Annotated in this window: 205 protein-coding genes, 2 tRNA genes and 8 rRNA genes (2 of these 215 cut by a window edge); 104 read left to right on the top strand and 111 right to left on the bottom strand. The window is 40.5% G+C overall.

Going from position 1 to position 230,686, the window contains the following annotated elements; genetic code table 11:
• The 4 genes from PTUN_RS01220 to PTUN_RS01205 form a co-directional block, all read right to left on the bottom strand.
• On the bottom strand, positions 1-16 hold the 5' end (the start) of the coding sequence (locus PTUN_RS01220) for a Bor family protein (RefSeq protein ID WP_009839107.1). Its footprint begins 317 nt before the window's first position; only the first 16 of its 333 coding nucleotides appear in the window; its start codon is at positions 14-16; its stop codon lies beyond the left edge, outside the window.
• 152 nt (positions 17-168) lie between these two features.
• Positions 169-834 carry a fumarylacetoacetate hydrolase family protein gene (locus tag PTUN_RS01215; protein ID WP_009839108.1) on the bottom strand — a complete coding sequence of 222 codons (666 nt, stop codon included), beginning with the start codon at positions 832-834 and terminating at the stop codon, positions 169-171.
• A gap of 113 nt (positions 835-947) precedes the next feature.
• Positions 948-2,150, bottom strand: coding sequence for a M56 family metallopeptidase (locus PTUN_RS01210; RefSeq protein WP_009839109.1), 1,203 nt, complete (start codon positions 2,148-2,150; stop codon positions 948-950).
• A complete protein-coding gene (locus tag PTUN_RS01205) occupies positions 2,143-2,517 on the bottom strand; it encodes a BlaI/MecI/CopY family transcriptional regulator (protein ID WP_040644051.1) in 375 nt (124 codons plus the stop codon). Before PTUN_RS01205 ends, PTUN_RS01210 begins: the two co-directional genes overlap by 8 nt.
• Positions 2,518-2,771: 254 nt before the next feature.
• On the opposite strand from PTUN_RS01205, the gene PTUN_RS01200 reads away from it, so the two are divergent.
• From PTUN_RS01200 to PTUN_RS01180, 5 genes are all read left to right on the top strand, one after another.
• On the top strand, positions 2,772-3,710 hold the full coding sequence (locus PTUN_RS01200) for a prohibitin family protein (protein ID WP_009839111.1): 939 nt from the start codon (positions 2,772-2,774) through the stop codon (positions 3,708-3,710).
• Between the two features lie 83 nt (positions 3,711-3,793).
• Positions 3,794-4,711 (top strand): SPFH domain-containing protein, encoded by a 918-nt coding sequence (locus PTUN_RS01195; RefSeq protein WP_040644052.1) that lies wholly within the window; start codon positions 3,794-3,796, stop codon positions 4,709-4,711.
• A gap of 28 nt (positions 4,712-4,739) precedes the next feature.
• Positions 4,740-5,189: an NfeD family protein gene (locus tag PTUN_RS01190; RefSeq protein ID WP_009839113.1), complete on the top strand. Its 450-nt coding sequence runs from the start codon at positions 4,740-4,742 to the stop codon at positions 5,187-5,189.
• Between the two features lie 57 nt (positions 5,190-5,246).
• Positions 5,247-6,296, top strand: a complete 1,050-nt coding sequence (locus PTUN_RS01185) for an RDD family protein (protein WP_040644053.1) — start codon at positions 5,247-5,249, stop codon at positions 6,294-6,296.
• Positions 6,289-6,978, top strand: a complete 690-nt coding sequence (locus tag PTUN_RS01180) for a pseudouridine synthase (protein ID WP_009839115.1) — start codon at positions 6,289-6,291, stop codon at positions 6,976-6,978. Before PTUN_RS01185 ends, PTUN_RS01180 begins: the two co-directional genes overlap by 8 nt.
• A 157-nt stretch (positions 6,979-7,135) precedes the next feature.
• Here PTUN_RS01180 and PTUN_RS01175 read toward each other — a convergent pair whose 3' ends face one another.
• Positions 7,136-7,972: a glucosaminidase domain-containing protein gene (locus tag PTUN_RS01175; RefSeq protein WP_009839117.1), complete on the bottom strand. Its 837-nt coding sequence runs from the start codon at positions 7,970-7,972 to the stop codon at positions 7,136-7,138.
• 135 nt (positions 7,973-8,107) lie between these two features.
• On the opposite strand from PTUN_RS01175, the gene PTUN_RS01170 reads away from it, so the two are divergent.
• Positions 8,108-9,460, top strand: coding sequence for a magnesium transporter (locus PTUN_RS01170; protein ID WP_009839118.1), 1,353 nt, complete (start codon positions 8,108-8,110; stop codon positions 9,458-9,460).
• A gap of 12 nt (positions 9,461-9,472) precedes the next feature.
• The gene (locus tag PTUN_RS01165; protein ID WP_040644034.1) at positions 9,473-10,351 is read left to right on the top strand and encodes a DMT family transporter; all 879 of its coding nucleotides are present in this window, start codon (positions 9,473-9,475) and stop codon (positions 10,349-10,351) included.
• Positions 10,352-10,414: 63 nt separating this feature from the next.
• On the opposite strand, the gene PTUN_RS01160 is transcribed toward PTUN_RS01165, so the two are convergent.
• Both PTUN_RS01160 and PTUN_RS01155 read right to left on the bottom strand, forming a co-directional pair.
• On the bottom strand, positions 10,415-11,485 hold the full coding sequence (locus PTUN_RS01160) for a metallophosphoesterase (protein WP_009839120.1): 1,071 nt from the start codon (positions 11,483-11,485) through the stop codon (positions 10,415-10,417).
• A 256-nt stretch (positions 11,486-11,741) separates the two neighbouring features.
• Positions 11,742-13,898: an ATP-binding protein gene (locus PTUN_RS01155; protein WP_040644056.1), complete on the bottom strand. Its 2,157-nt coding sequence runs from the start codon at positions 13,896-13,898 to the stop codon at positions 11,742-11,744.
• Positions 13,899-14,029: 131 nt separating this feature from the next.
• On the opposite strand from PTUN_RS01155, the gene PTUN_RS01150 reads away from it, so the two are divergent.
• The gene (locus PTUN_RS01150) at positions 14,030-14,770 is read left to right on the top strand and encodes a substrate-binding periplasmic protein (RefSeq protein WP_009839122.1); all 741 of its coding nucleotides are present in this window, start codon (positions 14,030-14,032) and stop codon (positions 14,768-14,770) included.
• 98 nt (positions 14,771-14,868) lie between these two features.
• Here the strand turns inward: PTUN_RS01150 and PTUN_RS01145 are convergent, their stop codons facing one another.
• On the bottom strand, positions 14,869-15,183 hold the full coding sequence (locus tag PTUN_RS01145) for a DUF3718 domain-containing protein (protein ID WP_009839123.1): 315 nt from the start codon (positions 15,181-15,183) through the stop codon (positions 14,869-14,871).
• A 464-nt stretch (positions 15,184-15,647) separates the two neighbouring features.
• On the opposite strand from PTUN_RS01145, the gene PTUN_RS01140 reads away from it, so the two are divergent.
• On the top strand, positions 15,648-16,100 hold the full coding sequence (locus tag PTUN_RS01140) for a GNAT family N-acetyltransferase (RefSeq protein WP_009839124.1): 453 nt from the start codon (positions 15,648-15,650) through the stop codon (positions 16,098-16,100).
• A gap of 81 nt (positions 16,101-16,181) precedes the next feature.
• Here the strand turns inward: PTUN_RS01140 and PTUN_RS01135 are convergent, their stop codons facing one another.
• Positions 16,182-19,763, bottom strand: a complete 3,582-nt coding sequence (locus PTUN_RS01135; RefSeq protein WP_009839125.1) for an ABC transporter permease/M1 family aminopeptidase — start codon at positions 19,761-19,763, stop codon at positions 16,182-16,184.
• A 9-nt stretch (positions 19,764-19,772) separates the two neighbouring features.
• Positions 19,773-20,648 (bottom strand): ABC transporter ATP-binding protein, encoded by an 876-nt coding sequence (locus tag PTUN_RS01130; RefSeq protein ID WP_009839126.1) that lies wholly within the window; start codon positions 20,646-20,648, stop codon positions 19,773-19,775.
• A 239-nt stretch (positions 20,649-20,887) separates the two neighbouring features.
• On the opposite strand from PTUN_RS01130, the gene PTUN_RS01125 reads away from it, so the two are divergent.
• On the top strand, positions 20,888-21,565 hold the full coding sequence (locus tag PTUN_RS01125) for a nitroreductase family protein (protein ID WP_009839127.1): 678 nt from the start codon (positions 20,888-20,890) through the stop codon (positions 21,563-21,565).
• Between the two features lie 69 nt (positions 21,566-21,634).
• Here PTUN_RS01125 and PTUN_RS01120 read toward each other — a convergent pair whose 3' ends face one another.
• From PTUN_RS01120 to PTUN_RS01110, 3 genes are read right to left on the bottom strand one after another with little or no spacing between them, the layout of a single operon-like run.
• Positions 21,635-22,693 (bottom strand): efflux RND transporter periplasmic adaptor subunit, encoded by a 1,059-nt coding sequence (locus PTUN_RS01120; protein ID WP_009839128.1) that lies wholly within the window; start codon positions 22,691-22,693, stop codon positions 21,635-21,637.
• 2 nt (positions 22,694-22,695) lie between these two features.
• Entirely contained in the window at positions 22,696-26,025 is a 3,330-nt protein-coding gene (locus PTUN_RS01115) for an efflux RND transporter permease subunit (protein WP_009839129.1), read from the bottom strand.
• Positions 26,022-26,333 (bottom strand): ArsR/SmtB family transcription factor, encoded by a 312-nt coding sequence (locus PTUN_RS01110; RefSeq protein WP_009839130.1) that lies wholly within the window; start codon positions 26,331-26,333, stop codon positions 26,022-26,024. The genes PTUN_RS01115 and PTUN_RS01110 overlap by 4 nt, the downstream gene beginning before the upstream one ends.
• Before the next feature lie 136 nt (positions 26,334-26,469).
• On the opposite strand from PTUN_RS01110, the gene PTUN_RS01105 reads away from it, so the two are divergent.
• Both PTUN_RS01105 and PTUN_RS01100 read left to right on the top strand, forming a co-directional pair.
• Positions 26,470-26,658 (top strand): YgaP family membrane protein, encoded by a 189-nt coding sequence (locus tag PTUN_RS01105; RefSeq protein WP_009839131.1) that lies wholly within the window; start codon positions 26,470-26,472, stop codon positions 26,656-26,658.
• Between the two features lie 2 nt (positions 26,659-26,660).
• A complete protein-coding gene (locus PTUN_RS01100; RefSeq protein WP_009839132.1) occupies positions 26,661-27,011 on the top strand; it encodes a rhodanese-like domain-containing protein in 351 nt (116 codons plus the stop codon).
• 68 nt (positions 27,012-27,079) lie between these two features.
• Here PTUN_RS01100 and PTUN_RS01095 read toward each other — a convergent pair whose 3' ends face one another.
• Both PTUN_RS01095 and PTUN_RS01090 read right to left on the bottom strand, forming a co-directional pair.
• Positions 27,080-27,724, bottom strand: a complete 645-nt coding sequence (locus PTUN_RS01095; RefSeq protein ID WP_009839133.1) for a YiaD family glycine zipper/OmpA-like lipoprotein — start codon at positions 27,722-27,724, stop codon at positions 27,080-27,082.
• 121 nt (positions 27,725-27,845) lie between these two features.
• A complete protein-coding gene (locus PTUN_RS01090; protein WP_009839134.1) occupies positions 27,846-28,649 on the bottom strand; it encodes a substrate-binding periplasmic protein in 804 nt (267 codons plus the stop codon).
• A 184-nt stretch (positions 28,650-28,833) separates the two neighbouring features.
• Here PTUN_RS01090 and chrA point away from each other — a divergent pair, with 184 nt between their 5' ends.
• The 3 genes from chrA to PTUN_RS01075 are packed head-to-tail and all read left to right on the top strand — an operon-like array spanning position 28,834 to position 32,123.
• Complete coding sequence (chrA, locus tag PTUN_RS01085; protein ID WP_040644035.1) at positions 28,834-29,961, top strand: chromate efflux transporter; 1,128 nt, start codon at positions 28,834-28,836, stop codon at positions 29,959-29,961.
• 37 nt (positions 29,962-29,998) lie between these two features.
• Complete coding sequence (locus tag PTUN_RS01080) at positions 29,999-31,186, top strand: sensor histidine kinase (protein WP_009839136.1); 1,188 nt, start codon at positions 29,999-30,001, stop codon at positions 31,184-31,186.
• Positions 31,179-32,123, top strand: a complete 945-nt coding sequence (locus PTUN_RS01075) for a histidine kinase (protein WP_009839137.1) — start codon at positions 31,179-31,181, stop codon at positions 32,121-32,123. Before PTUN_RS01080 ends, PTUN_RS01075 begins: the two co-directional genes overlap by 8 nt.
• On the opposite strand, the gene PTUN_RS01070 is transcribed toward PTUN_RS01075, so the two are convergent.
• Genes PTUN_RS01070 through PTUN_RS01060 form a run of 3 tightly spaced genes read right to left on the bottom strand, consistent with a single transcriptional unit; the run spans position 32,089 to position 35,108 of the window.
• Complete coding sequence (locus PTUN_RS01070) at positions 32,089-33,291, bottom strand: mechanosensitive ion channel family protein (RefSeq protein ID WP_040644061.1); 1,203 nt, start codon at positions 33,289-33,291, stop codon at positions 32,089-32,091. The two genes, PTUN_RS01075 and PTUN_RS01070, sit on opposite strands and share 35 nt — an antisense overlap.
• Before the next feature lie 6 nt (positions 33,292-33,297).
• Complete coding sequence (locus tag PTUN_RS01065) at positions 33,298-34,215, bottom strand: acyltransferase (protein ID WP_009839139.1); 918 nt, start codon at positions 34,213-34,215, stop codon at positions 33,298-33,300.
• Positions 34,215-35,108: an acyltransferase gene (locus PTUN_RS01060; RefSeq protein WP_009839140.1), complete on the bottom strand. Its 894-nt coding sequence runs from the start codon at positions 35,106-35,108 to the stop codon at positions 34,215-34,217. The genes PTUN_RS01065 and PTUN_RS01060 overlap by 1 nt, the downstream gene beginning before the upstream one ends.
• 354 nt (positions 35,109-35,462) lie before the next feature.
• Here PTUN_RS01060 and speE point away from each other — a divergent pair, with 354 nt between their 5' ends.
• Positions 35,463-36,323: a polyamine aminopropyltransferase gene (speE, locus tag PTUN_RS01055; RefSeq protein WP_009839142.1), complete on the top strand. Its 861-nt coding sequence runs from the start codon at positions 35,463-35,465 to the stop codon at positions 36,321-36,323.
• A 98-nt stretch (positions 36,324-36,421) separates the two neighbouring features.
• Here speE and PTUN_RS01050 read toward each other — a convergent pair whose 3' ends face one another.
• The 7 genes from PTUN_RS01050 to ylqF form a co-directional block, all read right to left on the bottom strand.
• Positions 36,422-37,642 (bottom strand): TonB-dependent receptor, encoded by a 1,221-nt coding sequence (locus PTUN_RS01050; protein ID WP_009839143.1) that lies wholly within the window; start codon positions 37,640-37,642, stop codon positions 36,422-36,424.
• Positions 37,635-40,004, bottom strand: coding sequence for an EAL domain-containing protein (locus PTUN_RS01045; protein WP_162892537.1), 2,370 nt, complete (start codon positions 40,002-40,004; stop codon positions 37,635-37,637). Before PTUN_RS01045 ends, PTUN_RS01050 begins: the two co-directional genes overlap by 8 nt.
• On the bottom strand, positions 39,997-40,644 hold the full coding sequence (locus PTUN_RS01040) for a methylamine utilization protein (RefSeq protein ID WP_009839145.1): 648 nt from the start codon (positions 40,642-40,644) through the stop codon (positions 39,997-39,999). The genes PTUN_RS01045 and PTUN_RS01040 overlap by 8 nt, the downstream gene beginning before the upstream one ends.
• A 383-nt stretch (positions 40,645-41,027) precedes the next feature.
• On the bottom strand, positions 41,028-42,752 hold the full coding sequence (locus tag PTUN_RS01035) for a hypothetical protein (RefSeq protein WP_096035231.1): 1,725 nt from the start codon (positions 42,750-42,752) through the stop codon (positions 41,028-41,030).
• 791 nt (positions 42,753-43,543) lie between these two features.
• Positions 43,544-44,278: an oxygen-binding di-iron domain-containing protein gene (locus PTUN_RS01030; RefSeq protein WP_009839149.1), complete on the bottom strand. Its 735-nt coding sequence runs from the start codon at positions 44,276-44,278 to the stop codon at positions 43,544-43,546.
• A gap of 27 nt (positions 44,279-44,305) precedes the next feature.
• On the bottom strand, positions 44,306-44,698 hold the full coding sequence (locus PTUN_RS01025) for a DUF4124 domain-containing protein (RefSeq protein WP_009839150.1): 393 nt from the start codon (positions 44,696-44,698) through the stop codon (positions 44,306-44,308).
• 82 nt (positions 44,699-44,780) lie between these two features.
• On the bottom strand, positions 44,781-45,725 hold the full coding sequence (gene ylqF, locus PTUN_RS01020) for a ribosome biogenesis GTPase YlqF (RefSeq protein ID WP_040644037.1): 945 nt from the start codon (positions 45,723-45,725) through the stop codon (positions 44,781-44,783).
• Between the two features lie 105 nt (positions 45,726-45,830).
• Here ylqF and PTUN_RS01015 point away from each other — a divergent pair, with 105 nt between their 5' ends.
• Entirely contained in the window at positions 45,831-46,367 is a 537-nt protein-coding gene (locus PTUN_RS01015) for a YaeQ family protein (protein WP_009839152.1), read from the top strand.
• Positions 46,368-46,437: 70 nt separating this feature from the next.
• Here PTUN_RS01015 and PTUN_RS01010 read toward each other — a convergent pair whose 3' ends face one another.
• A complete protein-coding gene (locus PTUN_RS01010) occupies positions 46,438-47,664 on the bottom strand; it encodes a PepSY-associated TM helix domain-containing protein (protein ID WP_009839153.1) in 1,227 nt (408 codons plus the stop codon).
• 172 nt (positions 47,665-47,836) lie between these two features.
• Between PTUN_RS01010 and PTUN_RS01005 the strand changes: the two genes are divergently transcribed.
• Positions 47,837-48,868, top strand: coding sequence for a choice-of-anchor H family protein (locus tag PTUN_RS01005; RefSeq protein ID WP_009839154.1), 1,032 nt, complete (start codon positions 47,837-47,839; stop codon positions 48,866-48,868).
• 68 nt (positions 48,869-48,936) lie between these two features.
• The gene (locus tag PTUN_RS01000; RefSeq protein WP_040644039.1) at positions 48,937-49,551 is read left to right on the top strand and encodes a PGAP1-like alpha/beta domain-containing protein; all 615 of its coding nucleotides are present in this window, start codon (positions 48,937-48,939) and stop codon (positions 49,549-49,551) included.
• Between the two features lie 121 nt (positions 49,552-49,672).
• Here the strand turns inward: PTUN_RS01000 and PTUN_RS00995 are convergent, their stop codons facing one another.
• The 3 genes from PTUN_RS00995 to PTUN_RS00985 form a co-directional block, all read right to left on the bottom strand.
• Positions 49,673-49,888, bottom strand: coding sequence for a hypothetical protein (locus PTUN_RS00995; RefSeq protein WP_009839156.1), 216 nt, complete (start codon positions 49,886-49,888; stop codon positions 49,673-49,675).
• Positions 49,889-50,099: 211 nt separating this feature from the next.
• Positions 50,100-51,287 (bottom strand): ABC transporter permease, encoded by a 1,188-nt coding sequence (locus PTUN_RS00990; RefSeq protein ID WP_009839157.1) that lies wholly within the window; start codon positions 51,285-51,287, stop codon positions 50,100-50,102.
• Positions 51,274-52,215 carry an ABC transporter ATP-binding protein gene (locus tag PTUN_RS00985; RefSeq protein ID WP_009839158.1) on the bottom strand — a complete coding sequence of 314 codons (942 nt, stop codon included), beginning with the start codon at positions 52,213-52,215 and terminating at the stop codon, positions 51,274-51,276. The genes PTUN_RS00990 and PTUN_RS00985 overlap by 14 nt, the downstream gene beginning before the upstream one ends.
• 146 nt (positions 52,216-52,361) lie before the next feature.
• Between PTUN_RS00985 and PTUN_RS00980 the strand changes: the two genes are divergently transcribed.
• The 4 genes from PTUN_RS00980 (at position 52,362) to PTUN_RS00965 (ending at position 57,046) form a co-directional block, all read left to right on the top strand.
• A complete protein-coding gene (locus PTUN_RS00980) occupies positions 52,362-53,786 on the top strand; it encodes a sigma-54 interaction domain-containing protein (RefSeq protein WP_009839159.1) in 1,425 nt (474 codons plus the stop codon).
• 126 nt (positions 53,787-53,912) lie between these two features.
• On the top strand, positions 53,913-54,650 hold the full coding sequence (locus tag PTUN_RS00975) for a glycosyltransferase family 2 protein (RefSeq protein WP_009839160.1): 738 nt from the start codon (positions 53,913-53,915) through the stop codon (positions 54,648-54,650).
• Positions 54,647-55,309 carry a TVP38/TMEM64 family protein gene (locus PTUN_RS00970; protein ID WP_009839161.1) on the top strand — a complete coding sequence of 221 codons (663 nt, stop codon included), beginning with the start codon at positions 54,647-54,649 and terminating at the stop codon, positions 55,307-55,309. Before PTUN_RS00975 ends, PTUN_RS00970 begins: the two co-directional genes overlap by 4 nt.
• Before the next feature lie 12 nt (positions 55,310-55,321).
• Positions 55,322-57,046, top strand: coding sequence for an ArnT family glycosyltransferase (locus tag PTUN_RS00965; RefSeq protein WP_009839162.1), 1,725 nt, complete (start codon positions 55,322-55,324; stop codon positions 57,044-57,046).
• A gap of 9 nt (positions 57,047-57,055) precedes the next feature.
• Here the strand turns inward: PTUN_RS00965 and PTUN_RS00960 are convergent, their stop codons facing one another.
• Positions 57,056-57,589, bottom strand: coding sequence for a DNA-3-methyladenine glycosylase I (locus PTUN_RS00960; protein ID WP_009839163.1), 534 nt, complete (start codon positions 57,587-57,589; stop codon positions 57,056-57,058).
• Between the two features lie 308 nt (positions 57,590-57,897).
• Here PTUN_RS00960 and deoC point away from each other — a divergent pair, with 308 nt between their 5' ends.
• The 3 genes from deoC to ccoG all read left to right on the top strand — a co-directional run bounded on the left by deoC (position 57,898) and on the right by ccoG (position 62,177).
• A complete protein-coding gene (gene deoC / locus PTUN_RS00955; protein WP_009839164.1) occupies positions 57,898-58,671 on the top strand; it encodes a deoxyribose-phosphate aldolase in 774 nt (257 codons plus the stop codon).
• 351 nt (positions 58,672-59,022) lie between these two features.
• Entirely contained in the window at positions 59,023-60,534 is a 1,512-nt protein-coding gene (locus PTUN_RS00950) for a sensor domain-containing diguanylate cyclase (protein ID WP_009839165.1), read from the top strand.
• A gap of 260 nt (positions 60,535-60,794) precedes the next feature.
• A complete protein-coding gene (ccoG, locus tag PTUN_RS00945; protein WP_009839166.1) occupies positions 60,795-62,177 on the top strand; it encodes a cytochrome c oxidase accessory protein CcoG in 1,383 nt (460 codons plus the stop codon).
• A 67-nt stretch (positions 62,178-62,244) separates the two neighbouring features.
• On the opposite strand, the gene PTUN_RS00940 is transcribed toward ccoG, so the two are convergent.
• Positions 62,245-62,670 (bottom strand): Lrp/AsnC family transcriptional regulator, encoded by a 426-nt coding sequence (locus PTUN_RS00940; protein WP_009839167.1) that lies wholly within the window; start codon positions 62,668-62,670, stop codon positions 62,245-62,247.
• Between the two features lie 150 nt (positions 62,671-62,820).
• On the opposite strand from PTUN_RS00940, the gene yjeH reads away from it, so the two are divergent.
• The 5 genes from yjeH (at position 62,821) to PTUN_RS00915 (ending at position 69,831) form a co-directional block, all read left to right on the top strand.
• Positions 62,821-64,107, top strand: coding sequence for an L-methionine/branched-chain amino acid transporter (yjeH, locus tag PTUN_RS00935; RefSeq protein WP_009839168.1), 1,287 nt, complete (start codon positions 62,821-62,823; stop codon positions 64,105-64,107).
• A 263-nt stretch (positions 64,108-64,370) separates the two neighbouring features.
• Positions 64,371-65,873: a glycerol kinase GlpK gene (gene glpK / locus PTUN_RS00930; protein ID WP_009839169.1), complete on the top strand. Its 1,503-nt coding sequence runs from the start codon at positions 64,371-64,373 to the stop codon at positions 65,871-65,873.
• Between the two features lie 118 nt (positions 65,874-65,991).
• Positions 65,992-67,278 carry a hypothetical protein gene (locus PTUN_RS00925; protein ID WP_009839170.1) on the top strand — a complete coding sequence of 429 codons (1,287 nt, stop codon included), beginning with the start codon at positions 65,992-65,994 and terminating at the stop codon, positions 67,276-67,278.
• Between the two features lie 174 nt (positions 67,279-67,452).
• Entirely contained in the window at positions 67,453-67,821 is a 369-nt protein-coding gene (locus PTUN_RS00920; protein WP_009839171.1) for a hypothetical protein, read from the top strand.
• 63 nt (positions 67,822-67,884) lie between these two features.
• On the top strand, positions 67,885-69,831 hold the full coding sequence (locus tag PTUN_RS00915) for an alpha/beta hydrolase family protein (protein WP_040644041.1): 1,947 nt from the start codon (positions 67,885-67,887) through the stop codon (positions 69,829-69,831).
• A 2-nt stretch (positions 69,832-69,833) separates the two neighbouring features.
• Here the strand turns inward: PTUN_RS00915 and PTUN_RS00910 are convergent, their stop codons facing one another.
• The 4 genes from PTUN_RS00910 to PTUN_RS00895 all read right to left on the bottom strand — a co-directional run bounded on the left by PTUN_RS00910 (position 69,834) and on the right by PTUN_RS00895 (position 75,077).
• Positions 69,834-70,745: a DMT family transporter gene (locus PTUN_RS00910; RefSeq protein WP_009839173.1), complete on the bottom strand. Its 912-nt coding sequence runs from the start codon at positions 70,743-70,745 to the stop codon at positions 69,834-69,836.
• 68 nt (positions 70,746-70,813) lie between these two features.
• On the bottom strand, positions 70,814-71,542 hold the full coding sequence (locus tag PTUN_RS00905) for a hypothetical protein (protein ID WP_009839174.1): 729 nt from the start codon (positions 71,540-71,542) through the stop codon (positions 70,814-70,816).
• A gap of 92 nt (positions 71,543-71,634) precedes the next feature.
• On the bottom strand, positions 71,635-73,494 hold the full coding sequence (locus PTUN_RS00900) for an alkaline phosphatase (RefSeq protein ID WP_009839175.1): 1,860 nt from the start codon (positions 73,492-73,494) through the stop codon (positions 71,635-71,637).
• On the bottom strand, positions 73,494-75,077 hold the full coding sequence (locus PTUN_RS00895; protein WP_009839176.1) for an alkaline phosphatase: 1,584 nt from the start codon (positions 75,075-75,077) through the stop codon (positions 73,494-73,496). Before PTUN_RS00895 ends, PTUN_RS00900 begins: the two co-directional genes overlap by 1 nt.
• A gap of 200 nt (positions 75,078-75,277) precedes the next feature.
• On the opposite strand from PTUN_RS00895, the gene PTUN_RS00890 reads away from it, so the two are divergent.
• Positions 75,278-76,132: a PA4780 family RIO1-like protein kinase gene (locus PTUN_RS00890; protein WP_009839177.1), complete on the top strand. Its 855-nt coding sequence runs from the start codon at positions 75,278-75,280 to the stop codon at positions 76,130-76,132.
• Between the two features lie 53 nt (positions 76,133-76,185).
• Here PTUN_RS00890 and PTUN_RS00885 read toward each other — a convergent pair whose 3' ends face one another.
• Together PTUN_RS00885 and PTUN_RS00880 are read right to left on the bottom strand one after the other, a co-directional pair.
• Entirely contained in the window at positions 76,186-76,764 is a 579-nt protein-coding gene (locus PTUN_RS00885) for a CBS domain-containing protein (RefSeq protein WP_009839178.1), read from the bottom strand.
• A 44-nt stretch (positions 76,765-76,808) separates the two neighbouring features.
• Positions 76,809-77,129 (bottom strand): hypothetical protein, encoded by a 321-nt coding sequence (locus PTUN_RS00880; protein WP_009839179.1) that lies wholly within the window; start codon positions 77,127-77,129, stop codon positions 76,809-76,811.
• Between the two features lie 231 nt (positions 77,130-77,360).
• On the opposite strand from PTUN_RS00880, the gene PTUN_RS00875 reads away from it, so the two are divergent.
• Positions 77,361-78,098 (top strand): substrate-binding periplasmic protein, encoded by a 738-nt coding sequence (locus tag PTUN_RS00875; RefSeq protein WP_009839180.1) that lies wholly within the window; start codon positions 77,361-77,363, stop codon positions 78,096-78,098.
• A 4-nt stretch (positions 78,099-78,102) separates the two neighbouring features.
• On the opposite strand, the gene PTUN_RS00870 is transcribed toward PTUN_RS00875, so the two are convergent.
• The 8 genes from PTUN_RS00870 to PTUN_RS00835 form a co-directional block, all read right to left on the bottom strand.
• Positions 78,103-79,338, bottom strand: a complete 1,236-nt coding sequence (locus PTUN_RS00870; RefSeq protein ID WP_009839181.1) for an ABC transporter permease — start codon at positions 79,336-79,338, stop codon at positions 78,103-78,105.
• 1 nt (position 79,339) lies between these two features.
• A complete protein-coding gene (locus tag PTUN_RS00865; protein ID WP_009839182.1) occupies positions 79,340-80,524 on the bottom strand; it encodes an efflux RND transporter periplasmic adaptor subunit in 1,185 nt (394 codons plus the stop codon).
• Positions 80,521-81,543 (bottom strand): HlyD family secretion protein, encoded by a 1,023-nt coding sequence (locus tag PTUN_RS00860; protein WP_009839183.1) that lies wholly within the window; start codon positions 81,541-81,543, stop codon positions 80,521-80,523. The genes PTUN_RS00865 and PTUN_RS00860 overlap by 4 nt, the downstream gene beginning before the upstream one ends.
• Positions 81,536-82,495, bottom strand: a complete 960-nt coding sequence (locus PTUN_RS00855) for an HlyD family secretion protein (protein WP_009839184.1) — start codon at positions 82,493-82,495, stop codon at positions 81,536-81,538. The genes PTUN_RS00860 and PTUN_RS00855 overlap by 8 nt, the downstream gene beginning before the upstream one ends.
• The gene (locus PTUN_RS00850; RefSeq protein ID WP_009839185.1) at positions 82,480-83,163 is read right to left on the bottom strand and encodes an ABC transporter ATP-binding protein; all 684 of its coding nucleotides are present in this window, start codon (positions 83,161-83,163) and stop codon (positions 82,480-82,482) included. The genes PTUN_RS00855 and PTUN_RS00850 overlap by 16 nt, the downstream gene beginning before the upstream one ends.
• Positions 83,164-83,353: 190 nt before the next feature.
• On the bottom strand, positions 83,354-84,157 hold the full coding sequence (locus PTUN_RS00845) for a heme ABC transporter ATP-binding protein (protein ID WP_009839186.1): 804 nt from the start codon (positions 84,155-84,157) through the stop codon (positions 83,354-83,356).
• Position 84,158: 1 nt separating this feature from the next.
• Positions 84,159-85,214 carry a FecCD family ABC transporter permease gene (locus PTUN_RS00840; protein WP_009839187.1) on the bottom strand — a complete coding sequence of 352 codons (1,056 nt, stop codon included), beginning with the start codon at positions 85,212-85,214 and terminating at the stop codon, positions 84,159-84,161.
• A gap of 2 nt (positions 85,215-85,216) precedes the next feature.
• Positions 85,217-86,149 carry a heme/hemin ABC transporter substrate-binding protein gene (locus tag PTUN_RS00835; protein WP_009839188.1) on the bottom strand — a complete coding sequence of 311 codons (933 nt, stop codon included), beginning with the start codon at positions 86,147-86,149 and terminating at the stop codon, positions 85,217-85,219.
• Between the two features lie 149 nt (positions 86,150-86,298).
• On the opposite strand from PTUN_RS00835, the gene PTUN_RS00830 reads away from it, so the two are divergent.
• Positions 86,299-88,386, top strand: coding sequence for a TonB-dependent receptor domain-containing protein (locus PTUN_RS00830; protein ID WP_009839189.1), 2,088 nt, complete (start codon positions 86,299-86,301; stop codon positions 88,384-88,386).
• Positions 88,387-88,395: 9 nt separating this feature from the next.
• Entirely contained in the window at positions 88,396-89,466 is a 1,071-nt protein-coding gene (locus tag PTUN_RS00825; protein ID WP_009839190.1) for a hemin-degrading factor, read from the top strand.
• Between the two features lie 55 nt (positions 89,467-89,521).
• Here PTUN_RS00825 and PTUN_RS00820 read toward each other — a convergent pair whose 3' ends face one another.
• Entirely contained in the window at positions 89,522-90,436 is a 915-nt protein-coding gene (locus PTUN_RS00820; protein ID WP_119081620.1) for a collagenase, read from the bottom strand.
• Positions 90,437-90,572: 136 nt separating this feature from the next.
• On the opposite strand from PTUN_RS00820, the gene PTUN_RS00815 reads away from it, so the two are divergent.
• Positions 90,573-91,400 carry an SDR family NAD(P)-dependent oxidoreductase gene (locus PTUN_RS00815; protein ID WP_009839192.1) on the top strand — a complete coding sequence of 276 codons (828 nt, stop codon included), beginning with the start codon at positions 90,573-90,575 and terminating at the stop codon, positions 91,398-91,400.
• 64 nt (positions 91,401-91,464) lie between these two features.
• A complete protein-coding gene (locus PTUN_RS00810) occupies positions 91,465-92,940 on the top strand; it encodes a cobyric acid synthase (protein WP_009839193.1) in 1,476 nt (491 codons plus the stop codon).
• Between the two features lie 116 nt (positions 92,941-93,056).
• On the opposite strand, the gene PTUN_RS21910 is transcribed toward PTUN_RS00810, so the two are convergent.
• Positions 93,057-93,200 (bottom strand): hypothetical protein, encoded by a 144-nt coding sequence (locus PTUN_RS21910; RefSeq protein WP_162892535.1) that lies wholly within the window; start codon positions 93,198-93,200, stop codon positions 93,057-93,059.
• A 36-nt stretch (positions 93,201-93,236) separates the two neighbouring features.
• Positions 93,237-93,380: a hypothetical protein gene (locus PTUN_RS21905; RefSeq protein WP_009839195.1), complete on the bottom strand. Its 144-nt coding sequence runs from the start codon at positions 93,378-93,380 to the stop codon at positions 93,237-93,239.
• Between the two features lie 268 nt (positions 93,381-93,648).
• On the opposite strand from PTUN_RS21905, the gene PTUN_RS00805 reads away from it, so the two are divergent.
• On the top strand, positions 93,649-94,641 hold the full coding sequence (locus PTUN_RS00805) for a DUF4382 domain-containing protein (RefSeq protein WP_009839196.1): 993 nt from the start codon (positions 93,649-93,651) through the stop codon (positions 94,639-94,641).
• 105 nt (positions 94,642-94,746) lie between these two features.
• Here the strand turns inward: PTUN_RS00805 and PTUN_RS21695 are convergent, their stop codons facing one another.
• Both PTUN_RS21695 and PTUN_RS21900 read right to left on the bottom strand, forming a co-directional pair.
• Positions 94,747-94,890 (bottom strand): hypothetical protein, encoded by a 144-nt coding sequence (locus tag PTUN_RS21695; protein ID WP_009839197.1) that lies wholly within the window; start codon positions 94,888-94,890, stop codon positions 94,747-94,749.
• Between the two features lie 36 nt (positions 94,891-94,926).
• Positions 94,927-95,070, bottom strand: a complete 144-nt coding sequence (locus tag PTUN_RS21900) for a hypothetical protein (RefSeq protein ID WP_009839198.1) — start codon at positions 95,068-95,070, stop codon at positions 94,927-94,929.
• A 337-nt stretch (positions 95,071-95,407) separates the two neighbouring features.
• Between PTUN_RS21900 and PTUN_RS00800 the strand changes: the two genes are divergently transcribed.
• Positions 95,408-96,007 (top strand): acetate uptake transporter, encoded by a 600-nt coding sequence (locus PTUN_RS00800; RefSeq protein WP_009839200.1) that lies wholly within the window; start codon positions 95,408-95,410, stop codon positions 96,005-96,007.
• A gap of 216 nt (positions 96,008-96,223) precedes the next feature.
• A complete protein-coding gene (locus PTUN_RS00795) occupies positions 96,224-96,934 on the top strand; it encodes a hypothetical protein (RefSeq protein ID WP_157579384.1) in 711 nt (236 codons plus the stop codon).
• A gap of 11 nt (positions 96,935-96,945) precedes the next feature.
• On the opposite strand, the gene PTUN_RS00790 is transcribed toward PTUN_RS00795, so the two are convergent.
• Positions 96,946-97,467, bottom strand: coding sequence for a GNAT family N-acetyltransferase (locus tag PTUN_RS00790; protein WP_083781286.1), 522 nt, complete (start codon positions 97,465-97,467; stop codon positions 96,946-96,948).
• 112 nt (positions 97,468-97,579) lie between these two features.
• On the opposite strand from PTUN_RS00790, the gene PTUN_RS00785 reads away from it, so the two are divergent.
• The 8 genes from PTUN_RS00785 (at position 97,580) to hpf (ending at position 105,808) form a co-directional block, all read left to right on the top strand.
• On the top strand, positions 97,580-97,969 hold the full coding sequence (locus tag PTUN_RS00785; protein ID WP_009839203.1) for a VOC family protein: 390 nt from the start codon (positions 97,580-97,582) through the stop codon (positions 97,967-97,969).
• A 295-nt stretch (positions 97,970-98,264) separates the two neighbouring features.
• Complete coding sequence (cysG, locus tag PTUN_RS00780) at positions 98,265-99,686, top strand: siroheme synthase CysG (RefSeq protein ID WP_009839204.1); 1,422 nt, start codon at positions 98,265-98,267, stop codon at positions 99,684-99,686.
• A gap of 35 nt (positions 99,687-99,721) precedes the next feature.
• A complete protein-coding gene (gene cysD / locus PTUN_RS00775) occupies positions 99,722-100,621 on the top strand; it encodes a sulfate adenylyltransferase subunit CysD (protein ID WP_009839205.1) in 900 nt (299 codons plus the stop codon).
• Complete coding sequence (cysN, locus tag PTUN_RS00770; protein ID WP_009839206.1) at positions 100,621-102,042, top strand: sulfate adenylyltransferase subunit CysN; 1,422 nt, start codon at positions 100,621-100,623, stop codon at positions 102,040-102,042. The genes cysD and cysN overlap by 1 nt, the downstream gene beginning before the upstream one ends.
• A gap of 39 nt (positions 102,043-102,081) precedes the next feature.
• Positions 102,082-103,809: an SLC13 family permease gene (locus PTUN_RS00765; protein ID WP_009839207.1), complete on the top strand. Its 1,728-nt coding sequence runs from the start codon at positions 102,082-102,084 to the stop codon at positions 103,807-103,809.
• A 9-nt stretch (positions 103,810-103,818) separates the two neighbouring features.
• Positions 103,819-104,415, top strand: coding sequence for an adenylyl-sulfate kinase (gene cysC / locus PTUN_RS00760; protein ID WP_009839208.1), 597 nt, complete (start codon positions 103,819-103,821; stop codon positions 104,413-104,415).
• 4 nt (positions 104,416-104,419) lie between these two features.
• On the top strand, positions 104,420-105,190 hold the full coding sequence (cysQ, locus tag PTUN_RS00755) for a 3'(2'),5'-bisphosphate nucleotidase CysQ (protein ID WP_040644044.1): 771 nt from the start codon (positions 104,420-104,422) through the stop codon (positions 105,188-105,190).
• Between the two features lie 261 nt (positions 105,191-105,451).
• A complete protein-coding gene (hpf, locus tag PTUN_RS00750; RefSeq protein WP_009839210.1) occupies positions 105,452-105,808 on the top strand; it encodes a ribosome hibernation-promoting factor, HPF/YfiA family in 357 nt (118 codons plus the stop codon).
• Between the two features lie 67 nt (positions 105,809-105,875).
• On the opposite strand, the gene PTUN_RS00745 is transcribed toward hpf, so the two are convergent.
• Entirely contained in the window at positions 105,876-106,400 is a 525-nt protein-coding gene (locus PTUN_RS00745) for a helix-turn-helix domain-containing protein (protein WP_009839211.1), read from the bottom strand.
• A gap of 185 nt (positions 106,401-106,585) precedes the next feature.
• Here PTUN_RS00745 and PTUN_RS00740 point away from each other — a divergent pair, with 185 nt between their 5' ends.
• Positions 106,586-107,056, top strand: coding sequence for a hypothetical protein (locus tag PTUN_RS00740; RefSeq protein WP_040644045.1), 471 nt, complete (start codon positions 106,586-106,588; stop codon positions 107,054-107,056).
• 18 nt (positions 107,057-107,074) lie between these two features.
• Here the strand turns inward: PTUN_RS00740 and PTUN_RS00735 are convergent, their stop codons facing one another.
• The 4 genes from PTUN_RS00735 to PTUN_RS00720 form a co-directional block, all read right to left on the bottom strand.
• Positions 107,075-107,305 (bottom strand): hypothetical protein, encoded by a 231-nt coding sequence (locus PTUN_RS00735; protein WP_009839213.1) that lies wholly within the window; start codon positions 107,303-107,305, stop codon positions 107,075-107,077.
• Positions 107,306-107,530: 225 nt separating this feature from the next.
• Positions 107,531-108,715, bottom strand: coding sequence for an NO-inducible flavohemoprotein (gene hmpA, locus PTUN_RS00730; RefSeq protein WP_009839215.1), 1,185 nt, complete (start codon positions 108,713-108,715; stop codon positions 107,531-107,533).
• 35 nt (positions 108,716-108,750) lie between these two features.
• A complete protein-coding gene (locus PTUN_RS00725) occupies positions 108,751-110,001 on the bottom strand; it encodes an NnrS family protein (protein WP_009839216.1) in 1,251 nt (416 codons plus the stop codon).
• 1 nt (position 110,002) lies between these two features.
• Positions 110,003-110,260 carry a hypothetical protein gene (locus PTUN_RS00720; protein ID WP_009839217.1) on the bottom strand — a complete coding sequence of 86 codons (258 nt, stop codon included), beginning with the start codon at positions 110,258-110,260 and terminating at the stop codon, positions 110,003-110,005.
• Between the two features lie 206 nt (positions 110,261-110,466).
• Between PTUN_RS00720 and norR the strand changes: the two genes are divergently transcribed.
• Positions 110,467-112,047 carry a nitric oxide reductase transcriptional regulator NorR gene (gene norR, locus PTUN_RS00715; protein ID WP_009839218.1) on the top strand — a complete coding sequence of 527 codons (1,581 nt, stop codon included), beginning with the start codon at positions 110,467-110,469 and terminating at the stop codon, positions 112,045-112,047.
• Positions 112,048-112,324: 277 nt separating this feature from the next.
• Positions 112,325-114,958, top strand: coding sequence for an ExeM/NucH family extracellular endonuclease (locus tag PTUN_RS00710; RefSeq protein WP_009839219.1), 2,634 nt, complete (start codon positions 112,325-112,327; stop codon positions 114,956-114,958).
• 118 nt (positions 114,959-115,076) lie between these two features.
• On the opposite strand, the gene PTUN_RS00705 is transcribed toward PTUN_RS00710, so the two are convergent.
• From PTUN_RS00705 to PTUN_RS00695, 3 genes are all read right to left on the bottom strand, one after another.
• On the bottom strand, positions 115,077-115,556 hold the full coding sequence (locus PTUN_RS00705) for a nuclear transport factor 2 family protein (RefSeq protein ID WP_232285019.1): 480 nt from the start codon (positions 115,554-115,556) through the stop codon (positions 115,077-115,079).
• Between the two features lie 13 nt (positions 115,557-115,569).
• Entirely contained in the window at positions 115,570-116,283 is a 714-nt protein-coding gene (locus PTUN_RS00700; protein ID WP_009839221.1) for a hypothetical protein, read from the bottom strand.
• A gap of 111 nt (positions 116,284-116,394) precedes the next feature.
• Entirely contained in the window at positions 116,395-116,691 is a 297-nt protein-coding gene (locus PTUN_RS00695; RefSeq protein WP_009839222.1) for a hypothetical protein, read from the bottom strand.
• A gap of 360 nt (positions 116,692-117,051) precedes the next feature.
• Here PTUN_RS00695 and PTUN_RS00690 point away from each other — a divergent pair, with 360 nt between their 5' ends.
• Entirely contained in the window at positions 117,052-117,477 is a 426-nt protein-coding gene (locus PTUN_RS00690) for an RNA-binding S4 domain-containing protein (protein ID WP_009839223.1), read from the top strand.
• On the opposite strand, the gene PTUN_RS00685 is transcribed toward PTUN_RS00690, so the two are convergent.
• The 14 genes from PTUN_RS00685 to PTUN_RS22075 all read right to left on the bottom strand — a co-directional run bounded on the left by PTUN_RS00685 (position 117,461) and on the right by PTUN_RS22075 (position 126,000).
• On the bottom strand, positions 117,461-118,234 hold the full coding sequence (locus PTUN_RS00685) for a hypothetical protein (protein ID WP_040644047.1): 774 nt from the start codon (positions 118,232-118,234) through the stop codon (positions 117,461-117,463). The genes PTUN_RS00690 and PTUN_RS00685 overlap by 17 nt on opposite strands.
• 121 nt (positions 118,235-118,355) lie before the next feature.
• Entirely contained in the window at positions 118,356-118,610 is a 255-nt protein-coding gene (gene rpsQ, locus PTUN_RS00680) for a 30S ribosomal protein S17 (protein WP_009839225.1), read from the bottom strand.
• Complete coding sequence (gene rpmC / locus PTUN_RS00675) at positions 118,610-118,801, bottom strand: 50S ribosomal protein L29 (protein ID WP_009839226.1); 192 nt, start codon at positions 118,799-118,801, stop codon at positions 118,610-118,612. Before rpmC ends, rpsQ begins: the two co-directional genes overlap by 1 nt.
• On the bottom strand, positions 118,801-119,214 hold the full coding sequence (gene rplP, locus PTUN_RS00670) for a 50S ribosomal protein L16 (RefSeq protein WP_009839227.1): 414 nt from the start codon (positions 119,212-119,214) through the stop codon (positions 118,801-118,803). Before rplP ends, rpmC begins: the two co-directional genes overlap by 1 nt.
• A 12-nt stretch (positions 119,215-119,226) precedes the next feature.
• Complete coding sequence (rpsC, locus tag PTUN_RS00665; RefSeq protein WP_009839228.1) at positions 119,227-119,934, bottom strand: 30S ribosomal protein S3; 708 nt, start codon at positions 119,932-119,934, stop codon at positions 119,227-119,229.
• A 9-nt stretch (positions 119,935-119,943) separates the two neighbouring features.
• On the bottom strand, positions 119,944-120,276 hold the full coding sequence (rplV, locus tag PTUN_RS00660) for a 50S ribosomal protein L22 (protein WP_009839229.1): 333 nt from the start codon (positions 120,274-120,276) through the stop codon (positions 119,944-119,946).
• A gap of 11 nt (positions 120,277-120,287) precedes the next feature.
• Positions 120,288-120,566 carry a 30S ribosomal protein S19 gene (gene rpsS / locus PTUN_RS00655; protein ID WP_009839230.1) on the bottom strand — a complete coding sequence of 93 codons (279 nt, stop codon included), beginning with the start codon at positions 120,564-120,566 and terminating at the stop codon, positions 120,288-120,290.
• A 15-nt stretch (positions 120,567-120,581) separates the two neighbouring features.
• The gene (gene rplB / locus PTUN_RS00650; RefSeq protein ID WP_009839231.1) at positions 120,582-121,406 is read right to left on the bottom strand and encodes a 50S ribosomal protein L2; all 825 of its coding nucleotides are present in this window, start codon (positions 121,404-121,406) and stop codon (positions 120,582-120,584) included.
• 18 nt (positions 121,407-121,424) lie between these two features.
• The gene (gene rplW, locus PTUN_RS00645; protein ID WP_009839232.1) at positions 121,425-121,727 is read right to left on the bottom strand and encodes a 50S ribosomal protein L23; all 303 of its coding nucleotides are present in this window, start codon (positions 121,725-121,727) and stop codon (positions 121,425-121,427) included.
• Positions 121,724-122,329, bottom strand: a complete 606-nt coding sequence (gene rplD, locus PTUN_RS00640; protein ID WP_009839233.1) for a 50S ribosomal protein L4 — start codon at positions 122,327-122,329, stop codon at positions 121,724-121,726. Before rplD ends, rplW begins: the two co-directional genes overlap by 4 nt.
• 14 nt (positions 122,330-122,343) lie before the next feature.
• Positions 122,344-122,979, bottom strand: coding sequence for a 50S ribosomal protein L3 (gene rplC / locus PTUN_RS00635; protein WP_009839234.1), 636 nt, complete (start codon positions 122,977-122,979; stop codon positions 122,344-122,346).
• Positions 122,980-123,006: 27 nt separating this feature from the next.
• Positions 123,007-123,318, bottom strand: a complete 312-nt coding sequence (gene rpsJ / locus PTUN_RS00630) for a 30S ribosomal protein S10 (RefSeq protein WP_009839235.1) — start codon at positions 123,316-123,318, stop codon at positions 123,007-123,009.
• Positions 123,319-123,864: 546 nt separating this feature from the next.
• The gene (locus PTUN_RS00625; protein WP_009839236.1) at positions 123,865-125,778 is read right to left on the bottom strand and encodes a TonB-dependent receptor domain-containing protein; all 1,914 of its coding nucleotides are present in this window, start codon (positions 125,776-125,778) and stop codon (positions 123,865-123,867) included.
• Positions 125,779-125,802: 24 nt separating this feature from the next.
• A complete protein-coding gene (locus PTUN_RS22075) occupies positions 125,803-126,000 on the bottom strand; it encodes a hypothetical protein (RefSeq protein ID WP_009839237.1) in 198 nt (65 codons plus the stop codon).
• A 317-nt stretch (positions 126,001-126,317) separates the two neighbouring features.
• Here PTUN_RS22075 and PTUN_RS00615 point away from each other — a divergent pair, with 317 nt between their 5' ends.
• Positions 126,318-127,082 carry a LytR/AlgR family response regulator transcription factor gene (locus PTUN_RS00615; protein ID WP_009839238.1) on the top strand — a complete coding sequence of 255 codons (765 nt, stop codon included), beginning with the start codon at positions 126,318-126,320 and terminating at the stop codon, positions 127,080-127,082.
• Between the two features lie 254 nt (positions 127,083-127,336).
• Entirely contained in the window at positions 127,337-127,732 is a 396-nt protein-coding gene (locus tag PTUN_RS00610; RefSeq protein ID WP_040644048.1) for a hypothetical protein, read from the top strand.
• Between the two features lie 65 nt (positions 127,733-127,797).
• On the opposite strand, the gene PTUN_RS00605 is transcribed toward PTUN_RS00610, so the two are convergent.
• The 7 genes from PTUN_RS00605 to rhlB all read right to left on the bottom strand — a co-directional run bounded on the left by PTUN_RS00605 (position 127,798) and on the right by rhlB (position 142,065).
• Positions 127,798-129,270, bottom strand: coding sequence for a CsgG/HfaB family protein (locus PTUN_RS00605; RefSeq protein ID WP_009839240.1), 1,473 nt, complete (start codon positions 129,268-129,270; stop codon positions 127,798-127,800).
• Positions 129,271-129,408: 138 nt separating this feature from the next.
• Complete coding sequence (locus PTUN_RS00600; protein WP_009839241.1) at positions 129,409-133,431, bottom strand: hybrid sensor histidine kinase/response regulator transcription factor; 4,023 nt, start codon at positions 133,429-133,431, stop codon at positions 129,409-129,411.
• Positions 133,432-133,666: 235 nt separating this feature from the next.
• Positions 133,667-133,781, bottom strand: a 5S ribosomal RNA gene (gene rrf / locus PTUN_RS00595).
• Positions 133,782-133,912: 131 nt separating this feature from the next.
• Positions 133,913-136,801 (bottom strand): 23S ribosomal RNA (locus PTUN_RS00590).
• Positions 136,802-137,072: 271 nt separating this feature from the next.
• Positions 137,073-138,614 (bottom strand): 16S ribosomal RNA (locus tag PTUN_RS00585).
• Together the 16S, 23S and 5S rRNA genes form the textbook arrangement of a ribosomal RNA operon.
• A 654-nt stretch (positions 138,615-139,268) precedes the next feature.
• Positions 139,269-140,783, bottom strand: a complete 1,515-nt coding sequence (gppA, locus tag PTUN_RS00580) for a guanosine-5'-triphosphate,3'-diphosphate diphosphatase (protein WP_009839242.1) — start codon at positions 140,781-140,783, stop codon at positions 139,269-139,271.
• A 13-nt stretch (positions 140,784-140,796) separates the two neighbouring features.
• Complete coding sequence (rhlB, locus tag PTUN_RS00575) at positions 140,797-142,065, bottom strand: ATP-dependent RNA helicase RhlB (RefSeq protein ID WP_009839243.1); 1,269 nt, start codon at positions 142,063-142,065, stop codon at positions 140,797-140,799.
• Between the two features lie 92 nt (positions 142,066-142,157).
• On the opposite strand from rhlB, the gene trxA reads away from it, so the two are divergent.
• From trxA to PTUN_RS00560, 3 genes are all read left to right on the top strand, one after another.
• Positions 142,158-142,484, top strand: a complete 327-nt coding sequence (trxA, locus tag PTUN_RS00570) for a thioredoxin TrxA (protein ID WP_009839244.1) — start codon at positions 142,158-142,160, stop codon at positions 142,482-142,484.
• A gap of 168 nt (positions 142,485-142,652) precedes the next feature.
• Positions 142,653-143,912 carry a transcription termination factor Rho gene (rho, locus tag PTUN_RS00565; RefSeq protein WP_009839245.1) on the top strand — a complete coding sequence of 420 codons (1,260 nt, stop codon included), beginning with the start codon at positions 142,653-142,655 and terminating at the stop codon, positions 143,910-143,912.
• A gap of 113 nt (positions 143,913-144,025) precedes the next feature.
• A complete protein-coding gene (locus PTUN_RS00560; RefSeq protein ID WP_009839246.1) occupies positions 144,026-145,282 on the top strand; it encodes a methyl-accepting chemotaxis protein in 1,257 nt (418 codons plus the stop codon).
• 104 nt (positions 145,283-145,386) lie between these two features.
• Here PTUN_RS00560 and PTUN_RS00555 read toward each other — a convergent pair whose 3' ends face one another.
• Both PTUN_RS00555 and PTUN_RS00550 read right to left on the bottom strand, forming a co-directional pair.
• The gene (locus tag PTUN_RS00555) at positions 145,387-146,166 is read right to left on the bottom strand and encodes an amidohydrolase (RefSeq protein WP_009839247.1); all 780 of its coding nucleotides are present in this window, start codon (positions 146,164-146,166) and stop codon (positions 145,387-145,389) included.
• Positions 146,154-147,299 (bottom strand): methionine aminotransferase, encoded by a 1,146-nt coding sequence (locus tag PTUN_RS00550; RefSeq protein ID WP_040644075.1) that lies wholly within the window; start codon positions 147,297-147,299, stop codon positions 146,154-146,156. The genes PTUN_RS00555 and PTUN_RS00550 overlap by 13 nt, the downstream gene beginning before the upstream one ends.
• 138 nt (positions 147,300-147,437) lie before the next feature.
• Between PTUN_RS00550 and PTUN_RS00545 the strand changes: the two genes are divergently transcribed.
• From PTUN_RS00545 to PTUN_RS00530, 4 genes are read left to right on the top strand one after another with little or no spacing between them, the layout of a single operon-like run.
• The gene (locus tag PTUN_RS00545) at positions 147,438-148,052 is read left to right on the top strand and encodes a methylthioribulose 1-phosphate dehydratase (RefSeq protein ID WP_009839249.1); all 615 of its coding nucleotides are present in this window, start codon (positions 147,438-147,440) and stop codon (positions 148,050-148,052) included.
• Complete coding sequence (mtnC, locus tag PTUN_RS00540; RefSeq protein WP_009839250.1) at positions 148,049-148,735, top strand: acireductone synthase; 687 nt, start codon at positions 148,049-148,051, stop codon at positions 148,733-148,735. Before PTUN_RS00545 ends, mtnC begins: the two co-directional genes overlap by 4 nt.
• Positions 148,732-149,274, top strand: a complete 543-nt coding sequence (locus tag PTUN_RS00535) for a 1,2-dihydroxy-3-keto-5-methylthiopentene dioxygenase (RefSeq protein WP_009839251.1) — start codon at positions 148,732-148,734, stop codon at positions 149,272-149,274. Before mtnC ends, PTUN_RS00535 begins: the two co-directional genes overlap by 4 nt.
• Before the next feature lie 11 nt (positions 149,275-149,285).
• Positions 149,286-149,633: a gamma-glutamylcyclotransferase family protein gene (locus PTUN_RS00530; protein ID WP_009839252.1), complete on the top strand. Its 348-nt coding sequence runs from the start codon at positions 149,286-149,288 to the stop codon at positions 149,631-149,633.
• Between the two features lie 12 nt (positions 149,634-149,645).
• Here PTUN_RS00530 and PTUN_RS00525 read toward each other — a convergent pair whose 3' ends face one another.
• The 3 genes from PTUN_RS00525 to mtnA form a co-directional block, all read right to left on the bottom strand.
• Positions 149,646-149,897, bottom strand: a complete 252-nt coding sequence (locus tag PTUN_RS00525; RefSeq protein ID WP_040644076.1) for a Rho-binding antiterminator — start codon at positions 149,895-149,897, stop codon at positions 149,646-149,648.
• Entirely contained in the window at positions 149,894-152,734 is a 2,841-nt protein-coding gene (locus PTUN_RS00520) for a response regulator (RefSeq protein ID WP_009839254.1), read from the bottom strand. The genes PTUN_RS00525 and PTUN_RS00520 overlap by 4 nt, the downstream gene beginning before the upstream one ends.
• Positions 152,735-152,925: 191 nt before the next feature.
• On the bottom strand, positions 152,926-153,948 hold the full coding sequence (mtnA, locus tag PTUN_RS00515) for an S-methyl-5-thioribose-1-phosphate isomerase (protein ID WP_009839255.1): 1,023 nt from the start codon (positions 153,946-153,948) through the stop codon (positions 152,926-152,928).
• A 179-nt stretch (positions 153,949-154,127) separates the two neighbouring features.
• On the opposite strand from mtnA, the gene mtnK reads away from it, so the two are divergent.
• Positions 154,128-155,330: an S-methyl-5-thioribose kinase gene (gene mtnK, locus PTUN_RS00510; RefSeq protein ID WP_009839256.1), complete on the top strand. Its 1,203-nt coding sequence runs from the start codon at positions 154,128-154,130 to the stop codon at positions 155,328-155,330.
• Between the two features lie 91 nt (positions 155,331-155,421).
• Positions 155,422-156,009: a DNA-J related domain-containing protein gene (locus PTUN_RS00505; RefSeq protein ID WP_009839257.1), complete on the top strand. Its 588-nt coding sequence runs from the start codon at positions 155,422-155,424 to the stop codon at positions 156,007-156,009.
• Between the two features lie 341 nt (positions 156,010-156,350).
• Here PTUN_RS00505 and PTUN_RS00500 read toward each other — a convergent pair whose 3' ends face one another.
• Positions 156,351-156,926: a hypothetical protein gene (locus PTUN_RS00500; protein WP_009839258.1), complete on the bottom strand. Its 576-nt coding sequence runs from the start codon at positions 156,924-156,926 to the stop codon at positions 156,351-156,353.
• 343 nt (positions 156,927-157,269) lie between these two features.
• Here PTUN_RS00500 and PTUN_RS00495 point away from each other — a divergent pair, with 343 nt between their 5' ends.
• From PTUN_RS00495 to PTUN_RS00450, 9 genes are all read left to right on the top strand, one after another.
• A complete protein-coding gene (locus PTUN_RS00495) occupies positions 157,270-158,733 on the top strand; it encodes a sensor histidine kinase (protein WP_009839259.1) in 1,464 nt (487 codons plus the stop codon).
• Positions 158,702-160,054: a sigma-54-dependent transcriptional regulator gene (locus tag PTUN_RS00490; protein WP_009839260.1), complete on the top strand. Its 1,353-nt coding sequence runs from the start codon at positions 158,702-158,704 to the stop codon at positions 160,052-160,054. Before PTUN_RS00495 ends, PTUN_RS00490 begins: the two co-directional genes overlap by 32 nt.
• A 362-nt stretch (positions 160,055-160,416) precedes the next feature.
• Positions 160,417-160,905 carry a hypothetical protein gene (locus PTUN_RS00480; RefSeq protein ID WP_009839262.1) on the top strand — a complete coding sequence of 163 codons (489 nt, stop codon included), beginning with the start codon at positions 160,417-160,419 and terminating at the stop codon, positions 160,903-160,905.
• A 293-nt stretch (positions 160,906-161,198) separates the two neighbouring features.
• Positions 161,199-162,677: a 4-hydroxy-3-polyprenylbenzoate decarboxylase gene (gene ubiD, locus PTUN_RS00475; RefSeq protein ID WP_009839263.1), complete on the top strand. Its 1,479-nt coding sequence runs from the start codon at positions 161,199-161,201 to the stop codon at positions 162,675-162,677.
• A gap of 54 nt (positions 162,678-162,731) precedes the next feature.
• The gene (gene fre, locus PTUN_RS00470) at positions 162,732-163,445 is read left to right on the top strand and encodes an NAD(P)H-flavin reductase (RefSeq protein ID WP_009839264.1); all 714 of its coding nucleotides are present in this window, start codon (positions 162,732-162,734) and stop codon (positions 163,443-163,445) included.
• Between the two features lie 103 nt (positions 163,446-163,548).
• Entirely contained in the window at positions 163,549-164,355 is an 807-nt protein-coding gene (locus PTUN_RS00465) for an alpha/beta hydrolase (RefSeq protein ID WP_009839265.1), read from the top strand.
• A 201-nt stretch (positions 164,356-164,556) separates the two neighbouring features.
• A complete protein-coding gene (locus PTUN_RS00460) occupies positions 164,557-164,964 on the top strand; it encodes a CBS domain-containing protein (protein ID WP_009839266.1) in 408 nt (135 codons plus the stop codon).
• Between the two features lie 92 nt (positions 164,965-165,056).
• Positions 165,057-165,929: an AraC family transcriptional regulator gene (locus PTUN_RS00455; protein ID WP_009839267.1), complete on the top strand. Its 873-nt coding sequence runs from the start codon at positions 165,057-165,059 to the stop codon at positions 165,927-165,929.
• 141 nt (positions 165,930-166,070) lie between these two features.
• A complete protein-coding gene (locus tag PTUN_RS00450; RefSeq protein WP_009839268.1) occupies positions 166,071-167,894 on the top strand; it encodes a winged helix-turn-helix domain-containing protein in 1,824 nt (607 codons plus the stop codon).
• Positions 167,895-167,969: 75 nt separating this feature from the next.
• On the opposite strand, the gene PTUN_RS00445 is transcribed toward PTUN_RS00450, so the two are convergent.
• From PTUN_RS00445 to cyaY, 11 genes are all read right to left on the bottom strand, one after another.
• On the bottom strand, positions 167,970-169,616 hold the full coding sequence (locus tag PTUN_RS00445; protein WP_009839269.1) for an SUMF1/EgtB/PvdO family nonheme iron enzyme: 1,647 nt from the start codon (positions 169,614-169,616) through the stop codon (positions 167,970-167,972).
• Positions 169,617-169,822: 206 nt separating this feature from the next.
• Positions 169,823-171,628 (bottom strand): lipoprotein N-acyltransferase Lnb domain-containing protein, encoded by a 1,806-nt coding sequence (locus PTUN_RS00440; protein WP_009839270.1) that lies wholly within the window; start codon positions 171,626-171,628, stop codon positions 169,823-169,825.
• A gap of 12 nt (positions 171,629-171,640) precedes the next feature.
• The gene (locus PTUN_RS00435) at positions 171,641-172,006 is read right to left on the bottom strand and encodes a hypothetical protein (protein WP_009839271.1); all 366 of its coding nucleotides are present in this window, start codon (positions 172,004-172,006) and stop codon (positions 171,641-171,643) included.
• A 161-nt stretch (positions 172,007-172,167) separates the two neighbouring features.
• Positions 172,168-173,166 carry an adenosine deaminase gene (gene add / locus PTUN_RS00430; RefSeq protein ID WP_009839272.1) on the bottom strand — a complete coding sequence of 333 codons (999 nt, stop codon included), beginning with the start codon at positions 173,164-173,166 and terminating at the stop codon, positions 172,168-172,170.
• 75 nt (positions 173,167-173,241) lie between these two features.
• Complete coding sequence (locus tag PTUN_RS00425; RefSeq protein ID WP_009839273.1) at positions 173,242-175,932, bottom strand: CHASE domain-containing protein; 2,691 nt, start codon at positions 175,930-175,932, stop codon at positions 173,242-173,244.
• A 118-nt stretch (positions 175,933-176,050) separates the two neighbouring features.
• Complete coding sequence (locus tag PTUN_RS00420) at positions 176,051-177,172, bottom strand: heme biosynthesis HemY N-terminal domain-containing protein (protein WP_009839274.1); 1,122 nt, start codon at positions 177,170-177,172, stop codon at positions 176,051-176,053.
• A complete protein-coding gene (locus PTUN_RS00415; protein WP_009839275.1) occupies positions 177,169-179,013 on the bottom strand; it encodes a uroporphyrinogen-III C-methyltransferase in 1,845 nt (614 codons plus the stop codon). The genes PTUN_RS00420 and PTUN_RS00415 overlap by 4 nt, the downstream gene beginning before the upstream one ends.
• Positions 179,013-179,951 carry a hydroxymethylbilane synthase gene (gene hemC / locus PTUN_RS00410; RefSeq protein WP_009839276.1) on the bottom strand — a complete coding sequence of 313 codons (939 nt, stop codon included), beginning with the start codon at positions 179,949-179,951 and terminating at the stop codon, positions 179,013-179,015. The genes PTUN_RS00415 and hemC overlap by 1 nt, the downstream gene beginning before the upstream one ends.
• A 24-nt stretch (positions 179,952-179,975) precedes the next feature.
• Positions 179,976-180,875 carry a DUF2914 domain-containing protein gene (locus PTUN_RS00405; RefSeq protein WP_009839277.1) on the bottom strand — a complete coding sequence of 300 codons (900 nt, stop codon included), beginning with the start codon at positions 180,873-180,875 and terminating at the stop codon, positions 179,976-179,978.
• Between the two features lie 20 nt (positions 180,876-180,895).
• Positions 180,896-181,552 carry an alpha/beta hydrolase gene (locus tag PTUN_RS00400; protein WP_009839278.1) on the bottom strand — a complete coding sequence of 219 codons (657 nt, stop codon included), beginning with the start codon at positions 181,550-181,552 and terminating at the stop codon, positions 180,896-180,898.
• Positions 181,549-181,872, bottom strand: a complete 324-nt coding sequence (gene cyaY / locus PTUN_RS00395) for an iron donor protein CyaY (RefSeq protein WP_009839279.1) — start codon at positions 181,870-181,872, stop codon at positions 181,549-181,551. The genes PTUN_RS00400 and cyaY overlap by 4 nt, the downstream gene beginning before the upstream one ends.
• Before the next feature lie 142 nt (positions 181,873-182,014).
• Here cyaY and lptM point away from each other — a divergent pair, with 142 nt between their 5' ends.
• From lptM to PTUN_RS00345, 10 genes are all read left to right on the top strand, one after another.
• Complete coding sequence (lptM, locus tag PTUN_RS00390) at positions 182,015-182,203, top strand: LPS translocon maturation chaperone LptM (protein ID WP_009839280.1); 189 nt, start codon at positions 182,015-182,017, stop codon at positions 182,201-182,203.
• Between the two features lie 2 nt (positions 182,204-182,205).
• Positions 182,206-183,456 carry a diaminopimelate decarboxylase gene (gene lysA, locus PTUN_RS00385; protein WP_009839281.1) on the top strand — a complete coding sequence of 417 codons (1,251 nt, stop codon included), beginning with the start codon at positions 182,206-182,208 and terminating at the stop codon, positions 183,454-183,456.
• Between the two features lie 26 nt (positions 183,457-183,482).
• On the top strand, positions 183,483-184,313 hold the full coding sequence (gene dapF / locus PTUN_RS00380; RefSeq protein ID WP_009839282.1) for a diaminopimelate epimerase: 831 nt from the start codon (positions 183,483-183,485) through the stop codon (positions 184,311-184,313).
• On the top strand, positions 184,310-184,921 hold the full coding sequence (locus PTUN_RS00375) for a DUF484 family protein (protein WP_009839283.1): 612 nt from the start codon (positions 184,310-184,312) through the stop codon (positions 184,919-184,921). Before dapF ends, PTUN_RS00375 begins: the two co-directional genes overlap by 4 nt.
• Positions 184,918-185,835 (top strand): tyrosine recombinase XerC, encoded by a 918-nt coding sequence (xerC, locus tag PTUN_RS00370; protein WP_009839284.1) that lies wholly within the window; start codon positions 184,918-184,920, stop codon positions 185,833-185,835. The genes PTUN_RS00375 and xerC overlap by 4 nt, the downstream gene beginning before the upstream one ends.
• Positions 185,836-185,860: 25 nt before the next feature.
• Positions 185,861-186,565 (top strand): HAD-IA family hydrolase, encoded by a 705-nt coding sequence (locus PTUN_RS00365; protein ID WP_040644083.1) that lies wholly within the window; start codon positions 185,861-185,863, stop codon positions 186,563-186,565.
• Positions 186,566-186,734: 169 nt separating this feature from the next.
• A complete protein-coding gene (locus PTUN_RS00360; protein WP_009839286.1) occupies positions 186,735-187,688 on the top strand; it encodes a chemotaxis protein CheV in 954 nt (317 codons plus the stop codon).
• A gap of 104 nt (positions 187,689-187,792) precedes the next feature.
• On the top strand, positions 187,793-189,958 hold the full coding sequence (uvrD, locus tag PTUN_RS00355; RefSeq protein ID WP_009839287.1) for a DNA helicase II: 2,166 nt from the start codon (positions 187,793-187,795) through the stop codon (positions 189,956-189,958).
• Positions 189,919-192,021, top strand: a complete 2,103-nt coding sequence (locus tag PTUN_RS00350) for a tRNA(Met) cytidine acetyltransferase TmcA (RefSeq protein ID WP_009839288.1) — start codon at positions 189,919-189,921, stop codon at positions 192,019-192,021. The genes uvrD and PTUN_RS00350 overlap by 40 nt, the downstream gene beginning before the upstream one ends.
• Positions 192,011-193,123: an ABC transporter substrate-binding protein gene (locus tag PTUN_RS00345; protein WP_009839289.1), complete on the top strand. Its 1,113-nt coding sequence runs from the start codon at positions 192,011-192,013 to the stop codon at positions 193,121-193,123. Before PTUN_RS00350 ends, PTUN_RS00345 begins: the two co-directional genes overlap by 11 nt.
• Here PTUN_RS00345 and PTUN_RS00340 read toward each other — a convergent pair.
• The gene (locus tag PTUN_RS00340) at positions 193,120-194,256 is read right to left on the bottom strand and encodes a hypothetical protein (RefSeq protein WP_009839290.1); all 1,137 of its coding nucleotides are present in this window, start codon (positions 194,254-194,256) and stop codon (positions 193,120-193,122) included. The two genes, PTUN_RS00345 and PTUN_RS00340, sit on opposite strands and share 4 nt — an antisense overlap.
• Positions 194,257-194,408: 152 nt before the next feature.
• Here PTUN_RS00340 and PTUN_RS00335 point away from each other — a divergent pair, with 152 nt between their 5' ends.
• Positions 194,409-195,242, top strand: coding sequence for a CZB domain-containing protein (locus tag PTUN_RS00335; RefSeq protein WP_009839291.1), 834 nt, complete (start codon positions 194,409-194,411; stop codon positions 195,240-195,242).
• Positions 195,243-195,310: 68 nt separating this feature from the next.
• Here PTUN_RS00335 and rrf (PTUN_RS00330) read toward each other — a convergent pair.
• The 5 genes from rrf (PTUN_RS00330) to PTUN_RS00310 all read right to left on the bottom strand — a co-directional run bounded on the left by rrf (PTUN_RS00330) (position 195,311) and on the right by PTUN_RS00310 (position 200,515).
• Positions 195,311-195,425 (bottom strand): 5S ribosomal RNA (gene rrf / locus PTUN_RS00330).
• Between the two features lie 131 nt (positions 195,426-195,556).
• A 23S ribosomal RNA gene (locus tag PTUN_RS00325) occupies positions 195,557-198,445 on the bottom strand.
• A 255-nt stretch (positions 198,446-198,700) separates the two neighbouring features.
• Positions 198,701-198,776: transfer RNA gene (locus PTUN_RS00320), tRNA-Ala, on the bottom strand.
• Positions 198,777-198,822: 46 nt separating this feature from the next.
• Positions 198,823-198,899 (bottom strand) — tRNA-Ile (locus tag PTUN_RS00315).
• 74 nt (positions 198,900-198,973) lie between these two features.
• A 16S ribosomal RNA gene (locus tag PTUN_RS00310) occupies positions 198,974-200,515 on the bottom strand.
• A 638-nt stretch (positions 200,516-201,153) separates the two neighbouring features.
• On the opposite strand from PTUN_RS00310, the gene PTUN_RS00305 reads away from it, so the two are divergent.
• Complete coding sequence (locus tag PTUN_RS00305) at positions 201,154-201,636, top strand: RNA recognition motif domain-containing protein (RefSeq protein WP_009839351.1); 483 nt, start codon at positions 201,154-201,156, stop codon at positions 201,634-201,636.
• Here PTUN_RS00305 and murI read toward each other — a convergent pair.
• Together murI and PTUN_RS00295 are read right to left on the bottom strand one after the other, a co-directional pair.
• Entirely contained in the window at positions 201,605-202,414 is an 810-nt protein-coding gene (gene murI, locus PTUN_RS00300; RefSeq protein ID WP_009839352.1) for a glutamate racemase, read from the bottom strand. The genes PTUN_RS00305 and murI overlap by 32 nt on opposite strands.
• 56 nt (positions 202,415-202,470) lie before the next feature.
• A complete protein-coding gene (locus PTUN_RS00295; protein WP_009839353.1) occupies positions 202,471-203,607 on the bottom strand; it encodes a DUF5610 domain-containing protein in 1,137 nt (378 codons plus the stop codon).
• 192 nt (positions 203,608-203,799) lie between these two features.
• On the opposite strand from PTUN_RS00295, the gene trmA reads away from it, so the two are divergent.
• The gene (gene trmA / locus PTUN_RS00290; protein WP_009839354.1) at positions 203,800-204,897 is read left to right on the top strand and encodes a tRNA (uridine(54)-C5)-methyltransferase TrmA; all 1,098 of its coding nucleotides are present in this window, start codon (positions 203,800-203,802) and stop codon (positions 204,895-204,897) included.
• Positions 204,898-204,909: 12 nt separating this feature from the next.
• Here the strand turns inward: trmA and fabR are convergent, their stop codons facing one another.
• Entirely contained in the window at positions 204,910-205,527 is a 618-nt protein-coding gene (fabR, locus tag PTUN_RS00285) for an HTH-type transcriptional repressor FabR (RefSeq protein WP_009839355.1), read from the bottom strand.
• A 141-nt stretch (positions 205,528-205,668) separates the two neighbouring features.
• On the opposite strand from fabR, the gene PTUN_RS00280 reads away from it, so the two are divergent.
• The 3 genes from PTUN_RS00280 (at position 205,669) to PTUN_RS00270 (ending at position 209,759) form a co-directional block, all read left to right on the top strand.
• On the top strand, positions 205,669-206,802 hold the full coding sequence (locus tag PTUN_RS00280; protein ID WP_009839356.1) for an acyl-CoA desaturase: 1,134 nt from the start codon (positions 205,669-205,671) through the stop codon (positions 206,800-206,802).
• Between the two features lie 12 nt (positions 206,803-206,814).
• Entirely contained in the window at positions 206,815-208,248 is a 1,434-nt protein-coding gene (gene sthA, locus PTUN_RS00275) for a Si-specific NAD(P)(+) transhydrogenase (protein ID WP_269725579.1), read from the top strand.
• A 128-nt stretch (positions 208,249-208,376) separates the two neighbouring features.
• On the top strand, positions 208,377-209,759 hold the full coding sequence (locus PTUN_RS00270; protein ID WP_009839358.1) for a TonB family protein: 1,383 nt from the start codon (positions 208,377-208,379) through the stop codon (positions 209,757-209,759).
• A 64-nt stretch (positions 209,760-209,823) separates the two neighbouring features.
• Here PTUN_RS00270 and hemE read toward each other — a convergent pair whose 3' ends face one another.
• Positions 209,824-210,888, bottom strand: coding sequence for a uroporphyrinogen decarboxylase (hemE, locus tag PTUN_RS00265; RefSeq protein WP_009839359.1), 1,065 nt, complete (start codon positions 210,886-210,888; stop codon positions 209,824-209,826).
• 395 nt (positions 210,889-211,283) lie between these two features.
• Here hemE and PTUN_RS00260 point away from each other — a divergent pair, with 395 nt between their 5' ends.
• Positions 211,284-211,757: an Rsd/AlgQ family anti-sigma factor gene (locus PTUN_RS00260; protein ID WP_009839360.1), complete on the top strand. Its 474-nt coding sequence runs from the start codon at positions 211,284-211,286 to the stop codon at positions 211,755-211,757.
• 45 nt (positions 211,758-211,802) lie between these two features.
• On the opposite strand, the gene fkpA is transcribed toward PTUN_RS00260, so the two are convergent.
• The gene (fkpA, locus tag PTUN_RS00255) at positions 211,803-212,561 is read right to left on the bottom strand and encodes an FKBP-type peptidyl-prolyl cis-trans isomerase (RefSeq protein WP_009839361.1); all 759 of its coding nucleotides are present in this window, start codon (positions 212,559-212,561) and stop codon (positions 211,803-211,805) included.
• Positions 212,562-212,748: 187 nt separating this feature from the next.
• On the opposite strand from fkpA, the gene PTUN_RS00250 reads away from it, so the two are divergent.
• Together PTUN_RS00250 and PTUN_RS00245 are read left to right on the top strand one after the other, a co-directional pair.
• Positions 212,749-213,735 carry a WD40 repeat domain-containing protein gene (locus tag PTUN_RS00250; RefSeq protein ID WP_009839362.1) on the top strand — a complete coding sequence of 329 codons (987 nt, stop codon included), beginning with the start codon at positions 212,749-212,751 and terminating at the stop codon, positions 213,733-213,735.
• Positions 213,735-213,950, top strand: coding sequence for a SlyX family protein (locus PTUN_RS00245; RefSeq protein ID WP_009839363.1), 216 nt, complete (start codon positions 213,735-213,737; stop codon positions 213,948-213,950). Before PTUN_RS00250 ends, PTUN_RS00245 begins: the two co-directional genes overlap by 1 nt.
• Positions 213,951-213,961: 11 nt before the next feature.
• Here PTUN_RS00245 and PTUN_RS00240 read toward each other — a convergent pair whose 3' ends face one another.
• The gene (locus PTUN_RS00240) at positions 213,962-214,162 is read right to left on the bottom strand and encodes a YheV family putative zinc ribbon protein (protein WP_009839364.1); all 201 of its coding nucleotides are present in this window, start codon (positions 214,160-214,162) and stop codon (positions 213,962-213,964) included.
• A 158-nt stretch (positions 214,163-214,320) separates the two neighbouring features.
• Between PTUN_RS00240 and PTUN_RS00235 the strand changes: the two genes are divergently transcribed.
• The 13 genes from PTUN_RS00235 (at position 214,321) to PTUN_RS00175 (ending at position 229,160) form a co-directional block, all read left to right on the top strand.
• Positions 214,321-216,237 carry an ATP-binding cassette domain-containing protein gene (locus PTUN_RS00235; protein ID WP_009839365.1) on the top strand — a complete coding sequence of 639 codons (1,917 nt, stop codon included), beginning with the start codon at positions 214,321-214,323 and terminating at the stop codon, positions 216,235-216,237.
• Entirely contained in the window at positions 216,221-216,703 is a 483-nt protein-coding gene (locus tag PTUN_RS00230; RefSeq protein WP_009839366.1) for a TIGR02444 family protein, read from the top strand. Before PTUN_RS00235 ends, PTUN_RS00230 begins: the two co-directional genes overlap by 17 nt.
• A 322-nt stretch (positions 216,704-217,025) precedes the next feature.
• On the top strand, positions 217,026-218,000 hold the full coding sequence (locus tag PTUN_RS00225) for a hydrolase (protein ID WP_009839367.1): 975 nt from the start codon (positions 217,026-217,028) through the stop codon (positions 217,998-218,000).
• The gene (locus tag PTUN_RS00220; RefSeq protein WP_009839368.1) at positions 217,997-218,245 is read left to right on the top strand and encodes a YheU family protein; all 249 of its coding nucleotides are present in this window, start codon (positions 217,997-217,999) and stop codon (positions 218,243-218,245) included. Before PTUN_RS00225 ends, PTUN_RS00220 begins: the two co-directional genes overlap by 4 nt.
• An 88-nt stretch (positions 218,246-218,333) precedes the next feature.
• Positions 218,334-219,536 (top strand): dipeptidase, encoded by a 1,203-nt coding sequence (locus PTUN_RS00215; protein WP_009839369.1) that lies wholly within the window; start codon positions 218,334-218,336, stop codon positions 219,534-219,536.
• Positions 219,537-219,742: 206 nt separating this feature from the next.
• Positions 219,743-220,708: a hypothetical protein gene (locus PTUN_RS00210; RefSeq protein ID WP_009839370.1), complete on the top strand. Its 966-nt coding sequence runs from the start codon at positions 219,743-219,745 to the stop codon at positions 220,706-220,708.
• Between the two features lie 23 nt (positions 220,709-220,731).
• Positions 220,732-221,631, top strand: a complete 900-nt coding sequence (locus PTUN_RS00205) for a DUF350 domain-containing protein (RefSeq protein ID WP_009839371.1) — start codon at positions 220,732-220,734, stop codon at positions 221,629-221,631.
• A gap of 3 nt (positions 221,632-221,634) precedes the next feature.
• A complete protein-coding gene (locus PTUN_RS00200) occupies positions 221,635-223,365 on the top strand; it encodes a polyamine aminopropyltransferase (protein WP_040644096.1) in 1,731 nt (576 codons plus the stop codon).
• A gap of 79 nt (positions 223,366-223,444) precedes the next feature.
• Entirely contained in the window at positions 223,445-223,858 is a 414-nt protein-coding gene (locus tag PTUN_RS00195; RefSeq protein WP_009839374.1) for a YjfI family protein, read from the top strand.
• Positions 223,859-223,873: 15 nt separating this feature from the next.
• Positions 223,874-224,566 (top strand): PspA/IM30 family protein, encoded by a 693-nt coding sequence (locus PTUN_RS00190; protein ID WP_009839375.1) that lies wholly within the window; start codon positions 223,874-223,876, stop codon positions 224,564-224,566.
• A 70-nt stretch (positions 224,567-224,636) separates the two neighbouring features.
• Complete coding sequence (locus PTUN_RS00185) at positions 224,637-225,275, top strand: hypothetical protein (protein WP_009839376.1); 639 nt, start codon at positions 224,637-224,639, stop codon at positions 225,273-225,275.
• Positions 225,272-225,592: a hypothetical protein gene (locus PTUN_RS00180; RefSeq protein ID WP_009839377.1), complete on the top strand. Its 321-nt coding sequence runs from the start codon at positions 225,272-225,274 to the stop codon at positions 225,590-225,592. Before PTUN_RS00185 ends, PTUN_RS00180 begins: the two co-directional genes overlap by 4 nt.
• Before the next feature lie 355 nt (positions 225,593-225,947).
• Complete coding sequence (locus PTUN_RS00175) at positions 225,948-229,160, top strand: TonB-dependent receptor (RefSeq protein ID WP_009839378.1); 3,213 nt, start codon at positions 225,948-225,950, stop codon at positions 229,158-229,160.
• A 282-nt stretch (positions 229,161-229,442) separates the two neighbouring features.
• Here PTUN_RS00175 and rrf (PTUN_RS00170) read toward each other — a convergent pair.
• A 5S ribosomal RNA gene (gene rrf, locus PTUN_RS00170) occupies positions 229,443-229,557 on the bottom strand.
• Positions 229,558-229,687: 130 nt separating this feature from the next.
• Positions 229,688-230,686 (bottom strand): 23S ribosomal RNA (locus PTUN_RS00165) (it continues 1,890 nt past the right edge of the window).

The raw sequence follows: 230,686 nt of genomic DNA, 5'->3' as shown, positions 1-230,686 counted from the left end.
ACACTAATTTTTTCATCTGAGAACCCTTAATTGCGTTTGTCCCAATTATAAAGGGAATGCCTTGGGTAAGTCGTAAAAAACTGTTAGTGAATTGTAAGGAATGCAACAATAAATCACAGATACAATCAGCATAAATGAATAATCTCAGGCTAATTTTTGAGCGCTTGTTTATACCAACAAAATTTGGCCTGAGGCCAATGTGTTTTTTTGCAACGTAACGACAAGTTGATCACCAGAGTTAAGCTTACCAACTCCTTTTGGTGTCCCGGTAAGTACGATATCACCAGGTTGAAGAGTAAAATATTGGCGAATCTCATCAAGTAATTGAACTATCGAAAAAACCATCTCAGAAGTGTGTCCAATCTGGCGTATTTCATTATTAATAGAGAGGTTAAATTCGAGATTGTTGAAATCTGTCTGCTCAGTGATTTGAATAAAAGGACTTACAATACAACTATTATCATAAGCTTTAGCTTTTTCCCACGGATGTCCTTTGCTTTTAAGTTCAGCCTGCACATTCCTTAAGGTTAAATCCATCGCAACTCCAATTCCTATAACTTGCTGCTGCAAATCTAATTCAGTTGAAGCACTAATAGTTTGACCAATTAACAATGCAAGCTCAGCTTCATAATGATGCTCACCCAAACGCTGCGCTAATGGTATTTGCCCTTTGAATGCAACAAAACTACTGCTTGGTTTGATGAATAACATCGGGCTATCGGGGACTGCATTATTTAATTCCGCAGCATGTTCACGGTAATTTCGCCCAATACAAACCGCTTTAGCAGGTACCAAGGCTATTTCGCCCGCATTTAACCATTCAAACTTTTCCATACGTCCCCCTGTTAACATCTCAAACCAATCTCATGATTTAGAAAAATAGAATCTTACTCAGATACAAAAAAGGCGCAATAGCGCCTTTTAAATAATAAAATTAGATTGTTAACTTAATGAACGACTTTGATTCGCTCAAGCAAATCTGATTGCTTACTTTCTTCAGACAATAAAAAATCCAACTGCACCAATAAGTTTTGAGCACCTTGTGTGGTAGCTTTGTATTGCCATTGTTCTAATGCCACAGTAGCATTCTTTTCAAAGACCTTTTCAGGCTGCGCACTGACAACTGACACATTTTTAACTTGCCCTGCAGGATTAATGTCATATTTTAAAACTACTGAACCTTCTATTTTTTGTGCCACAGCGTCAGCTGGATATTTTGGCTCAATACGCATTATAGGTGACACTTTACTATCAGCTTGAGCGCCTTCTTTAGTGGCATGATCACCCGCCACCGCAACACCACCTAACAATCCAGTGATTAAAGTCAGCATTGCAAACTGTACAAACGGCTTTTTACTGCTGCGATTTTTAATGAAATTTAAACGATTTAGCATGGTGCGTTTCTCCGTATAATGGGTATAGGCATAAAGCTGATGTTGGTTATTTTCAATGCTTAGTAGCATCGCCTTTCCATAAGCAAGACACTCTTCGACTGATTTGTTTTCTAACACAGTTTCATCACAAGCAAGCTCTTGTAAACGTCGATAACTTTGATAACCCAGCCAACTGAGCGGATTAAACCAAAAAAGACATAATAAACTCACAGCAAGTAAATTAAAAAAGGCATCTTTACGACGATAATGGCAAAGTTCATGCTCTATTATCATGCTCAATTGCTCAGTACTGTAGAGCTGCTGATAGTTCACAGGAAGCACTAATTTAGGACGTAAAAAACCAATCAAAATTGGGCTGGCAACGTGTGCACTACTCACTATTTTGACTGGCTTCAATTCATTATTTTTAATTGAAAAAGCGGGTTCATCATTAAAAGCAACATGCTGTTTGTGGGCAAAGACACACAACAATCCCGAACCAATACAACCAAACAACCATAACAAAACACTGAAATGGTAATTAAAACTCTCATCTGAATTAGCAGACAGCTGCACCACATAGCTTGGTATTTCAAAAGTGGTTTGAGGTTTTAGAGCAGAGGGTAAATTATTGGCCAGCAATACCAACGGTAGGAGCAACCAAAGTAAATAAGTCAGTCGCGCACTGAGCTGCCTAATCATGGTGCGCTCCAATAACAACATCAGTAAGATTGCGCTACTAAGCACAACTTGCTGACTAAAGATCCAATCAATCATTTTCTTTTTCCCACTGCGCGATAACCTGTTTAAGTTCATCGATATCAGTTTGACTAAGCTGTTCTGTTTTAGCAAAACCCGCGACTAAAGGAGCAATGCGGCCACTAAATAAGCGCTCGATCAAGCTTTGACTTTCTTTTAGGGTATAACTTTCGCGCTCTAGTAGTGGAGAATATAAATAACTGCGCTGCTGCTTTGAGAAATCAATAGCACCTTTTTTAACCATACGATTTAAAAGCGTTTTAACTGTTTTTTCATGCCAAGGTTTTTGCTGATTCAGCCTATCAATAATGTCATTGGCACTCGCTGGGTGAGCAAGCCAAATCGCTTCTAACACTTCAAATTCTGCTTTGCTAATTTCAATCACCGTCTTTTCACTTTTTTGATTACAGTTGTAATACTTATAAATTACACCCGTAATCAAAATTGCGCAAGTATATTTTTAATTCAATTATCCCGCTTAAACCGACTTAAACTTGTGCCCACTCAAAACTCTAAAATTTTCCTTAGCTAGTCCCATTTAACCTTTGAGAACAACAAAAAGACCGACAATCATTATTTATACCTTTGTGCCTGATAATTTGTTACTTTTTGTGTAACAAAACAAAGAGGAAGTTCACCATGATTAAAAACAATAACGAATTACCAGACTTAGCTAAGGTAGCCACAAAAACTAAGGGAGTGGTTATTTCTGGGATTCTCGGTATTACGGCATTAGTAGTTTTCTTTCAATCACTTTATACCGTTGATGAAGGCCATGTAGGTATTATCAAACGATTTGGTGAAGCGACTGAACAGGTAAATCCTGGCCTCCATACTAAAATCCCATTTGTCGATACCGTTGAAGTACTTGAAATTCGTACACGTAAAAATGTTGAAACATTAAATGCATCAACTCATGAGCAAATGCCAGTGACAGCAGAAGTGTCAATAAACTGGACAGTAATGCGCGAGCAGGCATTTGATTTATTTAAAAGTTATGGTGGTTTAACTCAGTTTGAAACGCGAATTTTAGACCCAAAACTTCGCTCAGCTACAAAAGATGCGCTCGCTCGTTATAAAGCAGAAGAGTTAATTCAAAATCGCTCGCAAGTAATTGCACAAATTGAAGAACTATTAGTAGAAGAAATGAAAGAGTATCCGGTAAAACTCGATTCAGCACAGTTAGAGAATCTAGGGTTGCCGCAAAAATACATTCAATCGATTGAAACAAAACAAACAGAGAAGAACTTAGCTGCAGCCGAAATGCACCGCTTAGAACGTCAAAAACTAGAAGCTCAGCAACAAGTTAATACTGCTTTCGCACAACGCGATGCGGCAAAAGCACAAGCTGATGGTAAAGCCTATTCTATTAAAGCCGAAGCTCAAGCAGAAGCTGAAGCAATTAAACTAAAAGGCTTAGCTGAAGCTGAGTCAATTCAGAAAAAAGTGGAAGCGCTAAAAGGCTCTAAAGAAATGGTCGAATATGTCAAAGCACAACAATGGAATGGTCAAATGCCAACCACGGTAATGGGCTCTGAACAAAGTGTTCTTTGGAATCTTGAGCAAAAACAAAAGTAATTACGGTAATGAACTACAACACTGTGAGGGGCATAGTCGCCCTTTCACAGCAACTTTAATAAATAAAAATGGAAGGGTTATTTATGGCTGAAAATATGTCGGTTTTAGTGCTACTTGGTTTAGCATTTATTGTAATTTTAACGGCGATTAAAATTGTGCCTCAAGGATATCATTACACAGTTGAACGTTTTGGTCGCTACACTCGCACTCTAACACCTGGCTTACACTTTATCGTGCCATTTGTTGATTCAGTTGGTCGTAAACAAAATATGATGGAGCAAGTATTAGATGTTGACCCGCAAGTAGTTATTTCATCGGACAATGCTCAAGTAACGACTGACGCAGTGTGTTTTTTCCAAGTACTTGATCCGGTTAAATCATCATATGAAGTTAATGATTTAGAACGTGCAATGCAAAACCTAGTGATGACCAATATCCGCTCGGTATTAGGTTCGATGGAATTAGATGAAATGCTTTCAAACCGTGATCGTATTAATGGTGCACTACTGCTTAAGATTGATGAAGCGACCGATCCTTGGGGCGTTAAAGTCACCCGTATCGAGATTAAAGATATTGCCCCACCACAAGATTTAGTGGATTCAATGGCGCGCCAAATGAAAGCCGAACGTGAAAAACGTGCCATTATTTTAGAGGCCGAAGGTGAGCGAGAAGCCGCAATTAAAGTGGCTGAAGGTGAAAAGCAAGCTGCTATTTTAAAAGCAGAAGGTCAATTAGAAGCGGCAAAACGTGAAGCTGAAGCACGAGAGCGTTTAGCGGGCGCTGAAGCTGAAGCCACTCGTTTAGTCTCTGAATCAATTAAAAATGGCGATCAGCGCGCAATAAATTACTTCGTTGCGCAAAAGTATATGGATGCACTGGGTCAACTTGCAGCATCGGATAACAATAAGATCATGATGATCCCATTAGACGCAAGTAGCATGTTAGGTTCAATTGCCGGCATTGCTGAAATAGCAAAAGATGCGTTTGGTAACAAACAATAAGCCAAGGTTAGTTATGTAGGAGGTTAAAATGCTTGAACTTTTTACTCAAATTGAAGCGTGGCACTGGTTAATATTAGGGCTATTGTTACTCGGTGCTGAAGCATTAGGCACCGCAGGCTTTTTACTCGGTGCCGCCATCGCTGCATTTTGTATTATGCTTGTTAAGTTTGCCTTACCTGAGCTGAGCTGGCAGTGGCAAATGAGTTTATTTGCTGTTCTTTCAGTCATATTATCGATTTTGTACTGGAAGTTCTTTAAGCGCTTTAATCAACAAAGTGACCATAAAGAGCTTAATCAACGCAGCCATCATTTAATCGGCAAAGAGTGGGTATTGAGCGAAACAATTACAATAGGTGAAAACCACGTGCAGATCGGTGATACTTATTGGAAAGTATTTAGTGATCAAGATATTAAAGCTGGCAGCAGAGTAAAAGTAATCAGTGCTGACCCAATGTCTTTAACCATCGGCACTGTTTAACCGTGCAACCATTAACCCAGTTAGAGGGAGCCAGCTTAAATGCTGGCTTTTTATGTCATGAAAGCCAGTGAATTTAAACAACTCGATTTAAGTAGCGACGAAACCCGCGAAATTATCACCCCATACGCTTTTAAAATTAATGAAGCATTATTAGGCCTGCCTCTTGCTCACCCTCATCGTCGAGGGTTTGCGATGCTAATCGATGTTGCGCTTATTTTTTTAGCTGCAAAACTAAGCGCAGCTATAATTGCGTTTGTTGCTGCTATGGCTTTTTATAAAGGCACCGCAGAGCAATATTTACCAACTATGAGTGGCTGGGTAAGGCGAAGTTTAAAAATTATTGCCGCCTCTTTTTTGTTTGTCGCATCCCTTTCCTTACTCAGTGAAGGGATTGACTATTTTGAAGACTCACCAAAGCCCATAGTGAGCGGGCTCAATGGCGATATCAATTTTACTGCCGCACAAAAAAAAGCGCTGGAACACTACTTAGCCACAACCGAAGACGAAAACTGCAACCCAGAGTGCCAACAACAAGCCCAGGAAACTCTAATTAAAGCAGCGCCGAATTTTGAGGATTTAGTGGATGATGAAACAAAACAATTAAATCACTTCATTTTAAACATGCTAACCCATATTGATACTCCAGCAGTACAACAAGCCACTAGCATCGCAGAGCAAAGTAAACTCGCTCCTTTGACCGAAAAAATAAACACCGATAAACCAGAAGCTAATCCCACAAAAAGCAACCAACCGCCTTACAGCCTAATTGAATGGGCAAAAGGTATTTTATCAGATTTAGGGTTAGGTTTTGGCTGGGCTGCGGTGTACTTCACCTTATTTCCGTTATTATGGCGCGGGCAAACGCCGGGGAAAAAACTACTTAATATCCGAGTCGTTTCGTTATCAGGCGAATATTTATCGCTTTGGGAGGCGTTTGGTCGTTATGGTGGTTATGGCGCTGGGTTTGCCACCGGTTTATTGGGCTTTTTACAAATCTATTGGGATCCAAACCGCCAAGCAATTCAAGATAAAATCAGCGCGACTGTGGTTATTAAAGGCTCGCTCAAACAAGCAATTAAATTAGATGAACTAAAACATCATGAATGACGGCATTCGTTTAGCAAAATACATTGCCAATGCTGGACTGTGCTCACGTCGCCAAGCATCACGTTTAATTGATCAAGGTTTGGTGACTGTAAATGGCGGTATCGCCGATCACATCTGTTTTGTGGGTACCGATGATGTGATTACCGTTAATGATGAGTTGCTAGTCTATCAAACAGAGCAAGTCTATTACCTGTTTAACAAACCGGTGGGGATTGATAGCCGTTTATTACCAAACGACTCGGCAAGCTTAATTCATTTACTCCCCTCTGAAATACGTATTTACCCAATTGGCCGCTTGGATAAAGATTCTTATGGACTGATGATATTGACCAATGATGGTGAGCTATACCATCAAATGAACCACCCCGATCACCATCAAGAAAAAGAGTACAGAGTATCGGTTGAGCGCCCTATTGATGCTAATTTTTGCAATAAAATGGCGCAAGGTATCCCAGTTGATGGTCAACTCACACAACCTTGCAGTGTTTGGCAAACCGCAGAAAACGAATTTCATATTGTGCTAACCCAAGGCCTTAACCGGCAAATTCGAAAAATGGCCAAGCATTGTGGTTATAAGGTGGTTGATTTAGAGCGCATTCGCATTGCGAACTTAGCTATTGGCGACTTATCTGCTGGTGAATTCAAAACTCTGACAAAAGCCGACATTCTATTACAGCGTTAACATGGTGTATCTTTGCCTTTAAACACAGAAATAAAAAAGCCCTAACACGTTAGGGCAATTGCAAAAATAAGTTGTAACATCACAATAAGCATAACAAGCAGCTGTTTAATTGGCATGTGGCATTTTGTCGCAGTTTGCTAATTAATCCCTATCATTGCTACTCAACACTAGCTTTAGCCATAGACTGATCGGTAACAGCGATAGCATCATCATATCGAGTTAATTTATTTTGTTTTATCATTCTCACTACTTTTGCGATGTATTGATCTTTCATCTGCGAGTAGTCAAGTAAACCATGTATTAATACCAATCCAGTTACAGCTTGTTGTTGGGTTCGCTGAGCCAAGCGAATTTGACGCATTGGCGTATAAGGATGGTAAGCATTTAAATTCCGCATGTACTTGCGTACGGCTTCATTTACTGTTTTGAATTTAGCCACTTCATGATATTTGTTGTCATCGCGACCAAGTGGTACAAAACCGCAGCCTTTACTAAAACACCAATGGCCAAACAAATTATTCCCCTCTTTTGCAAAGCGAGAACTGCCCCACCCCGATTCAATCGCAGCTTGCGCGAGTGCAAGAGAAGGAGGGATCACATCAACGCGGCGTAGCAACACAGCAAAAAAGTCTGCCTCAAAAGGTTGTTCGTCAAGATCATAAGCCTCAGCATATGCCTGTAATACCTCAAGATCTTGTTCACTAAAAGTGTTGCCTTGTTTAAATTGCTCTGCGTACTGGCTGACCTGAACTCGTTGCGCACGAATAAAGTCATTTTGTTCTTTAATAATGGGGCGTAAAAAATCAAAAAAAGCCTGTTTTTTCGCTTTTACATCTTGATACTGCTCAAAATCTGGCAAGCTGGTAACGGGCGCTTTACTGGTCGCATTTAATACCGCGAGCGGCTCTGTCATTGTCATCCGATAAAACAAAGCTCCGACAACTAACATCAACAGAGCCAAGCCAATTAATAATCGCTTTTGTGATACCGCCATAAGTGCTCCTTAGGGTAAAAAATATCACTTAAGTTAAGTTTTTATCTCATAACTATCAGCTTAGCCAACTATTTTTTCATTAGTCAGGTAAACTGAAGATAAAAATAGCGCTCAAAAAGAACTAAAGGTGAAGTGATGATAGAGTACCCAATTGATAAATTACCTGAGCTTATTAATGAGTTAATTCTGTGCGATACCACCACACGAAAAAATAAATTACTCCTAGATGCCCAACAAAATCTTTCAACCGAACATCTTTCTCTTTTATTTGAAGCTATTCCAAAAGATTTACGGATGGATATTTGGGAGCTGCTCGATGATGATACCCAGCACGAAATATTCGTTAATTTAGGCGATGATAGCTGTCGATGGCTATTACATACCCTTGAAGATGAAGCCTGCTTTAAGCTACTCGAAGAAGTTAATGTTGCTGAACTATTAGAACTTGAAGAAGTCATCCCACAGCGTTTTATTGATTATGCTAAAAAGCAACTTGATGAAGCACAAACTAAACAATATGAATTAGCTCAACAATATAGCCAAGATAAACTCGGCCACTGGCTAGGATTTGATTTTTTAAAAGTCTCAGAAAAGCTCACCATTGCCGGAGCAAAAAAATTACTGTTAAAAGGGCTGCCACAATTTACAGAAGTCATTTATCTCGTCACCCGTCAAGGCCGTTTAATGGGAGAAGTGGCTGTTAATGACTTACTAAAAGCTCAAGATCAAGACTCTCTATTAGCGCTTGCTAACCACGATATCGTCAGCCTTGCGGCAGAAGATGACCTGTATGAGGCTGCCGAAGTAGTCATCCATAGTGGCAATATGGCGACACCTATTGTTAATGCCGACAATCGCTTAATTGGCCGCTTAACGATTGCAGCCGCGTATGAATTACGCCAAGAGAATATTGATTCTGCCGCAGTGAATGCCGGTGGTTTAAGTAAAGACGAAGATTTATTTGCTAGTGTTCGTAAAAGTGCTAAAAACCGAGGCATTTGGCTTGGTATTAATTTAGTCACTGCATTTTTAGCATCATGGTTTATTGGTTTGTTTGGCGCAACGATTGAGCAAGTTGTTGCACTTGCAGTATTAATGCCGGTTGTCGCGTCAATGGGCGGCATTGCCGGTAGCCAAACTTTAACTGTTATTGTTAGAGGTTTGGCACTTGGTCAAGTCACCGATGCTAACCGCAATGCATTACTCAAAAAAGAGCTGCGAGTCGGTGCGCTCAATGGCTTGGTATGGTCATTAGTCATTGGTGCTATAACTTACTTATGGTTTAACGATGGTATGTTAAGCCTTACCATCACAGTAGCGATTTTATTAAACTTAGTGGCAGCGTCTCTTTCAGGTGTTTGGATCCCTTGGGTACTAGATAGATTAAAAATCGACCCTGCACTTTCAGGCTCTGTGATTTTAACCACAGTAACAGACATTGTTGGATTCGTTACCTTTTTAGGTTTAGGTAGCTTACTGCTGCTTTAACAGGACGCTGTTATGATGTGGATTGCATTTACTCTTTTTGCTGCTTTTATGCAGGCGTTTCGTAACGCCTTGCAAAGTAAGCTCAGTGCTAATGTCAGCGTTTTAGGTGTAACTTTAGCTCGCTTTATTTTAGCAGGCCCCATCGCTTTACTTTATTTACTGCTACTTTATTGGTTTATACCCACTACCATCCCGGATTTTAGCTGGATATTTCTTAGTTACATCTGCGCCGCAGCACTGATGCAAATTATTGCAACCGCATTAATGGTTAAGCTATTTAAATTACAAAACTATGCTGTGGGCGCAGGCCTTGCAAAAAGTGAAGCTGTTATGGCCGCATTAATTGGTAGCTGGTTTTTTGGCAGCACCTTAGCACCGTTGGGTTGGTTAGGTGTGTTACTCGGCACCATTGCAGTATTCATTTTAAGCGGCGTAAAAAGTATTAGACAACTTAATTTACCTACAGTGCTCTTAGGTTTAGCGTGTGGTACGGCCTTTGCGCTAACCTCTTTATGGGTTCGTGAAGCCAGCATTACTCTTTTGTTACCATTTCCTCATAGTGCCGCTTGGGTCTTACTATTGGTGATAAGCTTACAAACAATTTTGCTAAGTCTGTATGTATTTTGTTATCAAAAGTCGACATTTAGCCACTTATGGCATCATCGTAAAACCACTTCTGCAGTGAGTTTAACCAGTTGTTTTGGTTCTATTGGCTGGTTTAGCGCTATGAGTTTGCAACATGTCGCATTTGTTAAAACGGTCGGCCAAATAGAAGTATTTTTTACCTTACTTATTGCAGTATTGTTTTTAAAACAACCGCCTAAAAAACAAGATACTATCGGATTAATCTTAATAGCGGGTGCCGCAATATTGGTGATGCTACCTCAGTAACACAACTTAAAATTGAGCGAAACCAACCCGAGGTTCGCTCAATGACTATTGCCAGCGTTAGTATTATTGCGCTTTTAGCGGAATAAACTCTGTTTGCTTTCCCTGCATGTCAGCGCGCATAAACCGCTGCTTTTGCCACAATAACAGCTCTCCTTTTTTACCATTTTTAATTGAGCTATCAATGGCGATAATACGATTATCAAAGCGTGTTTCTAGCTGCTCAAATGAAGTATGACCAACGATAATATATTGAGCTTCGAGCTCTTTGAGTATGCTATCAACTTGAGCTTGTGTTAGGTACTCATCACGAAAATAACCGCGATACCAAACTGGGCCTGTTGAACCATGTAAAGTGAAGTAAATCGGATTATCAACCATTTGCGCTTTAACTAGGCCAATGCTATCGCGGAAATGTTGATTTGCTTGTGTTAAATTAAGCTTAAGATCGAGGTAATCTTGATGAATCCCACCATGTAAAAACACCATATCGTTAATTTTAATAATAGTTGATTTGCTGCGTAACCAACGACCCAAAATGGTGTCAGCCCCTAAGAGGCTTTTTAAATCTCGCTGCATTAGTACCAAAGTTTGTCGATACTTATCATGTAAATAACGCTCATCGCCGCGCAGCACCATGTATTCATGATTGCCCAATAAATAATGTACTTTGCCACCCGCTTTTTCAGCTTGTTGTTCAAGCTTATAAACTAGCCACAGCGCCTCAGTTACCGTATCACCTCGGTCAAAAATATCACCAGTAATAACTAAGTGCCCATTACCAAATTGCCAATTATGAGCTGAATCAATCACTCCATTTTTTTTAAGTAGTTGAATAAAAATATCAACTTGCCCATGGATATCACTAATGGCTGCAATTTTATCGACATTTTGGTAAATGTCAGAGCTACTGATAGGAAATTGAGCCGGAAAATGTTCCGCGCCCTGATAATTGGTAATCTTTAATTTATTTTTTTCTATAGAGTATTGCTGGAGTGCATTTTTTCCATCAATTAAATAAGGGCCGTCGTTATAAAGCACTTTCGTAGGTTCAGCTTCACTTTGAGCATTTACCATTGTACTAAGGCAAACACTGGCAATAAGGCTGATTAATTTAATTTTTTTGCTGAGCAACATCTATCAATTTCCATTTACGATTATGTCGCTCATCAGAACAAATCAGTATGTAAAATACAACTTACGCTATCTCTATTTTCTCTCTATTTAACCTCAGCTATGGATAAGATATTTACCAATACATTGAATTAAAAGCAAATATATAAATTACTTATCTCTAACCAGAGGTTTTCGATGCGGATAGTATTGAAAATAGCAGCCAGATATAGATTGATTATCCTAACTTGAGGTTTTTTACACTCGAATAGGTCGTTTATTACAACATGCTGCGCACATGCTTAAGATATTGCGCTAAGCTTTGCTGCCATATTTCAATGGCCTCAGTAAATTCTAACGGTGTTTTTTTGTCGAGTAAGCGACGCTCTAATTTTTTGAGCTCTAAACCATAGAGATTAAAACCTAACTGTAATGCGGTGCTCGCTTGGCGATGTAAAATTTTAATGCACTGATCTTGATCTGTTGCCTCAATCTCTTGGCACCGATTCAGCTTACTTCGCGCCGATAAAACAAACTCGTTATAAACAGATGACAATTCATCTTCATTAAATGAAGTCGCAAGTGAGTGCGCTGCGACCACATCGTACAGCAGAGGTTTAAGCTCTACAGTACTAATTGGTAAATACCCTTTTTGCGAGTTGGTGATGGCTTGGCGTAATTTTTCTTGTTTGATTGGTTTTGCAACCACATCTTTTATACCAAGTGATTCGTACTCATCGGTTTCTGATTTACTTAAACTGGCCGTAAAAGCCAAAATTGGCGTGCTACTATTTAAATGCGATATAGTTTGCAGCTCACGTAAAACCGTTTGACCGCTAATGTCAGGCAAATTCATATCGAGTAAAATAACGTCGAATTTATGCTGTTGCAGCAACTCAATCGCGTTTTTTCCTGTGTCGGCTAATTTCACTTTGTGCTCATCCATAGCCATTAGTTCAATGGCAATCTTTTGATTCAGCGGCAAGTCTTCCACCAATAAGATATTTAACCCTGTTAAATATTGCTTCGATTTATGGCGTTGCTCAACTAAGCTGAGTTCACCAAGACCAATCGTTAAATTAAAACTAAAAGTACTACCCTTACCGATTTCACTTTCAATTTCAAGCACGCTGCCAAGCTTAGCTAAAATACGGCTACTAATTGCCAAACCAAGTCCTGTACCGCCTTTTTTCTTACCACTGCTTGTTTGCACATAAGGTTCGGTTAAATATTCAATGTCATCATCTTCGATTCCTGGCCCACTGTCTTGCACCGAAAAGCGCAACGTATGCTCTAACGTTTTTGAATGTAATAAATCTACTTGAATTTTGACCGAACCTTGGTCGGTGAACTTAATCGCATTGTTAATTAAGTTACTCAATACTTGGCGCAAACGCTCTTGGTCAAAGTAATAGCAAGACTTGTCTGGTAAATTAACATTAAGCTCAAACTTTAATCGCTTTTGCTCGGCTATAGGGCTTGATAATAAACAAATATTTTTTAGCCAAGGTTCTAATTCAACATCTTCTTCGTACAAGGCACTGGTGCTCTGATCGACCGTGGCATAGTTGAGCACTTGGGTCACTAAGAAATTAAGCGATTCAGCTGAGTGAATAATCGCCTCGCAGTAAGGCTTACCTTTTGGATCAGAAAGCTGATTCATAATCAATTGCGCACTGCCTAAAATACCATTAAGAGGCGTGCGAATTTCATGACTCATGGTTGATAAAAACAATCCTCGAAGCTCGGCATCTTTTTGCGCCTTTTCAGTTAAACTTTTTAAATTTTCAGAGCGGCGTTCATTACATAATACCGCCAAACCTGTGGCATAAAACATGGGAGTTAAAATGCCAATAAATAAAACTGCTGCACTAAACCAACCATCCTTTATGATTTCCTCCCCGCTTAAATCTTTAAGTAAAAAAGTACGAAGACTAAAGACCCCCATCAATAAACAGCAGTGGATTAAATAAATAATACTGGCATTAGGGTAACGCTTGAGCGCCACTCGAATGAATAAATAGCTTAAAAATACCCCTTCAATAATGCGCTGTAAGTCGTAAATTAAAATGCGAGCATGCAGGTTATTATCACCAAATAAAAACCAGTTAAAAGTTACACTAAGCCAAGTCGTAGCAATTAAGAATAGGGTCAAACTAATATGTTGAAACTTAAAAAAACGACACAATGCTACAGCTTGAATAACCGAGGCTGAAAAGAGCAGTAAATAACCTAAGCTTAATGCGTAATTTTCATAACCATGCTCATGGTTGTGAAATTTAAACAAAGCTAAAGCAAGTAATATAAATATCGGATAAAAGACTAAGGGTAATGTACCGGGTGTATTTTTGTTGGCGCGCCAAGTGAGGAAGTTAAGTAAACACATCACCATGACGATGCAAAAACTGGTGACAAAAAGCGTTTTTAATTCAAGCATTATGATTACCCTACCAATGTTAGGTTTATCATAACAAAATTGCTGTGCTATAAAAGCATAACTTAAGTTTATAAAGCATTGATGTATCTGCCCAATTTCTAACGGACATTTCATCATCCAAGAGGATGTTCATGCTCATTTTTTCACACCTTAATTGGCGCTCTCTTTTTGTCTATTTTTTGCTCTGCAAGCTGCTTTTTTCTGGCTCATTCGCTGTACAAGCAGAAACACAACTGCACGTTGTAACCGAAGAATGGCCACCTTTTAATTACACTGATAAAAATGGTCAGATTGTTGGCCGCTCCACTATGGTGGTGGAGCAACTGCTACGTTCAGCCAATATCAGTTATCAAATTCATAGTTATCCTTGGGTAAGAGCTCTACAGCGGGCAAAAAAAGTGCCCAACACCATGATTTATTCTATTTTTCAAACTCCAGAACGAGTCGACCAATTTAAATGGTTATGCCCACTAATAGAGAGTCCAAAAATATTTTTGTTCCGCTTAGCTAGCCGCAATGATTTAGCCGACTTAACGCTTACACAGCTTAGTGAACATACGGTTGCGGTTATTAAAAATGATGTTGCAGATGATTTTTTACGTCACAATACTCAAGTGCACGTTGATAGCAGCAGCCTTGGAGTGACAAACTTTCGTAAATTGATTGCTGGCCGTGTTGATTATATGGCTTCCACAGAATTTACCATGATTGAAAATATCAAGGCTCAAGGTTTAAACGACAAAATAGTCGTACCTGAGATAGCAATTGCAGCGGCAACACCAAAACCGCTTTGCATGGCATTCAATCTAGAAACTGATGACACTTTAATTGCAAAAATCGCAACACAAATGACAAAACTAAAACACCAATAAGAAAAAAGGCACCACAATGAGCGCCTTTTTAACTGTTGGGAATGTCATTTAAACCATAGCATGCCCAAAACAAAATACAATAACAATTATTTAACATATCACAAAGCACTATATAATTCTGTTTTTTGCTCATAACGTTTAAGATTATTCGCAATTTTGATTGCGGAATGCTTTTGTGCAAAATCGCCTAGAGTTAACTCATTACAACGTACTTTTTTTACCGCTGTTTTCATGGTCATTTGATTATCTTTTAACACTTTAAGCAAATTAATTGGTTTATTAGAAGCCACCGCCATACAAATTTGAGTTGCTGGCGACTGATCAGTAGCTTCAAGTTTAACCTGTGGATGCGCCATAGTATTGGCACTGATTAGTAATGTAGTTGTAGCTAAAATGGTAGTAAATAGTTTCATGATAAAATCCCTCTTGCTGCGCTAGTTAAGTAATAAATACGTGACCATTTGAAGGTAATACAATGCGCGTAAGAATGTGTATCAAAAGAATTTTGTGAGGTAACAAGGTGTGTCTGGGATCACAAAAAAGTGTTGTATAGTTGTTAACCAATTAACAACCAAATATCACTAGCTGTAACCACTGACACATTTGCTTGCATTCGCATTATAAAAAATAACCAACGAACCTGTTTATTGGTTTTACCCCTTACTTTTTAGTCAAAAATACCACCCTTTGTTAACTATTTGTCGCAAACAGCTTTTGATGTGATAAAAGTATTTTGTAACATTCCACTTTAAAAAATAGCCATTTATTTATCTTGTCTTCAATCCATAGACAGCGCTAGAGTAGAACAAAGTTAAAAGGAAAGGGTTAAACTGCATTTGCAGTTTAGAGTTTTGATATTTTAATCAAGGTGTGATTTATGATTATCCAACGTGCCTATTTACCCGACATTAGTGAATTGGCAATTTTATTTGATCAATATAGACAATTTTACCTCCAGCCAAGTGATCATAATTTAGCTAAAGCATTTTTGACTGAGCGTATTGCAGCAAATGAGTCTGTCATATTTGTCGCAAAAGAGGATGACAACAAAATCTGTGGCTTTGTCCAGTTATACCCTTCTTTTTCATCAATTTCGGCAAAACGCAGTTGGATTTTAAACGACTTATTTGTGTTAGAGTCATGTCGCGGTAAAGGCGTAGGTAAGGCTCTATTAGATAAAGCCAAAGCCATGGCTATCGAAACCGCGGCTACCAGCTTAACCTTAGAAACTCATCACACCAATACTGAAGCGCAAAAACTTTACCTCTCTTTGGGGTATAAGCTAGAAGACCAATTTAAAAGTTATTACCTAAAGTTAACCGATCACTAATCAAAAACACCCAATAAAAAAGCAACAATCAATAGTAAAAAACTGCTGATTGTTGCTTTAACTAAACAAGTTTATCTATGGTTATAACTTTTTGATGTTATCTCCACTGTCGCGATCAACGAGCTTAATAAAGGGATCGACTCCTGCATAAAGCGGTTTTTCTTTGACTTTTATACTAATAACATTGGTACCGCTTTTAATGGTATGTTTTTCTAAATACAAGACATTGCTACCGACGGTTAAATCATCCGGATCGGCATTAAATAAACCAATATCCACTTTATCCGAAAAGGCAACTTCGGTTTCTTTACCTTGGCCATTAGCACGTTGTAATTTGGCCTCAACGGTTAAAGTGACATCATAAAAACCGTTAGCATCAACTTGCTCTGCTATTGCCACATCCGTAGTTTTTAAATCATATAACGTTATGTATTCAAATAAGTTACTAACAAACTGTTTTTCACTTTCTGTTGTATCTTGATTGATATACGCCATTAAGTCTAACGTCGTTGGATAAGGTGAACTTTGATATTGATAATGTGCTAAAAACGCTTTTAATGCATGATTTAATCGCGTTTCACCTAAGCGGTCTTTAAGCGACATCATCACCACTGAGCCTTTGCGGTAATGAATATATTGCTGATCTTCGCTACGCATAAGTGGCATTTCTTCAAGTAATTCTACCGTACGGCCGCGTAAATAACGGTCTAGCTCATATTTTAAAAACTTACGGATTTTATCTTCACCGTATTTTTTCTCCATAATCATTAACGCACTATATTGCGACAAACTTTCAGAAATAATGGCACTGCCTTGCACATTCGCAGCCCCGACTTGATGCCCCCACCATTGGTGAGCTACTTCATGAGCGGTCACATAATACACAGGATCAATATTTTCAGGGTCTCGTAAATCGGTGATAAAACCAATTTTTTCAGAGTAAGGCACAGTATTAGCAAAACTTTGTGCAAATGATTGATAACCTGGAAACTCGATGATACGCATTTGTTTATGCTGATACGGCCCAAAATTAGCCGTGAAGTAGTCGATTGAATCACGTACCGACTCAATCATTCTATCGACATTCATGCCATGATCTTTGTGGTAATACACTTCAATATCAATGTCTTTGTATTGCTCGTGTTTACGTTCAAGCTTTGCCGACATCACCGAATAAAAGTTCACCATAGGGGCATCCATTTTATAATGGAATGTACGACGACCATTGGCTACCGATTCAGACTGCAAATAACCAGGCGCAATCGCAAATTGATCTTCGGCTGTAGTGATGGTTGCTTCAAAGTCGATAAAACCAACCCCTTTACCAAAAAAGCTCTCATTGTAATAGGCTGAATCTTCTAACTTATTTGCACGCTGTAGCGGCTCTAAATCGTGTTGACGACGTTTGTGACGATCTCGTAGCTGAAAGTTTTCGCTGTAACCAAAGTTAGGAAATAACTCGTAGTTATTTAAAAACGTTCCGTTTTGAACCAATTTAACGTCTTCATTTCCATCGGTAAAACCATGGCTTTCACGCGATACGCTTAACTGGCCAGAACGGGTTTCACCGGGCTGTAATGGCTGCTCAAACTCAAACCACCCAGTATTAAACTGTGTATCATGTTTAACAATGTTGCCGCCATCAATTTTTACATCCCATTGGCGAACATAGTCACTCGGGCGTGATACCAAAAAGCGCTCAATAACTTGATCTGAAGTATTTTTGACCACAATATCCGCTTGCGCAGTAAGCCTGCGTTGATATGGATAAATATCGACATTTACTTTGGTAGAAGTAATTGTTGGGATTTGTGCGTCTTTATATTGCACATATTTTTTCTCATAATCAGCTTGTAGCTGTTCGCGGTCATCTTGCACCATAAACTCATTGAGCACTCGCGTGTTGTAATAAATGTAACTGCCTGATGTAACAAAAACGACTAAGCCGGCCGCGACCGCCACTTTACCCGCAGGCGCTAATTGATAACCCAAATGACTTAAGCGCACTTTTAAAGACTGCGCCGGACCACGATGCCAAAGGCCATAGCCTAAAGCGGCCAATACCACAGTAAAAGCCCCCCAATAGACTAAATACCACGAATGCGCGGTTAAATAAGTGCCATAACCATTAATATCTGAATATAAAACAGCAGGTGCTTGACTAAAGTGGAACATATTATGGCTAAAACCAAAATTGCTGAGCACTATGGTGCTGATGATATATAAAACAAACAGCATCATACCGACATATTTATTCGGGCTAACAACTTGTAGGAAAAACGCAAGTACAGCCGTCATAAACAAAGGCACTAAGTTTACGTATCCCAAACTTATAACATACTGGCTAAGTTCAAAATTGCTATAACCTTGAACAAACTGATTACTGATGGTGACTAACAAGCCAAACACATACAGTAGCGTCATCACCAAACAAATCGCAATTAGTTTTGATAACCAAAAAGTGATGTTTTTAACAGGCATAGAATCAATAATGTCACCCATGCCCGAACCACGCTCACGCCACACAATTTCTGCGCTGTAATAAGCCAGTACAATCAGCATCAACATCCCGGTTGAGTCTGCTATTAGTTCAACCATGATTTGAGTTAATGGCCAATTAGGTGTACCAAACATGCCTTGTGGGTCAATTAAAGGGGCAACCAATAAAAAGATAGTTAACGCACCTAAAATCAAAAATGGCGCACTGAATACCACTTGTTTAATTTCAAACTTAGTGCGATGAATGAGTTGACTCACGTTATCAATTGGCCCACTACGATGACTAACATTACTACCTAGTAGCTGCGAAAAATCGCTTTGAGTTTGCTTAGCTTGTTTAACTTTTTTGCCTTTAGGTAAACGTTCAAGATTTCTAAATCCACCAAACAGCGCCATGATGACAATGCCAATTACCGCCCATAATGCGCGGTTTTCTAGCAAGACTCCTGACATCTCAATAGCAGTATTATTTTTATCGAACATGGTCCAGTAACGAGTCACTTCAGCCAAGGTATTAAAAGCAAAAGGGTCTACCAATGCAGCTAAGGTACGGTATTCTGGTTCAGATAAAAACTGCCCCGAAATGGTATAAAGAATAAACAGCGCAACGGCCGATAAATACACCGCCATCATTGAGCGAAAGCGTATTGCTACCGCATAAAAGAAACACGATAAAACAAACAATGTTGGCACAGATAAATAAAAGAATGCAGTGAAATAATAACTTAAGTGTGTTTCACCTAAGCGCTCAACATCTACCCAGCCAGTTGCTCCGCCAATGAGCGTACCGAGTAAAATACCAAGTGGCACAAAACTAAATACGGTTAATACCACAGCAAAAGAACCAAAAAAACGGCCTAATTGATAGGTGAAAGGATTAATTGGTTTGCTGTAAAGTAACTCGGACATCTTACTGGTATCGTTGCGCGTAGCGGTGCTCGCAACAAAATTGACCACCAAAAACATGGCAAACAAACTCATGATCACTAAGGTTTGCGCAATCGAAAATGGCCCGTTGTATAAAACATTGCCGCCACCACCAATACGCACATTGTCACTGACTGTAGCAAAAAAGGTCAGTAAGAAAAAAATCAAACTGGTGACATAAAATGAAGGCTGGCGCACAAAATAGCGCCATTCAAACATAAACATTTTAGCTAACATAACGCCCCCTTATGCCACACGTCTGTGTTTATGTAACGTAGAGAAATAGACATCTTCAAGATTTGCAGGCGCAGTTTCAAACCCTTGTGGTGGCACATCTGCCATCACATGGACAATCGTTTGACCGGCAAATAAACGCTTTGAAATAATCGGCATCGCCGCTTCAATTTCTTGCGCTTCTTGTTGTGACACGGCTTTTCGCCATATTTTGCCTTGCAGCTCATTGGTGAGGCTAACAGGGTTACCTTCAAGAATAATTTGCCCTGATGCTAATACTGCCATTTTTGGGCACAGCTCAGTCACATCTTCCACAATGTGAGTAGAAAGAATAATCACTTTTTCTTCACCTAAACTAACTAACAGGTTGTGAAAACGATTACGCTCTTCAGGGTCAAGCCCTGCGGTTGGTTCATCAACAATCAATAAATCGGGATTACCTAATAAAGCTTGGGCAATGCCAAAACGCTGGCGCATGCCACCTGAAAATCCACTCACGGCATTTTTACGATGTTGATATAAGTTGGTATGCGCTAACAACCCCTCAACGGCTTCTTTACGCTCAGCTTTGTTGTTCAATCCTTTTAAAATAGCCATATGTTCAAGTAATTCATAAGCACTAATACGAGGATAAACACCAAAGTCTTGTGGTAAATAACCTAGTCGCTGGCGCAATGCTTGCGGATCGTTTAAGACATCAACCTCAGCAAATTTAATACTGCCCGCATCCGCTTGCTGTAACGTTGCAATGGTGCGCATTAAAGATGATTTTCCTGCACCATTTGGCCCGAGCAAACCAAACATTCCTTTAGGTATTGTTAAGTTAACATTATTAAGCGCCTTAACTCCGTTATCATAGGTTTTTGATAAGCCTTCAATTTTCAACATTCGTAGCTACCTCTCATTGTAATTTTTATAGAGTGAATTTCGCTCAAGAGCTTAAACCCGGTAAAAAGATAAAACCTTAGCTAGATGATTAACGGTTAATAAAAGTGATAAATGGTATTGCTAAAGTGTATTGAACGTTGCGGTTTTTAGAGTGTTTAACCTAGATTTTGTACTTGTCAGTTGTCACTAAGCTAGGTATAAAATCAACATCATCTTGACTAATGAGAAGCGAAAAGCCCATGCAAACACATCAAAACCAGCCACTTAATGATTATATTGAATACCCGACAACCGAAATGCTCGAACGAGCCGAGTCATTTTTAGCTAACAGCCAACGCCGTCATTCAATCCGCTCGTTTTCAGACAAGCCTGTGCCAAAAGAAATTATCGCAGCCTGTATAAAAGCAGCTGGCACAGCGCCAAGTGGTGCAAATCATCAACCGTGGCACTTTGTGGCTATTAATAGCCAAGAAACTAAACAAAAAATTCGCCACGCAGCCGAAGACCTCGAACGCTCATTTTATCAAGGTCGTGCTGGTGATGAATGGCTAGATGCACTTAAACCTTTAGGTACAGATGCAAATAAACCCTACCTTGAACACGCCCCTTGGCTGATTGCGATTTTTAGTCAGAAAAAAGGCGGTATCCATGCTGAAGATAAAAACACCAACTACTATGTCCATGAAAGTGTTGGCATTGCGACTGGTTTTTTAATTCAAGCTCTGCACCACGCAGGCCTTGTAACCTTAACGCATACACCTAAACCAATGAGTTTTTTAAGTGATATTTGTGGCCGTGATAAAGATAACGAACGCCCGTATATGTTATTGATTGCAGGTTATCCAGCTGAAAACGCGACTATTCCTGAGCATGCTTTAGTGAAAAAAGATCTCGATGAAATAGCAACTTTTTTATAATAGTAAAAGAGCCTGCAAAGCAGGCTCTTTTGTTGTATATACATTTTAATATATTGATTTTTAAATTTTTTACTCTTCAAGTACGAGAAGTTCACCAGCGTTTAAACCCGATAAAACAACCACTTTATTTTCTCCAAGCACGATCCCTGTACGAATAAATCGACGCTCAACCTGATTATTATTTAATACTTTAACCATATTAAGTTGCCCAAATTGCGTAATGAGCTGAGGGTTTATCACAACTAGAGTTTCGCTACTGCTCGGTAAACTAACTCTGGCATACATACCAGGCATTAACCTTACATCATTAGCAAATTCAAGTTTCACTAAAAAGCTACGTGCACTACTATCAGCGACAGGTACAATTTCAGCAACCCTTGCTTGCCCCTTAATGTTAAGCGAGGCGACTTCTACAGCTAACGACTGGCCGAGTTTTAAACTCACCGCTTTTTGCTCACGCACCGCAGCTTCAATTTGTAATGACTGTGGGTTATAAATCGATAACAACACCTGCCCAGGACTTACGGTATCACCAGGTTCAGCCATACGATCAACCACCTTACCCGCAATTGGGGCACGTATTTGGCTGTAAGATAGCCCCACCTGTGCTTGCTCTAGTTGCTCTGCTGCACTATTTCGACTCGCTTGAAGCTCGGCAAAATTAGTTTTAGCAACATCTAAATCGTTAATTGCGGTTAAACCCTGCTCACGCAGCGTGATCGCGCGATTAAGCTGTAATTGCGCTTGAGCGAGTTGACTATTGACTGCGTCTAAGCGTGCTTTAGCCTGCGCAACTTGCGCTTTTAATTGACCATCCTCAAGCTCAATCAGTAAATCACCCTGCTCTACAACTTGCCCGGCACGTACCGCAAACGTTTTGATTGGCGCCAAAATTCGACTCGAAATCACAGTATTTTGCTTGGCGATCACCGTGGCCGGAACATATTCTGTTTGCTCAACCGCTTGCACTGTTACAACTTGTGTTTTACCCGTAAAGGATACCTGAGCAACGGTATTGTCTGGCGATACTTTGTCGCTAAATAAATCCGCCATCATAGCAATCAACACCAATAATAACCCGATCGCAACAACAGGCATTAACCACTTATTTTTAACTTGTATAGACATGATTAAGACTCCTCTGATTGAGCAAGTTCACGAGCAGGCTCAACAAATACTAAAAAATAAACTAACGGCACAACAAATAACGAAAATAAGGTCGAGGCGATAATGCCAAACATAATCGCGAGCGCAAGCCCACTAAATACAGGGTCGAGTGTGATTATTAAATTCCCCAATAATGTTGTGCCTGCGGTTAATAATACTGGGCGCATACGTACAGCCCCAGCCTGAATTAAAGCCTCTTTAATCGCCATGCCCTGATTCCGTGAAAGAGTAATGAATTCAACCAAAATCAAGGAGTTTCGTACCACAATCCCCGCAAGTGCAATCATGCCTATCATGGCTGTCGCAGTGAATAAAACTGGCTCCGGGCTGCCCGCAATTAAGCGTTCGCCAAACTGATTCATAAGCCAAAAGCCCGGCATAATTCCTATTATGGTTAATGGGATTGCAGACATAATAATGAGTGATAACGCAACCGATTGAGTTTGAATGCGCAACAAAACAAATATCGCCGCTAACGCAAAGGCAAATGCAATGCCCATATCACGAAACACCCGAATGGTAATGCGCCATTCACCTTCGCCACTCCAACTTAAAGAGGTGCCGCTAGGTAACTGCCACCAATCATCGGCGCCTGCATTTAAATAATGACGGTCTTGCCATGCTGTGAGTTCTGAGCGCACTATTTCCTGCTCGCTATCAACTAAATCATGACTTAAGTCGCTTATCACCTCAGCTGGGGTGCGGCCATTAAGCTCAGCAAAAACATAAATAACATTATTTAAATCTTTACGAGTAATAATCTGCTCAACCATATGATCACTAAATTGCCCAAGCTCTGACAAAGCAACCAAAGGTTGCGGCGCGCTTTCAAGGCCTAACCCTTGCTGAGTTTGGCTCATTCCGGCACGGCCTTTTACTTGCAGACTTAATAAACTTTCAAGTTGATTACGCTGCTCGTACGGTAGTTTTAATGCAATATCAAGTGGCTCAATTTCGCTTGGTTCATGAATAATGCCCGCAATCGCCTCACCACTTGCCAAGGCTAATGTTTGTTTAATATCTTGATTTGCAATGCCAGAAAGAGCAGCTTTTTCTTGATTAGTAACAAAGCGCTGTAGTTTTTGTGGACTCATCAAGCTTGAATCTATTTCAACAATATGCGCTTCTCTGCTAAGCCTTGCCATCACAGCATGCGCTGCTGCTTGGTGGGTTTCATCACTTACAAAAGGAAGCGCTGAAACCTCGGCAACTAAAGTACTGAGCACTGGCGGACCAGGTGGTACTTCAACCACTTTAATGCGAATACCATTTTTATTTAAGGGCGCTAATAACTCACGCATCCGCAATACTACGGCATGGGATTGATGTTCACGCTCGGTTTTATCCAATAATAGAATGCGAATATCAGCTAAATTTGGTGCCACTCGCTGATAGTAACGACGCACCATGCCATTAAAATCAATCGCTGATGGCTCACCAACATAAGCGGCAAAAGTCGTCACTTCAGGTAACTGTTTTAAGGTGCTGATGATTTGCTGGCTAAGCGCCGCAGTTTGTTCAAGCGTTGCGGCTTCAGGCATATCGATTAATATTTGCACCTCGTTTTTATTGTCATATGGCAATAACTTTAGCGGCACAGTTCTAAAAATAGGTAATGCAGCACTTATCACAAACAATACTAATACCAGCCATAAGGTGTATTTAGCGCGCTGACGATTAGCAAGTAATGGGCTAAGTATTCGGCCATACCAGCCGCCATTTTCGACTAATTCATCACTGCTAAGGGCTTCATTAGGTTTAAGTAATTTAAGGGCCAACCAAGGGGTTACAAAAAATGCCACCGCAGTTGATACCATTACACTCACTGGCACATTAAATGCCATTGGTGCCATGTATGGGCCCATCATGCCAGTAATATAAGCAAGCGGAATAAACGCTAGCATAATAGTGATGGTGGACATTACTAGCGCACCACGAATTTCAGCCATTGCCAGTACAATGTTATTGGTTTTATCACCACTGCGTTTTAAAAAGCGACTAATGTTATCAATACCAGTGATCGGGTCATCCACCAATAAACCAAGCGATAAAATTAAGGCAAACAAAGTCACGCGATTAATGGTGTAACCCATGCTCATATCTAAAAATAAGGTTATGCCATAACAAATAGGCACAGCAAGACCAACAACAATTGCAGGGCGCCAGCCTAAAAATACGCCAACAAAAATCACAACGGTAAAAACGGCAAATGCCAAACTTGAGGTGAGATTATTTACTTTTTCATCCGCCGTAGCGCCATAATCTCGAAGGACCTGATAATGCACTTCTTTTGGTAATATTTGCTGACTCAGCAATGCCGTTTGTTCTAGTACTTGCTCAGTTAACACAACGGCATTACTGCCGACTTGTTTTGCAATGCTAATAGTAACAAGCGGATAATCGGCTTGGTATTGTGCACTATTTGGGTGGGAGGAGGCATAACTGAGCCATTGATAACTATTGGGCTCGCTTGGTCCGTCGGTGATAGTAGCAACTTCTTTTAAATAAACAGCTTTGCCATTAATGACATTAACCACAAGGTTATTTAATTCACTACTGTGGCGCAGCACATCGCCAGCTTCAATAATAATCTGCTGACCTTGCGCAGTTCGGCTACCTACTTGCTGTAATTGATTTGAAACCGATATCGCATTAAGTACATCAATCATGGTGGTATTACGTGCAGCCATTGCTGTTGCATCAAGCATCACTTGTACTTGGCGTTTACGCCCACCTATCACCTTTACTTCGCTGCTTTGGGCGATTTTTTGTAATTGAATGGTGATTTCATCGGCAAAACGACGTAACTCATAATCATTATAAAGTTGAGGCTGATCACTCCATAACCCCAACATCATAATCGGCACATCATCAACTTCAATCGGCTTAATTTGCCAGCTTTTTACTATGCTAGGCATTTGATCTTGATTAGCATTAAGTTTGTTGTAAGTATTTAAAATAGCGTCTTCGCGATTTTCACCGACATGAAAACGCAAAGTAACAGCAGCTTGCCCTTGGCGGGTGGTCGAATAAACGTGCTCAACCCCCGGAATTTGCGCCAGTAACTTTTCAAGTGGCGTAGTAACTTGCCGTGCAACTTGGCTTGCTGCAATATCTGGTACATCAACCATAATATCAAGCATAGGCACAACGATTTGCGGCTCTTCTTCACGCGCCGTAAAATTAAGAGCTAACATGCCCAATAATACAGCAAGGATAAAAATAAACATTGGCATCGCCCCAGAGAGCGAGCGGGCAATCAGCTTATCAACTGGATGTGTTAAGCCACTCATGATTCGCCTCCTTGGCAAAAAATTTGATACAACTGCGTTAAAATAGCGGCAACACGAGGATCATCAACTCGGTAATAAATTGTTTGCGCCTCTCGTCGAGTGCTCACTAAACCCGATTTACGCAGCCCCGCCAAGTGTTGCGATAATGCAGACTGAGCCAGCGGCACTAAATTATTGAGCTCGCCGACACTCAACTCACCTTGTAACAAGGTACATAAAATCATCAGCCTATTTTTATTTGCTAATAATTTCAAAAAGCTTTCAGCTTGTTCGGCATTGTTGGTTAATTGTTTTATATCAAGTTGCATATCACTAGCCTCTTCATTGTTAGCGCTAGTATAGCAATTACATTAGAATTGTCTAATATTAGAAGTTGCTAATTTAATATTTTCTAATATACTAATTTTAGTCAACCGTTTTAACTCACGCACTTAAGGACTCACCATGAATGTAAATGATGCACTTCGCCTAATAGCCGGCTTTATGATCATTGTATCGGTTTTATTAAGTTACTTTGTTCACCCATATTGGACCTTTTTCACTCTATTTATTGCTTTAAATCTAATCCAATCGGCATTTTCTAAATGGTGCCCTATGATTAGTTTATTACGCTCACTTGGTTTAAAGGACTAATTATGTTGATGTCAATTCCCGATCTTATTACTGAAGTTTCAGCCCATATTCGCAAAATAAGCGCTGTAGATGCTAAAGCTGAAATGCTTGAAAATCATGGTTTATTAATTGATGTGCGTGAGCCTGCTGAGCACGCTGCAATGCCCGCGTATGGTGCAATTAATATTCCTCGCGGTTTATTAGAAATGAAATTGATCGAGATAGAAAAAGATGAAACTCGGCCAATTTATTTACACTGCGCAACATCTGCCCGTGCCTGTTTAAGCGCAGAGCAACTTAAACGAGTTGGCTACGAAAATGTCACGGTAATTTCGTGTAAAGCACCAGATATTCAGGCAGCCTATCAGCCCTAACATTCAAAATTTTGCCATAAAAAAAGCCAAAGCTAAGCTTTGGCTTTTTACTGTAGTTATCTACAAAATTATGCTTTATTAGGCACAATTTGAATCTCTACACGACGGTTTAATGCACGTCCAGAACTTGTTTCGTTGCTCGCAATAGGTCGTGATTCACCCCAACCTTGAGTACTAATACGCACATCTAAAATTTGCTTGTTTAATAAATAATTTTTTACACTTAAAGCACGTTGCTCTGATAAATTCTGATTATATTCTGTTTTACCTGTGCTATCGGTGTGGCCTTCAATACTTAAAAATGTTTTTTCGTATTTATTCATCACTTTAGCGATTGCATCTAACGTATCGTGAAAACCCGTTGAAATATACGATTGATCGGTCGCAAAGGTAATATTTGAAGGCATAACCAAACGTAAATTATCACCTTCACGGACAACTTCTACACCAGAACCAGCCAGCTCATCACGAAACGCTTGCTCTTGCTTATCCATATAACTACCTACTGCAGCACCCGCAATTGCACCAATAGCAGCTCCATAAATCAAACGCTTGTCTTTATGATTACTGGTTGATTTACCAAGTACAGCGCCTGCAACAGCACCAATTGCGGCACCTTTTTCAGCATTAGTTGCCGCACAACCAGATAAAAATAAAGGAATAATAACACTGGGAATGATAATTTTTTTTAATGTATGAAGACGAAGAGCCATAGTTAGAGACCTAATGTTGCATTATTAAATGTAAACTTTACCGCAAATGCCGATAAGTTAATGTTTTGAGTGTACCAACAAAAACTGAATGGAAAATGAAGCGATACCCAAAGATTATATCTTATTTAGCTGCTAAACGAATGGGAGGTAAATGATAACTTTTTAAAATGTCATCAAATTTCCCCTGTTCAGCTAACTTTTTGTACGTTGCCTGAAACTTATCAGCAAGAGGAGTGGCTGCAAACTGCTTAGAAATTACCACATGTCCCATGATTTCATCGGTATAGCGGTATTCTAATTTTTTTAACAGGCCAGATGGTTGATTTAAAATCCCCATGCGCTGATCGGCTGTCACCTCCACTGAAATAGCCAAATCTACCCGCCCTTTTAATAGCATTTCCACCACAATACGTTCAGTATCGACTTCGACTTTTTGCAACATTGGGTCATTATCAAACTTTGAAAAATAAGCAGCACCGCGCATTACAGCAATACGTTTATCGGCTAGTTCAGCATAGTTTTGTACTGTGAGATTACTATTATTGAGGGCGTAAAATACAAAAGATGAATGTAAAACCATATAAGCGGGTCGCAAAAAATCAAAATCCTTTGCTCGTTCTGGGGTATAAATAAGCTCCCCTAATACATCCACTTTGCCTTCTTTAACCATTTTTAAGCAGCGAGTAAAAGGACATGGAATAATCTGCAAAGAGAAATTTAGCTCTTCAGCCATCATATCGAGTACTTCAATCAATAAGCCGCTGGGACGACTGGTATTATCGACATAGGAATAAGGAGGTGAATGGAATATTCCTAAAGTGACTCGTTGGGGTGGGTTTATATTAGTATTACAGCTTGCAGAAAACGCATAAAAACCAAGCATTGCACTTAATAAAAACTGTACATGTTTGATTAATTTATTCACTCATACCACCTAAAAATTTAGCTGAGCAAAAAATCCATATTTTGCAAAAATGCGTCTGTTTGATTCTAATATAATAAATCAACTTTGTCTTGATGAGTAAAACAAGATAAAAGCTAACTTTTTGATAACAAATTAAACAGATTGAATTATCATATTAGCGTTTTTAATTTCATCAGACCATCTTATGACTTATTTCACTCTATTTATGACTTTTTTAAAATTAGGTTGCACCAGTTTTGGTGGCCCTGCAGCTCACTTGGGTTATTTTCAAAAAGTATTTGTTGAACAAAAACGATGGTTAAAACCTGATGAATACGCCCAACTAATTGCTTTTAGCCAATTTTTACCTGGACCAAGTTCAAGCCAAGTCGGCTTTGCAATTGGCTACGAACGAGCCGGTATTGGGGGGGCTCTTGCGGCATTTTTTGGTTTTACATTGCCTTCTTTTATCTTGCTGTATTTATTAGCGGTTATTCCAAGCGATACCAACCCTTACCTACAGGCTGCGACCTTGGGGTTAAAATTATTTGCCGTGGTAATCGTGCTTGATGCAGTCATTTCAATGGCTAAAAGTTTTTGTACCAAGCAATTAACGGCTATTGCATGCTTAAGCAGCGCAACCCTTGTATTGCTCGCACCTTATATTTATACCCAATTAATCATTATTATCGGCGCGGCAATTGTTGGTTTAATCATCAGTAAAAAAGAACATTCATCAACAATTAAGATTAAAAGACCAAAAGTAATACCCGCATTTATTTTTCTACTTGCTGTATTAATTGCTATTTTTGCTCAAGGTGACATTGCCAATACTTTTAGCGCTTTTTTCTACGCGGGTTCGCTAGTTTTTGGCGGTGGCCATGTGGTTCTAAGCTTACTGCAAAGCATGCTACCGAACTTTAACCAAGACCAATTTTTATTAGGTTATGCCGCTGCCCAGTCAGTGCCCGGTCCAATGTTCACCCTCGCAACCTATTTAGGGGCCGTTGCTCACCCCGCAAACCCACTACTTTTTGCTACGATAGCGACATTTGCGATCTTTTTACCCGGCTTTTTATTGTTATTAACGTTTAAAGATAGCTGGAAGGCATTAGCCAATCACTCACAATTTAGCCAAGCACTTGCACTCATTAATGCCTCTGTAGTTGGCTTTTTACTTGCGGCACTTTACCAACCAATATTCACCAGCTCAGTGCATCAAGCTTCTGATCTTGCAGTTGTTTTAATTGGTTTTATTTGTTTACGATTTTTAAAAATGAAAATACTGTTTTTGGTACTGGCCTTTGTTACACTAAGTGTTCTATTGCACTAAATACCAACAATAAAGCAGTAAATCTCTAGGAATCAATGTGTTTAAATTATTACGCCAGCATCGGGTGTTAATCTGCGTACAAGTGTCTTTAACACTCTTATTGGCGCTTAGCACAATTGGTATTCCAGATTCATTAAAGGATGTAGATAGCAACGCGTGCTTGAGCTTTATGCACCAGTTTATTCAAGTCGTTGTACTTCCTTGTACCTTCATCTACTTTCCACTGAACTACCTACTATATAAAAAAAATAACAGTCGTAAGCGCATTTATTTACTTTCTTTAGCATTTGGTTTTTTAACCGGGCTAGCAAGTGCTACTTATACACATACGATTAGCTCCCCGGGTTCTTTTTTACTTAAACTTGAGGCCGAAAAAACCTCAGCGACTGAGCCTAAACCAAGTAAGCAAATAACCGATAAAGACGCCCAACAAGCAAAAAAGGATAAGAATGACGATGACAACTCGGTTTCGTTTGGTATTCATTTAGGAAATTCAACGGAGGGATATAAAAACTCTACTGGAGTTGGGATCTTTTTTGCAGAAATGTTTATCCATGGCTTATTTTACTGTTTATTAGCGTTAATTTTGCTTCAGTATCAGGCGCTTGCTCACAAACGAAAACTTAAAAAACAATTGAAGCAACAACAGCTCGATATTCTAACTTACCAGCTTAACCCGCATTTTCTATTTAACTCTCTTAACAGTATTCGAGGCATGCTCTACGAAGATGCTAATGAAGCAAAAACACTCTTGCAACAGTTTAGAGCGTTATTTAAACATCACTTTGAAAATAAACAGCATTTGCAGACTCTAGAAAAAGAAATAGAACTTTGCCAACTTTATTTAGAGCTTGAAAAAGTACGTTTTGAAGAGCGTTTAGAGCTTGTTTGGTTGGTCGATCAGAAAGCGCTCGCAGCCATTTTGCCCAGTATGAGTTTATTTACCTTTGTCGAAAATGCGATAAAACATGGCATTACTCCACTGATCTATGGTGGAAAAATCACCATTCGTGCCCGGGTTTATCGCGCAAAATTTACTCTTGAAGTCACAAATCCAATAAAACCAAATCACCAAGCTGATGGCACCAAAACAGGGCTTGCTAATTTATCACAGCGGCTCGACCTGATTTATGGTAAACACAGCCAACTCACATCGCATATTATCGATGGTTCCAGTTACCAAGTAACATTAGTGATCCCCTTTACGGTGAAAAAACATGACTAAAATGACAGACTACTGGCTAGCACAAGCTGTGATCTTTTTGCTGGTGTGTACTTTTCCATTGATTAGTTTGGCTGTCGTTGAACCAAGTAAAATTTTTATTTATACCCATGACTGGGTTCTGTTTGTTTGTATCTCTTTAGCTTGCTGGCATTTTATTACTCGCACTATTATTAAAAAAATAGCCCATCGCCATGTTATTTCATTTTTTGTTGCTGTTACGCTAACAAGCCTAGCCGCATTCTTCCCCATCAATTTATTAACCATGATTTGGGAAGCCGAGAGCGGAGCAAGAGATGAGCTTTTTTATTCTTTATTTAGCTTTAATTTGCTGCTTAATATCATCTGGGCGATTGGTTATCGTTTAGCCTTAAGTGCTCGAGAGCGCAGTCACCTTGAATCCGAATACCAACAGCTGAGTTTGAAGTTACTTACCCAACAAATTCAACCTGAGTTACTTTATCAAAGCCTTGATAACATTGAAGCACTGATAGATAAAGACCGAGATGCAGCGTGTGATTCAATTACAGACTTGGCAGAACTCCTTCGCTACAAATTAAAAGCCAGTAAACAAGAAACAACCTTGTTAAAAGATGAACTTAAAGCTATTCATTTTATGCAGCACCTTGCAAATGCAGGAGAAATTATCATTGACGATATCGCAGAAGAGTTACTCGAAGATATAGAAGTACCGCCTTTATGTGTTTATCATTTAAGTTATTTGCTTAATCGTAAAGTTGATCAACCAATTACGATTACATTCGAACGCAGCGAAGCGCATTGGTGCTTAAAAGTAAGTGGTGTATACAACTACCCAAGAGTCATTAAACGTAAGTTAATCAAGCAATACCCTGTTTATTTTACTCAAGGTGCCACTTTAGAGTATGCCGATCAGACCGTATTCCTTACTGCCCCGATTGCGTACTCAAAGCCCCACTAATATGCTGATACGGATATAGTTTAAATAACGGCAATACCGCTAAAAAATGGTCCGTAATATCCGCTTGTAAATGCTCATAAGGGATCCAGCGCTGATCTTCACTAAAACAGTAAAACTCTATTGGCAATCCCGTAGCTGTCGGTTGTAGCTCACGCACCATAAGCGTCATGCCATGATTTAACTGGGGATGCACTTTCAGATAAAACTCCGCATAACGACGAAATACACTAATATTGGTGAAACTACTTAAGTCTTCGGTATTTTTATCGAAATAGCTTTTTAGCACAGGATGTTGCTGTAAGCTCTGTACGGTTTCAGCCTCGAGTAACCGTACACTGTGCATATCAATATTTAGCGCTCTTTTTATGCGACGCCCACCTGACTCTTGCATTCCTCGCCAGTTTTTAAACGACTGTGCAATTAACGCGTAAGTTGGAATGCTAGTAATCGTTTTATCCCAATTGCGGACTTTAACTATGTTTAAGCCTAAATCTTCAACCTCACCATCAGCACCATATTGATCCATTTGGATCCAATCACCATGGGTGACCAATCGATTAGCGGCGATTTGAATACTGGCCACAAATCCTAAAATAGTGTCTTTAAACACTAATAACAGCACAGCAGCCAACGCACCAAAACCCGACAAAATGTAAGCTGGCGACTTATCAAGCATTAAGCTAACCAGCAATACGCAGATAACTATAAAAGTGACCAGCTTAACTAATTGAATAAGCCCTTGAATTGGCACATCTTTAGCAAAAGAAAGTTGATTGTATATACCACCAGAAATACTAATGATTGAGCTAAAAATCAACCCGCCATAAATCAACATAGCACATTGACCAAAGGTTCTTAGCACACTCAATATTAAATTATTAAAAGGGTAAATGAGCTCTAGAGTGCCGATAAACACAATACAACAGAGCATGATTGCAAGTCTGCCGTTAAATTTATCTAGCAACTTACTTAATCGACCAGCTGTGGTTGGAGAGAAATAAATAACTAATTTTTGGATTGAAGGTAAAAATAACTGCTTTGCAAACAAATACAGCATCAATAAAGACACAATGCCAATTGAAGTCGCGCTAATTTGAGCAAACAACAGAGCCTGCTTTAACGGTGTAAACCATTCAAGTAGTATGGTTGTTAACTGGCTCATCGTGATTCCTTATTAAGTTGTACTTTCATCCATACAGGCATTAAATGACGGGCTGCGTTGTTTTTTCATGACATCTAGTTGCTGATCTTTTGCCTGCCAAATTTGATTTAACTGTTGCTGAAAACTAAAACGAAAAGCTCTATCTGTTTGGTAATCGCCAATCAGTTCAGGTGCAATGGCCATTACATCAATTTCAATAGCGATATGAGTTAATTGTCCGGTAAAAAAATCTTTAAGAATAGATTCAGAATTACCTGTATATACAATTGATGCATTGAGCATAGCATCAAATTGTTGCCCTAATACTTCAAGGGCAAATGCTATACCACCCGCCTTTGGTTTTAATAAGTGCTGGTATTCACTTTGCTGACTTTGGTGTTTAGCTTTACTAAAGCGCGAGCCTTCAACAAAGTTAATAATAGTGGTTGGATGATTACGAAAATGAGCGCAACTCTTTTTAGTTCGCGCAACATCCATGCCTTTTAGTTTTGGATTTTTTGCCAGCTTAGCTTTACTCACCCGTTTCATAAACGGCATATCCATCGCCCAAGCGCCCATTCCTACAAATGGAACAAACTTAAGCTCATCTTTTAAAAAAAACTTTGGAGCAGGCAGTTGCCCAAGTGCTGTTAATAAAACAATATCCAAACTCGACTGGTGGTTTGCAATTAACAAGTACCAACCATCTGATTTTAAATGACCATTAATACTCAACTTTAAGTTTGCACACGCTAATCGAATGGCTAAACGGTTACCCAAACACCATCCTTTGTAAGCCAAATGCAAAACTTGACCAACATACTGAATAGGCAAAACAAGCTTAATTAAACCTAAGGTAAAAACAATCAGGCCCCAAAAAATAAGATTACTCACTAATACCGCAAGTACAATGGGAGCAATTAGCCAACCGGGCAGCATTCGGCTTAGCATTATGCTTGTTTCCTTGCTGCAAACCCTTCTAATTGCTGATCTTTTTCTACCCAGATTTGATTTAGCTCATTTTGGAATTGAACGCGAAATTCATTATCGTTGGTATAGTCACCAATAAAATGCTTGGATACTGGCATTACTTTTACTGCCACTTGCACCGCTTTAACTCTACCTGCTAAAAAGTCAACAAAGGTCGGGATCCCTTGCGGATAATGAATCGTAATGTTCACCACTTGAGCTAATTGCTCCCCCATCGCCTGCATTACAAACGCCACACCACCTGCTTTAGGTTTTAATAAGTGATTAAAAGGACTATTTTGCCTTTGGTGTTTTTGCGGGGTAAAACGAGTTCCCTCGACAAAATTAACGATGCTAACCGGCATTTCTTTAAATTTTTCGCAAGCTTTACGAGTTGTTTCCATATCTTTACCACGTAAAGCAGGGTTCTTTTTCAGCTGTGCTTTATTGGTGCGCTTCATAAATGGAAAATCAAGCGCCCACCACGCCAACCCTAGGAATGGCACATAAATGAGTTCTTGTTTTAAAAAGAAGTTCAAAAAAGGAATTCGCTTATTTAATAAGCGCTGCATTACAAGAATATCCACCCAACTTTGATGATTAGCAATCACCAAATACCAATCTTTCTTTTTAAGCGTTTCGAGCCCTGTTACATCAAGTGAGAACGGAGTGAATACATTTTGAATTGCGGTATTACAGCTAACCCAACAACCAGCACAGCTTTTTGCAAACCAGCTCATGGCTTTTTGCCACGGTTTTAATGGAATTAATTTTAATACACCACACAAAAATATTGGGCCTACCCAAATTAATGTATTTAACGCGTATAAGCTTCCGGCAAGGATAATTCTAAAAATGGAGACCACACCAGCCACGATTCACTCCTTCGTAAGACAACACTATTTTAGCGGGATTAAAAAACAGCCCATTATACTCAGATTAAGGCAAAATGCGAGTTAGAACACGCTGCCAAATAGATGACCCTAGTTATGGCGTTAAAATTTAAATCACTCTCAAATTCATAGAATTAAATCACTTTTTGTATCCGATTGAACCGATGTTTTAGATGATAAATAGATATAAACTGGCCATAATAATTTATCTCTTTTTAATCATAAAAATATCAAGGCAATGTAGTTAATCTGATTATTTGCTAACAATAGGTTGAGCTCACCGCCTAGCACTGGCAAAATTGCGGCAATTTTTACCTTTATCATAGTGAAAATCATATGACTAACTTAGATCAAACAACCTGGTTTACTGAAGTAAGTGACCGTGATGGTAGTGCGTTTTCTTTACGCATCAATAAAAAACTTGAAGAAAAACAATCACCATTTCAAAAAGTTGAAATGTATGAAACCACAGATTTTGGTAATTTAATGATTATTGATGGTTGTACTATGGTGACAACCCGTGAAAACTTTTTTTATCACGAAATGATCAGCCACCCAGCCCTTTACAGTCATACTAACCCCAAAAACGTGGTGATTATTGGTGGCGGTGATTGCGGTACGTTACGTGAGGTTTTAAAACATCCTGCAGTTGAAACTGTACATCAAATTGATATTGATGCTGTTGTCACTGAAATGGCACTTAAATACTTCCCAGAATTATGCGAATCAAATAACGACCCACGTGCAACAGTCATGTTTGACGATGGCATTAAATTTATGGCCGATGCAGCCCCAGAATCAATTGATATCATTATCGTTGATGGTACTGATCCTGTAGGTCCTGGTGAAGGTTTATTTAACCATGCGTTTTACACTAGCTGTTTAAAAGCCCTACGTTCTGGCGGTATTTTAGTGCAACAAAGTGAATCACCATTAATGCATATGCCATTACTGGTTGAAATGCGTGACGCCATGCAAGATGTCGGTTTTGCTGATTTACAAACGTTACCTTTTCCACAACCAATTTATCCATCGGGTTTATGGTCTGTCACTCTTGCTCGTAAAGATGAAAATTTTGCAGGGTTTCGCGAGCATGATGCCAATAGTGCAAACTTTGACACTGAGTACTACAACACAGGTATTCACCTAGGTGCGCTGGCAACACCAAATTTTATGAAACGCGCATTTAATAAATGACGAATACTCATAATTAATACACAATAAAAATGCAGCTCAGGCTGCATTTTTTATTACCTTCAGAGCTCATTTTCGAACAGAGTCAGATTTTTTGATTATTAAAACCGATATTGAAGATTAGCCAAAGACTGGCGTTGACGCTCATTTTGTGACCATTGCCATAAATCTCGGTTAGCTGCAAAACTATTAGCCACACTGTATTCTAAGCCCACTTGCCACTGCGCTGTAAGGTCAAAGCGCCACGCAATTGTTAAACCCTCGCCATGACTATCATTTGGATCCCATAACCAGTTATCGCGTTCAATCACGTTAAAATGATCGTAACGCAGGCTCCACCTATGGGCAAAATGCTGATAAGAGACCAAAGCAAAATAGGCATTAAAATCAACATCAACACCTCGCGATTTCCCCATAGCGGTATTGCCATGCATTGCTTGAGTTATTAAACGCCACTGCGAGTCAAATTTATATTGCCATGCTAACGACACAAATTTGGTATCCCATGCATATTGGCCTGTAGACTTATTTAAAACACTTGGGTCACCGTTATTATCATAAACATAAAAACGCAATTGCGACTGTTTATAATAATCCCAATGCAATCCAAAATAGTAACCAAAGCGACCATCAATTTCTTCGAATGGTCTAACATTCGAGGCTTGAAAACGCAGCGCTGTGTCTGTAAAGCTGGGTAAATTAGCAAACGGTACTAATTCATTTAAACTGGTTTGGCGGTCATGCAATGCAAATCCCCGCCAAGCGAGCAAAGTACCAGCAGGATCATTCGCTTTGAATACTGATGCAACGGCATTAAAACTGTGCGGTGAATTAAAAAAACGTCCGGGACGATTAACAGAAAGTTCTAAGCCTATGGTTTTAATTTCTTCACCCAACCATGAGTTAATTGCCGAGTTTGTATAGGTATAAGGTGAAGTCCAACCCAAATCAGGATTTTCCAATGACATACGAGGGTAAAATAGCCCCGCTTGAATTTGCCATTTGTAGGCACTTGGCACTATAGGTTTGTACTTAAAATACCCTTGGGTTAAGCCAATACTTTGCGCTGGTCGTTGGTTATAATTTATCACGGCCGAAAAACTCAATTCATCGGCTAAATCTTGCTCCATAGCCAATAAACCTTGTGCAACATTAAGTCCATCATTACCACTGTCGTATTGGTAAATACCGGTACCTTTGTTAAGCCAAGAATCTGGTTGATGTGCTTGCACCCAGTGTATTTGCGCCACACCTTTAATTTCAACAGCGACACTTAGAGCGGGCATTAAGCAGCAAAATAGTAAGATTACTCGTTTAATCATGCAAAGCTCCATGCGAGATTAATTGTTGAAGACGAACAGGATCCCACCAAGCGATAAAATTCTCTGCGGTCATAGGTTTGGCGATAAAATAGCCTTGAGCAATATCACAACCGAACCCTTTGAGCTTATTTAAGGTCAGTAAATCCTCAACCCCTTCTGCAACAACACTTAAACCAAGGTTATGCGCCAACTCAACCGTTGATTTAACAATCACTTCATCATCCTCATCATTGTTTAAATCTAGCACAAACGATTTATCAATTTTAAGTTCATCTAATGGCATTTTTTTCAATTGCGCCATCGATGAAAATCCAGTACCAAAATCATCAATCGATAATTTTATCCCCATCTGATTGAGCATACATAAGGCTTGTAGTGCCTGATCCGGTTCTGCCATCACCGCGCTTTCGGTTACTTCTAACTTTAAAGAGTGAGGAGACAAACCATGAGAGCTCATCAACTGCGCAACAAGAGCTGGTAGCTTCAAATCAATTAAGTCGACCGCAGAAATATTGACCGCCATTTGCAGTTCAATTCCTTGTTTTAGCCAACTCTTATGCTGCGCTAATGCCGTTTTTATTGCCCACTCAGTTAACGCCCTAATATGACCACTTTGTTCAGCTAAAGGTATAAATTCATCGGGTTGAATAAAGCCATGCTCTGGATGATGCCAACGTACTAAACATTCAACACTGACTATTTTTTGCTGCTCAATATCGAGTTTTGGCTGATAAAATAACTCAAGTTGGTTATCTAAAATTGCCGCTCTTAACTCTGACATTAAACTCAAACGCAATAACGAGTGTTTATTTAAACTTGGCTGATAACACAAATAATGCACATGCTTATCTTTACAGGTATGCATTGCAATATCGCTGCATTGTAATAATTTAGCCGCGTTTTCAGCATCTTGAGGGTAAACGGCCACACCAACACTTGCATCAATATCAAGTGCAATATCATCAACTACAAAGGCCAATGAAAATAGCTTTTCGAACTGCTGCAAAATACTTTCAAGCTGCAATGGATCAATATCCGGTAAAATAAGGCCAAATTCATCGGCAGTGAAATGTGCCAAAAACACTTGAGGGTACACAAAGGTTTTTAACCGCTGGGCAAGTGTTTTCAGCAAATTATCGCCAAACTCATGACCTAAGGTATCGTTAACCTCTTTAAAACGGTCTAAATCCAGTTGCAATATAGCCAGCGAGGCGGCCCTTTTTTTATGCTCATGTAACCGACTTTCAAGTGTTGAATAAAACTGATTTCGGTTAGGTAACTTGGTTAATGTATCAAAATACGCTAATTGATTAATTTGTGCCTCACGTTCTTGAATACTGTGCTGCATGGTATTAAGTGCTTGTGATAATGATTCAACTTCAATGGTCGATGAATGAGGAATATCGTTCACATAGTTGCCTAAACGAATATTCTCAGCAATTTTAGCCAGTGAACGAAGTGGTTTTGTAACTCCTTTGGATACAAAAAAAGCGGCCAAAAAAGCCACGATCACCGACAGCACAATAATTCCCATCAATTGCACAATTAAAGCATTAAAAGATAAAAACGCCTTTTTCTTATCGGTCGATAACAAAACAAATAACTGAGTTTGATTTACAAAACCAAGAGGAAAAACCCCAGCAACTAGCGCATGTTCAGCTAAGTCAATTTCGTGCATACTCGCACCAAAAATATGACCGCTCTGCGCTAGCAGTTGAAAATCATTTAGCACCAATGTCGAGGCAATAAACTCTGGCTGCGAAGGGCTAACAAGCAAACTGACATTAAAACCCGATAACTCAGCTAAACTCTGATCAATCAAATGATTAATGTTTATTCCCATCACTAACCAAGCATTGGCAGCATTGGTACTTTCAACATATTTAACCGGTGCAACCTTGATTAAGTAATAGCCATCGGAAAATGCCATCAGTCGAATATCATGATCACTAAAAGGTGTTAAATCAAAATCAAATACCACCTGTTGGGATAATTCTGTGGTACCGGCAATGATTTGTTGGTCGGCATTTAATACCAAAGCAAAATCACTTTTTAAGCGCCGCTTATGATTTAACAGCGCAGATTCCAAAGAGTCTGGATCTTGCTCTCCACTGGCAATGAGTTGTTTTACTGAAAAATCTTTTGCTAGCGTGGTTAACGAGCGCAGTAATACATCGGCATCAGCAACCAATTTGAATCGCACCACTTTGGCTGAGGTGGCCATACGTTGTTCAAGTTGCTGGCGTGAATGTTGGTAATTTTGGCTCAGCACCGTACTCATGGCTAATAGCAATACCGCAATTAATAAACTGACAAACAAAAAAAGTATTTTGCTTTGTAAAGAACGTATTGGACTAATCATATTCATCAAACTTATCAGTATTACCAAAACCTTTTAAATCAGGGAGTAAGGGTTGGTTGATAATAATTTCGACTGGCTGCTCTTGATTAATAATGTACTGTTGAGGTTGGTTTTTTTGTTTAAATCTTGGGTGCCAAATATATAAAATACCAGCGGCATCGGGCAATAAGAGCGAGGTTTGACCAAGGGAGTTGGTTTTTGCTATCACAGAGCTATCTGCAACCAAAATATAACCCAGCATCCAATCATGAATATTACAACCGAGCTCAACTACCCCTGGCTTATCAAACACTAATGGTTGGTGGCTCGCTCCTTGATATAATTTTAACTCAAATGGTTTAGCAGCCGAGAATGAATAAACATGATGCTTAATAGAGTCGGAATTCGGAAAAGTGACCTTGCCCCCCCTTGGCACAGCTAAAACATAAGGAGCAAATTGCTTATTTTGCTGATCCATAATATATATTGTTTCATTATTATAATTAGGCTGGGTTTTACTTTTATCGTTACTGATATACCAAACGATTGCACTTGACAGAGGCTTTAGATCGGGACTCTTAACTTGTATAGACAAGGTGCCCGCAACACAAACAAAACTCATAAAACAATACGATACAATCAAAAATGAAAGCTTAAACATAGAGATCCTTGTTTCACTGATTCAAAAGCAATAAACGCTTTGCTACTTTATTAAGCCTTTTAATTAATAGTTCAAAATAATGGAATAACCAATTGGTGACGTTAAAACCAATTAATAAGAAAGGAGAAACAATCAAATAATTTCAATTTAAAACAATAAACTAGAACTTGTTGACCTTGATTGATGACTTTTTAGATTAAAGGTGTTCAATATAAGAGGTAGTTTGGTTTATGTGAATGACAAATGGTGGTGCAGGGTAGCCTTTGGTTGTGTGAAATGAATGGTTGAAGGAATGATTGACCCTTGATGTGGCGCGAGTTTTTTAACCCCAAAAAAAGCCCGCGTTAATTTACGCAGGCCTTGTTAATTCAAAAGCAACCGGTTTATTTTTTAGAGCTTATTTCACTAACCATTTCAATACCTTGGTCAGTAAAATCAGTATCAAAATAAAGCTGCATATTTAAATCTTTTAATGCCGCAAACTCAGGTGGAATTTCCTCTCCCGACTCTTCAATTAAAGTGAAAACAGCACCAAATAGCGCTTGGTAATCCATCGCAAAGTTATTAAAGCCATTGGCGGTTAAATCTTGTTTACTTAAACTATCAGCCAACTTCTCTGCTTTTTCGCCTTTAAATAATACTAAATGCTCACCTTTAGCAGCCAATTGGATTGATTTAGCTAAACCAAATGGCAAATCAAGGTATTCACCCAGCATGATGCTTGAGCCATCTGCAGGTAACGAGACTTCCATTAAAGGTGCGTAAAAACCTTTAACACTGTTAAACAATGCAATTGGGTTATTTGCCGACACAGTCACCAGCGCATCAAGCTTGTCAAATTGTGGTTCACCCTGTTGCTGACTTAATTGTAAATCAAGTAATGATGCACTAACCCCTTTAACGCCCGTTGCCATACTTGTCATCATGGTGAGCATCATTGGATTATTTTGTTTAGCCTCTTGCTGCATATCAACTAAAGGCTGGCACGAGTATTTCGCTTCGGTAAATTCAGTCCAAATATTAGTAAGTGCAGGTGATACTTTGGCAACATCGACCCCTAATGCAAAGCTCAACATTTTTTGCTCTGCTGATTGAGTGAAATCAGGTAAAAAACCACGAATGCTTGCCAGTGATTTTAGAACCGAACTTTGGCTTTCAACCACCATTTTAGTTCTCATCACAATTTCGTCTGCTTCAATAACTAATTTTTCCGAACCAAAAACAGTACGCGGCCAATTACTAGCAATAGTTGCAAAATCAGCTTGGCAAGCTGGGCTTCTCATTTGTGCCATTTCAGTATCTAACTGATTCTGACTTACTCGATTGAGCATTTGGCTAAATAAATTATTTTCTTTACCAGTCAAGCCATTAATTAACGCTTCATGGTTAAAAAATCCCACGCTTTTACCATCTAATTGATGGCGACTAGTGATTGCTTGTAATGTATCTGTTTGTGCCAATGAAGACTTAGGTTTTTCAAGCGCAAGTGCTTGTAAAAGATCTGCAGGCTCATTAAAGCTGCTATTAAAAGTAATCGTAGCCCAACCATGTTGCACTGCAACGACTAACTCTAATGATTGGCCATCTTGATTAACTAACTCATACTTTACAACTTCAAGCCCTTGGATTGTTTCTTTTTTACCCACCAATCCAGATTCTTTCTCAGCAGTAGCAAGCATTTGCCACAGCGCTTCAGGCTTAGCAATTTCGTAACGAATTACTGGTAACAAACCAACGGTATAAAATAAACCTTTTACTTCGTCGTTTAAGCCAAATGTCTGAGTAAATAACTCAGGGCTTGCCACTGCTTGAGAATATTGCTGCATTAAGTTTGCAAAAAAGATCCCCGAAGGCTCTTCTGTTTCAAGTAAATCATATTCAAGCGCTGCGCGTTGTGACTCCGTTTGACCAAAATTGAAGTAGGTCAAATAGTTTTTAATGGGAAATGCCTGTAGCTGACCAAAAAATAATAATGTATCAGCAGGAACAAACGCTAATTCATTCATTGTTGGCAATTGCACATTATGTTGTGGTTCAGATTGCTGTTGATAAAGATAGGTGGTAACGCCTGCGGTAATGATTGCTATCGCAATGAGTGCTTTTTTCATTATAAGTTCAAACTCCATTTAACATGTGCATGAACTATAAACAAATTTAAAGTCTATGTCCCATATTCTCAGACTGTGAGGGCGAACTTTTTTGTAAAAAAAAGCCAGCAATGCTGGCTTAAATACTTAAGGGGTTATTCAGGGATATCTGCAAACTGAGTTAGCTAAATAAATACTGTACTGACTCTGTTTAACTAAATATAACGTCATACTATGAAAAATTTATGACAAAAAGGTCGTATACCTATCTTTGCTATCAAAATAAATAAACGCGAAAGTATTCAATCTTTAGAAACTAAGAATATCCCACGCCAATTAAACTGATAGGAAAGAAAGTATTAGTCGAAAAGCTCAAATCATGAACAGGATCTAACTCAAAATCGAAGTTAAAATCCATTTTTAAATTAAAAATCAAAAATATAAAAACAAATTTTTTATTCAATTTCTCAAAGTGAGAAAACAATCAGATCTAAATGATAATTATTATCAAAAAAGTATTGACGAACAATTAAATCTACTTGATAATCAATCTCAACAAGACGAAAGAACTGCTTATTTCGACCCTGGTTACCCATCTTTCTCGACCCTGAAAGACGTCCAACAGTACGTTAACTGATTTGGCCACTGCAGCCTTTGCCTCTATCGCCCCAGAGTCATAAATTGTGGTGGCCAACCTTACCAATTTACTTGCTACATTGCTCATATCGGTGACGGTAGATATGAAACCAAAAAGCCCTTACGGGCTTTTTTTATGGCAGTTAATCAGTAATGACTCTTTGATTTTATTAAAATTATTGCAGTGGTTTTAGTTCATTCAAAGCTAGTTGCGCTTTTTTCAACCAAGCATTGTGAATATTTTTTAATACACTTGCAGCAGCATGCCCTTGTGTTGCAGGGCCATGCATAGTTGCAATAAGTTGCACGGGCAGATGAGCTAAACGTTCGGTGATCTGGCTTATGCCTGCACCATGGGTAATAAAATTTCCTTGCTCCATAAAAGCAAGCATCTGTTGGCTTAAATCTTCTTGCACCGTAGGTGGGTGAATGCCACCTAAGCTACAATAATCAGAGCTAAATAAACACGCTAGCTCTTGGCAATACCATAAATGGCCATCCCAGTTATGAGGAAAATGCGCAGTATCAAGCAAGGTTAATTGATACTGGCCAAGTGATAAAGACTCACCGTCTTTGAGTACTCTTGGCGGATTTTGCAACATCTCATTTAATGAAATAGCCGCAACCTTATTACAAACAACTTGGCAATTTGGGAATTGAGTAAATAAAGTAGCCAGCGCCCCACATTCATCGGCTTCAACATGCGAAAACAGCACATAATCAAGCGTTTGACCAGCAAGCGCTTGCTCTAATAATTTAAGCATCTGATTAAATTGTGATGGTTTTCCAGTATGAATTAATGCTGTTTTATCACCTACTATCAGGTAACAATTAAAAGCAAAATGGGAATTTGTTGCTGTTGTGAACTGCCATAAATTAGCAGCAATTTGTGTACTTCTTGCTAATAACATAGATGTTCCGTTTTATACTAATAAATGCTAACAGCCTAATTCTTTGATTTTATTGCGTAATAACTCAAGCAACTTGGCATCAGCCGATTGACTCACTTTATTGACCTCAGCCTTAATTGCCGCACATTGTTTTTTTGGGTCAAATTGAGGAGCTTTACTAACCTCTTGGGCTAAATTACTACCTTCATCTGTAGAGTCGCCGGCAGATTCTGAGGCTTCATCAAACACAGTTATGGATACAGGATCGGACACATTACCTTTTTTTAACGTTACTTTTTGCGCTGTTTGATTATGAGGCCTATCGGAGTAGTGCACCACACCTTTAGCATCAACCCATTTATAAATATCAGCCGCCACAGCAGCAGCGCTACAAAGCATCATTACACACATAAACATCACAACTTGAGCTGCTCTGATCATGTTTTTTTCCTTAAAAAGAAGACTGCATAAAATTAAATTTGAGCTATTAAGATTCAATGCAACAACTTAATAGCTCATTAGATTAACGCCTGTTTTTTCGTGCACGGGCACGACGATCTTTTTTCTCTTGTTCTTTAGCTGCCAGTTTTAGCTGTGCATCAATACGTAATTGTTCAACTACAAGCTCTTCGGCATCACGCATTGCTGGCGTTTCCATCGTAATGCGCCCAATTACACCATCACGAAGCTCATTGATCAAAATTTCTGACATTTTATGAGTATCGATTTGATTACCTTGACGAATACAACCACGTTTTTTACCTGCAAGCTCAATAAATTGCCAATCTTGCTCAGGTAACTCATCGATTTTATAACGCTGTTGTAAAAGTTTAGGGTAGCTCTGTAATAAATACTCTGCGGTATAACTTGCGACATCTTCGTATTCAATCGCAGTATCACGAATAGCGCCTGTCGCAGCTAAACGATAACCTGAGTTTTCATTTTCTACTTTTGGCCACAACATGCCCGGCGTATCGTAAAGCATAATGCCATCTTCAAGTTTGATACGTTGCTGCGCTTTGGTGACCGCTGGTTCATTACCAGTTTTGGCTACAATACGACCCGCAAGCGTATTAATCAAGGTCGATTTTCCTACATTAGGGATCCCCATGATCATGGCTTTAATTTGTTTATCAGGTCCAACCTTGTGAGGCACTAGCTTTTTACATAACTCATTAATTTTATGTACTTCAGCCGCTTTATCATTACCAAAGGCAATCGCTTTTACACCATTTTCTTGCTCAAAGTAACTCATCCAAGCAGAAGTCATCACGGGATCGGCTAAATCTGCTTTGTTCAAAATTTTTATAACTGGTTTATCAGCACGTAATGCCGTAACCATTGGATTTTCACTACTGTAAGGAATACGCGCATCCAATACTTCGATAATCACGTCCATTTGTGGCATGACTTCTTTTATTTCGTTACGGGCCTTGTTCATGTGGCCTGGGAACCATTGGATCGCCATTTTTTACTCCTCACTATCATTAAGCCGGTTATTTTAGCTGCCCTAAGCGCGCCGAGTCACCAATATTCAGATATACTTGGCAAAATTTTTTAGTTAGTACTCAATATGGCCCTTAAAGCAACCATAATCAAAGCGCTTGTCACTGTAAGCGACATGGATAGACACATTTATCAAGACTTAAACTTAACCATAGCCCAGCACCCGTCAGAAACCGAACAGCGGTTAATGATTCGAGTTTTAGCTTATGCTCTCAATACGTGTGAACATTTAGAGTTTACCAAAGGCTTATGTGCAGATGATGAGCCTGAAATTTGGGCTAAAAATTACAGTGGTGAAATTGAGTTGTGGGTAGAACTGGGCCTACCTGAAGAAAAACGCTTGAAAAAAGCAGTCGGACGAGCAAAAAAGGTTCGCCTTTATACCTATGGCGAAGGTGCGCAAGATATTTGGTGGCAAAAAAATGCAAGCAAACTATCACATTTGAAAAACTTAGAGATTTTTTCGCTACCTTCACATGCTACCCAACAAATTGCAGCGCTTGCCGCGCGTAGCATGCAACTCAATATTACCATTCAGGATGGTGATGTATGGCTTTCAGATGCCAATAACAGTGTGGAAATAAAACCAATCCAACTGCTGTAACTGATAAAATGGTACCAGCTTAATTTGGATAAGAAGCGCTTCTTATCCAAAATTTAAAGTAAACCGAAAATTAGCTAATAGCCAAAATAGGCGAAACGACAGGCCAACCGTAATAAGGGGCGCTATTACTCAACTGAAAAATGCCATAGCATGCCAATGCAATTGCCAGAACATTCCCAACCATCAACAAAACAAATTTTACCAAACCAAATCGTGCTTTAAGCTGGCGATGTTTTAACTGACGATAATAACTACCCATCACTAAATAAATCGCAAAACTAAATCCAAGACTTGCTAACAACAATAACCACATCAAACCACTGGCTTCGCCATAATGTAAGTAGCGCATTAAATCAGCCAACCAAGCTAACCCTACAACATGTTCTGGTTTAATGTGGTGTAATAATTGGCCTGTAAACGCATTAAAATGCAGTTGCTCAGCTCGGTAATAAACCAAGGCTTGCTCACTTTGCAGCAAAACTGAAAAAGTACCGGTACCACTTGAAGGGTAACTCACAGAGCGAATCATTCTTTGCGGTGCAGCTTTTTGCACTTGTAACATTAACTGACTTAACGGCAGCGCCATCTCTCGCACTTGACCATCGGATTTTGGTAAATTTGGATAAACCGATATTTTGTTTTGCCACAATACACTTTCAATAAAAAACCAACTGGCACTTAGCGCAATTAATAGCGTCATCGGCACGCACCACGCCATCAGCCATTGATGTAACACCCGTTTCGAATTGCTTTTACGCTGCCATAAACTCACAAAACGATGACGATACTGATAAAAACTTAAACAAATAACCAGCAGCATCAAAGGGCCTATTGCCAACAACCAAATATTCAAAGCTCTCATTTGACTTAGATTACGATGAAAACGCCCTACTTTATGTAGCCAATCAGCTTGATGTTGCTCTGCAACTAACTCTTGAGTATTGCGGTCGAAATAAACCTCTATTTTATGGGCTGGGCTATCGGGGGTTTTAGCCTGCATCAGGCTGACCTTACCCACCAAATAATTTTCTGGTTCAACAGCCACATTGTAAATTTGCATCCCTGAATACTGCGCAGCTAAGTTTGTCTCAAGCTTTTGCCAATCTATGTTTGCAGTTTTGAGAGTTGGCTGATATTGCCCACTTAACAATGCGCGCAGCGGTGCATCGATTAAACAAATCACCCCACTTAAGCTGAATAACAACAAGAAAATACTCAGTTGAAATCCCAACCACTGATGTAAAGCAAGCGGCTTGCAATACTTAACTGCTGAAGCGCAAAAAGAATTAAGAGGCATCTGAGACAAAACTATTCCATTGATTTTTAGCAAAAAACAATTGTAACAATTTCAGAGACAGTAAATCACACAATTTTTAACAACTGAACTTGGCGTAACTGAACAACATTCAGTAATGATTCAGTCAAATAAGGCTTTTATAACATAAACCCTAACTGGCGGATGAATCACTATGCAACGACCAATTATGCTTATTTTAGCCTTTGCAAGCTCACTTTTTATCACAAACGCAAATGCGACCAATGCCTTAAACGATACCAGCAAAATAAAAGCGAACCAGACTCGCAGCATCTCAAGCCTCAATAAGATTGCGCCCAATAAACCTGCGGTAATCAAACCAACGAGCAACGCAACCAGTTCGGTTTGGATTTATGAACTTCAAAGCAGTATCTATCAAGATATTGATAACGATGGCTATTATCAAAATTTAGCCCTTACACTCGACTTAGATACGCAGCAAAATCAAAGCCATGAAGTTGCAGCGACCTTTTACCTGCAAGGCAGTAATGGTCAAATCCACCATTTATTCTCTAGCGATTTTTTTACCATAAACAGCAATAGCACCCAAGATAGTCAGCAGTTTGAATTTCAACTTTTATCTGACTTTACCAGCGACTATTACCAAATCATTATAGAAATCCAAGACAGTGATCAGCAGCGCTTACTTCATGCTGACAATCATGATTTTAGCGCATTGCAGGATATCGCCTTAGAAGGTCAACGCTTTGACCAAGACAACCAATTATCAATTTATTCATTACGATTAGAATTAGATCAAGATGCAGATAACGATGGCTACTTTGAAGGATTCACGCTGCATTTAGATGCCGATAGCCACTTTCAAAAACAAACAGTTGTTGCCGATTTAATTATTGATAAACAAGTTGTATATACCAGCAGACCATTTACACTTTACGGTAATTCAAGTTCAGATCAGCAGCATTTTGACGTACTACTTGCCAATGGGTTTAGACCGAGCCATTACGACCTTTCGATTGAAATTCGCGATGCATCAGATGGTTACCAACTGCACTATTTACAAGCCTCAGCGTGGACCTCTTTAGGTCATGTCGCTTTAGAATCAAGAGATTATATTCAACAAAATAATTATCTTGAAATTGAAGTGATACAAAGTGCAGGTGCTTTGCAGTGGTTATTAATTGGGTTATTACCGTTGATATGGTTAAAACGAAAAAAGTCGTAGCCATAAATTTGCAATGACAGTCAGCAAAACTGTCGCTAGACTTAGCTCAACTCATTCTCGGGGTTTATATGACGACAATAAAACGCATCATAGTATTACACGGTTTATACATGTCTGGCTTTGTTATGCGTCCGTTATGTCATCAACTCAAAAAGGCGGGGTTTGAAATTTTGAACCTCACTTACAACAGCTTGTCACCTGATAAAGAAACTATTTTTCAGCAAATGGATTCATTTATTGGCGACCAACATACAGCTTTAGTGTGCCATTCACTCGGTGGCCTAATTGCCCGCGCTTATTTAGAATCAAACAGTGTAAATACCCAATTTATTACCAAAGTTATCACTTTAGGCACGCCTCATAAAGGCAGCCAAATTGCCAAGCACATGCAAGAAAAAGGGTTTGATAGTTTGCTTAAAAATAGCGTTGAATTTTTACTCTCAAATAATGCCGATTGGCCGTTTAACGCCAAGCTGTACAGTATTGCAGGTGATTTACCCATTGGTTTAATGCCATTACTAGAAAAAGGCAGCCAATCTGATGGCACAGTATTACTCGACGAAACCAAGTTGCACGGCATGGCCGAGCATAAGATCTTTCACTTAAGCCATACGACAATGATTTATTCTCGCCAAGTGATGCAATATATTTTAGCGACGCTAAAGGCCGACAAGCCTCTTTAAATTGTACTTATTAGAGATAAAACAACAAGACAGCATTTCAACTGCCTTGCTCATCCATACCTAACTTAGATGGCTGTAATTACAGCTCAAAGTGAATAACTTATTATTAATTTTAAAAATTTTAGTGATCACTGGGGTTGTTACGCTCAGCAGCTTCTGCATATTTATAAGCAATAAATGCAATCAAACCAACAATTAACGGTGTAGGTGCGGCAATATAACCAAATGCATCGGAGTTTGCATAACTTGCTCCAGCCAAATGCCCAACGACACCAACAACAAATGCCAAAATAGCAATCACAACTACGACGATTTCACTTTTTTTAACTGTATGCATGATAATCCCTCACTGTATTTTTGTTTCAACACAGCCAGTATTAATGATCTTCACGAATAAAAATTGACCTAAATCAAGTTCGTTAATTACTCAAATTCAAAGCAATAAAAACTTTGTTTTAGAACAAGTTTTAAGCTAAACAAACCAAAAGCCATAAAAAATGGCGCGATTTATGCGCGCCACTTAACTCTTTGCAACTGCTTGTTATTGCTTATGACAAAGCCCATTTCACCATTTGTTTAACGCTTGGCTCTTTGCCGTACATCACCATGCCCATTTTAAACATGCGACCCGCTAGGCGGCGCGCATACCAACAGGTCAAAACTATTAAGACGATAGACAAAATGGGTTGCCAAATACTGACTTCAACTAAAGCCATTTTTACTGGCATTGCAGCAAAAGAGGTCAGCGGAAAATAACTCAACATCGTCAACGCCCAACCACTAGGGCTATCCATAACAATAAATGTTAAAATCATTGGCACCAAAGGCAACATCATAAATGATGATTTACCACTGTGGTTTGGGTCATCAATGGCGGCCGCAACCGCCGCCATAAATGCCGTTGCCAAATACAAACCTAAACTGGCAAATATCAGCAACCAAGGCAGTAAGGGCCAATCAATAAAAGATAAATCCAGCCCTTGACCACGAATAATCACCTGCATAAAACTAAATCCCAATACCATTGAAATTAAGGTACCGGCCATCGCTTTTAATGCTAATAACATTTGCCCTAAAATTTTACCGTCAATCCAAGTTTGGGCATCCATACACGCATATAATTGCTCTGTAACACGTTGTTGCTTTTCTCCGGTAATCGAAACAAATATTTGGGCAAAAGAGACAAATATTCCTATCGCCATCAAGATTAACACTCCGATTGCCGTGAAGCTTGATGCTTTATCTTCAGTTTTCACTTGGCTGTCTAAATACTGATTATGAATAAAAACAGGATGTTGCAATTGTGCCAACTGAGATTCGCTTAAACCTAATTGCTTAGTGACCTGCGCTGCATAATGACGTTCAAGTACATCCGCCAAATCACCTTGCCAGCCATGCTTACCTTGACTATACAAGTCAAATGTTGCCACTTCTGATTTTGTCTGTTGCGCGATAAGTAATGCATCAATTTCACCGGATTTAAGCTGCGCTAACAATTGCTCTTTTGGCAAGCTTGACTGAGTAAAAACAAAATCATCAATTTCACCATTAGGGGCATGCTCTGCAATAACAGCAACTTGATATTGCGTCGCCACAAACTCTTGGCTGCTATGCCAAAAAAACACCACAGCAGCAATCCCAAGCATCACTAACTTACTAATAATCTCCTGCTTCCATTTAAAAAAGTGCATGAACTCCCATTTTGCAACTAGTAATGTTTTATTAAGCTGCGACATTTTTGATTTCTCCTTGATGCTCTGAAATTGCTTTGAGGTAGAGCTGATGCAAATCCATTTTCTTACTGTCTAATTTGGTAATATGCCCCAAAGTCAGTAGTTGCGTTAAAGCGTCATTAACCTCACTGGTACTGGCTAGGCTCACCACCACAGCATTGTGTTCATTTAAGCTAAAATTAAAATGCCTAAGTGCTGCGCTAATTGCTTCAAGAGTGGGTAATTGAGAAAACTCTACTACCAACTCAGCACCGACACCAATTTGCTGCTGAATATCAGTCAAACTCCCATACAGCACCACTTCACCATGATTCATTAACAACATACGATCGGCCAACTTTTCCACCATCGACATCTGGTGCGCACTTAAAATCACCGTCATACCCTGTTGTTTTAGCTCAGCTAAAAATAGCACTACTTTTTCTTGGTTGATGGGATCTAAGCCTGAAAATGGTTCATCTAAAATCACAATTTTAGGCTGGTGTAATACCGCATTCACTAACTGAACTTTTTGCTGATTGCCTTTAGAAAGCGACTTAAGTGGCTGCTCTTTTCTATCTAACAAGTCAAAGCGCTCTAGCCAATAATCCATACGCTCTTTGGCTGTTACTTTATCTAAACCATGCAGCGCGGCAAAATAAAGTAAGTTTTGAGCCACGGTTTTTTCGGCGTAAAGTCCTCTATCTTCTGGTAGGTAACCTAATTGGTCATTTGGAATAGCTGCGTAGCTTTGATTGTTAACATTAACCCTAATTTGCCCTTCATCTGGATGAGTAAATCCCACCAACATTCTCACTAAAGAGGATTTTCCCGCACCATTAGGGCCTAATAAAGCAAATATTTCACCTTGCTGGACGGCAAAACTAATTCCTTTTACCGCTATAACCGTTGCGTAACCTTTAACGACACCCTCAACTGAAATCTGCATCATCGCTCCTTTTTATTTTTTGAATAAAGCGATTCTAACCTTTTGTATTAACATAGTTTCACCATCAATCATTTTATATTGCCGTTTATCACTTTCTTTTATTTAAAAAACACAACACAATAGCGGCACGATATCTCGTGGCTTTATTTATGAACGATTTAAAAGACTTATTAGCGAATTCAGACTTACTGCTCAATGCTGTAGCTGAAGGAATTTACGGCTTTGACCTTGAAGGTAATGCAGTTTTTATTAATCCTGCGGCCGAGCGGATGACTGGCTGGCAAAACAATGAGTTACTTGGTAAAAAAATCCATCAGTACCATCATCATAGCCATGCTGATGGTCGCTGTTATCCAGCGGACGAGTGTCATATTTATGCAACCGTAAAAGACGGTAAAACAAGGCATGTCGATAACGAAGTTTTTTGGCGTAAAGATGGCAGCCGATTTGATGTTGAATACACATCAACAGCGGTTTATCACCAAGGTGAAATAGTTGGTGCTGTGGCATTATTTCGAGATATTAGCCAGCAAAAACAAACTGATTTAGATCTGCGTAACGCACTGAGTGAAATCCGGCAGTTAAGTGAGAAACTACTAGCTGAAAACGTCTATTTACAAAGTGAGTTATCTGAAAGCTGGGCTGGTTCTGGCTTAGTGGGACAAAGCGCAATTTATCAGTCGATGCTCAGCCAAATCGAATTAGTTAGTAAAACCGACAGTACTGTGCTCATTTTAGGTGAAAATGGCACAGGTAAAGAGCTGGTTGCACGAAATATTCATCAACTAAGTCAGCGCAAAAATGCCCCTTTAGTCAAAGTAAACTGCGCCGCTTTTAGTGAGAACTTACTCGAGTCTGAGCTCTTTGGCCACGAAAAAGGCTCATTTACCGGAGCTAACGAGCGCCGCAAAGGTCGCTTTGAACTTGCTGATAAAGGCACCCTATTTTTAGATGAAATTGGTGAGTTATCACTTGCAGCGCAAAGTAAGCTGCTTCGGGTATTACAAGAACAAGAGTTTGAGCGTGTCGGTGGAAATCAAACCATCAAAGTCAATATTCGAATTATTGCAGCAACTAATCGTGATTTACGTGCAATGGTTGAAAAAGGTACTTTTAGGATGGACTTATTCTATCGCTTAAATGTATTTCCTATTGCGGTGCCAGCCTTACGCGAACGATTAGAAGACATTCCATTGTTGTGCATCAATATTTTAGGGCATTTGAATAAAAAGCTCGGTAAACAAATAAAAAGCATTAACCAACAAAGTTTAGCGGCTCTAATGAAATATGATTGGCCTGGAAATATCAGAGAGCTCCAAAATATTCTTGAGCGTGAAGTCATTTTATCGCATTCCAACACCTTAAAATTGCAACAAAAATTGGTTCCTAATCAAGTAACTCAGAGTCATTCTTTAGCCAGCCTCGCTGAGGCAGAAAAAGACCACATTCTGCAAGTATTAAAACATTGCCACTGGGTGATTGGTGGAGAGCAAGGAGCAGCTAAAATTTTAGCCTTACCGGCCAGTACCTTACGCTCTCGAATGCAAAAGTTAGGCATAAAACGCCAACGCTAAATGGTGTATTATATAAAAAGTGACATTTGGACAAAAAGTCGGAATTTTGTCCGAATTGACCATATTTATTGTCATAAAATTGCGATACTGTATTGCTTCTTTTTAAAGAGAACAAAGGATAGGCTTTTGATTTCTGTTGTGATCCCTGCAAAAGATGAAGTAGGCAATATAGGCCCATTAATGATTGAAATTTGTCATGCCTTACAAGGTTTGACCGAATTTGAAATTGTTGTTGTTGATGATGGCAGCTCAGACAATACCTTTGATGAAATCATCACAACAGGTCAGCAAATGAACTGTAATGCGCATGCAATTCGTCATAACGCAAGTACAGGTCAAAGCACCGCGATTTACACCGCTGTGCATCATGCAAAAGGGCAATATATCGTAACGCTTGATGCCGATGGCCAAAATGATCCTGCTGATATTCCTGCTATGCTCGCTTTATTACCTAACATTAACTCACCACATTTTTGCATAGCGGGTTATCGCAAAAATCGAAAGGATACTGCTTGGAAACGCTTTCAATCTCGCTTTGCCAATAAGGTCCGCGATGCATTACTGCACGATGGTGTGCCCGATACCGGCTGTGGTTTAAAGCTATTTCCCCGCGAGACCTTTTTACGTTTCCCTTATTTTAATCATATGCATCGCTATATTCCCGCGCTGGTTCGTCGTATGGGTGGTGAAATTTTAATTTCCGAGGTTAATCATCGCGACCGTACCGTTGGGGTATCAAAATACACAGCTTGGAACCGAGCTTGGGTTGGAATTGTTGATATTTTAGGGGTTATGTGGCTAATTCGACGCTCTAAAATCGTTAATATCAGTAAAGCGACTCAAACTAATAAAGCCGAAGAATGAAACGCATTTTAAAAACATTATTTATTATCAGCGTCTTGCTAATTCTAATGATAGCAACTCAGCAAGGCATGTTTGAGCATCTTACCGACAGCAATTGGGTTGCGCAGTTTGTTGCCAAACAAGGTGCGTTAGGGCTGTTTATTTTGCTTGGTATTGGCGCACTTTTTACCGCCATTGGCGGACCTCGCCAAGTCATTGCGTTTGTGTTTGGTTTTGCTTTAGGTGGCTTAAATGGCGCATTGTTTTCAACCTTAGCTACGCTACTTGGTTGTATCATTGCATTTTATGTCGCCCGCCTCACCGTTCGCAGTAGTTTACAAAAACGCTTTGGCCAGCGATTGCAAAAGTTTGAAAATCTCATTGGCACACAAACTTGGCTTAAAGTATTAATGATCCGCTTATTGCCTGTAGGCAGTAACTTATTGACCAACCTTTTTGCTGGCGCCACTCACGTTCCGGCTCATGGCTTTTTTATTGGCAGCACAATTGGTTATTTACCCCAAATGCTGATTTTTAGTTTTGCCGGTGCAGGCATTGGTTTATCCGATCATTATCAGCTGGCTATCAGCATTAGTTTGTTTGTGATTTCAAGCATTATAGGTACTTATCTTTATCGCTCACGTTTGCGTAAACAAGTGTCTGAGCTGGTCACCGAATAATAAGGAGAGAAAATGCAATCGTTTCGTGATCGCTTTAATAGTGATGACTATTACCAGGTTTTATGGCCTCTTTTATTCATCAGCTTAGGATTGTTATTAGTTGGTATTGGTTTTCGCTCTCCGTGGCCTGCCGATGAACCTCGATTTGTTGAAGTTGCCAGAGAAATGGTGGCGGCCAATCAATGGCTCTTTCCGATGCGTGGAGGTGAATACTACCCCGATAAACCACCGGTGTTTATGTGGGCAATTGCAGCATGTTATAAACTAATTGGCGACTTAAAACTGGCGTTTTTAATTCCCAATGCCTTGTGTGGTTTACTGACTGTTTTTCTTGTTTATGATTTAGGCGCAAGGCTTTGGAATGTGCGCATTGCTCGTAATGCGGCCTTGTTATTGCTATTAGTGCCTCAGTTTTTAATTCAAGCTAAAGCAGCACAAATCGATGCTATGGTGATGTGCTGGATCACGCTTGGTTGTTACGGTTTGGTGCGCCATTTCATGCTTGGTGATGGCTGGCGCTGGTATTTTCTTGGTTGGGCCTTTATGGGCCTAGGTGTGATCACCAAAGGTGTAGGATTTTTACCTTTGTTAATGATGATCCCAATTATCATTTATGGCTTAAAAGACAAACAATTGTTTGCTGGTCGTTTAACTTGGCGCTGTTTACTTGGCCCTGTTGCGTTGCTCAGTGTAATTGCATGCTGGCTTATTCCTATGGTACTGACCGTGCAATCGCTTAATACGCCTGAATTAGTCGCTTATCAAAATAATATTTTATTTAAGCAAACTGGCGAGCGCTATGTGAATTCATGGCACCACATTAAACCTTGGTATTTTTTTATGGTAAGCGTTATTCCTTGGTTGTGGTTTCCAATCCCATTTTTATTGATTACTTATTGGCGAACCGTAGTCAATAAAGTAAAGGCCGACCCTATTATCGCTATTTTGCTTATTTGGGTTGCCCTAGTTATTTTGTTTTTTAGCCTTAGCCCTGGTAAACGTAATGTGTATATTTTACCTGCATTACCTATGCTCGCCTTAGCATGCTCTGCAATGTTAACCGGCCAAACAATTAATCGCTGGTTTGAGCGATTAGTGAGCGCATTACTATGGCTATTAGCGATGATTTTATTGGTAGTGGGAATATTTGCGTTTATACACCACCCTAAAATTTTGAAAAAACTAGCCGACTACACCAATGATTTAACTCACTTTAGTTATTTAATTTTAACTTTAAGTACACTTTGGATTGTTGGTTTAATCGCACTACGTAAACAAGTGGCATTAATTCGTATTGCATTTGTTAGCGCTTTGTCATGGTCGCTCATTAGCACTTGGGGATACAGTTTACTTGAAGATATTCGCACCCCAAAAAGCTTAATGCATGATGTCGCAGCGCATATTGGCGAAGATGCTGAGTTAGGTTTAATAAAGTTCAAAGAACAGTTTATTTTATTTTCACCAATGAGTGTGACTCACTTTAGTTACCTAGCACCAGTTGAAGAGCAAGAGCGCAATGCCTATCAATGGCTACAAGAAGGAACTAACCGTTATTTGTTGGTACCCAGCAGCACAGAACTAAGTTGTTTTGACTTATCAGGCGGGAAAAACATGGGCACAGCCCATCGTGAAGATTGGATTTTGCTCTCGGTAGCAAACGAGTTGCAAACCTGCCAAACACCTAAACGTCAATATCGTTATTTTACAGAACATCCAGGATATTGGATGCACGAGTAACCCAAAAAGCTAGGGCGTATTGACCTTTTTTAATGCTGATTTAAAACAATCAGCACTGTGATCGTTTATTAAGCCGCAGGCTTGTAAGTGTGCATAACAAATGGTTGAACCAAAAAACTTAAAACCGCGCTTTTTCAAATCTTTACTAATGCTATCAGAAATATCTGAGGTCGCTTGATAATCGCTTTTACATTTAGGCAGGTTTACTATGGGTTGGTAGTTAAAGTAAGCCCATAAATAATCTGAAAAACTACCAAATTCTTGCTGAATTTTTATAAATGCTTGAGCGTTTGAAATGGTGGCATTAATTTTCGCACGATTGCGGATAATGCCGCTGTCTTGCATTAATGACTCCACTTTTTGCTGATCAAAACAAGCAACTTGCTCAACATCAAATTGCGCAAAGGCTGCACGGTAGTTTGCTCTGCGTTTTAAAATAGTGTACCAGCTAAGCCCTGCTTGCGCAGATTCTAATACCACAAATTCAAACATTTTTTTATCGTCGTAGACCGGCTCTCCCCATTCTTCATCGTGGTATTGCACATAATCTGCCTTTGTTAAATCAACCCAATGTCAACGGTTAAAGGTAATTTCACTCATTATTTGGCTCTTTGATTCAAAACTGACGACATAAAAACAATTTATAACTACAAAATAGATTTGTTTTTATAACAGGTGTATCGCATTACTTCAAATTGATATCTTAGGTACGTTAAAAACTTAACCTTTAAAATCTACGCCCCCTAACTACTTGCTAGTTAATGGTATTTTCTTCATAAAAAGTAATGGTATTTCAAAGAAAGATTGCTTAACCTCGAGCGAGACAACACTTTTTTAGGCAACTTTTCTTTATGAACGATTTAAAACACGCCGCTCAGCAAGCCATAAATTTTATGGATTTAACCAGTTTAAATACGAATGACAGCGCAGAAAAAATCATCGCTTTATGTCACCAAGCATCGTCAGTTGCCGGTCATACTGCTGCCATTTGTATTTACCCCAAATTTATTGGCTTAGCACGCCAAACATTAACGCAACTAGGTGCTAACGATATCAAAATAGCCACAGTGACAAACTTTCCCGCTGGCGATGCGGATATTGAACTTGCTGTTAAAGAAACGGTTGCAGCAATCGAAGCGGGGGCTGATGAAGTTGATGTCGTTTTTCCTTATCGCGCACTGATGGGTGGTGATGAACAAATTGGTTTTGACTTAGTTAAAGGCTGTAAAGCGATATGCAACAATAAAGCTATTTTAAAAGTCATCATTGAATCGGGTGAATTAAACCAGCCTGCTTTGATAAAAAAGGCGTCTGAAATCGCCATTGCTGCTGGTGCTGACTTTATCAAAACATCAACCGGAAAAGTCGCTATCAACGCAACCTTAGATGCGGCAAAAATAATGCTTGAAGCAATTAAAGAACACAACCCAAAGTGTGGTTTTAAAGCTGCTGGAGGAGTAAAAGATGCCACACAAGCGGCGCAATATTTACAGCTAGCAACTCGTATTTTAGGTGATGAATGGCTCAGCCAAAACACATTTCGCTTTGGAGCCTCAAGCCTGTTAAATAATTTACTTGTTACCTTAGGCCATGATGAGATCTCGTCGCAATCATCACAATACTAATCACTTTGACGGCGGATAACCAAGCCTTTTCTAGGCGCTATTTATAGCGCTTATACCAATGAGTTTATTTGCAAAGTTTTACATCTAAACCTTTGGTTAATTACCACTATTACACACGTTGTTTTACTGATATCAAAGTGCCTTTTTATATCAAGTTAGGGCACTTAAATGATATTTGCATTTAGGTTCCACAAATAAGCAAATACTGACTATCAAGTTATTTATGTCTTTATTTTAAAAAAAAAATATCAATAATTTCCAAATAAACAAATCACACATTCATATTGAGTTTGGCTTTTATTCTGCAATACTTTAGATAATTTCAAAGGATTGGAGTGAAAAACTTTTCATATGGATATAAAAAATAGATTCACTTTAAAATTAAAGTTACTAGGCGCAGTTATTTTAGGGCTAATTTGTATCGCAGCTGTCGCTTTATTTGGCTTAAAGCTTTGGCAACAAGCAAAATATTCTGAAGATATATTAGTCCAATTTTCAACTCCAGAAATTAAGCGGTCTCATTTTCTCCAAGATCTTATCTATGGCTTTGGTTATGGCGGTTTTATTCATAACTTTAAAAATTATGTGCTACGCAAAGATGTTAATTACTACTACAAAGCTATCGATAAAGCACAAATTACACTTGATGCCATTGACGCTTATCTCAAACTCGACTTAAACGAAGATCAAATAACCAACATCAATCTTTTACGTGATACGGTTGTGCTTTACCAAGAAAAACTTTCGATTGCTCATCAACTTATTTCAAATAATTTAGATATCGAACAAATAGATTTAAAGGTAAGGGTTGATGATACACATGCCATCCAAGCACTAGGAAATATAATCGCCCAAACCCGCTCATCTGTCGCATCAACCAAACAAAAAGCCGAAGAAAACTTACAAGAATTTGAAAACTTATTAGTTTATTTTTTTACAATTATCATTGGCTTGTTGGTGCTTTGTTTTGGTTACTTGGTTTTTACCTTATCTTTATTGGTCAGTAAATATAACGAAATTGAAGCGCTTTTTAACGCCTCTCCATACGCTATTATCAACGCCAACGAAAAGGGATTAATTATTAGAGCAAATAAAAAAGCATGTGAACTTTTTGACTATCAATTATCTTCATTAAAAAAACTATGCATTGATGAGTTAGTACCCGATAGATATCGCGCCACACATCATAAAAAACGCACTGAGTTTATTCAATCATATCAACATTTAGCTATGCAGAATCGAAAGTCTCAGCTATTTGCCAAAAACAAACATGGTCAAAATATTCCAGTCAGCATCTCAGTGGCCTCTTATTGGCAAAACAACGAAAAAAGGTCGATAGCCATCATTAAAGATGACTCAAAAGAAATAAAATTACGAAGCGAAAGTCGTACCGATACGCTTACGCAGGTGGGAAACCGGATAGCGTGTAATGAAAAACTAGAAAGTAACATAGCCCATAGCGAACGTTATAGTACTGAACTTTCTATTATTTTAATTGATATTGACCACTTTAAAAATGTAAACGATAAATATGGACACTTAACAGGCGATCAAGTTTTGATTCAAGTTGCACAATTGCTCAAAGCGCATATTCGTGAATCAGACAGCCTATTTCGTTGGGGTGGTGAAGAGTTTTTAATTATTACTCCTAATACTGGCCAGCAACAAGCAGCTGAGCTCGCCGAAAAACTACGTAGACTCACGCAGGTACATTCGTTCCATGATGAATTTAACATTACCATCAGTTTAGGTATCACTAGTTATTTACATGCGCGCGATACCAGCAAAAGTCTATTTCACCGCATTGATAAAGCGTTATACCAAGCTAAAAATAGTGGTCGAAATACCTGCTGTACGCTATAGAAATCTCAATTGAATAAACATATCAAATTTAGCTAATACTTTTATATTATCACTCGGTAATAACAATCAACAATTTGGTAAAATATCATGCGTTAATGATCACACTACCAAAAAGCACGATATACCGTGCACCCCACGATATATCACACACAAAAAAGCCAACCTAAAATTTAAATCATTTAAAATCAATAAATTAAACATGTTAAAACATGGCATACTCCTTGAGTTAAGTGGTTATTACCGTTATCGAGAAAACCACTATGAAGTTTGATATTAAAGAAGAAGATTTGATCATTAAGCCCTACAAGCAAGATCAAAGTATTTATGTGCGAGAGCAAAAAGGGAGATTTCAGCAATATCGCAGAGTCCTTAACTGGCTCTTAATGCTTGGATTCATTTTAATTCCTTTTATCCCCTATCAAGGCCAGCAAGCCATTTTGTTTGATGTAGCCAATCAACAATTTAAAATTTTTGCTCTCACTCTTTGGCCGCAAGACTTTATGTTGGTTGCAGGGTTATTTATGGCAGGGGCGTTTGCCTTATTTTTTGTCACTAACTGGCTTGGCCGCGTATGGTGTGGTTATGTTTGTCCACAAACGGTATGGATGCTGATGTTTATTTGGGTTGAGCATAAAATTGAAGGAACCCGCAATCAAAGAATAAAACTCGACAAATCAACCATTACACGAGAAAAGATCCTAAAAAAAGCAGCAAAACACACCGTCTGGATTGCCATGTCGGTGCTCACTGCCACCACATTTATGAGCTACTTTATTCCTGTTTATGATTTGTACGCTGACCTTGCAACTTGGCAGGCCAGTGGTTTAGTGGTGTTTTGGGTGTTTTTATTTGCATTGTGTACTTATGGCAACGCAGGTTGGCTTCGAGAAAAAATGTGTATTTACATGTGCCCTTATTCTCGTTTTCAATCCGTTATGTTTGATAAAGACACCTTGTTGGTAACTTACGATAACGAACGCGGCGAAAACCGTGGCCCACGTAAACGCAAAGAAGACCCAAAAAGCAAAAACCTTGGCGACTGTGTCGACTGTAATTTATGTGTTGAAGTCTGCCCTGCGGGTATCGATATTCGTAATGGTTTGCAATATGAATGCATTAACTGTGGCTTATGTATTGATGCTTGTAACCAAACCATGGAAAAATTTGGCTATGAAAAAGACCTCATTAAATACACCAGTGAAAATAATATGGCTGGTAAACCTACCAACCCTTGGCGCTTAAAATTAGTCGGTTATGCTGTGTTTACCGTCGCTATTTTTGCGATTATGGCAATTTGGCTGGCGGTGCGTGTACCACTGGAGGTATCTGTACTGCGCGATCGCAACGTATTGTATCGCATGAATTTTGAGGGCTTAATTGAAAATCCTTATACCTTAACAATCAGCAATAAAACTCAAAAAGTACAGCACTTTACTATCAAAGTGGCAGGTATTGAACATGCTGTACTCAACGCACCGAACACTATTACGGTGCTGCCTGGCCTGATGCAAAAAGTCCCTGTAACCTTAATTGCTGATGGCTACGATTTAAGCCAGAAAGTCACCGATGTTGCTTTCACCGTAACAGGCATTGATGACCCGCAACTCATCTTAACCAAAGACTCAAAATTTTATAAAAACTAACTGATTCAATCAATTAAAACCAACCAATTTGCAGGTTACTCTTGTCTATACAAGTTTAACCTGCTTTTTATTGGTTATTAATCCATTCACTCAGTACCACATGGGTTTTAATTTTAATAATATCAGGATGCGAATCTAGCTCTTCGCGAATTTGGTGCAAACGCTGCATCGATGGCGCTTTAATATAAACCAATAAATCCATATCTCCAGTTATACCCCGACACGTTACCACCTCAGGAATGGCCTGAAAAACATGCACCACATCAGCGCAACGCGCACATTGATGCTGAATTTCAAAATACGCTGTAACCCCTGCTTTTTGTGACTCACTCAGTAAGACTTGATAACCGCGTATTAAGCCATTTTGCTCTAGTTTTTTGATCCGTTCCGATACTGCAGAACGCGATAAACTCACGGTTTCAGCAATAGCAGAAACACTGATCCGAGCATTCTTTTTTAACTGCTCAATAATTTGCTGATCGAATTTATCCATGATGCCACTTTTTCCTTATACCATCTGGCATTTAAACCGACAAAATGACGGTATAAAATAAAATTTCCGTCAAAAAGGCGGTTTGATTGTGCAATTAGCCTGTTAATTAAGCGCTAGAATATCAGCAAAATAACCTGATAGAACAGAACGATGACAATAAAAAATCACGGAATTGGTCGCTGGCAAGGTGCAGGGCTAATGGCCACGACATTGCTTGGCACCAGTATTTTTATTTTACCGCAAATGACCATCAATATTGCCCAGCAAGGTGCCTTAATTGCTTGGTTATTACTCACAATTGCGATTATTCCGGTAACGTTAGTATTTGCTCGTTTAAGCGCCCTTCACCCTCATGCTGCAGGGCCTGCCTATTTTGCCGAACAAGCCTTTGGCCGACTGACGGGTAGAGTGATAGGTGTTATTTTTTTGTTTGTCGTACCAATTGGCGCACCAGCAGCTATTTTAATGACATTTCAGTTTGTAAACGCCTTAGTTAACCTCACTCCTTTGGCGCAACTTCTAATGGAACTTGGAACACTGCTCTTGTTATTTTTGCTTAACTATCGGGGTATTCATGTATCCGCTAAGTTGCAGTTTTTATTGACACTAATGATTGTAATTGTGGTGCTTTTACTACTAGGCGCCGCAACATTAACCCTTTCAGTCCCTGTGCCTAAAACCACATTTGTTGAGTTTGATTTAATTATGCTAGCTGCAGGTTTGGCTTTTTGGAGCTTTTTAGGAGTCGAAGCCATGACTCATCTTGCCGATGACTTTAAGCACCCAAAACGCGATATGATCCCAGCTATGATGATAGGTACATTGCTCGTCGGCGCGTTATACTTAGCTTGCACTTGGTTGCTGTTAGAAGTGCCTAATAATGAACCCTTGGCAATGGCAGCAGCATTTAATCAACTTTTAGGCGGTTATGGCACGATCATTATTGGTGCTTTAGGGATTGCAGGCGGCCTAGCAACTGTCAATGTTTACACTGCTAGTGTTGCGCGTTTACTGTGTAGTTTTAGCCAAGATGGCATAATGCCGCGCTATTTTAGCCAAAAAAATCAATTTCAAGTGCCTACTCGCGCACTGGCGAGCATTTTGCTTCTAATGGCCTGCGTGCTTATTTTTACTTACGTGGCCAAACAAAATATTGAAGACTTAATAGCATGGGTCAATGGCGTTTTTGTGGTGATTTATCTAGTGAGTATGCTCAGCGCATGGCGCTTATTACCAAGCAATTCTCGCCCGCTTATTTTTCTCGGTATTTTATTGTGCTTAGGTTTAGTTTACGGCCTTGCTGCTCACATGCTTTATGCGGTGATATTAATTACAAGTGTTACACCACCACTTTATTGGCAGCTTCAGTACCAAATGGGTAAACAAATCGAAATCGCATCACTAAAAGAAGCGATCATGTCTGAACCAAACATATAATTTAAGAACGAGTAATAAAAACGACAAAACTTTTTTATTACTCGCCTTGCTATCTAATGAAATCTAACGTCTCTAGTTGATTTCAGGTAGTGCTTGCGAACCTTAAGCACCAAAGATTACAAGAGTATTTGGCTCAAATTATTAACCCACCATAAAGCTAACCAATTGAAATATATAAAATCCCAAAAATAAGATTGCAAATTACCTTACAAAATAGGTAGTTTAATAAACATTAGCTTTGCAATTTCAATTAAGGTTTAGGCATGACAACCAGCGCGATAAAAAAATACGTTGTGGCATTAGATCAAGGAACAACCAGCTCTCGGACCTTAATTTTTGATCAATCCGCTCATTTAATTGCCTCAATTCAGCAAGAATTTAAACAATATTATCCCGCAGCGGGTTGGGTTGAACATGACGCCGAAGAAATTTGGCAATCGCAGTTATCAACCCTTAAACAAGCGCTTAAACATGCTGAAATTGATCTGTCACACATTGCTGCAATCGGTATCACTAATCAGCGCGAAACCACGGTAATTTGGGATAAAAACACAGGTAAACCGGTTTATAACGCGATTGTGTGGCAATGTCGCCGAAGTAACGAGCTGTGCCAAGCTTTAAAGCATGCAGGTCATGAAAATGAGATTAAAACACGCACCGGATTAGTGCTTGATCCTTATTTTTCTGCCTCAAAAATTAAGTGGATCTTAGATAATGTAGACGGCATAAGAGCAAGAGCTGAGCGTGGCGAACTATTATTTGGCACCATAGATACTTGGCTACTTTGGCAATTAACCGAAGGCAAAGTGCATGTCACCGACCCGACAAACGCCTCTCGCACTATGCTTTACAACATCCACCAGCAATGCTGGGATAAAACACTGTTAGCGTTATTTGATATTCCAGCCAGTTTATTACCAACCGTACAACCTTCTTCAGCAATTTACGGTGTCACCTGCTTGCTTAACCCCGAGCAGCCAATTCCCATTGCAGGTATGGCAGGCGACCAACAAGCCGCTTTATTCGGTCAACAATGCACTGATGCTGGCAGTGTAAAAAACACCTATGGAACCGGCTGTTTTATGTTAATGAATACCGGCAAACAGGCAATTAACTCAACCAAAGGGCTCATTACCACTTTGGCCATTGGCCCTGATGGCGGCGTCTGCTATGCACTTGAAGGTTCAGTTTTTATGGGCGGTGCGGTAGTGCAATGGCTAAGAGATGAACTGGGTTTAATTCAACATGCAAATGAAACAGCACAAGCGGCTAAAAGTGTCAGCGATAATAACGGGGTATATTTAGTGCCCGCTTTTACAGGACTCGGTGCACCCTATTGGCAACCAGATGCTCGCGGTACTTTGGTGGGTTTATCAAGAGGGGCCAATCGGAATCATATAATTCGCGCCGCACTTGAAGCGATTGCATATCAAAGCCATGAAATTTTGACCTTGATGTCGCAAGAAAGCGGTATCAATTTGCTCGAATTAAAAGTTGATGGCGGCGCCGCATCAAATGACTTTTTACTACAATTTCAATCCGATATTAGCGATATCACAGTACTAAGACCCAATCAAACCGAAAGTACAGCGTTAGGAGCTGCTTTTTTAGCTGGTTTAGCGGTTGGCTTTTGGCCCAATAGTACAGCACTGAAACATACCCTCACCATCGCGCAGCAATTTCGGCCCAATATCAGCGGCTCTCAACGCCAAACACTGTTACGCGGTTGGCGGCGAGCAATAGAACAAACATTAGCGGCAATTTAAACTTATCTTAGTACTCTTAATACCGAGATTTAAAAATTTCGGTATTTTGTACTTCCAAAAAGATACGTTACAATATAACATAATGATATATTATCACATAACATAAGTTCTGCTTCTGATGTATCTAAAACGATTTAAACTAACAAGCCTTGTCTGCACTTTAACTTTATTAACCGCGTGTAATAGTGAAATTGATAAAATGGCCGCTGAACAAGCTAAACAAAAAGACAACGACCATAAACACGAAACCATATCATCAAAAGGCCGTTTAGCAATTAGTCATGCTGAACACGCAACCCTGTCGATGTTTGAGTTAGATAAAAACCAGTTATTAGACACTTTTAATACCACTCATATTATTGACGGTTTATATGCAAGCCCAGGACTGCGCTATGCTGTTGCAGTGCAACGTGCTAATGATTTAGTTGAATTTATTGATGGCGGTTTATATCAAGAAGACCATGGTGATCACGATCATAGCTATCAAACAGATCCAAGCATGATTAGTTTTAACATTAGCCAAGCTAAACCAACTCATTTTGATGTAAATGAAGACCGCGCTAGTTTATTTATTGATGGTGACAATAGCCTAAATATTCCAGCTGGTTTTTTAATTCTTGATGATCATGCAATTGAACAAGGTAAAATTGTGGCAGAGCACACCTTCGAGAATGCAATGCACGGCACAGCACAATTGCGCGAAGATTTTGTCTTAACCACCCATCGCAGCGAAGCAGCAACCAATACATTACCTGACTTTGTTGACTTATATCATCAACATGGCGACCACTTTCATCAAGAGCAGCGCTTTGAACTCAATTGCCCAAGTTTACATGGCAGTGCGCAAAATCAAGACCATATTGCTTTTGGCTGTAGTGACGGTGTGCTAGTTGTAACGCAGTCGGGCGAAAACTTCACCAATAGCAAAATTGCAAACCTGACAAATATGCCTGCGGGAGCCCGAATTGGCTCGCTAAAATCAAGCCATGATAGCCCACTGTTTATTGGTAATGCACAGCGCAATTACTTTTACTTTATTGATCCAGAAAATCAGCAAATGAGTGAAATTACATGGCGTGAGAATGACAGTATTTCGGTGATTGCCTCCATCGCAGAGCAAGAAGAAGGTCACCTATATGTAATCGATAGCGAAGGCTACTTATCGATATTTGCTGCTGAAGAAAAGTGGCAAGTAACGGCGCGCTTTAAAGTATTAAGCCAAACTGACGATACTTTTAATCTTGCATATTCGCATGCCGATGAAACCTTATTTATTGCGGCTAAACAACAGCAAAAGATTATTGCTGTTGATTTACACGACCAAAAAGCAAGCACCTTGTTAGAGCTTGATTTCGAGCCAAATAAAATAACATGGTTAGGGATAGCCCAAGAGCACGATCACTAACCAAACCTGAGTTCACTTAATTTCTGCCCCCGATGTTAAGTAACAACCCTGACAAATGTAGTTGTTGTTCCCGAAGCCTACTTTAAGTTTACTTATTGTGGGCTTTTTTTATTGCTAAGCAAGAGCTGATAGCGTCTAATGAATTGAAACTATTAGTACTTTCTGGAACATTCTGTGGCCATTACCCAACAGCAAATCAGCACCTGTTTAACTGAGCTTCAATGTCGCTCAAACTTCAACATTAAAAACCTGACCGAGTACATGTTACCTAATAGCAAAGAAGCCTTTTATTTACATATTGATAGCAGTATTCCCCAACTTATTATTCGCCCTGCGTATGAAGTATTTGTTGCCGACTTAAGTGCACTTGAAGGGGTAAAACATAAAGAAGGTTATTTTCATAGCGCCGAAATGACCCGCTTCCCTACGCGTATTTTTAAAAGCAGCAAACCAATCCATTACGGTCTCGCATTTAAATTTAACGACGAAACAGCTGTAAAATTGTTTGTAAATAAACTCATTAAGATCATTAGCGGCAACTAAACGTCTGTACCAATTTCGATTTTCTTTTTATATACTTGCTCATTCATTAACAAGGATATAACAATGATAACTCGATTATTTATGAACGTTGTGCTGATACTGTGCACATTAACCAGTCCCCTTTCACTCGCAGTTGAGTTTAAAAATTTATTTAACGCCATGCAGTATAATGATGTACAAATTTCACCAAGTGGTGATTACATCTCTATGCGAATTAACCATCAGGGTAAGCAAGCCCTTGCAATAACCGACCGTAAAACACTTAAATTTGTTGGCCTAATTAGCCTTGAAGGCAATAGCGAAGTTGGTCCTTATATCTGGGCGAATGACGAACGTTTAGTGATTGAAGTCGTACAAAAAGCAGCTTGGCTTGAATATACCGAATCTTATGGTGAGCTATTAGCGGTTGATTACGATGGTAAAAATTCCAATTTAATTTATGGTTATCGCTCAGGCGAAGACCAAACCGGCACACGCCTTGCTCGTAAACAACAAGATTTTGGCTGGGCCACTATCGTCGATACCTTACCTGACGATAAGCGTCATATTTTAATCTTGTCCACTGCAATGAGCGATAAAGAAGATCGTTTAGGTGAATTGCGTAAAATCAATATCTACCGTGGTAATCAAAAAGACTTAGGCCGTGCACCTGCACCTAATGTTAAAATTGTGACGGATCAAGAAGGCGAGCCAAAACTTGCGATTGGCCTAAGCCAAGAAAATGAAAAAATTGTTTATTTTAATGTCGATGGCCAATGGCAAAAAGTAAATAATAGCCTATTTGGTTCTGCTTTTTACCCGCTTACAATTACCAATGATAACAGTGGCTTTTATGCGTTAGATAACTTAAACCAAGATTTAACCGGACTGTTTAAATACTCATTTGCCGATGGCAGCTACAAAGCCGTATTCACTGATAAAAAAGTAGATGTTTCATCTGTAAATCTTACTCATGATGGTAAAAATATCTACGCTTTACGGCTAGATGATGGCTTTCCGGTCTACATTTTACTCAATAAAAATATCCCAGAGGCAAAGGCATTTAAAGATATTTTAGCGACCTTTACCGGCAACGCAGTGAGTGTTGAAAGCCAAACCAAAGATGGTGTGCTCTCGATTGTAAAAGTATCGTCAGATATTAATCCTGGTGAATATTATATTTATAATAAAAAGAAAAATGAGCTCAAGGGGCTGTTTCCAAATAGTTTAAACATAGCAAAAGACCAATTAGCATTCACAGAGCCTGTCAACTTTAAAAGTGGTGATTTCACTGTGGCCGGTTATTTTACCAAAGCAAAACAACAAGCCCAAAGTAAAACAATTGCACCATTAGTATTGTTAGTTCACGGGGGCCCGCACGGAGTCAGAGATACTTGGGGCTTTGATCCTGAGGTCCAATTTTTAGCCCTCAACGGCTACTCAGTATTACAAGTTAATTATCGTGGTTCATCAGGTTACGGTCAGCAGTTTTTAAGTGCAGGTTATAAAAATTGGGGTTCGTTAATTCAAACAGATCTCAAAAATGCGGTTGACTGGGCGGTACAACAAGGTTTAGCTAACGCCAATAAAGTTTGTATTATGGGGGCAAGTTTCGGTGCATATTCAGCTGTACAAAGTACCGTTCTTTATCCTGATACCTACCAATGCGCTATCGCTAATGCTGGTATTTACGATTTAGCCTTGTTATACACCAAAGGTGATTTACAAAAACGCAGCAATACATATGACTACTTAAGTAAAGTAATTGGTACTGATGAAAATATTCTAAAACAAAATTCACCAGTTTATGCCGTCGATAAAATTAAAGTGCCTTTATTTTTAGCCCATGGCGAACGTGATGAGCGTGCGCCGGTTGAGCATATAAATAAACTCAAAGAAGCACTTAATCTTCATAAAAAGGCTTACACCTCTTTTTTAATTGAAAAAGAAGGTCATGGATTTTGGAATTTAGATAACCAAATGAGTTATTTAAATGAAGTGAAAACCTTTTTAGATAAAAACTTACTTTAAGCTCATTGGGCTGAGACATATGTTTCAGCCTTAACTTTTAGCGCTCGACGTTTTTTATTTGAGTGCTCAACAAAGCTTTGCGCAATACCTGCGGCAATAATTAATCCGCAGCCCACTTGCTGTAATATGCCTAACTGCTCGTTAAAAATTAACCATGCCATTATGACCACCGCGACAGGTTCTATATAAGCTAAAGTAGAAAAAGTCATTGCGGGTAATTCACGCAACGCTTTAACCGCAAATAGCATCGCTAAAAATCCAGGAATGATGCCAATTGCAAGCAGCCATAAACCTTGATTAAACGTTATAGCAACAGGATGTGTGAGGACAAAAGGTAATACACACAAGGAGCCAACCAAAAGCTGTATCAAGGTACTTTGATAAGGAGAATGAATGGTCTTTTTACGATTAAGTAAAATAAAAGTACCGTAGCTGAGCATACTTAATACCCCATAAAATAGCCCAACCTGCTCTTGCTCGGCATGTGTAAAAGACCATTTAAAATTCATCATCATGGCAAAGCCAAATAATGCCAGCATAATTGCGACAACACTGGCAATACCTAATCGCTCTTGATAAAGAAAGTGCGCAACAACTGCGGCAAATAAAGGTGCGAGGTAAATCAACATAATCGCATTAGCCATACTGGTGTAATGCATTGCTTCGATGTAACACACCATAAAACTTGCCAACATCACACCATTGAGCACAGTGCTCCAAGCTGGTTTATGCCAAATAGCGCGTTGCTGTCGGCTAACAACCAAATAGAGCAGCACGCAACTGGCACCAATGGCTAAACGATAGAAGGTAATATGTTCGGCGGGCAAGGCTGCAAAACGGGCGAAAATACCAATGGTCGCCATAAAAATGGCTGAGACAAGGACGTAAAAGATAGGCCATAACGACGCAGGCATTAAGTCAGCTCCTCAAGGTTAATTTTGAGAATCTAACCTGATGCCTAGATCAACGCAATCAATACTCTTTAGTGATGGTGACTACCTTCAATCTGAGTGCCATCAGCATTATAAAATCCCGAAGCACCATGAGAAATAAACCCCAATTTAATCATCTTAGCGAGCATTGGGTCTGACTCATTATCACCCACATCGGCATAATCTGTGGTTTGATATTGATCCCATACTGCAAACTTCTGTTTTATTTCACTTTGGGCTGTAATGACATGCTTAAGCTGCCACTCTTCGCTCGCATCTTTTTTTATCGCTTTTAAAGATTGCACTAACTTTTGCGCAGGTAACCATTTAACCGTTAACGCGACCACCTTATTATTAAGTGTATAGGTCTGTAATTGCTCACAGCCCTCACCACTTTGCTCTATTAAGGTCATTTTATTAAACTGCTGTTCGGTAATAAGTTGATATTTATCATGCCAAGCAGGGACGGCTGTGGTGCCGATTAAATCGACAGATTGATATTCGATACCATGTTTATAATCTTCAAAGTAACGAATAGGGCGAATTTGGCCATTACTCAAATGCTGCCAAATTTCACTCATGCGCTGATTAGGTTGGTAATGCGCTACTAAATTGCCATTACGCCATAACTCAAAAGGTTGATTAACAACCTGCTCGCCCTTTTGCGTAATAATGTCGTATTGTGCTGCAATCACTGATGGGTCTAGTTTACATGCAGACAAGTCGGCACTGGCATAACTGCTGATACACAAAGCTAAAGTCGATAGTAAATATTTCATAGATAACTTCTTAAAAAAAGGGGCTAAAGAGCCCCTAATTTAATACATATATTTGACAGTTTTATGAGTCGATCATGTCAACGCAAAAACATTTATTTGACTGCTTTTTCGGCATTTTTGACCAAGTCAGCGGCATAATCCATCACATGGAATATATAGCTTTGCTCATTTGTACCCGTCACTAAATGCGCACCTGGGCCTGAGGCATAAATACCCACATCTTCACCCGCATGCGTTTCAGACGATAATGGCACTAACGCTTCTTGGAAAAATCCTGGCGCTTGCGTATCAACATCGGTTAAATCAACTCGACCAGTCACAATTGGATGGTTATAACCTTGGTCAGCATCGGTTTGTGAACCTAAGTTTTTATAACCGATACCATTGGTATAACCCACTGTAGTATATGGCATGCCATCATCGGCTAAACTTGGTGTATCGCTACCAATACCCACTACTTTGCCCAATATTGGATTACCACGCTTTGGATAACCCGCGATGGTAAATACATGGCTATGGTCTGCAGTAACAATAATTAAAGTATCGTCTGAGTCTGTGGCATCAACCGCAGCTTGAACAGCTTTAGCAAATTCAACCGTATCATTAAGCGCGGCATAAGCATTGCCAGCATGATGACCATGGTCAATACGACCCGCTTCAACTGTTAAGAAAAAGCCTTTTTCGTTATTATCAAGAATATCAATAGCTTTAGCCGTCATTTCACTCAGTGATGGCTCGCCAGCGATATCGTTTTTACGATCTGTCTCATACTGCATATGTGATTCGTTAAATAAACCAAACACTTTTGACGTAGCTGCAGGATTAATCGCATTAAAGCCTGCTTGATCCATCACATATTGACCCGCTGGATATTGCGCTTTCCATTCAGCTGTTAAGTCACGACCATCAGTACGGTCACCTTCAACAGTACTCATTGCATCGGTTGAATTAAACGCGATATCTTTTGGTAAAAAGTGACGACGACCACCGCCCATCACCACATCTAAACCATCAACATCGACACCAGGAAAGCGTGCTTCTAAGTTCTTTTCAAAGTTAACAAGTTGCGAGGCGATATCTTCACAATTAGCCGCTTCATTTGCAGGCATATCAGACACATCTTCCCAATCACGATCAGCCGATTTTGCATAAGCAGAAGCGGGTGTTGCATGAGTAATACGTGCAGTTGAAACAATACCAGTGGATTTACCAGCAAGCTCAGCAAGTTCAGCCGCAGTTACCAGCTCTTGGCCTTTTGTTGATATACAATTACCGCGCGTAACGCCTTCAGCGACACCAATGACACCCATATCGGTTTTAACACCTGCGATCATTGCTGTCATCGTACCCGCTGAATCAGGTGTTTGTGCATCAACATTATAGGTTTTAGAAAAACCAGAAAAAGGCAGTTTCTCAAAGCTTAATTGGTTTTCTTCACCCATCATGCCTTTGTTTTGGCCCTCTAAAATGCGCGCTGCGGTTACGGTTGAGATACCCATACCATCACCAACAAACAAAATTACATTTTTAGCTTTACCTGATTCTTTAGCGATTTTTGCAGCCATGGCTTTAGCTTGTAAAACACGGTCTTCACTTTCGCTATACCACTGATTTGACGTAGTTGTTGCAACATCTGATGCAGTTAAACTGGTAATAGTCGGTGCACAAACGTGCTCAGTGCCCGTTACTTCGCTAGCTGCTAATACACCATTGCCATCACTATCGAGGCCAGAATCAATTTTAACACCGCCGTTACGACAAACGTCATCACCAATCGGTAACTGAGTTTGCATAATTAAACTTGTTAAACCATTACTGCCATTGGCACCATTTGCGCCGTTAGCACCTGCAGAGCCATTTGTACCATCTTTACCATCATCACCTGAACAACCAGCTAAAGCGACCGCAATGGCGACTGAAAGAAGCGTTAATTTTTTCATTGTTTTATCCATTATTCTTTAATTAAACCAAGCGACTGATTGATAAGGTGAAAAACTACACTTTGCTCGATAACACCTTGTACTAAATGTGCACCAGGACCAGTTGCATGGAGCGAAATGTCTTCACCTGCATGAGTTTCAGAGTCAAGTGGCACTGTCACTTCTTGGTGAAATCCTGGCGTTGACGTATCAACATTGGTTAAATCTTGTCGGCCAGCTAAAGCAGGTTCGTTATATGACACTTCAGCATCGGTTTGTGCACCTAAATCGCGAAAGCCTAAACCATTAGCATAACCAAGTGTGGTGTATGGCATACCATCAGCAGCTAAAGATGGAGTGGTTTTACCAACAGTGACTACCTTGCCAAAAATTGGATTACCGCGTTTTGGATAACCCGCAATAGTAAATACATGACTGTGATCGGCTGTGACTAAAATTAAGGTTTCTTCTGGGTTCGTTGCATCTATCGCAGCTTGAACAGCTTTACTTAGCTCAACAGCATCAGTGAGGGCGTTATAAGCATTACCCGCATGGTGACCATGATCGATACGACCAGATTCAACGGTTAAAAAGTAACCTTTGTCGTTATTATCTAAAATATCAATCGCTTTAGTTGTCATCTCGGTGAGCGAAGGCTCCCCCGCAATATCGTTAGCACGGTCGGCCTCGTATTGCATATGTGATTCATTAAATAAACCAAATAACTGCGAAGTTGTTGCAGGGTCAACGGCATCAAAGCCTGTTTGATCCATCACATATTTACCTGTTGGATAGTGAGCTTGCCATTCAGCCGTTAAATCACGACCATCTGTCCGATCACCTTCCACTGCACTCACTGCATCCGTACTGTTAAAAGCAGCATCTTTAGGTAAAAAATGACGACGACCACCCCCCATGACCACATCAATACCATCAACATCAACACCTAAATATCGTGCCTCAAGGTTTTTCTCAAAATTTACTAATTGTGATGCAATATCTTCACAACCCGCGCTCACCGCAGCAGCTGGCATATCTGAGACATCTTCCCAGTTACGATCGGCTGATTTTGCATATGTTGCACCCGGCGTAGCATGTGTAATTCGTGCTGTTGATATCAAACCTGTAGAAAGGCCTTTAACCTCAGCCAACTCTAAAGCTGTAACCAATTCATTACCCACAACTGTAGAGCAATCACCCCGTTTAATATCAGCATTTACACCTAAAACGCCGGCATCAGTTTTTACACCTGAAATCATAGCTGTCATAGTGCCAGCTGAATCTGGTGTTTGCGCATCAACATTGTAGGTTTTAACTTGCGCTGAATACGGGAATTTCTCAAAACTCAAAAACCCTTCTTCACCTGATTGGCCTTTATTTTGACCATCAAGAATTCGTGCCGCAGTAAGAGTTGAAATACCCATACCATCACCAACAAATAAAATGACATTTTTTGCTTTAGTTAATTTTGTTAAATGTTGTTTATGGTCAATTTTACTTTGAGCGGTGCTGTACCAAGCTGAGTTTTTTTGAACATCTGGTAATACCCCAGCCAAAGCGCTCCCCGATACGACCGAAGCAGCTGCTATAGCAAGCGCAAGCTTTTTAACTTTCATGATTAATTTCCCGTGTTTTTTTTAATATGCAGAGTTGTGCAAAAGCGGGACTAATGTAGTTCTTCTATGTTGCTGTTTTATAAAATTTCGATGACTGAGCGGTTACTCTAAAAGTGTTTTTTTATGACAAAGCCCTTCTTGAGTCAGTTTTTTATCAACAAGCTATTACATCAAGCAGCTAAGTGCGGTATAAGTGCGCTATGAAAACACCAAAACGAATTTTACCGTTAGTTGAAGACGGTTTGGTTGATGAAGTCATCAGCCAATTAATGAGTGGCAAAGAAGCAACAGTGTATGTAGTACGCTGCGGCGACGCTATTCGCTGTGCGAAAGTTTATAAAGAAGCTGCTCAGCGCAGTTTCAAACAAGCTGTTCAATATCAAGAAGGCCGAAAAGTACGCAATAGTCGCCGAGCAAGAGCTATGGAAAAAGGTTCTAAATTTGGCCGCAAAGAACAAGAAAACGCATGGCAACACCACGAAGTTGATGCGCTTTTTACTCTAGCAAAAGCCGGGGTACGCGTGCCTGAACCTTTTGGTTGCTACGACGGCGTGTTATTGATGGAGCTTGTCACTGACGAGAACGATGATGTGGCACCACGCTTAAACGATGTTGCAATGTCAGCAGAACAAGCAATTGAAGACCATGCTGTAATGATGCACTACATTCGCCTTATGTTATGTGCGGGTATTATCCACGGTGACTTATCAGAATTTAATGTCTTAGTAGATGAATATGGCCCAGTTATCATAGATTTACCACAAGCGGTAAATGCTTCAGCTAATAATAATGCAGAACGTATGCTGTTACGTGATGTGCGAAATATGAACCTTTATTATGGTCAATATGCGCCGGAACTGATTGAGACCCAATTTGGTGAAGAAATGTGGGGATTATACCAAGCCGGTGAGCTCACTCCTGAAACAGAACTTTTTGGAGTAGTAGAAGCTATTGAGCAAAGTGCCGATGTTGATGCGGTACTTGATGAAATTAAAGCTGCTTTTGAGCAAATGCAAGAGAACCAAGCGCGAATTCAAGCTGCTGAAGAAGATTAAAAATAAGCCCATCAGATGGGCTTATTGATTTTTTACTTAAACAAAACTTTTAATTAATGCGGATGATCAACCGACAGCATTACTTCATGAAAACCAGAAGCTATTGGGCTTATATGAAGAGGGATATTCAAGCGACGTGATATTTCACGGGCTGAAATTAAGCCACAAATCTGATTATCTGCTGTTGATAATACCAATAAAAACATCACACCTCGTTTTTCCATCGTATGCAATGTATCACCAATACTCGCATGATCCATATAATGTTGGCTCACACCATGCGCCTTACTAATAGGCGTCATCATATCTTCAACGGTTAAATCTTTACGACTAAGCCCTTGTTGATGCGCCAAACTCAATACTTTAGCCGACTGCAAATCAGCAGCACTGATAATACCAGCTAGCTGGTCTTTATCATTCATTACTAGGCTAAACGAAGTCGCAGCATTCTTTATTGCGCCAAGCGCATCATCAATACCCACCATGGCTTTTAAACGAAGTGGATTGTACGAACCAAAATCAGTAACAATATTTTTAACTGGATCAGCCAAAGTTAATTCGACTTTCGCCACTGGTTGACGTACTTCACAGTTATTTAATAACTGAGTATTTAATTCTTTAAACGTATTCATAATTTACTACCTCAAATCGATTTATTATTTTTTTGCACTAAAAATCAAATCAATAACTGAGGTGGAGCGCGCTGTAAGGCAATAAGATGAGAACTAGGTTGGATTTCAAACTGAGGGATGGTTGCACTGTCGCAACATGAACAACAACAAGGTAAATCAAATTGCTGATCTGTAAAAAAGTAAACTAACTTATCATCATCTGAATCGAGATTTATCGGATTATTATCAAGATTACTAATTAGTTCAAATGACGTTTGATTGAAAGATGTGTTCGCTTGCCCAAACCAAGCAGATAAACACACAAAACTCATCGCAAAAATAAGCGAAACAAGATATTTAATGTGTGTAATACGGTTTGGCATCATAACAACCTTTTACTAAGCGCCTTACTTTATAAATAAGGCAAAACTACGACTTTTACAATAGAAAAAAGCATAAAATTAATACTTTTTATTTATTTACATTATGTTTACATTAATGATTAATATGCTTTTGTTGTAAAAACGAACAAATTTTATAATTTTAAAAACAAGACTTATACTGACTTATGCTTGAGCACATAGCTCTAATTTTTAAGGAAATTTATTATCGTATTGATGTATAAAGGGATCACTTATGGCTTGTTTTGCTTGTTATGTCATGCAAGCTTTGCAGCTACGATTAAAGTCGTTGCTGAGCACCTACCTCCTTATCAAATCAAAAATAATGATCGTATTGATGGCTTCGCTATTGATGTGCTAAATGAATTAACCTTAATAACTGGCATTAAATCAGATCTCGAAATTGTGCCTTGGGCTCGGGCTTATCATATCGCCTCAACTGAAAAAAACACTTTGATTTTGTCTATTTCGCGCACCGATACCAGAGAGAAGTTTTTTCATTGGATAGGAACTTTAAGTAACGAGCCCGTTTTTGTCTGGGCACTAACAGAAACTCCTACGCAGCATATTCTCTCTTTTTCTCAACTTAAAAATGAGCCTATCGCAGTTTCACAAGAGTCTTATATTGAGCAATCACTAACCTATCAACACTTTACAAAACTAGAACGCTTAGCGAGCTCTGAGCAATATATTGGGATGCTTTTTAAGAAGAGGGCTAAGTTTATTATCAGCACCGAAACAGCTTTGCGCTTGCAATTGAATGCCCTTGACCTCAGCTATGATAAGGTTAAAAAAGTACTTAAAGCTGATTCATTTACCGAAAATCTGAGCCTAGCGTTTAATTTACAGAGTGATGCTGAACTAGTGAAGCGTTACCAAGAAGCATATGCCATCTTGCAAGCATCGGGGAAAATAACCGAGCTAAAAACAAAATGGCATCTGGATTTAGAATAGTTCCTTAATCACTTTGCAATGCAGTAATTGGGTCTAATTGCGAGGCTTTAATTGCAGGATACACCCCAAAAATTAAGCCTATAGCTGCGCAAATACTAAACGATAATAAAATTGCACTGATGGACCACATTACCGCCCACTGCGAATAAATAGCAATCAGTTCTGACAGCAAAATACCAAATACCACACCAAGCAAACCACCAAGTATCGAAATCGTAAAACTTTCGGCGATAAACTGAATGCGAATATCTTTTTCAGTTGCACCAATGGCTCGCAGTAAGCCTATTTCTTTAGTCCGCTCAAGTACTGTCGCAAGCATAATATTCATGATCCCAATGCCACCAACCAATAATGAAATACCAGCCACACACGACATCACAATATTAAAAATTTGCTGGGTTTGCTTTTGCTGCGCCAACAACGCTGCGGGGATCACAAGCTCATAATCTTCAATTTCATTATGACGGCGTTTAAATAGTTGCTCTATTGCTTGTGCTGCCACCACCGAATCAACGGTTTTATTCAGCGCTAAAGTTAGGCTACTAATTTCGCTCGCCATTTCGGTTGAAGCGAAGCGATGCATCGCGGTTTTTAATGGAATAAATACCTGATCTTGTTCAGTACCAAGCTTAATTCCCTGAAATTCATTTTTACCTAAGTAAGGATCAGCCAATACACCGACAACCTCAAACCATAAATGATTGATTTTAATCGTTTGCGTTAATGCATCACCCAAAGGAAAAAGCTGCTTGGCTGTATTAGCACCTAACAATACCACTTGTTTAAAGCTGGCATTATCACTGGCTTGTAGCAGCCGACCTTGCGCCAATTGAAAATGTGCTAATTGAAAGTAATTAGGGCTGACACCCACAGCTTTACCATCACTACTGCCAAACTCACTAAAGATATGATACGTCTCTACTTTCTTTTGAGCGCTAAAGTCCGTGACAAAGGGCAATGCCGCTACACTCACCTCACCATCTCGAATCGCAAGCCCAGCAGAATGTTTTCGTTGTTCAACCAGCTCTTTTTTATCGAACTCTTTGGCATTGATGATTACGTTGTATAACCCCATCGAATCAATCATTTTTAACGCTTCTTGCTCAGCCCCTTTGCCAATATTGAGCATCGCGATTACGGCACCGACACCAAAAATCATCCCAAGCAAAGTTAAAAAAGTACGTAACTTATGCTGCGCAAGTTCTGCGGCAGTATCATAAAATAAAGTTATAAAATTCATCTTAAACTCCCGCTTGGTCAACTAACGAAACAATGTTTTGCTCAGTTAAACCGCTAATTACTTCAACATGACTAATGCTACGTTTACCCAATACTACCGGTGTTTTTTGATATTTCCCTTGTTGATAAACATAAACAAAATCTGCATTTTGCTCTTTAAAAACCGCTTGAATTGGGATTGCCAACAATGGTTGGCTGTTATGCACTGCAATACTCGCGGTAAGTTTGAGCCCAGGTAAAAATGCAGCATCGTTATGCGCAACAGAGGCTTTAAGTTGATAAAACTTTTGCGGATCACCTCGCTTAATACTTTGCGGAAAAGGCGCAACGTCGCTGATAACGCCACTAAATTGCTGCTCTGCATTGGCATTAAGCTTAAAAGTCACCGTTTGTCCAACGGCTAAGTCAATCGCCTCTCGCTCAGAAACAAATAACTTTAACTCCATGACACTGGTATCGGGTAATTCGGCAATTTTTTCACCAGGCCACAACGTTTGCCCCGCCTTTGGTTTTTCGCCGCGCCAATCCGCCTGATAAGTTAATAAACCATCATGAGGTGCTGTCACTTCAAGTTGAGACAAGTTATTGGTTACTAGACCGATTTTTTGTTGCTGTTGCTGCTCTTGCATATTTAATAGCGCCATTTCACCTGCAGATGAATTAGAGAAGCGCTCATTTTTCCAACCTAAAAACTGCTCTTTTGCGATTAAAAACTCAGTATTTTGGGCTGAATCTATAATGTCTAATTTTGAGCGAATACGCTCATCATCGATATTATAGTTTTGCGAAAACTCTTTTTCTTGTGCAACTGACGAAAGATCGTAACCAAGTACTGCTTTTTCGGCGGTTAAATCAGTTTTTTTACCTAAAATATCTTCATTAGTGATTGCCAATTGGTTATTAAGATCTTGACGCTCCCGCTCTAAACGCTCGCCTTCAAATCGCACAATCACATCACCTTTTTTTACCACTGAATATTCAGGTGCAAGCCATGCTAATGTTTGTGGGCCGCGACTACCTACCGGACTATTAACTGCTGTTGCAGTCGCTGCCGCTAAGTAGCCTTTGGCAGGCACTAAGGTCTCAAAATCCATGGTTTTAACCTGATAATTTAATGGATTTTCAATTGTTGATTCTGAGCTACAACCAGCTAAGAGTAACGGGCAAAGTAAAATGAGTGATCTCATAGTGTGCGCTCCTCTGTTTTTGCTGCAATAACAGGGGTTGCAATATCAACCTCAATCCGCGCCGACATTCCAGGGCGCATTACAGCAGTGTCAACCGTATCAAGAGAAATCATTGCATCGATAATTCGGCGTTTATCTTGCCAAGATTTTTCTCGAAAAACGCCCCCTAAGCTTTGTATTTTGCCATTTACCACCTGAGCGCTGCTACCATCGAGAGTCACTTTCACTGCTTGGCCAATTTTAATTTTACCACTGTCTGGTTCATCAATTTGTGCCAAGACATGCATTTGATCGAGCACTGCTACAGCAAGTACAGCCTGGCCAAATTGTACTGATTCACCCACTGAGGATTTTTCACCTTCGTAATTGGTTTGATAAATGACGACGCCATCTATTGGCGCTTTCACTTTTAGTTTTTCAACGTCAGCTTCTAAATCAGCGACTTCATTTTGCAATCGCGCGACCTTGCCTTGGCTCATTTTTAAATTCAATTCACGGGTTTCTAGTTGAAACGTTAATTTCTGTTTTGCTAAAAACAAGTCATTTTGTGCAATGGTAAAGTCAATTTGTGCTTTTTTACGGTCATTTTCTGAACGTGATTGATCAATAATTTCAGCTTTTCGTTTGGTTTTATCAAACTGCATTTGTTTTTCAGCAACAGCTAAAATCAGTTCTTGTTCAGTTTTTTGCTCTTGCTGCTGTAAGTTTTCGAGCGATTTTTGGGCGCGTTCAAGTTCACCTTGCTTATCAATTAAGGAGTCTTGAATTTGTTTATCATCAAACTTAATCACCACTTGACCCGCTTTGACTTGGCTGTTTTCTGGCACCATAAACTTAATTGGGTATTGCCACATGCGCCGAATTGAAGGCGGAGCAATTAAGTGACTTTCAGCTGATTTAAGCTCACCACTTGCCAATACTTGGTTTTTACTGGCAGTTACTGGTGCTTTTTCTAATACAGTTTCTTGGCAAGCAGTTAAAAATACCAGTCCAGTTAATAATAAAATTGGCTTAATCATGCGGTCCTCCTTGCAACGCTAATTGTGCACTCATTCCCGGAATAAGCTTTAAACTTTCGCTATTAGCAAACTTAAATTCAGTGCGAAAATACGCATCTTCACCCCAAGGTTTTCGCTCTTCCGGTTGAGTAGAAATATTCACTAACTCAGCTTTAAAACTTTGCGAAGGAAAGGCATCAAATTTAAGGTCTGCCACTTGGCCGAGCTTAAGTTGATGAAAATCAACCTCATGGATCCACGCTTCTATGTACAGTCCGCTTAATGAAGGGATGTTGGCTATTTTCCAACCCGGTTGAGCTGTCATGCCAACAAATACTTTTTCGCCATTCCAAGGGTGCTGGCCATAAATCACCGGACCTGCACGCTCGGCTTTTAAACTCATTAAATCTAACTGTCGCTCACTGCGCTCAAGTTCATTACCGGTTTGCTCAATTAATAGCTGCTGCTTTTTTAAAGCAACGTCATTATTAGTAATGATTTTTTCTAAATTTTGTTTTGCCTTATTAAGCTCTATCGCTGCTTTTTCCAGTTCTAATTGGTACTTTTCATAGTCATAAGCACTTAATTGCTTTTTAGGAACTGAAGCGTCAATCCGTGCTTTTTCGAGTAATAGCTCATTACGCTTAACGGCATATTCGCCTTCTAACGCACTTTGACCATTGTTATTTTTAATACGCTGTAATTCTTCTTGCGCAGTAAATAAAGTGACTTTGGTTTGCTCTATTTGGCTGGCAATGTTGCCGCTATCAAATACCACCACCACATCATTTGGCGCTACCACTTCACCTTCAGGTTTCATCCATTTAACTTCAACACGCCAAGTGTCGGTTTTAGGTGAATAAAAGTTTTGGTTATCACTGGCTTTAATTTCTCCACTCACCAATAATGTTGCCTCGGCTGTAAAAACTTGGCAAAGCGCACCAATCAGTAGCAGTTTTATTGTTGTGTGCATTGGCTATCCTCCACAACAACACCATCTTTCATTCGAATTACGCGCTGGGCATACGCAGCAATATCTTCTTCATGAGTAACCATCACTATGGTTTGCCCTTGTTGATGAAGCTCACTTAATAACAACATGATTTCATGAGAAGTTTTACTATCTAAATTCCCGGTTGGTTCATCAGCAAAAATAACCGCTGGGCGATTAATTAACGCTCGCGCAATGGCAACACGCTGGCGCTGACCGCCCGACATTTCATTGGGTCGATGATCTGCGCGATGTGTTAAACCCACTTTTGCTAACATGTTAAGGCCTCGCTCTTTGGCTTCATCATCGGGCACATGGCTATAACGCAGAGGTAAAGTTACGTTTTGAAGGGCAGTTAAACGGCTTAATAAATGAAAGGTTTGAAAAACAAAGCCGATTTTTTGATTGCGGATTTTAGACAGTGACTCATCATCAATTTGTTTAATACTTTGGTTAGATAAAAAATATTCACCTGAATTGGGAGTATCAAGGCAACCCAAAATATTCATTAACGTTGATTTTCCTGAGCCGGAAGACCCCATTATCGCGACGAATTCATTTTCTTTAATCTCAAGTGATACATTATTTAATGCCATCACTTGCGATTCTCCTTCCCCATAACTGCGTTTTAGATTCTCAACCCTAATCATCTAAATTCCTTATTATTTTTTTGATTTGCTACCCTATATCAAGAAGGTTTTTTATGCAATTAATCTGTTTGTAACAAAATAATATTGTTACATTCCATTAATTTTTATTAGTTAACTGACTGAGGAGTAAAAAGCTAAGGAGCAGGTTTTGCTCCTCATTTTAGGGGGAATAAAATAGGTTTATTGTCTTTTATACAACTGTAGAGATTTGTAAATGAGGGAAGTAGTGATTCGGCCGATGCAAATGCGCCCTAATCTGATACACCGACTGTAATATATCTGGCTGCAATACCTCTGCCGGGGCACCTTGTGCAACCACTCGACCTTGCTGCATCACGTAAATAACATCAGCAAAACTAGCAGCTAACGATAAGTCATGTAATACCACAACTACGCCAGCACCTTTGCTAGCCATTTTTTTTGCCACTTTCATCACTTGATATTGATGAAATAAATCAAGACTGGCTGTTGGTTCATCAATCAGTAAATACGGTGCTGCTGCAGCTCTTTCCCGCACCAGTTCTAGCGCGGGAAAGAGCTGCAGTAATACTCGAGCCAATTGAACCCGCTGTTGTTCACCACCCGATAAGTGAGTGAAATTTCGTTTTAATAACGCACTGACATCAAGCAGGTCTGTGACTTCTTTAAACATCGCCTGATGCTGGTATTGACTCAGCTGATTGGCAAAAGCAAAGGCGCCCATTTCTATCACTTCATGGACACTAAAAGGAAAGTTCATTTCGTAACTCTGACTCATAACTGCGCGCAATTGCGCAAGCTCAGCGAAGCTAAACTGCTTTAAAGGCCGATTATTTAGACTCACTCGACCAAAATCAGGTTTGTAGTCGCCAGTCATCGCTTTGAGTGCGCTCGACTTACCCGCCCCATTTGGGCCAATAATCACCACTACTTGCCCTGCAGATACTGCCATAGTGACATGGTCGAGTATTTTTTTTGTGCCTTTTTTAATACTGACATTATCAAGCTCAAGCATACTAACCTCGTTGCGCAGCAAATGTTTTAAACAACATAATTAAAAAGAACGGCCCACCAATGGCACTTGTTAATAAGCCAATTGGCAGCTCCGCAGGTAAAATCAGCGTACGTGCCAGTAAGTCTGCCATACTCAGTAAAATTGCGCCTAATAACATGCTAGCGGGCATTAAATAGCGATGATCTGGCCCCATCAGTAAACGCACCAAATGCGGCACTATAAAACCGACAAAACCAATTACACCCGTTATAGATACTGCCGCACCTAGGCATAATGCAGTACAGAAAAAGACCTGCTTTTTCAGTTTGACCACATCTAAACCTAAATGCTTGGCCTGAGCCTCACCAAGAAGATATACGTTGAGTGATAAAGAACACTTTATTAAAGCGCAGCACGATAAAATAATAATCACAGCGACCGGTGCAATCATTTGCCAACTATTGCCAGCCAATGAGCCCATACTCCAAAAGGTCAGATCTCGAAGTTGCTGATCATTACTAATCAGCGTGAGCAAACCAATTAAAGAACCAACAATCGCATTGACAGCAATACCGGCTAATAGCAGGCTCACTATAGTGAATTCACCACTATGGCTACTGAGGCGATAAATAAAGCCACAGACTATTAAAGCGCCTAAAAAAGCCCCCATCGGCACTGCGTAAATCGCAAAAACCTCACTAAAACCAACCAGAAAACTGGACCCTAGCACAATAATACTCACCGCACCTAACGCGGCTCCACCAGCAACTCCAATTAAACCAGGATCTGCCAAGGGATTTCTAAAAATAGCTTGCATCGCGGCACCACTGGCACCAAGACTCGCCCCCACCAGTATGCACAGCACTAATCGGGGTAAACGGATATGCCAAATCACGGCATCGGCTAAATTAGGTGCCTCCCCCTTACTCAATACTGTAACAAGCTCACTCCATGGCATTGAAATCGCGCCAACTTTAAGCCCGATAACACTAATAAATAACGCTAAACACACTAAAAAAGGGATAAATAACTGACGCTGCTTGCTGCCACTGCCCAATAAAGATTGCTCAATCCACATTGTTATAAACTCGCAGATTGTGCTGTTTTGGCATGACTAAATTGATAACCTTGCGGTAATTGACCATTGAGATAAAACAAACTTGCCAATTCAACCACAGCCTGAGGCGTACGTGGCCCCATACCAAGTAAATAAGCACCATCAAAGGTAAATACTTGTTGGTTTTTTATAGCATTAGAAAACTGAAAGTGCGGCAACTTAGCTAAATTATCACTATTATTGCTGCCATGATTGCCCATCATCACGATAATATCTGGGTTAAGTTCTGCGGCAGATTCAACAGATAATGGCTTCCAACCAGCAAAATTAGCCGTGACATTAAGACCACCTGCGGCGGTAATGACTTGGTCGGCACTGGTGCCCGTTCCTGCGGCCAAAGGTTGGCCACTGCGGGCTGATAAAACAAATAGCACTTTTGGCGCAGGTTTATCACGTGTGGCCAAAATACCGTCCAAAACTGTACGTTGATGTTTTATATCCACTAAAATTGGTGCAGCTTGTTGCTGGGCGCCTAGTAATTTAGCTACTTTTATTACTTTTTCTTCAATGTGCTCAAAATTATCTTCTGCTGATAAGATAACTGTTTTCACCCCCATATCTTGCAACTGTTTTAGGGATTTTTCAGGCCCAGTATCGGCTTCGCCGATGAGCAAATCAGGCTGCAACGCCAAAACACCCTCAACACCAATCCGCCTTACATAACCAATTTGAGGCTTAGTTGTTGCGCTTGCAGGAAAGACACTGGTGCTGTCTAAACCAACTATCTTATCTTGCTGACCTAATGCATACACAATCTCAGTGATTGACCCACCCGATACCACAATGCGCTCGGCATCGGCAAAAATAGGGTGGCTCAATAAGCCCAAAATACTGAACAAGAATATTTTTATTATCATCATTTCACCTTTCGTTTTATCACCAGATTCAACCGACACAACTAATCTTGCCCCGATTTTGATGGGTAAATTGTATCAACTCTTAAAATAATGTAAATGATAATACTTCTCATTACGAATTTAATTTGTTAGCGTATAAAAAGACTTCTAGCAAACAACTCGTTTTATTTAATCTTTCGGAGAGTGTTATGTTGCGTTCGAAACTCGCAATTTGTATTTCCTTGTCGCTACTTCCCGCACTGCAAAATGTCTATGCCAGCAGTGCAATCACAACCCTAGACAAAACAACTGTCACCGCAACGCGCACCGAAAAAGCGACCCTTGCGACATCACACGCTATTAACGTGCTTGATGCGACCGATATTGAGCGCAAACTCAGCGGATCAATTTTTGAATCGCTCGATTTAATTCCTAATGCTTCGGGTGATGGCGGCCCATTCGACAATGGTTACAAGTTTAATATTCGTGGCTTTAGTGATGCAGAAGATGTGATGGTAACACTCGACGGTGCCGTTCAAACCTTTGAAAAGTACCGAATGGGCAGTGTTTTTCTCGATGCCGAATTATATCGCAGTGTTAGCATTAAACGCGGCCCAAGCACTGTATTACACGGCGGTGGCGCACTAGGTGGTTTAGTACAATTTGAACTAAAAAACGCCAATGATTTTTTACGTGATAACCAAACTATTGGAGCCAAAGTAACCCTTGGCCACCACAGCAATAATAATCAGCAAAATGCCTCTGTGTTTGCTTATGCCAAACCCATTGAGGAACTCGATTTACTCTTTGCCTACATTGACCGTAACTCAGACGATTTTAAGCTTTCAAACGATACAACATTAGACAATTCAGCCGTTAAAAGTAACTCGTGGCTTGCCAAAGCAAGCTATAAATTGAACGATAATCAGGCTCTTTCTTTTAATGCCAGCCAAAGTCAAGACGCACAGCGGGCTGAATTTAACACTACAGATACAGGCGCTTGGGGCACGGTTTATCGAGATGTCATACAAAAAACCTTTAACCTTGAGTTTACTCAACATAATTCAACAAACCCTTGGGTTGATTTGAGCGTAAAACTCGGCCAAAGCCAAAGCCATGTTACCGAAAGCGATGCCGACCCAGCGCTTGCTGACTTTATTGGCTTAGAGTCAGATTATCAATACAACCTCAATACGCTTGATATCAGCAATACTTCACGCTTTTTACACCATGCATTGACGTACGGTTTGCAATATACCAACCAAGAAAGAATCGGTAATAAAACGGCTTTTCCGTGCTTAAAATTAAACCGAGCGACTTATCAATGTGAACAATACGGCGAATCAGCTACTACCGCACAAATGAGCTCACAACCTGCGGGCGAACAAAACCGTTTTGCATTGTATATACAAGATGAATTTCAGTGGCGAGCTTTTACTTTAACGGCAGGCATTCGTTATGAAAAATACCATTCAACCCCGACTACTGAGTTATTAGCAACGCTTGCCAGTAATACCTATGGGGAAGTAAAGCAAGACCATGTCGTACCAGCGGCTTCAATCAATTATCAAGCCAGCGACAACCTTAACTTTTTCTATACTTACCAAGAAGGTTTTCGTGCTCCATTGATTGACGAGTTGTACGACAGATACAACGGTCGTCTGCCAAATTTCAACCTTGCTATAGAAACCAGTCAAAGTCATGAAGTCGGTGCAACAGCAAGTTTTGATGATCTATTGATAAATAGCGACAGCTTGCGCGCACGAATCGTGTATTTTGATACCGCTGTTGATGATGAAATTTTGAGTCAAACCAGTCCTATTTCAAATCCTGCGCCTGCACCCCGATACAGCAATCTAGGTAGTAATGATCGCCACGGTTATGAATTTGAACTGAGCTACGCAAACCGTTTTATGTACAGCAATATCGTTTATAGTGAAGTTGCAGGAAACGATCACAATAACGAACCTTTATGGCAATTACCCGCCGATACCTTGGTGTTCGACACCGGCTTACTCTTTAGTGAAGCCTCCATAGGTATGACCTTTAAACATCTACAAAACCGCCAAGTTAAAGCGTTTAACATGCATACCGGTCAAAGTGAAGTTACCCAACATGATGGTTACAGCCTTATTAATGTCTACGCTAACTGGCAAATAAATCAACAAATTAATCTTAAACTAGCGCTCGATAACCTCCTAGATTCTCAGTATCAGCTCGTGGCTGGCACTGGCGGCGCTATTGGCAATTATGGTGTTGGTCGTAATGCCAAAGTACAAATCAGTTATCAATTTTAAGGAAACGCTATGAACTCACTTCTCAGTCAATATCACGTTTTACAAACAGAAAACCCACAAGTTAGGGCACGTGATGCAGCAAAAAAACTTGGTATTTCAGAGGCGCAACTGCTCGATATTCAAACTGGCGACACTGTATTTCGCTTACAACATCGCTTTGCCGATTTGCTGAAAAAATTAAAAAACATAGGCCCTGTGATGGCACTCACTCGCAATCATGCTGTAGTGCATGAGCTAACAGGTTTGTACGAAAAACTATATGTGAATACGCATGGTGATAAAGAAATTGCGATAGCCATTAATCCTGGAGGCATTGATCTGCGCCTATTTTTATACCAATGGCATAGCGGTTATGCACAAATTACCGATAAACACATGAGCCTGCAATTTTTTGACCGCTTTGGTAACGCAGTACAAAAGATTTTTAGCACAAAAGATACCAATCTTGATGCGTTCCACCAGCTAATTAATGATTTTAAAGTTACCTCAGCTGAACCGTTACAACTTGATACTAAACCCGAAATAATAGCCAAGACATTGGTCGATGAAGAGGTTGATATCGATGCGTTTAAAACCGATTGGCAACAATTGCAAGATGTACATGACTTTCCAAAAATGCTCGAAAAATATCAGATCTCACGTTTACAGGCGCTCAATTTAGCTGGCAATCAATGGGCAAAAGCTTTATCGACCAACGCACTTGAAGTATTGCTGAACCAAGTGCGCGATAAGCAAATTGAAATTATGGTGTTTGTTGGAAATTTGGGAGCAGTGCAAATCTTCTCTGGCTTAATCAAAAACCTAAAATGGTTTAATGATTGGTTTAACGTGCTTGATAGTGATTTCAACTTACATGTTGATACCACAAAACTCTCCCAAGCGTGGTTGGTACATAAACCAACCGATAAAGGGCAAAATATTATTAGCTCGGTTGAATTTTTTGACGCGCAAGGCGATACCATTCTGACTTTATTTGGTCGCCGAGATGAAGGTAACAGCGTTAACCAAGATTGGCAGCACTTAGTGCTAAATGTTGCAGCCCAAAACTCACTCAACAGCGCCCAATCGCAAGTTGCATAATTCCTACAACCTCAGACAAAGCCAACTTATTTTTCAATAAGTTGGCTTTTTGTATTTAGGTCTTTTGTATTGGTAACTGCGCGGCTTGCGCTTTTAGCCACTCACTAAATTCACTATCATATTGCGTACCCCATTGTTTCACTAAGGCTTGATAGCGACTGTAAAACCCTTTACGCGTCAGGTTCAGCATGATATCAATTTGATCACGGTGTTGCTCCATCATAAATCGCACCGCTAAATATCCCCAATCATATACCCGATCTGAACCGCCATTTTGCTCATAACTGGTATTAAAAAGCTCACTCAATTTATAGCTTTGTTTTGCACCATTTTTAATGGCTCGCGGGTTATTTTGTTGATGAGCAATGTACTCTGCAATACCTTCATTCCACCACACTAAATGCGGTAATAACGGCGCAGGCTGCGGGCAATATTCAGGCGCTGAGTGGGAATCATGTAACGAGGCACAAAAATCACCATACATATTAAAACGGCCATCCAAATAATGAATGTATTCGTGGCGTAAATTCCAAATACCACCGTTACGCTCATAGGCAACAAACTCAGCATGGTTACCGGCTAAATGGGGCAAACCTTCAAGGTACATGCCACCATTGTCACTTGGTACATCAAAATGTTCGGTCACATATTTTACGTACGAATCACGATCGGCATAAATATTGGCGCGCATATTGTCGTTATTATCGTTCGCTACCGGTTTACCTAACGTATTAAAGGTACGATGAAATAAGGCCTCTTGCTCAGCAAGCATCACACAGGCTTGCTCAATTTGTACTAGTTCAAGTGCTTGCGAACGAAGCGTAATAGTCGGACTACAATCATGAACTTGACTCAGTACCGCCGCTAAGCTGCCAGCCTGAGGAGCGACTACTTGTGGCGCAACTTTAGTTTGGCTACACGCTACAAGCCCTGCAAGCGAAAGGCATAACCCAATCTTTTTTAATCTCATGTTAAATAACTTAAATTGCATACAATATTCACATTTAATCATTGGCTAATTACAAAGTAAAGCCTCACGATTGTTTTGACATTGCAAGGCGTAGCAGTAAGCTCAGGTTTCAATAATAAAAATACAAGGCCACATTATGAGTTTAACTGTTGTGATCACCGGGGCATCTAAAGGAGTTGGCGCAGCTTGTGCAAAAATTTACGCCGCACAAGGTGCCAATTTAGTGCTGGTCGCCCGAGGGTTATCTGCACTTGAGCAACTCGCTCATGATTTAAAACAGCAATACCCAAACAGCCAAATTCTGACTCTTGGTGCCGATATTGCCAAACTTGATGACTGCCAAACTATAATCAGTGCTGCCGTAAAGCGCTTTGGTAAAATAAATGTTTTGATTAACAACGCAGGTCTTCATCATCGCGGTGAATTTAGTGCACAATCAGCAGATCAAATGGCGGCGATGGTCGATGTGAACTTACGTGCTCCTATTTATTTGTGTGCTTTAGCTTTGCCTCACATGCCAAAGCCCACTACAGCCGATCATCAAAACGCCATTGTGATGGTTGGCTCACTTGCTGGGCGCGCACCCCTGCAAGGTGCTGCTACTTACAGTGCTACCAAAGCGGGTTTACGTGCTTTTACTTACGCGTTGCATGATGAGTTAATTCAAAAAAATATTAATGTCGCGGTCGTTTCGCCAGGGCCTATCGATACCGCTTTTATTATGGAAGAAATCGATGTAGTTGAAGACATTGTGTATTCACAGCCGATGTCGACACCCGAGCAAGTGGCCGAGAATGTATTAACGCTTAGTAAAAGCATACGCACCGAAATCGCCATGCCTTGGTTTAGCGGCAAACTCACCACATTAGGATATTTACTGCCGAGCTTTCGCCGTGCCACGCGGGGCTTGCTTTATAAAATAGGCAAGAAAAACAAACAAAAATACCGTAATCGCATCGATTAACGCTCGGTCAATTCCTAAATTTAACGGTACAATCGACGTATTATTGATTTATCAAGCGAATAAAATGAAAAGCCCCAATACCCTGATGGTGCAAGGCACCACTTCAGATGCAGGTAAAAGCGTACTTGTTGCTGCACTTTGTCGCATTTTAGTGCGCCACGGCGTTCAAGTTGCCCCTTTTAAGCCTCAAAATATGGCGCTTAATAGCGCGGTGACCGCACAAGGAGGTGAAATTGGCCGTGCACAGGCAGTGCAAGCAGAGGCTGCAAAGATTCCACCTCATGTTGATATGAATCCGGTATTACTTAAACCCAACTCTGACATTGGCGCGCAAGTTATTTTACTTGGTAAATCAATTGGAAATATCGATGCCTTTGATTACCACCAATACAAACCTAAAATGCTGGGCCATGTTTTGGCTGCCCACCAGCGCTTAACAGAGCAATATCAAGCGGTGATTGTTGAAGGCGCAGGCAGCCCTGCCGAAATCAATCTGCGCGATCGCGATATTGCCAATATGGGTTTTGCCGAAGAAGCCGATTGCCCAGTGATTATTGTGGCCGATATCGACAAAGGCGGTGTATTCGCCCACTTAGTTGGCACCTATGACTTGCTGAGCCCCACGGAACAAAAAAGAGTAAAAGGATTTATTATCAATAAGTTTCGTGGTGACATCAGCTTATTACAACCTGGTATTGATTGGCTTGAGGCACGTCTGGGTATTCCGGTACTGGCAACCATTCCATATATTCAAAATTTACACATTGAAGCAGAAGATGCCATTGATTTTAGCCAAACACTCGACCAAAAAAATCATATTAAAGTGACGGTGATCGTTTACCCTCGAATTTCAAACCACACCGATTTTGACGTGCTACGCTTACATCCCAATGTAGAACTCACGTTTGCCCGTACACCAAACGAAGCACCACACAGCGACTTAATTATTTTACCGGGCAGTAAAAATGTACAAGCCGATTTAGCGTGGCTAAAACAACAAGGCTGGCAAAGTGTCATTCATCAACATTTGCGCTATGGCGGTAAAGTACTTGGTATTTGTGGTGGTTATCAAATGCTAGGTCAAAGTATTAGCGACCCTCATGCGCTCGAATCGGCACAAGCCACCCAATCTCAAGGGTTAGGTTTACTGGCTATGACCACGGAGCTTCAGAGCGAGAAAACCCTCACGAATGTCAGCGGTATTTGCCAAAGTTCTAAAGCACCTATTAAAGGCTACGAAATTCATTTAGGCGTTTCACTAGGCGAGGCTTTATCGCGCCCACTTTTTACACTTAATGACGATATTGCCGAAGGTGCGCAAAGTGATGACGGCCAAATAAAAGGCACCTATTTACATGGTATTTTAGACAATCAGGCTTTACTCGAAAGCTGGCTCTCATGGGCAGGCCTTAAACAAATCACTCCGTTTGACTATCCCGCTTTTCGCGATCAGCAACTCGACTACTTAGCCGATGAAGTCGAAAAAGTTTGGCCAATCGAACAGATTAAGAGATTGTTGAAATTAGACAGCACTCAATAACAATCAGCTGAACAATCTGCACATACAAAAAAGCACTGACCTTTGGGGTTCAGTGCTTTTTTATTCACGCTTTGGGGTTAACTGCATAGGCAGCCTCCTTGTTTATTTCAGAAATTTTATCGTGTTGCTAAAATATAACCACCGGCTAATACTGTTCCCGCGACCACTGCTGACGCCATACCAATTGTGGTTAAAAATACAATGCCTGCTACTGCTAAAACTGATGTAGTTACTGATTCAACCATTGACGATGTGTTCATTTTTTTGCTCCTTTTTAACGTTTAAATTTAACTGAATTAACGAGTTGCTAAGATATAACCGCCTGCAATAACAGAACCAGTTACAACCGCTGATGCCATACCTGCTGTGGCTAAAAACGCGATACCTGCTAAAGCGAAGACTGATGTTGTTGCAAATTCGATAATGTTTGAAGAAGTCATGATAATTACCTTTTAAGTTTTTAATTAAGTGGCTGTTTGCCGTTTCGTTGAGGTAATAGTAGACAACATTCTTAGGCATGTTTGTGACTTTGTGATGAGTGGTAAAGAAAGGGGATAAAGGGTCTATTTAGGGTATGGCGATAATAAATAACGTACTAATATCAAATAACTCTATTGTTAGATTAATTGCAATTATGCTGGTTTATTCAACTTCTATTCAGTTTAACTTTCTATAGTCAATGGCTACAGATTCAAAGGGGTAGTTCAAATGAAAATACAATCTATAGCAATCAGCTGCGCTTTATCACTCTCACTTTTCGGATGTGGGGGATCATCAAACGAAGGAGGTCCTATACAACCTGATACCACAAAGTTATCAACCTTTAGTTTAGGTATATCAGATGCACCTGTTAATGGCTTAAAAGAAGTCAATGTTGTTTTTAACAACATCACATTAAAATCAGACACCCAACAATACAGCTTCGATATTCGCTCTGCGAATAATAACCTACCGACAATGGTTAATTTGCTCGACTATACGGGTAGCAATATATTTCCAATTTTAGGTGAACAAGTGGTCGCAGCTGGTCAATATCAATGGCTTAGAGCGACCGTTGTTAACGGTGATAATAATAATTTATCGATGACATCCCATGTGGTTTATCAAGATGACACTCTTGCTCCACTGATTGTTAAACGCAAAGGAAACGATGGCATTGGTGAGATTCAAGTGAATGGTTTTACCCTAAATCAAACAAGTAATAACTTTGTTCTCGAATTTGATCTGAAAAAATCACTTGTTAATCCGAACAATAGCGATGTAGTGATGTTAAAGCCTCGTGGTGTTCGCTTAGAAAACATTGTCGAATCGCACAGTATCAAAGGCACTATTAGTGATGCACTAATAGCAAACTGCGAAACTGATAACATTAGTTTAGCAGCAGACGATAGCTCGTTTGGCCACGCTATCTACCTCTATAGCGCCGATGTTGAAGCGGTTAAAGATATATATGAAGATAATGAAGATTCATTACCTGTAAATGCTCCAAAAGCAACAGCTAATGTCATCTTTAATAACGATGATAAAATATCTGAATTTGAAGTTCCATTTATATCATCGGGCAATTATCAACTGGCTTATACATGCACCGCACATATTGATGATCCCGAAATAATGGATGACGCTTTTAAAATCCATCAAATAAAAATGATTACTGTCAACAACGCAGATTTGAGTGTGGCTTTTGATATTAGTAATTAGTTGCCTTCACTCAACAAAAAAGCACTGACCGTTGGGTTCAGTGCTTTTTTATTCGCGCTTGGGGGTTAACTGCATAGGCAGCCTCCTTGTTTATTTCATTGCTATTTATCGTGTTGCCAAAATATAACCACCTGCTAATACGGTTCCCGCGACCACTGCTGACGCCATGCCAATTGTGGTTAAAAATACAATGCCTGCTACTGCTAAAACTGATGTTGCGATTGATTCAACCATTGATGATGTATTCATTTTTTTGCTCTTTTTTAACGTTTAAATTTAACTGAATTAACGAGTTGCTAAGATATAACCGCCTGCTAAAACAGAACCAGTTACAACCGCTGATGCCATACCTGCTGTCGCTAAAAACGCGATACCTGCTAAAGCGAAGGCTGATGTTGTTGCAAATTCGATGAAGTTTGATGAAGTCATGATAATTACCTTTTAAGTTTTAATTAAGTGGCTGTTTGCCGTTTCGTTGAGGTAATAGTAGGCAACATTCTTTGCCCTGTTTGTGACTATGTGATGAGTGGTAAAGAAAGGGGATTAACGGCTAAATACGCCAACATAGTGTTTGTTGGAGTATGAAAGAGCTCAATGCAGCAACTAGCAATGGATTTTTAGCCTTGCGTAACAGACAAACCAGTGGCTTGAAAGTGAAAAAATAGCATCATAAAACGATGGTAATTCGATTGCTGCGATAAATGGGCAACTTTATAATGCCGCGCCCTGATGATGGGTTCACTTTTTATCCTTTGGAGTAATTATCTTGCAACAACAATTGGCAAACCCCGCCCCTCTTGGCTTGATGGGTTTTGGCATGACTACCGTTTTACTTAATATTCATAATGCTGGCTTTTTCCCTATCAGCGCCATGATCCTCGCTATGGGGCTTTGTTATGGTGGGCTTGCTCAAATTATTGCGGGAATTATGGAATACCGCCGTAATAATACCTTTGGCATGACGGCATTTTTATCCTATGGATTATTTTGGTGGAGTTTAGTTTTACTGTTAATTCTGCCAAAGTTTGAGGTAGCTGAAGCAACACCTGCGGCTTACATGGGTTGCTATTTATTTATGTGGGGTGTGTTTACACTTTTTATGACCTTTGCAACTGTCCATTTTAATCGGGTGAAACAAGCTATTTTTGCAGGACTTACTTTGTTGTTTTTTTTATTAGCAGCGCGCGATTTTACTGGAAGTGAGTTAATTGGAGTAATTGCAGCTTACGAAGGTATTGTGGTTGGAAGCTTAGCAATTTATCTTGCAATGGCAACGGTAATTAATGAACAGTTTGGTCGCACAGTGTTGCCAATTGGTGAAAAAGCAGTACTAAATACAACCGTTAATTTAAAGGTTGCGGCATAACCTAAACAGCACCGAACTCCAAGTCGGTTTGGTGCTTTTTCTTTATTTCATTATGACTATCTAGCTCAACAAGAAGCATTAGTTAAGGTATTTTTTATGCTGCTGATTAATTTTCATCCTGTCGTAAGGGAGTAAATTAAACTATAATCACGCCGTCTAACACATCAATATAAAACTTCACTTTTTGATCTTATTAACTTTAATCTCAGGCTTGCAGTGAATCGATTCTTAACGCATATAATCACGCTATGTTTACTTGTTGTTAGCCCAACGCTAATGGCTGATAAATACCAAACAGTGACATTTGGGTTGTATGATTTTCCTCCGGACATCATTATTAATGCAAAAGGCCAATGTGATGGACCTGCTGTTAAACAACTAAAAAAACTGTTTATGTTTACTTCGCTTTCGCTAAATATTAACTGTGTTGACCCAGCTCGCCTTTATAAACTCTTTGCTAAAGGCGAAGTCGATATGCTGTTAAACATAGCTTCAACCAAAGCATTAATCGGTCAATCAACCGTTATTCAACCACAATTTCACTATATTAACTTAGCTATTGCATCCAATAAAAACTTACCTGATTCACGTACCATTTCAGCCATTCGCAGTTACGACTACGAAGGACATCGCATTTTATTGAGCGACCAAGGATTTAAGTTTGTTGATTTAAAAAATGGCCCTGATGCGTTAGAGCTTTTTGCGCTAGGTCGAGTTGCCCATCACATAGGCTACATAAAAGAGCGTGAAATGCTCGATTTTCATGATGAAAAACACCTGAAACCCGCAGATATTGAGTTTAAATCGCTTGAAAAGCTGCCAACCTATATTCATGTTTCAAATCAATCAGTTCATAAAGAACTTATTATTGAGCAACTCAATAAACTCATTAGCAGCCGGGCCTGCAGCAACCTGTATGATTGTTAGGCACCTCATTACTACTGATTAAAACGTGCAAACAACAAGTCATTACACCAGCGCCCAGCAATTTGGTAGTTATCAACTAAGCGCCCCTCTAAATTAAACCCAGCCTTTTGTAATAAGGCGACTGATGCTGTGTTTCCCTCGGTTACTGTTGCTGTCATTTTATGAAAGCCACACTTTAAAAAAGCATACTCTAGCACTGCCTTTAAAGATTCGTAGCCATACCCTACCCCTTGAAATTGCGGCGCAAATAAAAAACCAACTTCTGCTTTTTTATAATCACTCCAACGAGACAAAAACCCCGAAAAACCAACAAGCTGACCACTTTCTTTTTCTACAATACTCAGGGTTAACCAGCTATTATCTTCTTTAGACCAAGGTTGGCTGCGTGTATTAAAGCGAGCCATAATTTTTTCTTCACTTTCTAAATCAGCCACAAACTGCATAACTTGTGGCTGAGTATGTAATAGATAAAAGAATGACCAATCACTAGGCTGCATCGGCCGAAGTTGCAATCTACTTGTTTCCAGTAACATCAAATTTCACTCCCTGTTTTTAATCAATATAATAATTTAATCACTTGTAGACTATCATGCTACATAAAATTGATTACAATCATTGATTTACAATAATCAAATTAAGCGATTTATGGATCAACACATTGCCAACATCAGTTTATTAGTAACTGATTACGATGAAGCAATTGACTTTTATACTAAAAAAGTTGGTTTTTCACTAATAGAAGACACCGATTTAGGTGCGGGTAAACGCTGGGTGCAAGTTGCTCCTAGCACTCAACAAGGCAGTGCATTGCTATTAGCTAAAGCATCAACTCCAGAGCAAATAGCAGCAATTGGCCAGCAGGCAGGCGGACGCGTGTTTTTATTTTTGCAAACAGATGATTTTTGGCGTGATTACCACGCCATGACATTAGCAGGAGTGACTTTTTTAGAGCAACCCCGTGAAGAAAGTTACGCAACTGTGGTTGTTTTTAGCGATTTATATGGCAATAAATGGGATTTGATCGAACGAAAATAATTAGTAGTAATACGCAATAGATTGTCTGAAATAAAGCACCATCATAGCAATGCAATAATGCTAAAAAGCATATCTCATAACCAAACACTCTAGGTCTTGATGAATGGGTTTTTTAATGCAAAATATCGCCGCAAGACCTTATAATCAGGTTCTTAAACCAAAAGGGAAGTTGATATATAACTTTTAGGAATATAGCCGCATTTTAAGTTATTTTTTTCTTGTTATCGGCCAGCATATTCTGCCATGGTGATAGTCAAACAAGTGGCTATGTCAGCGTTTATTGAGGAAGGTTGTCGTGCAGTATTTACCCATTTTTACCAAATTAGATAATAAACCGGTGCTCGTCATCGGTGGTGGTGAAGTTGCACTGCGAAAATGTCGCGCACTTTTACAAGCGCGAGGCAAAGTCACTCTAGTTGCACCAGATTTTTGCCAAGAGCTCCTCGAACTGGCCGAACAAAATATTGTCACACTGGTCCACGATTATTTTGCCCCTGCACAGCTTGATGGGCAAATGCTGGTTATTGCTGCGACAGACATTAACGCCGTGAATGAAGCGGTGTTTGATGCGGCCAATGAACGCAATATTTTTGTTAATGTGGTTGATGATCAACCAAAATGCACCTTTATATTTCCATCTATTGTTGATCGCAACCCCATTACTATTGCGATTTCAAGCGCTGGCACCGCCCCCGTACTGGCACGCCGCTTGCGCGAAAAACTCGAAACGCTCATTCCACAGCATATCGGGCCATTAGCTGAGTTAGTTGGCAGTTTTCGCACTCAAGTGAAACAACGCTTTAAACAGTTTTCTGACCGTCGCCAATTTTGGGAAAAAGTATTTGATTCCAATGTAGTGAGTAAAGTGCAAACCGGTGATATTGCCGCAGCGAAACAGCAACTTCATATCATGCTGGACGATACAGCAGCTCCAAAAGGTGAAGTGTATGTTATAGGTGCAGGCCCCGGTGATCCAGAATTACTTACTCTTAAAGCCCTGCAACTGATGCAACAAGCTGATGTAGTGGTATATGACTACTTGGTTTCTGATGAAATTATGGAGCTAGTGCGCCGTGATGCTGATTTGATTTGTGTTGGTAAACGCATGGGCGACCATAGTGTTGAGCAACACGATACCAACCAAATGCTGGTGCGTTTAGCTAAAGAAGGCAAAAAAGTGTGCCGAATTAAAGGCGGTGACCCATTTATTTATGGCCGTGGTGGTGAAGAAGTACAAGTTTTAGCTGAGTACCAAGTGGCTTATCAAATAGTACCAGGGATCACGGCGGCGGCAGGTTGTGCTGCGTATGCTGGCATTCCGCTTACTCATCGCGATCATGCTCAAGCAATTCAGTTTGTAACTGGTCATTGTAAAAAAGACGGCCAAGACCTTGATTGGCGTTCATTAGCGCAGCCACATCAAACGTTAGCTGTGTACATGGGCGTGGTAAAATCGCCGTATATACAAGCAAAGCTAATTGAGCATGGTAGAGCACACAATACACCCGTTGCCATTATTGAAAATGGTACTCGTAAAAATCAGCGTGTTGTCACAGGCCACTTAGGTCAGTTGTCACAACTGATTGACCAACATGCCATTGTATCACCGGCATTATTAATTATTGGTGAAGTAGCCCAGCTACATTCGCAGCTCGCTTGGTTTGGTCAACAAGCGCAAACGAGCAGTTTTGCTCAACCACTAACAGATGTGGTGTAACAAATTAATTTTAACTATTGGTAGGAAAATCAACCATGGCTTTAACACACCTTCAGCTGTTAGAGGCTGAAAGCATTAAGATTATGCGTGAAGTCGCTGCTGAGTTTGAAAACCCAGTAATGCTTTATTCAATTGGTAAAGATTCTTCAGTGTTATTACATTTAGCACGCAAAGCGTTTTTCCCAGCTAAAATCCCTTTTCCACTTTTACATGTTGATACCGATTGGAAATTTCGCGAAATGATTGAGTTTCGTGACCGTTTAGCAAAAGAATACGATTTTGACCTTATTGTGCACAAAAACCCTGAAGGGTTAGCAATGGGTGTCGGTCCATTTACTCATGGTTCGGCCAAACATACTGACATCATGAAAACCCAAGGCTTAAAACAAGCGTTAAATAAATATGGTTTTGATGCAGCCTTTGGTGGCGCTCGTCGGGACGAAGAAAAATCGCGCGCTAAAGAACGAATCTATTCATTTCGTGACAAAAATCATAGCTGGGATCCAAAAAACCAACGCCCAGAACTATGGAGCACCTACAACAGCCAGGTGAATCAAGGCGAAAGCATTCGTGTTTTCCCATTATCAAACTGGACTGAGCTCGATATTTGGCAATATATCTACCAAGAAAATATCGACATGGTGCCTTTATACCTTGCAAAAGAACGCCCAGTTGTTGAGCGTAATGGCACATTAATTATGGTTGATGATGACCGTATGCCGCTTGAAGAAGGTGAAGTACCACAAATGAAATCGGTTCGTTTCAGAACCCTTGGCTGCTACCCACTGACTGGTGCGGTTGAATCTACAGCCGATACACTGGCTGGAATTATTGAAGAAATGTTGCTTTCAACCTCATCAGAGCGTGAAGGCCGAGTGATTGACCACGATTCTGCGGGTTCAATGGAAAAGAAAAAGCGTGAGGGTTATTTCTAATGTCTAAAACCAACGACACTATCAACGAAGTTAAAGAATTAGGCGTTGAAGCATATTTGGCGCGCCAACAAGATAAAAGCTTACTTCGTTTATTAACCTGTGGCAGCGTAGATGACGGTAAATCAACCTTAATTGGTCGCTTACTGCACGATAGTCACCAAATTTATGAAGACCAACTTGCAGCGCTGCATAAAGATAATGAAAAAGTAGGTAATGCAGGCGCTGAGCTTGATTTAGCATTATTAGTGGATGGCCTTCAAGCTGAGCGTGAACAAGGCATCACAATTGATGTGGCGTATCGTTATTTCTCAACTGCAAAGCGTAAGTTCATCATCGCTGATACACCTGGCCATGAGCAATATACTCGCAACATGGTAACTGGCGCATCAAACAGTGATTTAGCCATTATTTTGGTTGATGCCCGTTATGGCGTGCAAGTTCAAACCAAACGTCACAGTTTTATTTGTGACTCGTTAGGCATTAAACAGTTTGTAGTTGCGATTAACAAAATGGATATCGTTAACTTTGACGAAGCGGTATTTGAGCGCATCAAAGCTGAATATTTAAAATTTGCAGAACAACTTAACGTTAAAAGCATTAAGTTTGTGCCAATGTCAGCATTAAAAGGCGACAACGTGGTAACGCGTTCAGCCCATACTCCGTATTACACTGACTTACCGCTATTGGCATTGCTAGAAGAATCGCCAGCAACACTTGCAAATGTGGTTTCAGAGCCTCGTTTACCGGTGCAATATGTTATTCGTCCAAATTTAGATTTCCGCGGTTTTCAAGGAACTATCACCTCAGGCGAGTTTAATGTTGGCGATGCAATTAAAGTTTTACCGTCAGGCAAGCAATCAACGATTAAAGAGATTGTGACTTTCGATGGTAACTTAACACGCGCAGAAGTGGGCCAAGCTGTTACATTAACGTTGAGCTCAGAAATTGATATCAGCCGCGGCGATGTGATTGTACCTGCAAATTCGGCAGCAACGGTTAGTAACCGCATCCAAGCAAAATTGGTGTGGATGCACGAAGCGCCATTAGTATTAGGTAAAAGCTACAACATTAAATTAAGTAGCAAAAAAACGACCGCTGTTGTTAAACAAATCGAACATACCATTGATGTAAATACCTTACAGCAAGGCCATGCCGATTCGTTACAACTAAACGAAATTGCGATTGTGATGTTAGAGCTCACGGGCAACGTCTTGGCTGATGAATATAAAGTAAACCAAGAAACGGGTTCGTTTATCCTGATCGACCGCTTAAGCAATTTAACGGTTGCAGCAGGTATGATTGAGCACGTTTTAGCGCCAGAAACACGTAATGATCGTTTTAGTGAGCAAGAAATTGAACTCAATGCGTTCATTCGTAAACACTATCCGCACTGGCAAGCCATTGACATTGCTAAGCTTTAATAGTCAACTGGGCTTCGGCCCAGCCTGGAACACGCCATGATGTATCAGCAACTTGTATTAACCGGCATAATGCTCACGCTTGTTGGGTGTTTATTCGGCACGAAAATCAAGCCAGCATGGCTGTTCGCAGCAGCAATTGGAGCCTGTTTTTTAACAGGCTTAATTGAACTTGAACAAATGCTGCTTAATTTTGCCAATCCATCTTTAATCACATTAATTTTATTGGTGATTGTTTCAATTGGCATCGAAAAAACGACTTTAGTGCAAAAGTTGTCTCATGTATTAGCAAAAGGCAACTTGTTAAGCACCGTAGCTAAACTTGGGATCTCTACTGGGTTTTTATCTTCCTTTACCAACAATACTGCGGTTGTAGCAACGCTTATTTCAGCAGTAAAAGATAATCCAACCCATTCACCATCTAAGCTATTACTCCCGCTCAGTTATACCGCTATTTTAGGTGGTACATTAACCCTGATCGGTACTTCAACAAATTTAATCGTTAATGGTTTTGCCATTGAGGCAGGCATGGCACCGCTTGGTTTTTTTGATTTTACCATTGTCGGTTTAGCTGTTTTTACCGTTGGTTTAATCAGTTTGCTATTTTTAGTTCGCTTTTTGCCCGACAACGGCCGTAATGACCAAGAAGTCGTGCCTTTTTATGTTGAAGGTAAAATTCAAGCGGGCTCAAAACTGATTGGTAAAAGTGTTGAGCAAAATGGCTTACGTGACTTAAAAGACTTGTTTTTAGCCGAAATATTACGGGCAGAGCAACGTATTGTCGCGGTATCACCTAAAGAGGTACTGCAACAAGGCGATGTTTTACTGTTTGTCGGTGATATTAAGTCGGTGCCGCTATTGACCCAATTTGATGGTTTAAAAGTGGTGCACGATAAACACGAGATGACCATTGAACATTTAGTTGAAGTGGTGGTGAGCCATTCGTCGAAAAACATTGGGAAAACCCTTAAAGAAGCACGCTTTCGTGAACAATTTAATGCGGCTGTCATTGCAATTCGCCGTGGTCATGACCGCCTGCAAGGTGGTTTAGGTAAAATTCGTTTGCAAGCTGGTGATTCACTGATCTTAGCACCAAGCCCTAGCTTTTATGACGTACCTGACTTAAAACGTGAGTTTGTTTATATTTCAGGTCTCGATTTGCAATCTCATCTCAACGATAAAAAATCGTTTGCTGTGCTTGCCAGTTTTGTAGTGACTCTCGGCCTTGGTATCGCAGGCATAGTGCCATTAGTCAAAGGTTTGTTGGTTTTACTGATTGCCTACTTACTTTGCGGTATTGTTCGAGTCAACGAAGTAAAACGTCGTTTTCCGCTAGAACTTTTAGTGGTAGTCGGCAGCGCTATTGGCCTTGCTAAATTGATGATAGGCACAGGTGTAGCATCTGAAATATCTAATGCCATGCTGTATGTTTTAGGTGACTTTGGCCCTTATGGCGCTTTTATCGCGATTTTCTTAATGACCGTTATGTTTACCGAACTCATTACTAATAATGCCGCCGCCGCACTTTCCTTTCCTGTCGCTTATTCGCTAGCGATTGGTTTTGGTGTTGACCCATTACCTTATGTAATGGCGGTAGCATTTGGCGCTTCGGCCAGTTTTATTTCACCATTTGGCTATCAAACAAACTTAATGGTGTACAGCGCGGGTAATTATCGCCTTAAAGATTATTTTACTATTGGTGTGCCAATGTCGCTGGTTTACTCTATTACAGTGCTGACATTAATCCCGATAGTCTTTCCATTTAAATAAGGTTTTATGATGGATAACAATATTGTATGGCAGCATTATGCTGTTTCGAAACAAGACCGCAGTGAACAAAAGCAACATCGCCCTTGCATCATTTGGTTTACTGGCTTTTCTGGCTCAGGCAAAAGCACTGTTGCAGGTGCCCTTGAGCATGCGCTACATCAAGCCGGTGTGCATACCTATTTGCTTGATGGTGACAATGTGCGCCACGGTTTATGTAAAGATTTAGCTTTTAGCGATAGCGACCGCCAAGAAAATATTCGTCGCGTCGGTGAAGTTGCAAAACTGATGCTCGATGCTGGTTTAGTGGTGCTAACTGCTTTTATCTCTCCTTTTGCGGCAGAACGCAAAATGGTGCGGGATCTAGTGGCTGAGGGTGAGTTTATAGAAGTATTTTTAGATACGCCTTTAGCTGTTTGTGAGCAGCGCGATCCTAAAGGGCTTTATGTCAAAGCGCGTGCAGGTGAAATTAAACATTTCACCGGTATAGATTCAGAATACCAAATACCGGCAAATCCTGAAATTGTATTAGATACCAGTAAAAATCAATTAAGTGACTCAGTTGCTCAGTTAGTTAGTTATTTAAAACAACAACACATTATTGGATAAGCAAATGAACCAACACCACTTGCTCGACCAAGTCGTCGCGATTGCCAAAGCTGCCGGTGAAGCAGCAATGATCATTTATCAAAAAGATTTTAATATCGAATATAAAGGTGATGACAGCCCAGTTACCGACGCTGATTTAGCAGCCCACGCGGTGATTGTTAAAGGATTGAAAGCATTAACACCACACCTACCCATCCTCAGTGAAGAAAGTGCCGATATTAGCTGGGAAGAGCGCCGAACGTGGGAGGAATATTGGTTGGTTGACCCAATTGATGGCACGAAAGAGTTCATCAAAAAAAATGGCGAATTCACGGTTAATATTGCTTTGATCAAACAAGGTAAACCGGTTTTAGGGGTTGTTGATGCACCGGCGTTAAATGAAACCTATTTTGCCGAAGCAAGTCTTGGAGCATTTAAACAAGACAGCCAAGGCATTCATTCGCTTAAAGTCACTAAAAAAGCCAATAAAGGTTTAATTCGTGTGGTGGGCAGCCGCTCACATCCATCGCCAGATTTAGCCGCTTATTTAGAGCAATTTGAAGCGGTTGACATGGTACCAAAAGGCAGCTCACTTAAGCTGTGCCTAGTTGCAGAAGGCAAAGCCGATATCTATCCTCGATTGGGCCTTACTTCTGAATGGGATACCGGAGCGGGCCATGCAGTTGCCGAAATTGCTGGTGCAAGCATTACACAAATTGATGGCAGCCCCCTGACCTATAACCAAAAAGCACAGTACCTCAATCCTTATTTTATTGTGTCTGCTTTATTGGACTAACGCCTTGCAAAAAAACGCAGTAACTCTGTAAGGCTCAATTAATGTATTGAGCCTTATTTAATAAAATCACAATTTTTCAAGCCTGCTCATTTTATAAACAAATCTATAATTTCAATATCTTATAACTCATCCCAGCAGCAAAAAACTACGCCAAAACTCTCATTTTTGATGATTCACATCAAATAATATCGGTTCTTAGCTTGTGTTTTAGTCAAGTTACCCCAAACTTAGATAGTGAAGTAACAATAAAAAGGAAAAGCTATGAAAATAAATGTTTCTGGTCATCATGTCGACGTTACTGCTTCAGTTAGAGAACATGTCGGAGAAAAGTTTTCGAAAATCGCTACACACTTTCCATCTTTGATTGCATTAGACATTATTATTTCGAAGGAACACAATCAACACCAGGTTGAAATCAGTACCATTTATGAAGGCGTTCGCATCTCAGCAACTGGCGAAAATGATGTTATGTATCCTGCGATTGCCTCTGCAGCCAAAAAGTTAGACGCTGCACTTAAACACCGCAAAGGCCAATTAAAGGCTAACCTTCATGAAAAGCCTGTCAGTACCACACCTGAAATTGCGCACGAAATTATTCAAGAGATGGAATTAACCTAATCCATCCGTCTCTTTCTAAGGGCCTAAAAGGCCCTTTTTTATTTTAAGCATGGTCTATTTTTACATTTTAGCGGTTTAAAAAACGCTTGCTAGCCAACAATACGCCACCAACTAAAGCCAGCAAATAAGAAAGCACTAAAATAACCCGATTCTCAAACCGACTCACTCTTCGCTCACCCACAATCTCATAAATCACATCACCCTCGACGAATCTCTCTCCACGATAAAACTGTGTCACATTCACTACCCAAAACTGAGCTTGTTTAGCTTGGTAGGTAAAATAAGTCTCAGGATAAAAAAGCTCAAACTGTGCACACAACCACAAAAGCAAAGCCAGTAACAGCACAAAAGCAGACACTTTAGTGAAACGGTCTAGCGGATTTACAGCTTGAACTGTCTGTGGAATAAACTCTGTTAACGCGACACCATAACAAAGCGATAGTTTATCAATCACTTCCTCAGAGGGTAAGAATTGGCCATTTTCAAGTTTAGATAAATACGACTGCTGAATCCCTATCTCTCTGGCCGCAAACGCTTGGGTCCACTTTCTTTCGACGCGCAGTCGCTTCAGTTCTATTCCTAATGGCGGCATATGACGATTGCCCTCGTTATTATTATTTGGTGTATTATCGCTAAAAAGCGACGCCAGACCTAGCCTAAAACGAGTGATTCATTACTGTGAATAACAAGAATATCATGAATATTAGAAGGTTATGATTTATTCGAAACCACTAACGGTTATGCTTGTCACCTCAAAAACTGATGGAAAACACCAATATGAAGATCAAAATACAATACCTACTCGCTATGGTCACAACGCTCACTTTCGCCGGTACTATGGCGCAGGCTGAACCTGTTTTTGCGGTTAAAGCCGATATTTATCAGCTAGAAAGCGAGATCACCATCGACAGTAAAATAGAGGAAACCCTGAAATCTAAAGCGCCTATTCACCAACCAAGGCTACTCGCAGCGCTAGGAAAAACAGCCTTAATAGAAATGGGCAGCACCGAAAGGTTAACCGCACTTGAAGTGCTAACCACACCTGACGGCGCCCATTATAATGCGGCGATGAAACTGAAAGATAAAGTCGATGGCAAGTGGGAATCCATTACCTCGTTTATGCCTAACATCCCAAATGGTCAAACAGTCTATTTTAGTCGTAATGTTGCTGATAGCATTTGGCTGATTAAGCTCTCAGGCAAACGTTATGAGTCAGTACAATTGGGGCAAGATAGTTTTAAAAACTAAAAGTAACAAGCGCAGTATTTATTTATGCTGCGCTTGCTCATTTTGCATCAGCAAAATTGTTAGATAAATTTTGGTCGGCAAAGACATAATTAGTCCTAATGCGATACACGCCGCAATAATGATAATGCCTTTTACCCCCATAGTTTCATTAATTGCCAAACCCGTTAGCAAATAATGTCCCAACAAAATCAAACCAATACCACAAAACATGATGATTTTTAAATTACGGATTAATGGTGCAGTTTTCATTTACAAGCTCAGTAGTTGGCTATATTGCTAAGCTTAGTCAATACCACCACAAAGCCTTTGACCTAAATCAGCTTCTATTGCAATTATCGCAACTTCTTTATCTTTATTTATTGCAGCTAATTCCAATTAATTAAGCAAAAATGCATTCGTATAAATTAAAAAGAAACTTATCGGCCAGTAGTTACTGAGCCGCAAAGCTCAGTAAGCAATCGAGTGAAAGCTAGTTTACATTCCTTGGTGGGGTCCAAAAACCTCGTAATGAATTTGCTCAGCTACAACGCCAAGCGCAATCAATTGCCTGAAGATAGCTTGCATAAATCCAATTGGACCACACAAATAAAAGTGCCCATCATGTAATGGTAAATTACTAGCTAATGGCGCTAACTCCATCTGCCCACTAAAAATGGGGAGCTGCGTGACACCTTCGCGATACCAAGTGAACCGCTGAGCATTTAGCCGCTGACACAACGCCTCACTTTGGCTGGCAAAACTATGCTGCGCTTGATTTTCACAAGCGTGTAAAAAACTGACTTCATAACCATAACCTTGCTTGGCTAATGTTTCGAGCATGGCAAACATAGGGGTAATCCCGACTCCTGCTGAAATTAATACCACAGGAGATGCACGGTCTTGCCAATAAAAATCCCCCGCAGGCGGATATAAACTCACTTCGTCGCCTAGGTTGACTTCATCATGCAAATAATTTGAAACCACACCAACAAACGGGCTTTGTTCACGCTTAACCGAAATACGATAATTTTTGCCATTACTCGCTTGTGAAAGTGAATATTGGCGAATTTCATTGTACTCACTGTGCGTTGGCCGCACTTGTAGGCCAATGTATTGGCCTGGCAAATAAGCTAATACAGCTCGCTCATCTTTGGCTGTGAAAACAAAACTTGTTACTAGTTCAGATTCAACGATTTTTTCAGCCACAACAAATTGTCGCGTAGCTTGCCAGCCACCGTTTGCATCGGCACGCTCTTGGTATAATTGTGCTTCGCGAGCAATAAAAATATCTGCCAATATTTGATAAGCTGCCGCCCACGCAGCTAACACTTCTGTATTAAACACCTCTGGCGCCAGCTCTTCGAGAGTTGCCAGCAAATGCATGCCCACTACGGCATAATGTGCCGCTTGAATATTCATTGATGTATGCTTTTGAGCTATTCGTTCAACGGCATTCACTAATACCGCGACATTTTCAATATTTTTGGCATAAGCGGCAATGGCTTCAAAGAGTGCAACTTGCTGGCGGCCAGACTTTTGGTTACTCATATTAAAAATATGCTGTAACTCTGGGTGATGATGAAACAATCGCTGATAAAAATGAGCGGTTAATTTTGGCCCTGCACTTTCAAGCACACCTAAAGTGCTTTTAATCAATTGTAACTGCATGTCGTTTAACATAGTTTTCCTCAAAAATTAAACACAACTAAGCCCCATCAACTATGACGAGGCGCAAATAAAATAGGTAAATACACTTTTATAAAGAGTAGAAATGCCACAATCCAAAGCGCAGCACTCACACTCCAAGCCCACCAATAAAGCTGCAGCAAAACCAAAGTAAAACGAGCGAAAGTAGCCAAAATCAAACAAGCAAATGCTAAAACCATGAAACGAGATACCACAAGGGCACGACCGGTATGACCTAATGAAACACGGCTCATCATGGTGAGGATCATCAAACCAACCGCGCCAATAGTGATAATGTGTAATGCATTACTAAAATTAAGTGCAGGTAAAAAGTAGCTTAAACCAAGTAAGATTAGGCCCAACGCTAAGATGAAATACGACAGATGCAACGACCATAACAAGGCCACTTTTATGCTCTGAAAAGAATGCCAGTAAGTCATTCGCATCAAATGCAAACAGCCAGACCCCAGCATTAAATAACCAGGGCTAAAATAGAGTTCGATAAAATAACTGACAAAAAACCCCAAAACACCAAGTAATGAACTTAATAACAAAGTGACTTCGAGTATTTTTGGCGTCAGTCGAGGCGTCAATATCATACCAATACGAGCTAAGCCCGATTGCGTAAAAAATGGAATAACTCGCCCACCGAGCAAGCCTATCAATAGTGTAAAGAGCAGAATATTGGTTCTAACAAGATGAAGTGCTAACTGAGCATTTTGAGCAATTAAATCACTGTACAACACAGCTAAATTAAGCAGCATCATCATACTTAGCAGCACAACAAACACGTAATTACGACGATTACGGCTTTGCCAAATAGGTTTAGCTAAGTGATAAAGCACCAATAACCACCAGCTACCTTGCAACAGTAAAATAAACCAGCCAAGCTCTTTTTCGAGCAGCCAAAATGAAACTCGCACACTCAACCAAAGTGCAATTAAACACAACATAGCAGCAGGAGGTAAGGTTGAGCGCTTGGTCCAAGTTTGCACTGCGGTCAATAAAAATCCCACCGCTACCGTTGCAGCAAACCCATACACCATTTCATGGCTATGCCACACTACAGCCGTTAAATTTGGCCCAACAGTTAGTAAAGCCCCACTTAACAACCCAAGCCACATAAGTAAAACACACACACTCACAATACTGGCTAGTAAAAAGAGCGGTCTAAAAGCCATACTCAGTAGCGAGTGAGATAAAAATAAGCGGCTTGGCGATCTCTTGCTATCCTCTGGGCTGCTCGCTACTTGCCCACTTGGCATTATTAATTTATTCATTTTAAAACGCCGTGCTACCTAGGTTATATAAAGCAAAGCAACGCAATACATACGCAAGCTTAAAAACACCAGCAAAAATAATAGTCGCTAAATGTGCTGCAATTTGCAGGTACAAACTGAGATAGTCTGCAATGGCGTAACTCATGAATAAACAAATACCAAACAAGCAGAGATTTAATACCATGCTCCAGTTGGCAATGGTGAGCCAACGCCTAAGTTGCGCTTCGCTCGGTGCGGTGTGCCCTTCTATAAACACCATTATTAAAACCTTAAATTGTTCTGAGTCTATGCCCTGCTATAGCAATCAGAATGCCAACAATTTAACCGTTAAAAATCAGATGCTTAAATTTAAACAAAAATAAAAAGAGTCTTAATGACTCATTTTTTATTAAGTCATTAAATTAACAACGTGTCTTTTTGACTCAAAACTAAGCTACACTATAAAAAAATCGTTTGGATCAGATAATGACCATTTCCAATAGTGCACTGGTTGAATTAGCGCTCGATTTAACTAAAAGCTTAAATAACCAAGATCGCTTTGAACGATTGCTCGATACCATTCGTAAAACAATCCTCTGCGATGCTATAGCCTTGTTAATTTTACAGGGCAATCATTTAAAACCGGTTGCGATGCAAGGGCTTAGTCGGGATACATTAGGCCGTCGCTTTGTAATAAATGAACATCCAAGATTTGCCATTATCACGCAAGCCGAGCGTATTGTGCGCTTTGAACACAACAGCCCACTGCCTGATCCTTATGATGGGTTGTTACTTGATCGCGACGACGACTTACCCATGCACTCATGCATGGGATTCCCCTTAATTGCTCAAAATAAGCTGATAGGGGTACTCACCCTCGATAGCTTGGCACCCCATGTTTTTAGCAATATCAATGAGCGCACCCTCGATATTATTGCTGCAATGGCTGCGGCAACGCTTAATACCGCTATGAATCTTGAGCAACTCGAACTGTTGGCGAAACACAACCAAGAGGTGGTCGCCGAACTCACTCAAGAGGCGTGGCAAAAAGATGGCGGTGAAATCATCGGACAAAGCCCGGCGGTGCAGAATTTAAAAAATAATATTCAGATCGCGGCGGGATCAGATTTAACGATTCTAGTTTATGGTGAAACAGGTGTGGGTAAAGAGCTAGTCGCGCGAACGCTGCATCAATCGTCGCTACGCAATCACCAACCTTTGGTTTATGTTAACTGTGCCGCATTACCAGAAACACTGATCGAAAGTGAATTGTTTGGCCATGTAAAGGGCGCATTTACCGGTGCACTAAACAATCGAGCAGGTAAATTTGCCCTAGCGCACGGTGGCACAATCTTCCTTGATGAAATAGGCGAGCTGCCATTAATTGCACAAAGTAAATTATTAAGAGTGCTGCAAAATAATGAAATCCAGCCTGTTGGCCAAGACCAAGTACAACTAATTGATGTGCGAGTTGTTGCTGCCACTAATCGCGACCTTAAAACGGAGGTGGCTGAAGGCCGTTTTCGGGCCGACTTATTCCATCGTTTAAGTGCCTACCCCATTGAAGTTCCTGCGCTGCGCAATCGCGAAGGTGACGTCCATTTGTTAATTGGCTTTTTTTTAGAACAAGCCCGTCGCAAATTTGGCTTAACCCAATTAAAAATGAGTGCAGGACTGCAACTACAATTAACCCACTATAACTGGCCCGGTAATGTGCGCGAGCTAGAGCATTTAATTAACCGAGCAACTTTGCGCGCCAAAGCTCGCAACCAAAGCAACTATTTAGTGACCCTTGAACAGCAAGATTGTTTAGATACATTATTGCAAGATACTAAAGCTGTATTGTTGCAAAAACAGCCCGCTGACTTATTAAACATTGAGGGTACTCCAAACTGCTCACTCAAGGATGCAACACTTACTTTTCAACGAAAAATGATAATCACAGCCCTACATAAACACCAAGGTAAAATGAGCGCCGCAGCGCTTGAGCTACAACTTGACCGAGCAAATCTGGCTAGGTTATGTAAACGATTAAGTATTGTAATCACAAAAAATATTTCAGGTTAAATGCTGTGTGAGCGGGTTCACCCGCTCTTTTATTTAATAACAATCCATCTAAAAACAAAACAATCACTCCTATATATAAGATAATATTTGCTCTCTATTCGACAAATAAGAATAAAACATCCTGAATTTTAACTTCGGTAATCTTACTAATTTAATTGTTCCTCATATTGCGCAAATTGTAATGAAAATGTAACTTAGGGTTTTTACACTGGCTTTCCATTTATGGGGCTTTCTTTCACGCAATCAACATATGTTGTCTAACAACAGGAAAATAATAATGTCAAAACTAAAACTGGCACCGCTTGCTGCTTTTATTGCAGCTACTGTGGCTCCACTTCATGCTGAAATATTCATCTCTGAATATGTCGAAGGTAGCAGTAATAACAAAGCTATTGAGTTATACAACTCAGGTGACAGCGCAATTAGCTTGGCTGATTACCAGCTAAAATATTTTTTTAATGGTGCAACCACAGCTGGCCGCACCATTACGTTATCGGGTGACATTGCAGCAAAAGGTACTTTTGTGATCGCTCACTCAAGCGGTGTATCTGAGTTATTAGCACTGGCGAATATGACCGAGGGTGGCAGCTGGTTTAATGGTGATGATGCCATTACGCTCGAAAAAGCAGGTGTAATAGTCGATAGTTTTGGCCAAATAGGTTTCGACCCTGGTTCAAACTGGAATAATAATGGTGTTGCAAGTAGTGATCGCTCGCTACGTCGTAAAGATTCAATCAGCTCAGGCCGTCCTGATGCAAGTACTGAGTTTGTTATTGATGCCGAATGGGAAAATTTTGCTAAAGATGATTTCTCAGGTTTAGGACAACATGCGGGCGGCAATGGCGGCACAGATCCAGTAGACCCAGTTGAACCTCTCACATGTGGTAATGATGTGAGCCGTATTCATGCCATTCAAGGCGCAGGAAACGACAGTCCATTAGTAGGCCAAGTGGTTGAAGTGGAAGCAGTAGTCACTGCTGATTTTCAAGGTGCTGATCAGCTTAAAGGCTTTTTCATTCAAGAAACAGTAAATAATACCGACCTTGACCCACTGACATCAGAAGGGATTTTTGTAGCTTATACCGCAGATGACGTTAATGTAGGCGACCTTGTTCGTATTCGCGCGACCGTCAAAGAAACGTATAACGAGACCCAATTAAATACCGTCACGGCTTTAGCTCTTTGTGGTACAGCCGAAGTACCTGCTGCAACACAAATCTCACTACCGGTAAATTCACTTACTGACCTCGAAGCATTTGAAGGTATGAGTGTTGCTTTAAATCAGCCATTGTTTGTGGCTGATAATTATGGCCTTGGTCGCTTTGGTGAATTAAAACTGGCCACTGAGCGCTTGTATCAATCAACTCAAATTGCCACTCCAGGTGATGCAGCAAAAGCAGTTCAAGCGGCAAATCTATTAAAAGTAATCACGCTTGATGATGCATCAAATGTGCAAAACAGCGACCCTATTGCCTACCCAAGCCCTGCACTTGATGCCTACAACTCACTTCGTGCCGGTGATCAGGTTACAGGTTTAGCGGGGATTTTATCGTATAGCTTTAGCCAATACCGCATTCAACCTACTGTGACGCCTACTTTTGTTGCTAGCAATCCACGCCCTGAAATCATTGATTTACCAGAAGTAGGTGATTTACGGATCGCGAGCTTTAACGTACTCAATTATTTTAATGGTGATGGCCAAGGTGCAGGTTTCCCAACTAGCCGAGGTGCAGATTCACTTGCTGAGTTCGAGCGCCAACGCGACAAAATAATCACCGCGATTTTAGCACTTGATGCCGATGTGATTGGCTTGATGGAAATGGAAAATGACGGCTTTGGTCCCCAAAGCGCAGTGCAAGATTTAGTAAATGGCCTTAATGCCGTAGCAGGTGAAAATCAATTTGCTTTTGTTGATTTTAATGCTGAGCAAGTCGGCACTGACCAAATTATGTCTGCAATGATATATCGCACGAATCGGGTTGAACAAGTTGGCCAAGCGGCATTTACTACTGCTGAACCGTTTGATTATGGCAATCGCCCACCTATGATGCAAAGCTTCAAAGATTTATCACATGATGAAGTTTTTTCAGTTGTTGTTGCCCATTTACGTTCAAAAGGAAGTTGTAGCAAAGCAACTGATGGCGATGTGGACTCAGGTGATGGCCAAGGCTGTTGGAATGCCACCCGTGTTAATGCGGTAAACCAATTAACACAATGGATTGCAACAACACCCACCAATGTAGCTGATAGTGACGTGGTTATTTTAGGTGATATGAATGCCTACGCCATGGAAGACCCTATCACAACTTATGAAGCAAACGGCTTTATTAACCTTAAAAAAGCCATACATGGTAATACCTATGATTACTCATATATTTACCAAGGCTTAATGGGTAGCTTAGATCATGCGCTTGCAAGTAGCACTATGGCTGAAAAAGTGACTGGTATTACAGATTGGCATATCAATGCTGATGAACCTATCATTCTTGACTACAACCTTGAATATAAAACTGAACAGCAAAAAACGAGTTTATATGCCAGCAATGCTTATAGAGCATCTGACCATGATCCAATCATCATTGAAGTTAAAACTAAAGCTGAACCAACAGTTTTTGAAGGTGAAATTACTGGTTTAACGGGTTGGTTTTGGTGGAATAACTATCAAATTGACTTACCTGCAGGTTTTGACAACTTAACCATTAGTATCAGTGGCGGTCGAGGCGAAGCAGATTTATATGTACGCCAAGGTCAGCAACCAGGCTTTTTCAAATATGATTGCCGCCCGTATGTTTGGGGTACCAATGAAAGCTGCCACTTTGATGCACCTGCTGAAGGTAAATGGTTTGTCCGTACTCGTGGTTTCTTACCATATGCTGATGTTAAGTTAAGCTACAAAGCGACTAAAAACTAACATTGCGCCATATCAAAAAGGCTTCCTAGTGAAGCCTTTTTACTAATGCGTGTTGAATTAAGTTTACTACCTAAGCCATTAATTTATCGGCAAATATTTTCATAGCTAACAGGGCGAATTAACGCATAAACGTTACGCGTTTAATTAGGCCATCAACAATTTCATAAGCTGCAATGACTTTAATGCTTTGGTCTACTTCTCCAGCTTTTTTACTGCAAGACTGTGCAAGTTCATGATCAACTAAAAATCGCCCTTGCACCATACGCGTTAACGAACTGGCATTAAGGCATTTTAATTCGGCAAACTTTTTACCATAATGCTTAATTAACTCGTCTTTACCCTGATATTGCAATCCGCCGGGAAAGGCATGAATTTCAACATCATCATGATATGTGGCTGCAAAAGCGGTAATATTCTGATTGTTATAAGCCTGTAGTTGCAAATCAACAATTTGCACTGTTACTTGTTCTTCTTCGCTCAATTGTGGCATTTCGACTCCTTGCACATACGATACCAAACCAAGGCTCATACAAATCATAACGCGCGATATTAATTTTGTTACGTACTTTTTAGCGATAAATACATGCTTAGATAACATTAATACTCCTCTTTTATTCACCATAAATAATTACTAATTCACAATTTAAAAATAACTTATCACTTTGTAACTGAGGAGTAAAAATATCAGCAGGTCGCATACCAAAAAAAGTGTCGCGCTCAGCGTGACTCAATAAATAACGCTGTATTGTTTGCAGCTCACTTTTAAGTTGTAATTGCCCATTATTTGCAAACGACCACTCACCTTCAAGCTTTTGCAAGTCAAAGTCATCTTCTTTGTTCTTATCGCTTTTTTTGCTTTGGTTTATTAATTCGTACTCAAATACAAATTGACCATTTGGCAAAAAAGCGGCCGTTGCATCGGCCCAGTTACAGTATTGTGTTCGAAGATAACGTGGCATTTTATAATAATTTGTTAACGCGGGATTACGCAAATACACACCAACACTCGATTGATTATAAAAGTGTAAACCTTTAGCAAAAGGGTAATAATCCGGCATAGTAAATTGAGCTTCTAGCAAAGCGCGTTCAATTTGAGCCAGTAATACAGGATCGTGCGACACGGGATGCATTAAAATTGCAGTATCTGAAAACTCCTCAGGTACGCTTAAATCAGTCACTGTGATATCAGCATCAAGTTTATTAATACTATCGAGCAATCGGTTAACCTGCTCATCGCTATAGCCTTGATTAGTGATATAAATATGAGGTCGTTGTTGGCAGGCAGTTAATAATAAAGTAGCTACAAGCAATAATTGCAATTTCATTGAAGGCTCCAAACTTAGATTACAGGTGTAATCTAAGTTAAAAATACCAAAATAGCTACTTGAAAAAGCAAAAAAGGAGCTAAGCTCCTTTTTATTAGTAATTTATAAAAATTATAGTGAAATATCGCCACCATTATTTTGCACCCAAGATTGCATGTGCTCTTTTGAATACATCAACTCATTAAATAAACGATGCTTTTGTGCAATGAGCTCTGGCTCACAAGGGGTTTGCTGATACTGTAATTTGGCATGATTGTCGTTAAAACGTGACATCAACTCAAAGTTAATTCGACTCAGAGCAGGTTCAACTTTCATGGCTAATGATAATCCTTGTCGGATATCTTCGGCGGTAACTTGACCTTGGGCATTACCCATCAACTCTTTTTTAAGTGAAAGTCGGATCCCCATAATTCACTCCTTATTCGCAATATTTAGTGATAATGATTGGTTGATTCTGCATTTGAATACTTAAGCCTAAACTCAACAAAGCAAACTTCATTCCAACTATTAAATTTTATTTTTATACATGCTTGACCATATTTTTACGCCTTTTGCCTTAGCATGTAAAGGTACACAAATGTAACAATTGATAACTTGAACTAACTCAGTGCAATCAAGATCTAAGACGGTGCACTTTACGCCCTTAAAGTGATCGCTTAATGACAATCACTCGCGAGAAAAAGAAAACCAAGCATTTGTGCGTAAGTTATTTTTAACTCAGGTATAATTAGCACTACTTTTGATACCAACCTTACAAATGAGCACCTAATGTCCACTGCAAATATCATCATCGAACTAGAAGAAGAGCCAATTGAGCTGTGTAAACTCCTTAAAATATTGGATCTAGTTGAAGGTGGTGGCCAGGCAAAAATGCTTATCACCAATGGCTTTATTAGTCTCAATGACGAAGTCTGTGTTCAAAAACGTAAAAAAATTTATGGCGGCGATATTTTACAGTTTGATGGTGAGCTATTTGAAATAACTCTAGCTGAAGGCATTATTCCTGCTGAGCGTTCTGTTGCAAGCCCAAGAGAAGAAGAGCAGATAAGCGAGCCTCAACAAGCAGCTAATAAACCAACAAAAAGCAAACAGCCAACAAAGGCTAAAAATAACAAACAAGCACAAAATCAAAAAAATAATCAGCCAAAAGCACCCAGTAATGGCACTGGCAGAAAACCTATTTCCTTTGGTTAAATCGACTCCATTTGTTCATACTTTTCTCAAAAAGAACTTGATTGTCTGACTTCTCACCAGGGCAGAGCCTAGGCCCTCCCTGAGGCATACCCGCTTGACCAAATACACTTGTCAAGTCAATGTCATAACACTTCCCTCTCCACTTTTCTACCCGTTTTGTCCCGCCACCGCTAGTAGAAATAATTTCTGCTCTTTCATCATTCAAATGCTCTTTTGGCACCGTAATTCGATCATTGCTTGTTATTTCTTCAACTGCTTGTTGCTTTACATGTTCAAACATCACAATATCTTGATTTGAAACGTTTCCGGCTGATTTTTTTGGTAAAAGTGCATAAGGATTTAGCTTTTTAAAACCAGCTTTCTTGTTTTCAAATGCTACCGCTGGCGATGCCACAAGCGCAGGTTCTTTTTTTAATGATGCCTCACTTGGCTTTGCTACTGCTAACTGTTCTGAATGCTTTGATTGATTGTCGCTTTGCTTGACCTCGCTCAATTGGTTATCTTTTGCTGAGCTGTTTATTAATGCTTGATCTTTTTTAACCGTATGCTTGGTCTTGGAATTAACTTCTTGTGTAGCGATTGTAAGTGGTGAGGGTGTGATAGCGGGCAAAGAAGCAAGATTAACAATTACATAAGCTTTCATAATCGTTACAGCATCTGAATTTGGAGCAGGAAGTGACTGCTTTGCGATTACAATTATGAGAACAACATGGAGTCCTATTGAGATAATCCATGAACTATAATTTCCTTTAAACACACCAATTCCTTCTCATTTAGTTACTTTATGAGTATGAAAGTATTGGTTTAGTTCCATATTTTAGCTATTAAAAAGCCCTGCCAGATGGCAGGACTTTTTCAGTTAAACGTTAATTTAAAAATTAACCTTTAGCTGTTTCAACAACGCTAACTAAAGTCCAAGATTTTGTCTTAGAAATTGGTGCACATTCGCGGATTGTAACCACGTCACCAGTTTTAGCTACGTTTGCTTCGTCATGTACGTGTAACTTAGTTGTACGTTTGATGAATTTACCATAGATTGGGTGCTTCACTTGACGTTCAATAGCAACAACGAAAGATTTCTCCATCTTGTCACTGATTACACGGCCTTGAAGAGTACGAATTGTATCGCTCATTATTGACCTGCCTTCTGGTTAATAACTGTTTTAACACGCGCGATATCGCGACGTACTGTTCTTAGCAAATGAGTTTGAGCTAATTGACCAGTGCTTGACTGCATGCGCAAGTTGAATTGCTCACGAAGTAAAGCTAAAAGTTCAGTATTTAACTCTTCAACATTTTTGTCTTTAAGTTCACTAGCTTTCATTACATCACCGTCCGAGTTACGAAAGTTGTCTTGAATGGTAATTTACGAGAAGCAAGGTCGAATGCTTCACGAGCGATTTGCTCAGAAACACCTTCCATTTCATAAAGTACACGGCCTGGCTGAATTTCAGCAACCCAGTACTCAACGCTACCCTTACCTTTACCCATACGAACTTCAAGCGGTTTTTCTGTGATTGGTTTATCAGGAAAAACACGGATCCAAATTTTACCTTGGCGCTTAACGTGACGTGTCATAGCACGACGAGCTGCTTCAATTTGACGAGCAGTCATACGACCACGACCAGTAGCTTTCAAACCGAAACTACCGAAGCTTACTTTGTTACCGTTTTGCGCTAGACCACGGTTGCGGCCTTTGTGCATTTTACGGAATTTTGTACGTTTTGGCTGTAACATTACTCGCTACCTCTACTTAGCACTTTTTTTGGCTTTCTTCGGTGCACGTGGTTTGGCCGGCTTCTCTTGCTCTTGTTGTTTCAGTGGTAAACCACCGATCACTTCGCCTTTGAAGATCCAAACTTTTACACCGATGATGCCATAAGTGGTTAAAGCTTCAGAAGTTGAATAATCAATATCTGCACGAAGAGTATGTAAAGGTACACGACCTTCACGATACCATTCAGAACGTGCGATTTCAGCGCCGCCTAGACGACCGCTAACTTCAACTTTGATACCTTTAGCGCCAATGCGCATTGCATTTTGAACCGCACGCTTCATAGCGCGACGGAACATAACGCGACGCTCAAGCTGAGATGCGATGCTGTCAGCAACTAATTTTGCATCTAATTCTGGTTTACGGATTTCAGAAATGTTGATCTGAGCCGGTACACCTGCAATTTTAGATACTACAAGACGTAATTTCTCTACGTCTTCGCCTTTTTTACCGATAACAATACCAGGGCGAGCCGTGTGAATTGTTACTCGGATTGATTTAGCTGGACGCTCGATGATGATTTTAGACACAGAAGCCGCTTTCAATTCCTTAGTAAGGAATGTACGTACTTTGTGATCACCAAAAAGCATTTCAGGAAAATCTTTAGTATTCGCGTACCAAGTAGACACCCAAGGTTTAGAAATACCTAGGCGAATACCAGTAGGATGAACTTTTTGTCCCATGTTAAACTCCTAGTTATCAGAAACCACTACAGTGATGTGACTTGTACGCTTAAGGATGCGATCAGCGCGTCCTTTAGCACGTGGTAGAATACGTTTCATTGATGGACCTTCATCCACAAAAATCGTAGCTACACGTAGCTCATCAATGTCGGCACCTTCGTTGTGCTCCGCGTTTGCGATAGCTGACTCTAGCACTTTCTTAACTAATACAGCCGCTTTTTTAGGGCTGAAAGCTAGGATTTGTAGCGCTTTGTCTACTGGAAGTCCACGGACTTGATCAGCAACTAAACGCGCTTTTTGCGCCGAACCGGAGGCGAATTTATGTTTAGCTAATGCTTGCATTTATCAACTCCTTATCGTTTCTTCGCTTTCTTATCTGCAGCATGGCCGCGATAAGTGCGAGTAGGTGCAAATTCACCTAGTTTATGACCGATCATTTCGTCACTTACGAACACAGGTACGTGTTGACGACCATTATGGACAGCAATGGTCAATCCGATCATTGTAGGGATGATCATTGAACGACGGCTCCAAGTTTTAATTGGCTTCTTGTCACCGCTTTCCAAAGCTTTCTCTACCTTCTTCAGCAAGTGTAGGTCTATAAAAGGACCCTTCTTGAGAGAGCGTGGCATGGCTATTCCTCAATATTACTTAGTACGACGACGTACTATAAATTTATCAGTACGCTTGTTCTTACGAGTCTTAGCACCCTTAGTCGGTTTACCCCATGGAGACACAGGATGACGACCACCAGATGTACGACCTTCACCACCACCGTGTGGGTGATCTACCGGGTTCATGGCAACACCACGAACTGTCGGACGGATACCACGCCAGCGATTAGCACCAGCTTTACCTAGCGAACGAAGCATATGTTCTGCATTACCCACTTCACCAAGTGTCGCGCGGCAATCAGACTCAACTTTACGTACTTCGCCTGAACGAAGACGTAATGTTACGTATTGACCTTCACGAGCAAGGATCTGTACGTAAGAACCTGCTGAACGTGCAATTTGAGCACCTTTACCAGGTTTTAACTCTACGTTATGAACCGTAGCACCGATAGGCATGTTACGCATTGGCATCGTATTACCAGCTTTGATTGGTGAATCAACACCAGACTGGATTTGATCACCAGCTTTTAAGCCTTTTGGTGCAATGATGTAACGACGCTCACCGTCTGCATATAATACAAGTGCGATGTTCGCTGTACGGTTTGGATCATATTCTAAACGCTCAACAACAGCTGGAATACCATCTTTGTTACGTTTAAAGTCTACTAAACGATAATGATGCTTATGACCACCACCGATGTGACGAACCGTGATACGACCGTTGTTATTGCGACCACCTGATTTAGAGTTTTTCTCTAGTAGTGGTGCAAATGGCTTACCTTTATGTAAATCTTGGTTAACCACTTTAACTACGTGACGACGACCCGCAGAAGTAGGTTTACACTTTTGAAGTGCCATAATTCTAACTCCCCTTAATTACTCGGCGCCGCCGACAAAGTCTAGCTCGCTGCCTTCTTTAAGAGTAACGTAGGCTTTTTTCCAGTCTGAACGACGACCGAAACGAGCACCAGTACGTTTAGTTTTACCCTTAACGTTCAGAGTGCGCACACCTGTTACTTCAACTTCAAAAAGCTTTGCTACTGCAGCTTGAATTTCAGCTTTAGTTGCATCTTTAACAACTTTGAAAACGATCGTATTTGTCGTTTCAGCATTGTTAGTGCTTTTCTCAGAAATGTGTGGTGCTAGAATAACCTTTAATAAACGTTCTTCACGGATCATGCTAACGACTCCTCAAGTTGCTTAACTGCAGCAGCAGTAATAAGAACCTTATCGAATGCAATTAGACTTACTGGATCAATGCCAGCTACGTCACGTACGTCAACCTTATAAAGGTTACGAGAAGATAAGAATAAGTTCTCATCAACTTCTTCCGTTACGATTAGTACGTCTTTAAGCTCAAGCTCTTTCAACTTAGCTACAAGTTGCTTTGTTTTAGGCGCTTCGATACCAAAGCTCTCAACAACAACTAAACGATCTTGACGAACTAGTTCAGACAAGATGCTTTTGATCGCACCGCGATACATTTTACGATTTACTTTTTGGCTGTGATCTTGCGGCTTAGCTGCAAACGTCACACCACCCGAGCGCCAAATTGGGCTACGGATTGTACCAGCACGTGCACGGCCAGTACCTTTTTGATTCCACGGCTTTTTACCGCCACCGCTTACTTCAGAACGTGTCTTCTGAGCACGAGTACCTTGACGAGCACCAGCTGCAAAAGCAACTACTACTTGGTGTACTAGAGCTTCGTTAAACTCACGTCCAAAAGTAGCTTCGGAAACTTCAAGAGCGCCTGACGCGTCTTTCAATGTTAATTCCATCACTAATCTCCGACTTAAGCTTTAACAGCAGGTTTAACGATCACGTCGCCGTTGATAGAACCAGGAACTGCACCTTTAACAAGTAACAAGTTACGTTCTACGTCAACACGAACAACTTCAAGGTTTTGAGTCGTAACACGCTCAGCACCCATGTGACCAGCCATTTTCTTACCTTTAAATACTTTACCAGGTGATTGGTTTTGACCAATTGAACCTGGAGCACGGTGAGAAAGTGAATTACCGTGAGTAGCATCTTGCGTTCTGAAATTCCAGCGCTTAACACCACCTTGGAAGCCTTTACCTTTAGAAGTACCAGTAACGTCAACTTTAGTTACGTCATTGAATAATTCTACTGTGATTTCGCTACCAACTTCGAAGCTGCCTTCGTCGCCAGATAGACGGAATTCCCACAGACCGCGACCCGCTTCAACGCCAGCTTTAGCGAAGTGACCCGCTTGAGCTTTGTTTACGCGGCTTGCTTTTTTAGTGCCTGCGGTAACTTGAAGCGCGTTATAACCATCATTTGCATCAGTTTTGATTTGTGCAATGCGGTTAGGAGTTGCTTCGATTACGGTTACTGGGATAGATACGCCATCTTCAGTGAAGATACGAGTCATGCCCACTTTACGACCGACTAGACCTAATGCCATTTTCCTAAAACCTCTCTAATCTTACGATTAACCCAGGCTGATCTGAACATCAACACCAGCAGCAAGGTCTAGGCGCATTAGAGCGTCTACAGTCTTGTCAGTTGGTTCTACGATGTCGATCAGACGTTTATGGGTGCGGATCTCATACTGATCACGCGCATCTTTGTTTACGTGCGGTGATGTAAGTACAGTAAAACGCTCGAAACGTGTAGGTAATGGGATTGGACCACGTACCTGAGCACCAGTGCGTTTCGCAGTTTCCACAATTTCCAACGTTGATTGGTCAATCAAACGATGGTCAAAAGCTTTTAGGCGAATACGAATGCGTTGATTTGACATTCTATTTAAACCTCAAAAAATAAAGAGCATTTTAAAAAGAGCATAAAAAAACACCCGAAACTTACTAAATAGATTTAGAAGTCGGTTATTTAATTATTTCTTACCGTTGAACTCCAAATCGGAGCTCCTGTTTATTAGCTTGAAATCCAAGCTACATAGTTCCTTTCAATTAATTCAGAGACTGATATTAATGAAAGCCTGCGTATTATAATGACACTGGTGATAAATGCAACAGATATTATAAAAATAATTATTGGAATAGGTTAAGGTGGGTTTGTTTAAATTCGAACTTTACTTTGCTTGAAGAGGGAAAAGTGAGGGGGGATAAGTCCCTCACTTGGTCCAAAGAAAAAACGAATATTAAAAATAAGATTCGATTTAGGATAAACATATCAGTACAAGTTTTCATTTACATCCTCAGTGTGACCAACCGCCAGATTTAATCTATGAGTAGCGCTCACTATGAGTTGTATAACTCACCTGAAACATTATGGATAAAAAAATAGAGCCTTCAGGGCTCTATTTAAAAATATTTAACTTTATAAATTAAAATGAATATTTAATTCCTAATGTATAAACACGACCATCTAATGAATACAACGCACGTGAAACCGATGCCTGTTCAGCTTGCCATCCACCTACAGTATCAATTGAAGGATCTTCGTCAGTAAGATTTCGTACCCCAAATGTCAAATCTAAACCATCAATAGCTGTATAGATCATATTAATTGAGTGAATATCCCATGCTTCAAATTTTCCACCAGTATCTGATTCAGTTTCATCAATCCACTGGTATGCATAGTTTACTTTGAAGTTACCCGCTTCATAGAGGAAGTTGAAATTAGCTCTATTTGCTGGATATCCTTGTTTTCCTGGCTGCTCAAATAGCACACCTGCAATCTCTTCTTCATAAGTTTTAATATGTGACCACTGGAGATCAGGTCTAAAATCACCAATACTTGTTTCTAATAAGTATTGAACTTTAAAGTCTAAGCCTTCTACTTTGCGTGTCGCTAAATTGGCTGAAGGATTAATCAAACCACAGTCAGGATAGCTTTTAGCTATACAGCGCGTAATTGAACCAGGAACGCCATCCACTGTAGGTCCTCGATTAACTACCACGCCTGCAGGTAGATTATTCTGTTGTTCAAGTTCAAACACATCCCGGAATTCAAGCTGTGTCACAACATTCTCTAATTCAACACTATAATAATCAGCTGTAATTAAGAAGTTATCAACAGGCTCAAGAATAATACCGACATTGTAAGATTCTGATGTTTCGGCTTTTAAATCTTTATTACCAGCATTGTAAGTTTCTTGCTGACCTGATGGACAATCTTTATCGGCAATGCCTTGAGCTCTGCATCGCGTTGTATCAACAACACCTTCAAAGCTTTGTTGTGGCTTAGCATATAAATTAGTCAAGTTAGGCGCTTTAAAACCTTGACCATAAGACGCTCTTAATTTCAACCATTCAGTGGCCACAAAAGAAGTTGAAATTGAAGGTGAAACTTCAGAACCAAAATCATTGTAGTCATCATAACGAACAGCCATATTAATATCCCAGCCATCTAAGACTGGAACTAATAACTCACCAAATAAAGCTTTTCGTTTTCGGTCTCCACTTGCCGAGTTACCGGCGGAGCCAAGTACATTTTGCGCTGCACGGAATGCATCGTAAATATCTTGATACTCTTCTTCGGAGTACTCTATCCCTGCTGACCATAATATATCAGCTGCACCAAAGCCTAATTCAATACCTGTTCCGCCATTAAGTGCAAAAAGAAATGAGCTAGTATCATTTGCTAAATCTCGTGATACAGTAGCATTACTCTGTGCTATAGCAGCCAAATGGCCAGGCTCCTGAGAAAGAGGATCTATATAATTATACGCACCACTTTTAACCAGCGCTTCAATGTTTGATTTAAGTACATAGTTTTCGCCTCGGCTATTAGCATCATACTTGTATTTACGGAAGCTAAGATCATACTCAATATCAGTACCGGAGAAAGCACCATTAAAGCCAAGCACAGCATCTATCTCTACTGCGTCACTAGTATCATTTCTAGGTCCATGCGCAACAAAGCGATGATATAATAAGAATTCTTCACCTACAGGGTTAATCGGTGCATCAGCAGCAACCCCAAATCCTCCGATAGCTGGGGCAAAGCGTCCTGAAGATTCAACTTTCGAGATTCGACTTTCAAAATAAATTTCATGGTCATCACTAAGCTGTCTGCGGGCATCAACAAATGTTGATAATCGCTCCATGTCCATCGTATTATAAGAAACATCACTAAAAATATAACCACAACCAGTACCTGGTACACGTCGACCATTAATTAAAACAGCAGTTTTATCTTCACCGATACCACGTAAATTAACTAAAGCTGTACCACCAAAACTACTCCCTGACTGCTCACGATAAGAATCTAGCGTATTAAATGAAGTATTACGCAAAACATCGGCAACACTATCGAATCCTTACAGCTTCATATCATCGGCCGTAATGACTGTAACAGGGGCTGCTTCTAAATCAGATCGTTTAATACGTGAACCTGTGACCTCAATACGCTCAACAGCCTCAATACCTTCTTCAGCAGCATTAACGTTAAACACCAAGCATGATAAAAGTATTGAGCCTACAGCTAGATGTAACGCTGACTGTTTAAAATTAAACATTTATTTTCCCTAGATTATTATTTTTAACAATTGCCATGAGAACAACCTAATCTCGGAGTTAATTTTTTTTCTATCAACAATACATAAAAGGATGGAATTAGAGTCTAGGCGGGTGTTTTTATGGGATTTTAGTTCAAGAAAAATACAAAGACACAAAACCATTAACATTCAATTAAAAACAAATAGTTACAACTCTTTTGTTTACTCTTATTTTGTTACAATCGTTTACTTAAATGACATGTTTTTTAGTTTATCTTATTCCCTTATTCGGTATATTTTGGGCCTGCAATTTTTGGTCACAGTAAAGGAACTATTTCATGCGTAAATTCAGTGTCGTGATCGCAGCAAGTGCTGAACCAATTCGCCGTCATATTATTGAGTTATTAAAGGAACATCCAAGATTTGAAGCGCTCGCACTGGCATTTGATAGTCAAGAAGCCAGAGACATATGCGAGTCTATGCAAGCAGATGTGCTTTTTATCAGTAGCCAATTGATAAACAATGCTGATGAAGCAGGTAACTTATGCCGCCTTCCTAACTTCACTCATGTCGTATGCTTTGCTGATAACCCTGACTTTGCCGCCGATGCTTTTGAACTTAACATGGTTGATTTCTTAATTTGCCCCATTACTGAAGAGCGCTTTGCTAAATGCACATCAAAATTAGCCGCTCGTCTGGGTGCCGTTGATTTATCGCCCTTACAACAAATAGAACATCTTTTAAAACAAATGCAAACGAACAACCGTGCAAAACAAGAACCGATTATAGTTAAAGATACAGGCCGAATTCGTATTGTCGAAGCAGATGACATTTTATGGATTGGTGGTGCTGGTAACTATGTTGAATTGCACTTATGTAATGAAGACCGCCCTCTTCTACATCGAGAAACACTAACAGCGATGGAAAACAAGCTAAGTAGCTTTGGTTTTGTTCGGATTCATCGTTCTGCAATTGTAAAAAAACAGTTTATCAGTGAGTTAAAACCGACCGATAACGGAGATTACTTAGTCACCCTACGGAATGGTAAATCGCTTAACTTATCACGCCGATATAAAGATTCAATGGCTGGTATTTTAAAATAAATGTTCAACTTTAGCCTTAAGCTAGTTTGAGCTTGAGGCTAAAATTCATCTAAAAGCTAGCGTTGCTCAAAAGTAAGATATAAAGATTATTACGACTTAAAATCAAGTATTTCATCCAAGTTCTTTCAGCCTAACACTCTGACAAATAATATGATATTGTAACCTTGGCTTGTTACCAAATTTGCCATACCTTAATTAATTACCATTTTATTTATTTTGCAGTGTTTGGTACCCACCGAAAAGATGAGGATCCAATGAAGAAAAGATTAGTCGTGTGTCTTGGTTATTTACTTACTCTTTCAGCCTGTAGCTTGACCGCCCCTGAGTCATCCGACAATCAAATACGAACCATGAGCCAAGCTGAGCAAAAACTCTCTGAAATTACACAAGACAAAAGTTGCGATGCCAGCTATCAATGTAGAGTGCTAGCAATAGGTGAGAAGGCGTGTGGGGGTGCCAGTGAATATCTTATATTTTCGAGTAAAAATACATCCACTGAGCATGCCGAGCACTTAGCATCTGAAATAACCAGCTTCGAACAAATTTACAACAAGCAGAATCAAGCACTTGCTACATGTCAGCATTTACTTCCCCCTCAAACACTTTGTATAAATAGTAGCTGCCAAGAATATAAACTGATAAAACCATAACGCTTATGCCAGCAATTATCTGGCACAAGCTGTTAATATGGGTATGGGTAAATTAAATTGAGTTGCTACTCTAACTCAACGCTCACCACATTCTTTACGCCTCGCTGTAATACCACTTCGCCACTGGCGTAAAATTTATCAAGTGCTGCGAATTTTAAGTAATAGCGGCCACTATTGACTGGCTCTGCAATTTGGGCTTTTAAATAATCGGGCTTATCTTCAAGGTCACCGTTTGCATTCACTTTGAAAATAGCCCCTACCGCTTGATTTAATGCTGTTCCGGACTCTTGATGACGCGCAATCACTTCAATTTCTGTCATACCTGAGCTACTTGGCTGCTGTGCAACACTTAAACGACCACGTTTCTCATCGGTCCACATCGCAACTTCTAAAAAATCGTCGTCATCTCCGGCACTTACAGCTACTCCGGCAAACGCGTTGGCTATCATACTAATGCCATTTTGCACCGAGTTATTCATACATCCAGTATCGGCTAACGCTTTATTGGTTGCTTCATCCACTTTACCATTAACCGTTAAACCAGATTCTTGTTGAAATCGTTTAATAGCGGCAACGGTATTAGGTGTGTACTTTCCTGCAGCTTCTTGATCGTTAATGTAGCCAAGGCAATTGAGTTGCGCTTGCGCAATAGAAACGGTGACTGAGTCAAGTGAAGTAACTCCTTTTTTACCCCGGCTACTTACTTCATTATCACTTAAAGTACTTGGCTGTTGGACCTGCTTTTTAGCGATAGGTTTAGGGACGCTGGCACCTGCTGCTAAACTGTTGTCGGGGTTATATCGATAATAAACATCTGGGATCTTAGTGAGAGTAAACTCAACGGCTTTTTGAATGATCTCTCTAAGCGCTTTTTCTTTGGGGGTATTAGACCAAGCGCTTAAGTTACCACCTAAAATTGAGCTACCAAAATTAGTGGCCGCTGCCGCTATATCAAAATCTTTACTCCCCCCCTCAACGGTAGTGGCAGCTAAGATGCGAGAGGTCCGAGTATCAATTAATCGTAAATCAATCGCCATATGGGTATTAGATAGACCAGCAGAAACTGACTGCACCATATCACCAATAAAACCCATGCCACCAATGCGGGCACCCGATGCGTCATCATCAAACTCAGTTACTGATGCAACAATGACAATTTCAGCACCTTCGATTTCACCAAAGGCCGCACCAGAGTTGGCACTTACGCGGCCCGCAGTAACTAAATCTTGCTCAGATAATACGGCATCCAAAGCCTGACGTTCCAATACGATAAAACGATTTGTCCCCACCAACGCCGTGGTGAGCTGATCTGACATACCATTACCAATTTCTTTTGACCACCAGTGATGATTGTTCGACTCATCCGTAAATCGTGCAACCGCAATCCGCGCCTTAGCACCATTATATTGTTCTTGCTGAACTTGGTTCACATTAGGTGTATTGGTGTTTGAAGTAACTTGGGTTGAGGTGCTTTGGCAAGCAACTAAGCTCGTAATAACTGACGCTAATACTAGCGGGCGAAAGTGACGTATTTGCACAAATATTCCTTTTTATCATTCAAATGCTATTAGGCTTCTGTCAATAACTTCAGCCTATACAATAAGAATAATCTATAAGGAACAATAAGTTATAAGTAGTACAGAAACGAAAAGTTTTTGTACTATAGCGAAAAGTCCCTAATTTAATGGATTTTCGGACTGCTGTGCACGATATTGTTTAGGTGAGACTCCTGTCGCAGCTTTAAAGCAGCGAGCAAAATAACTTTGCGAATTAAATCCACTTAATTCCGCAATCTCGCCAATAGAACGGTCCGTTTGTCGTAAAAATATTTTAGCTTTTTCAAGACGAAATTCCCGAACATAATCCATCGGAGGCATATCAAATAACGCTTTGGTTTTATTTTGTAAGGTTCTTTCAGTTAAATGTAGATGATTAGCAAGGGCTTCTAATGACAACGCAACATCACAATATTTATTTTCTAAAAGACTATTTAGCTGCTGTATAAACTGAGTATCTCGTTCTGAAAAATGCCCGTTAATTTTTTTTCCTTGATGGCGTTGGCTTTCATCGATAGATAGTCGCAAGTTGCTTCGCTTGATCAGATCACGAATGCTTAATAAGCTTGAAATTCTAGCGAGTAATTCTTGCTCTTGAAACGGTTTTGCTAAGTATTCATCAGCGAGTAGATCAAACCCTTGCATTCGCATTTCAGGGCTATGATAGGCCGATAAAATCAGTACAGGAATGTGACATGTTTCTAGCTCATTTCGTAATTGTGCTAACAATTCAAAACCAGACATAATCGGCATCATGACATCACTGATCACTAAATCAGGAGAAATGGCTTTTACCTGAGCCAAACCAACTTCACCATTGGCCGCGATAAAACAATGATAATAAGGCTGTAAAATGGACTGAAGATAGTTTCTAAGTTCACTATTATCCTCAACCAGTAAAATTTTATATTTTCGTTCTGGCGCAGACTTCTGTAAATCATCATTTTGGAAATTATTCAGAGTCGTTACAAACGTACTTGTTTGCTCGGCAGCTAAAGGTAACGTCACCGTGAAAGTACTCCCTTGCATGGGAATGCTAGTGACGGTTATTTCACCACCGTGCCGAGTGACAATGTCCTTCACGATTGAAAGCCCTAAACCAGAACCTTCTAATTCCTGAGTTAACCGTCCCCGTTTTCCTTGTGTAAAAATCTGTTGCAACTCATCTGCGTCAATACCAATACCGGTATCGGTGATACTGAGGAAGCAGTTTTCGTCACTTTTTATTAGTAATACAGTGACCTGTCCGCCAGCTGGGGTAAACTTAATGGCATTATGCAAAAGGTTGGCGACTAATTGGTCGGCCGCATTGGCTTGAAAACTGACGACACAATTAGCATGGCTATCATTGCTAAGCACTAACGAAATCTGGTGTTGCTCAGCAAGTACGCAAAACCCTTCAATTTGAGTATGCAATAAAGCGTATAAATCAATATTATCTGGTGCACTATCAGGATTATGTATTGATTTATGCTGTAGAACATTGTTTACCAAAGCTAAAAGTCGTTCTGCATTGCGCGCCATAGCGATTAGCTTTTCGCGATCGGCTGCTTTGTCCGTCTTTGCTATCAATCCCGCGAGCGGACCTAAAATCAGCGTAAGCGGTGTTTTAAACTCATGCGAAATAGTAGCCAATAAGGTGTCTTTTGCTGCAATGAGTTTCATGCTATGGCGCTTTTCTTGCTCAACAATTTTACGCTTATAAATCAGCCAAATAACATATAAAACCACGCTCACCATAGTTAAAGCATACAAACAATATGCCCACCAAGAATGCCAAGGTGCTGGGTGAATAATTATCTTCAGCTGTTTTTGCGGCCCCCAAGCTCCCTCTAAAAATCGAGATTTTAATAAAAAGTGGTACTCACCTGACGATAAATTAGTATAAGTGGCAAAACGTTTTTGCTCTTTGGTAAGCACCCAGTCGGAGTCAAACCCTACCAATTGATATGCATACTCAAGAGGCTGAGGTTGTAATGACTGAGCTGAGGTGAACTCTAGTGAAAATAAATTATAGCGATGATCCAGCTCAATTTTATGCAGTTCGTTTATTTGCTTGGTTAAATTAAAACTATCGGTAGTTATATTATTTTGTACTTCTACCTCTTCATTTAATAACAACAATTTACTGATCGTACTCTCAGGTGGTTTTGCTATTGTTGTTACTGCTGCGGGGTTAAATTCATTAAAACCATTTACTCCCCCAAAATACAACCTGCCTTGGTTATCTTGATACGACGAACCTAAAATAAAAGAGCGATCTTGCAAGCCAGCCTCAACTTTGATGTGGCTTATTTTCAAACTAGTTTTATTTAAGCGCATCAAACCATTATTCGAACTGATCCAGATAAATCCAAGATCATCTTCTTCAATAGCAAAGATGTTTTCATCAATAAGACCTTGTTGCTCGGTAAATTGAATAATCTCATGGGTTAATGGATTCAAACGATTTAAACCATGCATGGTGCCTATCCAAATAAATCCTTCTGCATCTTGGTGCAATGCAGTGACCATATTCGCGGTAAGTTGCTTATCGCCTTCGGTAAAATGGATAAAACCACTAGCTTCTGGCTTTAGTAAATTAAGACCTGTTCGGGTCCCAACCCAAAGCTGTTTTTGGCGGTCAACTAGTAAAGAAAAAACCAAATTATCACTCAAGCTATCGGAAACAGTATCATCATGCTTAAAATGTATACTCGAATTGCTATCAGGGTTAAATAAACTTAAACCTGCATTACTGCCCAACCATAAACGCTGTTCGTCTGCTCCTGTAATGGCATAAATACGATTTGAAATTAAACTGTCAGCCCGAGTAGAGTCATATTGATATTGTATAAAATTGTCTTTTATTGGATTGTACTTAGCCAGTCCAGCACCATAAGTACCAAGCCATAACTCTTGCTGCGGTGATGCAAATAACGCAAAAACATTATTCGTCGGAAGGCTATGGTGTGCCTCTTCATTATGCAGATAACGCTTAAAGCTAGCTTGCCCTAACTTTCGTTTATTTACCCCCTCACGTGTGGCAATCCATAAATTACCATCAACATCCTTCGTAATAGCGCGTACAAAACTATGACTTAAAGAATCAGCAAGCTCTGCTTGGTGTTTTTGATGATTGTATAATAGCCGCCCAGGAATAAAACGATTTACCCCTCCACCATCAGTACCAATCCAAGTATTGTGCAAAGAATCTTGATATAGCGATAATACGTAATCGTTCGATAGGCTATTAGCCTCTAGAGGATTATGGGTATAATTCTGCAGCCCCTTTAATGAATACATCACAACACCTGAGCCATAAGTACCTAAGCTAACATCATTATTAGCAACTACGAGACTAGTTCCCCAATTATTGGCCTTAGTTGGCATGGTGAGCTCAGTGATCTCAGTTCTGGTAGGGTCAATTTTAAATAGACCACCGCGCCCCGTTACCCACAGTGTATTTTGATTATCTTCAACAATCGACCAAACTGCCAATTGCTGAAAAGAAGTAGTATCGTGCTTGGGGTGGAAAGCGATAAGTTGGTTTGCTGCCAAATCAAGATAAAAAAGCCCTTGCGCCGTGCCTAACCAAAGCACATCTTCACTATCCTTATATAGAGCCCGAATATCCAATACTGAGATTGACTGATGTGAATACACATCAAGCTGATTAGTCATTATATTTAAACGATTCAGCCCACCTTGCGCAGTGCCAATCCAGAGGTTATTACCATCGACTAACAAGGATAAAAGATTGTTATCGCTTAGCTTGCTCTGCGTTGAACGGGTATCAAACTGCGAAAAAAGACCTGTGGAAGGATCATAAACATTTAAACCTGAGCTCGCTGTTGCAAACCAAAGTTTCCCCAAACCATCTCGCTGGCATGCGGTAATCCAATTACCCTTTATTGAACCTAAATTATTATTAGCTTTGTATTTTTTCGTATCGTAACCATCAATTTTATTTAAGCCATTTTGGGTTCCTAACCAAATAAAACCCTGCTCATCTTCAATAGTACAAGTAACACTATTTTGTGAAATGCCTTGGTCGACGGTGAAATGGTCAAAATAAACCTGTTGTGCAGCAAAAACATTATTCGGGAAGAGTTGAAAAAGCAGTAAAGTTAAAAATAAAAAAACTGAAGACAGAAGCGGCATATTCACCCTTAAACCGATAACACGATGTAAAACAAGGTAATCAATTAGGAACGATATAACTAATTAGCAGTAGATTCAATTGATTATTTTTAAAAGCAAAACAATTAATAACTAAGGATAGAGGTATAAAAAGATGAGGATTATGAAGAGATACAACCTGCGTTTTGAACAAAAATATTTTTATTCTAAAAGCAAAAAAGCCTCTGATTTCTCAGAGGCTTTCTTTAAATTGGGAGCCTGGCGATGTCCTACTCTCACATGGGTAACCCCACACTACCATCGGCGCTGTTTCGTTTCACTACTGAGTTCGGAATGGGATCAGGTGGGTCCAAAACGCTATTGTCACCAAGCAAATCTGGTTCGTTAATCGCCTTGGCAATTAACTAAAATTCGGAAGGCTGATATTCAAATTCGTCTACTTCAGTGCTATTTAACTTCTTGCTTGTTCTTCAGTGCTTCATACAAACCACTTTGGCGTTGTATGGTTAAGCCTCACGGGTAATTAGTATTGGTTAGCTTAACGCCTCACAGCGCTTCCACACCCAACCTATCAACGTTGTAGTCTCCAACGGCCCTTCAGAGAGCTTATAGCTCTAGTGAGAACTCATCTCGAGGCTCGCTTCGCGCTTAGATGCTTTCAGCGCTTATCGATTCCGAACGTAGCTACCGGGCAGTGCCATTGGCATGACAACCCGAACACCAGCGGTTCGTTCACTCCGGTCCTCTCGTACTAGGAGCAACCCCTCTCAATTCTCAAACGCCCACGGCAGATAGGGACCGAACTGTCTCACGACGTTCTAAACCCAGCTCGCGTACCACTTTAAATGGCGAACAGCCATACCCTTGGGACCGACTTCAGCCCCAGGATGTGATGAGCCGACATCGAGGTGCCAAACACCGCCGTCGATATGAACTCTTGGGCGGTATCAGCCTGTTATCCCCGGAGTACCTTTTATCCGTTGAGCGATGGCCCTTCCATTCAGAACCACCGGATCACTATGACCTACTTTCGTACCTGCTCGACTTGTCCGTCTCGCAGTTAAGCTTGCTTCTACCATTACACTAACCGTACGATGTCCGACCGTACTTAGCAAACCTTCGTGCTCCTCCGTTACTCTTTAGGAGGAGACCGCCCCAGTCAAACTACCCACCAGGCACTGTCCGCAATCCCGATTAGGGACCTACGTTAGAACATCAAAACTACAAGGGTGGTATTTCAAGGACGACTCCACAAGAACTAGCGTTCCTGCTTCAAAGTCTCCCACCTATCCTACACATGTAGGTTCAATGTTCAGTGCCAAGCTATAGTAAAGGTTCACGGGGTCTTTCCGTCTAGCCGCGGGTACACAGCATCTTCACTGCGATTTCAATTTCACTGAGTCTCGGGTGGAGACAGCGTGGCCATGATTACGCCATTCGTGCAGGTCGGAACTTACCCGACAAGGAATTTCGCTACCTTAGGACCGTTATAGTTACGGCCGCCGTTTACCGGGGCTTCGATCAAGAGCTTCGCGTTGCCGCTAACCCCATCAATTAACCTTCCGGCACCGGGCAGGCGTCACACCGTATACGTCATCTTGCGATTTTGCACAGTGCTGTGTTTTTAATAAACAGTTCCAGCCACCTGGTTACTGTGACTGCCAATAGCTCCGGGAGCAAGTCCCTTCACCATCAGCAGCGTACCTTCTCCCGAAGTTACGGTACTATTTTGCCTAGTTCCTTCACCCGAGTTCTCTCAAGCGCCTTAGTATTCTCTACCTGACCACCTGTGTCGGTTTGGGGTACGATTCTTCATGAACTGAAGCTTAGAGGATTTTCCTGGAAGTATGGCATCAACAACTTCACTACCGTAGTAGCTCGTCTCGTATCTCAGTCTTAAGGAAACCCGGATTTACCTAAGTCTCCAACCTACTTACTTTCACATGGACAACCAACGCCATGCCTGCCTAGCCTGCTCCGTCTCCCCATCGCATTCATGCCGAGTACGGGAATATTAACCCGTTTCCCATCGACTACGCGTTTCCGCCTCGCCTTAGGGGTCGACTCACCCTACCCTGATTAACATGGGATAGGAACCCTTGGTCTTCCGGCGTGGGAGTTTTTCACTCCCATTATCGTTACTTATGTCAGCATTCGCACTTCTGATACCTCCAGCAACCCTCTCGAATCACCTTCAACGGCTTACAGAACGCTCCCCTACCCCGCATACAAAGTACGCAGGCGCATCTTCGGTGGTATGTTTAGCCCCGTTACATCTTCCGCGCAGACCGACTCGACCAGTGAGCTATTACGCTTTCTTTAAAGGATGGCTGCTTCTAAGCCAACCTCCTGGCTGTCTGGGCCTTTCCACATCGTTTCCCACTTAACATACACTTTGGGACCTTAGATGGCGCTCTGGGTTGTTTCCCTCTTCACGACGGACGTTAGCACCCGCCGTGTGTCTCCCGGATAGTACTTTACGGTATTCGGAGTTTGCAAAGGGTTGGTAAGTCGGGATGACCCCCTAGCCTTAACAGTGCTCTACCCCCGTAAGTATTCGTCCGAGGCTCTACCTAAATAGATTTCGGGGAGAACCAGCTATCTCCCGGTTTGATTAGCCTTTCACTCCTAGCCACAAGTCATCCCCTAACTTTTCAACGTTAGTGGGTTCGGTCCTCCAGTTGATGTTACTCAACCTTCAACCTGCCCATGGCTAGATCACCGGGTTTCGGGTCTATACCTTGCAACTATACGCCCAGTTAAGACTCGGTTTCCCTACGGCTCCCCTAATTGGTTAACCTCGCTACAAAATATAAGTCGCTGACCCATTATACAAAAGGTACGCAGTCACACCACGAAGGTGCTCCTACTGCTTGTACGTACACGGTTTCAGGTTCTATTTCACTCCCCTCACAGGGGTTCTTTTCGCCTTTCCCTCACGGTACTGGTTCACTATCGGTCAGTTGGGAGTATTTAGCCTTGGAGGATGGTCCCCCCATATTCAGTCAAGATAACACGTGTCCCGACCTACTCGATTTCACTTACTATAGATTTTCGTGTACGGGGCTATCACCCTGTGCCGCTGTCCTTTCCAGAACATTCCACTAATCACAAATAAACTTAAGGGCTGCTCCGGTTTCGCTCGCCGCTACTTCCGGAATCTCGGTTGATTTCTTTTCCTACGGGTACTTAGATGTTTCAGTTCTCCGCGTTCGCCTCATATAGCTATGTATTCACTATATGATAGTGAGTAAACTCACTGGGTTTCCCCATTCGGAAATCCTAGTCTCAAGCGCCTTTTACTAGCTTGACTAGGCTTATCGCAAGTTAATACGTCCTTCATCGCCTCCAACTGCCAAGGCATCCACCGTGTACGCTTAGTCACTTAACCATACAACCCAAAATAGTTTGAGTTATACATAAAGGACTGATTTAAACTTCGCCAGAAGTTAAATATTGAATACTAAAGTAGACACCAATCACATCTTTCGATGCAAATGGCATAATTTTACTTTTGAAAACTCTTTCAAATCTTTCGATTCAAAGAATTTTTTCTATCAGCTTTCCAAATTTTTAAAGAGCAATATTAATTAAACAGCCTAAGCCATTTAACTAACAATCATCTGTGTGGACACTACGAACAAATCAGTTCTAAATCGTGATAAGGAGGTGATCCAGCCCCAGGTTCCCCTAGGGCTACCTTGTTACGACTTCACCCCAGTCATGAATCACACCGTGGTAACCGCCCTCCCGAAGGTTAAGCTAGCTACTTCTGGTGCAACCCACTCCCATGGTGTGACGGGCGGTGTGTACAAGGCCCGGGAACGTATTCACCGCAACATTCTGATTTGCGATTACTAGCGATTCCGACTTCATGGAGTCGAGTTGCAGACTCCAATCCGGACTACGACGAGCTTTAAGGGATTCGCTCACTATCGCTAGCTTGCTGCCCTCTGTACTCGCCATTGTAGCACGTGTGTAGCCCTACACGTAAGGGCCATGATGACTTGACGTCGTCCCCACCTTCCTCCGGTTTATCACCGGCAGTCTCCTTAGAGTTCCCGACATTACTCGCTGGCAACTAAGGATAGGGGTTGCGCTCGTTGCGGGACTTAACCCAACATCTCACAACACGAGCTGACGACAGCCATGCAGCACCTGTCTCAGAGTTCCCGAAGGCACAAAGCTATCTCTAGCGATTTCTCTGGATGTCAAGTGTAGGTAAGGTTCTTCGCGTTGCATCGAATTAAACCACATGCTCCACCGCTTGTGCGGGCCCCCGTCAATTCATTTGAGTTTTAACCTTGCGGCCGTACTCCCCAGGCGGTCTACTTAATGCGTTAGCTTTGAAAAAGTTGTCCGAGGACCCCAGCTTCTAGTAGACATCGTTTACGGCGTGGACTACCAGGGTATCTAATCCTGTTTGCTCCCCACGCTTTCGTACATGAGCGTCAGTGTTGACCCAGGTGGCTGCCTTCGCCATCGGTATTCCTTCAGATCTCTACGCATTTCACCGCTACACCTGAAATTCTACCACCCTCTATCACACTCTAGTTGACCAGTTCGAAATGCAGTTCCCAGGTTGAGCCCGGGGCTTTCACATCTCGCTTAATCAACCGCCTGCGTACGCTTTACGCCCAGTAATTCCGATTAACGCTCGCACCCTCCGTATTACCGCGGCTGCTGGCACGGAGTTAGCCGGTGCTTCTTCTGTCAGTAACGTCACAGCTACGTTCTATTAAAACGTAACCTTTCCTCCTGACTGAAAGTGCTTTACAACCCGAAGGCCTTCTTCACACACGCGGCATGGCTGCATCAGGCTTTCGCCCATTGTGCAATATTCCCCACTGCTGCCTCCCGTAGGAGTCTGGACCGTGTCTCAGTTCCAGTGTGGCTGATCATCCTCTCAAACCAGCTAGAGATCGTTGCCTTGGTGAGCCATTACCTCACCAACTAGCTAATCCCACTTGGGCCAATCTTTAGGCGTGAGGCCCGAAGGTCCCCCACTTTGGTCCGTAGACATCATGCGGTATTAGCAGTCGTTTCCAACTGTTGTCCCCCACCTAAAGGCATGTTCCCAAGCATTACTCACCCGTCCGCCGCTCGTCACCCAAGAAACAAGTTTCTCTGTGCTACCGCTCGACTTGCATGTGTTAGGCCTGCCGCCAGCGTTCAATCTGAGCCATGATCAAACTCTTCAATTAAAAGTTTTTAGTCTTTCGACTGCTCAATGAATTCTGATTTTTGTTTCCACAACCCTTAATAAAAAGAGAAAGTGAAATCAAATTGACTGTATAGCCACTCATTCATTATTGAGACTCTAAATTTTTTGCCTCATTCAAAACCGAAGTTTCGAACTAAGCTGTTAGAACTCAACCTGTACGAGTGCCCACACAGATGATTGCTTAAATTGTTAAAGAACGTTGCAGCGCCAACTCTAAGAGCTTACTGCGAAGTGGAGCGCTATAATAAACGTTTCACTTTTCAAGTCAACACTTAATTTTAAATTCTTTCGAAACAAACTAAGTTTTACTTAACTCTCTGACTCAACCCTCATACCCCGCTAAGCGCGGTGTGCTGCCGTGTCAGTGGGGTCGCATTATAGGGCGGCGAACTTTTTTGGCAAGCGTTATTTTAAATAAATTTACGATTTATTTCACTTAGTTAGTCATACAGACTTAACACCACCTTACCCTCACCTTATTCACAAAAACCTGTGGATAACTTAACTCTTTGAACCTTTTAGATAAGACCTTACTAAAAATATGCAGGCGAAGTAATTGTAAAAAAGTGACTTTCTGCTGACTTTTAAAGCAAAACGCTTAAAAAGAAACCTTTTCAAACGTTTTATTTGATTTTTACTGGCTTATACTTGTTTGAATTCGCAATTCCCAACCGGCTTTTTTCTGATACTGCACCTCTTGCTCTAATTCTGTTTGCATTAAAGGATGCTGCTCAAGCCATTTGTTAGGTAGCTCTATGGTAAGTACTTCACCTTCGGCAAAGACACTAATAGCAGGAAGTACATCATTCTTTCTTCGCATGGTGAGGATAAAAGCCAGTCTCAAGACCCTTAAGAGCCGACTAATGAATTCGTCGCATATACCAAAATTACAAAGGTGCTTCAATTCAATGTCTGCTCGGTGCTGCTTAACCAATTGCACCAACATTTTATGTTGTGTTTGGCTATAACCTGGCATGTCGGTGTTTTTAACAATATAACCTGTGTGTTTTTGATATTGCTTATACTCAATTAACAAGCCTACTTCATGCAATTGAGCTGCAGCATACAACAGCGCTTCGCCATCATGAGCAGCTAAATGCCACTGCCCTTCAAGTTGCATAGCAAATGTTTTAGCCAATTCAGCCACTCGTAAGCCTTGCACTTGATCAACATGATAACGCTCAATAAAACTATCAAGTGTTCTTTGCCTGATATTTTGATTTTGCAACTCGGGGATCATGCTATAAAGCACTCCCTCTCGAAGAGCACCACCGGCTAAACCCATGGTATCAATTTCAAGGGCTTCAAAAAGAGCAATTAAAATCGCCAAACCAGAAGCGAAAACGAGTCGACGCTCTTCGAGCAACCCTGGCAATTCTAATTTGTGAATATTTTTATATAAGACAGCTTGGTGTTTAATTGCATTAAGTTTATCGAGCGTGAGTAAATCATCTTGGCGCTGTGCAATCATAATTTCTTGAATGGCTTGCACTGTGCCCGATGCACCCGAGACACTTAACCAACCCGCTTGCTTAAATTCCTGGGTAATTACGGAAATAACTTGGTGTGCTGCTTTAATTGCCGCATCAAAGTTTTTATGAGTAAGATGACCATCAGGAAAATAACGCTCTAGGTAAGTAACACAGCCCATATCAAGGCTTTTATAATGAAGCGGGGTAAATCCATCACCAATGACAACTTCGGTACTGGCACCACCTATATCAATGACTAATTGCTTACCAATTGCTGCAGAGGTATACGCAACACCTTTATAGATAGTTTTAGCTTCAGTTTCACCACTAATAATATTAATTTTATGATTGAGGATTCTTTCAGCTTGTTCAATAAACTGATGAGCATTACTGGCTAGTCGCAAAGTGGCTGTAGCTACAATGGTGATATTCTCTGCCGGAATATCTTGCAATCGCTCGGCAAAAAGCGATAAACACTCCCAACCGCGCTGCATCGCAGCAAGGTTTAAAACATTATCGCTATCTAATCCAGCAGCTAAACGTACTTTACGTTTAAGCCGCCCGATTGTTTGTAAACTTCCGGCCACTGATTTGGCTATCAGCATGTGAAAACTATTTGAACCTAAATCAATCACAGCATACACATTTTGATGCTGAAGATATTGAGCACCGGTCATTCTTACCTCTGTACTATCGCGCTCTTGGACGAGCGTTATTGGAGCGATTTCCACCTGAACGTGAATTTTGCGAGCCTTGTGGACTACGTCTTTTTTGGATCCGTGGTGCCGGAATATCATCTAACAATGCAGTTTTATCATAATGAGATAAAGGAATGACATGTTCTACATATTCTTCTATTGGTTGTAAATTATAAGCATACTGCTCACACGCAAAGCTAATTGCTTTACCTGATGCGCCAGCACGACCTGTACGACCAATGCGATGCACATAATCTTCACAATCATCTGGTAAATCAAAATTAAATACATGGCTCACTTCTGGGATATGAAGGCCTCGTGCAGCAACATCGGTTGCAACTAAAAAGTCTAAATTTCCAGCTGTGAATTGTTCTAAAATTGAAATACGTTTTTTCTGATTTACATCACCAGTTAACAATCCTACACGATGATCGGCCGCTTTTAACCAAGCATAAACGGTTTCACACATATGTTTAGTGTTTGAAAATACGATTGCTTTTTCTGGCCATTCTTCTTCAATAATGGTCAATAAAAGCGGAATTTTATCTACTTGAGCTGGATGGAATAACTCTTCGACAATTCGTTTACCAGTTTTTTGACTTGGCTCAACTTGGACATGAATAGGATTAGTCATGTGCTCAAAAGCCAATTCTTGAACTCGGTAAGATAACGTAGCTGAAAATAATAAATTTAACCTTTGTGTCGCATCAGGCATACGTCTAAATAAATAACGGATATCTTTAATAAAGCCTAAATCGAACATGCGATCTGCTTCATCTAAGACCACAACTTCAATTTCGTTTAAGCTGTAAGCACCTTGTTTATACAAGTCAATTAGCCGACCAGTCGTGCCAATTAAAATATCTACACCTTTTTCAAGTTGCGCTAGTTGTTTTTCATATTCTTCGCCACCATATACTAAACCTAAGTTAAGATTACAGTGCGGCGCTAATATTTTAGCATCTTTGTGGATCTGAACAGCTAACTCCCGAGTGGGAGCCATGATCAGGGCTCTTGGGTGTTTGCCTTGGCCTTTACTACTTTGCAATAGGTGGTGACAAGTCGCAGTTAAAAATGCGAGTGTCTTACCGGTGCCTGTTTGCGCTTGACCCGCAATATCACGTTTTTCAATTGCATAGGGTAAGCATTGAGCTTGAATTGGAGTACAAAATTCAAAGCCATGAGCATTCAGACCAGCGATAACTTCTGGTGCAATATTAAAGTCCGCAAACTTTTTTTCTGATAGATGTGTATTATTCATAGCGATAAAGCATAACGCTTAAGCTTGCAATAAGAAACAAGAGTGTTTAAATACACATTAAATAAATTTGCTAACACATGATGGAGTGCTCAATGAGCGACAAAATAATCCAATTAACCGATGATAGTTTCGAAACTGACGTATTAAAAGCTGACAAACCAGTGCTTGTTGACTTTTGGGCTGAGTGGTGTGGTCCTTGTAAAATGATCGCCCCTATTTTAGATGACGTTGCAAGTGAATATGCTGATCGCGTTGTTGTTGGTAAGCTAAACATCGACCAAAACTCTGCAACACCACCAAAATTTGGTATTCGTGGCATCCCAACATTATTGTTATTTAAAGATGGCCAAGTTGCTGCAACTAAAGTTGGTGCATTATCTAAAACTCAACTAATTGAATTTTTAGAAAATAACATCTAAAAAAAAGGGCTTTGCCCTTTTTTTACTCTTTAATTTTTAATCATTGCTGGACGATTAAATAAATAGCTGCTAGTTTATTAAGCCAAAGATAGATCCCTTAGTTAATTTCAAAACACCGCAACTCAAACCAACGTTTGAGCACTATAAAACAGTGAAGAACCCACCAATATGCATTTAAGCGAATTAAAACACAAGCCGATTAGTGAGCTTGTACAGCTAGCCGAGTCCATGGGACTTGAAAACGTAGCCCGTTTAAGAAAACAAGACATCATTTTTGCCATTTTAAAAGCTCACTCTAAAAGTGGAGAGAATATTTTTGGTTTGGGTGTTTTAGAAATTCTTCAAGATGGTTTTGGCTTTTTACGTTCATCAGAGGCATCTTACCTTGCTGGCCCTGATGATATTTATGTTTCTCCAAGTCAAATCCGTCGCTTTAGCTTACGTACCGGCGACTCAATTTCGGGCTTAATTCGTCCACCAAAAGAAGGTGAACGTTATTTTGCTTTACTTAAGGTAAATGAAGTAAATTTTGACCGTCCTGAAAGCTCTCGTAATAAAATCCTCTTTGAAAATCTTACCCCACTACACGCAAACGAACGTTTACGTATGGAGCGTGGTAACGGTAGCACCGAAGATATTACAGCTCGCGTACTCGATTTAGCTTCACCAATAGGTAAAGGTCAACGTGGTTTGATTGTTGCTCCGCCAAAAGCGGGTAAAACCATGTTATTACAGAACATTGCTCAATCAATTACTCACAACCACCCTGAATGTGAATTAATGGTATTACTCATTGATGAACGTCCAGAAGAAGTAACTGAAATGCAGCGTCTTGTAAAAGGTGAAGTTATCGCCTCTACGTTTGATGAACCAGCCAGCCGCCACGTTCAAGTTGCCGAAATGGTAATTGAAAAAGCGAAGCGTCTTGTTGAGCATAAAAAAGACGTTATCATTTTACTTGATTCTATTACTCGTTTAGCACGTGCTTACAACACAGTGATCCCATCATCAGGTAAAGTATTAACTGGTGGTGTTGATGCCAATGCACTTCACAAACCAAAGCGTTTTTTTGGTGCAGCACGTAATGTTGAAGAAGGCGGAAGCTTAACAATTATCGCAACGGCACTTATCGATACAGGTTCTAAAATGGATGAAGTTATCTATGAAGAATTTAAAGGTACCGGTAACATGGAATTGCATCTTAATCGAAAAATTGCAGAAAAACGCGTATTCCCTGCTATTGATTTCAACCGTTCTGGTACTCGTCGTGAAGAATTATTGACAAAACCAGATGAAATCCAAAAAATGTGGATTTTGCGTAAAATTGTTCATGACATGCCTGAAATTGACGCGATGGAATTTTTAATCGATAAATTAGCAATGAGCAAAACAAACGATGAATTTTTTGATTCAATGAAACGTAAATAATAGTTTCTACAATTAAATAAATTATAACGCCTGCAGATTGCAGGCGTTTTTTTTCGAAATATTTAAAATTCTAAGCTATACCTTTAGTACGTAATTAATAACAAATAAGTATTATGGAATCGTCTAAATTAGCTCTTTTCCCAATCACTTTATTACTCTTCGCCCATATTATTTTCTTATACTTTTTTAATGCTAGCCTTAACCTCTGGTTAGCAATTGTGGTTTTGGATATATTAAGCGCGGGCTTACTATTTTATTACCTAAAAACTCATCCATCATCAAAAGAAAAATACCTTAATCATTTTGCAGACGCAGTGAAGAATCCGGCGAAAATCAATCTAAAATTTCGCTATAAAGATGAAGGAAAACTCCCTCCAAAAGAGTGCATTGATATCAATAACTGGTTGGAGCTTATGGATCATCTACTTAACGAAGTTTACTCTTCTTCTGCACGCCTGAATCCAATGGCCACAGAATTAAGAGATACCTACTCTTCCATGAGCCAAAAAACCACCATGCAACATAATCATGGCCAAGTGCTTGGACAATCAATGCATGCAATGCTGGATGTATCTCGCGATCTTGATAATAATCTTGAGCTTATTTATCAAGCAGTCAAAAGCGCAACTCAATCAGTTAAACAAACCCGTAATGATGCTAACAAAAGCCAAGCTAGCTTAATTAACCTCGCTAAACAAATCGAGCAAACTAGCTCACAAATTGATGAGCTAAAACATGATAGTGACCAAATAAGTTCAATCATCGAAGTGATTAATGCGATTGCAGAACAAACCAATCTTTTAGCACTCAATGCAGCCATTGAAGCTGCTCGTGCAGGTGAACAAGGTAGAGGTTTTGCGGTAGTCGCAGATGAAGTTAGAAATTTGGCAGCTCGCACCAGTAAATCAACACAAGAAGTAAGTGCCATGATCTCTAAAATTCAGCAAGGCACAGATATGGTGCACCAACTGATGCTGCAAGGTCAGCATGAAACTGAGCAAACAGTAGTGCTTTCAAATCAAGCCACCAATGAAGTTGATAGAATTGAATCTTCAATGATAGAAATCCAAACCCTATCAGAAAAAATTCACCAGCAAGTTCAGCAGCAAAAAAAGGTCTCTGATGAAGCACAGCTATCTGTAGACGCCATGATGGAACTCAATAGCGACGCCCTTTCGAGTACGAAAATCCAAGTAATCTCTAGCGATGATTTACAGCGTTTAGCGCAAAGCTTAAGAGAAAAACTCGAGATGTTCGATTTTTCAGACATGGATTGGGATACCAAACTACGTCCACCTAAAATGCAACAAGTCGACGGATCCCACGACCGAAAAAAAGCGCTAAATGAAGGTGACGTTGAGCTGTTTTAAGCTCAACGTTGTTTAGATTTGGCTATTTAACCTGAGTTCAGAATGCGTAATCTTAATACTGGATAATAAATTTCTTAATCAGTATTGAGATTAAGTATTAACAGCTAGTCAAGAAGCGAAAAACTATCAGCGTCTAAATAAGCAGGAAATTGCTGTTTAAATTCAGCTAGCGCGTCCAAATCTAAATTGCTGTACAGCACACCTGCACAATGGTCCTCAACTAAGGCTAAGATATCGCCTTTAAAGTCATACGCTACGGTGCCACCACTATGCTGAACATTAAAGCCATCTTGTCCAATACGATTAACCCCTAGAACATACGCTTGATTTTCAATGGCACGCGCTTGCAATAAGGTATCCCATATTTTTCGCCGCGCAGCTGGCCAATTTGCCACATTAACCAATACATCGTAATCATTTTGGTTTCGCGCCCAAACAGGAAACCTCAAGTCATAACATACCTGTGGCAATATACGCACCCCATTGATGTTAAAGACTTCTCGAGCTTGCCCTGCAATCACATGATCGCCTTCATTGCCAAGACGAAACAAATGCCGTTTGTCATAATATTTAGTCTCACCATTTGGCCATACCCAATAAAAACGGTTCGCTATTTTATCGCGGTGTGTAACAAATACTGAGCCTGCAATCACTGCCTGATGGCGTTCTGCCATTGCTTTTAACCAAATAAGAATTTGCCCGCCATCGGAATCGACTCTCGCAGCGGGACGCGCCATAGCAAATCCTGTGGCGAATGTTTCAGGCAGTAAGATTAAATCTACGGCTTTACAGTCACTTAATTGTTGTTCTAATGCAGCTAAATTAGCACTAATATCAAGCCATTTAATATTTGTTTGGATCAAAGCTACTTTTAGAGTCGACATAATTTCTCCGCTGCAGCGATTAACGTCGCATCATTTTTTGCAAAACATAGCCTAACAACTTTATCTGCGGGAGCATCTTGATAAAACACACTGAGTGGAATCGCAGCCACTCCAACTTCAGCTGTAAGCCAGTGGCAGAAATCAACATCATTTAAATCTGAAATAGCACTGTAGTCGAGCAATACAAAATAAGTCCCCTCACTTGGTAATACCTTAAAACGGCTAGAAGCGAGATGCGAGACTAACAAATCACGCTTTTGCTGATAAAAATCCGCTAACTGATCAACATGCTCAGGATAGTGCTGCAACATTGCAGCTAAACCATGCTGCGCAGGTGTAAAGCTTGAGAAAGTAACATATTGATGAATTTTACGAAACTCAGCTGTGAGCTGCTCTGGCGCGACGCAATAACCAATTTTCCAACCCGTACAATGAAACGTTTTGCCAAAACTTGAGATCACAAATGCACGTTTAAATAATTCAGGCACTGACAAAATACTCAAATGCTGATGACCATCAAACGTCATGTGCTCATAGACTTCATCACTAATTAAATAACAGTTTGGATATTGAGCGAGTAACGCTTTTAATGCTTGCAGATCGTGCTCTTTGAGCACTTTTCCAGTTGGATTATGCGGCGAATTAATAATAATGGCCCGCACGTTACTGTGCATTTTGCTGGTGACATACTGCCAATCAATTGCGTAATTTGGAGCTGTTAAGGCAATACGCTGGCAAAGCCCACCTGCAAGTTCAATAGCAGGTTGATACGAATCATAAGCAGGATCAAAAATAATGACTTCATCACCAGGGCGCACCAATGTATGAATAGCGACAAAAAGTGCTTCAGTAGCCCCCGATGTCACTGTAATCGCAGCGCTTGGCTCTAACGCGTGACCATACCTTCTGGCGATTAACCCTGCGATTTGTTGCTGTAATGGCGCGATGCCATTAGAAGGTGAATATTGGTTGAGCCCAACACTGATTGCGTGGGTAATTTGCTGCTTTAAAAAATCAGGAGTATCAAATTCAGGAAAGCCTTGTGATAAATTAATCGCCTGATATTGATTAGCCAGCATCGACATTTGAGTAAAAATACTTGTTCCGAGTGACGGTAACTTACTTTGAAACACCTTAACACCTTTGCTCACAATAAAATTACCTGCTTTTTTAACACGAAAGCCAACAAAACTGTATATAGTCTTGAACGAAAAGCAATGTTATTATCACCCAATTAGATGTATAGCCATCTAAAAGAACAAAGGGGCAACATGCAAAATAGATACGCAATTGAACAACTTATCGAGGCAGGTGTGTGGATCAGTCAAAAAGGCTGGGTCCCTGCAACGGGTGGAAATTTCTCCGCCAGAACAGATTCTGGTTTTGTCGTCACTGCCAGTGGTTATGATAAAGGGCAATTGGCTCCTGAGCATTTTTTACAATTTGATTGCCACGGCCAAATAGAATCAGGCACAGGCAAACCATCAGCCGAAACCGAGCTACATCTTTCTATTTATCAGCTCGTTGCCGATGCAACTTGTGTATTACACACTCACTCTGTTGCAGCCACTGTATTATCTCGCTTCATAAAGTCAGATACCTTGACTATTACAGGTTATGAAATGCAAAAGTCATTGACTGGGATTTTAAGCCACGAAGAAACCCTGCAAATTGCTATTTTTGATAATGACCAAGATATTGAACAGCTGGCGGAAAAAGTCGCACTGCGTTACCAGCGCAACCCTCTTTATCATGGTGTTTTAATCCGCGGTCATGGACTGTACGCTTGGGGTCGCACACCTAGCGAAACGCGCCGCCACCTTGAGGGGCTTGAATTTTTATTTGCCTGCGAACTTGAACGGATAAAACTAGAGGCCACGTTATGATTAAAGCCATCTTAACCGATATTGAAGGCACAATTACCCGCATTTCTTTTGTCAAAGAAGTCTTATTTCCATACGCAGCGAGTCATATTGCGGAATTTGTGCAGGACAATCACGCAGCCCCTGAAGTGGCAACTCAAATTGCGGCTGTCAAAGCCGAAATAAACCAGCCAGATGCCAGCCTGTTAGATGTTATTGCCACACTTCAGCACTGGATTGCAACGGATCAAAAAATCACGCCGTTGAAACAGTTACAAGGTATGATTTGGCAGCAGGGCTACCATAACCGTGACTTCACGGGTCATCTTTATCCCGATGCGTATCAATTTTTACAACAGCAGTTTGAGCAAGGTATTGTGCTTTATGTTTATTCATCAGGCTCAGTCAAGGCGCAACATTTGCTGTTTGAGTTTTCTGATTATGGTGATATTCGCTCATTATTTAATAACTATTTCGACACTCTGGTGGGTGGTAAAAAAGAGCCACAGTCCTATCACAATATCGTTGATCAGCTCCCCTTTTCAGCGCATGAAGTTTTATTTTTATCTGACGTAATCGAGGAGCTTGATGCCGCAAAAAGCGCCGGCTTAAAAACCTGTCATTTGGTTCGAGACGGCCAAGCAACATCAAGCCAACACGCTTTTATTCATGATTTTAATACCTTTGAAATGGAACAATACACGTGAGTCAACTCAGTATTTATCATTTAACAGACAAACACACTCCGGTTTATAAAACTGATGTTCATCACGAGATAACTGTACAACTTGAAAAAATTGCCGTACGTTTTGAGCGCTGGCAAGCCAGCTCCCTCATTAATGAGCAAACAAGTAACGAAGAAATTTTAACTGCGTACCAGCATGATATTCAGCGATTAAAAAATGAAAGCGGCTATTGCGCTGTGGATGTTATTTCACTTACAAAAGGCAACCCAAACGCGGCTCAGTTGCGCGAAAAATTTCTATTTGAACACACCCATAGTGAAGATGAAGTACGCTTTTTTGTTGCAGGCCAAGGGCTCTTTTGTTTGCACATTCACGATAAGGTGTATCAAGTACTGTGCCAACTGGGCGACCTCATTTCTGTGCCAGCCAATACTCCTCATTGGTTTGATATGGGTTCAGATCCTGAATTTACTGCCATCCGCTTATTTAATAATGAAGCCGGCTGGGTTGCACAAGCAACTCAATCACCTATAGCAAAAGAATTCCCGTTATTGGATTAAGGAAAATAAAAATGGAAGCGCTTTTTTCATATGGTACCTTGCAGCAAAAAAACGTCCAACTCGAAACTTTTGGCAGAGAGTTACTGGGTGAGGCTGATACTTTAGCATGTTTTGTTTTAGGTGAAATTGAAATTACAGACCCTATGGTATTAGAGCGCAGTGGCAAACGCTTTCACCCAATATTACGCTACACTGGCAATCCACAAGATAGTATTTCAGGGACTATATTTTTGATTACATCAGATGAATTAGCGCAAGCTGATGAGTACGAGGTCGACGCATATAAACGCGCTTTAATCACTTTTACTTCGGGTAGAGCCGCATGGTGTTATATCGATGCACAAGCAAACTTACCTTAAAACGCACTTATCTTAAAAAGTAAGTACACTAAAATAAGCATTGCTCGTAAGTGCTTCTATTTGTTTAATTTCATCCAGTACAATTTCTTCGTTGCCTGCGCTGGTTTGTATGATTAACAATTCAGCCTTGAGGACACCTTGCTGGCGCACTTGCGTTGTCAGCGCTATACCTTCTTTTTGCTGATTATTACAAAGGCTTATTTTCAGTCGGTATTGGTATAAACAAGCCACTTCAATAAAATCATGATCAGCGCAATCCATCATTTACTCGCCTCTTTTTGCATCACCAATTGCGCTTGCAGTTCAGCAACGGCATCAGCCACCTCGCTATAATCTTCATATTTAATTACTTTTTCAAGATACTGCGCGCATGCTGCCAACTCATGAAAACCAAACATTGCAGCAGCCCCAGCAAGTTTATGTGCTTGTAAACCAATGTCAGTGTAACGTAAAGCAGCCATGTGTAATGAAAGCTCACTTAGTTCATCAGGAAAGCTGTTTGCAAAACGCGCCACCAAGTCTGACATATCAATACCTACAAGCTGATTACCTGCACTACGAGTATCATCGTCAATATTCAGATGTTTAGCTAAAGTAGCTACAAACGCTTCGCGCTCAATCGGTTTTTTTAAATGGTCGTTAAAACCTAAATCGTAATAATGCTGAACCTCATGGGACATTGCATTTGCTGTTAACGCTATAATTGGCAAGTTCATACCACATTGACGCAACAACTTGAACGCAGCGATGCCATCCATTTGCGGCATTTGAATATCAAGTAAAATAATATCGATATCTGATTTTAAAGCGATTTCAACTGCCTGCTTACCATTTTCAGCACCAATAACAGACAAACCAAGTTTTTCAAGCATCAACGTAATAAGACGTCGATTATCTTCATGATCTTCGGCGAGTAAAACGGTGCCTTCAAATTTAGTTTCATGACATGATGCCAACGACTTTTCAGCTTCAGCAATGGGTTGGTGATCAACTAGTTGCTGACAGGTTAAATGCAAGGTAAATATACTGCCTTTACCTAACTCACTTGTCACACTAATACTGCCCCCCATTAAATTCGCTAATTGCTCAGATAAACAAAGGCCTAGGCCAGAACCACCAAAACGGCGACTAATGGTATTATCTCCCTGGGTAAAACTATTAAAAATATTACCTAGCTGCTTGTTAGTCATACCGATACCGGTATCTGAGATAATAAATTTAAGCCCTGAACTTGTTGGCCAAACTTCAACTTTCACTTCACCTTGCTCAGTAAACTTCACTGCATTGGAACATAAATTAATGAGAATCTGCTTAAGCCTCACCTTATCCATGGCGATATAATAAGGGGTGCAAAGAAAATGCTGAAAACTGAGCTTAAGCCCTTTTTGTTTTGCCGATTCACAGAACATGTGCACCACTTCTTTACCTAAAGCAACCACGTCGGCAGGCGCTCTATCAAGTATTAACTTATTGGCTTCGATACGTGTTAAATCTAAAATATCATTAATTAATTCAAGTAAATGCAAACTATTGTTGTGAATTATTTTTACTTCATCTTTGATTTCACTAACAGGAATATCGCCATTAATAATTAATTCAGCCTGCCCCATCACCGCCGTTAAAGGCGTTCTAATTTCATGGCTCATGTTCGCTAAAAATTGGCTTTTAACCTCACTAGCACGCTGTAATTGTTTACTTATTTGCTCAAGTTCAACCGAGCGTTGCTCTACTTTTTTACTCAGCACATATCGGGCATTTTCGGCCATAGCGCGGCGAAACAGTAAAAAAGTAGCGAGCAACAAAAGCAATGCAATCATAATAGTGAAATTACGTTGCTGCATGGTTTGGTCAAGGTTGAGCGCATCAATTTTTTGTGCTTGTTTTAATTGCACTAATTGTTGATTAAGCTGCTCAGCATCGAGTAGGGCTTGATATTGCGCTAACTTATCTTGTAACTGTTTATCGCTATTATCTTGTTTTTTATCTTTATATTTTTGTAATGTTTGCAAAGCTGAATTTGATTGCTGCTGCGCTGATAAAACTAAAGCATATAAAGTCAGGTTTTCTTCAAGCTGAAGTTTATAAACCATATGAACAGAGATTTGGTCGGACTTTGCCAAATATTCAAGGGCAAGTGAAAACTCCTTATCCAAGTAAGCTAACTTCGCCAACGTATATAAACTACCTGCATAAGCCGCTTGATTGCTCGCCTGCAATGACATTGTCACAGCTTGGTTTGCATAATCCTTAGCTTTTATTAACTGCAAGGTTGAACTGTATAACTCAGCCAAGTTATGACTTTGCGAAGCGGCATTGTAATAATCATTTTTCTTTAAATAATATTGCAGTGATTTTTGTAAGTACTCTTCACCTAACTCATATTGACCATCATTTTTATATGTTGAGCCTAAATCACCATAAGCCAGCGCCAAACCTTCGATATCATTTAACTGCTCGCGCTGCTCAATGACTTGCCTATACATTTTAATTGCAACAGCATTTTGTTTCAAACGAAGGTACAGACCTGCAATATTAAAAACGATATCGACCTTATCTTTTTCGCTACCAAGCTCGTTATAAATAGGCTGGGCAAATTTATAGTATTTAAGCGCCTGATCTATGTTACTCATCGCTGCGTGCACTAAACCTAAATTATTAAAGGTATTTGCTTGTAATAACGGTTCATCCAGCTCGGAATATAATTGCTCTGCATTTTGATAGGCGATTAAAGCTTGAGCGTTGTTACCCATTAAATAGTGAATAACACCTAAACGATGCTCAGTTTGAGCTTGTTCTAAAAGGAGCTGGTGATCTTTAGCAATCTTTAGCGCTTGTTCTGACTGCGCAAGTGCAGCATTTAAATCGTTGTTTTGGTGATAGAGCACAGACAAAGCAATGTAAACTTTAATCTGCTGCTGCGCAGTTAAGTTAGAGTCTTGCTGTAATTGAGTAAAACGCTCAATTTTTTTGTCCAGAAGTTCAACTGTTTCTATTTGCGCAAATTTATCAGTAAAACTATCTGCATGAACCGGTGAAACAGCAATAAAAAACAGCAAGCACGCCAGCGTACAACCAAACACATCCTTTTTGTTGAGTAGCATTTTAACAGCCCTTGCAATAGTTAGTGCAGCGTAAACAAGTAAATCTAAGTTTAAGCAGATATTAAAAGATAGATTTAGTTATATCACTTTATGTTGCTGAAAAAAACTGCGGCATGTGGGCAAGATGTTGATAATGAGGGATTTAGAATTACGTTCAAGGCTAGAATTAGCCTTGAACTATAGAGAGTATTCTATAAAAAACGTAGCACACCGCTATGTACATCAAGTGGTGAATAAATGCCGGTATCGAGCACCCAACCAGTAACCAGTTCGGCAGGTGTCACATCAAAGGCAGGGTTAAATACCTGTGCATTGCTTGGAGCCCATTGACACTGGCCAAAACTACCACTGACACCCGTTACTTCAGTGGCATCACGTTGCTCAATCACAATTGCCGCACCATTTTCGCACTCAATGTCTAAAGTTGTGGTTGGGGCAACAACATAAAACTCAATCCCATGATGCTTGGCCAATACCGCTAAATTATAAGTGCCCACTTTATTGGCAAAATCACCGTTAGCAGCAATTCGATCTGCACCGACAAATATTTTATCGACTTTGCCTGCGGCCATAAGGCTTGCAGCCATATTGTCGCAAATGAGGGTGTACGGTACTTGCCAACGTTCAAGCTCATAAGCTGTTAAACGACCACCTTGAAGTAATGGTCGCGTTTCATCGACCCAAACATGTATTTTTTTATTCGCTTGATGGGCTTTATAAATCACACCTAGTGCCGTGCCGATACCTGCGGTTGCTAATGCACCAGTATTACAGTGAGTTAAAATATTATCACCTTCTTGTACCAGTTCGTTGCCAAAATTAGCCATTGAATTACATAGCGCAATATCTTGTTCAAAAATAGCTTCAGCGCAACGCTGCAAAGCAAGTTCGTAATCATCTTGTTCCAGCGCAATACTCATCTTATCCATACAATGCATTAAATTAACGGCTGTAGGACGAGCTTGGCGCAATTGAGCGATTGCTTGAGCTAACTGAGCTTTGGATTGTTGTTCGCTTGCTAAATGCGCCACTAATAAACTTGCGCCAATGCCAATCAGTGGTGCACCACGAATTTTTAACGCTTTAATCAAGCTTTCCATGTCGGCGACACTTTGACACAACCGCCAATTTTCTTGATGAGGTAAGGCATATTGATCGAGGACAAATAATTGATTGTCTTGGTACTTAAGGCTCGCTGCCAGCAAGTTTTTCATCTTGATTTCCGCTTTTTATAGTCTTTAAGTTATCAATATTCAGCTTTTAAAGACAAATTAACATTACAAACCGCTGTTATTTTACCCTAGCAATATTCCACCAGCAACAACAGAAGTCTGGACATCTAAACACTTAAAAATATAGAATGCTATTACTTTACTATTGTTTGGGTGTCCTAATGAGCCAATACGTTGCATTTACAGAACAAGACGCAATTCGTTACGTACAAAAAAATACGACTCTTTTTAATATCGATGACTCGCTCACTTGCTACGAGTTTGGTGATGGTAATTTAAATATGGTGTTTAGAGTCAGCAACCAAGCAGGACAAAGTATCATTTTAAAACAAGCTTTACCTTACGCCCGCTGTGTTGGCGAATCATGGCCATTGACTTTAGATCGTGCCCGCATCGAGGCCGAAGCGTTACTAGCTCACAGCAAAGTAAGCCCAGGCCATACCGCTAAAGTCATCGCTTATAATCCCGAACTTGCCTTAATGTTGTTAGAAGATTTAGGCCACATGCAAATCTTAAGAACAGCGCAAAATCAAGGACAGCACTTTCCCCTACTTGGCCAGCATATGGCACATTACTTCGCCAATACCGCTTTTTATCACAGTGATTTTTATTTAACTGCACAGCGTAAAAAAGCCTTGGTGGCACAATTTATTAATCCTGAGCTCTGCCAAATAACCGAAGATTTGTTTTTAACCGACCCTTTTGTTGGCCATGAGCGTAATAACTACCCCGCTGAACTTGAGCCTGAGGTCAGCAAGCTGCAAAGCAATACCTCTTTACGTTTAGCCGTCGCAAAATTAAAGAGTAAGTTTCTATCATGCCCTCAAACGTTATTACATGGCGATGTACACAGCGGCAGTATTTTTGTTGATCAAAGCCAAACCAAATTGATTGACCCTGAATTTGCTTTCTTTGGCCCAATTGGTTTCGATTTAGGCTCGTTTATTGGTAATTTACTAATTAATTATTGCGCCCAAACAGGGCGAATGAGTGATGAAACTGCACGTCAAACCATGCAGCAACATTTACTTGAAACACTTAATATCACGACCTCTGGCTTTGTGCAGCAGTTTACCGAACTCGCAGCGCAGCACTGCCAAGATATCAGCTTTGCCGATGCCACTTACCAACAAGCATTTTTACAACAGGTATTACAAGATGCTATCGGCTACAGTGGCTGTGAATTAATTCGCCGCACTATCGGCTTGGCTCATACTAGCGATATAGACACCATTAGCGACGAAAAGGCTCGCTTAGCTGTACAACAGCGCACATTAGTACTTGGACAGGCACTCATTTTAAATGCGCAGCAGGTCACAACCTCAGCGCAACTCGCTGAGCTATTACACCAACATTTAAATTAGCCATGGGCCTTGTTGTCTCAAGGCCTTTTTATTTTCAGCTAACCTTGCTAGTTTTAAACCATATCTAACTCAATTGGTTCAATGACTTATTTTGCAGATTCAAAACCCCATTCTCGATGATGTATTTAACGCACTGATGCAACAACATAGCTGGAAAACTCATGAACTGGCCAGCCATTTGCGAACTCAAGGTTGGTCAACACCACTCGATGCCGATGCCAATCAAGATTTGTTTAAGCGTAATTTTTTAGTTATGAATGCGCTCTTTCACTTGCAACAAGAGTTAATGCCACAGGGTTTAACCATTGATATTGTGGGGTTTACCGCAACCTTAGTGAGTATTACGACTCAGACAATTCCCATTAAAGTCACTGCATTAGCGAGTTATTATCTTGATTGGCATAATTTCACCCCCTCAAATCAAGAAATTGAACAACTACTAAATGACTTTTGGCAAGACTTTGGCAAACGCCCCACAATAGCACCATTGAACCACAGTGATGTAGCTTCTGCCTTGGCACGTTTTGAGCTCTCAGCGGATTGCCAATTTGTTGATGCTAACAAACGCTGGCGGCAACTCGCGGTGATCTACCACCCAGATAAATCAGGCGGAAATACCGAAAAATTCCAACAATTACAAAATGATTGGCAGTTACTGCGGCAATATTTTAAGCGCTAATGACTCACCTAAGTTACTCGTTTAACTTTTTACCCAACTTTCTCATCTAACTAAAGTTCATAATGGAATTTATTACTGATAAGAGCGCTTAAAACATGCAATTAAAAAAGGCCAACATTTATTGTTAGCCTTTGATACTTCAGGTTTTACTTTCTTACTTAACCTCAGTTCTGGAAAAAAGATTCACCAACGCATCGAATCAAAAGTTACTCATCTCTAGCCAAAGATTTTCAAAGCTAACAAGGCGGATTGGCGCGTAAAAAACAAGCTTATTGCAAGTTAATCCAACACGGTTAGCGTTGAAAGCACTGCAGAGATAAATTTATTATCCAGCATTGAGGTTACTTACTATTAAGCAATGTTTGAATTTCATCAATTTGCTCAGGGTTTAACTTCGCTTTTTGTAACAACGTTTTGATGAGCATAAATTCGTGTCCCTCTTCGCCAGCCATTTCAAAAGCAAACTTCATCATTTTTACTTTATGAGGCTCGGCTGGAATATCTGGTGCGTCAGGAGGTGATGGAATATCAAAATTGAGCTCGTCTCCATTACTAATAAACACCATTTTATGGCTAGTATCGTCGCCATCACTAAAAGTCTCTATGGTTTTATCATCCATAATAAAAACGTTTTTACCTTCTCCCGATTCCATTTTTGCCAAAAGCTTACGGACTTTTTCTTGCGTATCCGCTGGTAACTGATTAATTTTTTCGTCTAGTTCAGCACTGCCAAGCTCTGATGTATCAAACTGTATAAATTGGCTACCTTGACCTTCATCAACCAATACCTTGACATCAGACAAGTCTTTTTCAAGCTTAATTACTGTGGTTTTAGCTTGCTCTGCCATCACTAGACCCGATGCAACCATTAAACCTGCCGATAATAAAAGTTGGCTAAATTTATTTAACATAAACATATTTTTCCCCTTGCGATTACATCGCTAAAATTTAAGTGAAACGAATAATTCCTCTTCACTAATGAAAAATACATGCCAAATAAAAAAGCCTTATTTTTTATAATGTTAATTAAAAGTCTCTGCGTATAGTTGAGGATAATCTCCTGATATCAGGAGATTTGCTTGCTGATATCAGGAGCGAAACCTTCAACTCATTGATAAGAAATCACATCCAGTCTAATTTCCCTTTAATTACATGAAGTTAAAAATTAATTTTTTCTATCTATGTTGGAATGTTTCTTGATAGATAATACGAAGGCATTTATGTTAACCAAGCGGTTTGGTCAACAATTAAGGGGTTAAAGTGAGTATTAAACGGTATTTTATTTTAGGGATCAGCGTTATTTTTTTATTACTGGCCACAAGCCAAGCCTTGTTAGTTTTGTATTTTAAAGACCAAGTACGCCAAGACATCAGTAAACAATCCCAGGTCATTACTAAAAAGCTCATCAACAAAGCCCGAGACAGTCTCAATGAGCGTATTTTCGAATTTAAAGGCTCCGCCCCTAAAATGGTGATGATTACCGATGAAATTACGCTATCAAATACCAGCACACCGCCGCCCCCTAAACCAGTCTCAGCGCCAGAGCCGATTGCCCCCCCCATGGAGCCAACAACAGAAATACAAAAATTTGAGTTTGAAATTAATACGAATAGCAACACATCTAATGGCCCGCTCAAAGAGCATCAACTATTCGAAATCCGCCAAGAAGAACTCTCTGATGAACTCAATACCATTTTTATAAAACTCGAAAACGACGATAATATTCAGCACGTCATTAATGGCGAGTTTCGTAGCCTCACCACCAGCAACAGTTTTGAAAAGTTTGCTGAACTAATTTTATGGAGTATCGTCATTTCGAGTTTAGTGGCCATTGTATTCATGGCCTATTTCGCTCATATGCTTACTCGCCCTATTGCGGCGCTAAATGCAGGGTTTGTAGCTCTTCGCAATGGCGAACTTGGTTGCCAAGTCACACCCCAAGGCGTAGCTGAAATTGCATCGTGCATTACCCAATTTAACCACACCAGCCAACGTTTAGCACAATTGAGCGAAAGTGAAAAACAACTCGAACAACAGCGCCAGCTTGTTGAGCTTGGCGAGCTAAGCCGAGCAGTAGCGCATTCCTTACGTAACCCAATTCATACGTTAGGGCTTACGCTAGAACAATATTGGCAAAGTGAATCCGCGCAACAGCAACAACATTTGCAACACATTGCCCACAATAAAATCGCGCATCTAAATAAAAATATTACCGCCTTACTAACCTTAAGTAATAATGATGTCCGGCGCGATCAGCTAGTGCCTATTACGGCAGTGATCCAAGATATTTTATTAGAACTTGGCAGCGAACAAGCTCGCTTTGTCCTCGAACTCGATCATACACTTAACATTTTTGGTCTTGAATCAGAAATTCGCACCATACTGCATACAATTATCGTTAATGCTGTCGAAGCCAATCATTTAGTAAGCAATACTATAAAGCCAGTTAAAATAAGCAGCCACCAACAAGCAGAACAACTTATTATTACGGTACAAGATAATGGCCCAGGTTTTAGTGATGCCATTTTAGCGCACTTATTTGAACCCCATATTAGCAGTAAAGCCGATGGTGCTGGCATGGGGCTTTACTTGGCTAATCGCATTGCGCACTTGTATTATCAAGGCTCTATTACGGTTACTAATCAGCAAGATGGCGCAACGGTGACCATTATACTCACAACAGGGACTCACCATGAGCACTCAAACCCCCATTTTATTGGTTGAAGATGACCACGCACAAAATGAACTGATCAGTGCCATGTTAAGCGCGGCGAGTTATCAGGTTTTTAGTGCCTTTAGTGTTGAAGATGCCATTGTGCTACTTAAGCAACAGCCACATATTAAACTGGTCTTTACCGATTGGAAGCTAGGCCAATTAAGCGGACTTGATTTAATCAATTACATTCGCGGCAACAAGCTCGAACACGGTATTGTGGTCGCCACGGCTTATGGCTCAATCGAACATGCCGTACAAGCCATCGACCAAGGGGCTGATGATTATTTAAGTAAACCGTTTCAGCGCCAAGAGCTACTGTTAGCGCTCGCTAAGGCCAATAAGGCCAGCCAATTACGTCTCACCAATCGGCAACTCAATAACCAATTAACCGAACAAAGCAGCTTAGTCGATATCATTGGCCATGCTCCTTGCATGCAAAAAGTATTTCAACGCATAGAACGCGTCAGTGCCACCAGCGCAACGGTATTAATCAGTGGTGAAAGTGGCACCGGAAAAGAGCTCGCCGCTCGCGCATTGCATCAACTCTCTCACCGGAGTAACCGGGCTTTTATTGCCATCAATTGTGGTGCAATTCCAGAGAACCTCGCCGAGTCAGAACTATTTGGCTCAGTTAAAGGGGCATTTACCGGCGCAACCCATGATAAACAAGGCAAATTTACCGCAGCCGATCAGGGCACTATTTTTCTTGATGAAATAGCCGAACTAAGCCTGAGCTTACAAACCAAACTACTGCGTTTATTACAAGAAGGAGTGGTCACTCCGATTGGTGCTAACCACGAGCAAAAAATTGATGTCCGGGTCATTGCCGCAAGCCATAAAAACCTCCACCAAATGGTGCAAGAAGGCGAATTCAGAGAAGATTTATTTTATCGGCTTAATGTAGTGCCTATTCATATGCCACCGCTGCGCGAACGTACCGAAGACATCCCTCGTTTAATTCAACACTTTTTAGCCATGTTTAGTCAGCGTTATGGCATCAATGACCTGCAATTAAGTAGCCAGCTACTTAAACAGCTAATGCAATTTAATTGGCCCGGCAACGTTCGCCAACTCTCTAATACCTTAGAGCAGTTTGTACTGTTACAAGATGAAGACGAACTGCTAGACACACTCAAAGCACACCATACCCCAACTAACAACGCCACACACTTCACCTTGCCAAGTGATGGCATTGAATGGGATAGTTTTGAAAAAAACCTGTTACAACAAGCCCTCAACCGCGAAGCAGGCAATAAAACCCAAGCGGCGAAATTGCTTGGTCTAAACTACAAACAGTTTTTATACCGCTTAGAAAAACACGCGCTGTAGTACACAACTCAAAGGGTGAGCCTGAAAAACTCCCCCCTCCTCCCACCTACAGCGCGCTTTAGCGGATCGCACTAAATACAACCATAACTCAGTAAAATAAAAGGCTTGCACTTAACAGGCCGCGCTAACTGCGCTCAAATATCAGCCTATCAATAACCACCATAATATTCATCTGGACTTACATATCACATTGCAACAATGTTAAAACCTTGTTATTAAAGATAAAAACCCCCAGAATCACCAGCGCGCCCAAAACGGGCGACACACCAAAAAGCCGCCCAAAATCAATTAAAAACGCGATAAAAACGCTATACACCCGCTCAATATCGCGTACTATGACGCGCCTAACAAAAAGGATTGTCATGTCAAAAATATCTATTAGTGGTAATGGTTTAAATATTGAACGCGAAATTAGCGATGAATTAGCAAAAGAGATTGCCATTATGGTCCTGACCAGAGGTGAAATCGTTAAAAAAGAAATAGTTAAGCCAGCTCACACGATTAAATCTACAGCCAAAGAAGTAATGCCTGAATTTGTTGATTTTGCCAAAGCACACAACGCACAACGCGCGTGTGAGCTTGTAGCCTGCGTGGCCGTTTATTTAGAACAACAAGGCAGCCCTGTTTTTAGCAAAACGCAATACCGCGAGTATTTTAAAGAGGTCAGGCACAAGCCATCAACCAACGCGCCTTCAGATTTTCAATGGGCGCTTGATGCTAACTGGATTAGTCGCATAGCTGACGATGAATATAAAATTACCGCAATCGGTAAAAAAGTTGTCAGCGAGAAATTTCCCAATACCGTAAAAGGCTCAACCAGAAGAAAGAAAACCACCAACCTTGAAGGTTAAGGTTTTGCTTACTTATATAACAAACCCAAACTTAGGTTACTTTTGTTTGCTTCACTAAAGAAAAGCAGCCTAAGGAGAAGAGAGTCAAGGCTCAAGTTCATTTAACGCCAATTTGATGTGAACATAAATGCAGTGAAGCGACATCTTTAAAGTTTTAATTGAACTTCTTTATTTATGATTGATCGCTACCTCACATTAACTGATCCTTCATAACACTTAACGGGTATTATTGGTCACCAAGCGCGCATCTCGTTATAATGCGTAAACTTTTATTTGTGACTGACTGAGCTGCAATGAAATATAAAGATCTTCGCGACTTTATTGCGTTACTCGAAAAACGCGGTGAGCTCGTGCGTATCAAACAAGAAATTGATACTTACCTTGAAATGACTGAAATTGCCGACCGCACATTACGCGCCAAAGGCCCCGCCCTGTTATTTGAAAACCCAAAAGGGTTTGATATTCCTGTATTAGCCAATTTATTTGGTACTCCAGAGCGTGTGGCGCTTGGCATGGGCCAAGAAGATGTCTCGGCATTACGTGAAGTAGGTAAATTATTAGCCTTTTTAAAAGAACCTGAGCCACCAGCTGGATTAAAAGAAGCATGGAGCCAAATTCCAGCTTATAAGCAAGTGCTTAACATGCCAGCTAAAGAAGTTAAAAAAGCGCCGTGTCAGCAAGTGATTTTAACCGGCGATGACGTCGACTTAACTAAGCTGCCTATTCAGCACTGCTGGCCAGGTGACGCTGCACCACTGATTACTTGGGGTTTAACGGTCACTAAAGGGCCGTATAAAAAACGCCAAAACCTCGGCATTTATCGTCAGCAGCTGCTCGGTAAAAACAAAATCATTATGCGTTGGCTTTCACATCGTGGTGGTGCGCTTGATTATCAAGAATTCTGTAAAGAAAATCCGGGACAAAATTATCCGGTTTCGGTCGCATTAGGTGCCGATCCAGCAACGATCTTAGGTGCAGTCACACCGGTACCCGATACCTTGAGTGAATACGCCTTTGCCGGTTTATTACGCGGCAGTAAAACTGAAGTAGTTAAATCGATTTCGAATGATTTACAAGTGCCTGCCAGTGCAGAATTTGTCTTAGAAGGATATTTAACGCCGGGTGAAACCGCGCCTGAAGGCCCTTATGGCGATCATACTGGTTACTACAACGAAGTAGACGAATTCCCAGTGATGACTGTGACACACATCACTCATCGCCAAGATCCGATTTACCATAGCACTTATACGGGTCGACCACCTGATGAACCAGCAATTTTAGGGGTTGCACTAAACGAAGTGTTTGTGCCAATTTTACAAAAACAATTTCCTGAAATTGTTGATTTTTACTTGCCGCCTGAAGGCTGTTCGTACCGTATGGCAATTGTAACGATGAAAAAACAATACCCAGGTCATGCTAAGCGCGTGATGATGGGAGTGTGGTCATTCTTACGTCAGTTTATGTACACCAAATTTGTGATTGTCTGTGATGATGATATCAACGCACGCGATTGGAACGATGTGATTTGGGCCATCACTACCCGCATGGATCCGGCGCGCGATACCACCCTAATTGAACATACACCGATTGATTACCTCGACTTTGCTTCGCCTGTTTCAGGCTTAGGATCAAAAATGGGGATGGATGCCACCAATAAATGGCCGGGAGAAACTACCCGCGAATGGGGTGAACCGATAGTGATGGATCCTAAAGTGAAAGCCAAAGTTGATGACATCTGGGATTCGCTTGGCATCATCAAAAACAAAGCTTAATAGCTGAGCAAAAAACAGCTAAAATAAATAAACGCGTCGTGAAAAGGTATTAAAATGCAACAATTACTCGCTGATGTGATCAGCATCAGCCCACTGACCGAGTTCATTTTTAAAGTTGAACTCAAACCAGCGCAAGCTGCCGAGTTTAAAGCCGGTCAGTATCTTCAAGTAGTGCTTGGCGAAAAGGATAAACGCGCTTTTTCAATCGCCAGCAAACCTAGTCAAACCGATTTACTCGAATTACATATTGGCGCAGGTGTCGCTGATGGCTATGCGCGCCAAGCGCTCGATCATTTACGCAGTCATCATGCTGCGGGCACACAAGCAAACCTTGAAGTGGGCTTAGGTGTATCAGAACTGCGCGAGCAAAGTAGCCGTCCTATTATTCTTTTGGCCGGTGGTACAGGTTTTTCATACGTAAAATCAATGGCTGACCATCTACAAGAAGCAGGCTGCGATCGCCCAGTATTCTTTTACTGGGGTGTAAAAGATTCAAGTGCGCTATACGCCGATGATGAAATGAAAGCATGGGCAGCAAGCAATCCGCACTTTAACTACATTCCAGTAATTGAAAATCCAGCAGCCGATTGGCAAGGCCATAGTGGTTATGTGCATTTAGCGGTATTAAAAGATTTTGTCTCGCTAGTTGATTACGACATCTACATGGCGGGTCGTTTTGACATGATAGGTATTGTACGTGATGACTTTATAAACCAAGGGGCAATTCGCGAACAGATGTACGCCGATGCCTTTGCGTTTATTAAGTAACACCTTGTTATAATGTTTTGAATTGAAAAGCTGACATCGGTCAGCTTTTTGCATTCGCACTTAAATTAATCTATCTTGCTGATTTAATAATGGAGTACTTCGTTTGAATCTGTCTAGCCTTGTTACGTTTTTATCGGCTATTTTACCCACGACTTTAAACGCCACATCAAGTAATGAAACTCTAACACTCGAACATCATACACAAATTATTCACGATGAAGCTCGCCATCGTGATATTCCTGTGACGTTATATTTTCCCAATACAAGCAACTGCAATAAAAACGCTCCTTGTAAAGTCGCTATTTTTGGTGCGGGTTATGGCATGGCTAATACTGATTACACTTTTTTAGCCAAGCAACTTAATCAACAAGGTGTGTTAATGGTATCGATTGCCCATGAGTTAGCAAACGATCCACCGCTATCGCGTGAACAACCTTTTGTTAAAACCCGTAACGAAAATTGGCAACGTGGTGCGCAAACAGTGTTATTTGTGCGCCAAGCACTCAAAAGCCAGTATCCCGAATATAACTTTGATGCAGTGACCTTAATGGGTCATTCTAATGGCGGCGACATTTCGGCTCTCCTTGCTAATCAAGGTCATTCATTTATCGATGCTGTTATCACTTATGACCATCGTCGAGTACCTTTGCCACGCACAAAAGACATTAAGATTTTATCTGTCAGGGCATCGGATTACCCTGCCGATGATAAGGTGTTACCTACTCAAGCTGAACAACTACAATTTAATAGCTGTGTAGTATCAATAGCTAATGCGCGCCATAACGATATGGCCGACCATGGGCCGCAGTGGTTAAAACAACAAATGAGCCTTGTTACAGCTGAGTTTTTACATGGTAAATCCTGTAAAGAGCTTGATGTACTCTTAAACAATCACAATATTAACCAATAAGTTGCCCCAAACTTATATGCCTAAGTGATATGTGGTAATGCCTAGCACTTAGGCATAATTAGCCTCAATACTCGAAAATTACTCCCTCCACATAGATTCATCTAAAAAAATGGTTGTTCTGATATATTTAATCAATTTTTAAAATAAAAACCCTTCATTCATACTCAAACCATCAAAACGACCACTCGCTTGGAGCAGATTATGGATACCGTAAAACAACACCTGATCAAACAACTACCTAATGTCACAGCCAATACAGAAATTACTGAAGCCATAGCAGAACTAAAAAAATATCAATTACTTGGCGCCCCAGTACTTGGCAACAACCGCGAATTAATTGGCTTTATTTCTGAACACGAATTGCTAAAACCTATGCTAAACAACAGTTATTTTTGTGATGGGGCGATTAAAGTCAAAGACTTAATGCGCACCGATGTGATCGCAATTGACGCAAATATGAGCATTGCCGATTTAGCCGAGCGAATGTTGCAGGCACAACCAAAAAACTACCCAGTAGTTGAAGGCAATAAAGTAATTGGTTTAATAAACCGCAGCCAAGTGCTAAGCGCACTAGCAGCAAGTTATTTACGCTGCCAGTCAGTAAGCTAAGGTGACTTGAGTTCATAAAACCGCTCAACATAGCAAACATTGTCAAATACACTTAGGGTACAGTGAGGTGAGTGACGCAATAGGAGCTAAATATGCGAGCATCGACCCAAAGTAATTATCAGCAGCGTTTAAATCGAGTAATTGATTATATGTATCAACATGTTGCAGACAATCTCGACATCAATACGCTAGCTGATATCGCATGTTTATCGCCCTATCATTTTCATCGAATTTATCGTGAAATGGTGGGCGAACCAATTAATGTTTCGGTCAGACGAATGCGCCTAAGCAAAAGTGCAGCTCTACTAATTCGTACCAATAAATCATTGGCAGAAATAGCAAAAGAGTCGAGTTACAGTGGTATCGATGCATTTAGCCGCGCGTTCAGTAAAGAGTTTAATGTTAGCCCTTCACTCTACCGCAAAGAAAGCCAAGCAACTTTAGCGTCACATTATCGACCCTCCATTCACCACAAGGAATACCCAATTATGTACACAATTGACATGATGCCAATCACTGAGCTGACCTTACTTGGCCTTGATCATCAAGGCGATTACATGAACATTGGCCAAACATTTGAAAAGCTATTTATCGCCGCGGCAAGCTTAGGCTTGGTAAACCAAGAGACACGATCATTTGGTCTTTACTTTGATGACCCAAAAACAGTGGCTCAAGCAGATCTCAGATCAACGGCCTGTATCAGTGTGCCTGCAGCTACCGAACAAAACGCAAGCGATCCAAATCTTAAAGTGATCGCCTTGCCTGCGGGCAAAGCCGCAACATTATTATTTAAAGGCCCGTATGCAGAACTCGAACAACCTTATGATTGGCTTTTTGGTCATTGGTTACCACAAAGTGAACTGGAACCGCTCGATTTTCCGCCATTTGAAGAGTATCTCAATGATCCAAAAAACACCCCACCAACCGAGTTACTGACACGGATTCATTGTTTGGTAAAAAGCTAATTAGTAACCAGATAACCTAAATCAAGGTTAAGTCATACTTGTGGCTTAACCTTGTTACAACATGAATTGTTTCATAAAAAACATGTTGTTCTTCTTTCAATCAGTTACTATTTGCTCGTTAATTATTGTCAAATAGCAGCTATGCGTTATCACTTTCTCAACTTTGAATTTAATAGTACTCGCCTAATTTTAACTCGTGATGGTGAAGATATTGCTATTCGCCATAACGAAGCTAAGTTGCTGGCGTTGATGCTCAGCCAATCCACTCATGTATTCAGTAAAGAAGAAATTTTAGACGCCATTTGGCAAGATAAAGTGGTATCTGAACAAGCGGTATTTCAAAATATCAGTCACTTACGCAGCCTATTTGGTAACGAAGCAATTAAAACCTTCTCAAAACGGGGTTATCAATGGCAATTAAAAACATACTCAACCGATTATCAAACCAACACAGTACCCAACGATAGTTCTGTCAACAAAACCTTAAATAGTACTGTTGAATTGAACCATAAGCACAACATACCTCGTTATATCGCAACATTTGCCTGCGCACTTTTAGTGCTCATTGGATTTATGCAGCTAAGTACAAATAAAATTGAACAAAATGGCACACTGCATCGCATCGCTTACATTCCCTTTTCGAGCTCTATCGCCAATACACAGCTAACATTAGAAGATACACCGAGATTAGATTTTACCCTGCTGAACTCATATAACAGTGATGACTTTAGCACGACCGCAGAGCAGAGCTACCCTAGCATTAAAGCAACCCACCAAATCATTCTCAGTGGCCAGTTGCGAGCATATAACAATCTGTTCTTTTTAGACTTCAACCTTAAAGGGCCTTTTGACGAGTGGCAAGGTCAACTCAGTGGTAATAGCTTGCAAGATGTAGACAATAAACTGATCGCACACCTGCAAAAACCCTTTATTTATTCACTGATTGAACAGCCCCAGCCACCTGAAATTAAACAAGCCGCATTAACGATTGCACACCAATCAGACCCCAATGACGCGATTATTTTGCACAACCTGATTGCCAGCTACATTGAATTAAATGAATTAGACAAAGCGATGGTGATGACCAATAAGCTGATTTTGCTTGGCGAACACAACCAAAACCCGCAACAACTAGGTAATGCCTATTTAAAACAGAGTGAGATTTTAACGCAAAGTGAGTTAAGTGAATCCAGTGAAGAAAAGCTCAAATTAGCCTTGGTTGAGTTTCAAAAGATTGCTGATTTAAAACGCCAATCAGATACGCTTTATGCATACTCTTGGCTTTACCACCTACGCAATGATTATCCGGCAATTAAACAGAGTTTATTATCTTCAGCCAACTTGGCTTTACAAGCAAATGACAAATCCAGAGAACTCGATGCCCTAACTTATCTATCAGTATTAGCAAGCAAACATCAGCAATCAGAAGAAAAATATCAATACCTTCGCCAAGCAGAAATTAAAATGCGGCAATATAAATTACCTCTTTATTACTATGCGAAAATCCCATTCCACTATGCTATTTTTGCTAAAAGCGACGCAGAAAAAGAGCCTCACTTAAAGCAAGTACTTGAGTTTGCAGCTTTAACGCCAACCCACTGGGTTGCACAAGCCGCACGTGAACAATTACTAATGCTCTACATAGAACGCAATAACTTACTTAAAGCTCAAGCTCTGGTTGATGATATAAAACTTGATACCGCTGAAAATTCTTATCTAAAAGCGCTCTTAGCCAAGGCTGAAGCAAAACCGCAACAGGCACTCGATTATGCCAAGCGCACTTTTGAGCAAGCGCGACTGGCTGGAAAAATCAATTTGAGTTTAGATGCATCACTTTTCTTACTCACGCAGCATCAAAATGAGTCCGTTGATTACGACTTTCATCGCTTATATATCAAAAAACATGCGCCAAAATATTGGATATCTCGCCACCAAGCGACTCTTTCCGATCATCATATCCTCTAATCCCAGCCCACCGCATGCAAAAATAAGCAACAACAGGGATGCTGCTTGAGATCGGTTTATTATTTAGGCTGTTCGCTACTGCAACACCGCCAGCCAATTTAGCTTCCAGTTGTTGTCTAAAGATTTTAATATAAGGGTATTTTTACCTTGTTTTAAATGTACTTGAGAGCCCAATTGTGTTTGCCAGATGCGATAACCTCCGGTTTGTGAGAAGGTATCTGTCGCAACAGGAATATCATTCACTATCACAGCAACCCCTTTAGTGTCTCTAGGTGATGCAACCCGATAGTGCAATCGATACGACCCAGCTTTAGCAACGTCTAGTTGATAAGTAAAACGGCCTTCCTTACTAATACCACCATCGCCAGTTAAGGTGTATTTGCCACTTTCATCAGCCGTCCACATTGAAACGTCAGCCCCTTTGATTTCGGCAGCCATTTCAGCCTCAATACGCCCAGGGACAGCAATCCATCCTGCCTGTGTTATTACGGCTTTACTATAGTGACTTTGTTGATGTTTAGAGACGGCAACCACACGATATTCGTATTTGTGCCCATCGACCATGCCATCGATAAACTGGGTATTCGTCAGGTTGCTAGCTAAGAGCTTAAACATCTTACCTCGCAGCTCATTGCGATATACTCGATAGCTTTCTACTGTTTCAGGATTAGGATGAGACCAGCTCAAAGTAACCAACTTGTTGCTCTGCTCAATTGCCAAGTCAGTAATAGGCTCAGGATAGATATTTAACAAATCACGCCGTGCTTGTTCTTGTTGTTGCTCATATTTCAATTGCGCTAAAAAAACCTTGGTTTGCTGATTTAGTGAAGGCGCTACACCATCTAATGCAATTCTAAATCCATCTACACCACCCGCAAAGTCTTCTGGAATGCTCCCGCGCTCAGCGTGTGGCCAATTATTCCAATGCCAGCTACCACCACGTGTGGATCGATTTTTACAATTAGGTTCAATAAACGCCGAACCATCTCGAGGCGTATGTTGGTAACTAGGCGTATAACAATCAGCTAATAGCTCCAAAACATTACTGATAATATCGTATAAACCATGTGGATTCGGTTGATACATACCAACAATACTGGCATAACCCGAACCATCAACACAGTGATTAATTCCCGTTGACCAATTAACATAGCTAGTATTGCTATCACGTTGGAGTATATTTTCTCCGGTTAAATCAGCAGTATTGGCGTACTTGCATACCTTGGTAGCTGCTTTATCATCTCCAAAGAAGTAATCTGTTTTTGTACCTGCGCGAGCCGCATATTCCCATTCAGCTTCTGTTGGTAATCGGTATGGCTTGCCAGTTTCCTTCGCCAGCCATTGAGTATAGGCATTTGCAACATGCCAGTTGATACAGATCACAGGCTGAAACTCATTGGTATTAAGCGCATTAGTCTGCCAATTACCTTTACTTGCGGGCCTAAACCACGCATTTAATTCATGGCGACATTCCTGGGGAACAGGATAATTAGTCGCAGCAATAAAACGACTAAATTCTTTCATCGTGACTTCATACTTACCCAAACTAAATTCGGGTAATGTCACTGTATGAATTGGTTGTGCACTTTGCTGATGCAAAGACCCCATTTCAAAACTGCCTGCGGGAATCGTTACCATAGCAGGCTCAATTGGCTCACCCGCCACTATTTTATAACTCACGAAAGATAAGCAAACTGCCATGATTATTTTATTTGGCTTCATTAAAAAACGTCCTTTTGAAAAAGTTCGCCTTAGCATGAATAAACTCGACATGAAGTTCTTATAAGAAAGTTATTTTTTATGTAGATAGAAAAATTATAGAAATTAAAATTTTAACACTTTGATTATGAATAAATTTATAACCATTACATAAATTAAGAGTTATTAAAAAGTTGCTCTGAATCTAGGGAGTATTGCTGGGAATAACTCTAAAAATAGTGATTTAACTCTAATGAAAGTATGCTTTTTTGCTGCTGGGTACCGTGTAGTGATTGAGCAAAGAAACTTATAGATATATCTTGGCTGGGATACCAGTTTAACCCGAAGCTTAATGTATTTTGGCTGCTAGTATGGCGCAATTTACCTGAATTATGTTCAGCTTCAACAATTAACTTTAAGTCGTAAACGAGGTTTGCAATAAGACCGGTTTTAACCTGATAAAAAGAATTCAACATTGATAAATCAGCAGCGAGCCCTGCGCCCAACAACGAGTAACTCAATATATCTCGATGTATGCGGTAACTTTTACCTATAGCACCTGAAAACTCTAATGCCGCGTGTGAATCAAGCAAATCATCATAACTTGTGCGATAACCCAAATATAACTCACTAGACAATACCGGAGAAATATCGTTTCCTGCCAGATATGACTTCATTGAATACAAGGTCAATTCATCTAAATCCCAACTTTGCTTATTTAATTCATATTCGACATTCGCTTTCAAAATAATTAATTCTGACTCAGATAAATATTGTCGATTATCACCAAATAAATAATGTCCTGAGCCCAAAAAGCTGAAATTAATTGTTCCATTCTCATCATTGCCGATGTACTTCAAACCTATCGCAGAATCTTGTGGGGTGAGGGCTGGATGTTTATAGCGACTAAAATCAAAACGCGAGCCAGACAAGGACTCTTGCCACGCTTTAATCTCAAGCTGATGGGCAGTTAATGGTTCTAGTTGCTGATCTAAGGTATGGCGAAATAGTACTTGGGCAAATTCAACTTCTAAATCACTTGTTTCTGCATTTAATGAAGCTTGCCAGTGCTCTGGATTTTCAGCTATTTTTCTAATATTTTTTACCGCATCAACATCCATTACATCAATTAATGCTGCAAATAACCAAGTATCTGATGTATCAATATTTGTGCTTTTAACTAAATCTTTATTAAGCGCAGCCTTCACAACATCTACCGGGCTAACAAAAAGACTACGTTCAAGTAATACATCAGGTTTGAGTAACGCAAGCATTTCTAAGGTTAACGTTGCACAGTTAAAAGATTGAAAATAGTAGGTAATATCAACTTCTTTTAACTCCCATAAATGTAGCTGTAATAACTTTATTGCATCAGGATCTGCATCTAACTCAAACTGCCAAAGATTACGTTGCTCGTTTTCTTTGTATTGAATTACGTCTTTATAAAAGGGCCTCACTAAAAAATAGCCTTCCATGCCCGATATCAAACTTTGATACATCAACTTCAATGGATTAAGTGTTTTAATTTCAGTGAAATAAGCTAAGGAGTGCGCAACCTCAGAGCCTCCACTATTGTGACCGCTTGCTTTTAAGAAAATATGACCCATCATACTCGAGGCTGAAGAAGTAACTTCTGAAGAAAAAACGAGCTCTAACTTCTGAAATGGCACAAATTCAATAAAGCGCTTTAACTCACCACATTGCGCCATCAACTCTTCAGGCAAGGTAAATTTAAGCTCAGATGCTAAAAATGTCACTCTGGCAGGAAAACGACAATAAGCAGCTGTTAAATCAGACTGGATTAAGGCTAGCGTTTTTTCTAATTCTAATGACGGGGAAAATTGCCCTGAAGATAATAAAAATGAAGAGTCTGTGATTTGTGCCTTACCCTCCCAACCATGGATTAACCTGTTCCAGGTTGAAGTATTAGCAACTTTAGAAAGTATATCAGCGTCAAAGCTAACGCAGAAATTTGAATAAAAAAGAACAAAAATAAAAAGAGTTGATCGAAACCAACTCCCATTAGTGAAGTGCATTAGAGTATAAAACTACTTAGTAGCACAATTCACTTGAACGCTTTCTTGATAATCCCACATTTTACCCGTGGCATTATCTGTAGTCGAACCTAGAAAACCACCAATAACAATATTACCAAAAAAGATTGGAGTTACCGATTTTTTTATTACTGTTACATTATCGCAACCATCAGCTTTAGTTTTAACAACCTTGTCTTTACCATCTCGAAGCACAGTAATCATACCTGGCGCAGTAATCGTTTTATCATCAATTGTAACCTCAGCTGATTGACCATTACTCACGGTTACATTAATAGATTGCTGTTCTGCTGTCATAATGCTCGCACATCCTGATAACGACAGTGCTGCAACCGCTATTGATGTATATACTAACTTCATAGTTATCCCTATTATATTATTGTTTTAGCCTAAAAATAGCGCGCAAATCATAATATTTATTAGTACCTAATACAAGTTTAATTAAGTTTGCTTACTATATTGTGATAACCAATAAAAATGCGCCAATAAAGCGCATTTTTTAATCGGGAAGACTTAAACTATTAAATTTTTAAACTTCGTAAGGCTTGCTTTTCAGTCGGGCTTAAAAAGGCGATTTCAAGCGCATTTTGTTGCGCTTTTGTGATGTCGGCAGCATTTAAACCAGCGAGCGGGGCAGCAACTTCGAATTCATGACGAATTTCAATATTGCTAACACCCGGATCATCGGTATTGATACAGGCTAAAATACCGTGATCTAAAAAACGTTTTAATGGGTGTAAAGTAATATCAGCTACCGTGCTTGTTTGCAGGTTACTAGTTAAACAAGACTCAATACCAATATTATTGGCCGCCAAAAAGTCCATTAGTTTTACATCTTCTATCGCTTTAACACCGTGGCCAATTCGTACCGCGCCCAGTTCATTAATAGCGTGCCAGATACTTTCTGGGCCAGCTGCTTCACCAGCATGGACAGTAATGTTTAAACCCGAATCACGTGCTTGTTTAAAATGGCTGATGAATAAATCACTTGGAAAACCAAGTTCATCACCCGCTAAATCAAGCGCAACAAGGTGCTGCTTGTGGGCAAGAATGGCCTCTAACTCTTGCTGACAGGCCGCTTGGCCAAAGGTACGCGATAAAATACCAATCAAGTTCGCTTTAATTTGTGGAAACTGCTTCAAACCTGCATGCACACCATCAATCACAGCTTCGACCACAGCGGTTGGATTTAAGCCTTGTGTTTTTGCCATGTAATATGGACTAAAACGCAATTCAACATAATCTAAACCTTGATTGACCGCATCTTCGATATTTTCAAATGCAATACGGCGACAAGCATCGTAATCGCCTAAAACGGCCACACCCCAATCAAGTTTGCTTAAAAAGCCCAATAAGTCGGGTTCATTTTTAAGAACTTGAACATAAGGTCGTAATGACGCTATATCGGTGCCTGGCAGTGCAATATTAAACTGTTGACCAAGCTCTAAAATGGTTTGAGGACGCACATTGCCATCGAGATGACGGTGAATATCAAGTAATGGTAAGTTGTTATTTATCATAATTGAGCTCGGTTTAATTAAAGTTGCCGCATGATACGCAGGTACTGTATTTATTCAAGGACATATAGCCGTTAATTACACATACTTTAAAATCGCTTTAAATAGCTTATTGGGATCCAAAGGTTTTACAACATAGTCGTTCATCCCAACAGCAAGTGCATTGACAACATCACTGTCCATTGCATTGGCTGATAGGCCAATCACAGGTAAATTTTTAAATTGAGGATTTAGCCTGATTTGCTCGGTAGTTGCTAAACCATCAAGTAATGGCATTTGAATATCCATCAATACTAAGTCATATTTTCTTTGTGCTAGCATCTCTAACGCCTCCAGACCATTTTCAGCTATATCTGGCGTACAACCTTTATTTATTAAAATTGCTGAAATGACCTTTTGATTAAGAGGATTGTCCTCAGCCACTAAAATCCTAAATTGGCCCAGAGATACTTCATCAATATTAAATTCATGTTGGGTTTTAGGTGCTTCATCAGTGCTAAATTCGCCTTGCGGTAAGGTAAAATAAAATTCACTACCAACATTAAGCTCACTGACAAAACCAATTTTACCCCCCATAAGTTCAACTAAATGCTTACAAATACTGAGCCCTAAGCCTGTACCACCATATTTTCGTGACGTTGAATTATCCGCTTGAGTAAACGCATCAAATAACTGCTTTTGAGCCAAATCGGCTATCCCGATACCATTATCTTTGACGCTAAAACGCAGTTGTTTATTATCGAGCTGTACCATAGTAAGTTCAATTTTACCGTCAGGTTCAGTGAACTTAATTGCGTTATTAAGCAAGTTGAGTAGCACCTGTTTTAACCGGATTTTATCGGTAAACATACTCAACGGTGATATTTTAGGGTAGTGAATTAAGAGAGTAATATCTTTATTGTTCAGCTCAGTCCTGACTAAGGTTTCGAGCTGGCTAAACAAGGCTGTAAAATACACTTCCGAATACTCAAGTTGTAGCTTGCCCGCTTCAATTTTTGAAAAATCTAAAATATCGTTCAGCACTTTCAGTAAGACATCAACAGCATTTTCAGCTTGATGGATATACTCTTTAACTTTACGCATATCAGTTTGCTGCAAAACCAAATAGTGCAACCCTTTAATACCATTAATGGGTGTGCGAATTTCATGACTCATATTGGCTAAAAATTCACTTTTAATTTTATTGGCTTTATCAGACTTTTGTTTTTCTAACCGCAGCTTTTCGGTTTGTTTATAAACCTGATCGCTTATTTGTAAATTTGTCCCGGTCAGTAGTAATAAAAAGGTAATCAGTAACCAAACAAACAATAAACCAACAAGTTGGACCATATACTGGTTCAGCCAACTCTCTTGAAGACCTTGCCCCTCAGCTTGATAAAGATTTACCGCCCATACTCGCTGCCCAAATGGAATTTTAAAATGAAATACGGGTTCTGTGCTTCGATAATGCTCATCTTGATATAACACCTTCGCAGCAAGGTTATCTGCTACATCCAACAAACGAATATTAAAACCACTCAACTCTAATGGAGCTAAAATAGTGTCAACTAATTTAGGTAAATGTAAAACACCTAGCACATAACCTTTTAACGTTACTTTTGGCTGTCCGGTGAAAATAGGCACAATGTAAAGCACACTTAATGAGCTATCTTGCTGTTGCACCAAATTAAGCGGTTGGGTAAGCACAGGTTTTTTAGTGCGGGCCGCTAAATTAAGTGCTGCCGCGCGTGTAGAATTAGACGCTAAATCAAAACCAAGAGCGGCCTCATTACCTTGAACAGGGTTAACAAACAGGACTGGAAAATAAACATCTCGAGTAGCAGCATTAACTAAATTCCCCTGCCCATCATGCTCTTTAAAACTAAACTCTTGAAAACCGATTTGGTGTAATTCATTTTCACGCTTTGAGCGTTCAGCTAAATTAACTTTAGGGATCCATTCAATTGCAGCTATTTCTTGGCTAAAGTGCAATTGTTTGTCGGTAAAGTTCATAAACTCCAAATAATTTACATAATCACTACTTTCATAATAAGCCTCCAACAAACCAATATTAGATTTAATTTTTTGTATTTGTTGCTGCACACTAAGCTGCAAAATTTGGCTTTTTGTCTCAATATCTTGTCGCGTTTTGGCTTTGATATTTTCAAGTTGAAAATAAAATAAAAGACTAATCACTGTATAAACCAGCAACCCAGGCAGTAGCACCTGTAATCGCCTACTGCCCTGCTCTGGTAAAAATGCGACTAACAATAATGGGGTGAAAATCATCACCCCCATAGCATCCCCCGCCCACCAATTCACAAACGTTGTTAAAACGAGGTTTGCATTAATAACGTCAAAAGAAAACAGCGTTAACGTGCCAATCGCCGCGCCCACAATGCAACTCAATGGGCCACCTATTAACATAAGTTGCAGCGATGATTTTAAATTAAGTAACGCAATAGCCGACGCATTAATTCGATTAATTAACCAATATCCGAGTATTGCTTGCGCGCTAACACCAAAAGCAATTAAAGCGGTTTTAAATACATCATCAAATGACAGGTACAGCGTTGTACTATCAAAATGAACAAAGTTGGTGATAAATGCGGCAACAAAAATAAGCGGTATTACTCGTAAGCCAAGTAAAAAAATAGCTCCTAAGGCAATTCCAGCTGGCGGCCAAATTGACGCCGGATAATCACCTATCACTAAAAATGAATTAGATATTATGCCGACAAAAATATATGAGATAAATACCAGTAAATATAACGGGGTTTTATTGTGCACTCGGGCAACCTTATGCTGCTGTTATTATTAGATTGGACGACCTTTTGATTTACTAGCTTAGTCAAAAATAGGAATTAATAGAAACCTATCAATCAACTTTTAAAATAAAAACGCCGACTTAAGTCGGCGTAAATGTTTGATATAATTGCAAGGCTTCATGTTCCAATCCTTGGGCTGCAAAACAGCGCGCGGCAATGCGCCAATGCGCATGAGCATTTTGCTCATTCAGCACCTTTTTAAAGACTTTACTTGCAAGCTCAGTATCTGTTTGAGCAAGAGCAACATAAGCCAGACAAAAAAGGAGCGATTCGGATTCGGGCTGCTTTTTTAGCAACTCCTGCACCGTTTTCTGCAAAGATAATAGCGACAGGCGAGAACTGTTTTTTAAGCTCGCTGTTACCGTATCGTAATGACCTTTTTTTAGTAACTTAATTAAAATTGCTTCTGCTTTTTCGGTTACACCGTTATTCAGTAATGCACGACAATAAGCGACTTCAGCTAGCGGCTTTAAATTACGCGCTAGTTGCTCGTATCGCTGCTCGATGACAGCATTATCGGCATGTTTAAACACAACTTGCCATACCCCTTGCCACTGCTCGTCGGTCAGGTCACCAAATTTAGCTAATTTAGGTATCACTTCAAGCAAAGCGGTATCGTCTTGCTGTGCCACCAGCAGCTGACAATACAAATGCAATTGCAACACATCGGGTTTCTTTTGCTGCGCTGCCACACTTAACAAATCAGCAGCAAGTTGATGCTCTCCCGTTTGAGCATATAAATGCGCAACGTAATTTTGTTGTTCGTCAGGCACTTTTGCCAATAGTTCGAGCGCTTTTGCAGATTGATTGCTTTTTAACGCAGCATCAGCAGCAAATGCATAGCTAATCCCTTGCCAACTTACAGGTAAATTTGCGTTAGCTAATTTTTTTAATACTAAACTATGGTCATTGTTTAGGGCTGACCATAAGCCATCTTGTAAATTGGCTAACTGCTTTTGCTCAGTACGCTGTGAGATACGAAAGCGGGTATTGCCATAAATCGCCCACACATACCAAACTAGTTTAAACAGTAAATACAAACCAATACTTGCAATGATGGTCATCACCGCAAAACTCACAATCGAGCCTTCTATTGTCCAATTATTAAATGCAATCAGCACATAGCCTTTTTCACCTATTACCCAAGGAGCAATAGCTAAAATTAAAGCCGCAATTAAACAGGCTATTAGAGGTTTGATCATAGCGACCACTCCTCAAATGCTGCGCCACTGACAAACTCAACCGCTGGATTAAACTGCAAAGGTGTTTGACGTAATGTAACAAGTTGCTCTGTCAAACTAATTACCGCAGGCGATGAGCCATCATAAAAATCACTTAACACCTGCTGAGCTTGAATCAAAGAGGTAGCAAATACTTGCGCTTGTTTATTTAAAAGCGCGGTTTGTGCTTGGGCAAAATAAAATGCGAGCTGTTGGCGCACTAATACTTGTTCGCTAGGTGACAGTAATGGCTCAATCGGCGCTGAGCGCTCACGAATTTTAATAAAGTCATCAACTAATATTTGCCAGCTACGTTTTAAATTTTGCTGCCAATCACTCACATTTTCAGTTAAACCTTGCTGTTGTTCATCACTTACCGCGTCGGGCAATTGCACCATGTTAAGTGGCAATTTACTCAGCTGTTTGGTCAAACCATATAAAGTAAAATACAACTCATCAACCGGCGCAACTGGCAGCGCCAATACACTTTGTAAGTCTTGATTAACCGCAGCACGTAAAGCCTCTGTATTTGGATACTGAGCCAGTAAGCCATCAAGCTGTTTAAAAATCGCCGCCGCTGCTGAGTAGTTTTGCTCACTTTGCACTTTAAATACTGCCAAGCGCTGCATTGATTTTGCTTCATTAATATTTAATTCAATCGTTTGCTGGCTTTTTTGCTCGAGTGTTTGGCTAAGCTGCTGCTGCACAAGCTGTTCTGAACTTTCGAGTGCAACCTTAACATTACGCTCAGTTTGATTAAGTGCTGTGCGCTGTAACTCTAGCTGTTGCTGCATCATATTTTGCAATTGCGCCACTTGTTGTGCCAATAATTCTTTTTCGTTATTTAATTGGCTAAACAACTGATTGCTGTACTGTTGCTGTTGTAAATAGCCAAACCCAGCACCAGCGCCGACACCTAAGGCAATTAAAATAGCCACAGCAGCAAATACCCGACCAGATGAACTTGGCGTCGATTTTTGGCTTGGTTTATCTTTGGCTGAAACATTTTTTACTGCGGATTCTGTTTTCACTTCTATCACGGGCGTCGCATCTTGTGCATTATTTTGAGTCTCTTTTTCATCCGTCATAGTGGTATCCTGCTGTGAGATAGCCGTTAGGATCGCTTCATCAGAAGCACCTGCGCATATCTGTATATTATTTGCTGCAATAGCAAATTGTGAGAGATAATTTGCTATTCGTTCACTGGCGACATAAAACCGACAGGTTTTAAGCCATTTAACTTCATTTTCTGCAAGTTCACGGAAAATCGCGTCAACTGCTGCATTACTGGTCAATACTATACTGTCTATTTTTTGTTGTTGCCATTGCTTTATCCAGCCAGAGGCGACACCTTTAACTGGCTGGCGTCGGTATAACACCACCGCATGTACAAAAGCGCCTCGTTGTTTGAGCTTTTGCGCAATAAGCGGGCGACCATCTTGGCCTTTTAATAAAACAATATTTTGCTGTTCAATATGTTGCAGCTCTTTTAAGGCGAGTAAACCTTCAGAATCTTGCGGTTTTGCAATCCGCGCTTTGACACCAAATAACTCTGCAATTACGGCGGCTGTTTTTTCACCCACAGCAAAAAACTGCGGCTGATGCTTGAGATTTGGCTTGAGCGCATAAAGTGCTTTTACTGCATCTTGTGAGATAAAAATAAGCTTGTCGGCCTCCCCTAAAGGCGCCAACGCGGCACTGCTGACCGCTAAAGGTTCCAATGCCAATAATGGAAATGAAATTGCATGATGACCCAATTTTTTTAATTGAGCCACCAGCTCTGCACCCTTGGTATCAGGTCGGGTGACTAAAATAACCGCCATTAAGCATCCTTATAAACGGCTTGTAAAATTTTATCTGCGCCTTGGGCTAGAAGTTTATTTGCTAGTTCAACGCCTAACTGCTCGGCATCAGCACATAATCCTTGCACTTGATCGCGTAAAATCTCACTACCATCAATTGCACCAACCAAGCCACGAATAGTAATGTGCTCGCCCGATACTTGCGCAAAAGCACCAATTGGCACCTGACAACCACCTTCTAAACGGCGATTCATTGCCCGCTCAGCCAAAACACGTATACGCGTTTCAGTATGCTCAAGGGCTGCTAACAGCTGTTTTGTAGTTATATCGTCTGAACGACATTCAATGCCAACCGCGCCTTGACCATTAGCTGGTAATGATTGCTCTGGCTCGATAAAGCTGGCAATACGCTGTGGCATTTCAAGACGAATTAAACCAGCTGCCGCTAAAATAATCGCGTCATATTGGCCTTCATCTAATTTCGCCAAACGTGTATTTACATTACCACGTAAATCACGAATTTCTAGATCAGGGCGAAGAGCACGAATTTGACACTGACGACGTAAACTTGAAGTACCAACAACAGCACCTTGAGGTAATTCTTCAATAGTCTTAAAGCGATTTGAAACAAAGGCATCGCGCGGATCTTCTCGCTCACAAATAGTATTGAGCTCTAAGCCTTCTGGGAATTCAACTGGTACATCTTTCATCGAATGCACAGCTATATCAGCACGCCCTTCAAGCATGGCTTGCTCTAATTCTTTTACAAATAACCCTTTTCCACCAATTTTGGCAAGCGGCGTATCGAGAATCTTGTCACCTTGTGTTGACATTGGCACCAACTCCACTTGAATTCCGGGGTGATGAATTTCAAGTTGCGCTTTTACAAACTCAGCTTGCCATAATGCAAGTGCACTTTTACGCGTTGCGATACGAAGGGTCGGGCTTGAAAATGTCATGGGCTACCTTATTAGCTACTTATTTTATAAATTGCTGTGTTTATTAATAATGCGAAATGTTTTTTGTGCCAGGATCTGTTGATTACTGTCACGTAATTGAACTTGCCAATCACCCATTTGTTGCGAGGTAATTTTTTTGGATGAATAGGTACGAAAATGGGTTGAAGTAATATCAAGCAAAACTTCAGCTTCTTGCACGCCATTATAAAACCAAACATGGCTTACTTGCTGCGGGGTAAAATTATTAACTTCAGTAAAAAAATAAAGCTGATCAGTAAATTGATTGGTATAGACCTCACTACCGAGCACATCTACCGGCTCTCTATCTTCTACCGCTATGGTCAATAAAGCGCGACTAACATAATCTGTATCAATCTCAACACCACGTGAAACTTGACTTAACGCTGCCAATTCAATAGTTGATGGATTTACCACAGAAACAGGTTGCACCTCATTAGGGATTACATCCTCTGAAGATAGTTCAGCTAAATCAACAGCAGCGTTTATCGCGCTAGTTTCAATACTTAACTGCGATTCAACGTCTGGCATTGTCTCTTCGACATCATCTAAAACAACGTTTACCGAGTCTGCCGCTAACGGCTCTTTCGATGCAGTGCCAAGTACAATGCTCAAATCAACCTCAGCGTTAGAGACTTCTTGAGCTTGCGTCAAGTTGAACTCATTTGATAACGCAACGTTTGGCACTTTTTCAGGTGCAAAATCTAATGCGACTGTTTCATTAGTAATTTCATTGGCATTTACCACAGTAAAGACCCCCCAAACAGTCGCCAAAATAATAGTCCCAACAACGACACTGGCAAGCCCGACTCTGCGCCAATTCCAATGATAAACCACCACAGGCTCTGGCAACGACGTGTCTTCTAGTGCTTTCATTTTTGCTGTTACAACTATTTTTTGTCCCATTTAGGGCTCCTGCACAACGTTTAACTTAAACGTTCAATTAACCATTGGCGAATTAACGCCACTTCTTCACCACAAACCTCATGTGCCATCGGATAATCTGACCAATGCACGTTCAGGCCGTTACTTTGCAAAACATCATACGCTTGTTTACCTGCCTGCATAGGAACTACTTCATCTAAACTGCCATGTACCATTAAAACAGATAATGAAGTTTGAATTGCTTCTGCACTAAACTTATCAGGAGCACACATGTAAGTTGAAAGTGCCATCACGCCGGCTAACGCAGCTTTAAAGCGTGGAGCTAAGTGTAATGCAATCACCCCGCCTTGGGAAAATCCAGCCAAAATAATTTTATTAGCGGGAATACCACTGGCAATCTCATTTTCAATTAATTGCTCAACTTTTGCTGCCGATTCTCGCACACCTTGCTCATCCGCTCTTTTATCTAGATCAAATGATACGATGTCATACCATGAGCGCATTTTCATGCCACCATTAATAGTAACGGGTTGAATGGGCGCATGGGGAAAAATAAATTTAATACCAAGTTCTGCAGGAAGTTTTAACGCCGGCACAATTGGCGCAAAACCATCACCAGAATCTCCCAAACCATGCAACCAAATAACAGTGGCTTTGTGCTCTGCCATGGCTTGGCAAACAACACCATCTAAACTCATGATTGCGCTACCCAAGTAACGTTTTGCTCAGCTTGGCGAGAAGTTGCATCAGACATAAACTGCCAAAATTCTGCGCCTGAACGATTATCAATCCATACGCCATCACGTAATTCAAAATGATGACCGTTAAACTTAGTCGCCACCCACATTTGATGCAGTGGAGTTTGTTTATTTATAATTATCTTGGTTTTGTTTGGGAAAATGATCTCCAAAATACCTGAAGCAGATTCATAATCTAAATCCACCTCACACGCTTCGATTTGCTCTTCGAGGCTCAACATTACGGCATCAACTAACTGGTGGTATTCATGATCTGTCATGGCTTTTCCTTGTTATCAAATGGCACAGCGAAAGAAGGTAAAATAAAAATTAGTCGACTGGCTGCAATTTATCTGTTTTCTGTTACTCTGCGATTATAAAGACCGTAATTCGTCAGTAAATACTTTTATCTAAAGAAACCCTATGCAACAGAAAAAACTTGCTCGTATTATCACTCTTGGCACTTTAATTACTATTTTGGCTGCATGTGGCCAAAGTGGCCAACTGTATTTACCTCCTGAAGAGCAGCAGACGAACACTCAAAAAATTAATACCACAACAAAACAAGATACACCTCGAATTCAATCTGCCGAGTCTCAACAGGAAAAATAGTCATGGATCATTTTAATTACCGCGACAATCAACTGTTTGCCGAAGGGGTCAGCGTACAAGACATTGCAACGCAATTTGGTACCCCTTGTTACGTTTATTCGCGCGCGACTTTAGAGCGTCATTATCATGCGTTTACCGATGCAGCAGCAGGGCAACACCATTTGGTATGTTATGCCGTAAAAGCGAATTCTAACTTAGCGGTATTAAATGTATTGGCACGCTTAGGCTCTGGGTTTGATATTGTATCGCAAGGAGAGCTCGCTCGTGTTGTTGCAGCCGGTGGCGACCCTCGTAAAGTGGTATTTTCTGGTGTTGCTAAAACCGCCCATGAAATTCGCTATGCACTAGAGCTTGGCATTAAATGCTTTAATGTAGAATCTGAAGCCGAACTTGAACGCATCTCTGATGTTGCTACTGAGCTTGGCCAAACAGCACCAATTTCAATTCGTGTTAATCCTGATATCGACGCTAAAACTCACCCATATATTTCAACTGGGCTCAAAGAAAACAAATTTGGGATTGAGATCCATCGAGCAGTAAGCGTTTACCAACATGCAGCTACTTTGCCTGGTATCAGCATTGAAGGCATTGATTTTCATATCGGTTCGCAATTAACGGAAGTTGAGCCTTTCTTAGCAGCCTTAGATAAAGTGCTCGCCATAATCAAGCAGTTAAAAACCCTTAATATTCACATTAAACATTTAGATGTAGGTGGCGGTTTAGGCGTTGCATACTTAGCCGAAGAGCCACCACACCCAAGCAGTTATGTGAGCCAGCTGGTTGAGCGCTTAAGCGAGTTTTCGGACCTTGAATTGGTCTTTGAACCTGGCCGTGCGATTGCAGCTAATGCAGGTATTTTAATCACTCAAGTGGAGTTTTTAAAACAAAACCAAGGTAAAAATTTTGCCATTGTTGATGCTGGAATGAATGACTTATTACGCCCATCTCTTTATCAAGCGTGGCAAAATATTATTGCTGTTTCTCCTCGCTCAGGCACACCATCATCTTATGACATTGTTGGCCCAGTGTGCGAAACGGGTGACTTTTTAGGAAAAGATCGCGAACTTAGCCTGCAGCAAGGTGATTTATTAGCGGTACGTAGCGCAGGCGCATATGGCTTTAGCATGAGTTCGAATTATAATTCACGGCCACGAGTGGCTGAAATTATGGTAGATGGTGCCACGGCACATGAGATCAGAAAGCGCGAAACCATCGCAGATTTATATCAAGGAGAAAACAAACTACCAAATTAAGGTAGTTTGAATTTTAAAAGGCTCTTATGTTAGTTAACTTTTCAAAAATGCACGGCTTAGGTAATGACTTTATGGTGATTGATAACGTCACCCAAAATGTATTTATTGCACGTGACCAAATAATAAAACTAGCTGATCGCAATTTTGGTATCGGCTTTGACCAATTACTAATGGTTGAAGCTCCGTATGATCCTGATTTAGATTTTCATTACCGCATTTTTAATTCTGATGGCACCGAAGTTGAACAATGTGGCAATGGCGCACGCTGTTTTGCACGTTTTGTTCGCATGAAAGGATTAACCAATCGCCATAAAATTTTGGTTTCTACAAAATCAGGCAATATGACCCTGCATATTGAAAAAGATGGCCTGGTAAGCGTTAACATGGGTCAACCAAAACTTGAACCGCATACTATCCCTTTTAAAGCGGCCAAACGTGAAAATACCTATATTTTTCGGGCGCAGGATCACACGGTTTTCTGTGGTGCAGTTTCAATGGGCAATCCCCACTGTGTCGTTGAAGTTGATGACATTACCACTGCGCCAGTAAATGTACTGGGGCCATTGCTCGAAAACCACGAACGCTTTCCTCAGCGGGCTAATATTGGTTTTATGCAAATTATCTCTCCAGAACACATTAAATTAAGAGTGTGGGAGCGAGGTGCAGGTGAAACATTAGCCTGTGGCACAGGCGCTTGCGCGGCGGTAGTTGTCGGTATTTTACAAAAGAAACTCGCGCCACATGTGCAAGTAGACTTACCTGGTGGTCGTTTAGAAGTGCGTTGGCAGGGTGAAGGCCACAGTGTACGAATGACTGGCCCTGCTGAACATGTATTTGATGGACAAATCGCCTTATGAGCCAACTAGACGCCAATGAAATTGCAGAGTATTTGGCTTTGCATCCGGACTTTTTAGTCCAGTTTCCTGAACTGCTTGATGCCCTGAATTTATATCATAACCAACCAGGTGCCATTTCATTACAAAGCCACCAGCAAAAACGATTACAACAACAATTGCAGCAGCAACAACAACAGCTCAACACCCTGTTGGCACACGCTCGTAAAAGCGAGCAAATTTATCAAGTCTTTAGCTCGTGCCACCGTCATTTAATGCTGCATGATAATTTTGCCGATTTAGCCAGTAACTTAGTCAGCTTAATCAGTGCTAATTTAGATATTTGCGAGTGCAAATTACTAAAATATGAACCTTACCTAGCCAGCATCGTCACTCATCGACTTGCAAACCAACCGCGCTATCTAGGCCGTATCAACCAGCAAGAACAGGCGCTATTATTTAATAACGAATGCCAATCAGTGGCGCTGTACCTCATTGGAGATGCACAAACTCCCTTAGCTATTTTAGCGTTTGCGAGCAAAGACCCTATCCACTTTGAGCCATCACAGGATAGCTTTTTTATTAATGAGTTTGTTAAGGCCCTACATACCAAACTATCGGGCTGGGTATGAGCGAACAAGAACCGCTTGCTCCCTCCTGGTTAAACCCTGTTGAAGTGTTTTTACAATACCTCAAGTACGAAAAAAATTACTCCATTCATACTTTATTACAGTACCGCTTGCAGCTTGTTGAAGTTGCTAATTTTTTACAAAATAAAGCCGAGTCCTGGCTCAAAGTACAACCCGAACAACTTCGTGCCTACAGCATGAGTCTAAAAGCACGTGCACTCAGCGCCCGTACCATTAATTTAAAACTCTCCTGCGTTCGAAGCTTTTATAAATATCTACAAATAAGAAAAACTGAGCTAAACAATCCTGCAGAGGCTATTAAAGGCCCTAAATTTCAAAAGCCATTGCCGAAAAATCTCGATGTTGATCAAATGCATCAGTTACTTGCAATGAATCCGGAAGATAGCTTTGGTTTTCGCGACAAAGCCATGATGGAATTAATGTATTCATCAGGGCTGCGTGTTAGTGAGTTAGTTAATGCCAACTTAATAGATGTTAATTTGCGCGAAAAAGAAATTAGAGTGCTTGGTAAAGGCAATAAAGAACGCATTTTACCTATTGGTGGCAAAGCAATTGAAGCATTACAAGATTGGTTAAAGTGCCGCGCTGAATTTGCACTGCCCGATGAGGTTGCCGTCTTTGTCAGCAAAAAAAAATGTAGGATCTCAACACGCCAAGTGAGAGCCCGTATGAAACTGTGGGGAATAAATCAGGGGATCAGCAGCCAAATCCACCCTCATAAGTTACGTCACTCCTTTGCTTCCCACATGTTAGAATCAAGTGGAGATTTACGCGCTGTGCAGGAATTACTTGGCCATAGTAGTTTGTCGGCAACACAAGTTTATACCCATCTCGACTTTCAACATCTTGCCAAGGTGTATGACAACACACACCCAAGAGCAAAAAAACAACGTTGATTTTTCATTTTTAAGGCTTCACTCTGTGCAAATATTTAAAAAATTAAATGAAATTAAAGCCATAAGCTTCGATTTAGACGATACCCTTTATGATAATCGACCGATCATTATCGCTGCGGTACAAGCGCAAAACGATTATCTCAAGCAGCTTGATCTTTGGCCTAAAACAGCTGAGTTTTGGCACGACTGCCGTAATCAAGTAATAATAGAGCAGCCTCACCTGATTGATAATGTCACCATGTGGCGACAATGCGCGTTATATTTTGGTTTAAAGCAAATTGGATATTGTGATGCTGACGCCAAACATCATGCCAACATGGCTTATCAAGCATTTGCCGAGGCCAGAAGCAACATTATTGTTGCTGACGAAGTTTTGTTGCTGTTAAAGGCCCTTAGAACACGCTTTAAAATTATTGCGATTACCAATGGAAATGTAGACGTTGACCAGTTTAATTTAAAAGGCCATTTCGATTTAGTGTTAATGGCAGGCCGAGATGGTAAAGCTAAACCTCACCCCGAACTTTTCGATTTAGCAGCGTGGCACTTTGATTTATCACTTGGGCATATACTCCATGTTGGTGATAGTCTCGATACTGATGTGCAAGGGGCAAACATCGCAGGTTGCATGTCTGCTTGGTTAGAAAATCAGTTCACACCATATCGTTATAAAGGCCTTGCACACCTCACAATCAAAGAGATTAGTGAACTACAACAACTTCTTATAGATTAAGAAGTAATGGGTCAATTTTACTAGCCACGAACTTAACTTAAGCTATTGAAAGCAGTTCAATAGCTTAAGTTAAGTTAAAAACCAGTACGAAAAATTAACAATTTGATTAGGTATTTGCGTATTTAGTATTAAACTATACAGACAATTAGCATTATTGTTGCGGTATAAAATGGCAGGTATTCTAGACAGTGTAAATCAACGTACTCAACTGGTCGGTGAAAATCGCCTTGAGCTTCTTTTATTTCATCTACATAGTCGCCACCTATTTGCTTTAAATGTATTTAAAGTAAAAGAGGTTGTAAAGTTACCTAAGCTCAACTCGTTACCCAATGCTCACCCCAAAATTTCAGGCGTTGCTAATATCCGCAACGAGTCAATTCCAGTGATTGACTTGCGCCAAGCCATAGGGCTCCCCTTTATTGAGCATGGTGATGACTGCAATTTAGTCATCACTGAATACAATCGCTCTGTGCAAGGCTTCTTAGTTGGTAAAGTTGATCAAATCGTCAATATGACTTGGTCTAATATTATGCCGCCACCCAGCACCGTTGGGAAAAATCACTACTTAACGGCTCTAACCAAATTAGAACGTAATGGTACCCAACAATTAGTTGAAATTATTGATGTTGAAAAAGTCTTGGCTGAAATTGTCGAGTATAAAGTCGAGATTTCAGCCGGTATTGTAGACCCCGATATGGTTGACCAATTTGTCGGCCGCAAAATTTTACATGCTGATGACTCACCGACAGCTCGTCGCCAAGTACGAGACACCTTATCTCAGCTCGGGATCGAGATTATTCCAACCCAAAATGGCCAAGAAGCGTATGAGCTTTTAAAATCTTGGGCCGATGAAGGTATTGATGTCGAAAAAGAATTTTTAATGGTCATCACAGATGCTGAAATGCCTGTCATGGATGGTTATCGGCTAACATATGAGATCCGCAACCACCCAAAATTAAAGAATTTATTTGTCGTACTAAATACTTCTTTAAGCGGCAGTTTTAATCAGGCCATGGTCGAAAAAGTGGGATGTGATGCGTTTTTATCTAAATTCCAACCCGATCGCTTAGTCGAAACCGTGCAAGCTCGATTAAAAGATACCTTAGCAAACACCCCTAAATAAGCTAAATAAACGCGCTTTATACCTGTTCATAAAAACAGTATTTTATTTAGCCGAGTGAAAACTCCTGTTATACTGGCGCCATTAGCATTGAAAAAGGTCAACTGATGGACGTCTCTGAATTACTTGATGGCTTAAACGATAAACAGCGTGATGCTGTTGCCGCCCCACTTCAAAATATGTTGGTTTTAGCGGGCGCGGGCTCAGGTAAAACACGAGTATTGGTTCATCGTATTGCATGGCTCATGCAAGTTGAAAATGCCTCTCCTTACAGTATTTTTGCCGTAACTTTTACCAATAAAGCAGCTAAAGAAATGCGCTCTCGGGTTGAAGAAACCCTTAAAACATCTGCTGGCGGCATGTGGATTGGTACTTTCCACGGCTTAGCTCATCGTATTTTACGTGCACATCATCGCGAAGCACATTTGCCCGAAGCGTTTCAAATTCTTGATTCAGATGATCAGATTCGAATGATCCGTCGCCTACTTAAAGCAATGAACATCGATGAAAAAAAATGGCCGCCAAAACAAATCTCGTGGTACATCAGCGCCAAAAAAGATGAAGCGCTGCGCCCTAAAGACATCAAGGCATATGATGTTAACGAGCAAATGTTTTTAAATGTTTATACCGCCTATCAAGATGCATGTGACCGTGCAGGTTTAGTTGATTTTGCTGAAATTTTACTACGTTGTTATGAGTTACTGAAAAATAGTCCTACGCTGCTACGTCATTATCAACAACGTTTCCCACACATGTTGGTTGACGAGTTTCAAGATACCAATACCATCCAATATGCTTGGTTAAAACTCATTGCTGGCACAGGCGGGAATGTGATGATCGTTGGGGATGATGATCAAAGTATTTATGGCTGGCGTGGTGCAAAAATCGAAAATATTCGCCGCTTCTTAACTGATTTTGATGCGCAAACCATTCGTCTTGAGCAAAACTACCGCTCAACAAGCACCATATTAACCGCAGCCAATGCATTAATTGCAAATAATTCAGAACGAATGGGCAAAAGCCTTTGGACCGAAGGCAGCGAAGGCGACCCTATCTCAATTTATGCGGCTTATAACGAACTCGATGAGGCCCGCTTTATTGTTGGTAAAATCAAGACTTGGCTCAATGCGGGTAACGCCTTGCAAGATGCCGCTATTTTATATCGTAATAATGCTCAATCGCGTATTTTAGAAGAAGCATTACTGCAAGAAGGTCTCAAATATCGTATTTACGGAGGCATGCGATTTTTTGAACGCCAAGAAATCAAAGATGCTCTTTCGTATTTACGTTTAGTCAGTAATCGCCAAGACGATGCAGCGTTTGAACGCGTAATCAATACTCCTACGCGTGGTATTGGTGAACGCACCTTAAGCTTAATTCGTGATTGTGCGCGTAACGAATCTATTCCGCTTTGGTATGCTGCAAAAGCACTTATTGAGCATAAACATTTAACTGGCCGCGCTGCCAATGCAGTCAACAGCTTTATTGAGCTTATAGAGAAAGTTGAAAAAGTTAGTATTGATTTACCCCTTGAAGAGCAAGCTAAACAAGCGATTCATACCTCAGGCTTAATGGCGATGTACCAAGCTGAAAAAGGTGAAAAAGGGCAAGCTCGAGTTGAAAACTTAGAAGAGCTTATTAATGCGTGTAGTCAGTTTGAACTTCCTAACGAAGAAGAGTTTGCATCCCCTTTAACCGGCTTTTTATCTTATACCGCGCTTGAATCAGGTGAGGGTCAAGCCGAAGAGCACGAAGATGCAGTGCAAATGATGACCTTACACTCAGCGAAGGGGCTTGAATTTCCACTCGTATTTATGGCAGGCGTTGAAGAAGGGATGTTTCCTTCTCAACAAAGTAACGAAGAGTCTGGTCGACTCGAAGAAGAACGCCGTCTTTGTTATGTTGGCATGACTCGCGCTATGGAAAAACTCTATATTAGCCATGCAGAGACTCGTCGCTTATATGGCCAAGAAAAATATCATAGCCCTTCTCGTTTTTTACGAGAAATCCCAGAAGCCTGTGTTGAAGAAATCAGAATTAGAACTCAGGTCACTCGCCCACAAGCGACCAATCGTTTCAGCGCTACCATGAGCCATGCAGCATTCGAAGATACTGGTTTTAATTTAGGCCAACGTGTTTTGCATACTAAATTTGGCGAAGGCACGGTACTTAATTACGAAGGTACTGGCGCACAATCACGCATACAAGTGGCCTTTGATGATGTAGGCACCAAATGGCTGGTAACAGCTTACGCTCGCCTACAGAGCCTCTAAAAATGACTGAGCTTAATCAGCTAAGCCCTTACCTAGCTCAGTTAAAACAAAACCGCCACCGACAACTGCTTGTTGTAAGTGGCGAGCACCTCTGGTGCTATCAGCAAGCTAATGACCTATTGCCTGTTTTACTCGGCAAACAAATTATTTTAAGTACACACAATGAGTTAACAAACGCCCAATGGCCAGAACATACACACCAGTTATTGGGGCAAGAATTTGATTTTGCTGTGTACGATGGTTTTTCAGGGATCAGCCCCGATAAACTGGCAGCGCTCAGCGGCACAATAACCGCTGGCGGTTTACTTATTTTATTGCTACCCGAATACAAACAACTGTGTGATTTTAAAGATCCCAGCTTTTATATTTTTCAATCAGCCGAACAACTCAATCAACACAGTCACTTTAATCAACGTTTCGCCTCGCAACTTAGCAAACTAGCACATATTTCTTTTGATCAAGCACTTGGTTTAAATATCCCAAAAATTGAAGTGCAAGCTCGCGAAATACAAACCGAGCAACAACAAGCTGCTGTTGAAATGATTATAAAACACAGTTTAGGTCGGGCTAATCGTCCCTTATTGCTCACCGCTGATCGTGGACGAGGGAAATCTTCAGCTCTAGGACTTGCCGCAGCGCAATTAGTCAATCAGGGTAAAAACGTCGTTATAACAACAAGCCAGCGCCGGGCTGTTGAAAGTGCATTTAACCATTTTGCAATGCAAACGCAGTTTAGCGCTCAAGCTGAGTCACCCCTCTTTCGTTACATCCCCCCCGATCAGCTAATCAGCCAAGCGATAACTGCTGATATTTTATTTGTGGATGAGGCAGCCTCTTTACCTGTTCCTATTCTGATTGAGTTACTCAAGCGATTTAATCGCATCATTTTTGCCACCACTATTCATGGATATGAAGGTACAGGCCGTGGTTTTACTTTACGGTTTTGCCCTTACTTAAAACAACATTTTCCTGACAGCCGCTTTGTCCATTTAGATGAGCCGATTCGCTTTGCCAGCAATGACCCCTTAGAGATAAACATTAACCAGTTATTAGGTTTAAATGCAGACTGCACCGAGCTTAAACAGCTCACTGCACCGCTACAATTTAGTGAGGTTAGCCAAGCAACCCTTTGTGAAAATGAACCGCTGTTACAGCAAACTTTTGCATTGTTAGTACTTGCACATTACCAAACATCGGCCAATGATTTTCGCCATTTACTCGATGCAGCCAATCTTCGTATTTTTGTGGTTGCACATCAAGAAGAGGTTATTGCAACCGCGCTAGTTGCAATTGAAGGCGAGCTCAGTAACGAATTAAGCTCGGCAATTGTGGCAGGTAAACGAAGGCCACAAGGCCATTTACTCGCACAGTCTGTTGCTCAGATAAAACAACAGCAATGCTTTTTAACTGAGCCTTTAGCGCGCATTGTTCGCATTGCAGTCCACCCATATTTTCAGAGTCAAAATATCGGTCAACAGCTATTAAGCTTTATTGAAACACACGTAGCTACAAATGTTGCAGCAATCGGCGCAAGTTTTGGCGCCTATCCAGTATTGGTGCATTTTTGGATGAAACAAGATTATCAAGTTATCAAGCTTGGCTTTAAAAAAGACAGCATTAGCGCTGAGCATGCTTGCTTAGTTATAAAGCCCATCACAGGATTGCAACTCGAAATAAATCAACTAAAGCAAAGGTTTAACCGAGACTTTCCACTAAATTGCTTACATTACTTGCAACATATTGAACCAAAATTACTGATTGAGTTAATAGAACAATTACCTCACAATCAATCTGAACCAGACGACTTAGTAGCAATATCGCAACTTTGCATTATACCAAGTCAATTAGCAGATCATTTTGCCTGTTGCTGGCGTGTGATGTGGCAACAGCCAGCAGCTTTAAAAAACTGCACTGAAGCAACGCAACTTTTATTAACTAGGCTAATATTACAAAATAAATCACCACAACAGATTGAAAAAATTTCAAATTTTGGTGGTCTAAAAAAATTACAAGCAGCTATTAAGCACGCTTTGTTAGAATGGTTTACCAACCTTGAGTGCTAATTTGAAACGTTATTTTTATTACTTCTGTTTATTTTTTTTAAGCTTTGCAGGCCAAGCAGAGTTCGGTATTAGCGCCGACAAAATAACAATTGGCATGTCTAATCCACAAAGTGGCCCTTCTGCAAATTTAGGCCAGCAATTTAAGCTTGGTGCTGTTACTCACTTTAATGCCGTCAATCTCCAAGGCGGAATAAATGGTAAAAAAATAGAGCTTTTGAGCTTAGATGATGGTTATGAGCCATTACAAACCGTAGAAAATACTCGCTCTTTTTTACTTACTAAAAGTGTTTTTGCATTGTTTGGTTATGTCGGAACCCCGACATCCCATTCCATTTTACCTTTATTAGAAAGCAGTCAAATCCCATACTTAATGCCAATGACTGGCGCTTCATTTTTACGCACTCCAGATAAAAAGAATGTTTACAATTTACGGGCAAGTTACCATCAAGAAATACAGTACCAGGTCAACTATCTCCTTAATCAACTTAAGCTTAAAAATATTGGTCTATTAATTCAAGCAGATGAATTTGGCTTAAGTGTCGAAAATGAAATTAATGAAGCGCTTAGCATGCTAGGCTCACAACCTATCGTAATTACGCGCTTTAAGCGCAACACTACCGACATTGATGCAGCCTTAACAACATTAATCCAACATAATGTTAATGCGATTGTTTTAGTAGGAACAACCGAGCCTTTAAGCGAATTCATTAATGCAAGTTATGAGCGAGATTTTAAACCCGTTTTCACAACCGTCTCTTTTGCTTCAAGTGATGAGCTATTTAAGAAATTAAAATATAGTAGTCACGTACTCGTAACTGAAGTGGTTCCAAACCCAAAAAGTTGCACCATGAAAATTTGTAAGTCATTCCGCGCGCAAATGAAAAAAGCAAAAGCTGAAGAATTAAACCATATTAATTTTGAAGGGTATTTAAGTGCGATGCTTTTTGTTGAGGCTGCAAAAAAATGCGGCGAGGAATTAACTCAGCAATGCCTGCTAACAATGTTAAAAACACAAACCTTTACTTTAGATGATTTAATCATCGAATTTAACCCTCAAACTAGTCAAGGGTTAAACCAAGTTTTTGCATCAATAAATAACTAAATTTGACTTAGTGATAGCTTTAACATTTCTATTATTTGATTCATCACTGCCTGATTTGTTTTCTCATCAAACTCAATAATTCTTGGGGTATGAATATGCCCAGTTGGAATAGTTGAGCCCATCAAATTTTTTAACCTTATACTACGATAAGAAATCTCATTTGATAGATAGCCACCACCACCACCTTCAACAGCTATTTCATTTTTAAGTTCATGAATTTGAGTTGGCGAAAATTGCTTATTCAAAGTGTGCACTTCTCGATTATCATTTATCTTATAATTACCCTTTGCTTGCTGCATTGCTGTATAAGGTAAACTAAATTGCACAAACTCAGGCCCAGCCAATACTTGCCCTGTTAGTAAAGGAATTATAGGGGATGAAGGATTAGCTCCAGTAAGTACATTAAGATTGTCTGGCGTTGTTACACTTCGTCTGCGACCAGGGAAATGCTCTAAATCAAAATCAGATCTACCCATCGAAATTGTGGCAATTAAATCAATGTTATTTAACGCATAAAATGGCGCTAAAGCTGACTCAATCTCACCATCATCAAAATCCTTATATCGAACCGGTACCATTAATGTATTAATTTGCGCTTTTATCCCGTTATGCTCTATCACTTGGCCGTCTAATAATAACGCAGCAATACCCGATGGATTGCTTTGTGCGATATTTCTATCTAGCAAAAACGGATCAAAACCTGTGATCAAGATTTTTTTCATTGCAGGCTCAGTAAACTCTAACTCTGTACGGCCTCGACTGCTATTTTCAAATACTTCAACTAAAGCATCAAGCTCTTGATTACTAAACTGAGCACCCCGTTGTTTAAGGGCCTTAATAACATTTAAACGCTGCCAATATAGATCCCTATCATCTAAACGGCCTTGCTGAACATTATTTACTTCACTTTGCCACAAAGATTCACCAAACCGATATAAGTCCTGACGGACGGCTTCATAGTTCTTTTGATTTAAAATATCTAGCGCTTTACGCTCAGTTTGCTCTATTTTTTGACTAAGGTGTGGCAATGCAATCATCGCTTTATCGATTCGTTGCTCTTCAATTGTTAAAGTCGCTGCGCATAAAGAACTTGTAATAAATAATAAAGAAAGGGCAATAGATATTTTTTTCATCAATTTGACTCAAATAGTAAGATGCTATCTAGGGTAAAGGTTTTATTCACTGATGTTAAATACAACATATTAAAAACATGTAATTTTTAAAGCATATTTAAAAGACTGTTCTATGCTTTAGCAATAACAAAAGTGAATCCAACGAGGGACTAATGGACTTTATCAATTTTAAAGTTGGCCAGAAAACTATCGCATTAAAAATATTAGATATTCTTCTCACTGAGCGATTCGAAAATAACCTCACAGCATTACCAAACAATAATAAAAGTTTTATTGGTGTGAAGGATTATATGGGTACTCCAACACCTATCTTTGATTTAGGACTAATTTTAAATAACGAGTCTACTCATGTCAGTAACGCCAATTTAGCCGAGCTGCTTCAAACTAGAGAAAAAGACCATCTGCAATGGTTCAAAGAGTTAGAAAACAGCATTGAGAATAATACACCATTTTCTTTAGCAAGAGATCCGCATCAATGTGCCTTTGGAAAATGGTACGATAATTTTAAAACAGATAATGAAGATCTCAGCGCTATATTAAGCCGGTTTGATGAACCACATAAAAAAATCCACTCACTTGCAGATAGCTTAATTAACATGGTTAAACAAGGTCAAAAGAAACAAGCACAAGAAATTCTAGCAACCGAAAGACGTACTACATTTACTTTACTACTTAGATTATTTGAATCGGCAAGGGAGCAAGTGGTCCTTGATTATAAGCCTATTATTATTTTCACAACAAAAGATGGGCAAAACCCTCATATCGGGCTATTAGTAGACAAGGTTGAGGATAGTGTCAGTGTTGACGCATCGGAAATTAAGCCTCTGGATAAACTAACCAGCATCGGCTTTGATATCGACCCACAAACTCGCAATATGATGCGCGGCTTAATCAAAATGGATAAGCACCATAGTGTCATTATCGACTCAAGTGCCATATTTAAACCCATAACCGAAGATTTGGAGCTAAAAAGCACTGTGGTATAAAGCTTTATTTTTTAAAAGCCAAAAGCAAAAAAACCTCTGATTTCTCAGAGGCTTTCTTTGAATTGGGAGCCTGGCGATGTCCTACTCTCACATGGGTAACCCCACACTACCATCGGCGCTGTTTCGTTTCACTACTGAGTTCGGAATGGGATCAGGTGGGTCCAAAACGCTATTGTCACCAAGCAAATCTGGTTCGTTAATCGCTCTCGCAATTAACTAAAATTCGGAAGGCTGATATTCAAATTCGTCTACTTCAGTGCTATTTAACTTCTTGCTTGTTCTTCAGTGCTTCATACAAACCACTTTGGCGTTGTATGGTTAAGCCTCACGGGTAATTAGTATTGGTTAGCTTAACGCCTCACAGCGCTTCCACACCCAACCTATCAACGTTGTAGTCTCCAACGGCCCTTCAGAGAGCTTATAGCTCTAGTGAGAACTCATCTCGAGGCTCGCTTCGCGCTTAGATGCTTTCAGCGCTTATCGATTCCGAACGTAGCTACCGGGCAGTGCCATTGGCATGACAACCCGAACACCAGCGGTTCGTTCACTCCGGTCCTCTCGTACTAGGAGCAACCCCTCTCAATTCTCAAACGCCCACGGCAGATAGGGACCGAACTGTCTCACGACGTTCTAAACCCAGCTCGCGTACCACTTTAAATGGCGAACAGCCATACCCTTGGGACCGACTTCAGCCCCAGGATGTGATGAGCCGACATCGAGGTGCCAAACACCGCCGTCGATATGAACTCTTGGGCGGTATCAGCCTGTTATCCCCGGAGTACCTTTTATCCGTTGAGCGATGGCCCTTCCATTCAGAACCACCGGATCACTATGACCTACTTTCGTACCTGCTCGACTTGTCCGTCTCGCAGTTAAGCTTGCTTCTACCATTACACTAACCGTACGATGTCCGACCGTACTTAGCAAACCTTCGTGCTCCTCCGTTACTCTTTAGGAGGAGACCGCCCCAGTCAAACTACCCACCAGGCACTGTCCGCAATCCCGATTAGGGACCTACGTTAGAACATCAAAACTACAAGGGTGGTATTTCAAGGACGACTCCACAAGAACTAGCGTTTCTGCTTCAAAGTCTCCCACCTATCCTACACATGTAGGTTCAATGTTCAGTGCCAAGCTATAGTAAAGGTTCACGGGGTCTTTCCGTCTAGCCGCGGGTACACAGCATCTTCACTGCGATTTCAATTTCACTGAGTCTCGGGTGGAGACAGCGTGGCCATGATTACGCCATTCGTGCAGGTCGGAACTTACCCGACAAGGAATTTCGCTACCTTAGGACCGTTATAGTTACGGCCGCCGTTTACCGGGGCTTCGATCAAGAGCTTCGCGTTGCCGCTAACCCCATCAATTAACCTTCCGGCACCGGGCAGGCGTCACACCGTATACGTCATCTTGCGATTTTGCACAGTGCTGTGTTTTTAATAAACAGTTCCAGCCACCTGGTTACTGTGACTGCCAATAGCTCCGGGAGCAAGTCCCTTCACCATCAGCAGCGTACCTTCTCCCGAAGTTACGGTACTATTTTGCCTAGTTCCTTCACCCGAGTTCTCTCAAGCGCCTTAGTATTCTCTACCTGACCACCTGTGTCGGTTTGGGGTACGATTCTTCATGAACTGAAGCTTAGAGGATTTTCCTGGAAGTATGGCATCAACAACTTCACTACCGTAGTAGCTCGTCTCGTATCTCAGTCTTAAGGAAACCCGGATTTACCTAAGTCTCCAACCTACTTACTTTCACATGGACAACCAACGCCATGCCTGCCTAGCCTGCTCCGTCTCCCCATCGCATTCATGCCGAGTACGGGAATATTAACCCGTTTCCCATCGACTACGCGTTTCCGCCTCGCCTTAGGGGTCGACTCACCCTACCCTGATTAACATGGGATAGGAACCCTTGGTCTTCCGGCGTGGGAGTTTTTCACTCCCATTATCGTTACTTATGTCAGCATTCGCACTTCTGATACCTCCAGCAACCCTCTCGAATCACCTTCAACGGCTTACAGAACGCTCCCCTACCCCGCATACAAAGTACGCAGGCGCATCTTCGGTGGTATGTTTAGCCCCGTTACATCTTCCGCGCAGACCGACTCGACCAGTGAGCTATTACGCTTTCTTTAAAGGATGGCTGCTTCTAAGCCAACCTCCTGGCTGTCTGGGCCTTTCCACATCGTTTCCCACTTAACATACACTTTGGGACCTTAGATGGCGCTCTGGGTTGTTTCCCTCTTCACGACGGACGTTAGCACCCGCCGTGTGTCTCCCGGATAGTACTTTACGGTATTCGGAGTTTGCAAAGGGTTGGTAAGTCGGGATGACCCCCTAGCCTTAACAGTGCTCTACCCCCGTAAGTATTCGTCCGAGGCTCTACCTAAATAGATTTCGGGGAGAACCAGCTATCTCCCGGTTTGATTAGCCTTTCACTCCTAGCCACAAGTCATCCCCTAACTTTTCAACGTTAGTGGGTTCGGTCCTCCAGTTGATGTTACTCAACCTTCAACCTGCCCATGGCTAGATCACCGGGTTTCGGGTCTATACCTTGCAACTATACGCCCAGTTAAGACTCGGTTTCCCTACGGCTCCCCTAATTGGTTAACCTCGCTACAAAATATAAGTCGCTGACCCATTATACAAAAGGTACGCAGTCACACCACGAAGGTGCTCCTACTGCTTGTACGTACACGGTTTCAGGTTCTATTTCACTCCCCTCACAGGGGTTCTTTTCGCCTTTCCCTCACGGTACTGGTTCACTATCGGTCAGTTGGGAGTATTTAGCCTTGGAGGATGGTCCCCCCATATTCAGTCAAGATAACACGTGTCCCGACCTACTCGATTTCACTTACTATAGATTTTCGTGTACGGGGCTATCACCCTGTGCCGCTGTCCTTTCCAGAACATTCCACTAATCACAAATAAACTTAAGGGCTGCTCCGGTTTCGCTCGCCGCTACTTCCGGAATCTCGGTTGATTTCTTTTCCTACGGGTACTTAGATGTTTCAGTTCTCCGCGTTCGCCTCATATAGCTATGTATTCACTATATGATAGTGAGTAAACTCACTGGGTTTCCCCATTCGGAAATCCTAGTCTCAAGCGCCTTTTACTAGCTTGACTAGGCTTATCGCAAGTTAATACGTCCTTCATCGCCTCCAACTGCCAAGGCATCCACCGTGTACGCTTAGTCACTTAACCATACAACCCAAAATAGTTTGAGTTATACATAAAGGACTGATTTAAACTTCGCCAGAAGTTAAATATTGAATACTAAAGTAGACACCAATCACATCTTTCGATGCAAATGGCATAATTTTACTTTTGAAAACTCTTTCGAATCTTTCGATTCAAAGAATTTTTTCTATCAGCTTTCCAAATTTTTAAAGAGCATGAGAATAACTTCTCAAATCTAACCATACTTAATAAAGTATCTTTAGTTTTGAAAAGTAGAAGTGGTGGAGCTAAGCAGGATCGAACTGCTGACCTCCTGCGTGCAAGGCAGGCGCTCTCCCAGCTGAGCTATAGCCCCACTAAATTGTTTTATTGTGTACCACTTAACCCTGGGAGGAGTAAAGTGGTGGGTCTGGGCAGATTCGAACTGCCGACCTCACCCTTATCAGGGGTGCGCTCTAACCAACTGAGCTACAGACCCAAACAATAGTGTTCTCGTTACTTACGAACAATCATCTGTGTGGACACTACGAACAAATCAGTTCTAAATCGTGATAAGGAGGTGATCCAGCCCCAGGTTCCCCTAGGGCTACCTTGTTACGACTTCACCCCAGTCATGAATCACACCGTGGTAACCGCCCTCCCGAAGGTTAAGCTAGCTACTTCTGGTGCAACCCACTCCCATGGTGTGACGGGCGGTGTGTACAAGGCCCGGGAACGTATTCACCGCAACATTCTGATTTGCGATTACTAGCGATTCCGACTTCATGGAGTCGAGTTGCAGACTCCAATCCGGACTACGACGAGCTTTAAGGGATTCGCTCACTATCGCTAGCTTGCTGCCCTCTGTACTCGCCATTGTAGCACGTGTGTAGCCCTACACGTAAGGGCCATGATGACTTGACGTCGTCCCCACCTTCCTCCGGTTTATCACCGGCAGTCTCCTTAGAGTTCCCGACATTACTCGCTGGCAACTAAGGATAGGGGTTGCGCTCGTTGCGGGACTTAACCCAACATCTCACAACACGAGCTGACGACAGCCATGCAGCACCTGTCTCAGAGTTCCCGAAGGCACAAAGCTATCTCTAGCGATTTCTCTGGATGTCAAGTGTAGGTAAGGTTCTTCGCGTTGCATCGAATTAAACCACATGCTCCACCGCTTGTGCGGGCCCCCGTCAATTCATTTGAGTTTTAACCTTGCGGCCGTACTCCCCAGGCGGTCTACTTAATGCGTTAGCTTTGAAAAAGTTGTCCGAGGACCCCAGCTTCTAGTAGACATCGTTTACGGCGTGGACTACCAGGGTATCTAATCCTGTTTGCTCCCCACGCTTTCGTACATGAGCGTCAGTGTTGACCCAGGTGGCTGCCTTCGCCATCGGTATTCCTTCAGATCTCTACGCATTTCACCGCTACACCTGAAATTCTACCACCCTCTATCACACTCTAGTTGACCAGTTCGAAATGCAGTTCCCAGGTTGAGCCCGGGGCTTTCACATCTCGCTTAATCAACCGCCTGCGTACGCTTTACGCCCAGTAATTCCGATTAACGCTCGCACCCTCCGTATTACCGCGGCTGCTGGCACGGAGTTAGCCGGTGCTTCTTCTGTCAGTAACGTCACAGCTACGTTCTATTAAAACGTAACCTTTCCTCCTGACTGAAAGTGCTTTACAACCCGAAGGCCTTCTTCACACACGCGGCATGGCTGCATCAGGCTTTCGCCCATTGTGCAATATTCCCCACTGCTGCCTCCCGTAGGAGTCTGGACCGTGTCTCAGTTCCAGTGTGGCTGATCATCCTCTCAAACCAGCTAGAGATCGTTGCCTTGGTGAGCCATTACCTCACCAACTAGCTAATCCCACTTGGGCCAATCTTTAGGCGTGAGGCCCGAAGGTCCCCCACTTTGGTCCGTAGACATCATGCGGTATTAGCAGTCGTTTCCAACTGTTGTCCCCCACCTAAAGGCATGTTCCCAAGCATTACTCACCCGTCCGCCGCTCGTCACCCAAGAAACAAGTTTCTCTGTGCTACCGCTCGACTTGCATGTGTTAGGCCTGCCGCCAGCGTTCAATCTGAGCCATGATCAAACTCTTCAATTAAAAGTTTTTAGTCTTTCGACTGCTCAATGAATTCTGATTTTTGTTTCCACAACACTTAATAAAAAGAGAAAGTGAAATCAAATTGACTGTATAGCCACTCATTCATTATTGAGACTCTAAATTTTTTGCTTCATTCAAAACCGAAGTTTTGAACTAAGCTGTTAGAACTCAACCTGTACGAGTGCCCACACAGATGATTGCTTAAATTGTTAAAGAACGTTGCAGCGCCAACTCTAAGAGCGTGCTGCGAAGTGGAGCGCTATAATAAACGTTTCACTTTTCAAGTCAACACTTAATTTTAAATTCTTTCGAAACAAACTAAGTTTTACTTAACTCTCTGACTCAACCCTCATACTCCGCTAGGCGTGGTGTGCTGCCGTGTCAGTGGGGTCGCATTATAGGGCGGCGAACTTTTTTGGCAAGCGTTATTTTAAGAAAAACTTATAAAAACGAATCGTTCGAACAAATAACATACCGAAAGCTTAAAAAGAATGCAGTTCACTTAATTTAAAACAAGCAAATCAGATTCTATGATAGATTTTTTAACCAATTAGGTTGCTATGTTTATTTATATGGATAAGATATGAATCTTCTTATTGTTAATTTAATGTTTATTTTTTGTATATTGGTAACCCATTATGAATTTCCCTAATCAAAAATCTATTATTTCTTCTGTTATACTTGCCGTAGTAGGCTTTGTTATTGCTGAGTTTCTACTATCTAGCCTTGCATTAAACGGTTCTGTGTTTTTAGCTCTCGGTCTCTTAATTGGTGGTTTAGTGGTTGCTTCTTTATCTACTGCTGATGTTGAAGAAGAAAAAGTTAAAACTAAAACGCTTTATGTTGGCAATCTGCCTTACAGAGCAAATGAGGGTATTGTGCGTGAGTTGTTTGAAGAACATGGCAAAGTTTTCTCTGTTCGTTTACTCAAAGATAAAAACACTGGTAAACGTCGTGGATTTGGTTTTGTTGAAGTTGCAGAGAAAGATGCAGCAAACACTATAAACTCATTGAACGACTTTGAATTCCAACAACGCACTTTAAAAGTTCGTGAAGCAAAGCAGAAAAGTGAAGATGGTGATAACCAGTTTAATGATGAAACTGTGGATCAATCAGCTTAATCTGCTCAACTGTTATTTTATTAGATAAAGTTGGAGCCGTTGCGTAATAACGCAGCGGCTTTTTTATTACTTCATTTTGAGCATCATCTTTTACCCATCCATTTTCAGAAAGTAGGAAACTCACACGATTTGCAATCGCAGCTCCAGAATCAATTATTTTCATAGAAGGAGATAATAATTGAGCCAACTCACTTTTTAAGAATGGGAAATGAGTACAACCTAAAATTAAATGATCAATACTCTGTTCAATTTTAAGGCGCTCCAATTCTTCGGCAACATCGTCAATCGAAACAACTCCGAACCAAAATTTATCTTCAGCTAAACTGACCAACCGCGTAGAACCGTATAAATGCACCTTTACATTATTTGAATGCGCATTAATTAAACTCTGGGTATAAACGTTTTTGATTGTACCGGGCGTGGCTAATAATCCAACAGACCCTGTTGAGCTTTGTAAGCAAGCGGGCTTGATAGCTGGTACAACACCAACAATAGGAATATCAGTATAAGAACGCAGAAAGTCGAGTGTTTGTGTGCTAGCTGTATTGCATGCAATAACTATAATATCTATTTTTACAAACTGCTCTTGTACTGTTTTAAGCTTGGCGAGTAAACGCTGCTGCAGAACCTCAATCGTTAAATTACCATAAGGCATGAAGAGATTATCCATTAAATAAGAATACTGCGCGAAAGGATAAGCGGCTTGGATATGCTCAAGTACCGTAGTACCACCAATGCCAGAATCAAAAACAACGATATGAGGTTGCAAACTAATCACTCCTAAACAACTAGTAATTAGTCTGCCACATTTTTATTGTGAACTATAGAGGAGTATTACTCTGCTTTTTTATCTGCTTTGTTTGTTTCTTGATCTAACAATGAATATTGCTCAAACACTACTTTAGTATATTCAAGTAACGTATTGAGCTGTTTAGAATCTTTATCCTGATTCAACCATTCAATTAAACCAACTAACTGAGCATCTATCTTTAAAGATTTCGCTTGAGTAAAAGCTTGCCCTAAGCCTTCATTAAGCGGCTTTAATTGCTCAGCTATATTGCTACCAGGAATATTACGCTGATATTCTTTTACACTGCTCATCATTTCAGTTTGCTGTAAGTTCATTGAGAAACCAGCTAATTGTGATGGGTCCATTGAAAGCTCAGTTGCTTTATTAAATGCTTGATCTAAATCACCATTAAAAAACAAATCACTCACGCCTTGTAAATCTTCCATTAAAGCATTAATTGCCTGCTGCTCTTCTTCATCAATTTCACCATTAATTTCTAAAGAGAAACCATAACTAAACGCAGATGACGACTCCATAGCCATGCGCTTACCTTGATCATCTACATTTAATGTTAATCGATCAGCTTCTGCATATTCGGCATTAAAAGTAATTTTAATTTCATCACCATCAAGTGTTTTAATACTGAGCTGAGCGCCATTACTTAAACTGTACTGACTCGCTTGACGATAATTACTATAAATATCTTTTTGAGGTGTTTTAAATAACCCTTGCGCAAACTTATCAAGGCCATCAGACATAAGGGCATCACTTTGTTTAATCCCCTCTTTAATATCATCAGTTAAAAAGCCTGCATCTTCTAGTTCATGTTTCGCATCTTCAATGCCAATAGCAATACCTTTTTTAGCTTCATCTAACATGCTGCGTAATTTCGATTCATCTGCACCATCATTTTTCGCTTTTAGTACCGCACCTTTTACAAATCCTAAGACATTTTTAGCCACTTCTTCAAAGTCAAAAAGCGATTCATTTTTGGCTTTTATATTTTCAGGCATTGAAAGTGCGTCAGCTAATTTGTTTTGCATTACTTTTGCAGCGATGCCTTTGGCATCACTTTGATAATTCTGTTGTGGTAAAGCTGAGCTATCACTTTGTTTAACTTGTGTTTTAACGAAGTTATTATACAAGGTAGCTGGCTGAAACCCTGGCAGACCAATTTTCATGATCTTTCTCCTATACGCTTTATAGAATTATTATCGGCTAAACTAAATATAACTTAAGCAGTTTATGAGTATTTTTTATACGATATAAATTCATAAACTGAGCTCAAATGCTTAGGATTGAATGGTAATAGTACTAGACAAATCATCCTTGCTCCATAAAATAGCGCGACGAAATAAAACAGAGGCACACCGATGGCAGTCATCACAATTAATCCCGCACTTTATGAACAACAGCTCAATGAGAAAAAACACACTATTGCAGCTCAATTTGCTCGTTTTGGGGTTAACGACCTTGAAGTATTCGCATCTGAAGAAAAGCATTATCGTCAACGTGCAGAATTTCGCGTTTGGCATGATGGTGAAGACTTATTCCACATCATGTTTGATCAACAAAGCAAAGAAAAAATCCGAGTAGAGCAGTTCGACCCTGCTGCACCTCTTATTTTTGCTTTAATGCCGCGACTAATTGCTGAGCTGAAAACGAAAGAAGTCCTGCGTAGAAAACTATTTCAAATTGATTATTTATCGACTCTCAGTGGCGAAATATTAGTGAGCATGCTGTACCACAAAGCATTAGATGATGAGTGGCTTACAGCAATAAAAGAGCTAAAAAATAAATTATCTGGCGAATTTAACATCGACTTTATCGGCCGTGCACGCAAACAAAAAATTGCTTTAGGTAAAGAATATGTGGTCGAGAAACTCACTGTCGCTGGTAAACAGCTTGTTTATCAACAAGTAGAAAATAGCTTTACGCAACCTAATGCAAAAGTGAATCAAAAAATGCTTGAATGGGCGCTGGATATTAGCCAAAACCTTTCTAACGATTTACTAGAGTTGTATTGCGGTAATGGTAATTTCTCGATTGCTTTAGCGCCTGCATTTAACCGTGTACTTGCCACTGAAATATCAAAATCATCGGTTGCTTCAGCTCAATTCAATATTGCTGAAAACAAAATCACAAATCTTGATATTATTAGAATGTCGAGTGAAGAATTTACCGAAGCAATGAAAGGTGAGAAAGAGTTTTCGCGCCTCAAAGGCATCGATTTAAAAAGCTACAATTGCCAAAGTATTTTAGTTGATCCGCCACGCGCAGGTTTGGATGAGGGTACCACTCGTTTAGTGCAAAATTACGACAATATTATTTATATTTCGTGTAACCCGCAAACGCTAGAGCGCGATTTAGAAGTGTTAACGCAAACCCATAAGGTTGAGCGCTTTGCTATTTTTGATCAATTTCCTTATACCCACCATATCGAATCAGGGGTATTTTTAACCCGTAAATAATGTAAAGCAGCTTTAGCTGCTTTTTTTATCTTTGTTATACATGGAGGCACCTTTGGCAATATAACGCAGCTGCCAAATCAGCCTCTCCACCAGCTCAACTCGTTGTTGTTTATCTAAGTCGAGCGCTTCCGCGCCTGCATTAAATACCAAAGTAACCATTGCCTCAGCCTGAATATAGGCCTGCTTAACCTCACAATGTGTTTCTATTTCAAGATAATGGGCTAACTCTAAAATAAAATGCTTTATTTCTCGGGCAACTGCGGCTCTAAATGCTTTTGATGTGCCTGAGCGTTCACGTAATAACAAACGAAACTGATTACTTGATTCCTCAATAAACTCCATAAAGGTGTAAATAGAAATTGTAATAATACTACCACCACACTCAATTCGACTTCGGGCTTGGCGCATCAATTGACGCAGGGTTAAACCGGCCTCATCAACCAAAGTCAGACCCAATTCATTCATGTCTTTAAAGTGACGATAAAACGACGTTGGTGCAATACCCGCTTCTCGAGCAACTTCTCTTAAACTTAAATTCGAAAAACTATGCTCTGCACTTAACTGATTAAATGCGGCTTCTATTAGTGCCTGCCTAGTTTTTTCTTTTTGTTTTGCTCGAACGCCTGACATTCTGTGCCCTCTTCATTGATAAAAGCGAGTTTATCATATTTACTTACGGAGCAAATTACTAACTGTTAATACCATTTGAGACTTGACTGGGTGACGCTGAACCTCTATTTTAGCGTACAGTTGTACGCTGAGATTATTATGATGAAAAAACCACCTATTATTTGGACTAACGTTTTATTTTTTACCCTTACATTTTGTGCGGCACTCATTTTAGTGCCTTGGTACGGCATAAACTACGGCTTTAGCGCGGCAAATTGGACTGCATTTGTTGGCTGTATGTTTTTTGCTGGCTTATCAATTACCGCGGGCTATCACAGACTATGGGCCCATAAAACCTATGAAGCACATCCTGTTGTTGAAGCTATTTTTGCACTAGGTGGCGCCTTTGCTATTCAAAACAGTGCCTTACATTGGAGCTCTGATCATCGCATCCACCACGGTCAAGTTGATGACCCAATTAAAGATCCATACGCTGCAACCAATGGATTTTGGTATAGCCATATAGGTTGGATGTTACGAGATTATCAAGGTGATAATTATACAAATTATAATAATTGTCGCGACTTACAAAAAAATAAAATCGTCATGTGGCAACATCGCCATTATTTATTACTGACTATTTTAACGAATGTAGGTATTCCTCTTTTGTTAGGTATCGTATTTGGTGATATTTGGGGCATGCTCATTTTAGCCGGCGTGCTTAGATTAGTTTTGAGTCAGCATTTTACCTTTTTTATCAACTCAATCGCTCATATTTGGGGGTCTCGCCCTTATACAGAAAGTAATACTGCACGCGACAATGCACTATTAGCATTATTTACCTATGGCGAAGGCTACCATAATTATCACCATATTTTTGCCAGTGATTATCGCAATGGCATCCGATGGTGGCATTACGATCCGACAAAATGGATGATAAAATCACTTTCGTATTTTGGCTTAACAAGTAAGTTGAAGACAACGCCCATTGAGCGAATTGAAAAAGCCAAAGCTGACACTTTACTCAATAAAACGGCACTAACTTTACAACAAACAACCTTAGGCCAAGCAAAAATTGAACTGTTACAACAAGAGTACGATGTTTTACTCAAAAAACTGCAAAGTTATTGTAAACTAAAAAAACAATTGCTTGACGCTAAAAAGAATACCATGCTCAAACAATGTGAAAAGTCAGCAATTATGAATCAATATCGTGAATTTGAGCTGGCTTGGCAAAAACAAAAGCAGTCTTGGCTTGAATTAAATGCCCAACTGCTAAGAGCACGTTACAGCTAATGAGGAAACGGTGTGGCTAAATCAAAAGAAGCAAAAATATCACCTGAAATAAAATACCAATATGACGCAATAATTATTGGTACAGGTCCTGGCGGTGAAGGCACCGCCATGAACCTAGCTAAAAGCAAAAAAAGAGTCGCTGTTATCGAAAAACAACCATCTGTTGGTGGTGGTTGTGCGCATTGGGGAACCATACCATCAAAAGCATTACGCCATTCTGTCAGTCGACTTATTGAATATAATTCAAACCCTTTATTCAATCTTAAAGAGCAACGCAGCAAGCTTACTTTTCCTGATATTTTGAACCATGCTGGTAATGTCATCTCGAAACAAGTTAATTTACGCACCAGTTTTTATGACCGTAATCGCATTGATATTTTCCATGGCGAAGCATCGTTTGTTGATAACCATACCATCAAAATAACTCAGCCAGATGGCACATTTGAGCACATGACAGCGCAAACGATTGTCATTGCTACGGGTTCTCGCCCTTATCACCCACCTAAAGTTGATTTTAATAACGATCGTATTTATGACAGCGATACAATTTTAAAGTTAACTCATGACCCCCGTCATATCATTATTTATGGGGCAGGTGTTATTGGTTGTGAATATGCCTCAATTTTTCGTGGTTTAGGGGCTAAAGTAGACTTGGTTAATACGCGAGACCGTTTATTAGCATTTACTGATGCTGAAGTATCAGATGCATTAAGTTATCACTTTTGGAACAGCGGTATTGTAATTCGTCATAACGAGGAATTAGCAAAAGTAGAGACTCGCTCCGATTGCGTTATTTTCCATATGGAATCAGGCAAAAAAATGCAAGCCGATTGTGTTTTATTTGCCAATGGCCGCACTGGTAATACCGATAAGCTTAACTTAGCTGCCATAGGCCTTGAAGCCGATGGTCGTGGGTTACTCAAAGTTGATGATAATTATCGCACTCAAATTACCAACATTTATGCAGTAGGTGATGTGATTGGTTACCCAAGCTTAGCTAGCGCCGCTTTTGATCAAGGTCGCATTGCAGCGACTGCTATTTTGCATGGCCATTGCCCAGAGCGAATAATTTCTGATATTCCTGTTGGTATTTATACTATTCCAGAAATCAGCTCGGTCGGTAAAAACGAGCAAGAATTGACTGCGGCTAAAATTCCTTATGAGGTAGGCCGAGCCCAGTTTAAACATTTGGCACGCGCCCAGATTGCAGGCACTGAAGTGGGCAGTTTAAAAATACTCTTTCATATCGAAACCAAAGAAATTTTGGGTATTCACTGTTTTGGCGAACGTGCCTCTGAAATTATTCACATTGGGCAGGCAATTATGGAACAACGTAATGGTGGCAATAATATCGAGTATTTTATTAATACTACCTTTAACTACCCAACAATGGCCGAGGCATACCGAGTTGCAGCCCTTAATGGGCTCAATCGCTTAATTAAGTAGTAACTACTCGAGTCAACATATTAATAAAAAGGGCCTTTTTTGTGCCCTTTTTTTATATTGACTATTGTTTCCTTGTAAAATTCTTGTAAACTAAATTTACTAAAATAATAATATAAGGCTGCTAAAAGATGAAATATGCTGCATTAGGGTTAATTTCTGCTCTGTCGTTATGTTCTACATCTGTTTTTGCCGATTTCGATTCTGCAAAAAGGCATTTAAAAGAAAAAAATTATGGTGAAGCTGCCACAGAGTTAACAAAGTTAGCTCAAGTTGGGCATGTGGAGGCACAATTTCAATTAGCATCCTTATATGAACAAGGTTTAGGGGTTACCCAAGACTTAACCACGGCTTATGCTTGGTATTTAGTGGCGAAAGACTTTGACCACCCTGACGCATCTGACAAATATCGCGTATTAAGAGAAGCAATTCCTTCTCGTAAAGAAGGTAAAGACCGTTACCGTGAGCTGTCTAATTTATATGGTAAAAAGCAACATGAAGCTGATTTTGCCCCAGTTTTAAAGCAATCTAACTTTTATCCTGAGCGTGCTAAGCTGCTAACTCAAGTTGAGCCTGATTATACCAAGGGCACAGTTTCAATTCAGAGTGCATGGGCAACTGTAGCTTATAATGTTAACGAAAGTGGTCAAGTCGAAGATGCTCGCGTCTTAGCCTCTTTTCCGAAAAATGTGATTGATGACGCCGTCATTGAAGCAATTTCGCAATGGACATTTAAACCTGCGGTAAAACGAAATGGTGACCCAGATCGCGTCAACGATCTAATGTACACATTTAAAACAAAAAGTACCAGTAGTTCAAATCATCGTAAATATGAAAAACAACTCGATGAATATACTCAAAAGTTAAAAGAGCTTGCTGACTCTGGCAATAACTACGCTCAAGTTCGTTACGCAATGATGCTTGAACATAGCATTATTGAAAGCCCAACAGATAAATATGTTGATTGGTATTATAAAGCCGCTATGAATGGCAATAACGATGCACAACTTCGCTTAGTTCATTGCTTTGAAAATGGCGAAGGCTGCCAACCAAACGAAGATAAAGCGTTTAATTGGCTAGAAAAAGCCAGCCAAAGTGATAATTACCGCGCCCAATTTCAGTTAGCCAAAACATTACTTGATTACCAAAGTGTGCATTTTAATCCTAAACGCGCAGTTGGGATTTTAAAAGAAGCAACACATAATCAGTATCTACCGGCAATGACTGAATACGCAAGACTGCTCGCATTTTCTGACAACCCTGAGATCCGTGATATTCAAGCCGCTATAAAATATGCAGAGCTTGCTCGTTCACTTGATCCAACCAACCCTGTGCTCTTGTCTGTTTTAGGTGCATCTTATACTGAGCTTGGTCGGGTTGAACAAGGTGAGGAATTGCTGCAACAGGCATTTGAAGAAGCGCTAAACCGTAATTGGCCTACTCGTAGTTACCTTAACCTCATTGAGGGCGGTGCTGCTGCTATGATGGCAAATGGCGCTAGACTGACTTACTAATCAGTTTGTAGATTAAAAATTAAAAAAGGAGCCTAGGCTCCTTTTTTGATGTCACATCTTAGGCTTACAAATGATACAAGCGACTTAACTCGTGGACTGAGTTAATAAATGCCCCTGCGTTTTCAGGATCCACATCTGGCGTAATACCATGGCCTAAGTTAAAGACGTGACCACTACCTTGGCCAAATCCATCTAGAATTTTTTGCACTTCTTGTCTAATACGCTCAGGGCTTGCATGTAACATGGCAGGGTCCATATTACCTTGTAATGCCACTTTATCACCCACTCGCGCTTTAGCATCGGCAATATCAATCGTCCAATCGAGCCCTAGCGCATCACAGCCTGTTGCTGCCATCGCTTCAAGCCACATACCACCATTTTTTGTGAATAAGGTAACAGGCACTTTACGGCCATCATATTCACGAATTAATCCAGCTACAATTTTATCCATATAACCAAGTGAAAACTCACGGTAATCGCGTGGAGTTAAAATACCACCCCAGGTATCAAAAATCATAACCGACTGAGCGCCAGCTTTAATTTGCGCGTTAAGATATAAAATCACTGAATCAGCGAGCTTATCAAGTAACATGTGTAAAATTTCTGGCTCAGCAAATGCCATTTTCTTTATTTTACCAAATGTTTTACTGCTGCCGCCTTCAACCATATAAGTTGCAAGTGTCCAAGGCGAACCTGAAAAACCAATTAGTGGCACTTCGCCCTTAAGCTCACGTCGGATAGTGCGCACTGCATTCATCACATAGCCAAGTTCTTGCTCAGGATCAGGGATTGGCAGATTCACAACATCACGCATATCCATTATTGGACGTTCAAATCGTGGACCTTCGCCAGTTTCAAAATGCAATCCTAAACCCATTGCATCAGGGATGGTTAAAATGTCACTAAACAAAATCGCCGCATCAAGCGGGAAACGGCGTAACGGCTGAAGAGTCACTTCACAAGCAAGTTCGGCGTTTTTACATAAGCTCATAAAGTCACCTGCTTCTGCACGTAGTGCACGATACTCAGGTAAATAGCGGCCCGCTTGTCTCATCATCCATACCGGAGTGGCATCTACAGGTTGCTTTAATAAAGCACGTAAATAACGATCGTTTTTTAATTCGCTCATAAAATTCTCATTCAGCTGAAGGATTGAACCTATTTAATAGCGTAATTGTATCATTTAGATTGCCGCGCCTCCATGTGCAAGATCAAACAATTAGAAAAACAACGAAATAAATGGTTGCAAGCTGGTAAATAAATTGTTATAAAATACAGGCGCTAGTGAATAAAAATAATAAGAACTTGTTTAAACAAGTCAGCAAATGAATTGAAACCACCTTCGGGTGGTTTTTTCTTATCTAAAATTCAAATACTTCAGATTGACGTTCCGACAAAGAAAAATAAAGTTAAATAATTTCAACAAGTTAAATTTTATATTTTTTAAATGTAAAAAATAAGTTGATCTTTTGTCCATATTTCATTGTTATAGTAGAAACGTAAAGTTTGCAAGGGAGACGAAATATGCTGACTAGACTAGAAAAAGCTCAAGAATCATGGGGTGGTTCTCACTCGGTAATTGATTCATGGTTGGAAGAACGCCAAGATTTGTTAGTTCAATATTGCAAACTTGCAGGCTTACCGCCATATGAAAGAAATGACCAAGCATTGCCAGCTAAAGCAGCGATCATAAGTTTTTGTGAAATTCTTGTTGATTACTTATCCGCAGGTCATTTTGAAATTTATGATGATATAGTCAAAGCATGCCAAGAAAAAGGACCTCAAAGCTTGGCTTTAGCGAAAGAACTTTATCCTAAAATAGCTAGCTCAACTGATATGGCATTAAACTTTAATGATCAATACGCTGAATCCGCTGATGACAATCTGCTTGAAACTTTTGATAAAGATTTGTCTGAACTTGGAGAAATATTAGAGCAGCGTTTTGAATATGAAGATGAGTTAATCGATAATTTATATTCTAACCATTTAGATAAATAAAAAACGGGATAAAATCCCGTTTTTTATTTCCGTTGCTTACGAATTTTACTCGCCAGCAGCTTCAGCTTTTTCAGGCTGTTCAATTTCAAGTAGTTCTACTTCAAAAATCAGCGTTGAATGTGCAGGAATGTTGCCTAAAGCTCGCTCACCGTATGCAAGTTCTGAAGGGATCGCAAATTTAAACTTTGAACCTACATTCATTAACTGAACGCCTTCAGTCCAACCTTTAATAACACGGTTAAGTGGGAAGTTTACTGGCTCATTACGTTTGTAAGAACTATCAAATTCAGTACCATCAATTAAAGTACCTTTATAGTGAACAACCACCACATCAGTTTCTGATGGTTTTGCACCTTCACCTTGGGCAAGTACTTCATATTGTAAACCTGACTCTGTAGTTGTCACACCTTCACGCTTACCGTTTTCAGTTAAGAAAGCTAAACCTTTTGCTTTGTTTTCTTCAGCATCTAATTTCGCTTTTTCTTCTTGTTTAGCACGCACATCAGTATCTAACTGAGTTAATACTTCACGAATTTTATCTTCTTCGATTTTTGCCGAACCAGCTAGCGCATCTTGAAAACCTTTAACTAATAACGCTTGATCTAACTCAAAACCCAGCGCTTTTTTATCGGCTAAATCTTTTTGTAAGAAGCCACCAACAGACGCACCAATACCATAAGCTTGCTGTTGCGCTACAGTATCTAATTTCACTTCTGCGGCTGTTTCTTGTTTTGCTTCTTGATTACAGGCTGTTAAAGCGAGTACAGACGCTGCGATCAAAGATAATTTTAGTGTTTTTTTCATTATTGTCTCCGACATACCATTTGGTAGCCAATTCTCTATACTTAATTTAATTAAAAATAACGGCCAACGTGTTAGGCTGCTTACATAACTGATTTGTAATAAAATAGTTATGGAAACATCCTGGGACCAAAATCGCCCCTTAGTCTAACCTCTTGCTGTGCAAGAGTTAAGGAAAAAGACTCTCAAAATGACGATAAATCGCACTATTTTTTGCTTATTTTTAGCGTTAACGCTGAGCGCCTGTGGTAACGCAGAAAAATTACCAAGTAATGCTGTCGAACATGCTGTTTCGGGAGCATATACAGCCAGTTTATCTGACGATGGTACATTGGGCTTAGTTTCATCAGTCTCACATGGGTTAGCTTTATGGGACCTGAATAAAAATGGTTTAATGTATCAATGGAGCCACCAGCAAGCCGAAGATAATCTAGTGCTAAGTACAGATATTAGTTTCGACAAAAGTGTCGCTGTGACTGCTGATAAAGAAAATTTTGCCCTTTGGGATATTGTAACTGGAGGTAATATCGGCTTTTGGAAAATAAAAGATTCAGCGATTAGAGACATTGCCGTCAGTGATCAGGGCCGCTATATATTGTATGGCAAGAGTAATGGTGTAGTTGTACATATTGATATGCAAACCGGCAGACGAATTGAATTTATTGGCCATCAAGAAAAAATTAATGCGGTCGATTTATCGCCCAATGGCTATTACGCTCTCACTGGATCAAATGATTACACCGCTTTTTTGTGGGATACCCGCACAGCACAAGTCATCCATAGGTTTAATCATCCAAGCAGAGTGACACAAGTCCAGCTTGATCCCAAAGGTCGATTTGCATTTACCGCCGATAGCCAACAGCAGGCCAGAGTGTGGGATTTACAAAGCGGCGAGATGATTTCGAATCTTCAATTTACCAGCCGCCAGCAAATTTTTAGTACGGCCCGTTTTAATCGCGCAGGCACGTTATTACTAACAGGTTCACCAACGCGAAAAATTGCCTTATGGGATATCAAAACAGGCAAAGAATTACAAACTTGGTATGTAACACCAAGAAAAGAATCTCGACCTCAATCGGCGGTGGTGTATGATGTCGCTTTTCATCCTGATGACAAAACAATCGTCAGTGAAAGCTCCAGCGGTTTAGCTGAAACTTGGCAAATTGAGTATAAGTAATGAGTGATTTAGAACATCGTATTTATGAATTAGAAGCAAAAGTAGCATTTCAAGACGAAACGATTGAAATCTTAAATGAAGAAATGCGCCAGCATCAGTTATTGATTGCGACCATGCAGCGTCAAACCCAGTTACTTGCCGAAAAGCTTAAAGAAGTGCAAAACAGCTCATCGTTTGGTGAAGAAATGGTGGAGCCACCACCTCCGCACTATTAAAGCCAAATACATTATTCAGGTTTAAATACGCCAATGACTTGTTCAAATTGGCGTGTTGATGCTTGAACGGCACCTTCTGGTTGAGTCATTTTATGGCCACACTCAATGCACTCAACTTTTTCAACGTTGAGCTCTTTATAAAGCATCATGGTATCCATCGTTTTGCACTCTGGGCAACTCGCCCCTGCTATAAAACGCTTTTTGTGTTTCATGTTGTCATACTTCATTTGCAGTTTTACCTTATTTTAACGCCCTTTCAATCTTGCTCACAACGCTTATTACCAACACGAGCGATAATTTAACCATAAGGCTAACCATTTTATAAATGAGCTTGATATACTAACGGCAATTTTTCTCAATTGATGTAATCATGATCCAAATAAGCCAACTAGAACTATTACGTGGCGGTAAAGCCCTACTCAAAGATGCTAATGCAACGTTATTCCCAAACCATAAAGTAGGCTTGGTTGGCGCGAATGGTTGCGGTAAGTCATCGCTATTTGCCTTATTAAAAGGAGAATTACATCTCGATAGTGGTAATTGTTCAGTGCCAAAAGACTGGACAATCTCCTCCGTAAAACAAGAAACACCCGCGCTGAGCATTTCTGCATTAGAATACGTATTACAAGGCCATAAAGCCTACTATGAATTACGCATTCAACTACAACAGGCAGAGCTTAGTCACGATGGCGAAGCGCAAGCAAAAGTGCATTTACAGCTTGAAGCGATTAATGGTTATTCAATTGAATCAAAAGCCGGTGAATTACTGCATGGTTTAGGCTTTAATAATGAACAAATCAGCTTACCCGTGAGTTCTTTTTCAGGTGGCTGGCGCATGCGCTTAAACTTAGCCCAAGCGCTGATTTTTGAGTCTGATTTATTACTGCTCGATGAACCAACTAACCATCTTGATTTAGATGCTGTTTATTGGTTGGAGCGCTTTTTAAATGCGTATACGGGCACTTTGGTTCTTATTTCCCATGACCGTGAGTTTCTCGATGCGGTAGTTGATGAAATTTGGCACATTGAAAATCAAAAAATCAATATTTACAAAGGTCACTACTCTCAGTTTGAACGCCAAAAAGCAGAGCGCCTATCTCAGCAACAAGCTAGTTTCGAAAAACAGCAAGATCAAATAGCTCACCTCGAAAAATTTATTGCCCGCTTTAAGGCCAAAGCCAGTAAAGCCAAACAAGCTCAAAGCCGCGTAAAAGCGCTAGAGCGCATGGAAAAACTCGCTCCCGCACACGTTGATTCGCCATTTGATTTTGAATTTGCAGAACCGCTGGCATTGCCTAATCCGTTGATGACGCTCGATCAAGCCAAAGCAGGTTATGGCGAAGTCACTATTTTAGATTCTATTAAATTTAACTTAGTCCCTGGTAGCCGTATTGCGCTGCTTGGTCGTAACGGCGCAGGTAAATCAACCTTAATCAAACTCCTTGCAGGTGAACTTGCACCACAAAGTGGTGAGGTGTTTCAGCATAAAGGGCTCAATATCGGCTACTTTGCGCAGCATCAATTAGAATCTCTTGATTTATCAGCCAGTGCAGTTTTACATATTCAACGTTTAGATCCGCAAGCACCTGAACAAAGAATTCGTGATTTCTTAGGTGGTTTTGCTTTTTTTGGTGATAAAGCCCTTGAGCCAGTTGCTCCTTTTTCGGGCGGCGAAAAAGCCCGTTTGGTATTGGCCATGCTGGTATATCAAAAACCAAACTTGTTATTACTTGATGAACCAACTAACCATTTAGACCTTGAAATGCGCCACGCATTAGTCATGGCACTGCAAGGATTTGAAGGCGCAATGGTCACCGTATCGCATGATCGCCACATGCTTAAAAACACAGCCGATGAATACTACTTAGTTGATCAAGGCCAAGTGACTCCGTTTGGTTATGATCTTGATGCGTATTACCAATGGCTACTCGCCGCAAACAAAGCAGATAATGTTGTTGAAGACAAAGCTGATAAAACCCACAGCGCGGTTAATCGTAAAGATCAAAAACGTCGCGAAGCAGAGTTTCGCCAAGCCGTTCAACCGCTGAAAAAGAAAATCACTCAGCTAGAAACCAAACTAGACAAAGTAACGGCACAACTTCAAGAAGTTGAAAACGCCCTTGCTGATAACTCACTGTACGATGCGCAAAACAAAGCAATACTTACTGAATTACTCGCTAAGCAAGCAAAACTGGTACCTGAACAAAATGATTTAGAAGAGCTGTTACTTGAGTTATTAGAAGAGCTTGAACAACACGAAAACGAATTTAATGCCCAACTCGATTAATAGCGCCACTTTTTGGCAGTTTTCATTAAAATTTTACAGTGACAGCAAGGTCGCCGAGACCTTGTTGCACTGGCAAAATCATCATCACAAAAATGTGAACGTTTGTTTATTGTTACTTTATTTAAACCAGCAGCACTTCGAACTGAGTTCTTCGCACTTAACTGAGCTAATCAATACGCTCGGGCCGTTTAATCTCACATTTACCCAGCCACTGCGAACCCTTAGAATCCAATTAAAGCAACACAGTGACCTCCCTCATTATCAGGCCATGCGAACACAATTATTGGCAACCGAATTACAGTTTGAGCAACAAGAACAACAATTGCTAATTGATAAGCTCATCGAGTTTAAATTAGGCTCAACATCCACACCCGACAACCTCAGTTTATACATAAATAAAGACTTACAATGTGCAAAAACTGATCTAAATCAAACTCTCTTACAGCTTAAACAAAGTGCGGAATAAAACTTGATCTAAATCACATCACACTTGTCATTCCTGCCTTATCTTTAACGCATTGAAGAAATAGGAGAGACACCATGAACGTATTTTTTAGAGATTTTTTTAGCGACCCAGTGTTGTTTTTTTCGTTTGGATTTCTAGGTGTCGTTATCTCACTATGTATTTTTTACGTAGTATATTTCATGAAAAAGATTAATGAGGCAGAAGTGCCTGAGTAAAGAGTTAAGCACGACGCGCTAAAGCATCAAATTAAGCTCGCTTAGTTTGGTGCTTTATTTTTTTCTGATACACTGCTTTTTCACACAATTAACATCACTCTTGGATTATGAACGGCAGTTTTAAACCCGCTTGGTGGATGAGCAATAAACATGCACAAACTATTTTACCGCGCTTTTTTCGCCCGAAATTAGCGCTTAATGTGCAATTTGAAACCTTATTGACCCCCGATGACGATTTTTTAGAGCTCGCTTGGACAGTACCTGCGGCCCAAAATAATACCAAGCCACTCGCCGTTGTATTTCATGGCCTTGAAGGAAGCATTGATAGCTTTTATGCCAAAGGCATGATGAAAGCGTTGCAAAAGCAAGGGCTTGATGTTGTTTTAATGCATTTTCGTAACTGCTCTACTCACGCTAATTTACAGCCTAGAGCCTACCATAGCGGTGAGACATCTGATGCCCGCTTTTTATTCGAAACGCTCGCGGCCCGTTTTCCAAGTAAAGAATTGTTTGCCGTTGGCTTTTCGCTTGGTGGTAACGTATTAGCAAAATATCTAGGTGAATTTAAACAAAATAGCCTACTCAAAGCTGCTGCTGTAGTGTCTGCACCATTTGATTTAGCATCCTCTTGCCAAGTTATTCGTAAAAGCGGCGGTAAAATTTATCAGCACTACTTACTTGGCCGATTAAAAAAATCCACTAAGCGAAAGCTACCTAAAATAGCCTCGCTACTTAATATTAATGCAGAGCAACTAACGAATATAAATGATTTGCTAGAATTTGATGACCGAGTGACCGCACCGCTACACGGCTTTAAACATGCCGAAGATTATTATCAGCAAGCCAGCGCCAAACCTTTTTTGCAGCATATCAGCACACCCACTTTAATTGTCCATGCAGCCGATGACCCAATGCTATCAACTCAAGCCATACCCCAACCTCAAGATGTAAGCCCGCTGGTCGAATTACACGTTTCCAAAAAAGGTGGCCATGTTGGTTTTATTAGTGGCCGTAACCCGTTCAAACCCGTATTCTGGTTAGAACAACAGATCCCTGCCTTTTTTAAGCGATATTTATCATGATCATTCCGTTTGATGCCTTAGCTCCAGAAACTCTTGAAAACCTGATTAAAGATTTTATTTTACGTGAAGGTACCGACTACGGTGAGCAAGAATGCACCATGGACGATAAAATCGCACAAATTAAGCGCCAGCTTAGATCAGGAGAAGTGGTTATTGCCTATTCTGAGCTGCACGAAAGCGTGAACATTATGACCGCTCGCACATTTGCCGAGCAACCAAAAGAAGAATCAAGTGACGAGTTTTAGTAATAATTAACATTTAACCGCATTTGACTTGTCAGTACAGCCTCAAGATCCCACAATGGTTTTTTCACTATAAACATAAGAAAAAACCATGAAATTAATCACAGGACTCTCTTTACTTACCTTAAGCTGCACTGTTTTAGCACAGCAAAACACCGACAGCTCATTTAACCCAGCCTCAAAACGCGCAATCGAATTAACCAAAAAGACAATTTTAGTAGATACCCATATCGATGTGCCTTATCGCCTTGAGCACAAATGGGAAGATGTCAGTCAAGCTGCGGGGGGCGACTTTGATTACCCTCGCGCTGTTCAAGGTGGATTAAACGCCCCTTTTATGTCGATTTACATTCCTGCAGGGCTTGAGAAAACTGGAGGTTCCTACGAGCTAGCGAACAAACTTATCGATTACGTTGAAGCGATTGTTGGCCGTGCCCCGGATAAATTTGCCATTGCAGACTCAGTCCAAGATGTAAAAGATCACTTCGCTGCAGGCAAAATGTCACTCCCTATGGGGATGGAAAATGGATCGCCAATTGAAGGTAAGCTTGAAAACCTCAAGCACTTTTATCAGCGCGGTGTTCGCTACATCACCCTAGCCCATTCGCAAAGCAACCACATTTCTGACTCGTCTTACGATTTACGTCGCCAATGGCAAGGTCTGAGCCCTTTTGGTAAAGAACTCATCACTGCAATGAATAATATCGGTATGATGATTGATGTCTCACACATTTCTGACGATGCGTTTTATCAAGTTATGGCGCTATCAAAAACCCCTGTTATCGCTTCGCACTCCTCATTAAGAAAATATACCCCAGGCTTTGAGCGTAATATGGATGACAACATGCTACTTGCCTTGAAAAAGAACGGTGGGGTAATTCAAATTAACTTTGGGTCGAGCTTTGTTATTGCCTCTGCTGGTGCGTGGGGTGACCAATTTAAAGCAAAACGTAAAGAGCTTGCGAAGCAAAATGGCGAAGAAAGCCAGATGGTAAAAGATTTTCGCAAAGCCTATTTAGCTAAAAATCCATACCCGTTTGCAACCATTGCGCAAGTGCTTGATCATATTGACCACGTTGTAAAACTAATTGGCATCGAACATGTGGGCATTGGTTCCGATTACGATGGCGTCGGTGACTCATTACCAATCGGCTTAAAAGATGTCGCTAGTTATCCAAACCTAGTACAAGGATTACTCGACCGCGGCTACAGCGAAGCAGATATTACAAAGATCCTCAGTGGTAATGTGCTTCGCGTTTGGCAACAAGTTGAACTGTATGCTCTAACGCATTAATCCCCGTTAAATTAACCAGCGCCCACACTGCAGTGATTCGATAAAGTTGGGCGTTTTTATTTATCTCACAGTACGTTAGCGTTATTAAAAAATACCTTCCACCTCACAAAAAGATACAATTTTAGCAACAGAGATCTTGGTTATCCTCATAAGCTATGTAAAACTGGACAGCGAACTATTAACAGCAGCAGATTAGGTGACAATGAATGTCCGATTTTAAAGCTTGGAAACTTATCAGTCTGTTTTGTTTGTTTAGCTTAATGCTGGGTTGTGAATCCAAAGAAGAGCGCACTCAACAAACAATCAAATACACTCTCGAACAAGCTTCCCAAGAAATAAATACCTTAGGTGATGCACTTGATAATAAGCTCATTCGCAACGCAAATTTACTGACTGAATACGCAAAAGTACTTAGCCAGAAAAACCCTCAGATGAGTGCGATTGCCGAACTGATCTCACAAGATGCCACCAAAAACGGTCCCTTATATCAAAACCTCCAAAAACGCCTTAATGATTTGCAAAAAGCCGATCCAGCAATGGCTAGCCAAGAAATCATTGAACAAGCCTCATTACTCAAAGAAGCCGCAACATTAAGCCTCTTTGCTGATGCCTTAACCGATCCGATTAACGTGCTCGCGGATATGTCTGGAGGTGAACTTGCACGAGTTGGTGCAATCAGTAAGGATGCTGAAGAAACAGCCAATGCAGGTAATCCGACCTTAGGGAATCAATTAGTGGGTAATGCCAATTATGGCCAATGGCAAACTAACTCTGAAGGAATTAGTTTTTGGCAATGGTATGGCATGTATCGCATGTTGGGTGATGTAGTGGGTGCGGTGGAGTATGGCAGCTGGAGTAAACGTAGAAAATACAGTTATTACAACGATTATGGCCGTAAACGCTACACCAGCTACAACCAGTATAAGCAACAAACGACGGTTGAAAACCGCACGCGTCAGTCTTATCAGAGCCAAGGTAAACAATTTACCAGCCCTTATGCAAAAACAAAAAGTGGCGCATCAGGACTAAGCCGAAGCAGCTATACACCACCGAGCACCACCTCGACTTCTCGCAGTAGTTATTCAAAAGCCAGTAGCCCAACAAAATCGAGTACCGGCTCAGTGCGCAATAGCTCAAGTAGAACCTCGCGCGGCGTAAGCCGAGGCAAATAAAGAATTAGTTTGGGAGTTTAAATATGTACCAATTTAACGGATTAACCGCTTGGTCAATACAAGCCTTAACGCTTGATTTTATAATTATTATCGGGTTATTTGTCAGCCTCAAATTTATCAAAGGCTGGGTATCAAACCTTCATGCCAATGATGAGATAACCGAAAAAGACAACTTTGCTTTTGGCCTAAGCTTTGCCGCTGGTTTAGCAGGCCTTGCGATTGTTATTACCGGAATAAGCTCTGGCGCATTTGCCGATTCATTTTTGCAAGAAGCAACACAAATGTTAGGTTATGGCTTAATTGGCATTTTACTGATTAAGCTTGGTCACTTTTTTCAAGATAAAGTCGCACTTAAAAAAGTATCGCTACACGATGAAATCATCAAAGGCAATATTACCGCAGCTTTGGTTGATTTTGGCCATGTGATTAGCGTCGCCATAGTGATCCGCTCTGCATTAATTTGGGTATTAACCGAAGGATGGCATGGCCTGCCCATTGTGATTGCAGCCTTTATCATTGGTAATATCTGCATGTTGCTGATCAGCCAATATCGAGTCCAATTGTATAAACGCACCAACCGTAACGGCGATTGTTTACAACAAGCAATTTTAGATAACAACATAGCTGTTGGCATTCGCTATGCGGGCTTTTTAATCGGTAGTGCTTTAGCCCTAACAGCTGCAACCGGTATTGCACCGTATATGGCTGATAATATTAATGCGAGTTTAATTTATTGGACTGTATCTGCTGTAGGTAGCTTAATCGCCTTTATTATTTTGCACCTTGTGATGATCAAAATCATCTTAGCGGGCAAAGATATTTCCGATGAAGTGAATCGTCAAAAAAATATTGGTGTTGCCACTATTTCAGCCGCAATCTCGTTTGCAATTGGCATTACAATGGCAACTTTACTGGGTGCTTAAGCGTTGAATAATCCCCCCCCGTTAACCCCTTCGCCGAGTAAATATTCTTTACTCGGCCACGACATCCTTTTAATCAGTGTCATGGCTATTTTAGCTGGCTGTGGCCTGATTTATGAATACTTACTTTCTCATTATGCCGGGCGAATTCTAGGCTCAGTTGAAAGCGCCATTTACGCCATGATTGGCACCATGATAGTTGCCATGGGCATAGGTGCTTTCCTCGCTCGCTGGTTTAAAGACCCCTTCACGGCATTTGCTTGGCTCGAAAGCTTAATAGCCTTACTCGGTATGAGCAGTATTTTAATCATCGCCTGCATTATTGCACTGAGTTACACCCTACCTCACACCTTCGCAAGTTTATACAACCTGCCAGCTGATGCGGTTCTTGATGGTGCTATTTTTGATCAATTTCAGACATTTGCCCGCTTTTTACCTTATGTTTTTGGTTTATTACTCGGTATTCTGATTGGAATGGAAATCCCGTTAATTGCGAGGATCCGCCAGCAAGTTTATGGTCGGTTTTTAGAAAACAATGCAGGTACTATTTATGGTGCCGATTATATCGGTGCCGGTATTGGCGCTGCAATTTGGGTCACTGTTATGCTCACCTTGCCCATCATGCAAGCAGCGGCATGGACCGCTCTGTTTAATATCATTGCAGGGCTGATTTTTTTATGGCGATACCATCAACATGTTAAATGGGCAAAATTATTACTTTTATGCCATCTACTGCTAATAGGATTATTTGCTGTCTTTTTATTGTACGCATCAGCGTGGATGAAAGACCTTAGCAATGTGCTTTATAAAGACAAAGTGATTTATTCCGATTCAACTAAATACCAACACGTGGTCATAACTGAGCGCTTAAGCCGTACCCAAACAGCCCCAATTAATGATTTATTCCTCAACGGCCGCTTACAATTTTCAAGCGCTGATGAACAAATTTATCACACTATGTTGGTTTACCCAGCAATGCTTGCTTCAAACCGCCATGACAACGTACTAATTATTGGTGGTGGTGATGGGCTTGCCTTGCGTGATGTTTTAAAGTGGCCTGTCAAACACGCTACTTTGGTCGACTTAGATGGCCAACTGCTATCACTCTTTGGTTTGAGCAATCAGCCATATCAAGCACCTCAGCCACTTAAAGAGAAATTGACAGCATTAAATCACAATGCACTCAACGACCCACGCGCTAACGTCATTGTTGCTGATGCTTTTTTAGAAGTTGAGCGCATGCTAGACCGAGGTTTACTGTTCGATACCATCATCATTGATTTACCAGACCCCAATCACCCTGATTTAAATAAGCTCTACAGTGATTATTTTTATAATCACGTCAAACAGCTGCTTGCACCCGATGGCGCCTTGGTTATTCAATCTACATCGCCATATCACGCAAAAAAAGCCTTTATCAGTATCGCTAAAACAGTAAAACAAGCAGGGTTTGCTCATGTAGAACAATACCAACAAAACATTCCTTCATTTGGTCAATGGGGTTGGACTATTGCAACTCGCAGTGGACAGCCAGCCAGTGAGCGAATTGCACAAATAGCTCAATTTCCAGTTGCCACAAACTGGTTAAATCAAAAATATTTACAAGCCGCATTCGCCTTCCCTAATAACTTTTTTTCGAACAATAAAGATATTGAAGTCAATCGGTTAGGGACTGGAATATTATACGATTATTACCGCCAAGCATGGCAAACAGAATCCGAGCTGTATAAAAATTAACTGCACATGTTGACATAATATGTCACCTATGCAATTCTTAACTCAGACATAGTATGTCAAAGTGAATAAGGTAAAGAAGATGGAATTAAACGAATTATCAATCAAGCTTGCGTCATTCGAAACCGAAGGCGCTAACTTCGAGTCATTTTTGATCACTAATCAAGGTGAGCAAGAAGTGTTACAAGTGATCGTGGATGGAAACGATGAATTACCGATTTTTGTCACACAAACACAAGAACAATTACTTTGTATCAGTTATTTATTTGATGAAAGCGAAGTCAAAGCAGAGCTTCGTCACGAACTAAATGAAGCGTTATTAAAACTGAATGTACCAATCCCTTTAAGTGCATTTGCAAAGATTGATCATCAATATGCCATTTTTGGTGCACTGGCGGTTACGTCATCATTTGATGAAATAACCCATGAATTAGTGACCCTAGCAGACAATGCGATTGATGCACTTGACGCTATCTCAACCTATTTAAATGAATAATTTTGGAGCAAGATTATGAGTATTTTAAAAAAACTATTTACCGCTGTACGTGGTGGAGCAAGAGAAGTCGGTGAAGCAATTGTTGATGCAAACGGTATCCGTATTTTTGAACAAGAAATTGCAGACGCTCAAAATGCTCTTCATAAAGCTAAACAAAGCTTAACCGAAGTAATGGCAAAAGAAATGCAAACCAAACGCAAAATCAGCGCGTTAAACGATAGCATTGCTGAACATGAAGATTATGCAGGCCAAGCATTAGCAAAAGATAACGAAGCATTAGCTATGGAAATTGCCGAAAAAATTGGTGATTTTGAAACTGAAAAAGCTGAACATGAACAAGTACTAGCTGGTTTTAGCAATCATATTGTTGCCCTTAAACAACAAGTGAAAGAAGCTGAGAAATCAATCAAGGAAAACCAACGTCAGCTTACAATGGTAAAAACCACTGAAAGCGTGCAAAAAGCAACGATGGCGGTTAACAGCACCCTTAATACCAATGCATCATCGATGACAAATGCGCGCCAATCATTAGAGCGCATTAAACAGCGTCAGCAAGACCGTCACGATCAACTTGGTGCTGCAAAACAACTTGAATCTGCCACTAATGGTGACGATTTAAAAGCAAAATTAGCACAAGCCGGCATTGGTGAGCAAAACCAAAAAAGCAGTGATATTTTAGCTCGCATTAAAGCTAAACAAACAAACTAAATTGTTTTAATCCTAAAAAGGAGGCCTAGCCTCCTTTTTTGCTCAACTAACATTGTTCAAGAGGTGACCTATGTTTGGTTTCTTTAAATCGAAAAAAACACCCGTGCGCCAACTCAACCACCCCAGCAAACTGAAAATTGGTGACATGCTCACTCTTATTGACTCATTTGCTTATCCACAATGGCTTAAAGGGCAAACCCTTAAAGTGACGGATGTACAAACTTATCAGTATAAACAGAGTGCAGAATATGAATTTGTTCTCGAAAGTGACTCAGGCAAAATTGTTTTTTTACAAATTGAGCGCGAGGATGGCGAAGAATATGCCAACTTCTCAATTAAAATCCAACGCGATGATGTTGATAGCATTTTCACACTTGATGAGTTTGCCCGCATTTTTGATGAAGAAGCTCTGACTCACATCACCACACAAAATACACCCGAGCAATTCGAACGCTTTTTAGCGCCAAGTTATCAGCAAACCGAAGCGCCTTATGTTTGTTATTTCCATAACCAAGATTACCGCAACCTAAGCTTACCTCGTTACCAAGAGCAAGGTGGTGAAACGTGTGAGATCATTCATCTAGCATCTGATGATGAAAGCCACAGTATCAACATAGAAGTTTGGGATGGTGGTGATACCGAGGTTTCTTTAACGCTAACAAGACCTATCAGCGATATCTCTGAGCTCTTTCCTGGTGATGCTGCATGACAGACAAACAAGCAAAATGGCAACGCCAAGAGCAAGCAGTACGCGCAACTCAAATGGCGTTTGACCTCAGTAGCGAAGTACAAAAAACGATAAAAAAACAAGCTATCGATGAAGAACTCACACCTTCTGACATGATCAGAAAAATACTGAAACTTGATGTAAAGTCAAAGAAAACGCGTCAGCGCTTATCGTTTAACTTAAGCGATGAGGAAATCACCGAGCTTTCACAACGCTTTAACGTTGACCCTGATGATAAACGAGCGGTAAAACAACAAGTAGCCGATTTACTGATCCAGCACACTAAAACAACCAAATAAATTTATATCATCTTAATAAAAACCCTCAATACGCTCACAATGTTGGGCGTATTTATTACGGTCAAGCTACAAAAGCCCTCCTCAAATAATTAAGTCATAATTTAATCTAGCAAGCCTAAGCTAAAGATAACCTAAAGATAAATAAAAAATTAATTTACTTTTTAAATTTAATGTTAAAAAGTAACACAAAAAAATAAATAAAATGTTAGTTTTTATTGCAAAAATCTATTATTTTAATAGAGCAACGGAACTTGGCATATTGAGTAGTGATGTCAGGCGAAACAATAATCCTATCCATTAGGTCATTATTGGTAGGGTTACACTGGTTATTATAAAAAACAAAAGAGATTAAACCATGTCAAAATTAGCCATCGATAGCGGTAAAAATAAACGTTCTAGGCTTAACCTAGCGATTACATCTGCATTATTGGGTTTATGCCCTTTATTAGTTTCAGCTCAAACCACTACCGAAAATGACAACGATGTCATCAATAAAAAGAAAGAAGAACCGATAGAAGTAATCGAGGTTGAAGGGATCCGCGGTAGTATTTTTAGCGCCCAAAACTTAAAACGTTATGCTGATACGGTAAAAGATGTCATTACTGCGTCAGATATCGGTGCACTGCCGGACAAATCAGTAACCGAGGCATTACAGCGTGTGCCAGGCGTTACTATTGAACGCTTTGCATCATCTGACGATCCAAAACATTATGCTGACGAAGGCACTGGCGTACTTGTGCGTGGTTTAGACCGCGTGCGTTCAGAAGTAAATGGTCGTGATGCTTTTAGCGCAAATCAATCCGGTGGCTTAAGCTATGAAGACTTTCCGGCTGAATTACTAGGAGCTGTCGAGGTTGTTAAAAACCAAACGGCCGATCTTATTTCTGGTGGTATTGCCGGCACGGTTAACCTCATCACACGTAAACCATTTGATTCGACCGAACGCTTAATCTCTTTTAATGCCAAAGCTAATTACGGAGATTTTCGTGATGAAGTCACCCCTTCGTTTTCTGCATTATTTTCTGATAACTGGGAAACGAAAGCTGGTAAATTTGGTTTTCTAATCGCGGGCTCTCAATCGGAGTACAAAACTCGAGGTGATGGTGTTGGCTTAGGTAATTTCCACTCTCGTGGTGATTCATTTTTTCCAACGACCGATCAGTGGGGCGGAATTATTGGTATTGATCCTAGCTCACCAGTAGATGGCCCTGCACTTCCAGATCAGCCTGCTGGTAGTGTTTGGCATGTACCAGCCGCTATTCATATGAGTACCGCGACCAATGATAGAAAACGTACCGGATTTACAACTTCTCTTCAGTGGGCCAATACTGATGAAACTATTGTTGCAACTTTAGAGCATATTAATTCTAAAGCATCATTAGAGTGGAATGAACGCCAAATAGGGCAAGCAGCTCAAGGCTTTAAAGGCTATATGGGGTCATCGCAAAATTGGAAAAATGATGCAGAAAATGGCTTTCCTTTAACAACTGACGATGGGTTTGTAACATCAGGTATTGCGCTTGGGGTAAGCCCGGAAACACCTTTCTTTTATCGTAGTCGCTGGAACTATAATGAAAATACCGTCAAAGACACTTCATTTAAAGTAACCATTAAACCTGTTGATCGCTTAACTGTTAACTTAGATTATCAGCATATTGATTCTGACAAAGCCGTGCAAAATTACAGCATGTCAGGTCAAACTCGTGGCAACCATGTTCATGTTGTATCACCTTATTTTTTAGATATGCGCGGTTCACGCCCAACAGTTGAATTCCTCAGTGATAATATTTTAACCCCAGGCTACTCACCAAACGAAGATTGGAATGGACCAGTACCGAATCTTTTCCTTGGCAGCGGTATGGAGCAAGTTGAACATAATACCGCCAAAGCAGACAGCTTTAAACTAGATCTTACTTATGAGCTAGACGGAACATTTACCAAAATTAAATCGGGTTTTTATACCTCAGACAAAGACTTAACCGTTCGTGACACCGCTTATGAAGGCTGGTCTGCCATCGGTACTCCTTGGATCCAAGACGACCGAAACGCAGCATCTGCAATTAATCGCCCAGAACTATTTGAGCGTATTGATTTTTCTGATTATTACAACGGAGATGTACTGCAAGGTAATGTAAATAACTTCTTATTTCCACGAATGGATCTAGTGAAAAATTATGCAGATTCATTACGCCAAGGCTGTAAAGATGGCTGGCATAATGCGACTAATAGCGCAGCAAATAATGGAACATGTACAGGTACTTACGTGCCATATGCCGATAAGCCAAATCGGGTAGAAGGTCCTTATGCAGCGCATAACATTAGCTCAACCAATGAAAAGCGTACAGAGTTTTATGTTCGTGGTGACTTCGACTTTATGCTTCAAGATATACCCGTAGTCGGTAATGTCGGTTTACGTTACGTTAATTACAAATTAGAGTCGACTGGTGCATTAGTGCAACCTGCAGAAATCAAACGTGGGGAACCAGGTTCATCGCTCAATAATGTAATGCAACAACCCGAATACAAACGCTATTACGACCTTGCTAATGGTGAATCGGAGTTAAGTACAGTCAATGGTACCGATTACAACACAATATTGCCAAGTTTGAACTTGAGCTTTGCAGTCACTGATGATGTGGTCGTGCGATTTGGTGCATCTAAAGCGTTATATTATCCAAACTTGGTCGATGCGCGAAATATTAGTATTGTAAATCTTGACTATACTCGTCGCCTGCAAACACCTGGCGCCGATTATGATGAAACAAATAACCCCGTTGTTGGATTAGACGATATAGAGCTCACTGCATTAGCCGGAAACCCTTACCTAAAGCCTGAAACAGCAATTAATACCGATTTAACAACCGAATGGTATTTCGCTCCAGCCGGATATATCACGTTTGGCCTTTTCCACAAGAAATTAGATAATATCATCCGCAATAAGTCTTTTGATCTAGATGTGAGTTACAACGGTGAAAACTATGATGTATCAGCGTATGGACCTGCAAATACGGGATCAGGAACGATTAAAGGGGCTGAGTTTTCTTACTCGCAATTCTATGACATGTTACCCGGTGCATGGAGTGGATTGGGGCTGCAATTTAACTATACCTATATTACTCAAAATGGCTTAGAAGATCCTAATGAGATATCAAAAGGTACCTTAGGTTTTGATGAATACGGAAACCCGATTGCCGATAACCGCAATACGTTTCGTGTATTTAGTGGCCTCCCATTACAAGGCTACTCAGATCAAAACTTAAATATTATCGGTATGTATGAATATGAAGATGTATCATTTCGCCTAGCTTACACTTGGCGTTCTGAATATCTTTTGACATTACGTGAGTCAGAAGAATATGTACCTGCATATGCCGAAGCTTCTGGCATGATGGATGCTAGCCTCTACTATTCAATTAATAAAAATTGGAAAATTGGGGTTGAAGGCAGCAACCTACTCGCCACTGAAACTAAAACAAAGTATCAAATGGACCAAGCAGGCACACAAACACAAGCGCTTAGTTTCACAACTGATCGACGTTTTGCACTGAGTGTCAGAGCAGTCTTCTAACAATTTAAATCTCGGATATGAAAATAATGAAAAACGCGTTATAGCAATATTTCGCGTTTTTTATTTTTAGGGATATTCATCCTACTTTCTAGATAAAAACTGTCCTGATACAGGAAGATATTTAGATAATTATTTTAAAAATTTTGTGCCAAGCTAGAAATATCAATAGTGTTTTTATTTAATAAACATCGAATAAATCAAGCTTGGGAAATAGATGAAATGATAATAAATTCCAAACGCAAAAAAGCCTCTGATTTCTCAGAGGCTTTCTTTAAATTGGGAGCCTGGCGATGTCCTACTCTCACATGGGTAACCCCACACTACCATCGGCGCTGTTTCGTTTCACTACTGAGTTCGGAATGGGATCAGGTGGGTCCAAAACGCTATTGTCACCAAGCAAATCTGGTTCGTTAATCGCTCTCGCAATTAACTAAAATTCGGAAGGCTGATTTCAAATTCGTCTACTTCAGTGCTATTTAACTTCTTGCTTGTTCTTCAGTGCTTCATACAAACCACTTTGGCGTTGTATGGTTAAGCCTCACGGGTAATTAGTATTGGTTAGCTTAACGCCTCACAGCGCTTCCACACCCAACCTATCAACGTTGTAGTCTCCAACGGCCCTTCAGAGAGCTTATAGCTCTAGTGAGAACTCATCTCGAGGCTCGCTTCGCGCTTAGATGCTTTCAGCGCTTATCGATTCCGAACGTAGCTACCGGGCAGTGCCATTGGCATGACAACCCGAACACCAGCGGTTCGTTCACTCCGGTCCTCTCGTACTAGGAGCAACCCCTCTCAATTCTCAAACGCCCACGGCAGATAGGGACCGAACTGTCTCACGACGTTCTAAACCCAGCTCGCGTACCACTTTAAATGGCGAACAGCCATACCCTTGGGACCGACTTCAGCCCCAGGATGTGATGAGCCGACATCGAGGTGCCAAACACCGCCGTCGATATGAACTCTTGGGCGGTATCAGCCTGTTATCCCCGGAGTACCTTTTATCCGTTGAGCGATGGCCCTTCCATTCAGAACCACCGGATCACTATGACCTACTTTCGTACCTGCTCGACTTGTCCGTCTCGCAGTTAAGCTTGCTTCTACCATTACACTAACCGTACGATGTCCGACCGTACTTAGCAAACCTTCGTGCTCCTCCGTTACTCTTTAGGAGGAGACCGCCCCAGTCAAACTACCCACCAGGCACTGTCCGCAATCCCGATTAGGGACCTACGTTAGAACATCAAAACTACAAGGGTGGTATTTCAAGGACGACTCCACAAGAACTAGCGTTCCTGCTTCAAAGTCTCCCACCTATCCTACACATGTAGGTTCAATGTTCAGTGCCAAGCTATAGTAAAGGTTCACGGGGTCTTTCCGTCTAGCCGCGGGTACACAGCATCTTCACTGCGATTTCAATTTCACTGAGTCTCGGGTGGAGACAGCGTGGCCATGATTACGCCATTCGTGCAGGTCGGAACTTACCCGACAAGGAATTTCGCTACCTTAGGACCGTTATAGTTACGGCC

Origin of the sequence: Pseudoalteromonas tunicata, assembly GCF_002310815.1 — a bacterium.
GTDB lineage: Bacteria > Pseudomonadota > Gammaproteobacteria > Enterobacterales > Alteromonadaceae > Pseudoalteromonas > Pseudoalteromonas tunicata.
Note: the sequence above shows the minus strand (reverse complement) of the source record. Positions and strands in the feature narration are given on the sequence as shown.

Coding starts and splice junctions, on each gene's coding strand:
- PTUN_RS00870 (WP_009839181.1), bottom strand. CDS start 79,338: ATGAATTTTATAACTTTATTTTATGATACTGCCGCAGAACTTGCGCAG.
- PTUN_RS01015 (WP_009839152.1), top strand. CDS start 45,831: ATGGCCCTTAAAGCAACCATAATCAAAGCGCTTGTCACTGTAAGCGAC.
- PTUN_RS00500 (WP_009839258.1), bottom strand. CDS start 156,926: ATGTTTATGTTAAATAAATTTAGCCAACTTTTATTATCGGCAGGTTTA.
- PTUN_RS00295 (WP_009839353.1), bottom strand. CDS start 203,607: ATGAAAATTGGTCTGCCAGGGTTTCAGCCAGCTACCTTGTATAATAAC.
- PTUN_RS00895 (WP_009839176.1), bottom strand. CDS start 75,077: ATGAAAGTTAAAAAGCTTGCGCTTGCTATAGCAGCTGCTTCGGTCGTA.
- PTUN_RS01155 (WP_040644056.1), bottom strand. CDS start 13,898: ATGCTTGAATTAAAAACGCTTTTTGTCACCAGTTTTTGCATCGTCATG.
- ccoG (WP_009839166.1), top strand. CDS start 60,795: ATGAAGTTTGATATTAAAGAAGAAGATTTGATCATTAAGCCCTACAAG.
- fre (WP_009839264.1), top strand. CDS start 162,732: ATGCAACAATTACTCGCTGATGTGATCAGCATCAGCCCACTGACCGAG.
- PTUN_RS00270 (WP_009839358.1), top strand. CDS start 208,377: ATGAAATATGCTGCATTAGGGTTAATTTCTGCTCTGTCGTTATGTTCT.
- PTUN_RS00925 (WP_009839170.1), top strand. CDS start 65,992: ATGTATCTAAAACGATTTAAACTAACAAGCCTTGTCTGCACTTTAACT.
- PTUN_RS00860 (WP_009839183.1), bottom strand. CDS start 81,543: ATGATTAAGCCAATTTTATTATTAACTGGACTGGTATTTTTAACTGCT.
- rpmC (WP_009839226.1), bottom strand. CDS start 118,801: ATGAAAGCTAGTGAACTTAAAGACAAAAATGTTGAAGAGTTAAATACT.
- PTUN_RS01110 (WP_009839130.1), bottom strand. CDS start 26,333: ATGCAACTTGATATAAAACAATTAACCAACAATGCCGAACAAGCTGAA.
- PTUN_RS00910 (WP_009839173.1), bottom strand. CDS start 70,745: ATGCCTGCGTCGTTATGGCCTATCTTTTACGTCCTTGTCTCAGCCATT.
- deoC (WP_009839164.1), top strand. CDS start 57,898: ATGAACGATTTAAAACACGCCGCTCAGCAAGCCATAAATTTTATGGAT.
- PTUN_RS00810 (WP_009839193.1), top strand. CDS start 91,465: ATGAAAAGCCCCAATACCCTGATGGTGCAAGGCACCACTTCAGATGCA.
- PTUN_RS00725 (WP_009839216.1), bottom strand. CDS start 110,001: ATGAATAAATTAATAATGCCAAGTGGGCAAGTAGCGAGCAGCCCAGAG.
- add (WP_009839272.1), bottom strand. CDS start 173,166: ATGATAAATAACAACTTACCATTACTTGATATTCACCGTCATCTCGAT.
- PTUN_RS00940 (WP_009839167.1), bottom strand. CDS start 62,670: ATGGATAAATTCGATCAGCAAATTATTGAGCAGTTAAAAAAGAATGCT.
- PTUN_RS00175 (WP_009839378.1), top strand. CDS start 225,948: ATGTCAAAATTAGCCATCGATAGCGGTAAAAATAAACGTTCTAGGCTT.
- PTUN_RS01215 (WP_009839108.1), bottom strand. CDS start 834: ATGGAAAAGTTTGAATGGTTAAATGCGGGCGAAATAGCCTTGGTACCT.
- dapF (WP_009839282.1), top strand. CDS start 183,483: ATGTTAGTTAACTTTTCAAAAATGCACGGCTTAGGTAATGACTTTATG.
- rpsS (WP_009839230.1), bottom strand. CDS start 120,566: ATGCCACGCTCTCTCAAGAAGGGTCCTTTTATAGACCTACACTTGCTG.
- norR (WP_009839218.1), top strand. CDS start 110,467: ATGACCATTTCCAATAGTGCACTGGTTGAATTAGCGCTCGATTTAACT.
- PTUN_RS01025 (WP_009839150.1), bottom strand. CDS start 44,698: ATGATCAGAGCAGCTCAAGTTGTGATGTTTATGTGTGTAATGATGCTT.
- PTUN_RS01045 (WP_162892537.1), bottom strand. CDS start 40,004: ATGATTAGTCCAATACGTTCTTTACAAAGCAAAATACTTTTTTTGTTT.
- rplW (WP_009839232.1), bottom strand. CDS start 121,727: ATGATCCGTGAAGAACGTTTATTAAAGGTTATTCTAGCACCACACATT.
- PTUN_RS00415 (WP_009839275.1), bottom strand. CDS start 179,013: ATGGCGGTTATTTTAGTCACCCGACCTGATACCAAGGGTGCAGAGCTG.
- PTUN_RS01160 (WP_009839120.1), bottom strand. CDS start 11,485: ATGTTGCTCAGCAAAAAAATTAAATTAATCAGCCTTATTGCCAGTGTT.
- mtnK (WP_009839256.1), top strand. CDS start 154,128: ATGAGCCAATACGTTGCATTTACAGAACAAGACGCAATTCGTTACGTA.
- PTUN_RS01065 (WP_009839139.1), bottom strand. CDS start 34,215: ATGCTAAGCCGAATGCTGCCCGGTTGGCTAATTGCTCCCATTGTACTT.
- lysA (WP_009839281.1), top strand. CDS start 182,206: ATGGATCATTTTAATTACCGCGACAATCAACTGTTTGCCGAAGGGGTC.
- PTUN_RS00805 (WP_009839196.1), top strand. CDS start 93,649: ATGAAAATACAATCTATAGCAATCAGCTGCGCTTTATCACTCTCACTT.
- PTUN_RS00180 (WP_009839377.1), top strand. CDS start 225,272: ATGACAGACAAACAAGCAAAATGGCAACGCCAAGAGCAAGCAGTACGC.
- PTUN_RS01140 (WP_009839124.1), top strand. CDS start 15,648: ATGATTATCCAACGTGCCTATTTACCCGACATTAGTGAATTGGCAATT.
- PTUN_RS00610 (WP_040644048.1), top strand. CDS start 127,337: ATGAAGAAAAGATTAGTCGTGTGTCTTGGTTATTTACTTACTCTTTCA.
- speE (WP_009839142.1), top strand. CDS start 35,463: ATGACTAACTTAGATCAAACAACCTGGTTTACTGAAGTAAGTGACCGT.
- PTUN_RS00720 (WP_009839217.1), bottom strand. CDS start 110,260: ATGGTGTTTATAGAAGGGCACACCGCACCGAGCGAAGCGCAACTTAGG.
- PTUN_RS00260 (WP_009839360.1), top strand. CDS start 211,284: ATGCTGACTAGACTAGAAAAAGCTCAAGAATCATGGGGTGGTTCTCAC.
- rpsQ (WP_009839225.1), bottom strand. CDS start 118,610: ATGAGCGATACAATTCGTACTCTTCAAGGCCGTGTAATCAGTGACAAG.
- PTUN_RS01120 (WP_009839128.1), bottom strand. CDS start 22,693: ATGTCTATACAAGTTAAAAATAAGTGGTTAATGCCTGTTGTTGCGATC.
- PTUN_RS00215 (WP_009839369.1), top strand. CDS start 218,334: ATGAAATTAATCACAGGACTCTCTTTACTTACCTTAAGCTGCACTGTT.
- cysD (WP_009839205.1), top strand. CDS start 99,722: ATGGCTTTAACACACCTTCAGCTGTTAGAGGCTGAAAGCATTAAGATT.
- PTUN_RS00230 (WP_009839366.1), top strand. CDS start 216,221: ATGCCCAACTCGATTAATAGCGCCACTTTTTGGCAGTTTTCATTAAAA.
- gppA (WP_009839242.1), bottom strand. CDS start 140,783: ATGACCGGTGCTCAATATCTTCAGCATCAAAATGTGTATGCTGTGATT.
- PTUN_RS00460 (WP_009839266.1), top strand. CDS start 164,557: ATGGATACCGTAAAACAACACCTGATCAAACAACTACCTAATGTCACA.
- PTUN_RS00740 (WP_040644045.1), top strand. CDS start 106,586: ATGAAGATCAAAATACAATACCTACTCGCTATGGTCACAACGCTCACT.
- PTUN_RS00875 (WP_009839180.1), top strand. CDS start 77,361: ATGTATAAAGGGATCACTTATGGCTTGTTTTGCTTGTTATGTCATGCA.
- PTUN_RS21910 (WP_162892535.1), bottom strand. CDS start 93,200: ATGAACACATCGTCAATGGTTGAATCAGTAACTACATCAGTTTTAGCA.
- ubiD (WP_009839263.1), top strand. CDS start 161,199: ATGAAATATAAAGATCTTCGCGACTTTATTGCGTTACTCGAAAAACGC.
- mtnC (WP_009839250.1), top strand. CDS start 148,049: ATGATTAAAGCCATCTTAACCGATATTGAAGGCACAATTACCCGCATT.
- fabR (WP_009839355.1), bottom strand. CDS start 205,527: ATGTCAGGCGTTCGAGCAAAACAAAAAGAAAAAACTAGGCAGGCACTA.
- rplP (WP_009839227.1), bottom strand. CDS start 119,214: ATGTTACAGCCAAAACGTACAAAATTCCGTAAAATGCACAAAGGCCGC.
- mtnA (WP_009839255.1), bottom strand. CDS start 153,948: ATGAAAAACTTGCTGGCAGCGAGCCTTAAGTACCAAGACAATCAATTA.
- PTUN_RS00880 (WP_009839179.1), bottom strand. CDS start 77,129: ATGATGCCAAACCGTATTACACACATTAAATATCTTGTTTCGCTTATT.
- PTUN_RS00825 (WP_009839190.1), top strand. CDS start 88,396: ATGAACTCACTTCTCAGTCAATATCACGTTTTACAAACAGAAAACCCA.
- ylqF (WP_040644037.1), bottom strand. CDS start 45,725: ATGGCGATCCAATGGTTCCCAGGCCACATGAACAAGGCCCGTAACGAA.
- PTUN_RS00225 (WP_009839367.1), top strand. CDS start 217,026: ATGAACGGCAGTTTTAAACCCGCTTGGTGGATGAGCAATAAACATGCA.
- hemC (WP_009839276.1), bottom strand. CDS start 179,951: ATGACATTTTCAAGCCCGACCCTTCGTATCGCAACGCGTAAAAGTGCA.
- rpsJ (WP_009839235.1), bottom strand. CDS start 123,318: ATGTCAAATCAACGCATTCGTATTCGCCTAAAAGCTTTTGACCATCGT.
- PTUN_RS00520 (WP_009839254.1), bottom strand. CDS start 152,734: ATGCTACTCAACAAAAAGGATGTGTTTGGTTGTACGCTGGCGTGCTTG.
- PTUN_RS01005 (WP_009839154.1), top strand. CDS start 47,837: ATGCAACGACCAATTATGCTTATTTTAGCCTTTGCAAGCTCACTTTTT.
- PTUN_RS00690 (WP_009839223.1), top strand. CDS start 117,052: ATGTCCACTGCAAATATCATCATCGAACTAGAAGAAGAGCCAATTGAG.
- cysN (WP_009839206.1), top strand. CDS start 100,621: ATGTCTAAAACCAACGACACTATCAACGAAGTTAAAGAATTAGGCGTT.
- PTUN_RS00790 (WP_083781286.1), bottom strand. CDS start 97,467: ATGTTACTGGAAACAAGTAGATTGCAACTTCGGCCGATGCAGCCTAGT.
- PTUN_RS00965 (WP_009839162.1), top strand. CDS start 55,322: ATGCAATCGTTTCGTGATCGCTTTAATAGTGATGACTATTACCAGGTT.
- hemE (WP_009839359.1), bottom strand. CDS start 210,888: ATGAGCGAATTAAAAAACGATCGTTATTTACGTGCTTTATTAAAGCAA.
- PTUN_RS01125 (WP_009839127.1), top strand. CDS start 20,888: ATGCAAACACATCAAAACCAGCCACTTAATGATTATATTGAATACCCG.
- PTUN_RS01190 (WP_009839113.1), top strand. CDS start 4,740: ATGCTTGAACTTTTTACTCAAATTGAAGCGTGGCACTGGTTAATATTA.
- PTUN_RS00205 (WP_009839371.1), top strand. CDS start 220,732: ATGTACCAATTTAACGGATTAACCGCTTGGTCAATACAAGCCTTAACG.
- PTUN_RS00185 (WP_009839376.1), top strand. CDS start 224,637: ATGTTTGGTTTCTTTAAATCGAAAAAAACACCCGTGCGCCAACTCAAC.
- PTUN_RS01180 (WP_009839115.1), top strand. CDS start 6,289: ATGAATGACGGCATTCGTTTAGCAAAATACATTGCCAATGCTGGACTG.
- PTUN_RS00190 (WP_009839375.1), top strand. CDS start 223,874: ATGAGTATTTTAAAAAAACTATTTACCGCTGTACGTGGTGGAGCAAGA.
- PTUN_RS01115 (WP_009839129.1), bottom strand. CDS start 26,025: ATGAGTGGCTTAACACATCCAGTTGATAAGCTGATTGCCCGCTCGCTC.
- lptM (WP_009839280.1), top strand. CDS start 182,015: ATGCAACAGAAAAAACTTGCTCGTATTATCACTCTTGGCACTTTAATT.
- PTUN_RS00560 (WP_009839246.1), top strand. CDS start 144,026: ATGGAATCGTCTAAATTAGCTCTTTTCCCAATCACTTTATTACTCTTC.
- PTUN_RS00915 (WP_040644041.1), top strand. CDS start 67,885: ATGATAACTCGATTATTTATGAACGTTGTGCTGATACTGTGCACATTA.
- PTUN_RS00490 (WP_009839260.1), top strand. CDS start 158,702: ATGAGCACTCAAACCCCCATTTTATTGGTTGAAGATGACCACGCACAA.
- PTUN_RS00970 (WP_009839161.1), top strand. CDS start 54,647: ATGAAACGCATTTTAAAAACATTATTTATTATCAGCGTCTTGCTAATT.
- PTUN_RS00525 (WP_040644076.1), bottom strand. CDS start 149,897: ATGATGGATTGCGCTGATCATGATTTTATTGAAGTGGCTTGTTTATAC.
- PTUN_RS00420 (WP_009839274.1), bottom strand. CDS start 177,172: ATGATCAAACCTCTAATAGCCTGTTTAATTGCGGCTTTAATTTTAGCT.
- PTUN_RS00855 (WP_009839184.1), bottom strand. CDS start 82,495: ATGCACACAACAATAAAACTGCTACTGATTGGTGCGCTTTGCCAAGTT.
- PTUN_RS01040 (WP_009839145.1), bottom strand. CDS start 40,644: ATGTTTAAGCTTTCATTTTTGATTGTATCGTATTGTTTTATGAGTTTT.
- PTUN_RS01030 (WP_009839149.1), bottom strand. CDS start 44,278: ATGTTATTAGCAAGAAGTACACAAATTGCTGCTAATTTATGGCAGTTC.
- PTUN_RS00900 (WP_009839175.1), bottom strand. CDS start 73,494: ATGGATAAAACAATGAAAAAATTAACGCTTCTTTCAGTCGCCATTGCG.
- cysQ (WP_040644044.1), top strand. CDS start 104,420: ATGAACCAACACCACTTGCTCGACCAAGTCGTCGCGATTGCCAAAGCT.
- rplV (WP_009839229.1), bottom strand. CDS start 120,276: ATGCAAGCATTAGCTAAACATAAATTCGCCTCCGGTTCGGCGCAAAAA.
- PTUN_RS01075 (WP_009839137.1), top strand. CDS start 31,179: ATGACTAAAATGACAGACTACTGGCTAGCACAAGCTGTGATCTTTTTG.
- PTUN_RS00765 (WP_009839207.1), top strand. CDS start 102,082: ATGTATCAGCAACTTGTATTAACCGGCATAATGCTCACGCTTGTTGGG.
- PTUN_RS00785 (WP_009839203.1), top strand. CDS start 97,580: ATGGATCAACACATTGCCAACATCAGTTTATTAGTAACTGATTACGAT.
- chrA (WP_040644035.1), top strand. CDS start 28,834: ATGACTTATTTCACTCTATTTATGACTTTTTTAAAATTAGGTTGCACC.
- PTUN_RS00340 (WP_009839290.1), bottom strand. CDS start 194,256: ATGAAAAAAATATCTATTGCCCTTTCTTTATTATTTATTACAAGTTCT.
- PTUN_RS00480 (WP_009839262.1), top strand. CDS start 160,417: ATGTCAAAAATATCTATTAGTGGTAATGGTTTAAATATTGAACGCGAA.
- PTUN_RS01105 (WP_009839131.1), top strand. CDS start 26,470: ATGAATGTAAATGATGCACTTCGCCTAATAGCCGGCTTTATGATCATT.
- PTUN_RS00350 (WP_009839288.1), top strand. CDS start 189,919: ATGGCTGGTAACAGCTTACGCTCGCCTACAGAGCCTCTAAAAATGACT.
- hmpA (WP_009839215.1), bottom strand. CDS start 108,715: ATGTTAAACGACATGCAGTTACAATTGATTAAAAGCACTTTAGGTGTG.
- PTUN_RS01145 (WP_009839123.1), bottom strand. CDS start 15,183: ATGAAACTATTTACTACCATTTTAGCTACAACTACATTACTAATCAGT.
- PTUN_RS01200 (WP_009839111.1), top strand. CDS start 2,772: ATGATTAAAAACAATAACGAATTACCAGACTTAGCTAAGGTAGCCACA.
- fkpA (WP_009839361.1), bottom strand. CDS start 212,561: ATGAAAAAAACACTAAAATTATCTTTGATCGCAGCGTCTGTACTCGCT.
- PTUN_RS00995 (WP_009839156.1), bottom strand. CDS start 49,888: ATGCATACAGTTAAAAAAAGTGAAATCGTCGTAGTTGTGATTGCTATT.
- PTUN_RS00695 (WP_009839222.1), bottom strand. CDS start 116,691: ATGGGGATCCGACTTTCACTTAAAAAAGAGTTGATGGGTAATGCCCAA.
- PTUN_RS00705 (WP_232285019.1), bottom strand. CDS start 115,556: ATGTTATCTAAGCATGTATTTATCGCTAAAAAGTACGTAACAAAATTA.
- PTUN_RS00335 (WP_009839291.1), top strand. CDS start 194,409: ATGGACTTTATCAATTTTAAAGTTGGCCAGAAAACTATCGCATTAAAA.
- PTUN_RS00195 (WP_009839374.1), top strand. CDS start 223,445: ATGGAATTAAACGAATTATCAATCAAGCTTGCGTCATTCGAAACCGAA.
- PTUN_RS01170 (WP_009839118.1), top strand. CDS start 8,108: ATGATAGAGTACCCAATTGATAAATTACCTGAGCTTATTAATGAGTTA.
- PTUN_RS01095 (WP_009839133.1), bottom strand. CDS start 27,724: ATGGCTCTTCGTCTTCATACATTAAAAAAAATTATCATTCCCAGTGTT.
- PTUN_RS00240 (WP_009839364.1), bottom strand. CDS start 214,162: ATGAAACACAAAAAGCGTTTTATAGCAGGGGCGAGTTGCCCAGAGTGC.
- rplB (WP_009839231.1), bottom strand. CDS start 121,406: ATGGCACTTCAAAAGTGTAAACCTACTTCTGCGGGTCGTCGTCACGTA.
- PTUN_RS21900 (WP_009839198.1), bottom strand. CDS start 95,070: ATGACTTCATCAAACTTCATCGAATTTGCAACAACATCAGCCTTCGCT.
- PTUN_RS00885 (WP_009839178.1), bottom strand. CDS start 76,764: ATGAATACGTTTAAAGAATTAAATACTCAGTTATTAAATAACTGTGAA.
- PTUN_RS00845 (WP_009839186.1), bottom strand. CDS start 84,157: ATGCTTGAGCTTGATAATGTCAGTATTAAAAAAGGCACAAAAAAAATA.
- PTUN_RS01185 (WP_040644053.1), top strand. CDS start 5,247: ATGAAAGCCAGTGAATTTAAACAACTCGATTTAAGTAGCGACGAAACC.
- PTUN_RS00220 (WP_009839368.1), top strand. CDS start 217,997: ATGATCATTCCGTTTGATGCCTTAGCTCCAGAAACTCTTGAAAACCTG.
- PTUN_RS00400 (WP_009839278.1), bottom strand. CDS start 181,552: ATGAGTTTAGATGGTGTTGTTTGCCAAGCCATGGCAGAGCACAAAGCC.
- PTUN_RS00905 (WP_009839174.1), bottom strand. CDS start 71,542: ATGAAATATTTACTATCGACTTTAGCTTTGTGTATCAGCAGTTATGCC.
- PTUN_RS00360 (WP_009839286.1), top strand. CDS start 186,735: ATGGCAGGTATTCTAGACAGTGTAAATCAACGTACTCAACTGGTCGGT.
- rplC (WP_009839234.1), bottom strand. CDS start 122,979: ATGGCATTAGGTCTAGTCGGTCGTAAAGTGGGCATGACTCGTATCTTC.
- xerC (WP_009839284.1), top strand. CDS start 184,918: ATGAGCGAACAAGAACCGCTTGCTCCCTCCTGGTTAAACCCTGTTGAA.
- PTUN_RS00815 (WP_009839192.1), top strand. CDS start 90,573: ATGAGTTTAACTGTTGTGATCACCGGGGCATCTAAAGGAGTTGGCGCA.
- PTUN_RS01165 (WP_040644034.1), top strand. CDS start 9,473: ATGATGTGGATTGCATTTACTCTTTTTGCTGCTTTTATGCAGGCGTTT.
- PTUN_RS00600 (WP_009839241.1), bottom strand. CDS start 133,431: ATGCCGCTTCTGTCTTCAGTTTTTTTATTTTTAACTTTACTGCTTTTT.
- PTUN_RS00745 (WP_009839211.1), bottom strand. CDS start 106,400: ATGCCGCCATTAGGAATAGAACTGAAGCGACTGCGCGTCGAAAGAAAG.
- rhlB (WP_009839243.1), bottom strand. CDS start 142,065: ATGAATAATACACATCTATCAGAAAAAAAGTTTGCGGACTTTAATATT.
- PTUN_RS01135 (WP_009839125.1), bottom strand. CDS start 19,763: ATGTTAGCTAAAATGTTTATGTTTGAATGGCGCTATTTTGTGCGCCAG.
- PTUN_RS01130 (WP_009839126.1), bottom strand. CDS start 20,648: ATGTTGAAAATTGAAGGCTTATCAAAAACCTATGATAACGGAGTTAAG.
- yjeH (WP_009839168.1), top strand. CDS start 62,821: ATGACAATAAAAAATCACGGAATTGGTCGCTGGCAAGGTGCAGGGCTA.
- hpf (WP_009839210.1), top strand. CDS start 105,452: ATGAAAATAAATGTTTCTGGTCATCATGTCGACGTTACTGCTTCAGTT.
- trxA (WP_009839244.1), top strand. CDS start 142,158: ATGAGCGACAAAATAATCCAATTAACCGATGATAGTTTCGAAACTGAC.
- PTUN_RS01035 (WP_096035231.1), bottom strand. CDS start 42,752: ATGAAAAAAGCACTCATTGCGATAGCAATCATTACCGCAGGCGTTACC.
- PTUN_RS00455 (WP_009839267.1), top strand. CDS start 165,057: ATGCGAGCATCGACCCAAAGTAATTATCAGCAGCGTTTAAATCGAGTA.
- PTUN_RS21695 (WP_009839197.1), bottom strand. CDS start 94,890: ATGAATACATCATCAATGGTTGAATCAATCGCAACATCAGTTTTAGCA.
- PTUN_RS00830 (WP_009839189.1), top strand. CDS start 86,299: ATGTTGCGTTCGAAACTCGCAATTTGTATTTCCTTGTCGCTACTTCCC.
- PTUN_RS00980 (WP_009839159.1), top strand. CDS start 52,362: ATGAACGATTTAAAAGACTTATTAGCGAATTCAGACTTACTGCTCAAT.
- rpsC (WP_009839228.1), bottom strand. CDS start 119,934: ATGGGACAAAAAGTTCATCCTACTGGTATTCGCCTAGGTATTTCTAAA.
- PTUN_RS00235 (WP_009839365.1), top strand. CDS start 214,321: ATGATCCAAATAAGCCAACTAGAACTATTACGTGGCGGTAAAGCCCTA.
- PTUN_RS00985 (WP_009839158.1), bottom strand. CDS start 52,215: ATGATGCAGATTTCAGTTGAGGGTGTCGTTAAAGGTTACGCAACGGTT.
- PTUN_RS00250 (WP_009839362.1), top strand. CDS start 212,749: ATGACGATAAATCGCACTATTTTTTGCTTATTTTTAGCGTTAACGCTG.
- PTUN_RS01010 (WP_009839153.1), bottom strand. CDS start 47,664: ATGCCTCTTAATTCTTTTTGCGCTTCAGCAGTTAAGTATTGCAAGCCG.
- PTUN_RS00435 (WP_009839271.1), bottom strand. CDS start 172,006: ATGAAGTTAGTATATACATCAATAGCGGTTGCAGCACTGTCGTTATCA.
- PTUN_RS00615 (WP_009839238.1), top strand. CDS start 126,318: ATGCGTAAATTCAGTGTCGTGATCGCAGCAAGTGCTGAACCAATTCGC.
- PTUN_RS00700 (WP_009839221.1), bottom strand. CDS start 116,283: ATGAAATTGCAATTATTGCTTGTAGCTACTTTATTATTAACTGCCTGC.
- PTUN_RS00375 (WP_009839283.1), top strand. CDS start 184,310: ATGAGCCAACTAGACGCCAATGAAATTGCAGAGTATTTGGCTTTGCAT.
- PTUN_RS00545 (WP_009839249.1), top strand. CDS start 147,438: ATGCAAAATAGATACGCAATTGAACAACTTATCGAGGCAGGTGTGTGG.
- PTUN_RS00210 (WP_009839370.1), top strand. CDS start 219,743: ATGTCCGATTTTAAAGCTTGGAAACTTATCAGTCTGTTTTGTTTGTTT.
- rplD (WP_009839233.1), bottom strand. CDS start 122,329: ATGGAATTAACATTGAAAGACGCGTCAGGCGCTCTTGAAGTTTCCGAA.
- PTUN_RS01195 (WP_040644052.1), top strand. CDS start 3,794: ATGGCTGAAAATATGTCGGTTTTAGTGCTACTTGGTTTAGCATTTATT.
- PTUN_RS00530 (WP_009839252.1), top strand. CDS start 149,286: ATGGAAGCGCTTTTTTCATATGGTACCTTGCAGCAAAAAAACGTCCAA.
- PTUN_RS00820 (WP_119081620.1), bottom strand. CDS start 90,436: ATGAGATTAAAAAAGATTGGGTTATGCCTTTCGCTTGCAGGGCTTGTA.
- PTUN_RS00840 (WP_009839187.1), bottom strand. CDS start 85,214: ATGTGGATTGAGCAATCTTTATTGGGCAGTGGCAGCAAGCAGCGTCAG.
- uvrD (WP_009839287.1), top strand. CDS start 187,793: ATGGACGTCTCTGAATTACTTGATGGCTTAAACGATAAACAGCGTGAT.
- PTUN_RS00990 (WP_009839157.1), bottom strand. CDS start 51,287: ATGTCGCAGCTTAATAAAACATTACTAGTTGCAAAATGGGAGTTCATG.
- PTUN_RS00280 (WP_009839356.1), top strand. CDS start 205,669: ATGAAAAAACCACCTATTATTTGGACTAACGTTTTATTTTTTACCCTT.
- PTUN_RS01050 (WP_009839143.1), bottom strand. CDS start 37,642: ATGATTAAACGAGTAATCTTACTATTTTGCTGCTTAATGCCCGCTCTA.
- cysC (WP_009839208.1), top strand. CDS start 103,819: ATGGATAACAATATTGTATGGCAGCATTATGCTGTTTCGAAACAAGAC.
- PTUN_RS00710 (WP_009839219.1), top strand. CDS start 112,325: ATGTCAAAACTAAAACTGGCACCGCTTGCTGCTTTTATTGCAGCTACT.
- PTUN_RS00245 (WP_009839363.1), top strand. CDS start 213,735: ATGAGTGATTTAGAACATCGTATTTATGAATTAGAAGCAAAAGTAGCA.
- PTUN_RS00440 (WP_009839270.1), bottom strand. CDS start 171,628: ATGCACTTCACTAATGGGAGTTGGTTTCGATCAACTCTTTTTATTTTT.
- PTUN_RS00865 (WP_009839182.1), bottom strand. CDS start 80,524: ATGAGATCACTCATTTTACTTTGCCCGTTACTCTTAGCTGGTTGTAGC.
- PTUN_RS00850 (WP_009839185.1), bottom strand. CDS start 83,163: ATGATTAGGGTTGAGAATCTAAAACGCAGTTATGGGGAAGGAGAATCG.
- glpK (WP_009839169.1), top strand. CDS start 64,371: ATGACAACCAGCGCGATAAAAAAATACGTTGTGGCATTAGATCAAGGA.
- PTUN_RS01210 (WP_009839109.1), bottom strand. CDS start 2,150: ATGATTGATTGGATCTTTAGTCAGCAAGTTGTGCTTAGTAGCGCAATC.
- PTUN_RS00445 (WP_009839269.1), bottom strand. CDS start 169,616: ATGAAGCCAAATAAAATAATCATGGCAGTTTGCTTATCTTTCGTGAGT.
- rho (WP_009839245.1), top strand. CDS start 142,653: ATGCATTTAAGCGAATTAAAACACAAGCCGATTAGTGAGCTTGTACAG.
- PTUN_RS00735 (WP_009839213.1), bottom strand. CDS start 107,305: ATGAAAACTGCACCATTAATCCGTAATTTAAAAATCATCATGTTTTGT.
- PTUN_RS00450 (WP_009839268.1), top strand. CDS start 166,071: ATGCGTTATCACTTTCTCAACTTTGAATTTAATAGTACTCGCCTAATT.
- trmA (WP_009839354.1), top strand. CDS start 203,800: ATGGCAGTCATCACAATTAATCCCGCACTTTATGAACAACAGCTCAAT.
- PTUN_RS01150 (WP_009839122.1), top strand. CDS start 14,030: ATGCTCATTTTTTCACACCTTAATTGGCGCTCTCTTTTTGTCTATTTT.
- PTUN_RS01000 (WP_040644039.1), top strand. CDS start 48,937: ATGACGACAATAAAACGCATCATAGTATTACACGGTTTATACATGTCT.
- PTUN_RS00555 (WP_009839247.1), bottom strand. CDS start 146,166: ATGTCGACTCTAAAAGTAGCTTTGATCCAAACAAATATTAAATGGCTT.
- PTUN_RS00890 (WP_009839177.1), top strand. CDS start 75,278: ATGAAAACACCAAAACGAATTTTACCGTTAGTTGAAGACGGTTTGGTT.
- PTUN_RS22075 (WP_009839237.1), bottom strand. CDS start 126,000: ATGTTTAATTTTAAACAGTCAGCGTTACATCTAGCTGTAGGCTCAATA.
- PTUN_RS00305 (WP_009839351.1), top strand. CDS start 201,154: ATGAATTTCCCTAATCAAAAATCTATTATTTCTTCTGTTATACTTGCC.
- PTUN_RS01100 (WP_009839132.1), top strand. CDS start 26,661: ATGTTGATGTCAATTCCCGATCTTATTACTGAAGTTTCAGCCCATATT.
- PTUN_RS01175 (WP_009839117.1), bottom strand. CDS start 7,972: ATGGCGGTATCACAAAAGCGATTATTAATTGGCTTGGCTCTGTTGATG.
- PTUN_RS21905 (WP_009839195.1), bottom strand. CDS start 93,380: ATGACTTCTTCAAACATTATCGAATTTGCAACAACATCAGTCTTCGCT.
- PTUN_RS00950 (WP_009839165.1), top strand. CDS start 59,023: ATGGATATAAAAAATAGATTCACTTTAAAATTAAAGTTACTAGGCGCA.
- PTUN_RS00405 (WP_009839277.1), bottom strand. CDS start 180,875: ATGGGACAAAAAATAGTTGTAACAGCAAAAATGAAAGCACTAGAAGAC.
- cyaY (WP_009839279.1), bottom strand. CDS start 181,872: ATGACAGATCATGAATACCACCAGTTAGTTGATGCCGTAATGTTGAGC.